Below are 178,215 nucleotides of genomic sequence, written 5' to 3' on the forward strand. Positions count from 1 at the left end.
CTTTTTTCTTTTACCGGACAACAGTAATAAATAAAGAATACTTATGAGATAGAGTATCAAAACAACATATATTAGCCTTCTTCATTCGTAAATCTAAATGTATGAGTTTTCCAGAGCTAACCGGATTTAATATTCTGGCCAATCCTACCGGTCCGATTTGTAATCTTAATTGTACCTATTGTTATTACCTGGAGAAAGAAAAAATATATCCAGGTATTTCAAGTTTTAAAATGACGGAACAGACACTTGAAGTTTTCACCCGTAAATATATACATGAACAACCAGGACCTGAAGTTACGTTTGTGTGGCAAGGAGGGGAGCCCTCATTACTTGGCTTGGATTATTACAAAAAAGCCTTACAATTTCAACAAAAGTACGGGAGTGGCAAACGTATTCATAATTCATTTCAAACCAATGGCGCCCTTTTAAATGATGAATGGTGCCTGTTTTTTAAAGAACATAATTTTCTGATTGGGATATCGATTGATGGTCCAAAGGTATTACACGATAAGTATCGACTTGACAAAGGAGGGCACGGGACCTTTTCAAAGGTAATGGAAGCTATAGCATTGTTAAAAAAACATCAGGTTGAGTTCAATACGCTCACGGTCATTAATAATATAAATTCGGAGTATCCACTGGAAGTGTATCGGTTTTTAAAGCAGATTGGAAGTCAATATATGCAGTTTATTCCTATTGTGGAGCAGGTAGCTGAAGGCGTTTTACCAGAAGGAGTAGTGCTGCTCTCCCCGGATTATGCTGGCAATACAACCTTGGCTCCATGGTCTGTTTCTCCATTAAAGTTTGGAAAGTTTCTTGTCGCTATTTTTAATGAATGGGTAAAAAGGGATGTAGGTCAATATTTTGTACAGATCTTTGATGCTACCTTAGCAAATGAAGCAGGGGTTGCTCCAGGAATATGTGTTTTTAGTGAACGCTGCGGGAATGCACTTGCGATAGAGCATAATGGAGATCTATACGCTTGTGATCATTATGTATATCCGGAATATAAGTTGGGAAATATTCACAGTACTTCGTTGAAGAGGGTGCTTCTCTCTGATGAACAGCAGCTATTTGGCTTGAATAAGTATGATTCCTTACCAAGACAATGTAAGGAATGTGATGTTTACAACTATTGTAAAGGGGAATGTCCCAAAAATCGTTTTCTTGTAAGCACTACAAACGAAGATGGGTTGAACTATTTATGTGAAGGATATAAATTATTTTTCCGCCATGTTAAACCATACATGAAGTATATGAACAATGAACTGCTGCATCAGCGTCCTCCCGCTCAGGTGATGAATTGGAAAAGATAGGTCTGTTTATTATTTCACGTTTTTAGATAAATAGCAATAAAGGTTGCTTAAATTTATGTTTGAATTAGCAGGATCAATACTGACCGTTGATATGCTGCTGAATTTTAGAATAATAATTTTTTGTAAACCAAATTAATCAGTTTATCACCTATAAGCATCTCCTCTACATCTATACGCGGGTTTGTGTATACAGGAATCAGCTTTAAAAGATTAAAATCATACCATGATTACGAACGCAGTTTTACCAGTAACCCAACGCTAGCCACTGTAACCGGTACCCAATTACAAGGAAATACAGTTTATAACTATGGATTGAAGAACCATTTTACTAAAACCACAGAGAGCGTGACCGATATTCTTTATGGTCGTTTTCTGGATGAACTAGGCTGGGAATTTGCTGCTGAAGCACACCGAAGACAGGATATGATTCGATTTGGCGTGTTTACAAAAAAATCATGGTTATCTCATTCTCCAAATGGTGATAACAGGAGCATATTTCCTATACCTTTACAGGAACTTAATAAAAATCCTAATTTAAAACAGAATCCGTAACGAAGTAGGTTACAATGTCAATATAACCAAGTCACTAATAGTATACTATTCATGACTTAATTATAATAGAATGATTAATTATGATCAGATACATATTCGTATTCTTTATAGCGGGATCAGTTTTCAATACCTCCGCACAATCTAAAACCGGCCTTACAGGAAAGCTCGATACCTCATATACCACTTATTCCGCTTTTAAAAATACAGCTAAGCAATTTCCTAATATACGTATAGTCACAGAAAAATCTTTTCCATCCGTAAAGGAATCAAGGAATCTGGTATATTGTAAAACAGGTAATCGTCAGCTTAAAATTGATGCTTTCATTCCTTCCTCAAAGTTCAAGGTAAAAACTCCGGCTATTTTAATTATTCATGGAGGAGGATGGCGCTCCGGTAACCGTACACAACATATTCCGCTAGCACAACATCTGGCCGCTGCAGGTTACGCCAGTTTCACGGTAGAATACCGTTTGTCTACAGACGCTCTTTTTCCAGCAGCTATTTATGATCTTAAAGCTGCATTGCGCTGGATGCGTGCCAACGCAAAGAAGTTTAACCTGGATCCATCCAAAATTGCCATACTTGGCTTCTCTGCCGGGGGAGAGCTTGCTGCTTTTGTTGGGACCACCAGCAATCTGCCTAAATTTGAAAAAAAGGATTGTCATGCAAAGTACTCCAGTGCGGTACAAGCTATCGTAGATATCGATGGGACGCTTTCTTTTGTTCACCCCGAATCAGGTGAAGGTGATGACAGCCGTTCTACTTCTGCAGCGACCTATTGGTTTGGTTACCCTAAAAAAGACAACCCAACCTTATGGACTGAGGGTTCTCCTTTAACTCACGTCGCAAACAACAAAGCTCCTATTCTTTTTTTAAACAGCTCTGTAGATAGAATGCATGCCGGTAGGGATGACTTCCGGAAGGTCCTAGATGAAAAGAGAATCTATTCAGAAGTGCATAAATTTGAGGGTGCTCCGCATTCTTTCTGTCTTTTTGATCCCTGGTTTGATCCAACTGTAAACTACATCACCGGTTTCCTAGACAAAGTGTTTAAAAAATAAAACAATAATGAAAAAAATCGCCCTATTTACATGTATCATGATACTCAGTGTTCTCAATTCTTGGGCACAACAGGAAAAGCAACAGCAGCAATACAAATATAAGTTTGTGGTTGCTAAAGACGGATCAGGGGAATATACCACTATCCAGGATGCTATTAATGCCATGCGGGTGTTTCCGCTTAAGCTGATTACTTTGTATATAAAAAATGGCATTTACAATGAGAAAATAGAACTCCCTACTTCAAATACGGATGTAACCTTCATCGGTGAATCAGTAGATAAAACGATTATCACCTTTGATGATTATTCCGGACACGGCAATACCAATACCTTTACGTCTTATACTGCCCGAATTAGAGGAAATGACTTCAAGGCGGAGAATATTACCTTCATCAATTCAGCAGGACCTGTAGGACAGGGGGTAGCATTACATCTTGAATCTGATCGCGCTGTATTTAAAAACTGTCGCTTCCTGGGAAACCAGGATACTTTATACCTGGGAGGAGAAAATAGTCGCCAGTACTTTGTGGATTGCTATATTGAAGGAACAACTGACTTTATATTCGGTCCCGCAACTGTATTGCTTAAAAACTGCACCATCCATAGCAAAAAAAATTCTTATATCACGGCCGCTAACACACCCGAAGGAATTTCTTACGGATTTGTATTCATAAACTGCAAGCTTACTGCAGATACGTCAGCTACAAAGGTATATTTGGGAAGACCTTGGCGAGATTATGCGAAAACTGTTTTTATTAAATGCGATCTGGGCAAACACATCGTCCCAGAGGGCTGGCATAACTGGTCTAAACCAGAGGCGGAAAAGAGTAGTTTTTATGCGGAATACCAAAACAAAGGTCCAGGTAGTTCCACGGTCAACAGAGCACTTTGGTCTCATCAGTTAACCGATAAAGAAGCAAAGGAATACACGCCTCAAAAGATATTTTCGAGAAATAGATCTAGCGTGTTAAAGGAGTCAAATTGGTTTAATAAATAGCCCCGTTCATACTTTTCCAATTATTTCATTACATTTATTCATACCCGTTTCATTGAAGAGTATCAGCAAGCGGTTCGTAAAAATCAAATTACCTTTTTAACCAATATAAAAGGATTAATTTCACCATGAATAGATCAACGATCCTAATCGCTTTTTTACTGTGTGTCTCCCCACAAGTGTTTTCCCAAAAAGCAGGAATATATAAAAAGGGATGGATAGACTTTAATAAGAATCAGAAGAAGGATATTTTTGAAGATCCCTCTCAACCCATTGAAACAAGGGTTGTAGATTTATTATCACAAATGAACCTCAATGAGAAGACCTGTCAAACCGCTACACTGTATGGTTTTGGTCGTGTCCTCAAAGACGAAATGCCTCTTACAAGCTGGAAGAATGAAATCTGGAAAGATGGAATTGCGAATATTGATGAAGAGTTAAATGGACTTTCAAATACGCCAAAAGCCAATACGAAGTATTCTTATCCATTTAGTAATCATGCTATTGGTATTAATAAGGTGCAGCGATGGTTTATAGAACAAACCCGTTTAGGAATTCCTGTAGATTTTACCAATGAAGCCATACATGGCTTATGTCATGATCGCGCTACGCCTTTTCCATCACCCATAAATATTGGCAGTACCTGGAATACAAGGTTAGTTCATCGGGCCGGAGCAATAGTGGGAAGAGAAGCCAAGGCTTTGGGATATACCAATGTGTATGCGCCTATTCTGGATGTAGCCAGGGATCAGCGATGGGGACGTATAGTCGAATGTTATGGTGAAGATCCATTTCATATCGCCGAAATGGGGAAACAAATGGTACTGGGGATTCAAGACCAAGGAGTAGCTTCTACCTTAAAGCATTACGCGGTTTATAGTGTTCCAAAAGGAGGAAGAGATGGAGATGCCCGTACGGATCCTCATGTCGCACCCCGGGAAATGTACCAGATTTATTTATATCCTTTCCGTCGTGTGGTGCAAGAAGCCGCTCCGCTGGGTGTAATGAGCAGCTATAATGATTGGGATGGTGTTCCCATTACAGCCAGCTATTATTTCTTAACTGAACTCTTGCGCCATCAATTTGGATTCAAGGGATACATCGTATCAGATAGTGAAGCTGTAGAATTTGTATTTACCAAACATCATGTGGCTCCTGATTATAAAGATGCGGTCAGGCAAGTAGTAGAAGCTGGTTTAAATGTCCGTACAAACTTTACACCACCCGAAAATTACATTTTGCCCTTAAGGGAGCTCGTTAATGAAGGTAAGGTTTCTATGAAAACATTGGATCAACGGGTTGCTGACGTTTTAAGGGTGAAATTTATGCTCGGTTTGTTTGATGAACCTTATGTAAAAGATCCCATAGCGGCTGATAAAATTGTACATACCAAAGAGAGTGAAGCAATTTCCCGTCAGTTGAATCTGGAATCCATGGTATTGCTTAAAAATGAAGGAAACCTGTTACCTCTCGATAAAACAAAATTTAAAAAAATCCTGGTTACAGGTCCCTTGGCTGCTGAAAATAATTATGCTATCAGTCGTTACGGTCCATCAAACCACCCCGTAACAACTGTGCTGGATGGAATTAAAGCCTATGTTGGAAGTGCTACCCAGGTAAACTACACCAAAGGTTGCGAAATTGTAGATGCCACCTGGCCTGAAAGTGAAATCATTGCCACTCCGCTTACCAGCGAGGAGCAGGCTGCTATTGATGAAGCAGTGAAACAAGCTAAAAACGTCGATCTGGTTATCGCTGTAGTGGGTGAAGATGAAAAAAGGGTTGGGGAAAGCAAGTCTAGAACAGGATTGAACCTACCCGGAAGGCAGTTAATGCTGCTTCAGGCTTTACATGCGACAGGAAAACCAGTCGTGATGGTCATGATTAACGGACAGCCTTTAACCATTAATTGGGAAAACAGATATCTCCCTGCTATACTTGAAGCTTGGTTTCCTGGACCTCAATCCGGACATATTATTGCTGAAACTCTCTTTGGTGATTATAATCCTGGAGGAAAGTTAACCATGACTTTCCCAAAGACAACCGGACAGATCGAATTGAACTTCCCCTTTAAACCCGGATCTCATGCGAATCAATCTTCTGTTGGGCCAAATGGTTATGGCAATACAAGTGTAAATGGGGCGCTTTTTCCCTTTGGTTACGGATTAAGCTATACGACGTTTGAATATACCAATCTGATCGTATCTCCATTAAGCTTGAACAAGCAAGGTGATATTCATATAGCTGTTGATGTTCAAAATACAGGAAGCCGTCAAGGTGACGAAGTGGTCCAGCTTTATCTGAAAGACGAAGTCAGTAGTGTAACGACTTATGAATACGTTCTTCGGGGATTTGAACGCGTACCATTAGCTGCGGGGGAGAAAAAGACCATTCATTTTGTCCTTCATCCTGATGATTTAGCGCTTCTCGACAAAAATATGAACTGGACTGTTGAACCTGGCAAGTTCATGGTGATGATAGGAAGTTCATCTGAAAAAATTCACTTGAAAGCTGAGTTTGAAATTAAAGATATGATGTAAGAAATTAGCGTATTAACTGCGTTTTTGATTATACATTATGAATAAATGGTTCAAGAACATAAGAAAGCAAATCTTTCTGCCATTAAAATTTTAACGAATCTCTGATCAAACATTTAATCTATTATTTCTTTATCATAAAATAGTATTCCTGGATAAAAAACAGATTGTACGATGAGCCTGGAGAAATATGTAAAAAAGCGGAATTTTACTAAAACAGCAGAACCCAAGTCTGGAAAAAGTAAAGACAAAGACCAGCTAATCTTTGTAATTCAAAAGCATGATGCTTCACGTTTGCATTATGATTTTCGACTGGAGATGGAAGGTGTTTTAAAAAGTTGGGCTGTACCTAAGGGACCTTCAACAGATCCCAAAACTAAACGTCTAGCCATGATGGTAGAAGATCATCCTTATGATTACCGATCTTTTGAAGGCATTATACCTAAGGGAGAATATGGAGGAGGTACAGTGATTGTATGGGATCAGGGAACTTACGAGCCCATCGAAGAGATTAAAGGTAAGAAAGCTCAGGAAAAACATCTGCTTAAGCAGTTACAGTCCGGATCCCTGAAAATTAAACTGCATGGCGAAAAGCTAAAGGGTGAATATGCATTGGTCAAAACCCACGGGATGGGTGAAAATGGCTGGCTGCTTATCAAACACAAGGATGATTTTGCCTCCTCTCAGGATATCACTAAACAGGATAAATCAGTCATTTCTGGAAAAACAATCGAAAATGTAGAAAAAACCAGTGATAAGATATGGCATAGTGGTAAGGAGACAGCAGCACCAAAATCAAAGATTCCTGAAGGTGTCAAACCCATGCTAGCCACTTTGGTGGATGAACCCTTTGATGATGAGGATTGGCAATTTGAAGTCAAGTGGGATGGTTACCGTGCCTTAGCATCCGTCAATAATGGCGAAGTTGAACTCTATTCCCGCAACAACAAATCCTTCAATGACAAGTTCTACTCGATATATCACCTCCTAAAAAAGTTAAAAATCAATGCCCTGTTGGACGGGGAAATCCTAGTATTGGATGAAAAAGGTATTTCCAATTTCAGTGACTTACAAAACTGGCGGAGTGAGGCGGATGGTGAACTGGTCTATTATGTATTTGACCTCCTGTGGTACGATGGGAAAAACCTGATGGATCTACCTCTTCATCAGAGGCAAACACTACTAAAAGAAGTTCTTACATTAGATGATGCCCACCTTCGAATCAGTAAAGTATTCAAATCAAGTGGAATAGATTTTTTTAAAGCCGCAGAAAGAATTGGACTGGAAGGAATCATAGCTAAAAAAAGCAGTAGCACCTACTCGCCCGATCTTCGTTCAAAAGAATGGTTGAAAGTCAAGGTTCATAAAAGACAAGAAGTGATTATTGCTGGTTACACCAGGAACAAAGACACTTCCAAGCAATTCAGTTCTTTGTTGTTAGGCGTCTATGACAACGGCGAATTACACTACGTGGGAAAGGTGGGTACCGGATTTTCGGATAAATTGCAAAAAGAAATGATTGCGCAGTTTAAACCTTTGATTATTGATGAAAGCCCTTTCAATGCCATTCCTGATGTAAACAAACCCTCTCGCTTTCGTCCCAATCCCCCTAAAGCTCTGGCCACCTGGCTCAAACCGAAACTCGTTTGCGAAGTTGCTTTTACGGAAGTAACCGAAGATGGGGTATTCCGACACCCTTCCTTTCAGGGTATGCGTATCGATAAAAAGGCCAAAGAGATGATTCGTGAAACGGTATTGCCTGCTGTGGAAGTTCTTAAGGCATTAGAAGAACCGGAAGAAAATCAACAGAAACCCAAAGAAACTGAACATTCCGATGTGGTTAGTCCCCCCAAAGAAAAGGAACGGAAAACATTATTAAATCCCAAAGATGAAACCCAGGTACGCAAGATTTGTGGTCACGATCTCAAATTTACCAACCTAAGTAAAATCTACTGGCCCGAAGATGGAATCACCAAAAGGGATATGTTCAACTACTATTACCAGGTTGCCGACTATATTCTGCCTTATCTGAAGGACAGGCCCATGTCACTCAACCGCTTTCCCGGTGGGATCCATGGTTCCAGCTTTTACCAGAAAGACGTGACAGATAAGGCACCCGAATGGGCTAAAACCTTTCCATATACTACCAGTGAGGAGGAAAAAAAACAGTATCTGGTCGGTACGGATGAAGCAAGCTTGCTTTGGATGGCATCCTTAGGCTGTATTGAGATGAACCCCTGGTTCAGCAGAATCCAATCACCTGACAACCCTGATTATTGCGTAATTGATCTGGATCCCGATAAAAATACGTTTGATCAGGTGATTGAAGCGGCTCAACATGTAAAAGAAATATTAAATGCTGTAGATGTCCCCTCCTTTTGCAAAACATCAGGATCTACGGGAATGCATATTTATATTCCGCTGGGCGGAAAATACACCTATGACCAGTCTCAGATGTTTGCCCGCATTATCGTTGGCATTGTACATGATCAAATACCGTACTATACCAGTTTGGAACGGATGATCGCTAATAGAAAGGGAAAGATGTATCTCGACTTTCTTCAAAACCGTCCAGGTGCAACTATTGCCGGACCTTATTCCCTCAGGCCCAAGGTAGGGGCAACCGTATCCATGCCGCTACATTGGGAAGAAGTAAAACCGGGACTAGCCATAAAAGATTTCACTATTCATAATGCAATAGAGCGTTTAAAGGTAGAAGGCGATCTTTTCGAAGGCGTACTTGGAAAAGGAGTAGATCTGGAAAAAACAATCAAAAAAACTAAGAGCATATTTGGTTCTTAGCACCTATGGAATCGTCCAAATACCAGTAATTATTATGATCAAAATGCCATTTCCGGAGATGTATACACCAAGGAAACAAATATTGAAGAAGAACGAAATGGGCTGATTGATTTTGACTTTGGAGAGTTAAGAGTGTCCGAAGGTCTTCTGAATTCCAATTATATTGAGACTTGAGAACATTTGTAATACAAAATAGGTCATATTATGCCCCTTTTCAAACTTTAACATAGCTAACTTGTACTTTAAATATTAGAAGAATTAATTGTCATGACTGAAAAACCGTTCACTGCACTTGACGAACTAAGTGTGAATACCATTCGATTTCTATCCATTGATATGGTACAAAAAGCCAACTCCGGTCACCCGGGCTTACCTTTAGGAGCAGCACCAATGGCTTACGTACTTTGGAATCGTTTTCTGAAATTTAATCCTGAAGACACACATTGGCCAAACCATGACCGTTTCATATTATCAGCTGGACACGGTTCAGCATTATTGTACAGCCTGATCCATCTTTGCGGATATGATTTGCCAATGGAAGAACTTAAACGCTTCAGGCAATTGGGCTCCAAAACCCCTGGACATCCGGAATCTATGTTAACTCCCGGTATCGAAGTTACCACAGGGCCCTTAGGGCAAGGGTTCGGTAATGGAGTAGGAGTAGCTATTGCCGAAGAATACCTTGCAGCAACCTATAATCGTGAAGGTCACGAAATTATAAATCATTATACCTATGGAATTGTGAGCGATGGTGACCTAATGGAAGGAGTGGCTTCTGAAGCTGCTTCACTTGCCGGACATCTGCAATTGGGCAAGCTCATTTATCTTTATGATGACAACCTGATCTCATTAGATGGTCCAACCAGCTTATCTTTTACCGAAGATGTAGTAGCCCGTTTCAATGCTTACGGATGGCAAACGCTTACAGTAGAAGATGGTAATGATTTAGAAGCCATAGAAAAGGCCATATTAGAAGCACAAGCCGAAACAAACAAGCCATCACTTATAGCAGTTAAAACTATTATAGGCTATGGAAGTCCCCAGGAAGGCACCAATAAAGTACATGGAAATGCCTTAGGGGAAGAGAATGTTAAAAAAACAAAAGAGTTCTTTGGATGGGATCCTGAGAAAACCTTTTATGTACCTGAAGAAGTAAAAGGACCTCTTTTAGAGGCTGGTAAAAAAGGCGCTGCACTTGAAATCTTATGGGAAGCTAAATTTGAAGCCTACAGTCAGGCTTATCCCGAAGAAGCAAAATTATTCAATTTAAGCTTCAGCGGAAAGTTGCCCGAAAATTGGGATGCCAACTTACCAACCTTCAAAGCAGGAGAGTCACTAGCCACCCGGCAGGCATCAGGCAAAGCGCTTCAAGCCTTGAAAAATGCAATTCCATGGATTATAGGTGGATCTTCCGATCTAGCCAGTTCAAATGAAACCCCCACACAAAGTGATATCAGCTTTCAACCCGGTCATTACGGAAACAGTAATATCTGGTTTGGTGTAAGGGAACATGCTATGGGATCTATCCTAAATGGAATGGCCTCTCACAGTGGTGTACGTGTATACGGAGGTACTTTCTTAACCTTTAGCGACTACATGCGGGGAGCTATTCGTCTGGCTGCCTTAACTCAAGCACCCGTTACCTATATCTTCACACACGATAGCGTAGGCCTCGGAGAAGATGGACCAACACATCAGCCCGTGGAACAAGTTACGGCCTTACGTGCCATTCCAGGATTAACAGTAATCCGTCCGGCCGATGCCAATGAAACCGTTGAAGCATGGCGCATTGCGATCCAAAGAACTAAAGAACCTGTTGCGCTCATCCTTTCCCGACAGAAACTCCCTAACTTGGATCAGGGTAAATATGCTCCAGCCAGTAACGTAGCTAAAGGTGCATATATTCTGAATGACGCAACCGGTACTCCCGATGTCATCCTAATTGCTACCGGATCCGAAGTACAGCTCATTTTAGCTGCACAGGAAAAACTGAAACAAGACGGTATTGAAGCCCGGGTGGTAAGTATGCCTTCGTTTGAGTTATTCGAAAAGCAGGATCAAGCCTATAAGGAAAGTGTTTTTCCACCAAGCATCCATGCCCGTTTAGCTGTTGAAGCAGGAATCACACAAGCCTGGTGGAAATATGTAACCGCAGAAGGCGATGTAATCGGTATTGATCGTTTTGGCGAATCAGGAGTAGGAGAAGAGGTACTTATCTACTTCGGCTTTACCGTAGAAAACGTATACAATAAGGCAAAGGCACTTGTAAAATCCTAATCCTATTATGAAAATTGGTATAGCAGCCGACCATGCCGGCTTTGAACAAAAACAACAATTAATCGATCTCCTTACTGATGCTGGTTACGATGTTACTGATTATGGAGCTCATGCTTACGATGCCGCAGACGATTATCCGGATATTATCGTTCCTTTAGGACGCGCAATAGCAAAAAAGGAAGTAGACCGTGGTATTGCAGTATGTGGTAGTGGCGTGGGTGTTTCCGTGGCCGCCAATAAAATCGCTGGCGTACGGGCAGCCCTAATCACGGAAAGCTATTCTGCTCATCAGGGAGTGGAGCATGATGATATGAACCTGATCTGTCTTGGCGGAAGGGTAATTGGCCTGGCTTTAATATGGGAACTTGTTCAAACCTTTGTTCAGGCTAATTATGATGGCGGAGAACGATTTGAACGTCGTTTAAATAAAGTAATTGCATTAGAAAAAAATCAAACAATATTATGAAAAATCCATTAGCAAAAATTCCAACATTTGGCCAAAGTATCTGGCTGGATTACATACGCAGAAAATTTATAGCTTCCGGTGAGCTTAAAAAACTGATTGATGAAGATGAATTAAGGGGACTTACTTCAAACCCTGCTATTTTTGAAGAAGCCATATCAAATAGTGACGACTATGCTGACACCATTAAAAAATTAGCTAAAGCAGGTAAGTCTGCAGAAGAGATTTTTTTAAATTTAGCCATTGAAGATGTTCAAAGCGCTGCGGATTTATTTAAAGGCGTGTATGAAAAAACAAATGCGCTGGATGGTTATGTGAGTTTGGAAGTATCTCCCGGACTAGCGCTAGTGACCGAAGGCACGATCACAGAAGCCCGTTCTTCATGGGTGACCCTCGATCGTAAAAATGTGATGATTAAAGTTCCTGGAACAAATGAAGGCTTACCTGCTATCGAGCAGTTAATCAGTGATGGGATTAACATCAACGTCACTTTATTGTTCGGATTGGATCGTTATAGTAAAGTAGCCGATGCCTATATCACAGGATTAGAAAAACGTGTTGAAAAAGGTGAATCAATAGAAAACGTAGCTTCTGTCGCCAGCTTTTTCTTAAGCCGGATCGATACACTGATCGATCCTATGTTGCAAGAAATCGTAGATCAAAAGAGTGACCATTCCACTTTAGCAAAGGGATTGTTAGGCAAAATTGCCATCACCAGTGCACGGTTAGCTTACAAGATCTTCAAGGAAAAATTCTCCTCCGATCGTTTCATAGCGCTGAAAGAAAAAGGTGCAAAACCGCAACGCTTACTTTGGGCCAGTACCAGTACTAAAAACCCGACATACAATGAATTGATGTACATTGAAGCATTGATTGGTCCCGAAACGGTCAATACGGTTCCCAAGGAAACTTTAAATTCATATCGCAAACACGGTAACCCTGCAAACCGCTTGGAAGAAGGAATAGAAGAAGCAGAGATTTCACATCAACAATTAAAAGAAGTAGGTATAGATCTGGATGCTGTAACTAAACAGTTAGAAGAAGAGGGGATTCAAAAATTCATCAAGCCATTTGATAGTTTAATGAGCGCGTTAAATGAAAAACGGGAAGAAAAGTTAGAATCTAAATAAAGACGATTGTACATACGACATGGAAATATATGATTTTGGAATGGTAGGTCTCGGTGTGATGGGCCGGAACCTGCTATTAAATATGGCAGACAATAATTTTGCTGTTTCAGGACTTGATATTGATCAGGAAAAAGTAGATTTTCTTGAAAAAGACGCCAAAAGCGGGCAGCAGGTTAAAGGAACTACCTCGGCTAAGGAATTTATAGAGTCTTTAAAAAAGCCACGTGCTTTGATGCTTTTGGTTCCGGCAGGAAAACCCGTTGATACAGTGATACAGAACTTGCTTCCATTTCTGGAAAAAGATGATATTGTTATTGATGGAGGAAACTCTCATTTTATGGATACCAACCGTCGTGTTACGGAACTCAATGAAGAGGGAATCCACTTCTTTGGGATGGGCATATCCGGTGGAGAAAAAGGAGCCCGCATGGGTCCAAGTATGATGCCCGGAGGCGATAAAGAAGCGTACGAACGTCTCCGTCCAATCTTTGAAGCCATCTCTGCCAAGGTAAATAATGAACCCTGTGTGACCTACATGGGGATGGGTTCCGCTGGTCACTATGTCAAAATGGTACATAATGGAATTGAGTATGGCATTATGCAGCTTATTTCTGAAGCGTACGATCTGTTGAAAAGAGGATTGGGTTACAGTGATGTGGATCTTCAAAAAACGTTTGAAGAGTGGAATCAGGGAGAACTCCAGTCCTATCTTTTGGAAATTACAGGAGAGGTACTGAATAAATTTGATGACATTACGGGAATCAGGTTAGTAAACCTCATTTCCGACCGTGCCATGGCTAAAGGAACCGGTAAATGGACCTCTCAAAATGCTATGGATCTCCAGTCACCTATTCCGGTGATTGATGCAGCAGTTACCATGCGCGATTTGTCCACTTACAAAGATGAGCGGGTTAAAGCATCTACTGTACTACACTGGAACAATCCAAAAGATGGAATCTCTGATACGAAACTGGAACTGATTAGTCAGATCAAAGATGCCTATCATTTTGCTATGATCACCATATATGCACAGGGGATGGCTCAATTGCATAAAGCATCGAATGAATATCATTATGGGCTGAATCCGGAAAACATTGCCCGAATCTGGAGAGGTGGATGTATCATCCGTGCATTGTGCTTAGAAGATTTCAGAAAAGCCTTTAACAAAAACAGGGAACTCCTCAATCTGATGCTGGATGAGCAGATTGCCGGTACCCTCATGTCCAAACAGCAGGCTATACGTTCGACCATTAAGCTGGCCGTAGATAAAGGTGTTCCTGTTGCCGCTTTTATGTCCTCTCTTGCCTATTTTGATGCTTATAGGAGTGCAACTTTGCCAACAAACCTGGTACAAGCACAGCGCGACTATTTTGGGGCGCATCTTTATGAGCGGATTGATCAGGAAGGTACATTTCATACGCATTGGGATCAACAGTAACCTTCATCAAATACATTTACCATGAAATCGAATAAAAAGGCAGATGCCACGATCATTATAATTTTCGGAGGCACAGGTGACCTGGCGAAAAGAAAGTTAATACCCGCATTCTATAATTTGTTCCTTGAAGATTGGATGCCTGATAAATTCGCCATTATTGGTTTAGGTAGAACACCATTAGATGATGAGCAATATAGGGAACGCTTGCATGAGGGGCTCGTTGAGTTTTCCAGAACCAAACCGGAGAGCTCAAAATGGGACTCTTTTAAACCAGCTGTTTCCTATTTTATATCTGAAATAAGTAAAGCAGAATCTTATAAGGATCTTGCAAAAAAGCTGGATGATCAGGATATAACCTGGGGAACACGAGCGAACCGCATATTTTATCTTTCTGTATCTCCCCAGTTTATTGAGGCGGTAACGATTAATATCAGTAAGGCTAATTTAGCTCCCAATCCGGAAACAGACCGCATTGTTGTTGAAAAACCATTCGGGCACAATAAAGAAACCGCCATAGAACTAAATAACCTGCTTACCCTAACTTTCCAGGAAAAGCAAATCTATCGCATTGACCATTATTTGGGTAAAGAAACGGTGCAAAACATCCTTGCTTTTCGCTTTGCCAATGCGCTTTTTGAACCTATCTGGAATCGTAATTATATTGATTATGTGCAGCTTACTGTAGCTGAACAGGTAGGTGTAGAGGAGCGGGGCGACTATTATGAAGGTTCGGGCGCACTGCGTGATATGATTCAGAATCACCTCCTTCAGGTGCTTTGCATGATTGCGATGGAACCACCTATATCTTTTGAGGCCGAAGAAATACGAAACCGAAAAGTTGACGTATTGCGTGCTATCCGCCGTATAAAACCGGAAGAAGTTCATCAATATGCGGTAAGGGGACAATATGCAGATGGATGGTTAGAAGGAAAGAAAGTACCCGCCTACCGGAATGAACCTGAAGTTAATCCCCGCTCCAATACGGAAACCTATGTAGCGATTAAATTCTTTCTAGATAACTGGAGATGGCAAAGCGTACCGTTCTATCTCCGTACTGGTAAGCGGATGCAGGAGAAAACTTCCTCCATTACTATTCATTTTCGTCCGGTGCCACATTCTACGTTTTCAAACAATCAATCGGACAGTTTCATGAACAACAGGCTGACAATTGACATCCAACCACATATGGATATCCGCCTGCGGTTCATGGCAAAAAAAGCAGGTCTGGAAATGAGCCTGAATCCTGCAGAAATGGTCTTTGATTATGATAAATGCTCCACACAAACTCCCGAAGCATATGAAACCCTGCTCCTGGATGCCATGTTGGGCGATGCCACCTTATTTATGCGTTCCGATCAAGTAGAGGAAGCATGGGATGTAATCAAGCCTATTCAGGAAGTATGGGAAAACAGGGAATCGCTTGATTTTGCTAACTATGCCGCAGGAACCTGGGGACCCGAAAGCGCCGAAGCCCTGATTGCCAAAGAAGGGCACGTTTGGGCGGTTAATTTACATTCAAAGTAAAATAAATGATTGGGATTTATAAAAACCAACAAGATTTAAGTAAAGCGGCTGCGGATCTGTTTACCGCTTGCGCAAAAGATGCAATTACAAAAAGAGGATCTTTTACTGTTGCTTTAACCGGCGGTAATTCCCCTGCATTATTATATACCCTGCTAGGCGACAGTCCATACCAGGAAGAAGTTGAATGGGATAAAGTATTTATATATTGGGGAGATGAACGCTGGGTTCCTTTGGATGATGAAAAAAGCAATGCCCGTATGGCATTCGACACCCTACTCAATCATGTTCCTATTCCACATGATCATATTTACCCGATGTGGGAAGCGGGAGAGTCACCTCAGCTGTACGCCATTAAATATGAAGAACTCCTGGATCTTCATGTTACGTCAGGCCAATTTGATCTGATCCTTTTAGGCATGGGAGAAGATGGTCATACAGCCTCTTTATTTCCAGGGACAGCTGTACTGCAGGAGAAGAAAAAAGGAGTTGCTGCTTATTATCTGGCTGAACAGGAAATGTATCGGATCACACTTACTGCCCCTCTGATTAACAAGGCACGCACTATTGTCTTTATGCTTTACGGATCAAATAAGGCAAATGCACTGCATGAAGTGCTGGAAGGGGATCGCAATATCGAGAAATATCCGGCTCAGCTGATTCAACCCCTCGATGGAGAAGTGCATTGGCTGGTGGATGAAGCGGCAGCTAAAAAATTAGCCTCAAGAAAATAATTTAAGCGAACTGCACAATTTTATACATATAAAGTACAAACTATATATTCTGTTAAACTATTATACGCAAAGATCGTAATTATATAAACACATGACCTTTCATATGAAACGCTTTCTTTTTACTTTATTAACTACGTCTATTATTTGTGGAGCCTGTAAAAAGGATGAAAAAATTATTGCTGACCCAATAATAACGTCCTCTGCACTACATGATGATCTGCTTTTTGTAAATAAGCACGACTTTCAGATCACAGCAAGTGAAGCAGCCACTTACTCTTCCTCCGATCCCAGTATTACTATTTCCAAATCAGGTTTAATTAGCCGGGTTACCTCCGGCGAAATTGTTATTGTAAATGTAAGCTGGACCAGGACAGGCAAAACGGAAAAATTACACGTTTTAGGCTCTACTGATAATGAACATGTAAATCCCTTCGAAAAGTTTCGTGGTGCTACATCAGATAACCCAGACGGGCAATATATTAAAGGTTGGGCAACACTTCGCAAACTGGCCGAATCAGGTCAAACTTATTTCATTGTTCTTCGGCATGCAGATGCTAGTCTAGGAATGGATTACAGCTTAGGTCATCAGGACCCAGTAATACCAGCAAACTGGTGGAAATCATGTGATACTGCTTTGGCCAGACAGCTCAATCCGCAGGGAAAAGTCAGAGCCACTGAGCTTGGAGTTGTGTTTAAAGATTTAAAAATGCCTATCACCCGCGTGATCAGCAGTGAATTCTGCCGGGCGTTGACTACTGCCCAATTAATCAATTCGGGCCCATCTATCAGTATAGATAAACGGATCAATCATCCTGAATATCTCAAGACTGGTGAAACATTGTTCCAGGGACTTCAGCATATTATCAGTGAAACTCCAGTAGACAATAAGATCACGTTGATTTCTACCCATCATCCGATTAATGAATTCAATGATAGTGGCATTGCTAGCTTTCCAAAGGTTTCTGTATATAATTGGACAGCTGCCTATTTTGTAAAAGTAAACGCCGATAAAACCTTCACCTATGAAGGAGCGGCCTCATTTGGGATGTTTAAATATTGGAGGGATTTGAAGCTAAATAAAATTTAATTGGCTACATTTGTCCTGAAATAGGGTAAAACATTGTTTAAAATAGGTTTAATAATGGTTTTAGTCATGTCCATCATGGCACATACGGTCAGCAGAAGTCTGCTGCTTGCAACCTATTATACCAATACTGCTGCTTACGAAAAACTTTGTATCAACAAGAAATTGCCGATATTACATTGTAACGGTAAGTGTGCGTTAGCAAAAAAGATTAAACAGGAAGAGAGTAAAAAAGATAAAAGTAATACCAAAACAGCTTCCGATACAGAAATACTCCTGATGAATCAAAAGGCCTTTAGCCCGATTCATCAGGTAGTTCAATCCTACAGCCTTCTACAACTTCTATATCCCCAGTCCATAGGGGAACCTACTGCTTTTAACGAAATTGTATATCATCCACCATCCTGTTAAGAAAACTCCAATTCTTATTCAAGACAAATCAACTGATTGACATTCTTTATTTTGAATGTTGCTATTGGCATTAATACCCATTAGAAATCAGTGTATCAATTTCTTTATTTGATGTCAATTCCTTCAAAATGGAATGAAGCATCTGTTGCTAAGCATTTTAAAAAATGAAAAAAATTATAAATATATTCCTCTTAATAGTAGGAATCACCTTTTTTGCTGCTTGTTCTAAAGACACAGAAACTACACCTGATCCCGAAAAAACAAAGATTGCCGAAAGTACCACAACAAGTGGCCTTACCGTTTCACTATGGTCCGATCAAACCAGTTATTTGGTAGCCTACAACAAAGTATACGTCCAGGTTAAAAAGGCGGATGGATCATCCGTAACCAATGCAACGGTTACCTACAGCCCGTTAATGGACATGACGACCATGAAACATTCCAGTCCGGTCGAACAACCCGTTTATAACACTTCCGATCAACTTTACGAAGGAGCAGTCGTTTTTTCTATGCCATCAGGCATGATGGGCAGCTGGGGCCTGACCGTCAAGGTCAATAATGAAAGCCTTGTATTTAATGTATCCGTTAACGCTACGGTTACGAACACGAAACATACCGGAACATTTTTAGGAACCGACGGCAAAAGTTATAGCGTATCACTGGTACAGCCATCAACCCCTAAAATAGGGATGAACGATCTGGAAATCCTGGTAAATGTAAAACAAGACATGCTAACCTTCCCTCCGGATGCAGGTCTGACTATAGAAGTGACCCCTGAAATGCCATCAATGGGACATGGCTCACCCAACAATGTAAACCCGGTAAGCAGTAGCAATGGGCATTACAAAGGGAAAGTTAATTTCACCATGTCAGGTGACTGGCGTTTACATTTGAAATTGCTTCGAAACAACACTGTTATCGTTGAAGATGCTGCATTGGATCTTTTGTTCTAGAGAGTATCCTCATGTACAAAAAGCAAATTTTAAGTTATTGTTGTGCCCTTGCTATTTATACAGCATCGGCGCAACAAACTGATAGCTTACCTGGTTTAAAGATAGACCGCACTTTATTGTTAAAGGAAGTGACTATTCAGCCGGAAAAGGGGATCAGCCAATCCTATCAAGACCAACAACGGAGCAATTTGCAGGTATTAACAGACAAAATACTCGAGTCCACCCCCGGAATAAACATGATTCGGCGGGGAAACTTTGCCATGGAGCCTACTATCCGAAGTTTGAACAATGGGCAAATTACGATGACCATTGATGGGATGCGAATTTTTGGTGCCTGTACCGATCGGATGGATCCGATCAGTTCCTATGTAGAGCCAAATAATCTGGAAAGTCTGTCTTTTAGCGTCAATCCAGGAGGTGCTTCATATGGTTCCTCAATAGGAGGAGGGATAAACTTCAAACTGAAAAGCCCGTCCTTTACTTCAGAAAAGAAAGTTTCAGGAAGTGCCGGTTTAGGTTTCGAAAGTAATGGGCAGGCCTATCAAAGTTTGGCTGGAATTGAATACAGTGCCCCGAATTTCGCTATTCAGGCTAATGGAATCTTTCGTCGCAGTGGTAATTACACGGCAGGCAATGTCGAAGAGATCTCCTTTTCGCAATACAGGAAGTGGAATGGAAATGTTTCCGCCCTATTTAAAACCTCCGAGCATACTTATTTAAAAACTGATTACATTCAGGATGAGGGGTTTGATATCGGTTATCCCGCTTTGACAATGGATGTTTCGTTCGCAAAAGCAAAAATAGGAGCGCTATCCTACGTTTATTTTCATCCCGAAAAAAACATCTACTGGGAAACTAAGGCCTATTACAATTACATCAACCATGCCATGGATGATACCAAGCGGCCAAAGGAGACGGTGCCTATGCACATGGATATGCCAGGAACATCAAGGACAATGGGTGCTTATTCCGCTTTGACGTACCAGCCAACTTTAAAGCATCATATCAAAGCAAGACTAGATGGGTTCAATAATCAGTTGAGTGCAGAGATGACCATGTATCCCGATGATGGAGCAGCGATGTTTATGTATACGTTGCCGGACTTGGCGCGGACCGATATTGGGCTGAATCTTTCGGACGACATCAGTTTAAATGACCAGTTTAATCTGCAGATTGGCGGTAGATTTGACTATGCGCACGATTATATTTTCAGCGAGGTAGGTAAGGAACAACTATCGGGAATGTTTGTCGGTGATCTAAGTCGCAATCGTTTTATCACTAATCTGAATCTTGAATTGGGCTATACTTTGAGTCACGCCTGGAAATTCTCTGCAGAAGTAGCCCGTGCAGCACGATCATCCACGCTTCAGGAAGGGTACAGCTTTTATATCTATAATCGGTTGGATGGATACGATTATATCGGGAATCCTGATTTAAAGCAAGAAACTTCTACAAACGTCAATTTAAGTACCCGTTTTCATAGCGCTCGATTTGTTGCAGAGGTTAGTGGGTTCGGTTATTTCTTTAAAAACTACATCACAGGCAGTTTATTGCAAGGGTATAGTGTAATGACCATCGGAGCAAACGGAGTAAAACATTATGTCAGTCTTCCATCAGCTAAATTAGTTGGCGCAGAGTTAGCGCTGAAATGGTCGCCTTTAGACAATCTAATTCTAACCAGTTTGAATACGTATGCCAGGGGCTCCGATAACCAAGGGAACGGCTTACCAATGATTGCACCACTAAAGACGGTAAATGCTATTCTTTATAACTTTAAACAGGTTTCTTTGCAGGCAGAATCGATCAGCTATGCCGCACAAAACAATGTCAACACAGCTATTTATGGGGAAACATCTACACCTTCATCCACGATTTTGAATTTAAGTGTAAGTAAGGAGTTTAAGTTCAAAGGTTCTCCAGTTTTGAGAGCAAATGCTGGGGTGGATAATTTATTAGACCGTGAATATGTGCAGCATCTGGATATAATGAAGATTGCAAGACCGGGGCGTAATTTCTTATTCCGGATGACGGCTCTATTTTAACAGGATTATTTTTAACCTATTTAAATATATAACATGAAAAATTATAGTTTACTATTTCTGATGATTTGTGGGTTGGCTGGTACTTCTCTTCAGGTGAAGGCTTCTCATGGAAATCATCCCTTTTTAAAAGGCAGGGTTGTTGTGAATACTTCTTTATTGGATACGCTTAAAGCGGATTCAAAAGATCCGATTTGTGGAATGCCTGTTAAAAAGGGGAGTACGTTGACGGTTTCGTATCAAGATAAGGTTTATGGCTTTTGTGGAAAATCGTGTAAGGCCTCTTTCTCAAAGCAGCCAGAAAAGTATGTAAAGAGTAAAGCCAAGAAGTGATTTGGCTACTATTGATTGCAAAATAAATGCAGTATGCATCTAGTATAAGTCCGACTTAAAGTACCTAAAGTCGGACTTATCTCGGAATCTTATCCCTATCATTCTGGAATTTTTATATTTGAATATATACGGATTGTACTTTACACAAAGAAAGAGTATAACGGAATTACCTTTACACCATTATAAGGCATTGACTTTTTGTTGGGGAAATAATTGCTACAAATACAAAACACGATATGAACGATTACAAAAAAACAAGTATAGTACAAACGATCGCACGAGTAGTACTTGGCGCATTTTTAGCTTTTGCAGGTACCGGTCACCTTACCTGGTCGAGGGTAGAATTTTTAGCACAGGTTCCAAAGTGGTTGCCACTGTCCGGTGATTTGGTGGTTGTATTGTCAGGAATTGTAGAAGTTTTGTTGGGTTTAAGTTTGATCTTTTTATCGAAGCAGCGAGTGCTGGTTGGTTGGGTCGTTGCCTTATTTTTTGTACTTGTTTTTCCGGGAAATATCTCTCAGTTTATTACGCATACAGATGCGTTTGGGTTAGATACTGATTTGTCGCGTGGGATCAGGTTGTTGTTTCAGCCGGTGTTAGTGGTTTGGGCATTGTGGTGTACGAATGCCTGGAAAGCTTGGAGGAGAAATAAATAAAATAACATTTAATAAAATTGAATCTAAAGAAATTAATCTATTTTAGATAAATATTCTGTTAGATGAAATCCAGGCTGCCCAGTAAAGACTTTATCATATATTCCATTAAATGTAGACACCAAAATTAAACCAATACTGATCATCACTTATCAACATTAACTTAAATAAAACTATGAAAAATTCCTTATTATCAGGGTTGCTGCTTTCGTTTGTAATTATTTTTACGACAAATTGTAATGTTCATTCTCAGTCATCTAAAGAAATTACCTTCATTGCATTATTGAAAAATTTAAGCATAGTAGATGCGCTCAAAGATTATAAGGACAGGAGTGCTCTTACTAATGATTTTAGAAATAAATTAATCATTTCTGATTTGAAAGAAACCCCGATTTTAAATAAATTGGTTGAAGAGAATGATTTTATTGTGGCCTCTTATGCTAAAATCGTTAAAAGCAATCCAGACTTTTATGTATTACCCCAAAAATTAGTCATAACCAGTAAGTTAGCATATGTTGAGTTTGATATAATTAATAAGTATAAACTAAAATTGAGTGGTAAATATACCTTGTTCAATGATGATCCAAACAATACAAATGGTGCTATTACATCGGGGGCACGTTCTGAGTTTACTATATCTAAACAAGACTGATAATTAGAACTTCATTCTTGGATAGATCTATATAATTAGATGGTAAATTAATTTATACGATTTTATACATTTATATACAAAATGTAAACGTACATTAGAGGCCACTTCTCAATTATGCGCTTTTATTTAAATTTAAGCCCAGTAAGGACTTTATCATATATTCCATTTAATTATCAGTATGCGATATCCGCACTGATTTATAAGAAATTAGCACAGGCTAATGAAGGATACGCTGAGTTTCTTCATGAAAAAGGCTATGCACAGAATCAACACTCCAGACATTTTAAACTGTTTACTTTTTCCAACTTACAAGGAAAGTTTTCTGTTTCTAAAAAAGCGTTAAAGTTAGAGAGTAATGAAATGGGTTTAATTCTGACATGTCATATGCCTGAATTTGCAGAGAACCTGATAAAGGGAGTGTTTACAGACCAGCATATCTCAATAGGTGACCATACAGCCCAGTCAGATTTTACTATTACTCAAATTGAAGTATTACCTAAATTTCTATTTGATGATGCCTCCGAAGTAATCCCTACGGTAAGGTTGAAATTACTTTCACCGATAGTAATGTGCAGAAAGAACAGCAGGGGTAACGACGATTACCTTTCTCCGGAGGACGAAGATTTTATTCCATTGCTTATATATAATCTGAAAGAGAAGATAGCAGTTGCCTATGGTACGGAAGCTGCTGAAGAAGAGGTTTTTGAAGTATTTATTGGTGGTTTGGATAACATTAAATCAAGGCTGGTCACCATTAAGGCAGGTAAGTATGCTGAAACTAAAGTAAGAGGGTTTTTAGGATTTGAGATGGAGATGAAGGGATCAAAAAGAGTAATTCAGTTAGCGATGGATTGTGGATGCGGAGGAATGAGTTCACTCGGTTTTGGATGTGTGGAGGTTTCTTTATAAATGAACCAATATCACTTAATACATGGATCAAGGGAAAATGGAGCGACTTCTTCGCTTACTGATGTTGCTAATAGGCAAACGACTTTATACCAGAATTGAACTAGCAGAACGGTCTGGAATTTCTGAAAGAACAATATACCGATACTTAGATACTATTGAATCTGCTGGATTTATACTTGAGCGTAAAGAAGATAGCTATTGTTTAAAAACAGATACACCTGCAGTGAAAACGTTGCAGCAGTTACTCCACTTCTCAAATGAAGAGGCTTTTTTGCTTTTTAAGACTATGGCGCAGTTGCAAGGTGCTTCGCCTCTTAAAGATTGTTTAGCTCGTAAACTGAATACTCTTTATGATTTTAGGGCACTAACCAAATTAAAAGACGTTAACATTCATGAACAGGTACATATACTGTTTGAAGCAATTACTAGTAAAAAAAAAGTTTGCCTTCATAACTACCGCTCCTCAAACAGTGAAAATATTTCTGACCGTCAAGTAGAGCCATTCGGGTTCTTAGCGGATTATACAGCTGTTTGGTGTTTTGATTTGGAGAGTAACACTTGCAAGCAATTTAGGATTTCAAGGATCCAAGAAGTTCATATATTGGAAAATATCTGGCAATTTGCTGAAATGCACAAAATTCCTTTTACTGATGTTTTTAGAATGTCTGATAGTCAACCGTTGGTAAATGTGGAAGTTTTGCTTACCCTAAAAGCCTATAATCTTCTGAAAGAAGAATTTCCACTCGCTGAACAATTCATAAAACAAGAAGATAAGGGGTATCGGCTATTCGTTCCGATAGCAAATTTTCACGGTATTGGAAGATTTGTATTGGGTTTATCTGGTCAGGTGCAAGTAATTGGACCGGAAATATTTAAGAAATTTTTAAGCGAAGAAATAAAAAAACAAGTACTGACATTAGTTGGCAGTGAATACAGGTATGTTTGAAAAGAAGTATTACTAGATATAAATATAACGGTAAAAATTTAAATATCAGAAGATCAATATATGGATATATCATCAATTTTTGAAGCGCCTAATCTATCAGAAAAAGTTAAACTTATTATAACGCCATTGGCTCCTCTTTCAATGGTAAGTGAAATACCTGGGTCCTATTATATATCCGAGAAAAAGCCCTCGAAATTCCATCTGTCCGGATTATTGGAGAATATTTTAGGATGGCATATTAGTAATGAAGATCGGTTGTCTATACAGAAAGAAATTAAGAAAGTATATTTAAAACAGTATAAAATAAAGGATTACAAAAATGCTGTTTCTAATTCAGGATATATTCCCTTATTGTACCATTTATTCGACATAAAGCTTGTAATGGCTCCAACACCAATGCACTACGATGATATTTGGAAAAAAGCCTTCCGAAGAGCAGATGCTATAGTACATCCAAACGGAACCCCAAATATTGATTTCGACTTAATCAAAGTGAAACGCTCATTAAAACGAAAAGAAGATAAACCTCTTCAAATAGACGAAAAAGAAATGGAGATTTTATTTAAAAGCAATTTGGGCAAATTTCCATATTACTACACCACTGTATCCAAAAGGGAGTATTTGAAATTTGAAGGAGTAATACAAATCTCACTAGAGATGCAAAAGGGTATTTACAATCTATTAGTAGAATCAATTGAAGAAAATAATCTTGTATATCTAGGTACAAATGATGGTTGGACAGATGTAAAAATTGAAATGCTATGAATCTAAATCATCCATATATCAAATATGCATATGCTTTATTATTGTCCCAAAAAGAGGATAATGTTGATTTCAAGAAAGAAACTTTACTTGAAGCATTAAGTTTACAAATCCAAAATGGAATCAACAATTTTAGAGTAAAACCAACGGGAGCGTTTATAGGTAAGGAAAGTGTTGATTTTACTGGGTGTGATGAACAAAAGGGCGATCCTTCAAATGGTGTCTTCTTGTCACCAAGTATATTATCATCAGATAAGGCGGCAGGATATATATATAAAGCTGCTAAATCTTTGCTAGCTGAGCTGCCAATTAATATGGATAAGAATACTTGTGCTTCAATGTCTATTGCACCCATTTCAGGAGAGTATTTAACTTTTAGTAAAAGTGGAGCAGGTCGAGGTAAATCCAAAATTAGTTATATTGAAGCAGCTCTTTGCGCGATAACAACTATGACACCTGATAAACCTTGCCTTGCTTATAAAGAGAAATCAGGTGGAAAAATAAAGCGAATGAATATAGCTATTATTCCTGATCTTGAGAAAGAAGAAGAATTAATAAAATTTATTCTTCTTTTTAATGAGATGAAAAGGAATAATACTTCATCTCTTTTTAAAGGCTCTGTATATAAAGAGAAAAATAAAAAAGGAGAAGTAGTAAAAGAAAAGCCTTCAAGACCTAAAATTTACAATGGAAATTTCCCTAATGCTCCATCATCTTCAGCTCTTGGAGCTGTTGGGTTACTTGGAGCAATCGGTGAATTTTCTAAAAGGGCTGAAATGAAATTAGAAGCTGAAGCTGTTTTGGAATCATTAAAAGAGACAACAATGTATATTATTAGTTATGGTGATGCTAAGTCATTTACCTATAACCACTACATTATTGACTTAGCAAAAGAAGGTAAATTAAGAAGCATTGTTGATAGTATTTATTATATCCAATTATATAAGGGCAAACGCAGAGATGAACCCAATGAATATGAAAAGTTAGATTTGTTTTCTGGCCGCTTTTTGCAAATATTTAATTTACCAGCTTTCAAAGATTTTATGTCTTTCAGAGGTGAGTATCCTGAACCATTGATTACCTTATTATTTACATATTTTATAAAAATTGAAATGATATCAATAGAAATTGTGCAATCGGCGAGAGCTTTGGGTAAGTGGCTTAATTTAGTTGCTTACTTAGTGGCCAAAGAGGAAATAAAACAAGGATCTCCTAATTACTGGGATGAGATAAGAAAGGTTAAGGCGAAAGTGCTAATTGAATTAGAAAGCTCTGCATTTTCAGCGAAAACAGGAGACGCTTTAATTGCTCAAACTGTTGCTCGTGCAGGGAGATTAAGCAAAATGGACGTACCTGAAAGTGCTGCCTTATTCATGGAAAAAGCAAATGAAAATGATCCAAATATTTTGAATTTGGATCAAGCCAAAAATTTATTAATCGCTTTTTCAAGATTACAAAATAGGTTCCAAAAGAAAGAAGAGCCGAAGGTTGAAAAAGTAGATGACGTCGATGATATTTTATCAGAAGACATCGAAAGTGAAGATTTGGAAGATGCTCAAGTTTGAAATAAGTCTAATCAATATTTATAAAAAAAAAATGCAAATCAAAGGAATATTAGTATCCATAGTTGCACCAATGGATAATCACATGGCAAATGGAGGAGAGAAACTACTAGGCAATGCCTCTTCAATAAAAAGGACACCTGATGGAAAAGTATATATATCAGGACAAATGCAGCGACATGTTCTGTTTTCAGCAATGGAACATTTGAATAACTCGGACGAAAATAAGGGAGAAACATTCATATCTAACGGCGACGGTGTTACTAATCTAATCGAGAATGATCTTCGTGCTGACATGGGCGGCTTTATGCACCCATCCAAGGGTGATTATTCGGGCAGAAGAACTGCCCCATTAAGCGCTACCATTGCTATTGCATTAGACAAAAGCGAAGTTGGCCGAGATCTATTGATACGATTAAAGCAAGATTCTGGGACTGATAGTAACAATCAAGCACTAGCTACCAAGGAATTCAGTGAACATGACTTGATGAACATGAACTTTCATTTAGATATTACCAGTCTTAGTATTTCTAAAACCTTTAAGTATGAAGGAGGATATCATATAGCTACCAATTATATAAAACACGTAAATGATGCTGAACGAAAACGACGTTCCTGTCTTTTTTTAGAATCAACACGATCAATGAATGATTATGCTAATCAAGCTAGGAATGCAGTAAGTGGTGAGCCACAAAAAGTACTTATTGTTTTTGATAATAAACTAAGTCGTAAAGCGTGCCGGTACTTCGCTACAAGTAACGAAATCGAAAAAGTCAATATTTTAGATGAACTAAAAGAAAGAGGTGCTAAATACTTTATTGGCGATGATACGATTGGTGAAAAATCTGTTGCTGTTGCGTATAAAGAAGCATTTGGATTTTTGAACTCAGAACATTTATTTGATCCGACCGACGGTCAGCAAGACATTAAAACATTCAAAGAAGCTTTTGGAAAAGACTAACCATTCAGGTAATATAATTTTAGGCAAGCCATCAGGGATTTCTCTAAAAGATCATACGCAAAATGTAATTGATGAAGGAAAGTATTTGATGTCTTGTCTTATAAACACAAACAAAAAATATCTTAATCGTACTGGTAAAGAATTAAGTAGGCGAATAAAAGGTGCTTGCCAATTTCATGATGAGGGTAAAAAAGAATCTAAATGGCAAGAAGCCTGCCAAAAAGATCATGATAACTTTGTAAAATGGCAACTAGGAAATTTAGGAAAATCATTTGAAGATTACACTATTGTAAAACGAGATGAGGCTGGTCAATACCTTCGGAACTCAGGTATTAGGCATGAAATATTTTCTCTTATTTTACATGGAAAAAGCAAATTTTCTAATCCAGTACAGGTAGCTATAGCTGCACATCATGCGAAATTAAATCATAAGCATGAGGAAAGATGGATTAAGAAGAATGGAATAAGTGGGAAAGAGAACTGGAAAGAAGGAATAGTTCTTTGGAAATATTTTACATCTTTAGAAGGTTTAGTAAGTTTATCTGACTTTAAAGATACTATAGCTAAGTTCTATGAGTACAGTGGAGTTCGTAGCTATCTTCAAATTGCAGACCATCGGGCTAGTGCCAAAGAGTCAAATAATCCTTATCCATCCATTGATGCTTTTCACTATTCTTTTAATAAAAATTGGACCAAACGACCTGTGCAGGAAATAGTAGACAAGCACTGGGAGGATATGTTAATGCTATTGAGGGCACCTACTGGTGCTGGGAAAACAGATGCCGCATTGCTATGGGCCTCTAAACAAATCGAAAATGGCAGAGCAGAACGTTTGGTTATAGCTATGCCAACTCGATTTGCCTCCAATGCTTTAGCAATAAATACAGCTTCAAGTCTTTCTAATACTGGTCTTTACCATTCAAGTGCTTGGTTTAACCGTTTCCATAAAAAGGTACAAAATAGAGAAATTAAACAAAAAGACGCAAAAAAAGAGCATGAGTTGGCAAGATTAATATTAACGCCTGTTACTGTATGTACAATAGACCATTTAATGATGGCGATGACATTGTCCAGGGAAGATCAGCACACTATATTATTCAATCTTGCAAATAGCTGTGTTGTTATTGATGAAGCAGACTTTTATGATGAATTTACTCAGGCTAACATATTGGTATTACTGGAATTTTTAAACCTATTAGATGTGCCGGTAATGATAATGAGTGCATCCCTTCCAGAGTCAAGCCTTGAAATGTATCGTAAAAGTGGTTATAAAATTGATGCTATAAGGGAAGATATCTTTGAGATAGAAAAACCGAGATGTGCTATTAAAAGTAAAAGAGAATATTCCAAAGTAAATGAGTTAAGCGATTTGTTAGAACGTTGTATTTTAGAAGGGAAAGCCATCATTTATGTTAATACAGTAGCAAGAGCAATAGAATTTTACGAATGGTTTAAGAAAAAAAAAATTGATGTTATTCTTTATCATAGCCGTTTTACAGAACCAGATAAATTAGCTAAAGAAGAATATTTAATTGAGCATTTGGGCAAAGAAGCTTGGCAAAATGGAACAGCAAAAGGAATTGCAATCCTCACTCAGATTGGTGAAATGAGTGTAAATATTAGTGCTGATATTATGATTTCAGAGATATGTCCGATTGATAGATTGGTGCAAAGAGCAGGGAGACTTTGCCGCTTTAATTCAAATAGGATAGGAGAACTTTACGTAATTATACCTCAAAAGGATGATATTCTTTATCCTGCACCTTATGGAACATTTATACAAAAAAAAGGATGGGAACCAATTGAGTCATTTACCCAAACGCTTAACTTATTAGAGATTAAAAGTTATTCTCCGAAGAATTTCATTGATTTGGTTAATAATGTTTATCCCACTTTTAAGCATTTTTCAACAAAGAGCGAACTTAATGCTAAAAACCTGAAATGGTTATTTTTATACAATTGGGTTATTGGTAGCAAAGAAATTCCTCATGAAGATGAAAACGATACTTCGTTTTGGAAAAGCCGAGATATTGTTAATAGCAGCACTGTTTATGTAACGAAGCCAGAAAGCAACTATTCCTATTGGAGTGATCTTCAGGCTTTCAAGTGTGAGTTTTCAATAGAACTCCCGAAATATTTAATAGAAAAGGGTATTAAAAATTTTTCAATTGGGATTGAAACTGTTTACATAGGTAATTTTGATACACATGAAACTGTGTATTATGCTAGAGAGGGAGTGTATAGCTCTGATTTTGGGTTATTAATCAAAGAACCAGTAATTGATGATAGATTCCTTTAGTTTTAAAAAAAGTAAATAGATTCTATGCTTATCACCGCAACCTTTATTAATTATTACTTTATCTGTCACAGGAAATTATGGTTGTTCGCCAACGGTATCCGCATGGAACACTCTTCAGAAATAGTTGCTGAAGGTAAATTAATTGGTGAAACCACCTATATCGATCGCTCACAACAATATACTGAAGTTGAGGTAGATGGTATTAAAATTGATTTTTATGATGCTAAAAACAAGGTGGTACATGAAGTTAAAAAAAGCAATAAAATAGAGAAGGCTCACATTGCTCAGGTAAAATATTATATATACAAATTAGAGCAAAAGGGGATAGAGGGTGTAACCGGGGTGATTGAATATCCTAAAATGCGGCAAAAAGAGACCGTATTATTAGAATCAGGAGATAAGGAGATGATACAAAGCTGGGAAAAGAATATTGAGGAATTGGTTGAGAGTGAAATCTGTCCACCGTTACTTCGTAAGCCCATCTGCAAGCAATGTAGTTATTTCGATTTTTGTTATGTTGAAGAACCAAAAGATTGAAATATACGTTAGCTCATGAAAAAAACTTATTACTTATTTAATGCAGGACGCCTAAGTCGCAAAGACTATACTTTGAAGTTTTTACCTGTAGATGAGGATGGGCTCGAAGGCGTACCTAAATATATTCCAGTAGAGGGTGTTTCTGACCTATTTTGTTTTGGGAGTCTAGATGCCAATAGTGCTTTGTATAATTTCTTGGGTAAAGCCGGAATTGCCGTTCACTTTTTCGATTATTATGAAAATTATACTGGTAGTTTTTGTCCGAAAGAGTACTTGCTAGCGGGTAAGATGCAGATTTCACAGACTCGTCATTACATTGATTCTAAAAAGCGGATGATTATTGCCCGCAAATTTGTAAGCGGTGGTGCTTTTAATATGACTAAGACTTTACGTTATTATCTTAACAGGGACAAAGATGTGAGTGTCTCACTTAATAGTATTGAACTTTTGATGTTACAGATAGAGCAAACGAAAGAAGTAAATGAATTGATGGGTATAGAGGGTAACATAAGGCAGCGATATTATCAGGCATTTGATATCATTGTAAATAATTATCAGATGGAGGGCAGAAGCAAGCAGCCTCCTGGTAATGAGTTAAATGCAATGATTTCATTTGGTAATATGATGTGTTATTCTGCTTGTCTTAATCAGTTATATCATACGCAACTAAACCCTACAATCAGTTTCTTGCATGAACCAGGCTTTAGACGATTTTCGTTAGCACTTGATCTGGCAGAAATTTTTAAACCTGTACTTGTTGATCGTACAATTTTTAGATTGTTAAATAAAAAGGAGATTTCATCAAAAGATTTTGATATGAACATGAATGGCTGCATGTTAAAAGACTCTGGAAGAAAGGTGTTTGTGAAAGCTTGGGATGAACGCTTAAATGAAACGTTCAAACATCCTGTATTGAATCGGAATGTAAGTTATAAGCATCTTATTAAATTGGAATGTTATAAGTTGGGTAAACATTTATTGGGACTTGATGAATACAAACCGTATAAGGTTAGATGGTAAACAAGCTACTTTTTTAAATATTTAATTATGTATGTTATCTTAGTTTATGACATTGGAGAAAAGAGAGTTGTAAAAATGCTAAAACTGTGCAGACAGTACTTAAATTGGATACAAAATTCAGTATTTGAAGGAGAAATTAGTCTCGTAAAATTAAAAGAGTTACTAGCAAAAGCAAAAATGATTATTAATCCGGAGACAGATAGTATCCTTGTTTTTAAAAGCAGAGAAGAGAGGTGGTTAGAAAAAGAAGTGGTAGGTCTTGAAAAGAACAAGCTAGATAATATCCTTTAAGTTGTCGATGATGATAACACTGTATGTTCTTTGACATTTGAAAATAATGATTAAGGTATAAAATAGTCTTTAAAGGGTATAGGATCCGGTTGTCTGTCAATGCATAAGGATCGGTTATTATACACCGACTAATTTTTATAAAAATAAAAGTAATAAAAACGATGTTTAAGTATATATTAGACCCGTTTTGTTAACGACCCTTAATCGCACCGTACTGGAATTGAAATAACTAAAACGTTAGAGGTTTTAATTGAGGAAAAGCACCCTTAATCGCACCGTACTGGAATTGAAATAACTAAAACGTTAGAGGTTTTAATTGAGGAAAAGCACCCTTAATCGCACCGTACTTTTAAAACAAATGATGCAGAAATTTTAATACGCCCTTAATCGCACCGTACTGGAATTGAAATCATTTTAAAACAAATGATGCAGAAATTTTAATACGCCCTTAATCGCACCGTACTGGAATTGAAATTCAAACTGTACTTGATCTCTACCTATCTGCCGTTGCACCCTTAATCGCACCGTACTGGAATTGAAATACAACCAGAAACTCTATTGTTCTGAAATTATTAACACCCTTAATCGCACCGTACTGGAATTGAAATACAACTGGAGGAGGAACAACAATAGCAGGAAGCGTAACCCTTAATCGCACCGTACTGGTACTGGAATTGAAATTTGATAATCTCTGATAATTTGATACTCTGACATTGAACCCTTAATCGCACCGTACTGGAATTGAAATAATTTTAAAACAAATGATGCAGAAATTTTAATACGCCCTTAATCGCACCGTACTGGAATTGAAATCATAACCGAGGTAAAGGAGGATGACGTAAGCATAAACCCTTAATCGCACCGTACTGGAATTGAAATACAACCAGAAACTCTATTGTTCTGAAATTATTAACACCCTTAATCGCACCGTACTGGAATTGAAATATTATACTGCTGATACATATAATTTCATCGATATACCCTTAATCGCACCGTACTGGAATTGAAATCAGGATGATCAAAGCACATTTTCAGTTGACGCTAAACAAGTCGCTGGTATTGGTCAACTTCCCTTAATCGCACCGTACTGGAATTGAAATAGTGAACCAGTACAGGACACAGACGGTAGCTGGTTGTCCCTTAATCGCACCGTACTGGAATTGAAATAACTAAAACGTTAGAGGTTTTAATTGAGGAAAAGCACCCTTAATCGCACCGTACTGGAATTGAAATAGGATTGACTTTGATCCAGTAACACATGAGTGCAGCCCTTAATCGCACCGTACTGGAATTGAAATAGGATTGACTTTGATCCAGTAACACATGAGTGCAGCCCTTAATCGCACCGTACTGGAATTGAAATAGGATTGACTTTGATCCAGTAACACATGAGTGCAGCCCTTAATCGCACCGTACTGGAATTGAAATAGGATTGACTTTGATCCAGTAACACATGAGTGCAGCCCTTAATCGCACCGTACTGGAATTGAAATCAGGATGATCAAAGCACATTTTCAGTTGAAGAAAATCCCTTAATCGCACCGGACTGGAATTGAAATCTAGTAGACCCAGATGATGATGAAGAAGCGCCGCTACCCCTTAATCGCACCGTACTGGAATTGAAATCACACAGTAATAATGAACTTCATTAAGTATTCAGAGCCCTTAATCGCACCGTACTGGAATTGAAATATAGGCAAATCACGCAAAGGAATAAAATATGTTTTCCCCTTAATCGCACCGTACTGGAATTGAAATCATTCAAGAATGCGACCAACTTTGATGCCGACCAGTCCCTTAATCGCACCGTACTGGAATTGAAATTCTTTCAGCCCTTCATGCTTCATTTTCGCTTTTTCCCCTTAATCGCACCGTACTGGAATTGAAATATTATTGAAATTCTCTGAACTCTTATTATTATTCACCCTTAATCGCACCGTACTGGAATTGAAATCTTTTCTTTGCAGGTGCATAGATTTAGCGTAATACTCCCTTAATCGCACCGTACTGGAATTGAAATTGCTTTACCCTATTAGGAATGATCTCATGTAATTTTCCCTTAATCGCACCGTACTGGAATTGAAATCACGCCTTTTGTTCCTTTAAATTCAGGAGCAACATTCCCTTAATCGCACCGTACTGGAATTGAAATTTTGCAAAGTTAGGAGATGCCTTTACTTCTATTTTTCCCTTAATCGCACCGTACTGGAATTGAAATTCGCCTATCTTAATACCTCCACATTCATCAAATAACCCTTAATCGCACCGTACTGGAATTGAAATATCTAAATCAAACCGACAAACTGCACTACCTAATGACCCTTAATCGCACCGTACTGGAATTGAAATCGCTTAAACGTCTGGTTGATGTTAATATTGGTAACTCCCTTAATCGCACCGTACTGGAATTGAAATATGTAAGTCATATTCTTATCCTATTAAATTTCCTTGTCCCTTAATCGCACCGTACTGGAATTGAAATCGGAACAACCCTAATCGCAACAGTAACCCCAACACCCCCTTAATCGCACCGTACTGGAATTGAAATCGGAACAACCCTAATCGCAACAGTAACCCCAACACCCCCTTAATCGCACCGTACTGGAATTGAAATAAATATAATAGCGGAGATGTCGTAGGCGTTAAACAGACCCTTAATCGCACCGTACTGGAATTGAAATATGTAAGTCATATTCTTATCCTATTAAATTTCCTTGTCCCTTAATCGCACCGTACTGGAATTGAAATATGTAAGTCATATTCTTATCCTATTAAATTTCCTTGTCCCTTAATCGCACCGTACTGGAATTGAAATATGTAAGTCATATTCTTATCCTATTAAATTTCCTTGTCCCTTAATCGCACCGTACTGGAATTGAAATATGTAAGTCATATTCTTATCCTATTAAATTTCCTTGTCCCTTAATCGCACCGTACTGGAATTGAAATATGTAAGTCATATTCTTATCCTATTAAATTTCCTTGTCCCTTAATCGCACCGTACTGGAATTGAAATATGTAAGTCATATTCTTATCCTATTAAATTTCACATGTTAGGATTTATAATATCCAAAAATTCAATCCCTTAATCGCACCGTACTGGAATTGAAATCAAGACGTATAATAGCGGAGATGTCGTAGGCGTTAAACAGACCCTTAATCGCACCGTACTGGAATTGAAATCAATGTATGAACTCACCACAACAATCAGAACCGGTCCCTTAATCGCACCGTACTGGAATTGAAATCACATTTCACTAAGCGTTGCGGCTATGAAAATAAGTCCCTTAATCGCACCGTACTGGAATTGAAATAGCTTAGTTAGGCTGTAGATAACCGTTGCAACCCCTCCCTTAATCGCACCGTACTGGAATTGAAATCTTGCTGAAAATAACCACAATGAGTCAGGGCATCTCCCTTAATCGCACCGTACTGGAATTGAAATTCGTTATAAAAAGTACAACCGTAACCGATTGTAGCTCCCTTAATCGCACCGTACTGGAATTGAAATCAAGACTTGGGTAAAATAATCAACGTCAGCCTGAGAAGACCCTTAATCGCACCGTACTGGAATTGAAATTTTACAGTAACGAGTTTAAGTTAAATGATTTTTGTTCCCTTAATCGCACCGTACTGGAATTGAAATTTAGACGTGCTAAACGCAGGTCACATTCTTATTAACCCTTAATCGCACCGTACTGGAATTGAAATCAAGCTGGAGGAGGAACAACAATAGCAGGAAGCGTAACCCTTAATCGCACCGTACTGGTACTGGAATTGAAATTTGATAATCTCTGATAATTTGATACTCTGACATTGAACCCTTAATCGCACCGTACTGGAATTGAAATTAGGTACAAATATACTAATACGTTCGTTCGTTTGCCCCTTAATCGCACCGTACTGGAATTGAAATCAAAGATTCTGGTTCAAACAAATGTTCTTTTACTTCCCTTAATCGCACCGTACTGGAATTGAAATCACATTTCACTAAGCGTTGCGGCTATGAAAATAAGTCCCTTAATCGCACCGTACTGGAATTGAAATCTAGTCGGCTCAGCTATAACATTAATAGGTGGTCCACCCTTAATCGTACTGGAATTGAAATCGTGAGTACGATAACATAATGTCACAAAATATTGGTACCCTTAATCGCACCGTACTGGAATTGAAATCTAGTCGGCTCAGCTATAACATTAATAGGTGGTCCACCCTTAATCGTACTGGAATTGAAATCGTGAGTACGATAACATAATGTCACAAAATATTGGTACCCTTAATCGCACCGTACTGGAATTGAAATAAATATAATAGCGGAGATGTCGTAGGCGTTAAACAGACCCTTAATCGCACCGTACTGGAATTGAAATATGACTCTTAGCCCCTCGAACAGCGCCCCCATATAACCCTTAATCGCACCGTACTGGAATTGAAATATGACTCTTAGCCCCTCGAACAGCGCCCCCATATAACCCTTAATCGCACCGTACTGGAATTGAAATATGACTCTTAGCCCCTCGAACAGCGCCCCCATATAACCCTTAATCGCACCTAAAATATCAGGATCTATAATCTGATTTACATCCTTAATCACACCGTACTGGAATTGAAATCTAAATGGAAGTTCATCATTATGCAAACGTTTAAATCCCTTAATCGCACCGTACTGGAATTGAAATCAGGATGATCAAAGCACATTTTCAGTTGAAGAAAATCCCTTAATCGCACCGGACTGGAATTGAAATCTAGTAGACCCAGATGATGATGAAGAAGCGCCGCTACCCCTTAATCGCACCGTACTGGAATTGAAATATGACTCTTAGCTGCAAATAAAAGCAACATTAGCCCGTATTGCCCCCTTAATCGCACCGTACTGGAATTGAAATAAAAACAGGGAGCAGTTTTCAGGAAAAAGATGCTTTCCCTTAATCGCACCGTACTGGAATTGAAATATGCACCGCAAAGCCTAATTATGAAGGATGGTGGAGACCCTTAATCGCACCGTACTGGAATTGAGATTCGACACCGAATCCTATAAAATTGGCTATCCTAGACCCTTAATCGCACCGTACTGGAATTGAAATTCCAGCGATACAGACCGCACATGATCCGTATATAAACCCTTAATTGCACCGTACTGGAATTGAAATTCATACGCAGCAGGGCTAATGATCGCTTCAGGCGGCCCCTTAATCGCACCGTACTGGAATTGAAATCACGTATAATATGAACGGATTAATAAAGGTTCATATCCCTTAATCGCACCGTACTGGAATTGAAATAGTATTGACGCTTACATGCCACTTGGAGATATTGCTCCCTTAATCGCACCGTACTGGAATTGAAATATATTAGAAGGTACAAGAATTTTGTTCACTGGACTTCCGTTAAATAGCTCCTTCATCGCGGCAAGATGATCCCCTTAATCGCACCGTACTGGAATTGAAATAGTACTGGCAATGCTGATGCTGTTGCTCCTGTTGACCCTTAATCGCACCGTACTGGAATTGAAATATACGAGCTGATTCCTCAACGTAAAGGTAATCTATCCCTTAATCGCACCGTACTGGAATTGAAATAGTTACACCGAGTGCGTGGTCAGGTACCATTTCGATACCCTTAATCGCACCTTACTGGAATTGAAATCACTCTGGACATTTAGTTATGATCATATGAATAAATGCCTTTAATCGCACCGTACTGGAATTGAAATTTATGAAAGCTCACTTACTATTAGTATTCTTAACCTCCCTTAATCGCACCGTACTGAATTGAAATAGCTTGCACCTGACGATAAGTAAGACCCCTTGTAATCGGTAAGTAATAATTATTTACCGATTTTGTTGCACTATTACGGTTCTTCGCCAATTTTGATGCACTATCCAGTTTGTGAGAGACAGACTTTTCTCCTAAGCAGCTCAAAACCACATCTGCCATACATTTCCCGTTTTTTATTTTTTAACCTATTTACATTTCCCTCTACCAGTCCGTTGGTCCAGTTATATATTATTGCATTCTTAATGGCCATAATATCCTTTTTTAAACCCTCACAAAAACTATCCATTCTTTTTCGGCCAATTGATTGGACATTTTCAATCCAGATATCTAACTGATTGGGGCACCCACCCTTTAAAATATTTCTAAAGTCTATGTGAAACTTGCGCAAACTGAATAAAAGCGGAACCTCTTTTATGAGATTATCAACAACTTCTTTTTCCTTTGAGCATTCTCCTGTATCTTTTGCAACTCCATATTCAGGATTGGTTACAAAAATTGATAGCTTTTTAGGCGAAGGAATAAAATTATTCATAATATCAGCTTTGCTGACTTTTAATGGTTCTGGATACGTCCTATTCCATTTATGTTTATAATCCCGGAAATTCAAGTTAAACCATCTGGTAAAGGATCGCTCACAACATTTTAACCCTATGTCTCTTAAGGATCTATACATGGCGGATTGATTGATTTCCAAACTGCACATGTGTTTGATTTCTGCCATATATCTATTATAATTGACTTGCGTACTCCTGCTTGTCGACGGTATTCCGTGTGCTAGGTATCTTTTTACCGTGATCCAGGTCGCTTGTGTTTTTCTAGCGATTTCAGAGATGCTGTGTCCATTTTTTTTCATTTTGGTAATCTGAACAAGTTTTTCCCTTTTCACCATCATGGTTGAAGAGATCTCCTGCTCAACGCTACGGCTAGCATCATATTGGGCATCCAAAATTACTTCACCGGGTTTTATTTTTGACTTCTTTGATTCATTGCCCGCATAAATGTTTTTAGAAACCTGTCTTAAATAGCTATACTCTTGTCTGATTTCCTCTTGAACAGCATCACTTAGATTTTTTACCAAATGGAATCTATCTGCTATCTGCTTTGCCTCCGGGATAGCTTTCTTGATGGCACTGGCATAAGCCGTGGATCTGTCTCTGGTTACGTATTTTATTTCTTTATGATTGGACAGCCATTCCACAACATCATTAGAATCTCTGCTATCCAAAAGATCTATGGGGCGTCCTGTATCTGCATTAACGATAATTGTACCATAATTTATTCCCTTTCTCTTTGCCCAATCGTCTATACCGATGCAGTTCAGTTTGTCATTTGTTGGCATTCTCATGGATTTGACCATCCTAAGGCAGGTATTATTACTGACAGGTATATTCATTATTTTGGAAAAATAAGCGCCTTTATTGGATGATATCTCAATAAGGAACTTCTTTAAATATTCTGAAGCCCTGATCGTTCGTCTGGAATAGGGCTCGGTCAAATTATTGCACCTTTCTGAAAATATCCGCTTTTCACAAGCTGGATTATTGCAAGCAAAGCGGCGTACCTCAAGCATGACAAGAACCTCATTTGCCGCCAAGGGCAGGTCCGCGAGTGCTCTTACATAGGAGGAACGCACACTGCCACTGCTTTTCATACAACTCGGGCACTTAGAGCGGGTTCCTGCTTTTTTTGCAAATAAACGTATTGTTGTATCCTGTATTTCGGAACGGTATATCTTAATTTTCCGGTCACCATAAAATAAACATACTATTTTTAAGTTAAAAATTTTGGATGGATTTACCCTTAAAACATTTGACTATCAATGCCTTAGGGTACGAAAAAAGAACTGATAAAGCAACCTTTTATTGGTGTTATTTTACTGAATATCAAATATTTAGGTGGATTTTTGAAAGAATTGTTAAGTGCATCAAAATTGGTGAAGAACCACTATTACTTACCGACTACACCCTCAAGGTGCCTGTAAAAGAGTAACCTATATTCAAAAGTTGAATGGCCATTTGGATACCAAGAAAACCGGAGATACCTGTTAGTAATAGTTTCTTTACATTAAGAAAAGTTATGTGGCATATTCGGTTAATTAGAGCCAAATAAAAGGAGTAAAATATTTGTGGTTTATTAATTGTTGATATTATAACATATTTTACTTACCTTTAACGTTAGTAACGTATAGCAAAAGTATGATACTTTCTTTTGGATCTAAGGAAACAGAAAAAATATGGAACGGAATTAGGGTAGCAAAGCTGCCAATGGAGATTCAAACCATAGGTAGGAGAAAATTACGTATGATTAGTAACTCACAAAATATTCAAGATCTAACAATTCCTCCTTCTAACAAACTAGAAAAGAAAAAAGGTGACTTAAAAGATTATTATAGCATTCGAATAAATGACCAATGGAGAATAATTTTTAAATGGTTTGACGGAAATGCAAGCGATGTAGAAATAATTGATTACCACTAATAAGTATATTATCATGGAAAAGCTACCTAACATTCATCCTGGTGAAATATTGAATGAAGAATTTTTGATACCTCTAAATATTACAGCTTACCGCTTAGCTAAAGAAACAAATATTCCTCAAACACGTGTTTCAGAAATTATTAAGGGGAATAGAAGAATCACAGCAGATACTGCACTACGATTAAGTGTTTTCTTTAGTAATTCTGCTAAATTCTGGCTAGGGTTACAAGATGATTATGACCTTGAAAACGAGTTGAACGAAAAGTCAAAAGAGCTGGAGAACATAAAAGCATTTTCGATTGCTTAGACCATATCATCTAACAGCCTCTTTACGGATTCGGCTAAATGATTGTGGCGTAATGCGGAGATAGGAGGCAATACATTGCAATGGGACACTAAGCGCCAGATCAGGGTAGCGCTTAACGAATTGGTCGTAACGTTCTTTGGCTGTACCAAAATGCAGGAAATCATTGTCCTTGCTCGCCTGACTTGAATACTTTCGCATTAAAATTGCTGGAAATAAGTGCAATTTCATCAGTGTTCAGTATTCCGCCGAAAGTTAGTGCCCTTTCCAAGTTATCCATAATGCAGGCTATGTATTATTTTGCTAGTCCCAAGCCAATCAGGCTCTCTGCGCGGAAATTACTGCTTCTTTGTCACCATGTATTTTCTACCTTGAAGCATTCCTCCCGTACCATAATTGATATCGGTAAACTGAATGATAAGGGTTTAATCCATCAGTGGCTGCTCAAGCAAACAGGTTATGGCACCACGGCAGATATGGAACATTTGCAAAAGTTCTGGCATCTGAATTTTGGGAAACGTCCTGATGTTTGATTTCTCCAATCATTAGATTTTCATCCTCGCTATATTCTTCATGGCCCACAGATATAATGTTAATTTATTGCAGACATGCTAAAACAAATGACTTCGTAATTGATTTATCAAGCAGAAATAATAGATTAATCATGATCCCAATAAACGACCTGGTTATTCCAGCAGCACGCAAAGGAGAAGTTCCTGTTTTACAAGAATTAATTAAGCAAGGTGCTGATTTAAACACCAAAGATGAAAAGGGATTTACGCCTTTAATTATCGCATGCTACAACCATCAATATGAAGCCGCAAAGTTATTGCTTGAGGCTGGCGTTGATGTGGATGCAACTGACTTGGGGGGTAATACTGCACTAATGGGTGTTGCCTTTAAAGGGTATAAAGATATTGCCGAACTGTTAATCAGTCATAGCGCTAATTTAAATTTGCAACATGGTAATGGCGGCACAGCGTTGATGTTTGCTGCTATGTTTGGTCGTAATGACCTGGTTAAGCTTTTGCTTGCATCAGGCGCGGATAAACACATTCGCGATGTAAGGGGTTTAACAGTGGTTGACCTGGCTGTTCAACAAAATAACGTAGAAGCTATTCAGATTTTGCAATAATTATTGAGATTATTACAACAAAAAGGGTCCTGCGATATTTATTTGCAGGACCCTTTTTGTTGTAATTGTTCAAGAATGTTAAGCCGGAATTTTTCTTGGTTTTTCTCTTTCCCAGAAGCGATGCTGTTTGATGGCGTTTATAAATTCTGTTGCCAGTTTTTCAGCGTCAGCACTTATGATTACACCTTCATCGTTGTCCATTTTCTTGCTAAAATAAGTGGCATCTATAACCTGTAATGCTTGCTCATCAGCAGCTATAGCTTTGCAGTGTTTAAATGCTTCATTAAGAAAATGCGCGGCATCCGCATCAGCTTCCAATGTAGCTACACTGTTTAGTCCGCCCGGTACATACACTGCATCAAATAATACTGATGCTGCACCAAGCAGGCTCTGATCTACATGAATCTTTTCATCATTCGCCGATGTTAGAAAGCCTAAACGAGGTGCAATAATTTCAGTTACACCTCCAGCAGCTTCAATTGCAGCTTTGACGGCACTCAAAGATTTTTCATCTACACCATCTGCAACAAGTATAGCCACTTTTCGGGTTTGGATGCTGTCTTTAATCGTATTAACCATGCTTAAAGCATCGGATTTAGCTAAAGAGCCTTCTACCTGGAGTGAGGCGTAATCGGCTGGATCAGCATCTGCAGGAATATTTTGATTCAATTCGTTATCCAGCTTTTCTGGAATATGCAAACCGAGAGCATAAGCTACTTCGGCAGCGAGGCCTTTATCTATCTGCGCTAAAAATACCAGCATGCGCTGACGTATAGCTACAGTTTTTACTTTACCCAACTCAAAGCATAAAGCATCGGTAAGGTGATTTTTTTCGGGCTCAGACTGGCTGTTTAGGAACAATCGTGCCTGACTGAAATGGTCCAAAAAGCTTTTACTTCTCGCCCTAACCTTGCTGGCAGAGATTCTTTCTGGGTAAGTCACAAACCCGCCTTCGGCTGCTGTAGCCTGACGTGGGTCATTATTACCGATCGCATTTGGGCTATAGCTAGTTTTTCCTTTGTTAATAGTTTGTCGCATAAAGCCGTCGCGCTGGTTATTATGAACCGGCACAACGGGCCTGTTAATAGGAATCTCCTGAAAGTTTGGACCTCCTAAGCGTGTCAGTTGCGTATCTGTATAAGAAAACAATCGCCCTTGTAATAGCGGATCATTACTGAAATCAATACCGGGTACGATATGACCTAAGTGAAAAGCTATTTGCTCTGTTTCGGCAAAGAAATTATCAGGGTTACGGTTAAGTGTCATTTTACCTACCCGTTGTACCGGTACCAGCTCTTCAGGAATAATTTTGGTTGGATCAAGCAGGTCAAATTCAAATTTAAATTCGTCCTCTTCTGGCACAATCTGTACGCCTAGTTCCCATTCAGGAAATGAACCGCTGTCAATTGCATCCCATAAGTCCCTGCGGTGAAAATCAGAATCTTTACCTGAAATATTCTGAGCTTCATCCCAAGCCACAGCATGCACGCCAAGTAAGGGTTTCCAATGAAATTTAACAAAACAGCTTACACCATCGGCATTCACCAATCGAAAGGTGTGAACACCAAAGCCTTCCATCATACGGTAACTGCGTGGTATAGCCCGATCACTCATCACCCACATAATCATGTGGGCAGATTCTGGGGTTAGTGATATAAAATCCCAAAAGGTATCATGTGCTGATGCTGCCTGTGGTATTTCATTATCAGGTTCTGGCTTTACAGCATGTACCAGATCAGGAAACTTTATAGCATCCTGTATAAAGAAAACCGGAATGTTATTACCTACAAGGTCAAAATTACCTTCCTGAGTATAAAACCTTACTGCAAAACCACGTACATCGCGGGCTAGATCGGTAGAGCCTCTTGAGCCTGCAACAGTAGAAAAACGCACAAATACTGGTGTTTCTGTTTCGGTATCGTTTAGGAAAAGCGCTTTGGTTATAGGCGCCAAAGATTCGTAAACTTTAAAAATACCGTGTGCACCTGATCCGCGTGCATGTACAACACGTTCCGGGATGCGCTCGTGGTCAAAATGCGTTATCTTTTCGCGTAGGATGAAATCCTCTAGTAATGTTGGGCCACGATCACCTGCTTTTAAAGAATTTTGATCGTCATTAATTTTCAAACCAGTGTTGGTGGTCATCAATTCGCCTGTAGCATCTGCAGTATGTGGAGCCAGGTTTTCTGTTTTAAGATTAACGGGTTGTACGCCTTTATCCAAATTCTTGGTATCGCCCGTAGCGTCAACACCTTTATCAGTAACTTTTTTATTTGCCATTATGATTAAATTTTACGCTTCTTCTGAAGCTTTGAAATTAATGTCACTTTCAGCAACATCGGTTAATAACTGGTCTGCCGCTTTTTCTTCAGTAAGCGTTTGATACAGCACTTCAGCTACATCATCATGACCTAATGTTTTCGCAAGTTGAGTTAAACCGCCATAAGTAGCAATTTCATAATGTTCTATTTTCTGCGAGGCAAGTATTATACCTACGTCACGGGTTGCTGTTCCGGATTCTGTACTTTCAACAATGCCTTCGCCTTCTTTCGCGAGACCTTCCATCGCATCACACTTTTTAGCCAGGACTTTTTCACCTAACAACTCGAATACTTGTTCCAGACGGCTTACATGCGTTTTGGTTTGTGCTAAATGATCGGTTATGGCTGTTTTAAGTTTATTTGATGTTGCAGCATCGATCATTTTGGGTAAGTTCTTTACCAGGTGATTTTCTGCCCAGTAAATATCCATAATGCTGTCCAGGAACAATTCTTGTAATGCCGGTTCAGCTTTTGGTGATGTTTTGGTAGTGAACTTTGGTTCGGTACCAGTTTCGTTTTTCATAACTATATTCGTTTTTCATTTAGAAGATGATCTATATAACCATCTGGCAAAATGGTTGTTTTAAATACAAATATTTTTAATGGAACTGCTAACTAACATTCATGATATGTGTGCTCTAAATAAAGGCAGGTATTCGTTGGGAAAATTCAACAGCTGGGTATACTAGTTGTAGCTGTTTCTGTATTCCATTGGTGTGAAAGTGGTTTTAGTTTTAAATAGTTTACTGAAAGATTGAGTGTACTCAAAACCCAACTGGTAAGCAATTTCACTTACTGTTAGGTTGGTGGTCGTTAAAATTTCTTTCGCTCTTTCAATCAATTTTTCGTGTATATGTTGTTGCGTATTTTGCCCTGTAAAACTTCGGAGCATATCGCCTAAATAGGAAGAAGAAACATTTAGTTCAGTTGCTAATTTTTGAACAGATGGTAGCCCCAAGTTTGAATTGTCATGAAAATAGCTGTTTAAGGCTCTTTCAAAGTTGGTTAGCAAGTCGTTAGTCGCCATTTTCCTGGTAATAAACTGCCTGCTATAATAACGGTTGCAATAACTTAAAAGCAGTTCCAGGTTCGATACGATAACGTCCTGACTGAAATTATCTAATCTTGAATTAATCTCTTTTTTAATGCTTTGTACGATTACTTCAATTGTTTTTTCTTCTTCGTCTGAAAGATGCAGTGCTTCGTTTACTGCGTAAGAGAAATATCCGTAATTTTTAATTGCCTTACCTAGTGGATATTGCCTGATTAGATCAGGATGAAATAATAGTGACCAACCATCTTTATTTCTTTCTTCTTCACTATCTATGCTGATTATTTGGTTTGGTGCTATAAAAGACATTGTTCCATCGTCAAAATCATAGAGCTTTTTGCCATATTTTAATTTCCCTTTGAAACTTCTCTTGATGGAGATATTGTAGAAATCTAACATTAAATTTTGATTTGTAGATTGACTTTGAGGTGTTGTTTCTGAATGGTCAATCAGGGTTATCAAAGGATTTAATGGACTTGGCAAACCCATGAAAGAATGTAATTCTTTCATGGAGCTTATCTTCTTTATATTTTGCGCTGTGTTTTTCATTTAAAATAATTATCTAAGCATTCAAGAAATCTACTCCTGAACTTCTATCTGATGTCATTGCTTCAATTACATTGGTAGGATATTCAACGGGTAATTTACTTACTTCGTTCAGCTGATTCAATTCCTCTTGCGTAAATATAACATCAACGGATTTTAAATTGTCTTGAAGCTGCTGAATTTTAGTTGCACCAATAATTACACTACTCACAACAGGCTGATGTAATAACCATGCTAATGCCAACTGAGAAATGGAAACTTGTTTATGCTCTGCCATGGGTGCAAGTACATCTAGAACATCATAGGCTCTTTCTTCGTGAAAAGGTGGAAATGGAAAATTATTAAGCCTGCCTTCTTCTTTATTCCCGTCTCTTTTGTACTTACCAGTAAGTAAACCTCCACTTAAAGGGCTCCAAATCATCATACCCACTTTTTGGTCTTGTAATAAGGGTACAATTTCGCGTTCGGCATCTCTTACGTCTAATGAGTAGTTGGCTTGAAGGGATGCAAACTTGTCTAAATGATTGTATTGTGAATATGCTAAACCTTTCATCAGCTGCCAGGCTGAAATATTGCTTGCACCAAAATATCTGATTTTTCCGCTTCGCACTAAATCATTTAGGGTTTTTATTGTTTCTTCAATAGGGGTTAAAGGGTCTGCTGTGTGGATTTGATAAAGGTCGATGTAATCAGTATCAAGTCTTTTTAAACTGGCTTCAACTTGTTGAATGATATGCTTTTTGGATAGTCCTCGATCATTTTCACTTTTCCCCATTGAACCCCTGACTTTGGTTGCTAATACCAAATCGTCTCTATTAATAGATAGGTTTTTGATCGCCTTACCTATCATAATTTCGGACTGTCCTTCGGAATAAATGTTTGCAGTGTCAATAAAGTTAACGCCTGCTGCTATAACGGTTTTAATTTGTTCGTCAACGGCATTTTGATCCAGATTACCCATATAACCAAAAAAACCTTTTCCTCCATAGTTCATCGTTCCCAGGCAAAGCGTTGAAACTTTTAAACCTGTTTCTCCTAAAATTTTATACTTCATCTTCTATTTGATTGTGAAGTTCAAATGTCTGAAGTTTTGAAAGTACGGTTGTGTCCAAAATGCAGTTGTTTGTGTTCAAAATGAGCTCGGGTAGATTTGTTGCTTATTTTTCTATTCCATATTCCATGCTTCCGTTCCATTTTCAAGATAATAAATATTTCCGAATCCATGCGCCTTATTGAGTTCTACTGCAACTTTCTTAGCGCTTACGCCATCTTCGGATAATAAAATCACAGGTATATCCTGGTGGACTAGGTGCAATTGGTTAAATATCTGTCTGTTCGGTAAACTCAAGATAGTCTTATCATCTTTATTTCCATGATTAGGAATATTCCTGATATCAATTAATTGTAAAGCTTCCTTGTATTTGATTTTGAGAGTCAACATTTTAGAGTTTATAGAAAGTATGGGATCTGCTTCAGTTTCTGTTGATAATTCAGGCTCATTAAACTGATAAAGGGACTTTATTTCCAGATTTTCTGGTATTGCAGCAATGTTGACGGATTTAAGCTGGTTACTCATATAATTAAAGATGAGTAACTTATTACTGGCTACATCACCAATTTCGCCTACAATCTTAATGGTTTCATTGGCCATCCAGCAACCGGTAATACCAGCAAATGTAGAAAGGCCTTGTTTCTTTTCCTCTTTTAAAAGCTGCCATATGTCCTTTAACTGAACCAAACACCTGTAAGTTGCGTTCTTTTTATAATTAAATACGCTGATATATCCGGATGAGGCAAATAGTGCTCCAAACACCATTGGCTTTCCTGTGATTACACAAGCGTCGTTTATCAATAAACTTTGTTTATTTTGATTACCTGTATCGACCACTACGTCGTAGTTTGAAATCACGGAGATGATATTACCACTGCTTAATGCCTTTTCATGCACGATTACATTTACTTCAGGATTGATTTCTTTTATTTGACGGGATGCGGATTCTGCTTTAAGCTTTCCCACCTGATTACTGAAATAAAGAGGGGTTGCTGGCAGATCTTCCAATGCAATTATTTCCGTTGAAGCAATACCAATTGTGCCGATTCCCATGGAACTGAGGTAGGATATTACCGGAGAGGCTAATTCTCCAGCCCCAACTACCAGTATTTTGGAATGGGCAAGAGCTGTTTGTCCCGGAACTCCAAATCCTGTTGTTTGAATATGCTTATTATAACGGTTAAGAAAATGATCAGTATTTTTCATTGCTTTATACAATTTTCGTTTTATTTAAATATTTATATCCCTTAAGTTCAAAGCTATTTAGTTTAAAATACAAAAATCAAAATCGTTACAACCATTTGAAATTTAGAACAATATAATTACTTAATATCAAATTTATATTATAATTTTAAAGTATATATATGTATTTTTATCTGCGCTTAATACTTTACTACCTATGGTATTTTCACTAAATAAAAAAGCACTTACTAATGCTATTGTAGTATCACTTATTACAATTGCATTGGTTTTTTATGGCTCCAGGAAACTTCAAAATTTTGATCCTGCACTTATTGCCTATCTTTTTGGTACTGTTTTCGCTTTTTTTGGGGTGGTGTACCGATATTCCGTATGGTTGCAGCGTCCTCCGACTAGAATGTATTTCCGGCGATCTTTAGAACTTATATATAACCGCAAATTCTTTTCGCACCTGGTTTTTTTTATTAAAGACTTTATTCTGAACATCGGATTTCAAAAATTCATTTACCCTCGTGGCCGAAGCAGATGGATAGGCCACTTTCTAATGGCCTTTGGTTGCACGCTTGCCTTTGCAATTACTTTCCCTTTAACGTTCGGCTGGATTCACTTTACCATGAACCCTGCTACCAGTATTGATCCTGAATCGATCCGCTTATATGAAGCTCACTTCTTTGGCTTCAAGATATTTGAATTCGAACTCGGTTCATTTATCGCCTTTACGGTTTTTCATGCGCTGAACTGGTCATCATGGATGGTCATCATTGGCGTGTTGATTTTTATGCGGAGGCGGCTTACTCAACCGGGTCTTATCGCTACACAGTCTTTTGAAGGTGACCTTCTTCCCCTGGTACTTCTGCTGGCAATATCCATTACTGGTTTGGGATTGACCTACAGTTATGAATTCATGAAAGGTTTTGCTTACGATTTCATGGCAGTTACGCATGCTATCACTGTGATCATGTTCCTGATCTGGATTCCATTTGGTAAGTTCTTTCATATCATACAACGTCCGGCACAGCTGGGTGCACATATTTACAAAAGGGAGGGAATTAAACGGGGTATGGCTGTATGTCCGCATACAGGTAAAGAATTTGCCACTCAGATGCATATTGATGATCTGAAAGTGGTGACTAAAGAACTAGGGTTCGACTTTACGTTAGAGGATGGAACATCTCATTTAGATCTGAGTCCCGAAGGAAAGCGCTCCCGACTGGCAATGGCACATCTGAAAGCGCGTCTGGAAAACGGAGGTAAGCTTTTCGGCTAAAGTACTTTAACTTAAGATTATATCGCTTTTATGGCTAAACTTCCTGTTTCAGAAGAGAAACTAATAGAACAATTTGGACCACATTTAAATTATCCTCCCCGTGAGGGGTATGCCGGAAGAGATGAACCGGATAGAGAGGTGAAAACGCATTGCTGCTTCTGTGGCATGCAGTGTGGAATGAAATTATTAGTTAAGGATAATAGAGTGGTGGGATTTGAGCCATGGATGGAGTTTCCTTACAACCAGGGCAGACTTTGCCCGAAGGGGGTGGAACGTTATTTGCAAAACAATCATCCTGATCGCCTGATGCATCCTTTGCAAAGGGAAGAAGGTGTTGGATTTAAGCAGGTTTCCTGGGATGCATCTATGGAGAAGACGGTTTCGGAGATTAAGCGCATACAGGAAAAGTATGGTAATGATGCATTTGCTATGTTATCTGGTGTTTCGTTGAGCAATGAAAAAAGTTATTTGATAGGGAAATTTGCCCGTGTTGCGTTGAAAACCGCTAACCTGGATTATAACGGAAGGCTTTGTATGGTAAGTGCAGGGGCAGGGAATAAGAAAGCTTTTGGACTGGATCGCATATCCAATACCTTCGAAGATTTGGAACGGGCAGAGGTGATTTTGATCAGTGGTGCCAATGTGAGTGAAACGTTTCCAACGCTTACGCACTGGATTTGGAGGGCACGGGATTATGGGGCCAAATTAATTGTAGTGGATCCCAGGATGATTCCTTTGGCTCGTACGGCTGACCTTCATTTGCCTATTCGTCCGGGAACTGATTCTGCCTTATATGGTGCCATGTTAAAATATCTGGCCGATCATGATATGCTGGATCATGATTTTATTGATAATCATACGAGCGGCTTTCAGGAAACTCTTGATGCGGTTAAAGATTATACATTGGAATGGGCGGAAGAGGTTACAGGGATTGAGAAGGCGAAGATTGAGCTGGCATCCCAGTGGTGGGGGAAGGCGAGTACGAGTTTCCTGTTGCATGCGAGGGGAATTGAACATCATTCTAAGGGGGTTGATAATGTGGTGGGTTGCATCAACCTGGTGCTGGCTACTGGAAGAATTGGAAAACCGTATTGTGGTTATGGAACTATTACGGGTCAGGGAAATGGACAGGGGGGACGAGAGCATGGTCATAAATGTGATCAGCTGCCAGGAAACCGGGATATTACGAATCCGGAACATCGTAAGTATATATCGGGCGTTTGGGGAATTGATGAAAAGGATATGCCGGGAAAGGGTCTTACCGCATGGGAATTGATTGAAGCAATTCACAGAGGTGAGGTGAAGGGTTTGATATCGATATGTTTTAATCCGTTGGTATCGCTTCCAAACAATAATTATGTGCGCGAGGCTTTTGAAAAGCTCGAGTTCTATGCATGTATTGATTTCTTTATGTGTGAAACGGCTCATCATGCTGATATCGTTTTCCCTGGCTCGCTTCATGAAGAGGAAGAGGGTACGGTGACTTCAGCTGAAGGTCGTGTAATCAGGATCAGGAAGGCTGTGGATTGTCCTGGAGAAGCGCGTCCGGATACTTCCATTATTCTTGAGCTGGCAAGGCGTCTTGGTCAGGGTGATAAATTTAACTACGAAACAAGCGAAGATATTTTCAATGAACTGCGGGTTGCTTCTAAAGGGGGAACGGCAGATTATTTCGGGATCACATACAAAAAGATTGATGACAATATGGGGATTTTCTGGCCTTGTCCTACTCTCGATCATCCAGGTACTAAAAGACTTTGGGAAGATAAGAAATATTGTACTCCGGATGGAAAGGCTCATTTTAACGCCGCACCATACCGTGAGCCAGGAGAGGTTACGGATAAAGAGTATCCGGTTGTGATGACCACAGGAAGGGTGGTTTCGCAATATTTGAGCGGCACCCAGACACGTAGAATTGGTAAGCTGGTCGATTCGTTTCCCGAACCAAAGATTGAGATTCACCCTCAGCTTGCACAACAGTTTGGTATTAGGCAAGATGAGATGGTAAGGGTCAGCACGCGTAGAGGCTCTGCAGATTTTCCTGCTAATATTGTCGAGACGATCCGTACGGATACTATTTTTCTTCCCTATCACTGGCCTGGTAAAAAGTCGGCTAACCAATTTACTCCAGGCACACTGGATCCGGTTTCTAAAATCCCTGAATTTAAAGTCTGCGCTTGTAAGCTGGAAGCATTAGGAGTGTTCGCTACGCCTTCTATAGCTCCAAAAAACGTTGCAAGAAATTAATTAATGGTACATACACGATTTTATAAATAAATTATGCCTGTTACTAACTATAAAACCAACCAGGAATTTTTTGTCGATATGCAGCGATGCATAGGATGTAAAGCATGCGAAATGGCCTGTGCTGAATGTGAAACAAATGGACATGAATCTATGATCCATGTGAACTACATTGATCGCGCAGTAACTATTCAGACTACTGTTCAGGTTTGTATGCACTGTGATGATCCTGCATGTGCCAATGTATGTCCTGCCGATGCTATTTCTAAAGACGAATTTGGGGTGGTTCATACCGCAAATACTGCCCGATGCATTGGTTGTTCTAACTGTGTCATGGCTTGTCCATTTGGGGTGCCTAAGAAAAATGAAGCGTATGATCTGATGATGAAATGTAATATGTGTTATGACCGTACCAGTGCAGGAAAAAAACCAATGTGCGCTACTGTATGTCCTACTCAGGCCCTTTATTATGGAACAAGGGAAGAAATGGCGATGATGCGCCCTAATAGTAGTCCGGTTAATAATTTCATATTCGGCAACGAAAAAGTAAGTACAAAGGTGAACATCATGATGCCAAAGGGGGCAACTGAATTGAGAGTTGATTAATACTTGATTAATGAGATATGGCAAGAGATACTAAAGACAATCACTGGAAAGAAGATTTTCCTATACCTGAGCTTGAGTCAACACAGGTAAGTCGCAGAGATTTTGCTAAATTCCTCTGTCTGGTTTCTGGAGGATTGGCTACAGGAACAGGTTATGTAGCGATAAAAGCAAATTTCTTTCCTCCTGAAAAGATAGTGAATGAGCATTTCGTGTGTAAAAAGGACGAACTTCCGATAGGAGGTACCAAGGCTTTCGTGATTAGCGGAAGTGATATCCCTTATATTTTGATTCATCTGGAAGATGGTCAATTCAGATCTTATGAACAAAAATGCACACACCTTTCCTGTGCAGTTTTTTATTTACCGGGGAGTGGCAGGATAGAATGCCCTTGTCATAACGGATGGTTTGACGCTTTGACAGGAGAAGCTCTGGAAGGGCCTCCTCCGCGTCCTCTTCCCCGACTTGATGTGGTGATTAAAGGAATGGATGTTTATGTAAAAGCGTATGAACCAAGTAATAAAGCCGTAGTTTAAACTTAAAACCATGAGTACTTTCAGAGAAGGACAAGATCAGGCACATCCAAATAAAACGAGCACGCTAATATTAGCTCTCATCCTGGTATTAATATTAAATGTAAGTATACAGATCTGGCTCTTATATACCACTTTAAACAATGCGCTGGCTCAACATGCAGACATTGCACTTCCGGCATTTTTAGCTTCGCTGGCTTTATTTCTGGTTGGTTTCTTTTGGTTGTACTACCTGCCGGGAGGAGGAAAACAAAGAAAGATCGTAAAGAATGTAAATTTTTCAGACACCTATCATTGATTTTTAGTTATGAAGGACACATGGTTAAGCACCTGGACTCCGGAAGATGAGTCCTTCTGGGAAAATTCAGGTAAAAAAATTGCCTGGAGGACATTAACTATTACCACCATATCGCTGGTGATTTCTTTCTGTACCTGGTATATTATGAGTGTAATTGTGGTGCGCCTGCCCCAGATTGGTTTCACTTACACCAAAATGCAATTATTTTGGCTCGCTGCAATGCCTGGTCTGGCTGGTGGAACTCTACGGATAATTCATACCTTCCTAGTGCCGGTTTTTGGAACCCGCAAAGTGATCATTGTGGCCACACTCCTTAAACTGATTCCTTGTATCGGAATCGGAATAGTGGTGCGGGATGTGAATACTTCTTTTGCCGTATTTATGGTTCTTGCATTCATGCTTGGATTTGGAGGAGGAGATTTTTCTTCTTATATGCCCAGTACCAGTATCTTTTTCCCTAAGCGTTTGCAGGGAACTGCCTTAGGGATACAGGCTGGCATCGGAAATTTTGGTGTAAGCTTAGCCCAATTTTTAACTCCCTGGATTATTGGGTTCTCTGTTTTTGGAGGCTTAGGGGGAGGACCGCAAACACTCACAAAGGCGGGCGAAACGTCATCTGTATGGCTCCAGAATGCATCTTATATTTACATCATCCCATTGATCATTATGACGGCGGTCAGCTGGTGGAAGTTAAAAAGTGTTCCTATCAAAGCCTCCTTCAGGGAACAATTTGATATCTTTCACATCAAACATACCTGGTTTTGTACGGTGACCTATTTGATGACTTTCGGGATCTTTGCAGGACTTTCAGCTGTATTTCCACTCCTTACCAATATATTATATGGTGGATTTGATGGAGCACCCGACCCATTGAAATATGCCTTTTATGGGCCGCTTGTAGGCTCCTTAACGCGAATACTATTTGGACCTGTGACTGATAAATTTGGTGGAGCGATCCTTACCCATATTACAGGCATTGCCTTGATTATATGCCTGTTTGCACTTATCTTTATGGGGCTTTTAACGCCTGTCTCCGTTGATCAGTTTCCCGCTTTTTTGACGGTGATTTTATTTATATTCTTTTTTACCGGGATTGGCAATGCCGCGACTTTCAGACAATTTCCGGTTATATTTTCTTCTTCCCCCAGGCAAGCTGCCGGAGTAATAGGATGGACAGCGGCAATTGCGGCTTATGGTCCTTTTTTGTTCAGCATATTAATCGGGTATACCATTGAAGCGGCAGGAAATACTATTCCATTCTTTTATGGGCTGATTGTATTATGTGTGATTGCAACCAGTATCAATTGGTGGTACTATACCAGGAAAGGATGTGAAAAACCGAGTTAAACACTTATTCTATTTTTTGATAAGAAGATTGGTGATGATATGTTGAATAATAAAGATAGACCAAAACAAGCATTAGAAAATAAAGTTTTTTTGAAACATTGGCTCTTGGAACAGTCTTTTCTACTTTCGTGGGAAACAAAAGAACTGGTTTTAGTACAATGGAAACAGATCGACATGGTTCTGCTCAGAGTAAAAATGGAGCGCTACGTAATCTTGCTGCTGATCTTCAATCTAAAGATTTATTATGGCGAACGATGCAGAATATAAATGAAGGCCCTGAAACAAGGCATGCCTGCTTTAATACCCTCACATTCTCACGTTGTTCTTTTTCTTTTGACATGGATTATAACTCATTGCCTTTTGGTTCAACTATCAAGAACGTAGTTTTAGAAGATCAGAATAAAGAAAGGTTTCGTTTTAATGAATTTTTTAAGGGAACGCCTTCCATTGTAGCTTTTTTCTATACACGATGTAATAACCCGAATAAATGTTCGGCTACGATTACAAGATTAGTTCAATTACGTAAAGCGGGAATAAACCTTTTACCCTTTTTATAAATGCTAACCGTCGAAATGGTCTCTTACCATTTTATATTAGTGTAGTCGGAGCGCTGTTTATTTTATTTTAGGACTTATTTTAGAATTAAGCCAGCCTTCCTGGTGGTATCTCTTGTTTTATTGGAGCTCTTTTGAAAAGCCTTTCATTTAGATTATAGTCAGTTATTACAGGAAGGCTTAAATTAGGTTCCATATTTAAACGTTTCTCTATCAAGTAGAAAGGGGAATCTATATGAATGAAGACATTCAATCTTCCTTTAAAGAATGTGTATTTAATATCACTGCTTAAATCTCTATTATTTATACATGTGAATAACTGTTTAAGAATTAACCTATTCGGTACAGATATTGTTTATATATTTATATATTATGAGTAATATATAAATATATATGTGATCTTTGTCATCATGTACGATGTGATGAGATAATAATTGAGCAAATAATTACACATATGAAGAAATAATTACCCAAAACGTTTAATAAAGTATAAAATAAAAAGTAAAAATAGAAATAAATAAAATTGGTCTTTAAATAGTTAAATTAATCACGCTCTCAAACATGTTAATTCATCACGGACAAATTATCGAAAAAGTAATAAGAAGAAACGGACACTCTATAAGCGATGTAGCTCGTTTAACCAACGTAAACAGGCGATCAGTCTATAACTGGTTTAACCAGCAACAGCTTAAACCAGAGATTATTTACAGGATTGGTTGTGTCATTAATCATGATTTCTCAGAAGAACTACCTCAGCTCTTTACTTCAGAGGATTTTCAAAAGGGATTCAGAAAGTCGTCCTTTTTGAATACTTCAGCTGAAGAGCCAGATTCCCCTCTTAATAAAAATCTGTGGAAAGATAAGTATGTGGATTTACTTGAACGCTACAATAGCTTACTTTTACTTAGAATATCTGTCGCATAAAAGAATCGGCTCCATTTAATTGAAATATTCTGATGTGCTGTTATAACTAATACAACCCTGTTTGTTATAACAGCATTTATATTCTCATAGCTAAATACTATATTGATCGGTCTTTCAGTACTCATTGTCTGCGTCCTATGATCTGTGAAAGTACGTAGAATTGTTACAGCTTAATTTTGATTTCTTACGTAAACTTCAGTATTCTCCGCAAGAAGCTTAAAAAAGGAAAGTAAAACTTTATAATAAAATTGATGCCACGCTATGATTGAACTTGTATTTTAAATCTGGCAAAGGCTGAAATGATGTACTTCCCTGTATTCTATGGTCGTGATGAAATGAAAAAGGTACGTATTAAGTGAGGGTATTAGTTTGGATACCAGTTCCTTAACCGTACTTCTATTTTAGGATTTTTATCATTAACTAGCTTTTTAAACGCCTTGATATCTTGTCCCTTGTGATGGTATGGGTAAATAATAGCGGGTTTAAAGGCCAGAACACCACTTGCAGCGTGATTAATATCCATGGTATAAGGAAGATTCATACATACAAAGGCAACGTCGATATTCTTAAGTGCACGCATTTCCTTTGTATCTCCGGTATCTCCGGAAATGTAGATGTTTTTGCCACCTATGTTTAAGATATAACCGTTACCACGACCTTTAGGATGCCTGGAATCGGGGGTTTCCGGAATATTATACATGGGAATTGCTGTTATTTTAATGTCAAGCTTGGTTGCTTCATTGCCATTATTTAAAACGGTAATTTTTTCGGCCTCTACTCCGGGAAGTAGATCTGCTACTGCTTGAGGTACTATAAAAAGTGCTTTGGAAGTATTTAGTGTGTCTATGATTTTAGGATCCAGATGATCGGGGTGAATATCAGTAATCAGGATTAGGTCGGGAGCTTTAAAGTTTTTATATGTTGCTGCCGTACCTGTGGGATCAACATAAATGGTCTTATTATTCCAGGTGATTACCAAGGATGCATGTTGCACTGGCGAAATTGTAAGAGGACCTGTGTTTGTCTTGATTTTGTCAGAGGGTTGCTGTGCGGAAGCTAAAAATGTGATACTACACAATACGAGGCTGCTTAATAGGTTTAATTTCATGTTCTTCAAGGTATTCAATGAAGATAGAGCATTATTATGAAATATCAAATAGGAGTGAGTATTTAATACGTCATAATAATGCTAGGAAATTTATTCTAGAAAAGCTTGTTATTCTTCATTTATTTTACAGGAATTTCCCGAAGGATATGTTGTAGGTATTCGTAAAATTTCCCAACTGAAGAAACTTGAACTTTTTCATTGGGAGAATGTGCTCCGCGAATGGTAGGACCAAATGAGATCATATCCATACCGGGGAAATGACTTCCTAAAATACCACATTCCAATCCGGCATGACAAGCACCTACCTGCGGTTCGTGGTCGAAATGATCGGGATAAAGCTTCAACATTAATTTCAATAGGGGAGAATCAGCATTAGGCTTCCATCCGGGATAATCACCATTTTGGGTGACTTCACATCCTATGCTTTCAAAAGTGCTGCGAACAGAAAAGGCGACGTCTTCTTTGCTGCTTTCCACACTGCTTCGCTGCAGGGATTGAGTGATGAAAGTTCCATCCTTAACCAGTACTCTAGCCAGGTTAGTGGAAGTTTCTACCAAACCTTCGATATCAGGACTCATGCGAAAAACTCCATTTGGAACTGCATAAATAGCCTGTGTAAGTTTTTTGAAATAGTCAGGATCCATGACTAAGCCAGGTTTTTCTGCTTCTTTGCAACTTATTGTAAGGTTCTTTTCAATGGTTTTAAATTCATTTTTCAGGAGATCGGTAAATTGAGAAACGAAAGTTAAGAAAAGCTCATTATCTGATTTCGGAATTAAAACTAATGCTTTTGATTCTCTTGGAATCGCATTGCGGAGGCTTCCTCCATCCAAACTTGCTAACCTAAAATCAAAGGACTGCAACGCTTTATAGAGTATGCGATTCATAAGTTTGTTTGCGTTCGCTCTGCCTAGATGTATCTCTGTTCCGGAGTGTCCACCAAGTAAACCCTGGATTACAATTTCGAACGCGACATAGCCTTCTTGAACCGGAAATTCTTTGTAGGAACCTTTGGTATTGGTATCTATTCCTCCAGCACAGCCAATAGTCAGTTCATCTTCCTCTTCAGTATCCAGGTTCAATAAAATGCGACCGCTAAAGTTTGCCGGATCCATTTGCATGGCACCAGTCATTCCTGTTTCCTCATCAACTGTAAACATAGCTTCTAATTCTGGATGTGGAATATCTGTAGAAGCAAGCAAGGACATTATTGCAGCTACACCAATCCCGTTATCGGATCCAAGTGTAGTACCTTTTGCTTTAACCCAATCGCCTTCTACATACATGTCGATACCCTGGTTTTCAAAATCAAAGGTGATATCACTATTTTTCTGATGCACCATATCCAGGTGTGACTGGAGGACAACAGTTTGACGGTTTTCCATTCCTGGCGTGGCCGGCTTTTTAATCAACACATTACCAATAGCATCTCTCCGGGTTTCAAGCCCTAAACTTTCACCATAACTCATTGCAAAAGCAATAACACGTTCTTCCTTTTTAGAAGCCCTTGGTATTGCATTCAGATCTGCAAAGTTTTCCCAAAGAGCAGTAGGAAGTAAATCTTTTAATTCCATTTCTTGATTAATTTATAAGAAGCTGAAAATATGCTTACTGCATATCATTTATATATGCATTTATGGTGCTCAAGTTAGGGTTTTTATTTTTCAATCTAACTCTTTACTCAAGTCATAAATCTTTAGATTGCTGACCTGCGGGTTTGTAACTTCTGAAAACAAGGAGAAACCTATGGCTTTCTGATCAGGATAACCCATTGTGGGTTTTGTTAAGGGAAAAATTAATACAGAACAACTTATGCTAAATAAGCTATAAATGAATAATTAATGTTCATCTTTACTGAAAGCCACAGTAGATAAATAGTCCTTCATCAGCTAGTATGAACTTAACAACGATGAGTGGTATGGTTTTTCCGTCTTTATTAAAAAAAATTATTCTTAAAATTCATATTTATGAATGCGTACAATGTTGATCTGACTAATTGTGATATAGAGCCCATCCACATACTAGGCCAAATTCAGTCACATGGGTTTTTAATTGCTGTTAACGCGGAATCACACATCATTACCTATATAAGCGAAAATATTAATAATTATATTCGGGACGAGGGGGGGAATTACCTTGGAAAGTCTCTTTCTGAATTGGAAGACAGGCTTAAACTGGATACATCAGGATCGGAATTAACAATCAGTCAGCTTATCACTGTTGGGAACTACGCAAATGGTTTGGAAGTGGTCAACCCTTTCCTTCTTCAGCTAAATTCGGAGCCATATTTCATGATTGTAACTTCTTCCGATGAAAACAAAATACTGGAATTTGAGCCTGCATCTACGGATGCCAGTGTTGATGTACAACAAACCATAGGGCGTTCCATATCCGAAATTCTTTCTGTGAAAAAGTTGGATGCCATGTTACAAAATGCTGCTACTGAAATTAAAAGGATTATCAGTTATGATAGAGTAATGGTCTATAAGTTTGGTGATGACGGGCATGGAGAAGTAGTTGCGGAGGCTAAAGAACATTCTTTAGAGCCTTTCATGGGTCTTCATTATCCGGCTTCGGATATTCCAAAGCAGGCAAGGGAGCTTTACAAAATTAATTTAACTCGTATTATAGCGGATGTAGATTCTATTAGTTCTTCTATCATAACCGATAAGGCAAAGAACGTACCACTCGATCTTACTCATTCTTGTTTAAGGGCAGTATCTCCAATTCATATTCAATATTTAAAAAATATGGGGGTTCAATCAAGCTTTAGTATTTCATTGCTTGCCCATGGTAAATTATGGGGCCTTATTGCGTGCCACAATTATTCTCCAAAGTTTATTAATTATAAAGCTCGTGATGCGGCAAAATTATTAGGACAGATACTCTCGTCAGCACTAGAGTACAGGCAAGGAGAAGAAGATAGTGAAAAGTTTACTTTTTTAAACCAAGGAGTAAATCAGCTTATTGAACATCTTGAAAAAGAAACTAACATCAATGATGCTTTATTTCGGGATAATATATCTATCAAGGACATCAATTCAGCAACAGGGGCAGTATTAGTATTCGAAAATAAGATAACACATATCGGCGACACTCCTAATGACGAACAAATAGAAGAAATTGTTGATTGGCTTAAGATAAACATGTCTGACTCTGTTTATTATACGCACCGATTTCCTCAAATATTTTCACCTTCAAAAAGCTATAGCCAGATTGGCAGTGGTATTTTAGCTTGCATGCTCTCCAGAGAACTTGGTGAATTTATAATGTGGTTTAAACCGGAGCAGATTCAAACTTTAACCTGGGCAGGCAACCCTGAAAAGCCAGAAATGCAAAGTGAAAACGGATTGTTAACACTTTCTCCCAGAAAATCATTTGATAGTTGGACCGATATAGTTAAGAATACTTCAGAAAGATGGAACAGAGCAGAAATTGCTGCCGTTGTAAATTTGCGCGAACATGTCATTTATGTGATAACTCGAAAGGCAAACGAGATTCGCCTGTTAAACGAAAAGCTTAAACAAGCTTATGATGAACTAGACACTTTCAGCTTTACTGTTTCTCATGACTTGCGTACACCTTTATCTTCAATAAAGACCTATTCTGAGCTTTTATTAACAAATAACAAAAGCCTTGATGATAATGCAAGAAAAGTGTTGGATAGGATAAAAGTATGTGCCGATAAAATGGATTTGCTAATCAAGGAAATATTAAAATATTCCATGATAGGCAAGGCAGAAGTACAAACTTCCCCTATTGATATGACTCATTTGATCAATGAAATTAAAGAAGATGTTATAGAGGGTTTACAACCGAAAGATTTGGAATTTGAAATTGGAGACACACCAGATATTCTCGGAGATGCTGTTATGATCAATCAGGTATTTACTAATCTGATTAATAATGCTGTTAAATATTCATCAAGATCTACACCATCAGTGGTGAGTGTTAAGGGTATTAAACTAGATAAAGAAACTATTTATACGATCTCTGATAATGGAATTGGAATTGATGATCGATATTATAAACTTGTATTTGAGCTGTTTAAGCGTATGGATAATGTAAAGGATTTTGAGGGAACAGGAGTGGGGCTGGCAATTGTAAAGCGTATTATAGAAAAACACCATGCAAGAGTTTGGTTTGAAAGCAAATTAGGTATTGGGACTACATTTTATTTGTCATTTGTAAACTCTTAATGGAAAATAATACAGACTTGTTTTTTGTGGAAGATGACACGGATTTTTCGTTTATAATGGAAAATGCGGTGCAAGAGTTAAAAAATGAAGTATCCATAAGGATAGTTGATAATGGGCGAGCGGCTTTGGACATATTAACTTATATGGCTTTTAAAAATTTAAAACCTAAGCTTATTTTATTAGATCTAAATCTTCCAGGTATATCGGGTATAAATCTGCTTAAAGAAATTAGAGATATTCCTTACTTCAGGTATGTACCTATTGTGCTTTTTTCTACATCGGAGAACCCAAAGGATATTAAAACAGCTCTTGACTTTGGTGCTAATGCTTATGTAGCTAAACCATCAGGGTATTTGAACCTGGTAATTTGCTTACAGTCTTTTTATGATTTTTGGTTTGTGCAGAATTCAACTCTTGATTAATCATATGAAAAAGATTTTAGTTGTCGAAGATGATTTTGATATTGGCTTAACTGTTGAGATGGCACTTGCAGATCAGTATGTAGTGAAGATCTTGAATGAAGCTTCTCATATTATTCGTGCCTTGCATGACTTTTTACCTGACCTTATTTTGATGGATAATTCTATTGGTCAAAGAGAGGCTCCTGAAATTGTAAGGGAAATAAAAAGTTTTGATACTTATCGGAACATTCCATTCGTTTTATTTTCTGCACATCCCGATATAGAAAAAATTGCAGATGACATTTTAGCAAGTGCATATTTGGCAAAGCCTTTTAGTTTAGAAGATCTTTATTCTTGTATTGAAGGAGTATTAGGGTTAAAAAATTAGTATAAATTAACTATTGAAAGAAATTTATTAAATAGTGTAAATAAGAATTTTATCTAACTATTTAAGGAGAGAATCTAGCAGGTTAATTAATTACTCATCAACTTTAAATTTGCTGCTAAATTCAATTGTAACTTTCCATTGTAATAGGCATTGATTTACTAATCAAAATCATCTTCACTGATTGTATTGCTGATAAATGCGATGCGTTTACTATCCGGAGACCACGATGGTGTATTGATAGAACCCTGACCTCCGTACAGGTAGGCGAGCACTTTTGGTTTGCCCCCTATGATTGGTAGTAAACGAATATATACTTGTTTATAAGGAGGATGAATTCCGGGTTCTACATCTTCTTTTAGAAAAGACAAATAAACCATCCATTTGCCATCTGGAGATATATGAGCAAACCAATTATTGAAATCATCGGTAGTTACCTGTTCCTGATCCTTACCGTCCGGTTTCATTCTCCATATTTGCATTAATCCTGAGCGTACTGAATTAAAGTAGATATATTTTCCATCAGGGGAATATTCAGGACCATCGTCAAGACCTTTGGTGTTCGTTAACTTTTCTTCTTTGCCACCTTTAACAGCTATCTTATATACATCAAACTCGCCATTTCGTTCAGCACAATATACCAGGTTTTTTCCATCAGGAGACCATCCATGCAGATAGGATGGACCCACAGGAGTAATTTGCTTGGGTATGCCACCCACAATTGGTACAGTATATATAATTGATCCTCCTAATTGATTTACGTTACTGCTTAATCCTATCATTTTCCCGTCAAAGGATAATACATGATCATTATTGTTGTTTTTAATAGTTCCGGTGTTAAGAACAACAGATTTTCTGCTCTTTAAATCAAAAGTGTAAAGCAAACCTTTACTATCATTGAAAATGAGACTTCTATTATCTGGTGTCCAGTTGGGCGCTTGTATAGAATAAGGTACCGAATAAATAATTTCACGATTTCCGGTTGCAATTTCCATTAATTCCAAATTACTTCCTAAAGTCATTTGCGTGCTTTGGTCTGCAACTCCAGCAAACGGTATTGTAATGCGTACATCTTTGAATACACCGGTTTCCACAACGTTGGGATTATGTGAGCCTACAAATAGTCCTACATAAACTTCATTGCCCAGATCGAGGTCTGTCACTTGTTCTGTAACAAATGGTTCGCCATATTTAGCAACTCGCATGGTATATGTATTCCCTTTTCTTTCTAGTTGAATAACATTTGCATGAGTGATTTTTGAACGGATTTCTTGTGTGCTGTCACCTGTTTTTTTTCGAAATTGCAAGGAGGTGAGCCCATCGCCATGCTCAACAGCATTTATTTGGGGGGAATTGCCATCTAACGACTTTCGTACCATCCATCCGATTTTACGATGTTCTTCTACTCCGTTCCATCCAACAAAATCAGCACGGGTATACAGTATGAAGTCACCTTCTATTTTTTTATAAACATAATGAAACTCATCATGATCAAACCAAATATTATAACCTGCACCGGAAATAACATATTGCTGACTTTGTGGCAAGTAATTTCCTGAACCTGGTTTGGTGTTTGCACCAATATCAAGTTGTCCATCAAAAATGCCAATTCTTTTTTGCTGAGCGAAAGTGGAAATACCAAATAAAAATAGTGAGGTTATGGTTGTGATCAATTTTTTAGAGAACATTTAGGTTATTGTTTTAGGTAAAGAATAGATATTAATATAGGAATAAAATTGGAATTACCAATACTATCGTTTAAAAATACGATAATTTAACAATATCGACATATTAACCGATATTTTGTAGAATAACTTTTAAGCTGTTTTTCTTATGAAGGAATTATATTTCTGCTTGTACGAAACTTTGTGTTCTAAATTTGGGAAATGGCTGGCTATTTTTAGAAGGTATGGTAAATAAAGAGGGATTGATGAATTGGGAATGTTCAATAGGTTTGCGATCTTGTCTCCTAATAAATAACGCATCAACTGATGCGTATCTTTAAGTGAAATATTCGATGGAGTGACGCTGTCGAAATAGGAGATTAACACCCTTGTTAGCTCAGATCCTTGTTCTGAGGTCTTGAAATGTCTATTACGGATCGCCAACTCAAGTGCATGAGCAGATTTGCCATCCTGAGTAATCAGGTCATCTTCAAGACCAAGAAGATAGCCAATTACGTTCCACAGGTGCAAAAATGACTGCTGTTCTTCATAAGAAATACTATGACCAAGTTTACGAAGTCCGCGAATAACGATGAGTGAAAAAGATAAATTAGTACCAGCCATGTCTTCCTGGTTAATGGGGAACCCTAAAGTGCTATCCCACTTACCACTCCTGAGCGTATAATACCGGGCAGCTGCATGAGTAAGTCTGATTTTTAGACAACTGGCAAATCCTTTTCCCTCTATTTCAAATGCATTGGGTGCCATCACATCCCAGATAAATCCAGCTGTATCAGTAAGGCGTTTGCCTGCATTGCTTTTTAGACGCTCAGTAAGATAAAGAACCATTGCTCCATCGGCAGCAGCGTAACAATAAGGCAGGGAAAGTAATCCCAATAATTGCATAATTTGTTCTGCGTGCTGCACAAAAAATCTGGAACCGTTTTTCATTCTCTTTCTATCTGCCCATAACGGTAAGGTCTGGGCATTCCTCATGAAAGCTTCTCCCAAATACTCATCTGGAAGGGGAGTCATTGATGAGTTCTGCTGAACCTGACTTAGCCAGCTGGAAAGTGCTGTTTTTGTTATGAGATCAGAAAAATTCCTATCTATGAATGATTCGACTTCAACATCGCCTTTTAACCTTTTGATAGATAAAAACTGGTTGGAATACTGCTGCTGCTGTGTGTTCATAAAAAGATATTAATCTTGTAATGATAGTTGCGGAACATAGGTATCTGTTTGTACTATTGCCTTTAGCTCATGAAGAATATTGTATAACCCAAAATTAGTACGGTTTACGTATATGAAGTGTTTTACTCCGCGTACTTGCTTAAATTCGGGCATTTTTGACAGCATTTCACCAAACTTATAAAGTTTATCAAAGAACGCATTTTCGCTAAAATCAAAAGTATTACTCGTGTAGGGTTTGGCAAATAAGGTAATCATTTGGCAATATACTTCATGATAGAATTCAATTTGAGCTGGTGTATCGTTTGGTTGAATCATTTCCAGCTCTCTGAAAGCTTTTAGTGTCTTTTCTTTACTTTCAAAAAAGCCATTAGAAGACAAGGAGAAAAATGGATTGTAAAAATCGTCGGGTAGCACCTTGATACATCCAAAATCTATTACACCAAGCTTTCCATCAGGGGTAATCATAAAATTTCCAGGGTGCGGATCTGCATGGACGGCACGTAACTCGTGTTGTTGGAAATTATAAAAATCCCATAGAGCCTGACCTATGATGTTGCGCTCCTCCTGTGATGGATTAGTCTGCAAATATTCTTTTAAATGTTTCCCTTCCAGCCAATCCATCGTGATCGTTCTTTTGGTAGATAATTCGGGATAATAGGTTGGAAAAACAATATTATTTAAAACAGAACAGGCTTTAGAAAATTCAATAGACCTTTTGAGTTCCAACTCATAATCTGTTTCTTCCAGCAAACGCTCTTCTACTTCGTTCATATATATATTTAACTCCTTTTCACTCATCCCTAATAGACGAAATGCAAAAGGTTTAACAAGCTTCAGATCCGAAGAAATAGAATCGCCCACACCTGGGTATTGAATTTTAACGGCAAGCTTCTTTCCATGGAGTTCGGCCTGATGTACCTGACCTATGGAGGCGGCATTACTGGATTTTAGGTCGAATTTATCAAATATCTGATCAGGAGTCTTACCATATAATTTATGAAAGGTTTGCACAATAAGCGGACCCGATAGGGGTGGTGCATTATATTGAGAAAGGGAGAATTTATCTACATATGCTTTTGGCAATATGTTTTTATCCATACTCAGCATTTGAGCTACTTTCAATGCACTGCCTTTTAATTTACTTAAAGATTCGTAAATATCTGCTGCATTTTCTTCATTCAGTTCATCCTTAGATAGATTCGGGTTGAATAATTTTTTCGAATAATGTTTTACGTAGTTCCCGCCAATTTTAAATCCTGTCTTTACAAATTGAGTGGAGCGTTCTACCTTACTGGTGGGTATGCTGTTTTGTTCTTTTACTTCTTTTTCAATCATCTAAAATGGCATTTTAACATTGGTGTTTTTAGCAAGAAATTTTCCGTAGTCAAGTAATTCATCTAGTGGTGACCGCTGGAAGAGATTGTACGTAACATTCACTCCTTTTTCTATTGCCTGATCGGTTTTGTCAAATCCTGGGGAGGTATCTTTCAACCAGAAGTTGAGTACAAAACCAAACTGGATCCAGAGCGCATCTTTATATTTATTGGCAAAAAAAGGACGATCCATTAGTTCGCCTGATTCAATACCTTCTTGTATGATTTCAGCGCTGAATACTTCAAATTTAGACTTAAGTCCCTGCAGTAATTTTTTATTGCCGATACTACCTGGGGCCTTTTTTAAACTAAAAATAGCGAAGCTTCGCTTTCCTTTTAGTAATTCAATGAAGCTGTAAAATAAGCTAAGGGCTTTTTCTCTTGAAGTATATTGGCCCCACACCTCCTGAGCTTTCACTTCTGCGACAGTTGTGTTCATGAGTCCTGCCCAGATGCTGATCTCCATGCTTTCGAACGAGGTGAAATGGTTATAAAACTCTTCCTCTGGCATATCGTTTTCTTTAGCAAATATAAATACGGTTTTAGGTTGTTCGCCGTTTGTTAATACGTATTTAATATATGCTTCCTGTAGTTTTTCTTTAGTTTCCATAGTATATGAACGTTTTTTGATTAGCTAATTGTATTTCTATATAAATATCGGGATAACCGACAGCTAAATAGCGCTTTTTTTAGTATTCGCAGGAATATGAGATGTGGATGAGAATTTCATTTTATTTCTTTTTAAACTATTTTGGGTATCCTGAGTTTGAAGAGCACACATTGTTTATATTGCAGAACATGGAAAATACTTCTCAAGAAATGAAAATACTATCTATAGATATTGGCGGGACTAACGTAAAAGCAACGGTTTTAGATCAAAATGGGGAACTATTACAGGAGTATAAAAAGGTTAAGACTCCTGACCCTGCAACTCCTGAAAAATTATTGGAAGCAATTAATATACTGCTGAAGGGTTTTATTTCTTATGATATGGTATCTGTCGGGTTTCCAGGATATGTAAAAGACGGTGTTATTTTTACCGCTCCTAATCTGGATACTAATTTCTGGAAAGATGTAGATTTTAGGAAGCTGATTAGCGACTCTTTAAATAAACCGGTACGGTTGGTAAACGATTCAGATATGCAAGGCTTAGGTGTTGTAAGCGGAAAAGGTCTGGAAATGATAATTACACTCGGTACAGGTTTCGGATCGGCTCTGTTGTTAAACGGACATTTACTCCCTCATCTTGAAATTGCACAGCATCCTTTTACAAAAAACAAAACTTATGATACTTACATAGGTGATGAGGTTTTAAAAGATAAAGGTTTAATAAGATGGAACAAGCGGATGGAAAGGGTTTTGAAAGTTTTAAAAAGAGTGTTTAATTATGATCGTCTTTATATAGGCGGAGGAAATGCAGATAAACTTAATTTTAAACTGGATGAGAATATAAAGATTATTACCAACAAAGATGGGATCAAAGGGGGAGCAAGATTATGGCAGGAAGATGGCCTGAAATAGCTGTTGTTAATCTGGGCTATTAAATTTTCTTTAGCTTAAATGAGTAGTTTTTGGCGAACATTACATCTCAATGAGGATATCTTCCTTTATTTGATAAAAATGGGTATTTGTACATTCAATTATTTTGGCCTCCAATTTTTTAGTATTTTGAATAAAGTTTCTATGAGGCAAATGAATATTTAGATGGTTTATGTAAACAGCTACAGGATGTTCAATCAAGCAAGTTCCTGAAGCAATCTTTGAGTTTTTTCTTTACAACTATTCATGATAATTTGTTGTACTACTAATAACCACATGGAAATGAATAGATTTTTAATTTTATGTTAAAAAGGAAAGGCTAAACGGGCCTGATTGAAGACCTTAACAAATAGGGCTATAGAGAATAATGTTAGCTGTTATACACCTTGGATATATGGGTTTCACAGCCATATTAGTATGCTGATTTTAATCATTCAATGATTATTATTAGGAGAGAACTGAACTTTCCTGATACTGCTGATATCAAATTCTTAGGATAATGACTGATTGATTGTCAATTAGACATCTTACATTTTTACCTCAATAGCTAATAGCAGCTGTTGTGTTAAAAAATTCTCATCGCCTAACTAATTGTCGCAAATTACCCCTTTATCGTCCTGATCAACCCTTCCAGATTGAAAATTCCAATTGTATATTTGTTATATTCCAATCTGAAACTTAACTATTATTTATCTTAACTAAATCATTAAATATGTTTAAACAAACAAAAATATTCAGCAGTTTCTCCATCGACGACCTACAGGCAGCTAAAAAGTTCTATTCTGAAGTTCTTGAATTAGAAGTGGTTGAAAATGAGATGGGCTTTCTTGAATTGGAACTTGTATCAGGATATAAGATACTGGCCTATCATAAACCCAATCATACTCCTGCAACATTCACAGTACTTAATTTCCCCGTTGATCAAATTGATACGGCTGTAAAAGAATTGTCTGAAAGAGGTGTTACATTTGAAAAGTATAACGAACCAGATTTAAAGACTGATGATAAGGGTATTGCCCGTGGGGATGGACCTAACATCGCTTGGTTTAAAGATCCGGCAGGAAATATCCTATCCATCCTGGAAACAACTTAAAAATTTATTAATAATCTTAAAACAAATAAAAATGGAGTTACAAACAGTAAGCAGCAGATTGTCTTCTCTCCTTGTGCTTTATGACATGCACACTGCTTTTTTTGAAAGCGCGCTTGAAGGAATTTCAGATATTGATGCACATAGAAGACTGGATACGAAAGCCAATCATATTGCCTGGCTCACAGGTAGCCTTGTACAAGAAAGATTTGAATTGGCTAAACTATTGGGTGCAGATCACAAGCAGAAAGCAAATGAACTTTTTAAAGATCATAAGGGTATTCAGGAAAGCATTGCTTATCCTCCACTTGATAATTTTAAAAAGGACTGGAAGTTTATATCACCGATTCTCAAGGAGGAACTTGTGAGTGCTGACGACGAAAAGCTCGACAGTTCTTTTGAGATGATGCCAGGACAAACTATGACCAACTTCGATTTAATTGCTTTCACTACTTATAGAGAGGCCAATTGTATCGGTCAAATTGCCTTGTGGAGAAGATTGCTCGGCTACGTAGCAATGAAGTATATGTAATTATGTAAAGAACTTCCTTATAATTATACTTTTGCAAATCAATTAGGTATAATTGAAAGAATACCTAGTTGATTTAGGGTTAGACCCAGTAAAATTATAAATATGAAATATAGAAAGTTTAAAGAGGTGCAAATCTCAGAAATTGGGCTTGGTACTTGGCAACTTGGAAGTGCAGACTGGGGGGCGGTTAATGAAGATCATGCACTCCAAATACTTCAGCAATTTGAAGAATCTGGTGGTAATTTTATTGATACAGCAGATGTATACGGTATGGGTGTCAGTGAAAAGGTGATTGGCAAATTTCTAAAATCAACAAATACAAAATTCTTTGTCTCAAGCAAATTAGGCAGGAGAGGAGATAATGGAAATGGATGGCCCCAAAATTTCACTTATGATAACATGCGGAAGCAGGTTGAAGATTCACTAAGCCATCTTCAACTTGACACATTGTTTCTGGAACAATTACATTGTATACCTACTTCAGAACTGGAAGCTGGTCACGTATTTGATAACTTAAGACGACTTCAGCAGGACAACCTAATCACGAATTGGGGTGCAAGTGTAGAAACAGCTGAAGAGGCACATTTATGCTTACAACAAGATGGAATTGCCTCCATACAAATCATATTCAATCTATTTCGCCAGCATTACGCTGAAGATTTCTTTGTTGAGGCTAAACAAAAAGGGATCGCTATTATAGCAAGAGTACCACTTGCTAGTGGACTTCTAAGTGGAAAATATACAAAGGACACTCATTTTCTACCTACTGATCATCGTAATTATAATGCAGATGGGGCATCCTTCAATGCGGGAGAAACATTTTCTGGAATTGAATTTAAGAAAGGTGTTGAACTGGCAAAACATATTTCAGGCATTTTCCCTGATCAGCATACTGCGCAATGGGCGATCCGTTGGATCATAGACCACCCCGAAATTACTGCAGTTATTCCAGGAGCTTCGAGTGTTCAGCAAGTAAAAAATAATATGGCAGCTTCTTCTTTTAATCCTTTATCCACGGAGATTCATCAAACGCTGGATGCATATTATAAGTCGAACATAAAACCACTTATAAGAGGTCATTTCTAATACAAACCGGTCAAAATAACATCTATTTTGACCGGTTTATACTTCATCTGTAACATGTTGCTAACCTTTGCCTGCATAATATGCGGCATGGTTATTAATCAGACTATTACTGCTTAGATAAACCCCTTTTTTAACTAATTTATTGAATCAGCTTATTGATAAATTCAGCTACTTTCGGATTACTATAATCTGCACCTCCAACATGATGAAAGGCAATATTTCCCGATTTATCTAAAATTACCGTCGTTGGCATAGACCCTGAAAAATATTCAGAGGGCATTTCACTCGCTGGTATATAAACAGGTAGATTAAACTCCTTTCTTTTCATAAATGCAGCAGACTTTTTCATCTTACTGTCTACATCTACCAAAAGGAACAATACTTTTTTATTGTCCTTGTATTTTTCATATAAGTTATTGATGCCAGGCATTTCAGCAATACAAGGAGGGCACCAGGTGGCCCAGAAATTAATAAATACAACTTTCCCTCTTTGTTCTGAGAGCCGGATCCTATTACCCTTTTCGTCAGTAAATAGTACTTCCGGAGAAGCGGCTTGTTGAACGACTGCAACATTATGATTTGCTGTTGGATTAGTAGGTATATTCGGTTGGAATAATCCCACCTTCATTAAACCTTGAATTACCCATCCCTTCACATTGGGACTTATGAATAGAGTAATTACAAAAACAAATAATATAACCGTGCTAATATTTGAAAAAGTAAACCATTTTCTTTTTTGAAGGCTTGAAAATTGTTTTTCCTGTGTTTTGATTGTGGACATGATATGCTGTTTCTTAATTAAGGTTTAATCCATGCTGTAATCTTGCTTCAGCTGAAGAAAATTTACTTTACAAACTGATTAACCTTATTCCAAGTACCTCCGTTAACCACATTCGTAAGTCCGCTTTGTTCCAATATAGATTTAGCCTGACTGCTTCTGCCTCCGCTCTGGCAAAAGACAACAATATTCTTCTTATTTTGAAATTTAGAGAGTTGTGCGTTTACCTTATCTAAAGGTATATTTACAGAGCCTTTCACATGGCCAGAGGCAAATTCTCCCGGAGACCTTACATCAACTAAAAAGGCTCCCTCATTAATAATATTCTCTAAATCAACAGTAGCATCGCCACCAAATATCTGTTTAAATAAATTCATCATTTTGTTCTCTATTGTTAATATTTACCTGTATTGGTATTAAACCACTTCATCATAAGTTGGGTCTTTTTTTGATGGAGTAACATTTTTGGTCTTTACTGCACACCCACCTGAGCCACAACAACCTAAATTGAACACAGCCATTCCAGTAAACAAAAGTCCTACTAAACTAAATGCCACGTCTCTTGAGAGGATAGCTTGAACAATAATCCCGATTCCTATTATCAAACGAAATCCTCTACTAAATGTCCAGTTGGTTAAAATGGTTTGCTTCATGTTTGAGCTCATAATTATTTTATCCTATTTATTATTGTCAATTCTTACCGAAGGAACCTTTTGGTTAAACGCTAGCCCATTCATATCTCTGGTGTAACCCAATTCGGTTATTACTTAAAGATACCCAGTGTTGAATGTAACCCCGGTAACATTTGTTACAATTGACTTTGTTTTTCCTCTATAAAATTCTTAATCTGATCACCCAGATCAAAGACCTTATCAGAGGCCCTTTCAGCAATGATACTACTTGCAGCAGCACTTCTATATCCTCCAGCACAGTGCACTACTATAGGTTTACCTGTGGGGATTTCGATAAGTCTTTCCCGCAATTCAGGTAAAGGGATATTGATTGCATGATCGAAAACAGGTTGCTCTTGAGCTTCAGTACGACTGCGTACATCAACAATAGAATATGCATTTCTCCTATTGTTAAACAGAGCCAGATCTATTTCTTCCATTCTAATAGAACCATTTTCTATAAGAAAAGCTCCCTTAATAAAAGACTCATACCCAATTTTCGCTGTGCGTTCTATTAATTTGTTCAATGACACCTGACTGTCTGCCACCAGATAAAAATACTCCTCTGGAGATACTAGAGAACCCAACCAGGTTTCAAATTTTCCATTTGCCATCAGGTTGATCGACATAGGTAAATGTCCCTTCTTAAATTGATCAGCAGGACGTGTATCGATAACCACGATTTCAGAATCTAAAATCAATGGATCCACCTTTTCATAAATAATATTAACCTCCTTAATGGACAAAGCGAACGAAGGAGCGCCATTTCTATTCAGTTCTACATCATAAGGAAAGTATTTGGGCACAAATGGCTGATCTTCCATCAAAAGATGACTAAACTGATCTTCAGACATAAGTTGCAGTGACCAGTTGCTTATTTTTTCAACACCTATAGTGCTGTGATTTGCCTCACTTAGCGCTTTTCCACATAGGGATCCGGCGCCATGAGCCGGGTATATCAATACATCATCAGCCAGTACCATAAGTTTTTCACGTAATGAGTGATACATCAGTCGGGCCAGTTCAACTCTTTTCATGGTAATGTTACCCGCACTTTCCCGAAGGTCAGGCCTGCCACAATCCCCAATGAACAAAGTATCACCCGTAAAAACCGCTTTATCTACACCATTATGTTCCAGAACAATACTGATACTATCCGGTGAATGACCAGGTGTATTTATCGCTTTTAGTTTAATTTTCCCAAACACTAGAAAATCACCATCATCAAAAGGAAGGTGTGGATAATTAGCAGCAACTAGTTTAGAGCAATAGATTGAAGCTCCCTGATTTTCGTGTAGTTCCAGATGTCCACTAATGAAATCAGCATGGGGATGTGTTTCAATTACACCTATAATTTTAGCTTCATTTTTTTCTGCATAATCCAAATAGGAAGCTACATCTCTGGAAGGATCTATTAAAACTATTTCCTGTTCACATTCGCTTAATATAGCATACGAATAATGGGAAAGTTCTTTATCTTCAAATTGTTCAATTTTCATAGCTGTATTTATTTGATAGTCAAAGTTCGTAACATGTTTTATATCAATTAGTAACTTATGTTACATAACAGTGTTTATAAGCATTATTTTTACCGAATACTTATAATTTCAGTGTAGTGATGAGAACAAAAATACCCATAACCAGTACAAACCATCCGAATGCAGGTCTTAATTTATTCTCCTGAATATACCTGGTCAAATAGCTGCCAACAAGTATCCCTATAATAGCAAAAGCAGAAAAAGAGGAGAGAAACATATAATCAATTGGTTCATGGCGACTTACATCACCTAAAACACCAAGAAGTGAACTCAGAGTCATGATCATCAAAGAAGTTCCAACTGCCATCTTCATTGGTAGTTTAGCGAAAATCACCAGTGAAGGTATAATTAAAAAGCCTCCGCCCACACCTACAAACCCTGTAATTATCCCTACCACAATGCTTTGCACTACCAATTTTATATAGTTAACAGGGTTATAAGCTACTAACTTTCTATTCGTATTCCTGATCATCGAAAATGCAGCAACAATCATTAAAGCTGCAAAAGTAAGCATGAGCAAGGTAGGCTTGGTAAGCTCAAAACTACCGATTGTAAATAAGTCAAAGGGAATCATAGGCATGATCCATTTACGCATTGTAAAAACAGAAACAAGAGAAGGAATTCCGAAGAGAAAGGCTAATTTAAAATTAACATTACCTTTCTGGTAATGGCTAAATGCACCTACTGAACTGGTAATGCCGACAACAAACAGGGAATACGTGGAGGCAAGGACAGGGTCAACATAAAAGAAGTAAACCAATATTGGGACAGTGAGGATGGAACCACCACCACCAATTAATCCCAATGAAAGGCCTATTAAAATTGAAGCTGCATAGCCCGTTATTTCCACCATAGTCTTGTTTTAAACAAAAATAGCAGGATTAATGGTCTTCCTAAGTAACTTATGTTACGTAGCCTAGCGAAGCGGCGATCAATTAGTGATTTCTTCTTCCTTCATGATGGCCTTTTTTCCCATGTCTGGACTCCTGGCGCTCATCAAAATTAAAAATTGGAGCAAACACAGCGTTAAGCTTTTCCTGTTGGTCAGGCCTGCATATTCCCTTAACATGAAGATAAAACCGGTACGTTTTTACCTTAAGCACTTTATGCAAAACTCCTATTTCATCAGATATACGATTGCAAGCAACAGTATCGGTATTTGTCTTTCGCAGTTCGGCAAATAAGCTATTTTTATGTAGGTCCAGCTTTTCATTGATATCCTTTACTGATGCTCTGAACGAGTCGTTCATCAAATGAAACTGCTCTTTTTGTTCATGAGTAAAGTCTAGTGTTTCCATGAAATCCTGACCCTTCAAAGGCGAAGCATAACGCTCAGATGATTTACTCATCTCATTTTTTTCTGTTATGATATGATATACGATAGTTCCGATGGTAGACAGATTCAATAGAGCCAGTACCACCACAGACCATGTTAAAAATTTATTTTTATCTTCTATACGCATTTTTAGGTTATTTATTGAACGGTTAGAACATCCAGTCGCTCGATCTGTGAATCATCAGCCGAAATCTCATACTGATGGGTGTAAATTGTGTCATTGCTATATTCATCACCTAGGAAGATCCCCAAAGAGACTGCCAGGAGTATACAAGCCGCAAATGCTGCAATTTGAAAGACCTTTTGATATAGAGGAACAATGATCATTGGTTGACCTTGTATTCGGAGCATGACTTTCTCCGCCATAAAGGAGTTGAAAGGGGTTTTTTTGTCCAGTTCAATTACCCTGTCCATTATCTCCTGCAGTTCTTTTATACTTTTAGACTCATTTAATCTCATCTGTCCACTCATTAAATTATAAAATCAATTTCCTATGTCTGGCAATAATTTGTCTTGTAATATACCAGAAGTTGTTTCTGCAGGTTACCTTTTGCTCGTTGCAATAATTGCTCTACAGCACCAATGGACAACTTCATGATCTCAGCAATCTCTTTTTGGGAGAGTTCTTCATATTTACACAATACAAAGGCAATACGTTGCTTTTCGGGAAGTCCTCTTATTGCCTGATGCACGTAATCTGCATTTTCTTTTTCAATTAATAACTGCTCGGCACCTGTATCCTGCTCATTAAAGAGCCTGTCTGTTTGCAGCGATATTTCCTCCAGTTCACCGTAATGCACTAAAAAAACATCTTTGCAAGCTTTTCGCTTAAAGTTGAGACAGGCATTAATGGCGATCCGGTATAACCAGGTAGAAAAGCCAGCCTTCTCATTAAACTTAGGAAGCGCTAAGAAAACCTTGATAAATACATCCTGACTCAGGTCATCCGCATCATCCTTTTGGTGTACAAAACCTATGCAAACCCGAAAGATCATTTGCTGATATTTATTTACCAATTCCCCATAACAACTCACATCGCCTTTCTTGATTCTCTTAATCAGATCTAGATCACTCATGCGTTATATAAGAGCTATCTAAAATCAAAATTTTCATAATGAACCAAGTGCGGAGAAATTCCCATTTCTTTGAAGTTTTTTATAAAAGACCTAGTCATTGTTTGAGGGCCACAAAGGAAAATGTCCTTATTTTCCAAATCAGGAATGTCTTTAATCTTCAATTTACCATCTACTGCTGTACAAATTAAATTTAAATGAAAACCTTTGAAGTCCTCCTCAAAAGATTTCATCTCATTCGTATAAATAGCATCATCTCCCTGATGAACGCAATAGTACAATTCAGCATTCAAATCGGGAAAAGGCCGTTGCTGTAAATCTTTTATCCAACTGATAAATGGAGCAATGCCAACCCCTCCAGCAATCCATACCTGATCCTTTTTCCCTTCTCTAAAATCAAAAGAGCCATAGGGACCACGAAGCAATACCTTTGCCCCAAGTTTAAGCGTGCGATGTAATACATTTGTATAATCACCCAAGGCTTTTACCATAATTTGTACTGAGTTACCATTTCCTGTGGGAAATAGGGTATAGGGATGGGATTCTTTTGAAATACCGGGATAACAGAAATTGAAAAAACAGAACTGACCCGAGCTAAAATGTAATTTCTTACCTACCGGACTGAATTCTATGGTCATAATTCTTTCATTAACCCTTTCAATAGCATCTACTTTATAGGAATAACCGCTATTAAATATTCCGAAAAATACCGTCTGGTAAAGAAATGCACCCACTCCAAGACCGGAAATAAAGCATAAATATATCCATAGTAATGGATTGTCAGAAAAAGATATCAAAATAAAGGTATGTAAGAGGGCAACGATCAGAAATAAGCCCATAAACTTATGACTTATCTTCCAGGTTCTGTAAGGCAGCTTAATTACAAGCGTAAAAAGCATGAGCAGGATGATTCCCCATAATGCATAACTTCCCAAATTTACCTCCAGCCGACGATGTAAAGGAAAAATGGATAAAAGAAATCTAACAAAATTATTAGGGATCCATCTGATCGCTAGTAAAAATGGATGCGACAGCAATAATATAAAGGCTACTAAAGCCATCTTGTGATGCATTTGATACATCTTATCCAGTCCGCCAAAATAATGCTCCAGCCATTTAATTCGAGCACACAACACGAAAGAAAGAGTAAATGTAGAATAGGCCAACAGGGCGATAACCATATTCAAATAAATCATGGCAGGAGACATATCATGATGTCCTTTTCCCCCTCCAACCGATAAGAGAGAAAGCGGAATGACCAGTAGTGCCAGAACCCATATTACATAATTTCCAGGTTTTAAATTTTTCATTCTATTTCAAGGATTAGAGAACACAAGAACTAAGATTGAACATGTTCTTTAACCATTAGACGCCTGAACTTCTCAAATCCTATGCAATGCCGGATATAAATATCGTTTGCTTATCAACTCCTGCTTTTTATTGTTGCTATATTTGTCTATAATGTCATTTAGGCATTTACAAGCTTTCTTGGGCCTTTAAACATTAATAAAATGGATTAATATTCAAAGAAATTCCAACTAAACAACACTATACATGTCTGATTTTACCCCTAAGTGGCTTACTATTTCGTTCTTTAATTTACTCCTTGTTGCCAGTCTGGGCATTATTTTAAGGTATAAAATTGCTTTCTATCTACCATTTGTAGAACAGAAATTTGCTTTGCACAGCCATTCTCATTTTGCTTTCTCAGGTTGGATTACACAAACACTGATGGTTTTAATGATCCATTACCTTAGCTTAAACCACGGGCCCCAGATAGTAAAAAGATACCATTGGCTACTATATGCTAACCTGATTACGGCCTATGGAATGATGATTAGTTTTATGCTCCAAGGTTATGGTATATATTCTATTACTTTTTCCAGCCTTTCTATTGTAGTATCATACTTCTTTGCCATTTATTATTGGAAAGATTTAAACCATCTGAATCAAAAAAATGTAAGCCATCTCTGGTTTAAAGCCGCATTGTTGTTTAGCGTAATTTCGTCTGTTGGCGTTTTTTGTCTGGCTTTCATGATGGCAAATGCTATAATTAACCAAAATGGACATTTATCCTCTATTTACTTCTTTCTTCATTTTCAATACAATGGCTGGTTCTTCTTTGCTGGTATGGGGCTCCTTGTTTCCCGATTGGAACAAATTAAGACAGCAACTAAAACGTTACGCCTCATCTTTATACTGTTTTGTTTTGCCTGTATGCCGGCCTACTTTTTATCGATTATGTGGATCAAAATTCCAGGCATTACTTATATCACTTTAGTGGCAGCTATTGCACAGTTAGTTGGGTGGGGACTCATGCTGAAATTGATCTCAAATAATAGGGCATTTATACGTCAGGAGTTCTCTAAATCTGGAAAGGCACTATTACTGCTTTCTGCAATCGCATTGTCAATTAAACTCCTGTTACAATCTGCATCAGTTCACCCGGCCTTGAGTCAATTATCTTATAGCTTCAGACCAATTATTATTGGTTACCTGCATTTAGTTTTATTAGCAGTAATAAGTATTTTTATAGTAGGTTATATACTGTCCTTTAAACTCGTCCCTGTTACAAAGAAATTTATAACAGGCGTATGGGTTTTTGTTGCCGGAATCATAATCAACGAATTACTTTTAATGATGCAGGGGATAACAGCCCTGAATTATACTATTATTCCCTATATTGATTTGATGCTTTTTACTGCCGCAATTATTTTATTCGTTGGTATTGCTATGATGTTTTACGGCTGTATTAAAAATAGAGGGGATGTGGTTCAGGAGGATGATTAAAAGGTTATTTTTTATTAGATTCCTGAATATTTAATTTTTCTTTAATGGTATTTGAGATACTAATTCCCCGTTCTTTAGCCAGATTAGCTTTTGGTCCTTTAAACAATTCATCTATCGTGCAAATGAATAATTTATTCCAAACGTTAAAATGAGTCTCATTTAACGGCATAATATGATGCAGATGTTTATGTAATTCCATTGGATTACCCTCATAATTTCCTGTAAATAAAATAGCATTTTCCCAAAAATCGTACAGAATAGGCAAATGCGTGACCAAATTTACTTTAGCTAATTCTTTAAAAATATATCCGAGCTGTTTGTCATCCATCACTTTGATATAGAACTGATCCACAAGCAATTGAATATCGGACCTGTTTTCAATATCTTTCATCACTTATTCGCTAAAGATTTATCAATGGCAATCATCATCTCTTCAGTACAGGTTTCCTGAATCATTGGAAATAATTCACGCTCTTCTTTACGTACATGCTCCTCTAGTTTCTTTCCTGTTTCATTTAGATGAGCAGCTAAGTCTGGATTATTATTTATTAGCTTAAATAGCGAATGAAGCTCCTGATGCTCGCTGAAAATAGTTTCTATCATTACATCAAGTGCTGGTTGAATCCCAATAACCATTTTAAGGATCTTCTCTTCTTCTGCAAAATGTTCTACCAAATCTTCCTTATAAAAGTTTAAAGCATAAACAGCTTTCTCATCCAGACCCGTTGGAAGTCCTTTATATGCCGGAGCGTCTTTCTGCAATAATTTAGAAAGTATTAATGCACCATGATGTTCCCGTGACAGGTGCGCAAGTGATGGATGTCTTTTCATATTTATAAATCTTTAGTATTGAATTTATGGGTAGAGTACCAAACGGGCAAAACTATCCATAAAAGTAATACGATGATAGAAAATGATATTCCAGTGTAAGTGCCAAAAAAATCTTTAAATATTGCTCCTGTATAGCCCATCATCGCAGATATATCTAATTGAAGTAGAATCATTATCCTGCTGAGATCTATTGGGTTAAGCGCACTTATTCCGATCATCGGCTTTTCAATTGGATAATCGGCGAACTGAAACAAAAGGAATAATACCAACCCGTCAAACAACAAAGAGAAATAAAGCCATAGCATAATTACTGCTCCTATACCTTTCGCTTTATCACTTGTTTTCACTGCGGCCAGCATCGCTATGGCCACAAAGATGATGCTTAGCATGATCCCCACTAAAATCATCGTTAAGCCTATCATATTCGCCTGGTAAATTAAAACTGGAATCCCTGCTCCAATAAAAAAAGCAATAGAAAGCGATGCAGCCAATCCACCAAAGATACTGAGCCAAATAGATTTACGTTTTAAAGGCTGACTGACCAGCAGTTCAATAAACTCAGCACTGTTGTATACATAAATACTGGAAAATACAATGCTCACCAAGGGAACCACGATCAGGATAATATTTAACAAACTGAGTAATCCTTTGCTGTTGCTATCTTCCAAACTAAATACACTAAATGAAGAGGCCAATAGAAACAAAGTATAAACCATCATTGTCCTGTTGCGCAATATATCAGTGATGACAAATTTTATAATTTTCTTCATAGTATTATATTTTCATTACCTGAGCAATCGCTTTAGCTAATTTTACTTCTCCGGTATCTTGTTTCAGGTCCTCGATGCTTTTATTAAATAGCAGTATTCCATCCTGCATATAGATGATTCTGGTCACCACATCGTCCAATTCGCTTAATATATGGGATGTGATTAAAATAAGTTTACCCTTTTCTTTAATGATTTTCTCTTTTAATATTTCAGACGCCATAGGATCAAGTCCAGCCGTCGGTTCATCCAGAATAAGCACGGCCGGATTAAACAAAAAAGCAAGAGCTGCACTTACCTTTTGTCGCGTTCCACCCGATAAAGTTTTCATTCTTTTATCCAGTATATTATGCAACGAAAAGGATTCGATAAGATCTTCATCCAATGCTGTTTTTTTATTCCTGATGTTTTTAATCATATCAAGTACCTGTCCTATAGTCATATTATCTGGATATCTGCCAATTTGAGGCATATAGCCAATCTCATCCCTATATTCCCATTGGTTTTTAATATCTTTTCCCCTAAATGTAATGACCCCGCTATCGGGCACTACCATTCCCAGAATGGACTTAATTAACGTTGTTTTACCACAGCCATTCGGACCAATCAAAGCGATACATTCTCCTTCATTGCAAGTGGTGGATACATTATCAAGTGCTTTTAATTTGCCAAACTGTTTGGTTATATTACTTGCAATAATCATATTTTTTAAAATGCTTTTTTCATTAAAGGTGCATTATCTTTTAAATTCTCAGGAGTAAGGCTTGGCAATATTTTCTCTGTTTTATCCAAAAGAGTGGTAATAAAACTTCGGAACAGTATCATAGCTGTTGGATATTTTTCAACTATCATAGAAAACATACTTACCGGACGGTAGGGGATGTCCCCTATTCGATCTTTATTCAGGTCATAGCCTTCATATTTGTCCCAATAATTATTCTTAAACGTATTCAGCACCAATGAACCATTTGTACCAACATCAAAAGTATTACCAATAAAATTATTTCGTTCCAATACTACACCCATGCAACTGGCCTGAATTTTTAATGCCCATCCATTGTTTTGGAAAGTGTTTTTTTTCATGTGAATCCGATTGGCACCTTCCATATAAATTGCACTCGTGTTTTTAGTGAAGCGATTACCCTCCATATATCCATCCGATATTTCTTTTAGTAATATGCCATAAGCAGCGTCACCCCAATTTTCCAGAAAAGAATTATACAACATTCTGATCCTGTTTGAAAACATAACAGACACACCTGAACCATTATTACTAAAAACATTACTTAGATATGTATCGTCATTCGAAAACATAAAATGTAAACCATATCTGATATTATTAGTAGAAGTATTGCCTTTAATAAAAGATTTATTTACAAATTCAAAATATATTCCATCCCGGTGGCCTGTAATTGTGTTGCCCATGATGCGCATTCCTTTAGCCTGCCAGCAGTGAATTCCGTTACCGCTTTGCTGTTCGGCCTTATTGAAGGCCGTAATTCTGTTGTTTTCAATTGTACAGTTGTCGCCTTTTTCAATAAAAATGCCAAAAAAGGTATCCTCCAGAATATTATTCTTGATAACCACATTATGACCATCATAAATCTTAATACCACTTAAATCTTCCAGACTTGAGATTCCCGAATGTGTGATTTTGAAGCCATCTACGACTACTCCCTTAGCCATTACAGATACAATCTGATATCGCTTTTCTCCATCTAAAACAGGATAGTTCAAGCCTTTCAAGACGATGCTTTTCCGAATTATCAGATTTTTTTCTTTATAATGACCCGCATCTACAAGCACGGTATCACCAGATTTTGCCGCCTGAATACCCGCTGTTACACTTTTATATTCCCACTTTGCCCCAACATGTATTGTTTTTGCTTGAGCAGAATAATAAATCAGGAAGGGGATGACGAAAAGAAGAAACTTCACTTTTGCATATCCTCCCAAGATATCTTGTTTCCTCTAAATTTGGGCAATGCGTTAATCAAACTATCTTCATTATTAAACGCTGCTATATTTCCATTCATTGGACTTCTTAGAGTAGGGCTTTGTAAAAAAATAGCATCTTCCACTTTTATTAAATCATGTGGATGAAGAAAGTTTGTAAAATATATAGCAGCAATATCTTGTGGTGTAACGGTTTTTAAATTAATAAAGCCGATTATACAATGTTCATCATCAAATTTAAAAGTTTTCCCTTTTTTAGTTACTATTTCAGCGCCAAACCTGTTATCGCTGATAGTCATTTTACAAAAATCGCAATTATCCTTTCCAATTTGAATTGGTAAAGGTTGTGTATTACAACCGGTAATTAATAAGAAGAAGAATCCAGCACTTACAGCCAAAATATTAGTCTTAGTCGCTAAAGTTTTTCCCTTTTTCCATTCATAAATCACGCAACCTAATAAAATAACACCTACAGCAATAAATATGAATCCGCCTGTTGCAGGTATCGAGTAGGCGCCAAAGTTTAATAGTTGTTTAAAACCTATTAACGGTGGCTGGTAAGCCATACCAGGAACGATAATAGCTGCATTAGGATTTAAGTTATGGCCGTAATCATACTCCCATCTCCAGAAATCGACCATGGCCAGAATACCAAAAGCTACAAAAAGGACAAACAATAAGTACATCCACTTTCTTCTTGCAAAATAGGCTACAGTTAGAAATAATAAAGCATAAAAAATAATTATACCTGGCAACACTTTAAATTCAACAAAATCATCTGCATGCAGCGTTTTCATTCCGATATAATGATTTAAGCCGTTGATGATGTCAACGTTTCCAGATAGTTTATTCGCATGAATAAACATCTGTAGCCCCTCCGGATATTGAGGTGCATCTAGATCTATTCGCCAGATTGGAGTAAATAAAACAGCTATTAAACCAAGTCCGCATATTAAAAGCAATGCTCTGACTTCCGTAGTAATTCTAATATTTTTCATAACATAATTGTAAAAAGAGAGAAAGATAAATGCAATTATGAGATTGCAGGTTTATCTATCTCTCTTAGTTAATGTTAATTTGAAGCCGTATTTTGTGTTTTAACGGTATTTGCTTCCTTCGGCAGGTTGGTACCTGTACTAAAAGTTATTGGAACATTACTTCCAGCAGGAGATACTCGTGCATAACCCGACATTTCCTGGTGTAATGCACTACAGAAATCCGTACAATAGAATGGATACATACCTGCTTTTTCAGGAACCCATTTAAGAGTAGAGGTTTCGCCAGGAAGTACTAATAATTCTGCTGTTTTTGCACCTTTAATGGCGAAACCATGAGGTACATCCCAATCCTGTTCGATATTGGTAACATGGAAATAAACTTCATCGCCTACTTTGATACCTTCAATATTATCAGGTGTTAAGTGGGAGCGGATGGCAGTCATGTAAACATGCACTTTTTTCCCTTCTCTAACCACTTTAGTAGCACCCTCACCCATAGATACAAATGGATTTTTATTATTCTCTATTTTAAAGAATTTAACAGATTGATCACGGATCACACTAGCTTTAACCGCTTGAGCATAATGAGGTTCACCAATTGTAGGATAGTCCAAAATTAATTTCATTTTATCACCACTGATGTCAAACAACTGCGCGCTTTGAGCTAATTCAGGTCCTGTCGGTAAAAAACGATCTTTAGTTATTTTGTTATATGCGACCAAATACTTCCCGGTAGGTTTTCTAGTATCACCACCTGGAATCATTAAGTGACCCGGAGAATAATAAACTGGATGGCGATCCAATACCTTTAAATCTTTAAGATTCCATTTTACAATTTCACTTGAAACAAACATCGTTGAATAGGCATTGCCTTTATCATCAAACTCAGTATGTAATGGACCTAATCCAGGTTTTTTCACTTCACCATATAAAGCAGCGTCATACTTAATAACTGGGATTCCATCATAGGTACCTTCAAATGCTTTGCTAGCTATTGCTTTCTGGATTTTAGAAAAACTAAATACAGGAATTAATGCTGCCAATTTACCGCTACCAACAATATACTCTCCAGAAGGATCTATATCACAACCATGAGGAGATTTAGGACAAGGAATAAAGTAAACCAATCCAGGGAAATCTTTCACATCCAAAACAGTTACCTCATTTTTGATAGTAGAGGTTGCTGTGTGCGTTTTCTCGTCATAACGATTACTTGCATATTTTACAGCTTGCTTGCGTCCTTTGCCTGCTTTAATTAGTTCAGCTGCTTTTTTCCAGTTTACAGCCATAATAAAATCCTTATCTCCCTTAGATGCATTTACTTCTAATAGAGTGTTTGCTTGCTCTGTATTATAACAGCTAAAGAAAAACCATCCGCTTGATACACCTTTTCCAGCATGACTCAAATCGAAGTTAACGGCAGGGCATTGCAGTTGAAAGGCAATATCCATATTCCCGCTTGTTTTATCTACGCTGATAAAACTAATAGTACCTTTAAAGTTTTTCTTGTAGCTATTTATAGGAACATCACCATTTTTATCATCAGGAGGAACACTAAAACGTGTACCTGCAACCACATATTCCGTGTTTTCAGTTATGAAAGGAGAGGAGTGATTACCAGCACTATTAGGAAGTTCAATAATTTCGTTGGTATGAAAGGTTTTTAAGTCGATCCTTGCCACACGAGGTGTGTTATTAGCATTTGCAAACAGCCAGCGACCATCAATTTCACCATTAGTTTGCGACAGGTCTAAGTGATGCTGATCATCCCAGGGAATCATTCCATGAGAAGTGTTCAACATCGGTTTAGTTTCTTCCGAATAACCCCAACCATTTTCGGGAGCAACAGAAAAAACGGGCATTACTTTAAGGAGCCTTCCACTAGGTAATCCGTATACACTAACTTGTCCGCTAAAACCACCGGAAACGAAATTGTAGTATTCATCGTATTTCCCAGGAGCAACATACGTCTGGGCTGCAGCATCTCCGCTTACCACGGATCCTGCATTTTTTGGCTTGCATGCATTCATGCTGAATAATAGTGCAAGGGCAGCAAGTCCAAGTACCTTGTTTTTGTTTAGTATCATTATTGAATTATAGGATTATTTGAGCATATGATATCATTGCCCTGGTTTTTATTCAAAATAAAAAATTATTTAACACCATCATTTTTACGCATAAACTCAAGCAGGTTTCTTGCATCATCATCAGATAAATTTTGATTAGGCATTCGCACAAGACATAATTCAAGTTGAGCCTGAACCTTAGGATCTTTATCAATCATAGCATCAGTGTTTGTAATAAAGTTCATAATCCATTCTGGAGCATGACGAGTGGTAACACCAGCCCATCCCGGTCCAACTAATTTTTCATCTGTAAGTTTATGACATGCTCCACACTTAACGAGGTAAACTTTATCGCCGCTTTCAGCTTTAGCTGCATCAAGAGAAGTACCTAAATCGACGCTTGAAAATTTCCCTTCACCTCTATTGGGATCATAAGACGGATTTTCAGTCCCTTCTTCTTTAGATGCTGCTCCATCAGCATTTGCAATTGAGTCAGATGTAGTTCCCGAGTTGTTACTACCTCCGCAAGAAGCGATTATAGTTATAAAAAGAACCAAAACACTGAGTATAGTAAGTTTTTTCATAAGATGTAAATTAGTGATCTGTAATTTGTGTACAAAATTACTCAGTCCTTTCTCGTTTTTTTATGCGTTGAATCATAAAGAGAAAGAAATATTTACGTTGTAATTACATCATGGGCATGATTATTGATTATGACTGCACAAGTGCCTATTTTTCGATTTAACACTGATTTCTGTGTATATAACTTGACATAACAGAAAAAAATAAGTCATTTATTTTTTCATAGTTTTACATCACCTTTTACAGCATAATGATTGATATTAACTTGTTACTGGTTTGGGGAGCCACTTATAAAAAATTCAGTATCGGGAAAACTATTTTTACTGAAGGTCAGTCATGTACCTACTATCATCAACTAGTAAGCGGTAAGGCCAGATGGGTAAATGTAGATAATGACGGTAAAGAGTTTATTCACACTCTTGTTGAGCCTGGAGAATCATTTGGTGAAATCCCTCTATTTGATGATGGAACTTATGCTGCTACTGCAATCACCGATGAAGACAGTTTAGTGATACGGTTATCAAAATTAAAATTTCTCAAATTAATCAAAGAAAATGGAGAAATAAGTTTAGCCTTTACCAAGTTGCTTGCTAAAAGACTTAGATTTAAATTCTTAATTATAAAATCTTTTTCCTCCCATAGTCCGGAACACCGAATTGCTACTTTACTAAATTATCTAAAGTCCGAAAATAAGAACTTTTATACGGATGGAACTCAGCTCAAATTAACCAGACAGCAAATTGCAGATATGACTGGTTTACGAGTGGAGACTGTTATTCGGACAATGCGTGTGATGCATGACAAGGGGGAGTTGGTTATTGCAAAAGGAAAAGTCTACTGCAAGGATATGATTGAAATCTTATCACTTTGAATTAAAAAATGAAGCCATATCTATAGATGTGAGTTTTTCCATGTTATCAAACTAAGCGATAAAAAGATAATTAATATTGTGTAAATAAGGATTTTTTAACAATGAAGTTTGTATCAAATCAGGGGAATTAATTCCTCAAATTAGGGAAGAAAATAAAGGGCACTGCTTATGTTATCAGTCAATCCTTATTAAACCTGAACAATAATATTAACTATTAATTAAGCCTTATTTGCTTCATCTTGACACCGCTAATTTGATTTCTAAAAGCTTTTTTTAACGCTACAATACTAGTAAATGTTGACGTGTTTTTAATGTATATGATGTTTAACCCTAAATTATCATTATAACTTAATCCAGCAGCAACCTTATTATTAGTGAATATATAAATACCATCACTTTCGTCTAAATAAGTATATCTTTCCATTAAAAAGCTAACAGACTCTGTTGAAACAGCATCGGTATTAGCAAGTAAAACAATAGAGCTTTTTAGTAAACTTCCTTCAAAAAGATACATTACATTTCTCACCTTAGAATTTTCACCACTATAAAGTAAACCATCTGATGCTTCATTATTTAACGTTCTTGATTCTTTGCTTTTTATGTAGGCTAGGGTCTCACCAAAATCCAAAACAGGCTCCTTATAGATTGTATTATAAGGGGTAATGAATATTTCAGAAGTTACATTTATACCAGTACCCTTTGCTTTAATCGTTGTAGTACCAATTCTATTAGCTACGAATAATCCTAAGGAGCTTACCGTACCTACGGTTTCATCGCTTGATGTCCATATTAATGAGGAAGCATCAATACTTTCTGAACCTTGAGTTATTATGAATTGATGCTGACCATCGTACTTCAATTCAACTATTGTTTTGTCAATTACTGTAGTAGGTTTAAGGTCATCTTTGTTACACGATACAAATAGTATCATGAGTAATAGTAAGAGATATAGATTTTTCATTATTAAAGAAATTAATATTGGTTTTTTAGTTAAGCCGGTGTCATTGTTTGATTAAAGTTTAAAAAATAAAATTTCACAGTGCAAAAGAGATTCTAAACAACTAGAATAGAAAATATATTGATCCAATAACAGCTTTTTATCAACCATTATTACTTCTATTTACGCAATAAACATACCAACTATACCATATACAAAGCAAGACCACCAGATCAACCCTGTCTTTTAATATCATCCTTGTAATGATACACGCTTTGAATGACCTTAAACCCATTTATACCATTCATTACCGTACTTTTGCAGATGGAAATTTTAATAATTGCTTTGCTGATCTTGCTAAATGGCATTTTCTCCATGAGTGAGATCGCATTGGTGTCCTCCCGCAGATTTACTTTAGAAAGTGCTGCAAACAAAGGGAATAAAAATGCACGCAAAGCACTTGAACTTGCAGGCAACCCAAATACTTTTTTATCTACAATTCAAATAGGTATCACCCTTATAGGTATCCTAACCGGTATTTTTAGTGGCGAAAAATTAACCACTGATTTTATCTTATATTTAAACCAGATTTCATTTTTGGCTCCTTACTCTCATACGCTTTCGGTAGTTCTTATCGTTTTTATTGTCACCTATTTCTCCATCGTATTTGGTGAATTAATCCCTAAACGGATAGGTTTAGCCTTTCCTGAAGCTATATCTATGCTGGTTGCCAGTCCCATGAATATTCTTTCCGTAATTACTAAACCTTTTATATGGCTTTTAGCAAAAAGCAGTGAATTCGTATTAGGACTACTAGTTATTAAGGAAAAGCAGGATGGAATTATAACAGAGGAGGAAATTAAATCAATTATTGCTGATAGTACCAGTGTAGGGGAAATCCAGGAGATTGAAGAGGATATCGTTAACCGCGTATTTGCATTAGGAGACCGGAAAGCAGGTGAACTCATGACGCATCGCTCCGATTTAATATTTTTGGACATAAATGACGATATAACAGAAATAAAAAATAAGATTGAAGCAAATCCACATATTATTTATCCTATAATTGATAAGTCTCCAGACATCCTCATAGGACTTGTATCTGTTAATAATATTTTCACATCAAGCTTTTCAAGTCCCATCTTCGACTTAAATAGTATTATAGAAAAGCCACAATACGTGCAAAAAAATATGCCTGCCTATAAAGTTCTTGAAAAGTTCAAGAAAAATAGAATTCATATGGTTATCGTGGTAGATGAATATGGATCCATACAAGGCGCGCTTTCGATAACGGATGTAGTGGAGGAGCTACTTGGGGACATGTCTACTGATTTAAAAGTGGATGATTTAGAGATCATTCAACGTAACGACACATCCTGGTTAGCCGATGGCCAATATCCCTATTATGAATTCATAAACTATTTTGGTATAAGAAATGAAAAGGACCCGGAAGGGTTTACTACTTTGGCTGGATTGGTGCTAGAAAATCTTCATCATTATCCTGTAACTGGTGAAAAGATTAGATGGAACAAGTTTGATTTAGAAGTGGTGGATATGGATGGAACCCGGATAGATAAAATAATGATTACTCAAGTTTTGACAAGTGATTAGTGATGATAATTTTTTGTTAGCCATTACATTAAAGAAGCACTTTTAAGTTTCCGCTTCCTTTAAACTAGGTCTGACTGCTAATTAAGTAGTCAGACTTAGAAACTAACCATAAGTATTCGATGTTGCTCACACAGCTTTAAAAAATTTAAACCAATATTAATGAACAGTTTTGTTTACCCCTTATTTAGCTAGCTTATCAATAAATGCTGTCACTTCAGGGTTTCCGTAATCTGCTCCCCCTAAATGATGAAAAGCAAGATTGCCAAATTTGTCTAAAATCACTGTTGTCGGCATAGAACCCGAAAAATATTCCTTTGGAATTGCACCGGCGGAAATATATACTGGCAGGCTTAAATTTTTCTTTTTCATAAATGCCAATGAGGCTTCCATTTTTCCATCAACATCAACCATGATAAACATAACATTTTTATTGTTTTTATACTTAGCATAAAGCTTGTCAATAGATGGCATCTCAGCAATACATGGTGGGCACCAAGTTGCCCAGAAATTCATAAATATAACTTTCCCTTTTTGATCAGAAAGGTTGATCGTATTTCCTTTTTGATCAGTAAAGAGTACCTGCTGATTTGGAGCCTGTTGTACTGGGACAGAAGATGCTTCAGAAATTTCCGGAACATCAGGTTGAAATAGCCCGACTTTCATTAAGCGCTGGATTACCAGTCCTTTTACTTCAGGTCTGAAAAACAGGATAAGCACAAAAACTGTCATTACAATGGTACTTATGTTAGAAAAAGTAAACCATTTCTTATTATCTTCTAATCTTTTCATGATATTCTTCTTATTTAATATTTATTTTAGTTCCTTCTGTTAATTCCTCTGTACCTGATATTACAATTTGATCCTCTGTATTTAATTCTCCAAAAACTTCCTGCAACTCCGCTCTTCTTATACCAACAGAAACAGGGATTCGTGAAATAATTTGATTTATGGCCTTGATCACAAAGGTTCCTGATTGCGCCGTCACAATACTACTTACAGGTAGCCACATGGTAGGGACTGCACGTTTTAAATGGAGTTTGACCTGAGCATACTCACCGCCTCCCAGTTCTGCTGAAATATTTTCAACATCAAATTCTGCTGTAACTGATCTTGATTTTTGATCAAGAACCCCGTTCTTCCTTGACAACTTGGAATGAAATACCTTTTCAGGATGATTAGCTACAATAAAAGAAACTTTTGTATTATTATTTATTGATTGCCCGTGTTTTTCCGGGATGGCCACAGTAAGTCTTAGATTTTCAGTTTGAGCTAAAGAAAAAAGAGCAGTTTGTGATCCATCGCCAACTAATGCACCAACCGAGACATTTTTAGCTGTCACTACCCCATCGAAGGGGGCAGTAATTTTTAAATAATTTTGCAATTGCGCAGACGCACCTGTTTGTGCCTTTACAGAAGCAAAGGCCGCGCTATCGCTTCTGAATATACTTCTGGCTCTGTCTAACTCAATAGCTGATACTGCACCTACTCTTGCAGCTGCTTTTTTAAGCATGTTATAGGCCTGACGACTGTAAAGATAATTTTCATGAAATTTATTTTCGTCTGATCTTGCTGCAAGATATTGCTGGCTGATTTCTGGCGCTTCAAGTACGGCAAGTAGTTGTCCTTTGCTAACCTTACTACCCCTGTCTACCAGGATCCTTTTGACAAACCCCTTTACTTTGGAGTACAATATGACTTCCTCGAAAGCCTTAAGCTCACCAGGTAATTCCAAAGTATATTCAGGTTGATCCAATATTGGCTTAATTACCCCAATAGCAGTCGCTTTCTTGATCAGTGATTGGCTTTTCTTAGGATTTTTATTCGTACATGCACCTATAAATAGTAAAAAAGGAAGCAGGTATACTAGCTGATGAGTGTATTTGCAATTTATTTGTTTCATATTTAATTATTGAGATTTAAAGTCAAGACCAGTGTTTGATTTATATTTTCAGGATCGTCAGGATCTAGTGAGGGACTAAGTATGGTTTTGTTTTTCATGACCAAAGCATATAGATGCGGCAGCACCAGCAATGAGGACAAGGTTGAAAGTAACAGTCCGCCAATGACTGCCTGCCCAAGTGGAGCAACCTGTTCGCTCCCTTCCCCCATTCCTAAAGACATTGGGATCATCCCGGCAATCATTGCAAGCGTAGTCATGATGATAGGCCTAAGTCTGGAAGATGCGGCCAGAAATGCCGCCTGTCTGGAAGAAAGTCCATATTTTAAACGGTTCACTTCTGCTTGATTGATCATCAATACCGCGTTGGAAACAGAGACACCAACTGACATGATGATGCCCATATAAGATTGCAAATTGAGTGTACTACCTGAAATGACCAGCATAATCAAACTTCCACCAATCACTGCAGGAACAACCGCTAAAATTATTCCAGACACTGCAAATGATTGATAATACGCAGTAAGCATCAAAAATATCACGACGATTGCTACAAACAATCCATTTTGAAGGCCTGAAAGCGTATCCTCTAATAATTGCATTAACCCCTCGCTGGATACGATTACCCCTCTTGGCGGTTTGCCTATCTCTCTAATTGCTTTTTTTACGGCTTTTGATGCAGATCCAAGATCTGATTGATATGTATTGGCAAGTACACTGACATACCTGTTAGGCCCCTGTCTGTTCACCTGGGCAGGCAATTCAACCATTTTCAGCGTGGCCACATCTTCAAGTACGGGACGGGGATTGCCTGATTTTAGAGGGAGCGATCGTAACCTGTCCAAAGAGTTCATCTCCGCTTCAGGGATTTGCACCTGAACCTGAAAGACAAGACCGGATTTAGGATCAACCCATAGATTCTTGTTAGTAAAGCGGGTAGAAGAGGTGGCCATGGTGAGTGTGCGCGCGACATCTTCCATTGTTAAACCAAACTGAGCAGCAAGCTCACGATCTACGTTGATCTGCACACTTGGCGAATTTACAGGTTCAGCAATTCTTACATCCCTTAATGATGGTATTTTATGTAATTCAGCTTCAATCTTTTTAGCAAACTTTTCAGCCCCTTTCAATTGTCCTGCAGCCACCTTGATCTGTATCGGAGTCATTGCCCCCTGACTCATGATCTTTTCAACAAGTTCTATCGGCTCAAAATTTACCTTCAGTTCCGGCATGCTGGTATGAATCTCTTTGCGGATAGATTCTTTTAAATCTACTATGGAACCTGTATAAATATGCTGATCTATGGATGCCTGTAATACTGATTCATGGGAACCGCTGGTAAATAAAAATATTGGGTTAATCGCTGTAGCAGATGGCTGTAATCCCACAAAGGCTGAACTAATCTTTATAGCGTTATCTGGCAACTTTTCCTGAATGATACTGGTTACTTTTTTCAAGTATTCCTCAGATTTCTCTAAACGGCTCCCTTCAGGAGCAACTATCCTTAACTGAATGTCTCCACTATTACTTGCTGGAAGTATATCGGTTCCAATAATTACGCCTCCTGCCGCTATAAGCATAATAACAAATAATATATAAATACTAAGAATTTTACTCGTTCTATGCTGTCCATATCGGGTTAGAATAAGATACCGGCGCTTAAATTTTTCAAATCTCGTTAGCTTTTGCTTCTGGTTGTTAGGCTTATTATGTACCAACAATTCAGGCTTCATCATCCAGTTGGCTAAAATGGGCACAAATGTTTGCGAGGCAATAAATGAAGCAATCATAGCAAAGGCAACTGCCATAGATAAAGGCATGAACATATCCTTAGGGATTCCCGTCATCATAAAAGAAGGGATCAAAACTGCAAGAATACAGAACAGGATCAGAATTTTAGGAATGGAGATTTCAAGCAGTGCATCCAGAATTGCCCGTTGTTTGGGTTTTTTCTTCTCGAAATGCTGATGTATGTTTTCTATTGTCACTGTAGCTTCATCAACCAATATACCAATAGCCAGGGCGAGTCCACTTAAGGTCATAACATTGATCGTTTGTCCAAACATATACAACATAATGACTGCTGAAAGAATAGCTATGGGAATGGTGAGTACCACAATTAGTGCCCCCCTTGAATCGCCAAGAAAAAGGAAAACCATGATTCCTGTAAGCACCGCACCAAGAAGGCCTTCATGAATCAGGTTTTCCAAAGAGCGTTCAATGTACCCTGATTGGTCAAAAACATATTTAATATCTACATCTTCAGGCATAGCTGCCTGCAACCTGGGGATCGCCGCTTTAAGATTTTCTACAACTTTTAAAGTTGAAGCATCTGCTTTTTTTATAACAGGTAAGTAGACCGATCTTTTCCCATTAATAATCGCATATCCTGTGGTTACATCTGCTGCATCTTCTACAGAAGCAATATCTTTCACAAAAATGGTATTGCCAGTAGTTAGCTTTACCGGTATATTCAGAAACTCCTCTGGATCCTTAGCAATTGAATTTAAAGGGCTCATCAGATTTTGGTCTCCGATGCGGATATTTCCAGCTGGAGAAGGAAAGCTATTTTTAGCAATAGCCATAGTCACTTCCTCTGCTGAGAGTCCATAGGACTGCATTAACCCCGGATCTACTTTCACAACAATCGTACGTATATTTCCTCCAAAAGGTGCGGGAGCTGTAACTCCTGGAATACTGACAAACATCGGTCTGATCTTAGTTAAAGCGAGTGTTTGAAGTTCTGTTATGGAGCGTTTTGGACTTTCAAATACCAACTGCCCAATTGGAAGTGAACTTCCGTCGAATCTGACTACCTGCGGAGGTACCGCTCCTGGTGGGAGAAAACCCATGGCTCTGGATACTTGCGTGGATACCTCAGCCGATGCTTGAGCCATATCAGTACCCGGATAAAAGCTCAGTTTCATCAAAGTGAACCCTTGTACACTTTTAAAGTCAATGCCATCAACACCACTAACAAAAATAAGCACCTTCTGAAACTCGTTGGCCATAAATCCATCCATATAGGCGGGGGTAAGACCACCATAAGGCATTGCAATGTAGATCACGGGAAGTTCCACTTCAGGGAATATATCTACATTGATATTACGTATGGCATTAAAAGAAAAATATGCGATAGCAATTACAGCTACCATTATCGTGAGTGGCTTTTTTAAAGCAAACCTAATCATATTCATAAGGTTTAATTAAAATGGTTAAGTAAAGAAGAAAAGTCACCGGAAATTTCAGCTTGTTCATTGATCATATTCCAATAGTTTTGTCCAGCCTGAATATACTCCCGATCTGAAGTTTGTAGTAATAACTGAATCTGAAGTAATTCTGTTAGATTGATCAATCCTCCTTCATATCGGGACAAATAAAGATCGTAAGCATCAACAGCTTTTTTAAAGGCCTTATAACTTTCTTCAAGCAGGTTTTCTTGTTGGGCAATCTTTAATGATAAAGCCTGTAAAGAAGTGCTCATTTGTAACTTTTGAAGGTCATATCTCGCCTGAACTCCCTGAATTGTTTTCTCTGCTCGCCGCTTTTCCAGTGAACTGGTATAAGCTCCGCTAATATTCCAGGTCAGACCTACCCCTATAAGATAATTGTTCGAAAAATTTTGATAACCTGAGCCAATACCATATTCGGATATGCCATTTGAATTTATACCGTTGCCCCTTGTTGAAACACCTCCTAATATGGATAGAGAGGGAAATGTTTTGCGTGATACAACTTGCTCTAAAGCTCTTTCATAACTCAACTGTTTATCGATGAGCTGAAGATAGGGATGGCTTTTTGGCACACTGTCCGCAATCTTGCCTGCTTGATTGACCCGTTCTGATACTAAACCAGGAAGTGACCAATTTTGTGCAGGAACAACCAAGGTAAAACTTGTTTTGCTTGCTTCATATTTCCCCAACCATTCATATCGGATTGCCTTAGACTGAGAATAAGCTGATGAGGCAATTGATGTATCTGCACCAGGCTTTAGTCCTGCTAATGCTAAACTTACAGATAGATCAAGAATCTGCTTAACCCGTTTGACGTTCAGTTCGGCCCAATTCAGATTGGCATGATTGTAATATATATCAAGGTAGAGCCGGCTAACTTTAGCATGAAGAGATAATTTTTCCGCATCATAAACACTTTGGGCACCCTGGATCTGAAAATCGGCAGCATCTACTGATTTTCTGTGTCTTCCAAATTCAAAAAACTTCCAGTCCACCAGTACTGAACCGAATGTATTGCCTATAGACTGATCTTCGCCGTCTAAAACAGCGTTATTACCTGTAACATTAAATACACCTGGTACCGGAAAGAAAGCACCGCTAGTTCCCTGAAAAGTGCCATACGAATTTTGTGCCTGGAGTTGTACCTGAGGGATGGCCCTACTCTGAACTTCTTTTTTACGAATCTGGTATTCACCTATCGTAGCAGCACGTTCAATAAGTCCGGGATATGTTTGATCAGCTTGATTGAATGCTTGTTTCAGTGTCAATATGTTTTTCTGTTGGGCTTTTAGCTGTATCGTAAATGCCAACAGCATGAAACAAGACAATTGAAGAGTATACTTCATTCTCTTTAAAATTTAATAATAGAATTGAGCAAATAAAACCTGTACTGGGTTTTCTTCCAATACAAACGAGTGTTTAAAATTGTGATTTGCGAATTCTATATTAAGAGAAGCCTGTTCTGAAGAAAGAGCGAAAGCTGAGGCCAACGTTGTAGCGAATAGGGAACGGGTAACTGGCTACTAGCTTTAAAGACAATAGGTAGCGGAAGCAGAAAAGCTGGAAGCAGGAAATATAATGCAGGAAAATTTGCATTGCCTGAATCATGCTGAAGAACCAATGAGAACAGGTCGCTTTTAGTATCAACCAGATTTTGACAAGTAGTAGAAAAATTATCTGCTTGATCACTTAAAATTAAAATGACTTTACTTGTCTTACCACTGAAGGTATTTGACATGGAGTCACCTAACAGAAGATATTGTAAGCCTTTCCTTACTGCGCAAGACGAAAACACAACAAACAGAATCAACAGGGAAACACATAAAAGCTTATAGCTTTTATGACCGATCCTATTTAATTTGTGCTCCCTTGACTTAATCATCATGCCAAACCTAAGATTTTAAATCTAAACAATGTGAATTTATTGCTTTATAAAGGGCTAGTATTAGGTATTATCCCGTAATTGTTACTTATTGTAGAAAAAAAATAAATTCAAGTTTGTTTATTAGTATTTCATTAATTGCTGTACTTGCAACCGCAATTACTCTTATTAACACTCCCGTAGTGTAGGTAACATATGTTACTGATTCCGGCTTTTAAGCATGTTACTTTTGTTTCAAATAAAAGTAAATGAACAAAAAAGAATATTTGAATTGGATAGCAGTGGCCTGTTTTGTGTTTCTAAATGCGTTTGTTACAGAAATTACAGCGCAGGATGTCACTACAAATTTAAGCCTATCTGAAGCTGTTACCGCTGCATTAGCCGCAAATAAAGATTTACAAGCAGCTGAGCTGGATGAAAATATTGCTCTAGCAAATTATAAACAAACTGAGGCTGTTTTCCTGCCTCAGGTGACGGCATCCTATACCGCTATGAGCACCGATAACCCCCTTAACGCTTTTGGCTTTAAGCTGCAACAAAGAACTATTACTCAAAACGATTTTAATCCCGACCTTCTAAACCATCCTTCAGGTACTAAGGATTTTATGGGCAAACTTGAAGTGCAACAACCTTTAATCAATTTAGATCTGCTTTATAAAAGGAAAGGTGCAGAAAAACAAACAGCGCTCTACAGGTTTAAAACTCTACGTACGAAAGAATATTTAACTTTTGAAGTACAGAAAGCTTATTTGCAACTGCAATTAGCATATGATGCAAACCGTGTCTTAGAGGAAGCATTAGTAACGGTAAAATCGGTATACAAATTTACAGCTAATCATTTCCAACAGGGATTAATCAAAAAAACTGATCTGTTAAATGCTCAAGTTCACGTTGCAACGGTTGAAAGTAATCTGTCGAAATCAAAAAGTGCGATTCATAACTCATCTGATCACCTTGGTTTATTAATGGGTCGAAAAATGGGTTTGATTTACAAAACAAGAGACGGTTTCAACGATCAAGTAAGTAAAAGCGATATCACTCAACTGATTGATTCTTCAAGGGCAGATTTTATGGCTATGCAAAAAGCGATTGAGTCTTCCGATTTGATGATCAAATCTTCTCAGATGAGTTACCTGCCAAAGTTAAATGCGTTTGGAAATTATCAGTATAATGATAGCCATTTAACAGGTTTTGGAGCACGTTCTTATTTCGCAGGTATCCAACTATCATGGGATATCTTTAAAGGAGGCGGAACAAAAAATACCATTGTGGCGCAAAAGTTAGAGCGTGATAAGCTCAGTATCCAACTCACGCAGCAAAAGGATCAAAGCCAGCTAGATTTGAATAGGTCTTTCCGCGCACTGGCAGATGCAAGATTGGAAATCCTAAAGTTAGAAGAATCCATTGAACAGTCTTCAGAAGCGCTACGAATTTTACAAAACCGCTATCAGCAGGGACTAGAGAACACGACCGATGTGTTAATGGCAGAAACTCAGCTTTCTCAACAGAAATTCGACTTGGCACAAGCCGTTTTTACGTCAAATGTCACTAAAGCATACATGCAATTTTTAACCTCATCCACTACTAAATAAATCATTTACATGAAAGCACGAATTAAATTATATCAAACTGCAGTAGTTTGCATAGGTACAGGGTTGTTATTACTAAGCGCCTGTTCTTCTGATGATAAGAAATTAGCACAGAAAAAAGACCAGGGAACAGCTATACAGGTAACTATTGGAACCTCATCCTCTGCCAGACAGCAAGGTTTTATACAGGTAAGCGGTCAGGTTGAGGCAGTGCAATCCGCAAATATCAGCACAAGGGTGATGGGATATATCACTAAGCTGAATGTAAAGGTCGGTGATCAGGTAAGTAAGGGGCAGTTACTGGTAACGATTAGTAATCAGGATATCCTGGCAAAAAAGGGGCAAACGACTGCGATGATCTCTGAAGCAGAAGCTGCATTTAAAAATGCACAAAAAGATCATGAGCGTTTTACTGCATTATACAAACAGCAAAGTGCTTCGGCAAAGGAACTTGACAATGTAACGCTCCAATACTTGGCTGCAAAATCAAGACTGGAGGGCGCTAAGCAAATGGGTAACGAAGTGAATGCCATGCTAAAGTATACGAATTTAACAGCGCCCTTTGCCGGTACGATTACACAGAAGTTGGCTGACGCAGGAAGCATGGCCAATCCCGGAATGCCCATATTGACCATTGAGCAAAACGGTAGTTATCAGGTTAGCGCATCTGTTCCTGAAAGTATGATCAATCAAATTCATCAAGGTGAGACTGCAATGGTTCGTATTCAAGCGGCAAATAAGTTAATTCAAGGAGAAATTACCCAGATTAATCAATCTTCGCAATTTACCGGTGGCCAATATATAATCAAGGTGCAGATCCCTGATCAGAAAAAGCAAGGCCTGTATGCAGGCATGTATGCCAATATTTCTATTCCTGTAAAAAATGCAGCTCTGGTAAAAGATGCAAAAGTTATGGTTCCACTCTCCTGCATTGAAAATAGAGACCAGCTAACAGGCTTATATACCGTTAGCGGCAGCAATACAGCCCTTTTGCGTTGGGTGCGACTTGGAAAAACGGAAGGAAATCAAGTAGAAGTCTTAAGCGGATTGGCTTCCAATGAGCAATATATTATAAGTGCAGATGGCCGGTTATTCAATGGCACTGCAGTCAGAGTAAATAATTAGATCAGATGAAAAACGGATTCTCAGGAAACATAGCAAAGGCATTTTTGCAGTCTAAACTGACCATATTACTGATGTTTGCCTTTTTATTGATAGGCGGTTACAGTACTTTTTTAATACCCCGTGAGGAAGAACCACAGATACAGGTACCGATGGCGGATATATTTATTGGTTATCCAGGTGCTTCTCCAAAGGATGTAGAAACTAAGGTTTCTGCGCCTTTAGAAAAAATGATCTCTAACGTAAAGGGGGTGGAGTATGTGTATTCCAGTTCCATGCAGGGGCAGGCAATGTTAATTGTCCAGTTTTATGTGGGGGAAGATGTAGAACGCTCCCTGGTGAAGCTTTATAGTGAGCTGATGAAAAATATGGATAAAATGCCCCAGGGCGTGACGCTTCCATTGATCAAAACCAGAGCTATAGATGATGTACCTGTACTGGGTTTAACATTATGGAGCGAAAAAGTAGACGATTATCAGCTGAAACAAATCGGACAGCAATTAAACAATGAAATTAAAAAAATTCCTGATGTATCGGATATCACTGTATTAGGCGGTCGCAGTAGAGAGATAAAAGTGATACTGGATAAGAATAGAATGGCTGCAAACCGGGTTGACTTCTTATCCCTGGGCAAACAGATTCAAGGAAGTAATGTACAGCTGCATAGCGGCGACCTATTAAAACATGATACCGCATTTTCAGTTGAAACCGGTAGTTTTTTAAGTAGCGCAGATGATGTAGCGAATTTAGTGGTAGGTATTAACCAGGGACAGCCTGTTTATTTGAAGCAAATCGCACAGGTAGAGGAAGGTGCTGAGACGCCTAATCAATATGTTTTATTTGGTTATGGAAAGGCAAATCCTGAAGATGCTGAGGCGTATCAATCTAATTATCCGGCTATAACCTTGTCTGTTGCCAAGAAAAAAGGTGCAGATGCTATGAAATTATCCGAACAGATCCTGAATAAGGTAGAGCATCTAAAAAAAGAACTTTTACCTGATGATGTTCACTTAACCGTTACGAGAAATTATGGGGAGACGGCATCGGATAAGGTATCTGAATTATTATTTCATTTGTTTATAGCTATTGTCGTTGTTACCTTGTTTGTGATGCTAGCCATGGGATGGCGTGGAGGATTGGTCGTATTTTTATCCGTTCCGGTAACATTCGCACTTACCTTGTTTGCTTATTATTTCATGGACTATACGCTAAACCGGATTACACTCTTTGCCCTGGTATTCATAACGGGTATTGTGGTAGATGACTCGATTATCATAGCGGAAAATATGCACCGGCATTTTAAAATGAAAAAGCTGCCACCATTAAAGGCCGCCATCTATGCGATAAATGAAGTGGGTAATCCTACTATACTGGCCACATTTACGGTAATTGCTGCAGTATTGCCTATGGCTTTTGTATCGGGCATGATGGGTCCTTACATGAGCCCGATGCCAATTGGTGCCTCTATAGCGATGCTTTTATCACTTATTGTCGCGCTAACCCTTACCCCTTATCTGGGGTATATATTCCTCCGTGAGAAAGAAAAAAAGGGTGCTGTCCATGAAGAAAGCAAAGCGGAAGTTTTAGAAGATTCGCGCATCTATAAGATTTACCGTTCTTCTATTTTACCTCTACTTGAATCCCGTATAAAACGCTGGATTACTATCCTGAGTATCGTGGTGGTATTACTGCTTACACTTTCCATGTTTTATACCAAAGCCGTTGCTGTAAAGATGCTGCCCTTTGATAATAAAAATGAGTTTCAGGTAATTATTGACATGCCTGAGGGGACTACTTTAGAAAAAACACAGGCGGTAGCAAAAGATATTGCAAGTTATGTTTCCAGTCAGCCTCTTGTGATTAGTTACCAGTCCTATATCGGTACATCTGCACCTATCAGCTTTAATGGATTAGTTCGTCACTATGATTTGAGGCGGGGTAATAATGTGGCTGATATACAGGTAAACTTAGTTGCTAAAGAAGACAGAAGTTTGCAAAGCCATGCTATAGCTAAAGAAATGCGAATCCCTATACAAAAGATCGCTAAAAAGTATAACGCCAATGTTAAAATTGTAGAGGTGCCACCAGGTCCCCCTGTACTATCCACATTAGTAGCAGAAATTTATGGTCCTAATTATAAGGAGCAGATCAAAATTGCGGATCAGGTCAAAGGATTATTAAATCATACCAATGACGTGGTAGATGTAGACTGGATGGTGGAAGCGGATCAGCCCGAATATCATATTGAAGTGAACAAAGAAAAGGCCATGCACTATGGCATAGCAACTGCACAAATCGTTGCAACCGTTAATGGGGCCTTATCTGGTATGACTGTAGGAAATATAGCACAACCTTCTTCATTCAATCAAACTGCTATCCGACTACAATTGAGTGATGCAGACAAATCAGATTTAGATGACGTACTAGACCTGAATGTAATTGGAATTGCAGGTAATGCGGTGCCAATCAAAGATTTGATTACAGTAACAAAGCAAATTAAGCAAAAAAGCATTTATCGTAAAAACCAGAAAGAGGTTGTTTATGTACTTGCCGATATGGCAGGTGACCTCGAAAGTCCTTCCTATGCAATCTCCACTGTTTCGGATCAGCTAGGATCAGTGAAAGTACCTAAAGGCTATTCGTTAAAAGAGGAGTATACCCATCCACCAGAAATGGAAGACAATTATAGTTTGAAGTGGGATGGCGAATGGCAGATTACTTATGAAGTATTCCGTGATCTTGGGATTGCCTTTGCCGTGGTAATCATTATGATATATATATTAATTGTAGGCTGGTTTCAAAACTTCACTGTGCCTTTAGTCATGCTTGCTGCGATTCCGTTGTCATTAATAGGCATTGTTTTAGGTCATTGGATGTTTGATGCTTATTTTACAGCAACATCCATGATCGGCTTTATTGCACTGGCAGGGGTGATGGTTCGAAATTCCATATTGCTAATCGATTTTACTAATATCCGCTTAAAGGAAGGTGTTCCTTTGAAGCAGGCCATTATCGAAGCGGGAGCAGTAAGGACCACGCCAATCCTGTTAACAGCTGGAGCTGTTGCCCTGGGTGCAGTGATTATATTATTTGACCCTATCTTTCAGGGCTTGGCCATATCCTTGATGGGAGGGACGATTACATCCACATTTCTAACCTTGCTTGTTGTTCCCCTTCTTTATTATAAAATGATGAGAAAGACAGTTAAGTAATTCAAACAATTAAAATATTCAAATGAAAGAACGTATTATCAGAGCCGTTGCCGGCTCACTTGTTTTAATCAGTGCTGTATTGACCTATACAGTAAGCATGAACTGGCTATGGTTGGCTGTATTCATTGGGTTTAATTTGCTTCAGTCTTCTCTTACACGGTTTTGTCCTCTGGAAAAGGTACTTTGTGCCTTAAAAATTCCTTCTTATTCTGAAAACGTTTCCAAAAAAAAGTAGGAACAAATGCACCATAATTAAAAAATCCATCATGATGAACTTAAAACATCATGATGGATTTTTATGCTAGTCCTCATCTGTTTGCTTTTCAATGATCACTTTCAATATATCAAAAGCATATTGCTGGTAATGTAATAACTCAGCCAAGTTTGTCCATCCGCCTGTATCGTATTGTGCAATTACAGTTTTTGCAGATACCGTTACTTTTCCTGCACCAAATACATTTTTAACAAAAAATAATTCCACATCACCTATATGCCGGAAAAGAAAACCTACACTGTTTTTTGTATTAGCCAACTTTTTAGGCAGATCTTCTTCCTTTAAATCTTTAAATAAATTTATAAACTTGGTGTAGGCTTTTTTCTATGTTTGCAGGTATACTTCTGAAGTAGTCATAGCTAAAAAATTTTAAGATAAATATTCAAATAATACAGGCCCGTTAATAAAAATGTAGCCCCCGCCCCAATGCGCATTACCTTTTCTACTTTTTGTACGACTTTAAAATAGTCGCCCAATTTCCCCATGCTAAAAGCAATTATATAAGCAAAGAAAATAACGGGTAAGCCTGTGCCTATCGAAAAAAAAATGGGTAATACTAAACCCGCAGAAGCAGATAAAGTCATGGGTATGAGCATGGCAAAAAATAAGGCACCACTATAAGGACAAAAAGCCAAGGCAAACACCAGGCCTAGTAGAAAAGAGCCCAACATCCCTTTGTGTTTAAATTTATCGGAGAGCCTTTGCGTTAAATTTCCCTTTGAAAGAATGTTCAGTTGAAGGAGATCCAGCATAATCAACCCAATCAGGATCATTACCGGACCAATGAATTTCGCTGCATTACCCTGGAATAATTTTGCAACCTGGAACTTACCCGCTCCAAAATAAATTAAGGCACCCAATGTGGTATAAGTAAACATTCTACCCAAAGTGTACAATAAACCACTAAGCAGAATTTTCCTCTTACTGTTAATTGATTTAGCGATATAAGCGGTGGCCGTAATATTGGTTGCTAAAGGGCAGGGGCTGATAGCTGTTAGCAAGCCCAAGCCGAAAGCGGCAAAAATAGGCATTTCCCCATTTTGTGCCAGATTGTTTAACCAATCCAATACTAACCTTTAATGAAATTCGCTATGTGTTTTTTAAGCTCAGCCTCAAATACTGCTTTATTTCCAGCTTTCATAAAGGCAAAGCTGGTCAGGTCCTTTTTCTTGCCTGTTGATGGATTGTACAGAAATAGGGCAGTCCCGGAAGCCTCAAACTGTTCAGCCATTTTTGCATTGCTCTTTTCACTTACATTGATTAACCTGAAAGGGATCGCTTTAAAACTACTGGCTAAAGTGGCTTTAGTGAGGTCTTCAATTTTATGACAAGTCATGCAACGATACTCAGAGTGAAACTGAATCACTTCGATGGTTGCATTTTTTGCACTAACGGGCTGTTTTTTTTGTTGTGCTTCGATCGTACAAGAAACAAACATAAATACAACGATAGCAAATAGGGTAAAACTTAAATTTTTCATAATATTAATTCTTAAAGGTTTATAAAATGATATTGAATAAATAGCCTGAGATGATGATACAAGTAGCTACGACCGCAAAGAAGATTAGAAGCATTTTAGTTGACATTACTTTTTTAAGCAAAAGCCCCTCAGGGATGGATAGGCCCACAACTGCCATGGAAAAAGCAATAGCAGTACCCAGTGGAATGCCCTTTGATACTAAAACCTGCATAATAGGTAGGATTGCAGCTGTATTACTGTACATTGGTACGCCTACAAGTACTGCAATTGGTACGGCAAAAGGATTTTCTTTGCTGATATAAGCTTCGAAGAATCCAGTCGGAATAAAGCCGTGCATCAAGCCTCCAATAGCAATACCTCCAATGATGTACAAAGAAACACCTTTAACAATCCCAATTGATTCTTTGATAATTGCAGGAAACCGCTGATAAATACTCAAATGCATTTCATCCTGTTCTTTATCGGCCATCTTTTTGTCTTTTAATAGTTCTTTCACCCAATCAGTCATCAATGGTTCCAGTTTCATCTTACCAAGAATAAACCCTGCAACCATGGATAAAATTATTCCGCTCACCACATAAATCAGTGTAGTCTTCCAACCGAACATGCCAATAAACATGGCAACTGTAACGGCGTCAACCAATGGGGAAGAAATTAAAAAAGCTAGAGTTACACCAAGCGGGATACCGCCTTTTACAAATCCGATAAATAAGGGCACTGAAGAGCAAGAGCAAAACGGTGTGATTGTCCCAAATAACGAGGCCACAAAATAATCAAGGCCATACCATTTTCGTTTAGTTAAAAAATTCCGAACCTTTTCAATAGGGAAATAGGAATTGATGATGCCCATCAATAAGGTAATGAACATCAGCAGGATGAAAATCTTGATGGTATCCAGGACAAAGAAGTTCAGCGCCTCTCCCAGGTGGCTTTGAGCCGATATGCCAAGGACTGTATAAATCAGCCAGTCAGCAAAGTGTTGTAACCAGTCAAACATGATAAATTAGGATAATCAATTTTGGATTACTAAAGAGCTACCTTTATTGCAGTAATATTTTTTTTATTTCATTAACATCAGCTACCCGGCCTTTCACCACGATTTTATCATCGATCATCAATACAGGTGTTGTCAGTACATTGTATTTCATCATTTCTTCGATGTCATCAATCTTAGTTACTTCCGCTTCAATACCTGTTTGCTTCAAAGCTTCCAGCACGTTGTTGTAGGTTGTTTTGCATTTTGGACAACCCGGACCCAATACTTTTATCTGTTTCATGGTTTAATAATTTATAAAGTTAAAGATTGTTCGTAATTCGTAAAACTACGAACAATACAATCAAAAAAAATCTATTTTAATATATTGTTCACTAATTTTTTAGCCAGTTCCCAGTTTTGATGATTGATACAGTATTTGATGGTAGGAGGTGTTATGTTGCCTTGAATTAATCCTGCATTTTTTAATTCCTTAAGGTGTTGAGACAATGTCGACTTTGCAATAGGAAGTTCTTCTACCATATCACCATGATAACAACATGATTTTGAATCCAATAATTGTAAAATAGCTATTCTTATAGGATGCCCCAATGCCTTAGCAAACCTTGCTGTTTGCTCTTGCTCTTTGCTGAAATAACCCGACTTACTAATTACAGGCATTGTTACTTTTTATTGTTCGTAAATATACGAATAATAAATTTCCTTGGTTTAATATTGTCTTTTTTAAGAATAATATATTCAATTTCATTTCGCTAATCTTAGAGCTTCCGCGAGTTCATTGGGTAGAAGACTGGATTCAATGGCCTTTGCAGCAGTTTCAACATCGTATTCAACTCTTCTAAATTCTACCAGTAGGCTATCTTTCTCCCATATTGAACTGTCTGCATGAATAGTTAACAAGACGTAACACGCCCTTTGATCTTTATCCTTTGGTTTCCCTACCGAGCCAAGGTTAATGATATGTTTAAACCTACCATCAGCCGTTTTTAAAATCCGGTGATAGGGTTTGTGCGAATGACCAATGAAAAGTAAATCTGCATTTGCTTCCTTCATCATATCCAGCACATCATTTTCCGCGGTATCTTCCAGCACATATTCATCTATCTTTCGGGTACTTCCATGAGCAAATACTATATTTATCTGACCATGGTTTAACTTATACTCTAATCTGATATGTGCAGGAAGGGTTTTTAAATATGTTCTACCTGCCTGATCTATCAGGTGATAAGCATAGTCTTTTCCTGGTTCTTGCAGACTCTGTGTTGTTGTTATTATTTTTTCAACTTTCTCATCGTGATTACCCATCAAAGTGGCAATTCCGCGTCTGCGGATCTCCGCAATAACTTCATTTGGCCATACATTGTAACCTACTAAATCTCCAAGGCAATAAGCTGTATCCGGCTTTTGGCAGTCCATATCCTGCAACATAGCTTCAAAGGCAAGAATATTGGCATGTATATCAGAGAAAAGAGCAATCTTCATATCGTTAATTTTTATTTTTTATTCAGCTGGTTCAGACGATTAAATAATAAACCCATTAATCGTGTTTCTCATTCAACGGCTTAATCCGGTTAAGCTAGCAGAACCAAGCCTCTACAGGTATCCTAGTCCACAAAAAGGTGTAAATATAACCTGTCAGGTAAATTTTAATTTTCCAATCTCAATTAGACAACAGGCGCAGTTTTAAAATATTTCTTTCTGAACCAGAAAGCCAGATTCACTAACGCAATTAAAGCAGGCACTTCAACCAAAGGCCCAATTACTCCTGCAAAGGCTTGTCCTGAGTTGATACCAAATACGCCAATAGCCACTGCTATAGCCAATTCAAAATTGTTTCCTGTTGCGGTAAAGGCAATTGAGGCACTCTTAGAATAATCGGCACCAAAGTATCTTCCTGCAAAAAAACTAAGCACAAACATAATTGAAAAATAAATTACAAGCGGAATGGCTATCCTTACTACGTCCATAGGAATTTGCACGATTAATTCGCCCTTCAAACTAAACATCACCACTATGGTAAAAAGTAGAGCAACGAGTGTAATGGGTGAGATAAGGGGTATAAACTTGTTTTGAAACCAATCTTCTCCTTTAAGCGCAATCAATGTATATCTGCTGATTATACCCATTGCGAAAGGAATCCCAAGATAAATCCCTACACTTTTTGCAATCTCGGAAATCGTGATATTGACGTCTAATGCCTGTAGACCAAAATAGGGTGGAAGCACAGTGATAAAGATGTAGGCAAATACACTGTATAACAAGACCTGAAAAATGCTGTTCAAAGCAATCAATCCTGCGGCATATTCCCGGTTTCCTTCTGCAAGTTCGTTCCAGACTACTACCATTGCAATACATCGTGCCAAACCGATCAGGATCAATCCAACCATATATTCAGGATAGTCCCTCAAAAATGTAATGGCCAAAAAGAACATCAATAATGGACCAACTACCCAGTTAAGGAACAACGATACACTTAATACCTTGGTATCCTTAAATACCTCGCCCATCTTGTCATACTTTACTTTTGCTAATGGTGGATACATCATTAAGATTAGTCCTATAGCTAGTGGAATATTAGTTGTACCACTGGAAAAGGAATTGATGAAACCAGATGAAGAGGGGATAAAGAACCCAATAGATACACCAATAGCCATGGCCAAAAAGATCCATAAGGTGAGGTACCGATCCAAAAAGCTTAATTTTTTTCTTTCACTTGCGGGTGCGCAATTTGTTGCTGACATGTTTAGAAATTATAGTTATATATTGCAATATTACGATATATAATTATTCATTCCAAATTATTTAATGTTCAGAATTATAATAATTGCTTATTTGCCGAATAGGATAGCCAAGGTTTTGGATGCCATTTTCCTAAACGACGCTAGTGGAGGATACGGCAACATATGATGTATAATACGCAACTGGATTTTTGTCATTTATTGTATACTCGTAGTATTACAAGACCTTAATTCTTTATATTATGAAATGCCAAGTGGATATTAAATCAATTTTGACTGGATCTTTAAGTGTAGCATTTTTAGTTGCCAATTATGTATCAGAGAATAGAGAAGTATACACGTGGTTCAATCTATACACCAGCTAGTGCAAAACGTTATTTAATAAAATTAGTAAACGATCGGCCGTTGCGAATTTAACATTCTCCTTATTCAACCGCGAAGATTCTGTTACTGCGAACTTCCTGTATGACTAATCTATTTATTATCTATTGAATCTCTTAGGTTTTTCACAAAGTCTTCTGTAACCCCAACCAGGCTTGCAATTTTTAATACGCTCAAATCTGTCAGGTTGAGTAGGTTTATGGTAAACTCAGTATTCTTCTCTACCTCTTTCAAAAATGAGCCTTTTTCAATTCCTTTTTCTATGCCTTTTTCTATACCTTTTTTTTCGGCAAGATCCAGTAACTGTTCTTCAAGTCCCATAGTTGTATTTTTATTTGTTAAATCAGCAAGCTCTTTCTCAAAGATAACACTTGTTTCAGGGTTTTCAAAGTGTATATAATGTCTTAAAAAATTGATCAGTAAACGTATCCGTTCTTTCTTTATATCCTTTGACAGCAATAACTTTGCCAGTCCAATCTTAATCTGTAACAGGTGTTTGTCTTGCTCTTCAAAATCCTTGATTTTCTTAACCGAAAGCGACCGTTTCGCTGTCAGTACCACCAGGGCAAACACGTTACTGCTGGCCAATAATTCATCATCATCCTGCAGTGCTATCTTATACGTATTAAATACATAACTCAGACTTGTGCCCATAAAATCTGTATGATACGTATTGGAGCGATCCTTAATAATTCCGTCGGTAAACATGGCAAAGGCGGTAATTCTTTTACGGTACTTATCAAAAATACGTATGTAATACATGAACATTCTTTCGCTAAAAACCAGGCTATACTGATCTTGTACTTCAACATGTACCAGGATCCATTCCTCCTTACCCTCCAGCGTAAAAACCTGGATTAACTTATCAACCTGCTGAGGATAAAGCGGATCCTCTGTTGATGAAAATATCTGTTTTAATTCTTTATCCAGAAATGTGAAGCCTTTATCCTTATCGAGTATTTTCCATACATTAGGGTAAAGGAAAACAAGGAAGTCCTCAAAAACATCTTCGAGCAAGCCCTTCCATAGAATATCTTGTCTGGCCATTGGTTATAAGGTTCAATATTAGGTCTGTGGTTGTTGATTGGTTTATTTCAAATCTCAGCTTAGGAGCTATAAATTTGAGGTACAAGTATAGCAAAAGAACTAGAGCGTAGAAAAAACTTAAGAACTATTTTTGCTATACCCTTTTTATTTAATACACAAATATGAATGCAATAAGCCTCCAAAATAAGTCCGATTACAGCTAGTTTAAGTCGGACTTACAGCGGAATTTTATTGCTTAGTTTTTGCTTTGAATTATACTTATGTATCCAATTAACTTGTTTTATTTTGATTTGGGTATTTGGTTAGGGGATCAAAATTCCCTTTAGTGAAGGTCAACTAATTGCAGAAGGTCTGTTTTAGGAGGCACAGGGGGAAGTGAAAAGCAAATAAAGAGAAAGTAAATCACTCCTCGAAAAAATACCTTTTTAAGCAAAATTATGCTGTTTCACGGAAGTTTTAGGAAGATTTTGTGTTTCTTTCGCTTTAAAATCCTTAATGGAGTACTTTGCCAAAATATATAATAATCATGGCAACAGTAGATATGAAAGGAATGATTCATGGAACCGCAGGTTCTGTAATTTACCGTGCGTACCGGGGAAAGAACATCATCCAGGGTAAAGCAAAGACATTTAAGCAAACCGAAAAAACAATCAGGAGTGCTACCGAATTTGGACTTTCGAGTTCAGCCGCCGCTGTAATTAGATCGGCATTCGAACCTGCTTATTTCTTTAAAGACGGAACGGCAGCTTACAGGAGCACCCAACTGGTGTACCGGTCAATATTAAATAATGTAAGCGGAGAGAAAGGGATACGGGATTTGCATGATGGAGACCTTTCTTTGATGAACGGAATGGACTTTAATGCAAACAGCAAACTGCATGAGGTACTGCAAATGCCCCATGAAGTCAGTAAAAGTGCAGGCGGTTTAGTAAGTGTTACTCTTGGTCCCTTAAACACCCAAACAAACATTAAAAGGCTACAAAACGCAAGTGGAGCGTATACGAAACACCGTATAAGGCTGATGCTGATTGCTTTTAACTTCAGGGAGGAGTATTATGAAAATCTGGGGGTAAAAGATATCGACATCGAAGGGTACCAAACCATAGAAGGACAGGTCGTCACTTTTACAGAAACAGTTCCTGATGATTGTTTGACAATGGTGAGCATGTCGTTAATGTTGTACTCCACAATCAACCAAACTAAGGAGAGTATTCTTTTAAACAGTAAAAAGTTCAGTCCTTGCGCAATCATCGGAACATTCCAATCAGAAAAGCCTTCGGAATTCCCTACAAAAGTGGTTAATACACAACCTTCCAACTATCCGGACAAAGGAGAAAAGATCATAGAGATGTTTTATAAAGGCAATCTCCTAATGCTGAACCTGGCTAACAAGATAAAAACTCAAACAAAAACAAATAATAAACAAACTAATTCAATCACTATAACGTCCAAAGAAAAGAAAATCAACAACGATCTAACCCTACGAAAGCGAATACCATTTAAGTAATTCCATAACCAGCAAAACTAGCTTCCAAAGTGTTGCAACCGATACTGAAACGTAAGCATAAAATACCTGGCAAGCCTGTTACTTTGAGAATCTACTATCACATTATCGAAAACATCACGCGATATAGCGGTGTTCTGGTTCATGATGTCATATCCTTGAAAACGGATATTGGCTGCATTACCCTTTAAAAAGCGATAATCGAGGTATAAATTTAAAAGGGTAGGGTTGGTGGCATTGGCATTAAAACCGGTATTATAATCTTTTGAGAAGTTATACCCAAGTGTCAGATCCTTATGGAAATAAGTTCTTCCTGATAAACCCATACTATAGGTTCGGGTCTTGCGGTCTGAAAGGGAACCGGAGCTATACCGGGTTTGATTATAAGAGAAGGAGGTGTTTATTTCGGCATTCATTTTATCCTGAATGTCTAACCTGAACTTCAATCCCTGGTTCAACTGGAGATTCTTACCTGTGATCCGGTCATTGTTAGTGAAAGCAATGTTATTGCTGAAGTTTGAGCTACCGGAATAAGTCAGCGTAAATTGCCTGTTCGAGAAGGGTTTGGCAAAGGAGTAGTCAGCCCTGGCATTGTAGAATCCGTCGGTATTGATATAGGAAGAAATTTGCTTGATACTATCGGGAATAATTACTTTAGTGGTTACAATTTTATTATTCGTCTGGTTGAAATCCACACGAGAGTTCATAACCAATCCAGATGTCCAATCTGTTTGTTTATACTCCATTCCTAAACTGTTTGTAAACTCTGGTTTCAGGTCAGGGTTTCCGACGAGCACATTCTGTATGTTTGAATTATCGGTAATAGGCTGCAGCTGACCGAATCCGGGTTGATTGCTTCGACCATGATATCGTGCGGTAAAGGATCGCTTAGAAGAGAATTTATAAACCAGGCGGGCACTTGGAATCCAGTTTAATGTCTTTTTTAAGGTTTCGTTACCCCTTGTTAAATCCTGTCCTTTAAGCACGGAAGGCATCACGGCAACTCCGGCAAAATAGTTCAGTTTGGTGTCCACATGACGGAAATTCAGCCCTGCACGGTTGGTGATAAACTGATAATTATAATTATTACTCAGGTTTTGGTTTAAAACCTGTTCTGAGGTAACGGGGTCAAGATCCATGGTATTTCTAACCGTTTGTGTAGCGCTACGGTTCCACTGGTAGTTGATCTCAATCATAGATTTAGCGTTAAATGGTTCAATATACGCCACTCTTAAACGGGCATTGGTGTTCTTGTTATTATTGTTGCGATATTGATATTGTTGTTCAAGTGTGGTATTTTCCACTGAATCGGTATTGGTATAGTCATTTTTAAGGTCGCTGGAATTATCACCATGTGTGCTGTTGATATCTGTGCTTAGACTGAAATTTCTTCCTTTTTTAATAAACTTGTGATTATAATAAAGTTCGGTGCCGAAGGATGAGGAAGTGGATGAGGTGGCAGAAATCCTTTGTCGCAATGAACTGGCCGATAAAAGTTCTGTTGTGGTTGTTCCGGTACTTGATGTATTTCCTAATTGATAGGAGAGGCGAGGTTTTAGTTTGAAGTAATTGACGCTATCTGGCCGGAATTCCAAATTCCAGTTCAAATTATGATCAAAGTTCTTTTTGTTGTTATTACTGTTATCAAACTCATAGCGGGTATAATCTTCAAAAGCACTTTCGGTAACTTGCTGCTCTATAGTATTGTTATCCGTTTTTTGAAAGCGGTAACTTCCGTAACTTTCTATTTTGGTTCCCCAGTTATCGCGATAATTTAGTTTTGCCTCTGTATTATCTGTTGTTCCTTTTGATCTTCTGGAGGTGTTGTTATTGGTTGCATCTAAAGAGATCTGCTGATCTTCCTTGAAGCGGTTAGCTCTGATCCGGCCATTATACCGGTCTGTAGATCCCATACCACCTTCGGCACGGGCAAAGTAGCCGTTCTTCTTGTCTTCTTTGGTATTGATGTTGATGATCTTTTGCGGCTCGCCACTCTTAATTCCTGAAATGTTTGCCTCTTCGCCATAGTCATCTACGAGTTGGATGTTTTTTACGATATCAGCAGGCAGGTTTTGAAGTGCTGCTGAGGCTTCGTCACCAAAAAAGTCTTTTCCATTTAAACGGATTCGTGTCACTGGTTCGCCTTGTGCTTTCACATTTCCATCTTTGTCTACTTCCATTCCGGGGAGGCGTTTCACCATTTCATCTACAGCATCTCCTTCACGTACAGGGTATGCACGGGCATCATATTGTACGGTATCTTCCTTAATGACCACAGGGGTTATAATATTGATCACCACCTCGTTCAATTGGTTGAAAGAATCTTTCAAATGGATAGTGGGCAGGGTAACGGAGTTTTTTTTCTTATCTGTCGTGTATTCCCTGATAAACTTTTTAAAGCTGATGGAGCTTACTGTAAGCGTAAATCGGGTTGACTTGACTGTTGGGAATGTAAACTTTCCATTCTGATCCGTTGCGGTATACATGGAATCGAGTTTGGAAACCAGCTTCACGGATGATCCGGGTAATGTAATCCCTAATGAATCTTGCACTACTCCGTGGATGGAACGTTGAGATTGTGCTGATGCATTGAAGCCATAAATCAGCATGACAAATGTAAAAAAATGAAGTATGTGCATCAGCGTTTAAGGAGAATCAGAGATTTAAATAAAATAACCAGTCGCTTTACACGACTGGCTACCAAAAACTAAAAAAATATTATTTTGAAGGTATAACGGTCTTCACATTAACCAGGCTGTTTAAGTAACGCTCGATATTGGTGTATCCGTCTTTAGCATATTTCCCTGAATCAGATTGATCTTTTGGATTCAGTCCATTTTTCTTTTCCCAGGCATCAGGAATCCCATCGTGATCTGCATCTAAATAAGGAGCTCCTGCATAAACAGGGTATCCTCCTACCTGACTGATATCTGTAATGATTCCACTTTTGTAAACATCCATCGGTAATCTGCGTATCTTGAAGTTGGTTTCAGGAAGTTTTACATTGGGCAGGTAATCAATTTTACCTGTTTTTACCTGTTTCATAATACGTACATCAACAGGGTCTCTTCTTGGTAAAGTGGCACCTGCATTTTCCAATACATAATTATAGGCCTTTTCTGCAGGAATGATCGTCATGGCAGGCATAGGAAATGGTTTGTCAACACGCATAGCAGCAAAATAAGATTGTGATTCTTCGTAAGTCATCAGCTCACCCTTTTTGTTTTCTAATTGAACACCACCGTCCCAGTTATTATCAGTCACTTTCTTATTGCCATCAATGATGTTACCAGCTACGTGTGCACGACCGAAAACAACATAAGGTAATTTACTTCTTCCAGCCTCTGGTTTAAGAATACGGTAGCTGATGGGCTGATTTAGATTTGTTAATGGTCCCGGTTTCCAGTAGTTGTTAATTATATTATATAAAGCGGTATAATCGCCACCATCTGTTGAACGATGCACCCAGTTAAATACGACGTTATTGGCAAAGTTGAAGATGCCGTTCCAACCTATAGAAGGGTTACGTGCTGCATTATTCGCCCATAAATTACGCATAAATGAACAATTTTCGCCACCTAGTGTACTTCCAAATGAGTGGTTCCAGGTATCAAGGGCTTCAGAGAAGATGGAATTTTGAATGGTAATGTTAACCGTTCCGAGTTTGATCTCGGCCTTACCGGTACTGTCATTAAACATATGGCGGTACATAGACATATTTTCATCCAGTCCCCAGCTGGCAGAAACGTGGTCAATCATAATATTTCCTACTGGATTTCCTCCGATAGCATCATCTCTGCGACCTACAAAAGTTTCACCTCTGCGGAAACGCATAAAGCGAATCACTACATCATGGGTATTGATCCAAACGGATTCTCCTGCAATACATACGCCATCACCGGGGGCAGACTGTCCTGCGATCGTAATGTAAGGGGCACGAATAATTAAAGGTGTTTTGATGCGGATGATACCTGATACATTAAATACAACGGTACGAGCACCACCTACTTCACAGGCTTCGCGCAATGAACCGGGACCATCGTCGGCCAGACTGGTTACAACAATAACTTTACCACCGCGACCTCCAAAAGAGTAGGCGCCACCACCTTCGGCACCTGGGAAAGCGATGATTTCTGATTGTGGAAGATCTGTCGGGCGACCTGCCCATGGAATATAGGGTTTGCCTTCTCTTGCTTCTTTTTCGATCGTTGGGAGTGCCTTCAGCCAGGCTACATCAGATTTTGCGCGTGCAGCATTCATCATATCGTTGCTGGCTTTGCTAACTTCCGATGAAATATCAGGGTATTGGGCTGATGCCTTTTGATTACTGTATAATACTAAAATACATGCAGAAAAAAGCAGGAGTAGCTTTTGATTTCTGGTTTTAATTGTCTTCATTAAATTATGGTTACGTTAGTCTATTTTACTAATGACGTAATTTATTAAGTCTTAAAAAAGAGTGTAGGGATACAATGGGATTTAAGTATCCTGAATTGGGATATAATTGGAATGGATTAAAAATGATCGGGGGCTTATTGATCGAGCCAGGTTTTGAATAGTGGGGTCTTTTGACTGCTGACAATAAGCTCCTCATCTAGCTTAGGGTCTAGAATAAGCTTCAATCTGCCTTTAAAATAAGCGTGGATCTCTTTAACGGCATCAATATGAATGATGAGCTTTCTGTTAATATGAAAGAATAAAGTTGGATCGAGCAGCTGGATGAGATCGTCGAGGGAGTAGTCTACCGGATAACGATCTCCTTCTTTTGTTACTAGTAAGTTAAGTTTATCGTGAGAATGAAAATAAGCGATTTCACTGATCTTGATGGTTCTTATTTTTGTGCCTAACTTGACTAAAAATCTTGATTTATAGGAAGAATCCTGATTCTTCATTAAGTTGATGATGTCCTCGATCTGCTGATTGGAAACCTCCGGCTTTTTAATGTACTGCATATCTTTCATCTTATTTAAACTTTGCTCCAACTTAGCGTACTGAATGGGTTTTAGTAGATAATCGATGCTATGAAGTTGAAATGCTTTGAGGGCATATTGATCATAGGCTGTACAAAATATAACGGGGCACTTTACTTCTACTTGTTTAAAAATATCGAAACATAAGCCATCTGCCAGATGAATATCTAGTAAAATCAGATCGGGGAGTGGATTCGTCTTCAGCCATGGAACTGCTGTTTCGACGGAAGCAAGCGTATCGCAAATTACAATAGTAGCATCATAAGTGAACAAGAATTTAATCAGCTTTTCCGCTGCTAATGGTTCATCCTCAATAATTAAAACCTGCATCATTTAGTAACGATTAGTGTTTTTAAAACATTTCTAACAAAGGCAAACGTACGGTAAAATAACTTTCATCCTGCAGGACTTCAATTGCGGTATCGGAAAGATACTGATAGCGTTTACGGATATTATCCAGTCCGGTTTTAGCAAGTCCCGGGTTTTGTTCCGGTTTAGGATTATAGGTGTTCTGTACTTTTAGATATTTATTAGTTTCTATGAATACCTTGATAAATAGTGGATTTTGAAGGGATATTTTATTGTGTTTAATTGCGTTTTCAATTAACAATTGAAGGGAGAGGGGTGGAATGCAAATGTGATCAGGTACCTGATCTGGAATACTAATTTCTATTTTAAGCTGTTCGCCAAAGCGTCTTTTTAATAAATATACATAGGCTTTAATAAATTCCACTTCAGTATTTAGGGGAATTAATTCTTCCTTTTTAAACTGCAGCACATAGCGGTAAACATTGGAAAATTCATCCAGAAAGTTTTGTGCTTCTTTAGGATCCTGTTCAATAAGAGAGGAAAGTATGTTTAAATTGTTAAAGAGGAAATGCGGGTCTAATTGCATCTTCAAAGATTCCAGCTGGGTACGCAGGTTTTCCTCTTTCAGCTTATCCGATTGTAAATGGGCTTTTTTCCATTGAGTCATAAAATAGATGCCGAAACTAATGGAAAGTACTGGAATAATGAAGAGTAATCCATAAACATTGAGTACAAAAATCTGAGCCAGATCAGGAGCTACTGCTGTGGTATGGGTCTTGAAAAAATAATAGGTTCCGTTTATGCAAAGCAGGGAATAAACCGAACTCATAAATAATTGGAGAAAGAACCTTCGGGTGGTCTGTTTGGACCAGGTTAGCCGTTCATCCAGTACATGAAAGATTAGTTTATTGCCAAACCAAAGCAGTACAATTACGGTTAGGATCCATAATAGGGCTACCACATACACGAAATCGAGTTTGGCAAGGTAAACGGTATAGCTAAAGGAGAGCGTGACCAATAGCAGTATCAGCACCAGTAAGCTGGTGATGTTCCTATAGTTTTTTCGCTTTACTTTGCGTTCCTGTGAGAGATACATCATGAATTATCTGAAGGCTATTTTATTTACGTTATTCCAGGGGATATATTGATATTTTGAGTTGGCAAGCCATATAATTATTCCCCAATTTTTATCTGTTATGTCATTATGATTGCTCATGATCATAATCCGTTTGTCTTTTAAGATCACTTTTGATTGATCCTTATTCAATACCTCGATACTACTGATATGCTTAAAGGGAATCTGATACTTAATGCCGTTGCTACTGCCTTCTAAAAGCTCCATATCCCATTCTTCATCGAGGTCAAAGGAACAATTGCCTTTGAAAAGCTTGTTGTCCGTGGTGCTCACAGTAGCATAGATCCTTTTTGGTTTTAGATAGCTCTGGTAACCCAAATTGTCGGGTACAGGGGTAAAAACAATGCATTGGAAAGATTCCCAACTCACAATTGCTCTACCCCAAACCGGGTTCATGACTACAATACCCCGATTGGTACTGTTTACATCCCTGTTATTTTTAAGAAACACTTTTTTATCGGTAATGAACTTGATGAGGGCTCCTTTATCTCTTTTTTCTATGCCTGTCAGGGTTTCGAATTTATAGGCTAACCTTTCGTTAAGGGTGTTGGTTTCTCCCTTTATTTTTTGGGTACTAAGGAACTTGTTTTTATCCCATTGAATAAAGCCCTTTAAGGTTCCTCCGGATGTTTTTATAGTACCGTATAGTGGTTTTCCGTTAAAGGGCTTGAAGTTTTCGGGGGTCCGTTTGAAGTTGATCCAGCTGATGTTGCTCCATTTAATCTTTCTGAGAAACTGATCATAAATATATATATCTTTTCCCAAATGCCTGTTTTCGTTATCATTTGTGGCTACTCTTAACTTATTGCCACTTTTAAAATACAGTTGAGCCTGGGTACTTCCGGTTACATGAACAGATGCGATATCGCCGAACCGGCATAGTATTTCCTTTTGCCGTTCGGGTAATTTATCTTTCCAAAGACTCATAAACTGCCAGTCTAACCCTGTTGTAACTTTCTTATCGCTTAACTCGCTGAGCTGTTCTTTATTTAAGTATTTGATCACGTTTGGGTTAGCTTTGGATACGAGTAGAATATCGGTCCAGAGCATTTGTCCACCGCTCCAACGAATTGACCCAACCAGTGAAGTTTTATCTTTTAATACAATTTCTCCATACATGAGTCCCTCATATTGAGACCAGGCAGGGGAGACTATCGTTAGTGTAATAATCAGGGTTAATACATATCGGAGTGAATATCGCATAGCTTACAGATGCAGGAGCTGAATGTTGTAATTGTGCAATTTATTCAAATGATTACAGCTTTACAAGAGATTAGGATTGAAAGGGGATTTAAGCAGGTTGAAATGGGAATAAATAATACCAATTAAAAGAGAAGAAGTTGGTTCGGTCTTATTTGAAATAAAAGCTTTAATGGGAATAAAATTAAAAATATTATACCTTAGCGATTAATGAAGAAAAGCATTTACAACAGCCCTATTACACCACCTTGAGTTTTTCATAAATTCTGTTAATTTATTTTTTCCTTTCACCATTTTCCCCATTAAATTTATTTGTTATATGAGAAGAGCATACTTGCGACTATTTGACTTTAAACAGAAGGTTGATTATAAAATTGAAATACTTGCCGGCCTTACAGTAGCACTGGCTTTAATACCGGAGGCTGTTGCTTTTTCCATAATTGCTGGTCTGCCCCCCTTAGTTGGTTTATATGCTGCTTTCATGATGGGATTGGTTACTGCAATAATAGGTGGACGACCGGGAATGATTTCAGGTGCCACCGGTGCAGTTGCCGTAGTGATTGTGGCATTAGCTAAAACCCATGGGATTGAATATGTATTTGCTACTGTTATATTGGCAGGGCTGTTTCAAATGATAGTGGGCTTTTTGAAACTTGGGAAATTAATACGTCTGGTTCCTCATCCTGTAATGTTTGGATTTGTAAATGGACTGGCGATTATTATATTTTTATCTCAGCTGGTACAATTTAAAACTGTAGTGAATGGAGAACTGGTTTGGTTAAGTGGTCAGGCCCTATACCTAATGCTGGGATTGGTAGCCTTAACTATCGCTATAATAGCTATTTTGCCACGTTTTACTAAAGCAGTGCCAGCTTCACTGGTGGCCATTATTATTGTGTTTTTAATCGTAGTGGGCTTTAATATTGATACCAAAACGGTAGGCGATATTGCTTCTATTAGTGGTGGTTTTCCTCCATTTCATATTCCTGCTGTTCCTTTTAGTCTGGAAACATTGCAAATTATTTTTCCCTATGCGGCTATTGTAGCGGGGGTAGGTTTGATTGAGAGTCTGCTTACATTAAACTTAATTGACGAAATTACTGAGACGCGTGGGAGTGGTAATAAGGAATGTGTTGCACAGGGCAGTGCAAATATATTGAGCGGATTGTTCTTCGGAATGGGAGGATGCGCCATGATTGGTCAAAGTTTAATCAACATTTCTTCTGGTGCCAGAGCGCGTTTATCAGGCATTGTTGCCGCGGTGATGTTGTTGGTATTCATTATGTTTGGTGCTCCTCTGATAGAAAAAATGCCTATGGCTGCGCTAACAGGTGTAATGATCATGGTTGCTATTGGAACATTTGAATGGGCGACTTTTAAGCTGGTTGGCAAAATGCCAAGGCATGATGTCTTCGTTATCTTGGTAGTGGCGGGAGTAACGGTGTTATTGCATAATCTGGCTTTGGCCGTATTGATAGGCGTAATCATTTCTTCCCTGGTATTTGCATGGGAGAGTGCCAAACGGATCAGGGCCAGGAAATACATAGATGAAAAAGGAATCAAACATTATGAAATATATGGCCCCTTATTTTTTGGTTCAGTTACTGCTTTTAATGAAAAGTTTGATGTTTTAAAGGATCCTGAGGAAGTGATTATTGATTTTAAGGATTGCAAGGTTGTTGATATGTCGGGAATTGAAGCATTAAACAAGCTGACGGAGCGTTATCGAAAAGTAAATAAAAAGCTTCATTTAAGGCATTTGAGTGATGATTGCCGAGTCTTGCTTAAGAATGCGGATCAGGTTATTGAAGTAAGCATTTTGGAAGATCCTACTTACCATGTGGCTACAGATAAAATGTTATGATCCAGGTGTTTTGATATGGGCTACGAAGGAATGGGATTTTTCTTTTGCTTTCTAGTTTTGTTGAATTTTTGATATTTACACTATTAATATTATCATCTTTGCAGTGTGGACTCGCATTTGCTCCTTAATTTTGTGATTTTCTTAACTTTTACCTGTTGAAACGATTTAATACGATAAAAAAATACCATAATTTTTTGCGCTATAGAAGGAATTTTACTACATACAGCGTAAATAAAGTATTTAGCTTTGAGATTTTTTTACACTGGCTAAAAAGTAAGCTCTCAAGAAATCAATTTCTCTTATTATCAGGAATTCTTGTAGGCCTTACTGCGGGTATGGCAGGGGTATTGCTGAAATCATTGGTTAGTTATATTCATTATTTTATTACAGGAAAGTTTCATTTTACGGATCAGATCTTCTTTTATATTGTTTTCCCTTTTCTTGGTATTGTATTAACTACCATCATCGTGATCCTGTTTTTTAAGGGTCAGGATAGGAAAGGCATTCCTGCGATACTTTATGAAATTGCACAGAACTCGAGTCATGTATCGCCAGTAAAAATGTATTCGCAAATTATTCAAAGTGCGGTTACTATAGGATTAGGTGGATCAGCTGGTTTGGAAAGTCCTATTGCTGTGACTGGTGCAGCTATAGGATCAAATTTCGCGAAAACATATAACCTGGATTATAGGAACAGGACCTTACTGCTTGCTGCGGGAGCAACTGCTGGAATTGCTGCTGCTTTTAATGCACCGATAGCGGGGGTGATGTTTGCTTTCGAAATATTGCTTACAGGAGTGGTGTTTACCGATTTTATCCCTTTGGTTGTAGCTGCCGTGTGTGGTAGTTTATTGTCTAAAATGATCCTGAATGAAGATGTGCTATTTCACTTTAATGCCAGGAATGAGTTTAATTATGGTAATCTGCCATTCTATCTGATATTAGGTGTTGGCTGTGGTTTGTACTCCCGGTACTATGTGGTGGTCTCTATTCGGGTTGAACGTTTCTTTAAAAAATTGAATTTTTCAAAATTAAATAAGGCCGTTCTAGGCGGATCCATACTTTCGTTATTGTGTCTGCTCTTGCCGCCACTTTTTGGAGAGGGCTATCAAACGCTTAAAGACATCACAAATGGTCATACGGCACAGGTATTAGATAATAGCTTTTTTGGGTATATAAACTCGAGTGACTGGATTTTGATTCTTTTCCTTGGACTGATCTGTCTTCTGAAGGTATTCGCTACTGCTGTTACAATTCACGCTGGTGGAAATGGTGGAAATTTTGCTCCATCACTCTTCGCAGGTGGTATTTTGGGTTGCTTTTTTGCCAGCCTTTTTACTTTGATCGGAATTAATAATGTTCCGGAAACTAATATGATTCTGGTGGGTATGGCTGGCGTGATGAGCGGTGTGATGTACGCTCCATTAACCGCTGTTTTCCTAATTGCGGAGTCCAGCGAAGGTTATGATCTTTTTATTCCGCTGCTTATTGTTTCGGTTACATCTCACCTGATTGGAAAGTGGTTCTCTCCCATATCTCCGGATCTGAATGAAATGGCTGTAACGGGTAAGATTTTCACTAAAGAGTATGATAAAAACCTGTTATCTCTTTTACAGACTGCTGATTTAGTGGAGACTGACTTCCAAACAATATTTGTTGACGGCACCTTTCAGGAGCTACTTGAATTGGTAAAAAAGGGAAAGAGAAATTATATTGGTGTTGTTAATGAAAACGGCATATTGGAAGGTACGATCTCACTTGACGATTTAAGGCCTTATATGTTTCTCAACCATGAGGCTAGTGTGCTGACGGTTAGAGAAGTTATGAAAGCACCTATTGTAGTAATTGACGCACGAAATGACATATTTAGTATCATCAGGCTCTTTGATCAGTCGGGTACCTGGAATCTTCCGGTGACTGATAAGGATGGAAAATTTATCGGTTTTATATCTAAATCTGCTATCCTTACGAAATACAGACAGCTTCTGAAGGATTATTCATAATCATTTCTATTTATATTCAATCCGGAGTCAATTCATATGAACCATTTTTGTCTTCCTGCGTTATGTAATTGAACTTATTGTAAATTCTAAATACTAAAGGACCATTTTTGTTGCAAATCAAAGCAATTAAGTACTTTTTTTTTCTTAAATAATACTAGAATTTCCAATATACATCATGTCATTTTAAAAGATAGAAATTATGAAACGCAGTGTTAAAAGTTTAGTTGGTTTTACTATAGGTGCTACGGATGGAGAAATAGGAAAAGTTAAGGAGTTTTATTTTGACGATAAAACTTGGACGATCCGTTATTTAATCGTAGATACAGGGAGCTGGCTCTCAGGAAGAAAGGTATTGATTTCCCCGGAGGCTGTCATTATGCCGAACTGGGAGTTAAACACATTTTTTGTTAATTTAACCATGGATCAGGTTAAACAAAGCCCGGATATTGATACTGAAAAATCGGTTTCTCGTCAGCATGAAATTGAACTCTATAAACATTACACCTGGGGAAGTTATTGGGGCAATATGGGCCTTTCAGGTATGGCGTCTTCTTTTCCTATCTCTGTTGAGGAGGAAGTACAAAAAGATAATGAGGTTCCTTTAAATGATACTTCTGATTACGATTCGAATTTACGTAGTACAGCTAACATTAAAGGTTATAATATAAAGGCTTCAGATGGTGAAATTGGTGATGTAGTGGATTTTATATTTGATGACAGTAGCTGGAAGCTTGTTTTTATGGTTGTGGATACTGGAAGTTGGTTTCCGGGAAGAAAGGTGCTGATATCGCCTGAATGGGTTAAAGAGATTAATTGGTATACTTCAACGGTAACTGTTAATTGTACGGTTGATCAAGTTAAGAATAGTCCTGAATACCAGCCATCGGAGGAAATAAGTGAATCATATGAAGCGAATTTACAGAATTACTATGGTAAGGTGATCGATGATAAGGAAGACTCTTAGTTCTTAATGTTTTGCTTCTTAAGGGGTATTGAGGTAGTAATTCGATGTGTTTTGTAGGGATGTTTAAGCTGTCATAAAGCTTTTCTCTTCTGGAGATAACTTGCTGTAAAGCTCATCGTAGGCTTGCTTTGCAGATGGGGTACTCGCATAACGATCATACGAAGTATAGAAATCCTGAAGGGAACCGTCTGCTTCAACGGCGAACTTTTGTCCTTCACTTTTATTGCGCATACTGCTGATATTCTGCCTGTCCCTTTCTTCAGTTTATCGTTTGTTTTGATTTTCAACATCAGGACTTTGTGCTACACGGAAAAGTTTAACGCTGTCGATGGGGATATCCACAGCATCTGTACATAAAACCATCCTCTCCAAAACCAATCTAAGTCAACAGCAGAGGCGTCTTCCATGGTTCTGAAAAAATGAGAAGGAGTAGGGTGTTTAAAAGCCCAGCGTTTTGCATAGGTTTTGAATGCGTAATCAAATAACTCTTTCCCCATGACGGTTTCCCGTAAGATATTTAATGCAGATGCGGGTTTTGCATAGGCATTAGGGCCAAAACGGACAATGTTTTCAGAGTTGGTCATAATGGGTTCCAATTCATTTTTAGGAAGCTTCATATAATCAACAATATTGAGTGCTGGTCCTCATTGAGAAGGGAAATGGTTATCCCATTCCTGTTCGGCCATAAACTGGCAAAAGGTATTTAACCCTTCATCCATCCAACTCCACTGGCGTTCACCTGAATTAACAATCATGGGAAAGAAATTATGACCTACCTCGTGAATGATCACACCGGTCATTCCATTTTTTTCTGCACGGCGGTAAAGAGGATAGCATAATAGGACATGACCATCACTTTTTTACCTCCTTCAATATTTGTTGCCATGGCATGGATAATCCTGATGACAGGGCTTCTTTTGTATTCTAGCAGAGGGATTTTTGTCTGTTGAAATCAAGTAAGGTTTAACGATCCTATGTTGCATGTCGACAATTTTCATTGTATGATGCATGATATCCGGTATTGAACTAATTTGTACGAGTAGGACGTTATTTTGTCAGCCAAACGTTACTGTAAATATCATTCATAAATTCAAACATACATATTCTACAAAATGAGGAACTCAATTAGACTAGCTTCAGCAGTATTATTAATAAGTGCAGGTTTATTGGCCTGTAACTTTAATCAGGAAGAAAAAGATAGCTCTAGAGATTCTGTCTCTTTAAAGCAATCCGACAATAAAACAGCTTCCGTTGATACGATAAAAGAATTTAATGATCAGGACTGGCTTTTAATTCCAGGTAAATCTGCCGGTAAAACTATGCTTAATGAAGATGCTGAAGAAGTGTACAAGCGATTCGGTCGACCAGATTGGGGAGATGCGGCAATGGGAAAATCGATTGCGCTTTGGTACAGTAATCATGACTCAACGTTACATTCCGTAGCAATTTACACGGTAAGAGATATGGGGAATGACCCGATAGCGCTGGTATCCCAAATCAGGGTAACGTCGCCTCTTTTTAAGACTAAGGAAGTGATTCATACCACTTCTAATCTAGACGCAATCAGAAAGGTTTTTAAAGTGGAAAAAACAGAAGATTATGACGATGAAGGTAAAAAATATACGGTTTATGATTGCAAGTCAGGTATCTCGTTTGAAATGGATCATCACAATTTATGCGTAGCAATTATTATTCATCAATTTGGACAAGTAGGAAATGGCACTTATTTAAAGTTCAGGACAACAAACAAATTTATATCAAGATAAGTGATTATGGTTGTGCTTGAATGTCTATCACAGAAGATATATACAGATTAAGTCTACTTCATGTTAATATAGTACATACAATCGGTTTTTCTAATTATAGGTGTTGTCTAATTTTAATCCTATGCAAAAAATTAATTAGATTGACTAAAAAAGAATATTAATATATTAGCGACATTGCAAATTTTAAAGAACCAATCGTATAAATTTATTAAGCTTTTTATTAATGGACTTTTTATTAACAGATAAACGTATCACTATGTTTAAATGGTGGTTTTTTATACTGCTTTTGACAACCGGTACAATGTTACATGCACAGCAGGCATCGGATATCCTCAAAGCACCCAAAACTGTTTTGGCAGGAGTTTATGCAGATCCTCATATAGTGGTATTTGGAAATAAGTTTTATATCTATCCGACAACGGATGGTTCTGAAGGCTGGATGTCAGATTATTTTACTTGCTGGTCCTCTAAAGATTTAGTGAAATGGAAAAATGAGGGAACTATTCTTAACCTGAAAAAAGATCTTACCTGGGCAACTGAGCGGGCATGGGCACCAGCCATAGCTCAAAAAAACGGGAAGTATTATTACTATTATTCAGCAGATGTCAACATTGGAGTGGCGGTTTCTGATCAGCCTACAGGGCCTTTTAAAGATCCCTTGGGTAAGCCTTTAATACCAAAGGGATCGTTCAAAGGGCAGATGATTGACCCGATGGTTTTCGTTGACGATGATGGATCAGCTTACTTATACTTTGGTCAGGGTAATTGCAATATGGTGAAGTTGAATGAAGATATGATATCCTGCGACTTATCTAAAGTTGTCGTCATTACGCCTCAGGGTTATAACGAGGGGCCATTTGTTTTTAAAAGAAAGGGCAAGTATTACCTGACGTGGTCTGAGTATGATACCCGCGATCCGAGATATTCAGTGGCCTATGCTACCTCTGATTCTCCCATGGGGCCTTTTGTAAAAGCTGTGGGAGATCCTGTACTGAAAGGAAAGGGATTAGTGCAGGGAGCCGGACACCATTCTTTGGTTCAGGTTCCTGGTAGGGATGAATGGTATATTGTTTATCATCGGTTCAGAATTCCAGATGGTAATGGATATAACCGGGAAACCTGTATTTCGCCAATGCGTTTTGATGACCATGGAGATATACAACCGGTAGATGTTTTTGAGCAAGTAAAGTCTGTTAAAATAAAGTAAGATGATTCGTATAAAATATATTGCTCTTGTTATGCTCCAGTTTATGTTGGTATTTCCGGGTCTGACTCAGACGGTTAGAAAGGAATATCTTCTTGATCGGAACTGGAAATTTTCCAAAGGAGATCATCCTGAAGCTGTCCAGCCACGCTTTAATGACATTAAATGGGAAACGGTCAGCGTTCCGCATGACTGGGCAATAAAAGGCCCGTTTGATGGGAATAATGATATCCAGAAAGTAAAGATTGTTCAAAATGGCGAACAGGAAGAAAGTGTAAAATCAGGACGAACTGGTGGTTTGCCCTATATTGGTGTCGGTTGGTATCGAAATAAGTTTTTAGTGCCTTCTTTCAGTGCCGGTAAAAAAGCGATCATACTTTTTGACGGAGCAATGAGTAACGCGCGCATTTATGTAAATGGAAAGGAAGCCGGATATTGGCCATATGGTTATAATTCATTTCAATTTGATATCAGTTCCTTGCTTATTCCAAATGAGGTGAATACGCTGGCGGTTCGCTTAGAGAATCAGGAGCAGTCTTCGCGTTGGTACCCTGGAGCTGGGATTTATCGTAATGTTCATTTATTTGTTACTGAAGACACACGTATCCCTGTATGGGGAACCTATATTACTACACCTGAAATAAATACAGACTTTGCTAAAGTTAAAGTGAGAACGAAAGTAGAAACAGCATCAGGTAAGTTTCAACCGCTTCGTTTGGTTACTGAGATCAGAAATGGAGCAGGAAAAGCTGTTGCATCTTCAACGACAGATCTTACCGAAACAGATGGAATGGAATTTGAGCAGAACCTTATTGTCAGGGAACCATCCTTATGGTCACCTGAAACTCCTTCGCTTTATATTGCTGTGTCAAAGGTGTTTGAGGGAACAGTGTTAAAAGATGAGTATACCACTCGTTTTGGAATTCGTACTATTAAATTTGAAGCAAATAAGGGCTTTTCGTTAAATGGAAAGATCAGGAAGTTTAAAGGGGTGTGCAATCATCATGACCTTGGCCCCCTTGGTACCGCCATCAATACAGCTGCATTAAGAAGGCAGTTGACTCTTTTAAAAGACATGGGATGTGATGCAATCCGTACGACTCATAATATGCCTGCTCCTGAGCTTGTTGCTTTATGTGATGAGATGGGATTCATGATGATGGTGGAAGCTTTTGATGAATGGAAAGCGCCGAAAGTAAAGAATGGCTATAGTCAGTACTTTGATGAATGGGCAGAAAAGGATGTTGTGAATATGATTCACCGGGACAGGAACAGTCCTTCTGTAGTGATGTGGAGCATAGGAAATGAAGTTCCAGACCAAAGCAGTAAAGGCGGGAATAAGATTGCCAAAATGCTTCAGGACATTTGTCACCGGGAAGACCCTACACGTCCTGTTACTGTTGGAATGGATCGGATTGATGCAGCACTTACAAATAACTTTGCTTCACTACTGGATGTTCCCGGCTTTAATTATAAACCTGCACGCTATGAAGAAGCCTATAATAAACTTCCTCAGGGAATGATTCTTGCAACAGAAACCGCTTCTACGGTAAGCTCCAGAGGAGTTTATAAATTTCCAGTCCTTATTCAAAAGCAGAAACAGTATGATGATATCCAAAGTTCATCCTACGATGTGGAATATTGCAGCTGGTCGCAGATCCCTGATGATGAATTCGTCAAACAGGACGATCTGGAATATGTAATGGGTGAATTTGTGTGGACTGGCTTTGACTATTTGGGTGAGCCAACCCCTTATGATGGCAAATGGCCATCCCATAGTTCATATTTTGGGATTATAGATCTGGCAGGAATGCCTAAGGACCGTTTTTACTTATATCGCAGTAAGTGGAACACAGCGAAAGAAACGCTTCATATTTTGCCTCACTGGACATGGCCAGGTCGGGAAGGGGAAGTTACTCCTGTATATTGCTATACTAGTTACCCTTCAGCAGAGTTGTTTGTAAATGGCAAGAGCATGGGAAAACAAAGTAAAAGCAATACGACTAATCAAACCCGTTATCGCCTGATGTGGAATGATGTAAAGTATGAACCTGGTAGTATTAAACTGGTAGCTTACGATAAAAATGGAAATATTGCTGCTAGTCAGGAAGTGAAGACTGCCGGTAAACCCCATCATATTGAACTGACTGCTGACCGGACTGAACTAACAGCAGACGGGAAAGACCTGGCTTTTATCACTGCTAAAGTATGTGATGAGGAAGGCAATTTATGTCCGGATGCTACAAATATGCTTCAGTTCAAAGTATCAGGAGAAGGTTCTTACAAAGCGGTAGCAAACGGTGACCCTACTAGTCTGGAGTTATTTCATCTCCCCCAAATGAAGGTTTTTAGTGGTATGTTGGTAGCAATTGTACAATCTTCTGAAAAAGCAGGTACGCTAAAATTGACTGTCAGTTCTAAAGGACTTAAGTCGGCCCTTACCCAACTATCAGTCAACTAATTAAATTACTTAATTAAAGTTGAATGTCAGTTCAAAAGCATTTTCCTACCCTTAATTAATTGACCAAAAAATAATTAGATTACTCATTTAAAAATGATAGAAGTTTGATTAAGGCCTTTTTACATCGGAATATTATTCAATTAATATTCCGATGTAAAAATTAAAGGTATCTGCTTCAAAGTTTTCTTTTGTTGCTCCCGGTAAATCAATTGCAGTAAAAATAGTTCCAGGTTGGATAAACTGATACGAACCACCTTTAATTCTTACTTTTACAGGCATGTCAAAGCCTTTTACATCAGCAATCCAGCGACATAATGTTTTACCATTTTCAAAACGGACTTCTAAAACAGGGATATTTATGTGTTGCAGGTATTGATCAAAAACCGTTGTTAAATTTTTGCCTGATCCCTTATTGATATAAGCGACTATCTGTTTGTAAGTCACTGTTTGATGATAAAAGGTCTTATTCAGACCACGAAGAATTTGTCGCCACTTCTGATCGTCATCAATGATCGTTCTGATCATATTGAGCATATTTCCACCTTTATCATACATATCACCCGAACCTTCATTATTTACCTCATAGGCTCCTAAAATAGGTTCTAGGTTGTCAATTCCGCCTCTGGTACCATGGACATATTCCAGGCCAGCTTTTTTACCATATCGGCTTTCAACAAATAAAGATTCAGAGTAATTGGTAAAGCTTTCATGGATCCACATATCAGCAATATCCTTTGCGGTGATATTGTTGCCAAACCACTCATGTCCGCTTTCATGCACAATAATAAAATCCCATTTTAGTCCCCATCCTGTACCTGAAAGATCACGTCCTTTATAACCGTTTTTATAGCCATTTCCATAGGCTACAGCACTTTGATGTTCCATTCCCAAATGTGGGGCTTCTACCAATTTATAGCCGTCCTCGTAGAATGGATAGGGGCCAAACCAATGTTCAAATGCATTAAGCATAGGTTTTACATTTTCTGTAAACTGGATCTTTGCTTTGGTAAGATTTTCTGGAAGCACCCAATAGTCAAGCGTTAATATTCCTTTTTCTCCCTGATACTGGTCACTGAAATGTGCATAATCTGCAATATTGATTGCCACATCATAATTGTTAATCGGGTTCGCTACAAACCAGTCATAACGAGTATATCCATCCTGTAGTTTCTTAGTTCCGCGTAATCGTCCATTGGAGACGTTCTTCAATCCATTAGGAACTGAGATGCTGATGGTCATACTGTCGACTTCATCGCTCTGATGGTCTTTAGTCGGCCACCAGATACTGGCGCCCACACCCTGACATGCAGTAGCAACGAAAGGTTTGCCTGATGCATCTTTAGAGAACACAAAGCCGCCATCCCAAGGAGCGTTCTTTGCAACAGTAGGATAACCGGAATAAAATACCTGGAAAGAATCCTTTTTGTCTTTATTGATTACCTTAGGAAAGGTAACAAATACGGCGTTAAATTCACGTGCATAAGTTAGCGCTTTTCCTTTGTACATAATCCGTTCAATCTTCATGTTTGCAAACAGATCAAACTGTAGCATCTTAAAATCAGCAGTAGCTGTAAATTCAAACCAATTAGAGCCGCTTATAAAACGATCATCAATGTTCACTTTCACATCCAGGTGATAATAATTGATATCATAACAGGTTCGTAATGGCGTCAGTTCTCCACGAAGCGAATCGCCACGGCTGAATCCAGGTACGGGTGGTTTTACCTGTGCTTGAGCTCTAAACAACACGGAGACTAACAGAATGATCGATAAGTAAAGGAAGAGCTTCATGATAAATTGTGTATTATAACCTGGTGTTTCTGAAATTAGATATGTGCAAGAAGAACCTTTGTAAACCGAGTCCTTTTAACAATTAGGCTCTTTATTACGTCAAAGTATACTGCTTTATTTTATTGACTTCAATAAAATAAAGCAGTATACCCTAAATCAAGATCCAAATTTTCTCTTGATTTAGGGTATACAATTTATAAATGTTCGGTACTAAAAGAACGACCTCCCGGAGGACAGTGTTCCTTTAAATAACGCGTAAATAATTCTGCTAAATGCTCTGAAGTTTCATCCCCTTCGTTAATGGAGTGAGAACGGTTGGGGTAAGACATTAAACTAAACTGTTTTTTATTTTTAACTAACTCATTGATTAACATTTCTGCATTCTGGTAATGCACATTATCATCACCTGTACCATGAACATATAATAAATTGCCCTTTAGGTTTTTTGCATGCGTAATCGGTGAGCCATTTACAAAGTCTTCCCTGTTTTCCTGAGGAAGTCCCATATAACGTTCCTGGTATATGTTATCATACATAAGTTGATTTCCTACTGCAGCGACAGCAATCCCGGTTTGGTAAATATCCGGATATTGAAACATTAAATTCAACGTAGAAGATCCGCCACCGCTCCATCCCCAAACTGCAATGCGTTGCGCGTCAACAAAAGGCCATTTTGAAATTTCCTTTGCAGCCATTGCCTGGTCACGAATATTCAGCATTCCAATTTTCCGATAAATAGATTTACGCCATTCCCTGCCTTTAGGTGCAGGGGCTCCCCGGTTTTCAATGGACATATAGATATATCCGTCTGATGCCATATCTCCAACATATTCTCTGTTAGAACCAGTACCAAAGCGATCTGTTACCGTTTGAGAAGCAGGTTCTCCATACACATAGAATAAGACAGGGTATTTCTTTTTGGGATCAAAATTAAGTGGCTTAACCATCCAGCCATCCATTTCTACGCCGTCAATGGTTTTAACTTTAAAAAACTCTGTTTTCGCCGAATTAGTGCTTGTTGTAGTATTCCCACTTAAGAGTTCTCGATGTTCAGGTAAACTGACAACCTGAGCGGTGGTGCTCATGTTGGTATTACTAAACGAATGAAGTGAAATCTTTCCGTTAGGAGATACATCATATTCATGTGTTCCGGACTGAGAGGCAGGACTAATTCGTGTAGCTTTGCCACCCGAAAGGCTTATCCTATACAAGTACTCTTGAGTTGCATTATCAGGTGAAGCCATAAAGTAAACATATCCCGCTTTTTCATCGATCAAACTGATGGTGATCACATCAAAATTACCTTTAGTGATCAGGGTTTCTTTGCCTTCCAGGTTGACGCGGTAAAGATGTCTCCATCCGTCTTTTTCACTTACCCAGATAAATTCTTTTCCTTTATTGATCCATTCCCAACCAGTAGGGTCATCGGCACTCCATCGTGATTTAATATCAATCCATGCAGCGTCTTTTTCTGTGTAAATTACTTTCGAAGAACCATCTGTTGCATTGCACATTAAGATCCGGCTTTCATTCTGTTTACGGTTAAGCTGCTGGATAATAAGTTCATTAGAACCAGAGCTCCATTCCATTCTAGGAATATAATGCTGTATAGGATCGCCAGGAACATTCATTACGGTAGATATTCCTGTATTGACATCTACTACTGCCAACCTGCAGGCACTTGGATCTTCACCCGCCTTAGGATATTCAACTGGAATGGTGAACGAATAAGTAGAATCGGTAGTATTCAGCATCAGGTAGTTCCGGATACTGCGGGCATCTATCTTCCAGTAAGCAATCTTTGCACCGTCTGCTGACCAGCGAAATCCATCCCTGCAGCCAAACTCTTCTTCATAAGCCCAATCAAATGTACCGTTGATCATTCGATCCGTTCCATCCAGCGTAAGTTGTTTAATTGTTCCGGAACTAAGCTCTTCTGTAAACAGATTATGTCCACTTACATAAGCTACTTTTGTGCCATCCGGGGAAAACTTAGCGAACATAAGTGAAGACTCCAAACGGGATTTCCCTAACTTTTTAAGTGTTTTTGCAGCCCTGTCATATACCCAGTAATCCCCACGGGTATCATAACGCCACACCTTTTTTGTATTGGTATGAATAAGGATTTTGTTTTCATCAGTAGAAAACTGAAAACGACGTACATTGAGAGGGGTTGAACTGCCAGTAGGCGTTAGCATCGCGTTATTCAGTACTGTAATTTGTTTGGAAGGATCTTTTACGTCCTTTTGCACAATCTCGTTTCCTGCAATACCATAAAAGCTGTATCCATCTTTTGTCCACTGCGTTTTTTGGCCAAATTGTGCATCAGCACAATAAAAAATAGAAACAACAAGGAATAACGTTAAATAGGAAGTCTTAATAATGGGCATATGTAAGTATGTGTATTTAAAAATTTACTTTTTGTGTATTATTTTCTTAAATATTCGTTTTAAACTATCATAAAGGACAATCATGCTCATTAATGCCACTTTAGTCCTCTTAATATCTGTTATATTGCCAAAATTACAGTAATCTTTAACTTTCTCGTCATTTATATCCTACTTATTACAACTTCGGAAGCAAAGTAGCATTTGTTTACTGTTTATAAAAATTGGCTTAAAAACGCTTAATTAATTTTTATGATTTATTTATGCGCAATAAAGAGAATTAATGTTAACATTGGTTTAAATTATAACCACACTCACACATGAAAAAAACTTTATCATTTCTCTTGTTGGCTTTCGCATGCTCTAACCTCTCCTATGCTCAAACTGAAAAAGGGACAAAGAACCTCGGATTTAATTTTAACTATCGTTCCTCCAATGAAAAAGCTTCAATTGCTGATAACTACAATAACACATCTTATCCTGTAGAAACCACTGGTAGCTCATATTTTATCGGACCATCCTTCAGTTACTTTATTGCCAATAAATTAGAAATAGGAGTTTCGGCTGGTTATGGATACTTTAAAAATAAAGTAGACTACAGTCAAACGGCAGAAACCTTATTTACAGATTTAGACTTGAAACAAAACCAATATATCGGTACTTTATTTTTAAGAAAACATATTATGTTTACTGATCAATTTGGATTAAGAACAGGCCCATTTATCTCTTATACTCATGCTAAAATAACTACCGACGCAGGATATCACAATGTTACAAAGGATTATTCAGGAGGAATTAATTTGGGTATTGAGTATTTCCCTATTAAGAAAATAGGTATAGCTGCTAATTTGGCTGATGTTAGTTATAATCACTCGGAACAAAATATTACTGAATCCAATACTTATAAGTCCAATTCTTTGGGATTTAACCTGACAAATTCCTTGAATCTTTCCATAGTATGGGTCTTTGGTAAGTAATACGTTTTGCAATTAAACATACAACATGAAATATATATCTGCATTATTAATTATAATATTATTTGGTGCAAACTCTTCCATTGCACAGACTTCCAAAGGCACCCAATATCTTGGCTTGACAGTCGGATTTAGCGGAAGCGACACTAAATTAACAAGTAATTACCCGTATAAGAACACCAGCTTATCCTTGGCTTTTGCACCACAATACAGCTATTTCATTGCTGATAATTGGGAATTGGGTGGAAGTGTTGGGTACTCCTACTTCAAATCAAAAAATACCCAGCTGGGAGATAATTATTCTACTTCAGAACATAAATTGAACAGTTACAGTTCAGGCCTGTTCATTCGGAGACATATACCAATCACTGAAAAGATAGCTTTCCGGTCGGGGCCATTTGCCAGTTATTCTCACGGAAAGGTAAGTAATGACCCTAAGCAAACAGATCCTCAATATAATCCCATTAGTAAAACATTTTTAACCGGAGTGAATCTAGGCATTGAATTCTTTCCGGTTAAACGAGTTGGTCTATCAGCTGATCTGGCAGATATTTCATACCAATACCAAAAAACGGCTGGTTTACCCAATGATAGAACAAGCGATCATAATTTTAATGTTGGGCTTACCAATCAATTGAATTTGTCTGTATTCCTGGTATTTTAGGATACATTCATCACCCAAATATCAAGGCATCTTTAACAAAGGAAAAAGGGGCTGTCTCATTAGCTTGAAAATAGCCCCTTTTTCTTTTGTTGGGGAAAGCCTTTCTTCTAGTCGTCTCTCCTTTAATTTAATACAGCACTGACTCAAACAATCATTTTACCAATTCCCCGGATACAGATTCTATTTGGGAACTGACCCTACAGGCAGCGAGTTCTCCCTAATCTGGTCTTGACGAATTAGTCTTTCATTGATCACTTTTATCTTTGCTATATCCACCTTTGATACCCGATCATATGTTAAAAAACCATTCACTTCCTGTTCAACATCAGTAAGCTGGGTAAATACAGCACCACTCATGCCATTTGCAGACTTAAATTCAGCAAGTTTATTGATGTAACCTTCATAAGTGTCTTCCAAGGCTTTTTTTGTCTTTAACATGATCATGCTCACTCCCGAATCAGGTACCCACTCATGATCTTTTACAGATAATCCAATACTGCCAAATTCACCGCAAGCCGTTGCCATTGTTTTACTTTCAATGCTTTTAGGTCCGGGATAAGAGTGATAATCCAGAATATCCCCTATATAATCTTTATAAATATTATCACTGGCGGCATTAATTAATCGTGTAGGATCTTTTGCTCTGACCACATCAAACATTCTCTGGGTTAAATTAGTACCATCTTTTGCTTTTTGTCCCTGCGTTTCATTGAAAAGAATCCAGCAGACAACAGAAGGACTATTATATCTACTTTCCACCATACGTTCCAATTCTTTTCTATATTGCAGTGTATCAACAGCAGGGGGATTATGTTTATATGAGTTAGCCGAAGGCATATCCTGCCAAACCAGGATCCCTAATTTATCAGCCCAGTAATACCAGCGCTGAGGCTCCACTTTAATATGTTTGCGCACCATGTTATATCCAAAATCCTTTTGAATCTGCACATCGAATTTAAGCGCTTCATCTGTTGGTGCGGTATAGACACCATCTGGCCAAAAGCCCTGATCCAGAAAGCCAAGGTTGTAAACGAACTTATTGTTCAGGAAGATCTTTTTATGATCACCCACTTGTTCCACACTTATTTTCCGCATGCCGAAATAACTATCTACAGCATCTAGGTTTTTAGAGCCACTTTTTAATTCTATCTGAAGGTCATACAAGAAAGGGGAGTCCGGTGACCATAATTTCGCATGTTTAATTGGAATAATTAATTCAATTCCCGCCTTTCCTGTTCCTTTTGAAATAATGTTTTTTCCGTCTTTAACTAACGCTGTTACCGTTACATTACCACCCATACCAGTGGTATCTACCCTTAGTTTTAGACGGTTTCCATCCACATCTGGAGTAATCCTTAGTTTGCTGATACTGCAATTTTGTACGGGTTCTATCCATACCGTTTGCCAAATTCCGGTGACCGGAGTATACATAATCAGATTTCCATGAGGCGGGTTCTCTTGTTTGCCGCGAGGCTGACCTGCTGATTCAGTAGGGTCATACACCCGCACTATTACTTCCTGCTCTTTCTTATCTTGCAGATACGGTGTAATATCAAGCGTAATTTCATCATAACCACCCTGATGTTTTCCAAGACTGCGACCATTAATAAATACTTCCGATTCCCAGTCAATAGCACCAAAGTGCAGTATTATATTCTTCGCCTTCCATTGGGTCGGAACAGTAAATAACCGCCTGTACCAAAGCCTGTCATGGTGTTTCATCACACCGGATAGTGCAGATTCAACCGGATAAGGCACGAGTATTTTACCAGGCAGTGTTTCTCCCAATGGTGCTTTATCATTGATTTTTCCACTCTTATACTCCCACAAACCATTCAAATTCAACCAATCTTTCCTAACCATCTGAGGTCTAGGATACTCTGGTAAAGGGTTAGTAACAGAGACGTCCTTTGCCCATTTAGTCATTAATGGAGCCTTTTTCATAGCCCATTCCTGCGCACTCGATTCCGTACCTGCAAAAAGAATTGAAAGCAGAGCACATGTTTTAAAAAATTGGAGTTTATGTTTGTTCATCATTTAACTTAAATTTTATGTTTATCAAAATGTTATCATCTCATTGAACTATTAAAATGGGCTTCGAGGCAATTATCGGTTTCCATGATTTCTTATAAATTGTGTCTGTATGACCATATCGATCATTTATAAATCAAACTGACTGATCAATAATTCTCATTACCACACGATTCCTGATTAATATTGCCTGTATGATCGTATCGATTGGTATTACTTAAACAGACTAAGAAATAATTCTCATTACCCCATAATCCATTTTGCTTTTCCAGGGATTAGCATATACATCACTGCCGTAAAAAACCAGGCAAAGGCAAAGGTTAAACTAGCAGCTACAAAAATCTGAAAGGGGATAGGCACGTGCATAAAATCGACGATCATAAAACTTGGTCCTACCAAAAAGTAATGAACCATGTAAATTCCAAAACCACACTTCGTCAAATTAGCAAAAATGTTTATCCAAAACGGATTATCTATTTTAACTTTCTGAACAAGCAGGAAAACTGCAATAGTCATCATAACCACATTTGGGGTTCCATAAAGGAAAAATAGCTCAATCTGCTCTTCCGTTGATTTAGGATCAGCAACCATTTTCTCGAAGCCAATATAAGTTATGGCATAACCAACAGCAAAAAGTACGAAGCTGATTAATACCGTTTTACCTATACTCCAATCATTAACTTTAGATAAATAGTGACCTAAAAGCAAATACCCATTAAATCCGGCGAAATAATAAAACAGGTTGAACCCGGGGTTCCAGGGACAAGAACCAAGAAGATATATGGTCAAATATTCATAAGCATAAGGGAGAATGAGCGTAATGCCCCAAATGTACAAGTACATTCTTTTCTGATCCGCTGTAGCACTCTTAACCCAGGCGGAGAAAATAGGCATGAACAAATACAAACCAATCAGCATATAGATATACCACATATGCGTGCAAAATGGTGTAAAATTAATAGGGATCATTAAAATGTTTCTGAGACTGTCGCCAAAGGCTTGTGAGGGTGCATCACCTGCATAAACAAAAAACTTTGTAATGATGGATGGATCCAGCCCCACTAGTCCTGTAAACCAGGGAAACAAATCATAAAGCACAGACCAGATTAAAAAAGGAGATAATATCCTGAATATTCTTTTTTTGTAAAACGGACCCATTTCCAGTTTAACAGGGAGCAACAACATCCCCGTGAGCATTACAAACAAAGGAACGCAAGGACGCAAAACAGATCCATAAATAGTTCCCCAGAAATTGTATTCCGGATTCAGTCTCGCGGCCGGTGATATATTAAAAGGATCGGTACAATGCACAGCAATCACCATAAACATAGCAATAAATCGAAGTACATCAGCCCACACAATCCGTTCCCGAGGAAAAGGTGTAGAAGAAGTCATAAATTTGAATCAGTTTATTTGAATCAAAAGCACATACTAGAGTGCTGATTAAACATTGGTTTAATTAGGACGAAAGTAATTAATATGAAAACTTTAAAGTATTCATTACCTCTCAATTTTTCGCTAATTAGTCTTATCTAAACCTCAAATGGTGTGGCAGACATCAAAAATCATAAAAAACCCTTTTATGAGAACAGGGTCAATTTGCTAATACACGCATTAAATTATACTTATTTCTATATTCATTAGGTGTCAATCCGGTTACTTTTTTAAAGGTTGTCCGGAAAGCTTTTATATCCTTATAGCCCACATCATACATGACTTCATTAATATTCTTGCGACTTTTTTCAAAGCTTCTTTTAGCAGCTTCAATTTTAATGCGCTGTATATATTCCAATACCGAATTGTTGGTAGCTAATTTAAAGCGTCGTTCAAAACTCCGGCGGCTAACCACTACGATGTCGGCCAGTTCGCTAATACTGATCCTTCCCTCAATGTTTTGTTCAATATAGTCCTGAGCCTTTTTAATCGCTTCATCCGCATGTGCTTTTTGACCTTTGAAAATAGCAAAGGCATTTTGAGAATCCCTGTCAATATCAATAGCAAAAAACTTAGCTACCAATATGGCCATCTCCCTGTTTGTATATTTTTCAAGAATGTATAACAACAAATTCCAGATGGAATTAGCACCTCCACTAGAATAAATACTCCCCTCATCGGTGATGATCGTACCATCTACCACTTCAATATTCTTATACATACATCTAAACTCATTGTAATAAGCCCAGTGTGTGGAGCATTTTTTTCCATCTAAGAGCCCCGTAGCTCCTAATAAAAAGGCACCCAGGCAAAGAGATGCCAGCTCAGTACCTTTTTTATGCAGATCTTGTATGTAAGGAATGGCGGCTTTGTTCAACGCTACGGCTCTACCCATGTCACCTAATAACGCAGGAATGATAAACAGATCAGTTTCTTCCACCACACTCAATAAACGTTTTACGGTTACTGTATATTCACCGTCCAGCACCTTAACGTTTTTGGTCAGGCCTACAAACTCGACATCAAACAAGGGTTCTTTACCCATCGACTGTAAAAATTCATTAGCACTATTAAATACACGATATGGGGGCGTAACCGATTCTATTACTGAACTTTCGGGTACATACACAGAAACTTTAATCATAGTAGAGTGCCTAAACTGGTTAAAAAATACGCTATCTTATACCAAGATAATGATAAAAAGTATATGTCGCAATTCACCCCTTTTATGTCGTTGTTGCACTTGATAAAAGAGAATCCGCAATTGTATTTTTACTTTATCAAATACAAATGAAATGAATATAACCCAATTATCCGAGGATATTCAAGTCCATTGCATTAAAGCAAGCTCTTTCCCCGATGGTATCCAGCAGGCACATGAAACTTTGCATCGTTTACTTCATGATGATATCCATCATAATTATTTCGGACTTTCCTGGCCTGATCTGGATGGATCTATCATTTACAAAGCAGCTGCAGAAGAAGCGAAGGAAGGAGAATTAGCTAAACATTCCCTTGAGACTAAAACAATTTTAAAAGGCGGATATCTATATATAGATATTCCTGATTTCATGAAAGATATCCCAGCCATTGGAACCGCTTTTCAGGAATTAATTCAGGATGAAAGAGTAGCTAATGACCAATTTTGTATTGAATGGTATCTAAATCAAAACCTATGCCGCTGTATGATAAAAACTAATGAATATGAAAATAAATAAAATTATCTATTGGGTATCAACCGTCATCATATTTTTATTTGAAGGCGTAATGCCTGCGTTATTTGGCGGTTCGGAAGAATCAAGAAGCGGCATGTCACATTTGGGGTATCCCTATTATTTCGGAGTGGCGTTAATCTGTTTCAAAGTTGCGGGTGCTATAGTATTGATACTTCCTGTATTTAAAGGCCGCATAAAAGAATGGGCTTACGCCGGTTTTACCTTTGATTTCATCTTTGCAAGTATATCTCATGCTGCCATTGACGGAATCGGGATGATGGCATTCTTTCCTATTATTATACTGGCAATATTAGGCGTTTCTTACTTCTACTATCATAAGATTCAAAAGGAGAGCCATCGAAATTAGTCTACGATAAAATCAATCAATTATGAACAATTCAATCTATCCCTGCCTAACGATTAAAGGCAAGACTGCTGAAGCAGCCGATTTTTATATCAACACCTTTGGTGAGGGTAAAATACTACAAACCTCTTTTTATGTGGTTCAAATTCAATTGAGTGGACAACGGTTCATGCTACTGAATGACGGGCCCTCTTCATCACCAAATCCATCTATTTCTTTTATGGTTATCAGCGAAACTGCAGAAGAAACTGAACAATACTGGAACAAATTGATAGAGAACGGAAAGTCGCTTATGCCGCTGGATACCTATAACTGGAGTGCAATGTACGGATGGGTACAAGATAAATATGGAGTCTCCTGGCAACTATATACTGGTAGTAGAACCGATACACCGCAAAAATTCACTCCAACTTTCATGTTTACCGGATCCCATGTAGGTAAAGCAGAGGAAGCTGTAAATTATTATACCCAACTTTTTCCGCAATCTACCATTCAAGGATTTTTAAAATACAGTGAGGGCGAAGGTGAAAATACAAATTATATAAAACACGCCCAATTTGATATCAATCAGTATATTCTAATGGCGATGGATAGTTCTGCGGATGATGGCTTTGTATTTAATGATGCCATTTCATTAGTTGTGGAATGTAATACACAAAAGGAAATTGATACCTATTGGGAAGAGCTTACTACTAATGGCGGAAAAGAAGTAATGTGTGGCTGGCTGATAGATAAATATGGAATATCGTGGCAAATTATCCCTAAGGTACTAGGCGAATTAGTAAAAGAGCCTGAACGGGCACAACGGGTGATGGGTGCACTGATGCAAATGAAAAAACTGGTAATAGCGGATTTGGAGAACGCCTAGAACCATTTTGAAGAAGGTCTAAAAAAATGCACTTCTTCTTCAACCTTTAGAAATTACTTATATTATTCATTTTTTGTTCTAATTGAGATGATAGAATTGTCGTAATGCTGGAACCTCATGAGGTTCCAGCATTACTATTAAATGTATCACAAGTAGTTACCTTTAAAGAGTTGATGTTAAAATTTCATATACGCTCCGAGAAACACTACAATAAGTAGCCTGTCATTATAATATCCATTTGCAAAAAACATTTAAATAAACAGCTTGTTCAAATAACAATGGATAAGTCAAACGAAGATTCGCAAAGCAAAAAATCAGTTCAGGTCAGGTCTGGATCAGCTAAAACCAAAGGCATTTTAATAACCATCGTTGTTGCCTTGGTTTTACTTTCTGGAGTATGGATCTGGAAAACCATAGAAATAAGCAGTTTAAAGAAAAATGCTATAAAAGATAGGCAAACGCTTACTGAGCAAGCAAAGACTCAAATTGTGCAATCACATGAAGCTCACCTAAAATTATTAGCTAAACCATTTGTTTGGGCAATCCGGAGTGAAATGATGCAGGGCAATATCAGTCAGGTCAATCTCTACATGAATGAAATGGTCAAAGAGAAGAACTTTCAGAGCATTATTGTAGTAAATGATAAAGGAATTATTGTATCCTCAACAGACAAAAAAAATGAAGGAAAGTCATTCTCCGTAATAGGTAAATCTTCAGACCTTAGTAATAACGGCACAAATCTGGTTAACCTGAATGATAGTATTCTGGTAATGACTAGTCCGATAATGGGATTCAACAACCGTTTAGGAACCCTTTATTTAAAGTATTCCGTACCACCTTCCTCATTAAATAAATAAATATTTGAACACATTAACCAGATGCACAGATAGTATATGCTTTTGCATTACTCAGTCAAATGTTAAAAGGTTTTTGTACTCAGAACTGCCTGCGATCCAGGGTAGTCTAAATTTGAACGGTCTTCAGCGGTTATAAAAACTCTCTTAGGCTTAAAAGGCGTTACAGCTTCCAATGTTCCGGTAAGTCCACTGGTAAAAAAACCGCTTGAACTTTTCAACTGCCCCAGGTTTTTAGTGCCATTATTAGCGGTTTCCAGCCATACCACATAAACAGCTTTTGGGGGTTGCAACCGTGTGGACTCTGCAAGATTTTCAATCTCAATCTCAATAGCATAATTTTTATTATCATCACGACTTATCTTTGTATATCCTTGAGCTGCCGGAACTACTTGAGAAGTAATAAATCTTACTTTTTTGGAGCATGAACTCAAGGAAAAGCTCAACAACAAAAAAGCTGTTAGAAGAAATTTGAAGTTAAACTTTTTATAAGTAGATATTTTCATTTTGAGTTTGTTTCAATGAGTAATGGAATAGTAGCTTAAATTCTATTATTTTGAAACTACTGCGTATTAAACCTCGCAAGAATTAAATAGTTTATCTTATTTAAAATTTATGCAAAGACCGTTCTTTTTAATCATAATCTATGGTAGAACTGATCTTCAATTTCAGTAAATAAGCACTAAATGATTGCAATATGAGAGCAATATGAATCCAGTATGAGTCCGACTATACAGTGATTAAGTTGGACTTTTACCGGATTCTTATTGCATTATTTTTTCTGTCAATAAGTAATAGACCCCTCCTAATAGAAAATATTACCTTACTCTGATATCTTAAGAGGAACAAATAGTATAAATTAGATCAATATAAAAATCAAGCTAAAATTAGATATGACAATGAATAAAAAGGTTGCCTTGGTTACGGGGGGGAGTAGAGGTTTGGGTAAAGACATGGCCCTAAATCTTGCCAAAAAAGGAATTGATGTAATCCTAACTTATAAAAGTAAAAAAGAAGAAGCACTTGCTGTTGTAGCCGAGATTAAGCAAACAGGCGTTAATGCTGAGGCGTTGCAATTAGATACAGCAGACATTAAAAGTTTTGATTCATTTTTCGCTTCATTCAGCGCATTATTACAAGCTTCCTTTAATACCGATCATTTTGATTTCCTGATAAATAATGCCGGGATTGGGATCCACGCTTCTTTCGCTGAGACCACTGAAGAGCAGTTTGATCTCCTGATGAACATTCACTTTAAAGGAGTATTTTTTCTAACTCAGAAAGCGCTTCCTTTAATTAATGAAGGTGGACGTATTATTAATCTTTCTTCAGGACTTGCCAGATTTAGTACCCCTGGATTTGCTGCTTATGCTGCGATGAAAGGTGCTATCGAAACCTTAACTAAATATATGGCTAAGGAGCTTGGAGCTCGTGGAATTACGGTAAATGTAGTTGCTCCTGGAGCTATTGAAACTGATTTCGGAGGTGGTATGGTGCGGGATAACGCAGCGATGAATAAATTTATTGCTAGTAGTACCGCCTTAGGCAGAGTAGGTCGTGCAGATGATATTGGAAGTGTGGTTGCTTTTTTATGTTCAGAAGATGCTAAATGGGTTAATGCGCAACGAATTGAAGTTTCGGGAGGGGTAAACCTGTAAAATATTTAAAATTTTTTGAAAGATTAACACCCGCTTTTTTAAGTGGATGTTAATCAAATTGGGCTCATGCTTTAATATTATTATAGATTAACCTAAAAGCTGATACTCTCACTATCAATCGTATTGATCAATTTGCCCATCTTTTTTTGAATAACACCAAAGTGATGCAGCTCTTGAGGACTTACCAAAGAAATAGCATCACCGGGAGCCTCTGCACGTCCGGTTCTTCCGATCCGGTGAATGTAATCTTTAGGTGAACGGGGTAATTCGTAATTAATCACATAAGGTAGAAAGTTGATATCGATCCCTCTAGCCATTAAATCCGTTGCCACTAACACTCTTAGTTCGCCTGATTTAAAATCCTGCAAAGCTTCAGTTCTTGCACCCTGACTCTTTTTACTATGGATAGCTTTAGCATCTATTCCATTTTTGCGAAGTTTATCCGCAATATTATCGGTTTGGTAAGTAGATGCTGCAAATACCAAAACCTGTTTCATATCGTGATGTTTGATCAGATAGCGTAAGAGGGGACCTTTTTTCTCATCGGGTACCAAATAACCTACTTGAGTTATGGTATCGATCGTATCCTGCTCAGCATCTATCTTAATAACAAGCGGGTCGTTGAGTAATATTTGATTTATCTGTTTGATATCATCAGTCAGTGTAGCAGAAAATAGTAAATTCTGACGCTTTTTAGGTAAAAGAGCAATGATCCGTGTCATTTCTTCCTTGAAACCCAAATTCAACATTTTATCTGCTTCGTCAAGCACCAGGGTATCAATATCAGATAGGTGTACTGCTTTTGAATCCAGTAATTCCAATAATCTACCGGGAGTAGCAACCAGGATATGCACACCCTGTAAAGCTATCATTTGTGGATTTATAGAAACGCCACCAAAAACAGCTAATGTTTTAATCGGATGAGTAAGGAAAGGACTAAAAATCTGAAATACATCTTTTACCTGTACAGCCAGTTCGCGGGTTGGTACCAATACTAAAACATTCACATGCCTGTTTTTTGCCTCTACAGTATGTTGAAGATTCATTAGAATAGGCAATACATAACCAGCTGTTTTACCTGAGCCTGTTTTAGCAATACCTAAAACGTCTTTTTTATTCAATATAGCGGGTATAACCGCTTGTTGTATAGGAGTGGGTAATGTATAATTCTGATCTGCCAATGCTTTTAATAAAGCTGGAGATAAACCTAATGAAGTAAATGGCATGTTGTCTGTTATTTGAGGATATTACGAAATACTGCGGTTAATCCAATGCCAAGTATAAGCCTTTTTAAATTTAAACAGGGTATAGGAGGTGATTTGCTTTGGATAATCATCTTAGAGAAGATGCAAATTGGTTTAAGAATTATTATCTTTCAGTCTTAAATCTTTCAATCATAGGCAAATTATCTTTCTTCAAAATGTTCTTTACTTTAATCCTAATGCTATTTGTTTCGGTTACTAGCTTTTTCCAGAAGAAAGGGCGGAAGCAGAACTTCATGGTATTATGAAAGAACTGGATGTTGCCGGACTTTCTCTTGTCGTTGTAAAACATAACAGGATCATTTATGCCAATTGCTTCGGTTACCGACACATTGAAAGGAATACGGCACTTAAAAAAATGCATCATTCAGAATTGCGTCGATATCTAAATCTTTTTCAGCTACTTCAATAATGTAGTTGGTTGAGGCAGGTAAGCTATCGCTGAGCGATGATTTTAGCAACCTTGTAGGCTGTGAAATGAGAAATTCAAAATTTCCGAGTACAATGATTGCTCTAAAAATGATCATGTCCCATACTTCCAATATCAATGATAGGCAGGGCTATTTCAGGAGACAACATTCGGTATATAAAACTTCTGGAACCGTAAGGGGTTAATGTCTGAAACAGGAAAAAGAAAATGGCATTTTTTACTCTTTAAAACTTTTATAATGCCATGAAAGAAAAATATAAATAGCACAGGAATTAAGCCACACAAAAATGAAAATTTATAAACGATTATTCGCGGTAACGCTGCTATTGTTATTCGCCGCTTGCTCAAAAGAAAATACTGTCACTACGATACCTTATATCACTCCTGAAGAATCTGATGGAGTATCATTAAAAAGTAGCGCTCCATTTCCATGGGGTGCTGCAGTTAATGTAAGTTTAATAAAAAGCAATGCTGCTTACAGGGCATTAGTGGAGAAGGAGATGAGCAGTTTGACTTCTGAGAATGAAATGAAGATGTCGCGCATCCGATCTTCGCAAACAGCATGGTATTTTACTGATGCCGATTATATTGTATCTTTCGCACAGGAACATAATATCCGTGTACATGGTCATACGCTTATCTGGCATCGCTCTCCCGCATGGCTTGATACTTATCAAGGTGATGCAGCAGCATGGGAAGCTATGTTTAAAGAGTATATCCAGACTGTTGTGGGCCGTTACAAAGGAAAAGTTACTTCCTGGGATGTTGTGAATGAAGCAATTAATGAGGATGGCACCCTCAGGACAAGTATCTGGCAACAAAAATTGGGTAATGACTATATAGCCAGAGCTTTTCAATATGCACATGAGGCAGATCCAGGTGCATTGTTGTTTTATAATGATTACGGAAATGAATACTCCACTGTAAAACGTGAGGCGATACTAGCACTCGTGAATAGTTTAAAAAGTAGGGGAATTCCGATTAATGGTATCGGGCTTCAGATGCATACCCGCTATAATCAATCGGATGTTAATCTGGCTAATGCGATAAATTCTGCTGCTCAAACCGGATTAAAAGTACACATTGCCGAACTTGATATTGCTGTTAACCCGGATAATAATCAAAGTTTGACCTTTACTTCTTCACTTGCGCAACAACAAGCGGATAAATATAAGTTCATTGTAAAAACATATAATGCAATACCAAAGGCTCAGCAATTCGGTATAACTACATGGAATTTAACGGATGGAGATACCTGGATCACAGGTGAGTATAAGCGCCCGGATTGGCCACTTCCTTTCGATAGTAATTACAAACGGAAAGCTGCTTATCAGGGAATTTTAGATGGGCTTAAATAAATAGTAATAAGCTAATTAAACAAGCTCAAGATGAAATACGCAATACTTAATACTATTTTCTGAACCTTAAGTTTATCGCTGTTAACATCAGTGATGGCACATAAGAAACCCATTAGTGAACGGGTAGATTATTTGTTGAAATTAATGACACTCCAGGAAAAAGTGGGTCAGTTAAATCAATATTCTGGTAGGGAAGTTACAGGACCGGTTACCAGTAAGCAAACCTATTTATTAAAGGACATAAAAGATGGAATGGTGGGTTCCATGTTAAACGTTAAAGGTGCAAAAGAGACACGCGAAACTCAGGCCGTAGCCTTACAATCGCGACTTAAAATTCCATTATTATTCAGTATGGATATAATCCATGGCTATAAAACTGTTTTTCCTATTCCTTTAGCGGAGGCGGCATCATGGGATTTAGCTGCGATTCGTCAATCTGCTCATATTGCAGCTAAAGAAGCTGCAGCTGTAGGTTTGCACTGGACGTTTGCGCCGATGGTAGAAGGTGCAGGGGAAGATACTTACCTGGGATCGGCAATTGCCAGGGCAAGAGTACTGGGATTTCAGGGAGATAAACTCGGGGATACTGATGCGATAATGGCCTGTGCCAAGCATTTTGCTGCTTATGGATTAGTTATGGCTGGTCGCGAATATAATGCTGTAGATATCAGCAATCAGCTTCTATGGGAGACTTATCTTCCTCCATTTAAGGCCGCTCTTGATGCGGGTGTAGCTACATTTATGAACTCCTTTAATGCTATCAATGGCATCCCTGCAACTGGAAACAGTTATTTACAAAGAGATATCTTAAAAGATAAATGGAACTTCAAGGGTTTCATGGTTAGTGACTGGGGATCGATAGGAGAGATGATTCCATGGGGATACGCCAGTGATCTAAGTGATGCCAGTTTGAAAGCAATTACCGCAGGCAGTGATATGGATATGGAAAGTGAGGCCTATAAGAAAACGCTTGCTCAGTTGGTTATTGATCAAAAGGTAGATATAAAACTGGTAGATGATGCTAGACAATAACAATCAGCAACTTATAGCTGCACCTTACGGGGATATTTTAACAGCGAGTGGACATAAAGCCTTATTAAATAATATTTTATTTGATAACTGTTCGAAAAGAAAAGATGTTCTGGATGCACTTACCCGTCAAGCCAATAGTAAACTAACCATGCCTTATACAAAATTAAGGGTACCTGGGATTATACAAGCGGTGGATTATGATATGGGACGTGAAGGCATAGCTTATCATGACCTTAGGTCGGAACGCTTACAGATTGATGAACCCAGAGATTGGAATGCTTCTAAAACTCGTGGTGGATATTACAGGAACGATGGAGTTGATATAGAAACCAATTCAGATGAACATCCTGCTAATGGATACAATGTTGGATTTATGGATGCAGGTGAGTGGATGAAATATACGGTATGGGTAAATAAAAGTGGTATTTATCAAGTGAAAGCGAGGATTTCTGGTTCTAAAGATTTCGCTATAGGAAAGTTAAGTGTAGAAGTTGATAACCATACAGTTGCCTCATTTAATAATGTAGCATCTGACAAATGGATCTCATCTGGCACTATTGCGCCTTATAAGCCTTTTTATATGAGTAAGGGAGCACATCAAATGATGATTAAAGTGGAAGCAAAGGGTTGCAGGCTTAACTGGTTAGAATTTATATCAGAGGACTGATTTTTGAGGAATTTCACTATTCTGCTATCATGGCAAAACCTTAACAGTCACTATCAAATAAAATAAGTTAGTTTTGTTTTTTTTAATAATGTTATACTTCAAAAAACAATTTTCAAAATACTTCTTTCTAGTTCTGTGCATTTTTTTAACATTTATTGCAAGTCAATCGAATGCTCAAGGGAATTTGCTTTTAAACGACACAGCTGAAAAGGTAAAGCAAGAGCCCTCATGGCCCAATGATACACTTGGCAGACGTACCCCCCGGGGAACTGTAGAAGGGTTTATTAAAGCGGTTTCACAAGAAGATTACGCTAAAGCTTCCTTATATCTTAGCATAGACTCAACCTTAAGGAGAAAGCAAGACAGAGTGCTACAAGCACAAGGACTTCAGCAGTTGCTGGATCAGAAAGGAAATATATTTCCTTATTCCATGATTAGTGATAATGAGGAAGGACAGCAAGGCGACAATTTAGGTGAGAATTTAGATCATATTGGGGACGCTAGAGTTAACAAAGAAAAGTTTGAAATCTTATTGGAGAATACAAAAGGATCAGATGGCGGACCTATTTGGTTATTTTCCATACAAACTATTCAACGAATACCTTTACAACTTGATTCTGTTTCATCTGCACCTCTTCTCAGTAAATTAGCACCGAAAGTATTAGAGGAAAATAAATGGGGAGGTGTTCCTTTAGCACACTGGATGGCCATGCTCTTGATCATTATAGTGGCATACCTGCTAGCCTTGGGAATTACCAAAACAGCTATTATTTTAATACCTCTTTTTTGGCATAAGGCAAGAACTGAGCCTATCTCTGGAATTATTACTGCTTTCGCTCTGCCGATTCGGTTGTATCTTGCAGTTTGGCTTTTCGTAATTGGCGGTCGGCAGGCAGGAATATCGATTATTGTCCGTCATCGTTTCAGCGATATTACCGTAGTCGTATTACTCGTTGCCGTACTTCTTCTTATTTGGCAGCTGGTCGATTTTATTTCCCGATACGCAGAGAGGCGGTTAGCCCGACACGGTAATCAGGCGGGTGTATCTGCTGTGCTTTTTCTGCGTCGAGCAGCTAAAATTGCTCTTGTAATCATGTGTGTGATCATGATACTGAGCACTTTTGGTTTTGATGTCACCACCGGATTGGCTGCGTTAGGAATTGGAGGTATTGCATTAGCGCTTGGTGCACAGAAAACAGTAGAAAACTTTGTTGGCAGTGTAACGCTTATTGCAGATCAGCCGGTAAGAGTTGGAGACTTTTGCAAGGTAGGGGATGTGGTGGGTACGGTTGAGCAAATTGGAATGCGTTCTACACGCATACGTACTCTTAATCGTACAATTGTTACCATTCCTAACGGTGAATTTTCATCTAACATGATTGAAAATTATGCACATCGTGATCGCTTTTGGTTTCATCCAACATTTGGTTTACGCTTTGAAACCACTCCAGATCAAATCAGGTATCTTCTTGTAGAATTACGTTCAATTTTATACGCGCATCCAAAAGTAGATCCATCGCCAGCAAGGGTACGGTTCGTAGAGATTGGTGCTGACTCCCTTAAACTGGAAGTTTTCGCTTATGTTCATGCTGTTAATTTTGATCAGTTTCTGGAAATACAGGAAGATTTGTATTTACGCATGATGGATATCATCACGGAAAGCGGTACTGGTTTTGCCTTTCCCTCTCAGACATTATACCTTGCCAAGGATCATGCTCCGTCACTTGAAAAGGCTGAAGAAATACATGAGACAGTTAAAAAATGGCGCGAAGCGGGGGATATGTCTATACCTACTTTTAATCCAGACTATATCGACGATTTGAAAAATACAATTCCTTATCCACCAGAAGGTTCAAGTGTATATAAGAATGATAATTCATTTAAGGCTGTAAAAAATTAACATGATGATTGTGTCAATGAATATTTAGCTCAAGAGCAGCCGATATGATTTATTCAACCTGAACTGAAGATCCCATTTCAGGTATCGATTAATCTTTAGCGTGATCAATAATATCTTTTACGTCGATAATTTGTTTAGAATACCCTTCTTACTATATTGATTATAGCCCTAAATAAATCTTGTAAGGTACAAAAGCCTGCGGGGGAAGGTGCCCTCCCGATGGGATATAGCCAACATATTGCAAGTTGTCAGCGGTGCCTAATCATTATTATTCCCATATGCCTATCCTTTATTAGTTACATTATTAGATACTTAACTTCATATTAACATAGAAGGTATACTTTTGAATTGTTACAAGAGAACGGCTGTTTCCTTGCGGGAATGAAATAAAATCATAATGACTAAAAAAAGTAATATCTTAAAAATGAAAGTATTTATGCTTGTGGCATTAGTTTGCAGTGTTTCTGCTCTATATGCCCAAAAGTATGAAGTGAACAAAAATACACACTCTCACAATGACTACTTGCAGAGCCAGCCTTTCTACACAGCACATGCAAATCATTTTGCTTCTATGGAAGTGGATCTCTTTCTTGTCGATAATGAACTTTACGTGGCACATAATAAGGAAGATATTGATCATCAACATACTATTGAACGATTGTATATTGAGCCTTTGTTGAATCGGATTAAGCTCAATGGCAATAATAAAGCTTATAGAGATGGGGGTAAATTACAAATCCTTATTGATCTTAAAACAGTAGGGGAACCTGCAATGCGATGTTTGGAGGCTAAGCTGAAACCCATTCGCCATTACTTTGATGTAAACAATAATCCAGACGCTGTTCGATTGGTAATTAGTGGGTCTGAACCTGAAGCGGATCGTTTTAAAGAATTTGATGAAATCTTTTTTTTTGATGGAAAGAGGAATATACCCTATACTAAGGAGGAGTTGAAGCGTGTAGCTTTTTTTAGTGCCGGTTTACAAGACTTTACGAAGTGGAACGGACTCGGCCGTATGGTCGATGAAGATTACACGAAAACACAGCATTTTGTGGATTCAGTTCATCAAATGGGCAAACAGGTACGGTTTTGGGGAAATCCAGATACTAAGACCTGTTGGCAGGCCTTTATTAAAATGGGTGTGGATTATTTAAATACAGATTCGCCGGCTGAAATGGCTAAATTTTTAAATAATTATGAAAAAAACACGTATACCGCTTCTAGTCATTATAATACGTACATGCCTACCTATAAGAGTGATAAAGGGAAAGCCAAGCCAAAGAATGTAATTTTATTGATTAGTGATGGAGCAGGCTTCTCCGAATTTTGGGCCGCTGCAACTGCAAATGGGGGATTTCTTAACGCAGCTAACTTTAAACATATCGGTTTTTCTAATACTGCTCCGGCAAATGATTATACGACGGATTCTGCTGCTGGCGCTACTGCGATGGCTACGGGTGAAAAAACAAATAACCGTTTTATTGGGATGGATGCAGAAGGCAAGAAGATTCCTAACCTTCCGGAGATGATGTCTGATATGGGGATCCGTTCAGGAATTATAAGTAACGACCGGATTACTGGTGCTACTCCTTCTTCTTTTTATGCCCATAGAACAGAGCGTGATCAAAGTGATAGTATTGCTTCCGATTTGCGTTATAGTCCAGCCTCACTTGTTATTGGTGGGTATCATGATGCTTTTGGTGCAAACCAGAATGCTATTTTGAATAGCGTTAAAGCTAGCGGATTTGAGGTGTATCAAGGCATCGGCAATCTTGCAAAAGCCGGTAAAAAGACAAGGGTTATTTGTTTTGATGAGGACCGTCCAGAAAAGAATTTTAGATTAATAGAGTCAGCTTTTGATGAAAGTATCAATTTTTTGGCTGCAGATAATAAGAAAGGTTTCTTTTTAATGGTTGAAGGTGCAAAAATAGACCAGGGTGGACATACAAACAATATCCAGATATGTATAGATGAATACCTAAGTTTTGATAAGGTGGTTGGTAAGGCTTTGAAGTTTGCAGATCAGGATGGAGAGACGTTGGTGATTGTTACATCCGATCATGAAACTGGTGGGCTTATAATTTATGACGGCAATTATAGTAAGGGTTCAGTTGTGGGCACATTTACTACCAATGATCATACTGGTCTACCTGTGCCACTATTTAGCTATGGACCAGGCTCTGAGAATTTTACTGGATTTCTACAGAATACAGATATCCCAAAAAGGATAGTAGAAATTATGAAATAACAGACTTCCAAAAGAGCTCTAACTCTTACTTACTGTTTTTGCTGATTTATCTCGAGATGATTTCTTTTAATAAAAACTTATAATAGAACTAACCTTTAATTTACATATAAACCCGTATTTGTTCTACCCTATACTATGAAAAAAATACTTATATTTTTCGTTGCTTGTATACTGGCTATAAGCAACGGTTTTGCTCAGAACCCTGATCCTAAATATAAACTGATTACTGCGGACAATTGGGTGCAATCAAAAAACTATTACCTGCTTACTTTACTACAACAGGACAAAGAGGTTGCTGAGCTATTTCAAAATGACCCACAGCTGGCTAAGCTTACCAAGGACAAATTAGTTGCCTTGCAAACTTCGCTTACTAATTGTAAGGATCCTTTATGTTTGTCTTCGCAGCTTAAATTAATGGACGAAGATATAAAACTAGTAAGTACACGCCTTTCCGCCTTGTACAAAAGTGGAAATGCATTAGACCGGCTGGTTAAAAAGCATCTTATACCTTCAGGCACCTACATATTATACAAAACTTTAACGCCTGTTGAGCTGCTTATCAAAGCATGGGAACAGGATGCTGCTGCTATAAATAATACAATAGAGATTTATGCTGAAGGCAAGAAACCAAATTATCCTGCTATAGATTCTATCAGTTTTAATATTAAAGATAAAGCATATTACATATTAATGTATGATTGCTCTACAGTAATCTTAGCTGATGTTAAAAAGACTTCCTTGTTTTTCGAACCAGCACTGCAAGCTGCACTAACCTATTTAGAGATAAATGAAAGGCAAGATGCTGGCAATTATGAGCCTATGTTTTCCTTAGCTAATCAAGCTGCATTTGATAATGTAAGGACAATTGATTGGAATAAGTTTGATTACTCGCATATTTTAGTTCCTGGTGCAGGGCCCGAGAATTTAACGACACCTCTAAGTGGTGAAGGGATGTTGAGATGCCGACTTGCAGTTATACAATATAAACTAGGTAAGGCACCTTTTATAGTTGTTTCCGGTGGTGCTGTGCACCCGTTCAAAACAAAGTATAACGAGGCCGTTGAAATGAAAATCTATTTGATAAAAACGCATCATATTCCAGAAAATGCCATTTTTATAGATCCCCATGCCAGGCATACTACAACTAATTTACGTAATGATGCCAGGCTGGTATTCAGGTATGGCATACCATTCGCCAAGCCTGGGTACATTGTAACTGACAAATACCAAGCAGATTTTATCATGAATATGGCCGAACGCTGTGAAAAAGAGTTAAAATATGTACCTTATAAACTTGGTAAACGCATCTCTGAAACTGAACTGGAATTTTATCCGCTAATAGAATCATTGCAGATAGATCAGGATGAACCGCTTGATCCATAAATGATTATTAAATAGAAAACAACATCACGTTCACTCGTTCGTATTGGTAACAGGGGATCATATTTAAGACAAAAAAGGTCAGGCATAACGTCTGACCTTTTTTGTTAGGGTTAATATAAATTTAACTATTTTATAGCTTTCTCTTAAAATTGGTAAACTAGTTTTGCTGCAACATTTACAAAATCTACATGTGCTTGATATTAATTCGTTAAAAGAATCTTTATTATTTGAAAAATATTAAAATAAATCTACACTTTAAGTTTTTGCCTATGTAAAACAAAAAAGTCAATCTGGCTTTTTCTTAATCCTTCTTATTCATTGGAAAGGGTTCAATTAAGCTGTTTAGATCAATACTTATTTATCTGAAATCTCACAGCTGCCCATCCTTAATCTTTAAACAATTAACCTCTAAGACTATGAAAAAAAAGATTACCTATGATCTTTTAACAACGTTTGACATGAAACGTTGTCTCTCATTATTGTTGCTTTTTATTGCACTAACAAGCTATACAGTTAAAGTTTATGCCTTACCGACTAATAAGGCCGCACAGATAACAGGTACTGTTATTGACGAAAAAAATCAAACTTTACCGGGTGTAACTGTACGGGTTAAAAATTCCACTCAAGGCGTTACTACAGATGCTAATGGTAAATACACCTTAACTGCTGATCCAGGTGCACCATTAATCTTCTCCTTTATAGGATACATTACGCAAGAACATCTGGTAGGTAATTCCAGTATTTTGAATGTTAAGTTATTGCCTCAGGCCAATATGTTGAATGAAGTAGTAGCCATTGGTTACCAAACTATTCGTAAAAGCGATGTTACAGGTTCTATAGCGAGCGTTAAATCAAGTGATTTGAACTTATCTGCCCCCACGTTAGGGCAAGCATTGGCTGGAAAAGTTGCTGGTGTACAGGTATCGCAGACCAGTGGTGCTCCTTACGCAAGTACTAAAATAAGGGTAAGGGGAATAGGCTCATTCAGTGCCAGTTCTAATCCTTTATATGTTATAGATGGTTACCCTGCCGGTAATGATATCTTTATCAATCCAAATGATATTGAAAGCATTGATGTGCTTAAAGATGCTGCTTCTGCTGCGATCTATGGATCACGTGGATCGGGCGGTGTGATACTAATTACAACGAAAAGGGGGAAAGAGGGTAAAGGTAAGTTTGAGTATGATGTGCAAGCTGGAAGTAATCAGCTAGGCAAAAAAGTGAAACTTTTAAATTCAAACCAGGCAGCTCAATTATTAATTGACGGTCGTAACAATAGCTACCGTGACCTATGGGTTAACGCTGGTAAAACCTGGAATGATGCGATGTACTCTGATTTAAATGCTACCCGTATTGCTAACGTCGGTAATGCAGGAAGCGTGAGCATCCCTTTAGAACTTTATGACTTTGGTTCACAATCACTCATTCCTCAAACTATTAATACCGACTGGCAGGATGAGCTCTATCAGAACGCTTTCTTTCAGAAACACAGCCTTTCGTTTTCTGGTGCTTCAAGCGGCATACGCTATTATTTAAGTGGGGCTTATCAGAATCAAGACGGTATCATTCTTTCTACAGGCCAGGATCGTCTCAACTTTCGCACAAATATTGATGGCGATGTTAGTAAAAAACTGCATGTAGGTGCAAATATAGCCTACACTCAAAACACCAACAGGGAAGCTCAAGAAGGTCGTTTTGATCATGGAGCTGTTTTAGGTGCATTAATCTATATGCCATTTTTTCCTGCATACAATGCAGATGGAACATTAGCAACCAATGCGGAGGCTTCGCAAGCTGCTGCATACGGTTACCAAAGTATTGAAAATCCGGTTGCATTGGTCACTCGTACAAAAATTAACCGTAAAGGTTACCGCAGTACCTACAATGCGAATGCAACATATAAGATAATGCCTGATTTGACTGCCAAGGTAAATGTGGGGACTCAAACCTACAATGAAAAATATGATTATTATTTACCAACAAATTTAAGTAGCGGTGCTTTTGCTCCTGGATCTACGCAATCTATCGCGGCAGCAACAGCAACAGCTCAAACTGTTACGCAGTTAGATCGTTTAGCCGAATTTACCTTAAACTATAAAAAGGATGCAGGAGAACACCACTTTGATGCTTTAGCGGGATATACTGTTCAAAAAACTACTAGTGACTCAATCAGTGTTTCGGCTAAAGGTTTTCAAAATAACAATATTCCGGAAATTACAGGCAAAGGAGCTGATGCAAGTTTCTTCACACTAAACCCCGGTACAGCTAAATCCGCTTATACTTTGCTATCTTACCTTGGCCGTTTAAATTATAACTATGCGGGTAAATATTTTCTTTCAGCTTCGTTTCGTGCAGATGGATCTTCTCGTTTTGGCCCTTTAAATAAATATGGTTATTTCCCTTCAGTAGCTGCTGGCTGGACTGTATCTGAAGAGCCTTTCTACAATGACCTTCTGGGTGATCAGTCTACCGTTAAGATTCGTGGAAGCTGGGGTTTAACCGGTAACTATAATATTCCTAATTATGGTGTTCAGCGAACGCTGGCTAGTCCTACAGGTGCGGTATTTGGTAATAACACTATAACTACAGCTACTTATGCCGGTGGTGTAAAAGATGAAAAGTTAAGCTGGGAATCAACCTCACAGTACAATGGAGGTATCGATGTAGGATTGTTTAATGGGCGCCTTTCCGTCATCGCCAATTATTACTTAAGCTATTCGTTTGATCTGTTATATAATCAGCCCGTTTCGGCTATTTCCGGTAGTACAACTATTTTAACCAACTTGAGAGATTCAAAAATCCGTAACACAGGTTTTGATATACAGCTGGATGGAAGGATTATTAAATCTGAAGATTTCAGTTTTAATGTAAGTGGTAATTTTGCATTAAACCGCAATAAAGTGATTAAACTTCCAGGCAATAATACGATCATTATTAATGGTGCAGAACGATCCTATTTAACCAATATCACTACACAAGGACAGCCAGTAGGTATGTTTTACGGGTTTAAAGTAGCCGGTATAGCAACAGCTGAAAATATTCCTACATTAGCTCCATCTGCTTCATCAACCAATTCAATTAAACCTGGAGATCTTTATTTTGAAGATACTAATGGTGATGGTAAAGTAAATGATGCTGATAAAACAGTGATCGGTTCGCCTTATGCTAAGTTTACTTACGGTTTTGCATTCAATAGTACGTATAAACATTTTGATGCAAGTGCTTCTTTTAATGGCTCTTATGGTAATAAAATATTAGATGGACAGGATTACTATCTGTATAATATGGAAGGCTCTGGTAACCAGTATGCAGATGTAGCTGATCGTTACAGAAATGAGGCTAACCCTGGAAATGGAACAGTTTACCGTGCCTCACGTGGTGGCACACAAAGTAATAGCACACGTTTATCCACATTTTATTTGCAAAACGGATCTTACCTGCGTTGTACCAACTTGTCATTGGGTTATAGCCTGCCAACCTTTCTGCAAGGCACATTGGGCATCAGCAGAGCCCGTATTTTTGCGAGTGTGGTAAACGCCTTCACGATTACCACATACAAAGGATATAACCCAGATGTGGATTACAACTATTCAGGTAGCGCATCAAACAATACACAACCGGCTAACCTTGCCCCGGGTATTGATTATGGTGCTTATCCGTTAGTTAGGTCTTATAATTTAGGTGTAAATATTACTTTCTAAGCATATTTAAAGAATACAGAGATGAAAAAGAAACTTATAGCTCTATTTTGCATGGCCGCGCTTATATTTATCAGCCCGTCTTGTAAAGAAAGCTTTTTAGAAGAAACAGACCCAAACGCAATACCACTTGCAGATTCCTTTAAATCACAGAATGATGTTTTACTGGCAGTTAACGGGATCTACGAATCACTAAGAAGCGGTAATAATATTGGCGAAAGCAGTGACCTTTGGACCGACCAACGTTCAGACGATACGGGCACAAACGATAACCAGTCTAATGCTGGTGAGCCATTCCAATTCAATAACTTTTCTATTTTACCTAGCAATACCTATTTAAAAAGGCACTGGGTATCCTTATATGCCACAGTTACCCGTGCAAATGTGGTATTGTCAAACATTGATGCGGTAACTTTTACAGATGAAAATCTGAAGCTTCAATATATGGCTGAAGCCAAGTTTTTGCGTGCACTGATCTATTTTCATTTGGTACGTTTATGGGGTGATGTTCCACTCGTTACCAAACAACTGTCTTCCACAGAGGTAGCAGTAGCAACATTCCGAGAAAGTCAGGCTCTCGTTTATGTTCAAATTATAACTGATCTGAGCGATGTAATTACTAATAGCCCGATACCTAATCTGCAAACAGGTGCAGGTCTTGGTCGTGTATCTAAAGCTGCCGCAAATGCTCTATTGGGCCAGGTTTATTTAACCATGGCAACAACACAGGATCAGACTAATCGTCAAGCTAACCTCACAAGTGCAAAAACGTATCTAACAAATGCTTATAACATGCGTACTTTTGCTGGATTAAGCACTATTCCATACACAGATGTTTTTGATGTAACTAAAAAATCAACCTGTCCAGAAATTATCTTCCAGATTGTAAACAGACAGGGAGATATCAATTACAGTTCAGTAATAGCAGCAAATTTTCAGGCTAAAGGTGAAACTATAAACTCTCAGAAAACAGCATCAGGCGCTGGGTACAATGTGACCCATGACCTGATTAATGAATACGAAACTGGAGATGCTCGTATGTCATATTCTGTTAAATATGCGAACGATCCGATAGTGAAAGACTATTTTGTTACTAAATTCAAGGATGTAAGTGACGCTGCGGGTAAATTAGGGTATGGCGGAAATGACTGGATCCTGATGAGATATGCTGACGTGATCCTGATGCTGGCCGAGGTAAACATGTACTTGAGCGATAACGCATCTGCCATACAGTACTTAAATGAAGTACGTGCCCGTGCAGGCATGACTCCTTATGCCGTAGCTATGGCTACACCATCATACAGTAGTAAATTCCCAACATTGAAGCTGGCTCTATTACATGAGCGCCGTGTAGAGCTGGCTTTTGAACACCACCGCTGGTTCGATCTGCAACGTTTCTTTACGACAGAAGAACTGGTAGTTTACTTTAAAAGCAAAGCTCAGGCTGATTTCGGTTCTGCACAGTTGTCAAATTTTACTGCAAAAGATCGTTACTATCCGATCCCATTCGATGAGTATAAGCTTGATCCAGAAAAAATGTATCAAAATCCGGGTTACTAATAATTTACTAAAGCAGAAAAGGTAGAATTTATTCAACCTTTTCTGTTTTAGTTTAAATGCTTTGATCCCTGTATGATCTTAAAATAGGCCGAACAGATATTCAGCATTATCAAAACATCAATCCACTTGACCCTGATAATCTGATAATAAATAAACCGAAATTATTTTTGTTCTTTTTCCCCCTCTGTACAATGGAAATACTTTCAACAGCTTAATAGAAGAAAAGTAACTTGAATATACTTCCTTGACATTTTCAGGGTAATTTCCAGGTACAATACAAATGGCTTTTTCACCTCTTTTTAAGCCTGTCCTATACTGGTTAAGCCAAACATAGTGGTGTAGGTTTTTTAAACTGCCAATACCTATTACTTCATTTTGAAGTGGTCTTGCCACATAATATTCAATATGTGCTGCAGGAAACCATTTATTACATACAATTTTTCGTGGTAAATCATTTTTTAATATCTTTTGTTGGTTTATATAAACAGCATATTGTTTTTCAAATTCCCTCCAGCCCCACATATCAAGCGTAAAGTCGCCCTTTCCAAACTCTTTTTCATTAGTTTTTCCTAGAGTTCCCGGATAAACGTTGATGACAGACACGCCTGCTATAATTACAGTTATGATCATTATGATACTTGATTTTAAGATTAGAGTGGTTTGCTTTAGTGATGTTAATGAAATTGTATCCAGGTAAGCTGCTGCTATAAAACTTAGCGTAAGAAAGCCAGGTCCGCTCCAATGCGGTAAAACGTTATTAAATAAAGATATATATATGGTGACAATGATAATTGGCAGACCTAAGCATATTAATATTTTACCTGAGCTTTTTTCCAATAAAGCGACCTTGCGTAAATGAAATAAAGCAACAACTGTAAGCACGACATTGATAGGGTTGTTATAAAAAAGTTGTCCCATGAAAGCTTTGGTAAATGTTGTCAGATTAATCAAGCTGACAGATTCATTTATTCTATTACTATGAAAGTTCCAGGTTACGAATTGATTGTTTATGTTCCATATAATCACTGGACTAAAAACTAATATAGAAATAATAGCCGACACATATAAAAGTGGTCGACCTAACAATTTTCTGTCGTACAGTAGGATATATAAGCCTAATCCAAACCAAAGAAATACGCCATGTACCTTGCACATCATGCAGAGACCGCAAGTGAGTCCAAATAATAACCAAATCAGAAGTGGTATGGGTTTCTTTTGCTGTGAAAGAATAGCTATTTTTAAAGCTAGCCCAATTCCGCATAGCCAAAAGACTACCTGCGGACTGTCAGGCAATATAAAAACACCGGAAATAATACTAGTATATATGCTGGTATTATATAAAATCGCTGCATAATATCCAGTTTTTATATTCTTGATTAGATGACCAATCTTATAGCTGAGTAAGGTTCCAATTGCCGAACAAATAATTGGACCTAATCTTACAAAAAATTCATTCTGCAACAAAAGGTTTAAAGTGGACAAGCGGATTAACAAGGCAACACCTGGTGGATGATCAAAATAATTACTCTGCAGATGCAAGGCATAGGTGTAGTAATACACTTCGTCGTTACCGAACTCGATCAGAGATGCTATGCACATGCGTATCAATACACTAATCAGGATTAATAAGGCTAATGGGGATATTTTCATTCACTAAAAGTTCAGGAAATTATTTGCTGTGAAATTCCAGATAAAAACAATCGCTATTGCTAAGACTTTCGAGACGTAGAAGGGAACTAAAAATCTTTCATTAAATAAGTAAATAATTAAGGTATTCAGTCCAAGGCCGATAACTGCGAACAAAAGAAACTTAAAAAAGAAAATGTGTATATTTTTCTCTTCTGCATGAAATGTCCAAAGGTAATTTAGAATAAAATTGTTTACAACAGCTACGGAAAAGCCGATGGTATTTGCAGCATATTTATTTACTTGGAGTTTTTCTTTAAAAAGCCATGTTAGTCCAAAGTCTATACACATACCTATTAATCCCACGAAACCGAACAGGAAAATTTTTCTTATCAGTTCCATATAAACTAAGTAAGTAAAGTGGGTTTATTTCTTTTCTTAAATCTCTTTTTTAACATAGAATCAGGATTGAAAGGAAGGGTAATATAGATGGTCCTTTTGCCCTGAATAAATACAAATACACCAAATAGCCAAAATCCTGCAAAGCTAAAACCAATTGTACGATAAATTAAGGTAGTCCTGATATTAGGATATACAGCTGTTTGAGCCAGATTAGTAGAATTCGTATAGAAGACAGGATTTAAATAAATGCTCGTTCCGTTTGGATAGTCAATTGAAGCTCTTGCATAATGATCTTTTTCACGGATCACATATTTCGCATTTGCAGTTTGTGAAAATGATGCAAGGATCTGTCCATTTTGACCTGTAAAGCTTATAGTTGAAGCCTTAGTATTCATTTGAAGCTGAATGGTGTCTTTTTTCAAAACCAGATAGTTCAACATAGGGATAGAATCAGGATGTTGTGTAGGGCCAATAATAACGCCAAAACCTCTTCCTTTTTTGAGTGCATGTAACACCTGATGTTGATTGCGTTCTTTTACATTAACGTATGTACACATTCGACCAAGCCGATCTTTGCTAATTATGTTATGCAGGTCATCATCACCTACAATAAATATGGGTTTTCCTGCTGATAATGCGGCATCCCATTGTAGAAATGAGTTACCTGCCGGATTTAAAACCTCCATACAATGATAATTACTGAGGTATGAGAAGTCTTGACAACGATACCCATTTCGTATTTTTGGATGATTGAGGATTACAAGAGACTGAGTATCAGTAGCAAGATAATTTAGCACATCTTGCTTGTTACTTAAAGTTTGAGGGAGAATGTAATCTAACCAGCATACCTTTTTATCTCCCAAAACTAACTGATGTGTTTTAGAAATATTGTAACCATGTTCATATGCAGGGATATAAATCTGCGAGTTTATTGATGTCGAATCAATAGAATGATAGTTTGATATGCAATGGACATCATAATGTAACGAATCATACGCATGGTGAATCTCTTCGGCTGTGCCTTTACCATTTGTTATACCTTTCCATGCGTTTGCGTGTGCATGAAAATTACATTTTAACCAGTTGCCTGAACGCAATGAATCATACGGATTATAGAGCGTTTTTCCTTTGAAAGATGTTGATGATTTGAAAGTATATTGTGTACAGAAAAAGAACTGTGTTAAAAAGAAATAGGCAATAATAGTAAGCACAGATATGATGAACAATCGAAATATTATCATATCCAATTTTAGCCAACTCATGTTACTATTATGTCATATTCCCAAAAAGAAATGATTAAATGTAGAACATTAAATTGGCCGGCGACTACAGGTGTTAGGTATTATTTATACCTAGCCAAATGGTCTTAACGACTTACCTTATCAGATTTAATAATCAATGTCTGAAAGGCAGCAAGATCTCCTTTAAAAGCGTTAAAGTCTACAGCATGATTAATTCCATTAACTTTAGCTATATCAGAATGTTGCCAGAATTGCCAGTTATTGACATGCCTTGTTTTTAATTCTTTTTTGTAATAATGTGCAATCCATAAAATATGATCATCGAAATACCCTTGCAGGTAGTCCTGATAAAAGCTTAAACCTGAATATATGATCGGTTTAACATGTGTTTTTGCTTCAATATGTACAATAAAATCATTAAGCTCCTTTCGCATTGTTGCAGGGTCCTTTCCGTCAAGTGTTTCTACATCAACCACAACTGGCAAATCGCCATTTTCTACATTTACTGTCTGCAAGAAAAAGCGAGCTTGTTGTTTACCGCTTTTTTTCGGACGAAAGTAATGATATGCCCCGCAAACAATTCCAGCCTTAGGAGCTTCCCTCCAGTTGCGCTTAAAATAAGGGTCAACGGTTAAAAGTCCTTCAGTCGCTTTTATAAAAGCAAAAGTAATTGAGACATCACCTTCCTTCATCGCTTTAACTTTTTGCCAATCTATTTTTCCCTGAGCATAAGAGACATCAATACCATGTATGGAATATTTTTTTGGAATTCGGATATCAAAATCATAATAGTTCGGGTAATTACTATCTTGTCCAATGTCCTTAATCCATTGCCAGGTTGATGTTCCAATTTTTAATACGTACCCATAATAAAATGGGGATAACAACACCAGAGTGATTCCTGCAAGAACTAGTTTCAAAGCTAGAGGCCATGCTTTCCTTGTTTTCTTTTTTACTGAACTCTTTTTCCTTGTTTGCTTTACAATAGGGTTCTTCTCTGGTATCCTGGTTCTTTTAGTAGGCACAGCTACAAATGTATCAAATTGAACAGCAGAAGAAAATAGATTCTACTTATAATCAGGAATATCAATCCCCAAATGAATGTGTTTATATTAGTTTAGGACCCTTTAATACTAAGTTGGTACCTGTTTAACAGAAAAGCCGCCTCATACTTATGGGCGGCTTTTCTATTAAATAAACTAGTTTTAAGATTTGATTAATACAATGTAAATTCTACTCTTCTGTTCTGTTGGCGACCAACAACTGTTTTATTAGTAGATATTGGTTGATTTGGACCATATCCTGTCGCTTCAATACGAGAAGCATTAGCTCCTTGAGAAACCAAGTATGCCTTTACTGCTTCAGCTCTTTCTTTAGACAAACGAAGATTTAAAGCCATTGAACCTGAATTATCAGTATGACCAGCTAGTTTCAAGCTAAAGTCTTTGTCTACTAATAATCTTGCAACGCGATTTAAAGTTTCGTAAGATTTAGCTTTTATAGTGGCTTTTCCAAGATCAAACTCTAAATTCTTAATCGCTTCACCCACTACTTTTCTATCAGCTTCAGTTACTATAATTTTTTCTCTGATAACAGGAGCGGGAGCTTTTAAAGGACAACCAGCACCATCTACAACAGTATTGGGAGGAGTTCCAGGGCATTTATCAAATTTGTTCGCTACACCATCAGCATCATCATCACCCAAATCGGAAGCGTACTGTTCCTGATCACGAAGTCTATTTTGTTCAGCAGTAGATAACTTACTTCTTAAATCAGCACTTTCAGCAGCACTTTCTTCACGTAAGGCAGCTAAGGCGCTATAGTTTTGTAATTGTGAAGTACCCTTTTTACCTAGTGCAATCTCTAAACCAGCGTGTGCATATGAAAAACGATCATTGGCATCACCTACAACACCATCAAGGTTATTCGTTTTCATAAAGTTTACACTGTACCCTAAATCAAGGTTCACACCTTTAGATAAGCCTAATTTAAATCCGGCTCCAACAGGTATAAACCAGTTTTCATCATAGTTGTTAGTAGTTGCATCAGTAACCCCATATGCATTTCCTTTAGATGACATATATCCGGCACCAGCAGTGAAATAAGGAGATATGAAGTTTCTTTTCTGATTTAAACTTAAGTTGGCAATAGTAAAATTACCACTTAATGCAGCTGACCAGTCGATACGCGAATTAAATCCACTGTTATTTTGTGCATCAGGAGTTGTAGCCAAGCTGTTAGCCCTCATTCCTTTCAATTTACCAGCAAGAAAGTCTGCTTGTATTCCAAATCCTGGAACAATTTGCTTTTTAATGTAACCACCATAACCCCAACTCTCTTGAGGAGTCATAAAGTCGCCATTAGTTTTGCTGTTAAAAGGAGTATAGTGTGTCAACACACCGCCATTTAAACCGATTGACCAAGTGCGAAATGATTTCTTATCAAAACGCGTTGTAGAATCCGAACTCATTTCCTGGGCAAATAATGATGAAGATATCCCTAATAAGGATAGTATCATTGCAGATTTTGTAATTTTCAGTAACATAATTTTCTTATTAATATTTCAGAGCTAATTAATCTGATTGAACAACCTATTTCTATAATCCTGCCAAAAGCAGTTATAGAAGTACAAAACATCTCAAATAATTGATTATCAAGAAGAATAATCTATTATGAAAACTTGATTATTATGAAAAGCGTCATTTTTATTATACAAATAAGTATGAATTTTAATGCATAAACTCCGTATAGACACCATCAGCGCATTTTAATTGATCCTATTTTGGTAGTTCAGTAAGGAAGGAGGGGTATTAAAAAATATGCAAAACACATCATTGTAAAAAAATACATTAAATATTTTTTACGCTCCAATCTTGTAATTTTAAAGTAAAATCTATGCTTAAATAGAAATAGGCAAAGTACCGTTCTATGCTTTATGCTGTCTATTTTAATAGACACCGCAACATATTTGATCAATAAAACAGATAGGAATAGGTTTTACATGCATTAATTAACTAGTTACCAGATTTGAACTCAAACACATTCTCACCGTTTAAATATGTTTTCAACACTTTGTTTTTTAAAATTTCTTCAGGTTTAGCGGTCATAATATCCTGATCAAGGATGACAAAGTCAGCAAACTTACCTTTCTCCAAACTGCCTTTTTCTTTTTCTTCGAAATTACCTTTTGCAGCCCATATAGTTATTCCACGTAAGGTTTCCTCTTTAGTTAATCCATTTTCAATTTGAAAACCGTTTGCAGGATAAGCTTTGTCATCTCGTCGAAAAACTGCTGCATAAAATGTTAAAAGCGGATCAATTTTTTCTACTGGAAAATCAGTACCCAATATAATCCATCCATTTTGCTGCATAAGCTGTTTATTGGCATAAGCCCCTTTTAATCGTTCTGCACCTAATCTTTCAGCTGCCCAATACATATCGGAAGTAGCGTGGGTTGATTGAACGGAAGGGATAATAGAAAATTGCTTAAAAAGCTTTAAGTCCTCTGGAGAGATAACTTGCGCATGCTCTATTCGCCAACGCCGGTCATTTGAACCTTTAAGGACCTTCCCATAAACTTTTAATATTTCCCGGTTTGCAGAGTCTCCTATAGCATGTGTACACATTTGGAAACCCTTAGCAAAGATCTTTTCTGCAACCTCTGCAAAGTGGGCTTTTTTACTTAATAAAAAACCATAATGGCCGGGCTGATCTGCATAAGGTTTTAACAAACAAGCCCCACGAGATCCTAGCGCACCATCGGCATATACTTTAAACGATCTGACGTCAAGTCTGTCTGTTTTAAATGCCCCATTTTTAAATAAATAATCGTAGTTAGCTGGTTTATCAGAGAGCATCATGTACATGCGCATTTTTAACTGATTCGCTCGCTGCAAGCTATCGACAAAAGCAATAGCCGCATAATCGACTCCGCAATCCGCTACAGTAGTCAGTCCCTTCGCAAAACAGTTTTTTTGAGCGTCAAGAAGTTCTTTAGTTCTTTGTTTGATTGTTCTGGCAGGAATAACCTTTGCTACCAATTTTGTTGCATTATCTATCAGAATGCCTGTTAACCTGCCATCTTTTGTTTCCACTTCACCACCCTCAAGTTTAAAGCCTGGCATTAAACCTGCCTTTTTTATTGCAGCATCATTCACAATAGTTGCGTGTCCATCTATCCGGGAAAGAGAAACAGGACGGTCTGGGAACAATTTGTTGAGCTGCAAATTGTCAGGAAAACTTTTATTTTCCCAATCATTTTGATCCCAACCATACCCGATGAGCCAGCCTTCCTTATTGTTTTCAGCAAAAGCAGCCAACCTATCCACTGCTTCCTGCCAGCTTTTAGTACCCATCAGATTAACTTGTTGCAGACTTGATCCGTAACCAAAAAAGTGCGCATGTCCATCAATGAAGCCAGGGTATATTGGCTTTCCGCCAGCATCCAATTCTTTTGCTGCTTTATAGGAATTCTTAATATAATCAGAGGTGCCCGTTTCAATAATTTTACCATCCCTGACCGCAAAAGCTTCTGTTAGGCTAAATCTATCGTCTACCGTATACACTTTCGCATGGTAAACTAGCATATCAACTTCTCTTTTCGTTGAACAAGAAGTTGCGAGCAAAACAATAAAAGCAAAATAGAAAAGTCTCATCCTGTAAATATCCTACAAATTATGCTCATCGTAAAATAGATTAACCAGCATTGTTGTTCCTTTAAAATACCCAATCGTAAAGAATAAAGCTTTATTATTTGACTCTTATAGTCCTTTTCCCCTTTTTTAAAATTACTTTTGCCGCCAATGGCGATAAATACACAATTACAGAACAGAAGTAATCAAACCTGTGAACTTTGCATGAAGCAGGACAATGACCTACATGCATATACTGTACCTCCTAAAAAGGATGAGTTGGTAGAAAACCAGGTAGTACTTTGTACTGAATGTTTTGATCAGATTAAGGCTGGAGATTATTCAAACAGTCATCATTGGCGTTGTCTTGAAGGCAGTATTTGGAGTGAAGTACCCGCAGTACAGGTTCTTTGCTATAAAATACTGAAGAAATTAACTTCAGATGAATGGGCAATGGATGCAGTTGACGCTGTATTTTTAGACGAATCGCTTATAGAATGGGCCAATGCTGAAGATACGCAGGTAGCGGAAAAAGTAATACATAAAGATGCCAATGGTGTAGTTTTGGCAACGGGAGATCACGTTATTCTCACTCAAAATCTCAATGTAAAAGGAACAAGCTATATTGCTCCAAAAGGAACTATGGTTCGAAAAGTTAGATTAGTGGCAGATAATGCTGAACAACTTGAAGGGAAAATTAATGGGGACACCATTGTGATTCTTACCAAGTTCGTCAAGAAATCCGTATAAGTTCCTGATAATTACGATCAAAAGTAAAGTTATACTTCTGAGGAAGCTCAGTAAGATTTATTAGCTATCTAAAATAATGAGAGAATCAAATCATAGCAGATTAATCTCATTATTTTAGATTCTTACAAATGTTTTTTCCTAAAGCAAATTACCTCTTAATTCAATTGCACTGTCCTTTCCTTCTTTTTACTGTTTGTTATGGTTATTCCTGTAACGTCTTTACCTATACTCAAAAACCTTCCTGATTGCGATAGAAACGAGGAGCCATAGTAAAACTCCTGCTTTAAGCTGCTTCCATTCTTAAACTTCAACACTGCGCTTGCATCAGAAGGTTCAACCTTGATATTCTTAAGCCCTGATTTTAACCGAAGAATCTGAAGTTTCCCTTTGTTTTGACTAGCTGCTAACAAATACCCATTTTTACTATCTTTCAATTTAACTAGTGCGCGTCCATTTCCAGGTAAATAAATTCCACTTTGTAAAATGGTAAGCGGCTTAAACCCACCTTTACCATTGCCTTTTAGCATTAAGCCATTAAGCGCATCGTAACGACCGGTAGCCACATCAGTGCCAAAGTCATTACCATTTATAGCTACATCCAAATTACCATCACCATCAAAATCATCTACAACCATCCCGTTAAGTACCGAAACCTGCGCTTCTTTAAGAAGAGGGATCATAGTAAACTTTCCATTGCCATCATTTCGAAGGAAGCAAGATTGCAACATATTCGCCTGCAACTTAATGGCACCTTCCATTTGTTCAGGAGATAATATTTTGTCCATTGTTGCTTCAGCATACGATTTATAATTAGTAAACTTTTTCTTCAGACTAATCATTTGTTTTAGCATGTCCTCACGGCCATGAATAGGGTAATCTCTCCTCACGCCGTTTTTATCAGGAAAATACATTGAAGGGATCGCTATGAAACCACCGTTCTTGTCAAAATCATTCGCAGTAATAGAAACAGGAAATTCATCACTGGCTTTAAAGAGGGTATTTAAACCTACATTGCCTACAATATAATCCATCCGCCCTGTGTGTCTAAAATCACCTGCAATAATGGTATTCCACCAACCGGTCTTACCTTTTAAACCCGTAGTTGAAGTTACATCTTCAAACTTACCATGATTATTCTTTAAGAAAGTAATAGGCATCCATTCGCCTCCAAGGATCAAATCAGGTTGTTTATCGTTATCAAAATCTGTAAATAAAGCGTCACAAACCATCCCCATATTTTGCAAAGCAGGGGCAACGCTGGAGGTAACATCTGTAAACTTACTATGTCCTTTTTCACTGTCATTCCTGAAGATAAAACTGGATACAGGTTTAGGGTAATTCCATGGATTTACACGTCCGGAAACAAAAAGATCAAGCTTGCCATCCTGGTTGTAATCACAAGCACGTACACACAGTTTGCTTGTGTTGTTAAGGGGGAGTGCATTTGAAGAAAGTGTAAAGTTGCCTTTACCATCATTCATATAAAGCCTGTCCTGATAAGCCGGATTATTCGATTCATATTGGTACCCTCCACTTGAAGCATACAGATCTAAATTCCCATCACCATCTGCATCAAACAGAAGCAAGCCCGCATCATTAAATGGTTTTGAATAATCGACAGGAGTGGTCACTAAAGCATGCTGTTTAAACTTTCCATTTGGAAGTTGAAAGAATACCTGTGCCGTATTTGAAGAACTACCACCGATAACAATATCATCCAAACCATTTTTGTCCATATCACCAACTGCTAGTGCAGGGCTATATTCTGACAATTTATGGGGCAAGAGTTTTTGAATGGTAAAGTCAATAAAATCGGCATCATGACTGAAGTAATTTATTCCCACAGAATCAGTAACTTCTTTAAATAAAGAATTTGAAGCATACTGAGGTACATTCCAGGAATACCCAGCTTTTGCGTCTGCCTCTTTTACATTAAGCTTAATGTCAGCCTTTACATTGGTCAGTTTCTGTTTTTTACCATTTTGCCATTTAATGATCACCGAGTCTAGTTGACTTACTTTACCTAAACCAAATTGCACCGTACTTTCAACAGTTGAGAGATAGCCTCTGAATGTATTATGCTCGTAGACCTGTTTCTTTCCATGGTCGTAGTATATTTCTGCTGTAGCACCCAGTCCACCTACATTTTGCTCATTCCCAATAAAATTTATTTTAAGATAATGAAGATTGTTTAAGTTGTTTTTATCGTCCCTGGAGGTATTACGATATAGAGAGGCCTCATCATTTATATTATTGATCACCATGTCCAGTGCCCCATCATTATCCAGATCTGCATATACGGCACCATTAGAAAAATTTTTAACTGTAAGACCCCATTCTTTACTCACATCTTTAAAGGTCAGATCGCCGTTGTTGACGTAGGCATAATTATGCAGCTTGATTTCCGGAATCTGTTCCAGTATTTTTTGTTTTGATGCCACAGCATAAGCCTCCTGACGATAGGTCATAAAATCATGATCAGAAACGTCTTTAGGAAAGCCATTGGTAATAATGATATCACGGAAACTATCATTATTGAAGTCTGCCACAACAGGAGCCCAGCTCCAGTCTGTTTGTGAGATCCCACTCAAAAAGCCAACTTCGCTAAAACCAGGACTACCTAATTGACCTTGTTGTTCGGGACGGGGTCCTTGGTTTACCTGCAATGTATTACGTACATATTGATATTGAAAACCATACTGATCAAAATTTTGATTCGTTTGATAGCTACTTGGCCCAAGCATCATTTTTTTGCGGTAGTTATCTTCCGGATTCATATCCAGTTCAATAACATCTGCCAGCCCGTCGTTATTGATGTCTACAATATCATTTCCCATCGAATTGAAAGAGGTATGCTTAAAATATTCTTTCGAACGATTAGTGAATGTGCCGTCATGGTTATTGATATACAAAATGTTATTGGATACAAAATCATTCGAAACATATATGTCCTTCCAGCCATCATTGTTGATGTCTACCGTAGTTGCAGCATGTCCATAGCCCTCCAGTGTAATGCCTGCCTTGGCGGATACATCATGAAAGACAGGGTGTTTTAGCTGACCCTCCCAATCATTTTGGTAAAGCTTACCAATACTATGATTTGGTGTGTATTTAGCGCTGCCGAAAACGTTAGGGTTATAGCTTGAGTTGGCTGTATTTACTGTAAGATACATATCCAGATCGCCATCATTATCATAATCGAAGAAGCTGGCCATTGTCGATTGTTCATGTGCATCCAATCCGTAGGCTGCAGCCTGATCTTTAAATACAGGAATCCCATCTTTATTCAATCCCTGGTTTACGTACAATAAGTTGGTGCGACGTAAAGAATCTGCATAAATAGTATTACAGACATATATATCCATCAAACCATCGTTATTGATGTCTATAACTGAAGTGCCACGACCCCATCTGCCCATTCCTTCTACCTGTGCCACCTCTGTGATATCTTCAAACTTAAAATCACCTTTATTTAAATACAAACGGTTTGGTACCATATTGCCCGTTAAATAAACATCGCTCAAACCATCATTATTAAAATCACCTATTCCGACACCTCCGCCATTATAAATATTAACTACATCTAAGGGATTAATCGAGTCAGATTCAGTAATTGTATTACTAAAATGAATGCCTGAATGTGAGGAAGGTACTTCTTCGAAAAGTGTCTTCTTCTTGCAGGAATTAAAAAATAATGCACATAAAATAAGGGTGACAAGGGGGAAGTTCTTCATTTACATTGGTTACTGAGAAATCTTTGATTAAGATAACAATATTCATTCATAAAGAATGTAAATAAAAAAAGCATGAAAACTTCTCTTCTAAAGGAGGAGCCTTTCATGCTTTTTATATTACAAAACAAGTTTAATAACCTGCGTTTTGTGTCAAATTTGGATTAAGACCGATCTCTATTTGAGGAATAGGGTAGAGTTCATGTCCAGCAGGGATATCAATATTATATACCTCTTTAATAAACGATGTAGCTACACCAGCTCTGCGCAAATTATAAAAAGTAGAGTATTCACCGGAAAGTTCATGTCTGTATTCATGATAGACCATTTGCAATGGATCAGCTACAACTTTCCCTTCGCTCATATAAACAGCAGGAGCAGTACCACCAAATGCACGGTCCCGAACCAATTTCATAGTAGCTAAACCACCAGCAACATTTCCAGTTCTGATCTGACATTCCGCTTTATTTAATAATACTTCACCATAGCGTACTAGAACCTGATTCTGTGCTCCAAAAATAGTACCATCCTCTGAATTTCCGTTAAGCGTTGGATCGCGCCACATCTTTTCATTGTAATAGCCACTTCTAGGAATGGTTAAATCTGTTCCAATCCATGGTTTTGCTATTGTTCCACAGGTGTTAATGATATTTCCATCGGATCCTGTATATTTCAATTTAACAACTGGATCGGTACTTGCAAAACCGGCTTTTACCAAAGCATACGATTTAATTCCCCCTCTGGCAATAATACCCGGACTAGGGTTAATATCACCGGGACCAATTATGGTAGCTGCTTTTCTTTGATCACCTGTTTGGAAACCATCATAAAGGCCCTTATTGCCATAATCGTAACCAAAATTGGATACTTCTTCGGGCATACCAAAAGAACCAATCCAAGCTACTTCATTACTGGCACCCCAGCTTTGTGTACCGGCTACAACAAACTGAACTTCAAATATAGATTCAGCGTTGTTTTCTTTATCCGCTTCATGAATGTCAATAAATTTAGGTATCAACGTATATTTTCCTGTTACCTGATTAAAAGTGGCTAATGCAAGGTCATATTTTTTTAACCACATTTGTGCTGCACCTAAATAACTCAAAGCTGCACCCTTTGTTGCTCTGCCAAGGTCTGTGGGATCGTAGCCTTCTTTCCATGGAAGCAAACCTGCTGCAACAATGAGGTCTTGTTCTACCTGCGCAAATACTTCATCTTGAGTGCTTTTTGGTCTGAGGCCATCATTAGCACCTGTTGTTAATTCTAAAGGTACACCTCCAAAACTTGCAGCTAGATAATAATACGTCATACCACGCAAAAAGTAGATTTCACCGGTCAGCCGATCCGCTAATGCCTCTGTCAATACGCCGTTCTCTTTCATTTGTGCTATAATTACAATAGCTGAATTGGCTCTTGCTATACCAATGTAAGCGCGTTGCCAAAATACCTGTATCCCTCCGAAGGTAGATGGAATAGCATAAGTATTATAAAAGCGGTCATTTCCCCAATTGAAAAAATCATGCGATTGAAAGTTGGCATAATACCAAAGTGATTTTTTTAACAGATCTGCATTTTGATAAGTATCATATATAGCATTTACAAGTGCGATACCATCCGCTGGTTTATTAAACAAAACAAACCTCGTTGGATTTGACGAATCCGTCTGATCTAAAAACCCTTTTTGGCAACTTGAAGGAAGTAATATGGCGAGTCCTACTGCCAATACACTTAAATATTTTTTAATTTCCATTACTCTTTTCTGTTATTTTAAATATTATTTAAAATGTCACATTTAAACCTACCGTGTAAAACCGGGAAGAAGGATAGGTGCCAATATCAATTCCAGATGCTGTAGGGCTAGCTGCAATACTGTTATTATTATTAGGATCTGTACCTGTTGGCTGACCAATTTCTGGATCCAATCCAGAATATTTGGTTATGGTAAACAAATTTTGAGCAGCTACATACAATCTTACTTTAGATAGCGTTAACTTATTACCTAATGCTGCTGGTAGGGTATAGCCTAATGTCACATTCCGCAAACGCAAGTAACTTCCATTTTCCACGTAAATGCTTGATACCACATTGTTAGCACTCACATCATCATTGTAATTGACCCTTGCAAAACGATTAGATGGATTAGTTGACGTCCATCTGTTCTCATAATATTCCTGACTTACGTTTTGGATCCCAACAAAACCCGGGGCCTGGAAACTCTCCAGGTTACGTGCCTGGTAGTTAAAAATTTTGTTTCCGTAGGTGCCATAAAAAAACGCATTAAAGTCGAACGCTTTATAGGAAAAATCCAAATTGAAGCCTCCATAAAATTTGGGGATAGGACTTCCTAGGCTAGTTCTGTCATCTGCAGTAATCTGGCCATCGCCATTGATGTCTTTGAATTTTCGATCGCCTGGTTGAGTCGGTTGAGCAGCATTACCCTGATAGTTACCATCAGGCGCTACTTTATTCAAAGCGTCAATTTCAGCTTGTGTTTGGAATATACCTTGATTTACGTATCCGTAAAATTCACCTACAGGCTGTCCAATGTTGGTTTGACTAAATTGAGCCCATCCATTTGCAGGCGTAGTCAAAGCGACAAGGTTACCTATAAATGCAGTGCTCTTACTAATGCTCAATAGCTTATTGTCAACAGTAGTAAAGCTTAAACCCAGACCATATGAAAATTTCTCTATAGTGTGCCTGTAGTTTAAGGATGCCTCTAAACCCTGATTCCTGATACTACCTGCATTTTGTGCAGATATAGTTACGCCTGATTGAGACGCTGTTGGAATTGGCAATAAAAAGTCCTTAGAGTCTTTTCTATAATATTCAAGCGTTAAAGTAAGATCATTGTTTAAAAATCCTGCATCCATACCGAAGTTAGTTTGCCTGGAAGTTTCCCAAGACAGACCTTCGTTGTCAAGGTTCACATAAGCAAGACCATCTTGATAGGTACCGCCGAAAGGATAACCCACATTAGAACCAGAACTAGCAGGGCCACCAGAACTGTATCTTGCCAGGTATAAGAATGGCCTGATACCCCTGTAATTCCCAACTTCACCCCAGCTACCTCTAAACTTTAAATCTGATATGAAGTCTACATCCTTTAGGAATGATTCTTCTTTCGCTTTCCATCCAATTGAAGCGGATGGGAATACGCCATATTGGTTATTTTTATAAAAATTGGAAGAGCCGTCTCTTCTAACAGTAGCTGTAAATATATACCGATCATTATACTTGTAGGTTACCCTGCCAAACTGTGATGCAAGAGAGAACTTTTGCTGATTACCAAAAACAACCAGATTTTTAACCTGTCCCAAATCCCTCATGGCATCACTTATAAGACTATTTCCATTTCCCCCAACCTGTCGGAAAGTATTTTCTTGTTGAGAAATACCTCCAACTATATCTAAAGCATGAAGGCCGAAAGTCTTAGTATATGAAATTGTATTTTCCCATAACCATTCATACGTGTTGTTGGCACTCTGTGAATAGGTGTTTAGAATGTTAGGACTTGCCACATTATATTGTGCTAAAGAACGAGTATCCGAAGGCGTAAAATAGTAACCCGAATAATCAGATGTATTTATTCCAAAGTTTGTTTTGATTCTAAAGCCATCAAATAAGCTAGCTTCCAGGGATGTTGTTCCAAGAAAATAGTTACTTAAATTTTTAGAGTCTTGAGTCTCTATCGTATACAAAGGGTTGCCCCAGCCTCGTGTGTAGGTATTTACCGGGTCAAAAAAACCATAGTTGCCATTGCTATCCTTTGCCTCACTAGTTAGTTTATTGCCTGCAAATGTAGGTATCAATTCGCTTAAAGTAGCTAATGCGCCTGTACCAAAAGGATTGAGGTTATCTTGTCTGGAGTATTTAGCACTTGATGATGATTTAAGCCATTTTGTAGCCGTATAATCAATATTCATTCCCAGGTTCATTCTTTTGAAAAAAGATCCTGTGACCACACCTTTTTGATCAAAATATCCGGCTGAAAATGCAGATTGAACTTTTTCATTCCCTCCACGCACAGCTAAATTGTAGTTTTGTCTTAAACCTGTTCGGTATACCTCATCCTGCCAGTTTATATTGCGCAAAGCAGATGGATTGCTCCATTCCGGCAATCGGGAAAAACCAGGAGTTTCATTAGCAAGAGTGGCCCACTGCTCTGCATTCAGTACCTTATATTTTTTGGGTTCGGATTGAAAAGAATTATAGGCATCTAAAGCAACCTGCACCCCATTTTTGCTTCCCTTTTTAGTTGTAATAATGACTACTCCATTAGATGCACGCACACCATAAATTGCGGTAGCTGAGGCATCCTTTAAAATATCCATTGTAGCAATATCATTTGGATTAATGTTATTGAGGCCACCTGTTACCGGATAACCGTCAACCACATATAGCGGTTCATTGTTTCCAAGGCTTCCCACACCTCTAATTAATACGGTAACGCCACTTCCTGGCGCACCATCATTGTTGGTAACCTGTACACCTGACGAGCGCCCTTGTAATGCCTGATCCAAGGAAGCAACAGGTACCTTTTCAATTTGAGCACTAGATACAGAGCTTACTGATCCTGTTAAGTCCTTACGATTAGCAGTTCCATACCCAATAACAACGACCTCCTGCAACGACTTGCTGTCTGTAACAAGTGTAATATTAATCGTTGATCTATTTCCAACAGCGATCTCCTGTGTTACATATCCGGTGAAACTAAATACTAAGGTTGAATTTTCAGGTGCGTTTATACTATATTCACCTGATAGCCCAGTAATGGTGCCTTGTGTTGTACCTTTAATTCTAACACTAGTTCCTATTATAGGACCAGAATCGTCAGATACATTACCGGTTATTCTTTTGCCTTGAGCAAAGGAACTTGATAAGGTAAGAATAGTAAGCATTAGTGCTAGTACAGCTCTGAAGTACTTACTATTGTCTTTAAACAGTAGTTTTTGTTTCATAAACATCTTAATTGGTAGTTAAATTTACTATGGTAGCTTGATTGTAATAAAGATAATACATGTGTAACCATATAAATGATATTAATTTATCCTATTCATGTATGATTTAAACAAAATTATAATGGGCAGAATCCTATATAAGAAGAATATATAGTAGGGAAATCTCCCTGTTTAAAGCGATTAGCAACCCATTGAAAACAAAAACATATTGACTCTCGAAAATGATTTTCAAGTTGAAAATTTGAATATCTGAGCAATTTTGACTTTTAAAGTATGGATCGTAAAGAGAATTTTAATACTAAAAATTCGATCTTCTCAATTATCTATCAGGTTAATTAATGGTGCTAAAACGCTTTAAGAAGAATAATACTAAACAACCTCATTGTTCGATCTTATAAGTAGAAAAGATGGAGGCACAAACTTGTTATGCCAATTACTGAGCAATGAATGTGAACTTATATGATGCTTTTGTAACCTGCCAGAATAGGTTTCTGAAGATGCAGAATAGCTAATTTTTAATACACCCGATTGAAGAACAAAAAAACTACAGCTATTTTGATATATGCTTATCTATTTAAACAACCCTGCATACCATTATCTATTTATCTAAAAAGGATTTAACTTTCACCTGTTTCGCAATTAATTCGCTTTCAGAGCGTACAAGGTGCGGAGAAGGTGCGGAGAAGGTGGGTATCAGGTGCGCTAAAATTAATAACCAGTTAATCAAAAAAGCAGTACATGTATAAAGGATTAAGCGCTCTTTTTAAATTTGCTTAAGGGCTTTATTTATTCCATAAATTTTTTTTCTTTATTGAAAAATAGGTTTCTGCACAAAAAAAGAAAAAATACCTCCTTGTTATTTTTATCAGCGTCCTGGTAATTGTCGGAGGTGTCGGTGCCGTCCGGTACTTTTTTAAGCCTTCCTTAACTCGTAGAGATTTTACAACCGCCAAAGTGGAATGGGGAATGATTGAAAATACCATTAATGCTACAGGAGAAGTATTGCCTGAATTTGAAGAAGTGCTATCGGGTCCCATCAATGCTTCCCTGACAAAAGTCCTTCTGGATGCAGGACATCCGGTTAAAAACGGAGAATCCATACTTGTCCTTGACAAATCTGTTGCTCAAACCGATTACAATAAACTCCAATTTCAAATGGAATCAAAGCAAAATGACATCCGTAAGTTAAAGCTTGATCTGGAAAAAAGCTTTTTTGATATCAAATCCAGCAATGACATCAAACAACTGCGGATCAGTAATTTGAAGGATGCTGTTGCTGCATCAAAGCGCTTATTAAAAGCGGGTGGTGGTACTAAAGAAGATGTGGAACAGGCGGAGTTAAATTTGAAAGTGGCCGCAATGGAGAAACTCCAATTGGAAAATGAAATTAAAAGCAAACAGCAAACCATGAAAATTGAGATTAGAGAGGCTGAAATTGCATGGGCTATTCAACGCAATGATTTGGATGCCTTGAAACATAAACTTGATCTGGCAGATATTGTGGCCACACGGGAAGGGATAGTTACCTGGGTAAATAAAAATATTGGAACCAGTATTAAGGAAGGAGAAGTATTAGTCCGCATTGCCGATTTAAGCGGATTTAAAGTGGGAGGGAGTATCTCAGATAACATGATAGATAAGATCAACAATCATATGCCGGCCATCATCCGTATAGGGGATACCCAGCTGAAGGGTTCGATCGTAAATATTTATCCGGCAGTACTAAACGGAATCGTCTCCTTTGATATTCAGTTAAATGATAAAAAGAGTAAAGAACTTCGGCCTAATCAAAAAGTGGATGTATTTCTGGTTACAGAAACCCGAACTCATGCTCCGCTCTTTTATATAGTTGCAAATGGTAACTCCAGCTTCGTGGAGGGCATTATTATTAAAACATGTCTTATTCCTGATTTTAACTCATGTAATTATAACAATAATTAAATTTTTTATAACTGAAATAGAAGTGCTTATACTCAAACTACTAAAAAAGACCTGAAAATACTTGCACTGTATGCGCTGTAGCTGTATCTTTGCGTCACTTTAACGGAAACGGAGACAGTATAACAGCTTAAACGGACAAGAAAAAGTATGATTCCGTAGCTCAGCTGGTAGAGCATTAC

General features: G+C 37.9%; 146 protein-coding genes, 1 pseudogene and 2 CRISPR repeat arrays. Of the genes and pseudogenes, 78 read left to right on the top strand and 69 right to left on the bottom strand.

Features of this window, described 5'->3' with window-relative positions; all coding sequences use genetic code 11:
• Nucleotides 1-101: 101 nt before the first annotated feature.
• The 28 genes from BFL47_RS03190 to cas2 all read left to right on the top strand — a co-directional run bounded on the left by BFL47_RS03190 (nucleotide 102) and on the right by cas2 (nucleotide 32,237).
• Nucleotides 102-1,316 carry an anaerobic sulfatase-maturation protein gene (locus BFL47_RS03190; protein ID WP_069658360.1) on the top strand — a complete coding sequence of 405 codons (1,215 nt, stop codon included), beginning with the start codon at nucleotides 102-104 and terminating at the stop codon, nucleotides 1,314-1,316.
• Between the two features lie 183 nt (nucleotides 1,317-1,499).
• The gene (locus BFL47_RS03195) at nucleotides 1,500-1,868 is read left to right on the top strand and encodes a RagB/SusD family nutrient uptake outer membrane protein (protein ID WP_069658361.1); all 369 of its coding nucleotides are present in this window, start codon (nucleotides 1,500-1,502) and stop codon (nucleotides 1,866-1,868) included.
• Nucleotides 1,869-1,948: 80 nt separating this feature from the next.
• The gene (locus tag BFL47_RS03200) at nucleotides 1,949-2,929 is read left to right on the top strand and encodes an alpha/beta hydrolase (protein ID WP_069658362.1); all 981 of its coding nucleotides are present in this window, start codon (nucleotides 1,949-1,951) and stop codon (nucleotides 2,927-2,929) included.
• Nucleotides 2,930-2,936: 7 nt separating this feature from the next.
• Nucleotides 2,937-3,926, top strand: coding sequence for a pectinesterase family protein (locus tag BFL47_RS03205; RefSeq protein WP_083256974.1), 990 nt, complete (start codon nucleotides 2,937-2,939; stop codon nucleotides 3,924-3,926).
• A 125-nt stretch (nucleotides 3,927-4,051) separates the two neighbouring features.
• Entirely contained in the window at nucleotides 4,052-6,463 is a 2,412-nt protein-coding gene (locus tag BFL47_RS03210; RefSeq protein WP_069658364.1) for a glycoside hydrolase family 3 N-terminal domain-containing protein, read from the top strand.
• 171 nt (nucleotides 6,464-6,634) lie between these two features.
• Entirely contained in the window at nucleotides 6,635-9,262 is a 2,628-nt protein-coding gene (ligD, locus tag BFL47_RS03215; protein WP_069658365.1) for a DNA ligase D, read from the top strand.
• Nucleotides 9,263-9,529: 267 nt separating this feature from the next.
• The gene (gene tkt / locus BFL47_RS03220) at nucleotides 9,530-11,539 is read left to right on the top strand and encodes a transketolase (protein ID WP_069658366.1); all 2,010 of its coding nucleotides are present in this window, start codon (nucleotides 9,530-9,532) and stop codon (nucleotides 11,537-11,539) included.
• A gap of 7 nt (nucleotides 11,540-11,546) precedes the next feature.
• Complete coding sequence (locus tag BFL47_RS03225; RefSeq protein ID WP_069658367.1) at nucleotides 11,547-12,005, top strand: RpiB/LacA/LacB family sugar-phosphate isomerase; 459 nt, start codon at nucleotides 11,547-11,549, stop codon at nucleotides 12,003-12,005.
• Nucleotides 12,002-13,132 (top strand): transaldolase, encoded by a 1,131-nt coding sequence (tal, locus tag BFL47_RS03230; RefSeq protein ID WP_069658368.1) that lies wholly within the window; start codon nucleotides 12,002-12,004, stop codon nucleotides 13,130-13,132. Before BFL47_RS03225 ends, tal begins: the two co-directional genes overlap by 4 nt.
• Before the next feature lie 19 nt (nucleotides 13,133-13,151).
• A complete protein-coding gene (gndA, locus tag BFL47_RS03235; protein WP_069658369.1) occupies nucleotides 13,152-14,570 on the top strand; it encodes an NADP-dependent phosphogluconate dehydrogenase in 1,419 nt (472 codons plus the stop codon).
• A gap of 21 nt (nucleotides 14,571-14,591) precedes the next feature.
• Nucleotides 14,592-16,094, top strand: coding sequence for a glucose-6-phosphate dehydrogenase (zwf, locus tag BFL47_RS03240; protein ID WP_069658370.1), 1,503 nt, complete (start codon nucleotides 14,592-14,594; stop codon nucleotides 16,092-16,094).
• A gap of 5 nt (nucleotides 16,095-16,099) precedes the next feature.
• On the top strand, nucleotides 16,100-16,825 hold the full coding sequence (pgl, locus tag BFL47_RS03245; protein WP_069658371.1) for a 6-phosphogluconolactonase: 726 nt from the start codon (nucleotides 16,100-16,102) through the stop codon (nucleotides 16,823-16,825).
• A 103-nt stretch (nucleotides 16,826-16,928) separates the two neighbouring features.
• Nucleotides 16,929-17,912 carry a histidine phosphatase family protein gene (locus BFL47_RS03250; protein ID WP_170827257.1) on the top strand — a complete coding sequence of 328 codons (984 nt, stop codon included), beginning with the start codon at nucleotides 16,929-16,931 and terminating at the stop codon, nucleotides 17,910-17,912.
• Nucleotides 17,913-17,966: 54 nt separating this feature from the next.
• Nucleotides 17,967-18,320 (top strand): hypothetical protein, encoded by a 354-nt coding sequence (locus BFL47_RS03255; RefSeq protein ID WP_170827258.1) that lies wholly within the window; start codon nucleotides 17,967-17,969, stop codon nucleotides 18,318-18,320.
• A 164-nt stretch (nucleotides 18,321-18,484) separates the two neighbouring features.
• Nucleotides 18,485-19,273 carry a FixH family protein gene (locus BFL47_RS03260; RefSeq protein ID WP_069658374.1) on the top strand — a complete coding sequence of 263 codons (789 nt, stop codon included), beginning with the start codon at nucleotides 18,485-18,487 and terminating at the stop codon, nucleotides 19,271-19,273.
• An 11-nt stretch (nucleotides 19,274-19,284) separates the two neighbouring features.
• Entirely contained in the window at nucleotides 19,285-21,315 is a 2,031-nt protein-coding gene (locus tag BFL47_RS03265; RefSeq protein WP_069658375.1) for a TonB-dependent receptor, read from the top strand.
• Nucleotides 21,316-21,348: 33 nt separating this feature from the next.
• A complete protein-coding gene (locus BFL47_RS03270; RefSeq protein ID WP_069658376.1) occupies nucleotides 21,349-21,645 on the top strand; it encodes a YHS domain-containing protein in 297 nt (98 codons plus the stop codon).
• A gap of 236 nt (nucleotides 21,646-21,881) precedes the next feature.
• Nucleotides 21,882-22,301 (top strand): DoxX family protein, encoded by a 420-nt coding sequence (locus BFL47_RS03275; RefSeq protein WP_069658377.1) that lies wholly within the window; start codon nucleotides 21,882-21,884, stop codon nucleotides 22,299-22,301.
• A gap of 172 nt (nucleotides 22,302-22,473) precedes the next feature.
• Nucleotides 22,474-22,950: a hypothetical protein gene (locus tag BFL47_RS03280; protein ID WP_069658378.1), complete on the top strand. Its 477-nt coding sequence runs from the start codon at nucleotides 22,474-22,476 to the stop codon at nucleotides 22,948-22,950.
• Nucleotides 22,951-23,064: 114 nt separating this feature from the next.
• A complete protein-coding gene (cas6, locus tag BFL47_RS03285) occupies nucleotides 23,065-23,859 on the top strand; it encodes a CRISPR-associated endoribonuclease Cas6 (RefSeq protein ID WP_069658379.1) in 795 nt (264 codons plus the stop codon).
• Nucleotides 23,860-23,881: 22 nt separating this feature from the next.
• A complete protein-coding gene (locus BFL47_RS03290; RefSeq protein WP_069658380.1) occupies nucleotides 23,882-24,805 on the top strand; it encodes a helix-turn-helix transcriptional regulator in 924 nt (307 codons plus the stop codon).
• A gap of 60 nt (nucleotides 24,806-24,865) precedes the next feature.
• On the top strand, nucleotides 24,866-25,570 hold the full coding sequence (gene cas5p, locus BFL47_RS03295; RefSeq protein ID WP_069658381.1) for a type I-PGING CRISPR-associated protein Cas5p: 705 nt from the start codon (nucleotides 24,866-24,868) through the stop codon (nucleotides 25,568-25,570).
• Entirely contained in the window at nucleotides 25,567-27,132 is a 1,566-nt protein-coding gene (cas8c, locus tag BFL47_RS03300; protein ID WP_069658382.1) for a type I-PGING CRISPR-associated protein Cas8c/Csp2, read from the top strand. The genes cas5p and cas8c overlap by 4 nt, the downstream gene beginning before the upstream one ends.
• Entirely contained in the window at nucleotides 27,119-28,090 is a 972-nt protein-coding gene (gene cas7p, locus BFL47_RS03305) for a type I-PGING CRISPR-associated protein Cas7/Csp1 (RefSeq protein WP_211480923.1), read from the top strand. The genes cas8c and cas7p overlap by 14 nt, the downstream gene beginning before the upstream one ends.
• Nucleotides 28,077-30,389 carry a CRISPR-associated helicase Cas3' gene (gene cas3, locus BFL47_RS03310; protein ID WP_069658383.1) on the top strand — a complete coding sequence of 771 codons (2,313 nt, stop codon included), beginning with the start codon at nucleotides 28,077-28,079 and terminating at the stop codon, nucleotides 30,387-30,389. The genes cas7p and cas3 overlap by 14 nt, the downstream gene beginning before the upstream one ends.
• Before the next feature lie 24 nt (nucleotides 30,390-30,413).
• A complete protein-coding gene (gene cas4 / locus BFL47_RS03315; protein ID WP_069658384.1) occupies nucleotides 30,414-30,926 on the top strand; it encodes a CRISPR-associated protein Cas4 in 513 nt (170 codons plus the stop codon).
• 15 nt (nucleotides 30,927-30,941) lie between these two features.
• Nucleotides 30,942-31,946: a type I-B CRISPR-associated endonuclease Cas1b gene (cas1b, locus tag BFL47_RS03320; protein ID WP_069658385.1), complete on the top strand. Its 1,005-nt coding sequence runs from the start codon at nucleotides 30,942-30,944 to the stop codon at nucleotides 31,944-31,946.
• A gap of 27 nt (nucleotides 31,947-31,973) precedes the next feature.
• On the top strand, nucleotides 31,974-32,237 hold the full coding sequence (gene cas2, locus BFL47_RS03325; protein WP_069658386.1) for a CRISPR-associated endonuclease Cas2: 264 nt from the start codon (nucleotides 31,974-31,976) through the stop codon (nucleotides 32,235-32,237).
• A gap of 380 nt (nucleotides 32,238-32,617) precedes the next feature.
• A CRISPR array of direct repeats spans nucleotides 32,618-36,285; the repeat unit is 30 nt; unit sequence CCCTTAATCGCACCGTACTGGAATTGAAAT.
• A 228-nt stretch (nucleotides 36,286-36,513) separates the two neighbouring features.
• Here the strand turns inward: cas2 and BFL47_RS20575 are convergent.
• Nucleotides 36,514-36,771: a hypothetical protein gene (locus BFL47_RS20575; protein ID WP_449371652.1), complete on the bottom strand. Its 258-nt coding sequence runs from the start codon at nucleotides 36,769-36,771 to the stop codon at nucleotides 36,514-36,516.
• Nucleotides 36,772-36,820: 49 nt separating this feature from the next.
• Nucleotides 36,821-38,016: a CRISPR direct-repeat array (repeat unit 30 nt; unit sequence CCCTTAATCGCACCGTACTGGAATTGAAAT).
• A 99-nt stretch (nucleotides 38,017-38,115) separates the two neighbouring features.
• A complete protein-coding gene (locus BFL47_RS03330; RefSeq protein WP_317042926.1) occupies nucleotides 38,116-39,798 on the bottom strand; it encodes an ISL3 family transposase in 1,683 nt (560 codons plus the stop codon).
• A gap of 412 nt (nucleotides 39,799-40,210) precedes the next feature.
• On the opposite strand from BFL47_RS03330, the gene BFL47_RS03340 reads away from it, so the two are divergent.
• Entirely contained in the window at nucleotides 40,211-40,492 is a 282-nt protein-coding gene (locus BFL47_RS03340) for a type II toxin-antitoxin system RelE/ParE family toxin (RefSeq protein ID WP_069658389.1), read from the top strand.
• Between the two features lie 13 nt (nucleotides 40,493-40,505).
• Nucleotides 40,506-40,799, top strand: a complete 294-nt coding sequence (locus BFL47_RS03345) for a HigA family addiction module antitoxin (protein WP_069658494.1) — start codon at nucleotides 40,506-40,508, stop codon at nucleotides 40,797-40,799.
• 6 nt (nucleotides 40,800-40,805) lie between these two features.
• On the opposite strand, the gene BFL47_RS19505 is transcribed toward BFL47_RS03345, so the two are convergent.
• Nucleotides 40,806-41,027, bottom strand: a complete 222-nt coding sequence (locus BFL47_RS19505) for a cyclic nucleotide-binding domain-containing protein (protein WP_170827259.1) — start codon at nucleotides 41,025-41,027, stop codon at nucleotides 40,806-40,808.
• A 2-nt stretch (nucleotides 41,028-41,029) separates the two neighbouring features.
• On the opposite strand from BFL47_RS19505, the gene BFL47_RS20165 reads away from it, so the two are divergent.
• Together BFL47_RS20165 and BFL47_RS03355 are read left to right on the top strand one after the other, a co-directional pair.
• The gene (locus BFL47_RS20165; RefSeq protein WP_245681289.1) at nucleotides 41,030-41,329 is read left to right on the top strand and encodes a hypothetical protein; all 300 of its coding nucleotides are present in this window, start codon (nucleotides 41,030-41,032) and stop codon (nucleotides 41,327-41,329) included.
• Nucleotides 41,330-41,460: 131 nt separating this feature from the next.
• On the top strand, nucleotides 41,461-41,931 hold the full coding sequence (locus BFL47_RS03355) for an ankyrin repeat domain-containing protein (RefSeq protein WP_069658391.1): 471 nt from the start codon (nucleotides 41,461-41,463) through the stop codon (nucleotides 41,929-41,931).
• A 78-nt stretch (nucleotides 41,932-42,009) separates the two neighbouring features.
• Here the strand turns inward: BFL47_RS03355 and BFL47_RS03360 are convergent, their stop codons facing one another.
• The 5 genes from BFL47_RS03360 to BFL47_RS03380 form a co-directional block, all read right to left on the bottom strand.
• On the bottom strand, nucleotides 42,010-44,211 hold the full coding sequence (locus tag BFL47_RS03360; RefSeq protein WP_069658392.1) for a catalase: 2,202 nt from the start codon (nucleotides 44,209-44,211) through the stop codon (nucleotides 42,010-42,012).
• A 12-nt stretch (nucleotides 44,212-44,223) separates the two neighbouring features.
• Nucleotides 44,224-44,775 carry a YciE/YciF ferroxidase family protein gene (locus tag BFL47_RS03365; RefSeq protein ID WP_069658393.1) on the bottom strand — a complete coding sequence of 184 codons (552 nt, stop codon included), beginning with the start codon at nucleotides 44,773-44,775 and terminating at the stop codon, nucleotides 44,224-44,226.
• A 162-nt stretch (nucleotides 44,776-44,937) separates the two neighbouring features.
• The gene (locus tag BFL47_RS03370; protein WP_245681290.1) at nucleotides 44,938-45,813 is read right to left on the bottom strand and encodes a helix-turn-helix domain-containing protein; all 876 of its coding nucleotides are present in this window, start codon (nucleotides 45,811-45,813) and stop codon (nucleotides 44,938-44,940) included.
• Between the two features lie 52 nt (nucleotides 45,814-45,865).
• Nucleotides 45,866-46,903, bottom strand: coding sequence for an aldo/keto reductase (locus BFL47_RS03375; protein ID WP_069658395.1), 1,038 nt, complete (start codon nucleotides 46,901-46,903; stop codon nucleotides 45,866-45,868).
• A 111-nt stretch (nucleotides 46,904-47,014) separates the two neighbouring features.
• A complete protein-coding gene (locus BFL47_RS03380; RefSeq protein WP_069658396.1) occupies nucleotides 47,015-48,106 on the bottom strand; it encodes a HesA/MoeB/ThiF family protein in 1,092 nt (363 codons plus the stop codon).
• A 193-nt stretch (nucleotides 48,107-48,299) separates the two neighbouring features.
• Here BFL47_RS03380 and BFL47_RS03385 point away from each other — a divergent pair, with 193 nt between their 5' ends.
• The 8 genes from BFL47_RS03385 to BFL47_RS03425 all read left to right on the top strand — a co-directional run bounded on the left by BFL47_RS03385 (nucleotide 48,300) and on the right by BFL47_RS03425 (nucleotide 55,870).
• A complete protein-coding gene (locus BFL47_RS03385; protein WP_069658397.1) occupies nucleotides 48,300-49,367 on the top strand; it encodes an MFS transporter in 1,068 nt (355 codons plus the stop codon).
• Nucleotides 49,368-49,397: 30 nt separating this feature from the next.
• On the top strand, nucleotides 49,398-51,614 hold the full coding sequence (locus BFL47_RS03390) for a molybdopterin oxidoreductase family protein (protein WP_069658398.1): 2,217 nt from the start codon (nucleotides 49,398-49,400) through the stop codon (nucleotides 51,612-51,614).
• 33 nt (nucleotides 51,615-51,647) lie between these two features.
• Nucleotides 51,648-52,217, top strand: coding sequence for a 4Fe-4S dicluster domain-containing protein (locus tag BFL47_RS03395; RefSeq protein WP_069658399.1), 570 nt, complete (start codon nucleotides 51,648-51,650; stop codon nucleotides 52,215-52,217).
• 17 nt (nucleotides 52,218-52,234) lie between these two features.
• Nucleotides 52,235-52,750: a Rieske (2Fe-2S) protein gene (locus BFL47_RS03400; RefSeq protein WP_069658400.1), complete on the top strand. Its 516-nt coding sequence runs from the start codon at nucleotides 52,235-52,237 to the stop codon at nucleotides 52,748-52,750.
• A gap of 10 nt (nucleotides 52,751-52,760) precedes the next feature.
• Entirely contained in the window at nucleotides 52,761-53,045 is a 285-nt protein-coding gene (locus BFL47_RS03405) for a DUF6755 family protein (protein WP_069658401.1), read from the top strand.
• Nucleotides 53,046-53,054: 9 nt separating this feature from the next.
• Nucleotides 53,055-54,392 carry an MFS transporter gene (locus tag BFL47_RS03410; RefSeq protein ID WP_069658402.1) on the top strand — a complete coding sequence of 446 codons (1,338 nt, stop codon included), beginning with the start codon at nucleotides 53,055-53,057 and terminating at the stop codon, nucleotides 54,390-54,392.
• A gap of 158 nt (nucleotides 54,393-54,550) precedes the next feature.
• Entirely contained in the window at nucleotides 54,551-54,949 is a 399-nt protein-coding gene (locus BFL47_RS03420; RefSeq protein ID WP_139125750.1) for a thioredoxin domain-containing protein, read from the top strand.
• Between the two features lie 558 nt (nucleotides 54,950-55,507).
• On the top strand, nucleotides 55,508-55,870 hold the full coding sequence (locus BFL47_RS03425) for a helix-turn-helix domain-containing protein (RefSeq protein ID WP_069658405.1): 363 nt from the start codon (nucleotides 55,508-55,510) through the stop codon (nucleotides 55,868-55,870).
• Between the two features lie 364 nt (nucleotides 55,871-56,234).
• On the opposite strand, the gene BFL47_RS03430 is transcribed toward BFL47_RS03425, so the two are convergent.
• Together BFL47_RS03430 and BFL47_RS03435 are read right to left on the bottom strand one after the other, a co-directional pair.
• Nucleotides 56,235-56,978 (bottom strand): MBL fold metallo-hydrolase, encoded by a 744-nt coding sequence (locus BFL47_RS03430; RefSeq protein ID WP_069658406.1) that lies wholly within the window; start codon nucleotides 56,976-56,978, stop codon nucleotides 56,235-56,237.
• A gap of 119 nt (nucleotides 56,979-57,097) precedes the next feature.
• Nucleotides 57,098-58,552 carry an aminoacyl-histidine dipeptidase gene (locus tag BFL47_RS03435; RefSeq protein WP_069658407.1) on the bottom strand — a complete coding sequence of 485 codons (1,455 nt, stop codon included), beginning with the start codon at nucleotides 58,550-58,552 and terminating at the stop codon, nucleotides 57,098-57,100.
• A 393-nt stretch (nucleotides 58,553-58,945) separates the two neighbouring features.
• On the opposite strand from BFL47_RS03435, the gene BFL47_RS03440 reads away from it, so the two are divergent.
• From BFL47_RS03440 to BFL47_RS03450, 3 genes are read left to right on the top strand one after another with little or no spacing between them, the layout of a single operon-like run.
• Entirely contained in the window at nucleotides 58,946-61,177 is a 2,232-nt protein-coding gene (locus BFL47_RS03440; protein WP_069658408.1) for an ATP-binding protein, read from the top strand.
• On the top strand, nucleotides 61,177-61,599 hold the full coding sequence (locus BFL47_RS03445) for a response regulator (protein WP_069658409.1): 423 nt from the start codon (nucleotides 61,177-61,179) through the stop codon (nucleotides 61,597-61,599). The genes BFL47_RS03440 and BFL47_RS03445 overlap by 1 nt, the downstream gene beginning before the upstream one ends.
• Nucleotides 61,600-61,603: 4 nt before the next feature.
• A complete protein-coding gene (locus BFL47_RS03450) occupies nucleotides 61,604-61,966 on the top strand; it encodes a response regulator (RefSeq protein ID WP_069658410.1) in 363 nt (120 codons plus the stop codon).
• Between the two features lie 158 nt (nucleotides 61,967-62,124).
• Here the strand turns inward: BFL47_RS03450 and BFL47_RS03455 are convergent, their stop codons facing one another.
• The 4 genes from BFL47_RS03455 to BFL47_RS03470 all read right to left on the bottom strand — a co-directional run bounded on the left by BFL47_RS03455 (nucleotide 62,125) and on the right by BFL47_RS03470 (nucleotide 66,804).
• Nucleotides 62,125-63,651 carry a TolB family protein gene (locus BFL47_RS03455; protein WP_069658411.1) on the bottom strand — a complete coding sequence of 509 codons (1,527 nt, stop codon included), beginning with the start codon at nucleotides 63,649-63,651 and terminating at the stop codon, nucleotides 62,125-62,127.
• A gap of 129 nt (nucleotides 63,652-63,780) precedes the next feature.
• The gene (locus tag BFL47_RS03460; RefSeq protein WP_069658412.1) at nucleotides 63,781-64,821 is read right to left on the bottom strand and encodes an oxygenase MpaB family protein; all 1,041 of its coding nucleotides are present in this window, start codon (nucleotides 64,819-64,821) and stop codon (nucleotides 63,781-63,783) included.
• A gap of 9 nt (nucleotides 64,822-64,830) precedes the next feature.
• Nucleotides 64,831-66,156: an ABC1 kinase family protein gene (locus tag BFL47_RS03465; RefSeq protein WP_069658413.1), complete on the bottom strand. Its 1,326-nt coding sequence runs from the start codon at nucleotides 66,154-66,156 to the stop codon at nucleotides 64,831-64,833.
• A complete protein-coding gene (locus BFL47_RS03470) occupies nucleotides 66,157-66,804 on the bottom strand; it encodes a TetR family transcriptional regulator C-terminal domain-containing protein (RefSeq protein WP_069658414.1) in 648 nt (215 codons plus the stop codon).
• Between the two features lie 188 nt (nucleotides 66,805-66,992).
• Here BFL47_RS03470 and BFL47_RS03475 point away from each other — a divergent pair, with 188 nt between their 5' ends.
• The 4 genes from BFL47_RS03475 (at nucleotide 66,993) to BFL47_RS03490 (ending at nucleotide 70,441) form a co-directional block, all read left to right on the top strand.
• Nucleotides 66,993-67,715, top strand: coding sequence for an ROK family protein (locus tag BFL47_RS03475; RefSeq protein ID WP_069658495.1), 723 nt, complete (start codon nucleotides 66,993-66,995; stop codon nucleotides 67,713-67,715).
• 730 nt (nucleotides 67,716-68,445) lie between these two features.
• The gene (locus tag BFL47_RS03480; RefSeq protein ID WP_069658415.1) at nucleotides 68,446-68,826 is read left to right on the top strand and encodes a VOC family protein; all 381 of its coding nucleotides are present in this window, start codon (nucleotides 68,446-68,448) and stop codon (nucleotides 68,824-68,826) included.
• Between the two features lie 31 nt (nucleotides 68,827-68,857).
• Nucleotides 68,858-69,355 carry a hypothetical protein gene (locus BFL47_RS03485; RefSeq protein WP_069658416.1) on the top strand — a complete coding sequence of 166 codons (498 nt, stop codon included), beginning with the start codon at nucleotides 68,858-68,860 and terminating at the stop codon, nucleotides 69,353-69,355.
• Between the two features lie 102 nt (nucleotides 69,356-69,457).
• Nucleotides 69,458-70,441 (top strand): aldo/keto reductase, encoded by a 984-nt coding sequence (locus BFL47_RS03490; protein ID WP_069658417.1) that lies wholly within the window; start codon nucleotides 69,458-69,460, stop codon nucleotides 70,439-70,441.
• Between the two features lie 139 nt (nucleotides 70,442-70,580).
• On the opposite strand, the gene BFL47_RS03495 is transcribed toward BFL47_RS03490, so the two are convergent.
• The 9 genes from BFL47_RS03495 to BFL47_RS03535 form a co-directional block, all read right to left on the bottom strand.
• A complete protein-coding gene (locus BFL47_RS03495) occupies nucleotides 70,581-71,222 on the bottom strand; it encodes a TlpA family protein disulfide reductase (RefSeq protein ID WP_083256976.1) in 642 nt (213 codons plus the stop codon).
• A gap of 62 nt (nucleotides 71,223-71,284) precedes the next feature.
• Nucleotides 71,285-71,599, bottom strand: a complete 315-nt coding sequence (locus BFL47_RS03500) for a rhodanese-like domain-containing protein (protein ID WP_069658418.1) — start codon at nucleotides 71,597-71,599, stop codon at nucleotides 71,285-71,287.
• A gap of 36 nt (nucleotides 71,600-71,635) precedes the next feature.
• Nucleotides 71,636-71,884: a hypothetical protein gene (locus BFL47_RS03505; protein ID WP_245681291.1), complete on the bottom strand. Its 249-nt coding sequence runs from the start codon at nucleotides 71,882-71,884 to the stop codon at nucleotides 71,636-71,638.
• A 143-nt stretch (nucleotides 71,885-72,027) separates the two neighbouring features.
• Nucleotides 72,028-73,389, bottom strand: coding sequence for an MBL fold metallo-hydrolase (locus tag BFL47_RS03510; protein ID WP_069658419.1), 1,362 nt, complete (start codon nucleotides 73,387-73,389; stop codon nucleotides 72,028-72,030).
• 100 nt (nucleotides 73,390-73,489) lie between these two features.
• The gene (locus tag BFL47_RS03515) at nucleotides 73,490-74,281 is read right to left on the bottom strand and encodes a sulfite exporter TauE/SafE family protein (RefSeq protein ID WP_245681292.1); all 792 of its coding nucleotides are present in this window, start codon (nucleotides 74,279-74,281) and stop codon (nucleotides 73,490-73,492) included.
• Between the two features lie 82 nt (nucleotides 74,282-74,363).
• Nucleotides 74,364-74,891 carry a hypothetical protein gene (locus tag BFL47_RS03520; protein WP_069658420.1) on the bottom strand — a complete coding sequence of 176 codons (528 nt, stop codon included), beginning with the start codon at nucleotides 74,889-74,891 and terminating at the stop codon, nucleotides 74,364-74,366.
• Nucleotides 74,892-74,902: 11 nt separating this feature from the next.
• Nucleotides 74,903-75,223: a hypothetical protein gene (locus BFL47_RS03525; protein WP_139125751.1), complete on the bottom strand. Its 321-nt coding sequence runs from the start codon at nucleotides 75,221-75,223 to the stop codon at nucleotides 74,903-74,905.
• A 32-nt stretch (nucleotides 75,224-75,255) separates the two neighbouring features.
• A complete protein-coding gene (locus tag BFL47_RS03530; protein ID WP_069658422.1) occupies nucleotides 75,256-75,840 on the bottom strand; it encodes an RNA polymerase sigma factor in 585 nt (194 codons plus the stop codon).
• Between the two features lie 14 nt (nucleotides 75,841-75,854).
• Entirely contained in the window at nucleotides 75,855-77,147 is a 1,293-nt protein-coding gene (locus BFL47_RS03535) for a ferredoxin reductase family protein (protein WP_069658423.1), read from the bottom strand.
• A gap of 244 nt (nucleotides 77,148-77,391) precedes the next feature.
• Between BFL47_RS03535 and BFL47_RS03540 the strand changes: the two genes are divergently transcribed.
• Entirely contained in the window at nucleotides 77,392-78,627 is a 1,236-nt protein-coding gene (locus BFL47_RS03540; RefSeq protein WP_069658424.1) for a hypothetical protein, read from the top strand.
• A gap of 4 nt (nucleotides 78,628-78,631) precedes the next feature.
• On the opposite strand, the gene BFL47_RS03545 is transcribed toward BFL47_RS03540, so the two are convergent.
• From BFL47_RS03545 to BFL47_RS03580, 8 genes are all read right to left on the bottom strand, one after another.
• Nucleotides 78,632-79,018: a group III truncated hemoglobin gene (locus BFL47_RS03545; protein WP_069658425.1), complete on the bottom strand. Its 387-nt coding sequence runs from the start codon at nucleotides 79,016-79,018 to the stop codon at nucleotides 78,632-78,634.
• Nucleotides 79,018-79,458: a hemerythrin domain-containing protein gene (locus BFL47_RS03550; protein WP_069658426.1), complete on the bottom strand. Its 441-nt coding sequence runs from the start codon at nucleotides 79,456-79,458 to the stop codon at nucleotides 79,018-79,020. Before BFL47_RS03550 ends, BFL47_RS03545 begins: the two co-directional genes overlap by 1 nt.
• A 2-nt stretch (nucleotides 79,459-79,460) precedes the next feature.
• Entirely contained in the window at nucleotides 79,461-80,228 is a 768-nt protein-coding gene (locus BFL47_RS03555) for an ABC transporter permease subunit (RefSeq protein ID WP_069658427.1), read from the bottom strand.
• A gap of 4 nt (nucleotides 80,229-80,232) precedes the next feature.
• The gene (locus tag BFL47_RS03560; protein WP_069658428.1) at nucleotides 80,233-80,928 is read right to left on the bottom strand and encodes an ABC transporter ATP-binding protein; all 696 of its coding nucleotides are present in this window, start codon (nucleotides 80,926-80,928) and stop codon (nucleotides 80,233-80,235) included.
• A gap of 5 nt (nucleotides 80,929-80,933) precedes the next feature.
• Nucleotides 80,934-82,181: a nitrous oxide reductase family maturation protein NosD gene (locus tag BFL47_RS03565; RefSeq protein WP_245681293.1), complete on the bottom strand. Its 1,248-nt coding sequence runs from the start codon at nucleotides 82,179-82,181 to the stop codon at nucleotides 80,934-80,936.
• Nucleotides 82,160-83,179: a nitrous oxide reductase accessory protein NosL gene (locus BFL47_RS03570; protein ID WP_069658429.1), complete on the bottom strand. Its 1,020-nt coding sequence runs from the start codon at nucleotides 83,177-83,179 to the stop codon at nucleotides 82,160-82,162. Before BFL47_RS03570 ends, BFL47_RS03565 begins: the two co-directional genes overlap by 22 nt.
• Before the next feature lie 74 nt (nucleotides 83,180-83,253).
• On the bottom strand, nucleotides 83,254-85,266 hold the full coding sequence (nosZ, locus tag BFL47_RS03575; RefSeq protein ID WP_069658430.1) for a Sec-dependent nitrous-oxide reductase: 2,013 nt from the start codon (nucleotides 85,264-85,266) through the stop codon (nucleotides 83,254-83,256).
• A 65-nt stretch (nucleotides 85,267-85,331) separates the two neighbouring features.
• Nucleotides 85,332-85,829 carry a c-type cytochrome gene (locus BFL47_RS03580; RefSeq protein WP_069658431.1) on the bottom strand — a complete coding sequence of 166 codons (498 nt, stop codon included), beginning with the start codon at nucleotides 85,827-85,829 and terminating at the stop codon, nucleotides 85,332-85,334.
• A gap of 248 nt (nucleotides 85,830-86,077) precedes the next feature.
• Here BFL47_RS03580 and BFL47_RS03585 point away from each other — a divergent pair, with 248 nt between their 5' ends.
• Nucleotides 86,078-86,698 carry a Crp/Fnr family transcriptional regulator gene (locus BFL47_RS03585; protein ID WP_069658432.1) on the top strand — a complete coding sequence of 207 codons (621 nt, stop codon included), beginning with the start codon at nucleotides 86,078-86,080 and terminating at the stop codon, nucleotides 86,696-86,698.
• Nucleotides 86,699-86,912: 214 nt separating this feature from the next.
• Here BFL47_RS03585 and BFL47_RS03590 read toward each other — a convergent pair whose 3' ends face one another.
• Nucleotides 86,913-87,659 (bottom strand): Ig-like domain-containing protein, encoded by a 747-nt coding sequence (locus BFL47_RS03590; RefSeq protein WP_083256979.1) that lies wholly within the window; start codon nucleotides 87,657-87,659, stop codon nucleotides 86,913-86,915.
• 300 nt (nucleotides 87,660-87,959) lie between these two features.
• On the opposite strand from BFL47_RS03590, the gene BFL47_RS03595 reads away from it, so the two are divergent.
• Nucleotides 87,960-89,246, top strand: coding sequence for a hemolysin family protein (locus tag BFL47_RS03595; RefSeq protein WP_083256990.1), 1,287 nt, complete (start codon nucleotides 87,960-87,962; stop codon nucleotides 89,244-89,246).
• 180 nt (nucleotides 89,247-89,426) lie between these two features.
• On the opposite strand, the gene BFL47_RS03600 is transcribed toward BFL47_RS03595, so the two are convergent.
• The 5 genes from BFL47_RS03600 to BFL47_RS03620 form a co-directional block, all read right to left on the bottom strand.
• On the bottom strand, nucleotides 89,427-90,035 hold the full coding sequence (locus tag BFL47_RS03600) for a TlpA family protein disulfide reductase (RefSeq protein WP_069658434.1): 609 nt from the start codon (nucleotides 90,033-90,035) through the stop codon (nucleotides 89,427-89,429).
• Between the two features lie 10 nt (nucleotides 90,036-90,045).
• On the bottom strand, nucleotides 90,046-91,146 hold the full coding sequence (locus BFL47_RS03605; RefSeq protein ID WP_069658435.1) for an efflux RND transporter periplasmic adaptor subunit: 1,101 nt from the start codon (nucleotides 91,144-91,146) through the stop codon (nucleotides 90,046-90,048).
• 2 nt (nucleotides 91,147-91,148) lie between these two features.
• Nucleotides 91,149-94,340: an efflux RND transporter permease subunit gene (locus tag BFL47_RS03610; RefSeq protein WP_069658436.1), complete on the bottom strand. Its 3,192-nt coding sequence runs from the start codon at nucleotides 94,338-94,340 to the stop codon at nucleotides 91,149-91,151.
• A 5-nt stretch (nucleotides 94,341-94,345) separates the two neighbouring features.
• The gene (locus BFL47_RS03615; protein WP_069658437.1) at nucleotides 94,346-95,722 is read right to left on the bottom strand and encodes a TolC family protein; all 1,377 of its coding nucleotides are present in this window, start codon (nucleotides 95,720-95,722) and stop codon (nucleotides 94,346-94,348) included.
• 95 nt (nucleotides 95,723-95,817) lie between these two features.
• On the bottom strand, nucleotides 95,818-96,261 hold the full coding sequence (locus BFL47_RS03620; RefSeq protein ID WP_069658438.1) for a hypothetical protein: 444 nt from the start codon (nucleotides 96,259-96,261) through the stop codon (nucleotides 95,818-95,820).
• 245 nt (nucleotides 96,262-96,506) lie between these two features.
• Here BFL47_RS03620 and BFL47_RS03625 point away from each other — a divergent pair, with 245 nt between their 5' ends.
• From BFL47_RS03625 to BFL47_RS03640, 4 genes are read left to right on the top strand one after another with little or no spacing between them, the layout of a single operon-like run.
• A complete protein-coding gene (locus tag BFL47_RS03625; RefSeq protein ID WP_069658439.1) occupies nucleotides 96,507-97,850 on the top strand; it encodes a TolC family protein in 1,344 nt (447 codons plus the stop codon).
• Nucleotides 97,851-97,859: 9 nt separating this feature from the next.
• Nucleotides 97,860-98,972: an efflux RND transporter periplasmic adaptor subunit gene (locus tag BFL47_RS03630; protein ID WP_069658440.1), complete on the top strand. Its 1,113-nt coding sequence runs from the start codon at nucleotides 97,860-97,862 to the stop codon at nucleotides 98,970-98,972.
• A 5-nt stretch (nucleotides 98,973-98,977) separates the two neighbouring features.
• Nucleotides 98,978-102,181: an efflux RND transporter permease subunit gene (locus BFL47_RS03635; RefSeq protein ID WP_069658441.1), complete on the top strand. Its 3,204-nt coding sequence runs from the start codon at nucleotides 98,978-98,980 to the stop codon at nucleotides 102,179-102,181.
• A gap of 22 nt (nucleotides 102,182-102,203) precedes the next feature.
• Nucleotides 102,204-102,416: a YgaP family membrane protein gene (locus BFL47_RS03640; RefSeq protein ID WP_069658442.1), complete on the top strand. Its 213-nt coding sequence runs from the start codon at nucleotides 102,204-102,206 to the stop codon at nucleotides 102,414-102,416.
• A gap of 66 nt (nucleotides 102,417-102,482) precedes the next feature.
• Here the strand turns inward: BFL47_RS03640 and BFL47_RS03645 are convergent.
• From BFL47_RS03645 to BFL47_RS03685, 9 genes and pseudogenes are all read right to left on the bottom strand, one after another.
• Nucleotides 102,483-102,761, bottom strand: a pseudogene (locus BFL47_RS03645) (DinB family protein); the annotation flags it as partial.
• A gap of 53 nt (nucleotides 102,762-102,814) precedes the next feature.
• Nucleotides 102,815-103,522, bottom strand: a complete 708-nt coding sequence (locus BFL47_RS03650) for an aromatic aminobenezylarsenical efflux permease ArsG family transporter (protein WP_069658444.1) — start codon at nucleotides 103,520-103,522, stop codon at nucleotides 102,815-102,817.
• 2 nt (nucleotides 103,523-103,524) lie between these two features.
• A complete protein-coding gene (locus tag BFL47_RS03655) occupies nucleotides 103,525-103,935 on the bottom strand; it encodes a nitrophenyl compound nitroreductase subunit ArsF family protein (protein ID WP_069658445.1) in 411 nt (136 codons plus the stop codon).
• A gap of 19 nt (nucleotides 103,936-103,954) precedes the next feature.
• Complete coding sequence (locus BFL47_RS03660) at nucleotides 103,955-104,932, bottom strand: permease (protein ID WP_069658446.1); 978 nt, start codon at nucleotides 104,930-104,932, stop codon at nucleotides 103,955-103,957.
• 43 nt (nucleotides 104,933-104,975) lie between these two features.
• A complete protein-coding gene (locus BFL47_RS03665; protein WP_069658447.1) occupies nucleotides 104,976-105,212 on the bottom strand; it encodes a thioredoxin family protein in 237 nt (78 codons plus the stop codon).
• Between the two features lie 71 nt (nucleotides 105,213-105,283).
• Complete coding sequence (locus BFL47_RS03670; RefSeq protein WP_069658448.1) at nucleotides 105,284-105,589, bottom strand: ArsR/SmtB family transcription factor; 306 nt, start codon at nucleotides 105,587-105,589, stop codon at nucleotides 105,284-105,286.
• Between the two features lie 84 nt (nucleotides 105,590-105,673).
• Complete coding sequence (locus BFL47_RS03675) at nucleotides 105,674-106,411, bottom strand: metallophosphoesterase family protein (RefSeq protein ID WP_069658449.1); 738 nt, start codon at nucleotides 106,409-106,411, stop codon at nucleotides 105,674-105,676.
• A 182-nt stretch (nucleotides 106,412-106,593) separates the two neighbouring features.
• Nucleotides 106,594-107,670, bottom strand: coding sequence for an ACR3 family arsenite efflux transporter (arsB, locus tag BFL47_RS03680; RefSeq protein WP_069658450.1), 1,077 nt, complete (start codon nucleotides 107,668-107,670; stop codon nucleotides 106,594-106,596).
• A 471-nt stretch (nucleotides 107,671-108,141) separates the two neighbouring features.
• A complete protein-coding gene (locus tag BFL47_RS03685; protein WP_069658451.1) occupies nucleotides 108,142-109,095 on the bottom strand; it encodes an RpnC/YadD family protein in 954 nt (317 codons plus the stop codon).
• Between the two features lie 526 nt (nucleotides 109,096-109,621).
• Here BFL47_RS03685 and BFL47_RS03690 point away from each other — a divergent pair.
• On the top strand, nucleotides 109,622-110,602 hold the full coding sequence (locus BFL47_RS03690) for a hypothetical protein (protein WP_069658452.1): 981 nt from the start codon (nucleotides 109,622-109,624) through the stop codon (nucleotides 110,600-110,602).
• 17 nt (nucleotides 110,603-110,619) lie between these two features.
• Here the strand turns inward: BFL47_RS03690 and BFL47_RS03695 are convergent, their stop codons facing one another.
• The 5 genes from BFL47_RS03695 to BFL47_RS03715 form a co-directional block, all read right to left on the bottom strand.
• On the bottom strand, nucleotides 110,620-113,238 hold the full coding sequence (locus BFL47_RS03695; protein WP_083256981.1) for an outer membrane beta-barrel protein: 2,619 nt from the start codon (nucleotides 113,236-113,238) through the stop codon (nucleotides 110,620-110,622).
• A gap of 79 nt (nucleotides 113,239-113,317) precedes the next feature.
• Nucleotides 113,318-114,997, bottom strand: coding sequence for a polysaccharide lyase (locus BFL47_RS03700; RefSeq protein ID WP_083256982.1), 1,680 nt, complete (start codon nucleotides 114,995-114,997; stop codon nucleotides 113,318-113,320).
• Nucleotides 114,998-115,131: 134 nt separating this feature from the next.
• Nucleotides 115,132-115,902 carry a LytR/AlgR family response regulator transcription factor gene (locus tag BFL47_RS03705; protein WP_245681294.1) on the bottom strand — a complete coding sequence of 257 codons (771 nt, stop codon included), beginning with the start codon at nucleotides 115,900-115,902 and terminating at the stop codon, nucleotides 115,132-115,134.
• Nucleotides 115,903-115,921: 19 nt separating this feature from the next.
• Complete coding sequence (locus BFL47_RS03710; RefSeq protein WP_245681295.1) at nucleotides 115,922-116,977, bottom strand: sensor histidine kinase; 1,056 nt, start codon at nucleotides 116,975-116,977, stop codon at nucleotides 115,922-115,924.
• A 3-nt stretch (nucleotides 116,978-116,980) separates the two neighbouring features.
• Nucleotides 116,981-118,216, bottom strand: a complete 1,236-nt coding sequence (locus BFL47_RS03715) for a hypothetical protein (RefSeq protein ID WP_069658454.1) — start codon at nucleotides 118,214-118,216, stop codon at nucleotides 116,981-116,983.
• A gap of 316 nt (nucleotides 118,217-118,532) precedes the next feature.
• Between BFL47_RS03715 and BFL47_RS03720 the strand changes: the two genes are divergently transcribed.
• The 3 genes from BFL47_RS03720 to BFL47_RS03730 all read left to right on the top strand — a co-directional run bounded on the left by BFL47_RS03720 (nucleotide 118,533) and on the right by BFL47_RS03730 (nucleotide 123,044).
• Nucleotides 118,533-120,077, top strand: coding sequence for a SulP family inorganic anion transporter (locus BFL47_RS03720; RefSeq protein ID WP_069658455.1), 1,545 nt, complete (start codon nucleotides 118,533-118,535; stop codon nucleotides 120,075-120,077).
• 155 nt (nucleotides 120,078-120,232) lie between these two features.
• Nucleotides 120,233-122,080 (top strand): chloride channel protein, encoded by a 1,848-nt coding sequence (locus tag BFL47_RS03725; protein ID WP_083256984.1) that lies wholly within the window; start codon nucleotides 120,233-120,235, stop codon nucleotides 122,078-122,080.
• Between the two features lie 199 nt (nucleotides 122,081-122,279).
• The gene (locus BFL47_RS03730) at nucleotides 122,280-123,044 is read left to right on the top strand and encodes a PRC-barrel domain-containing protein (RefSeq protein WP_069658457.1); all 765 of its coding nucleotides are present in this window, start codon (nucleotides 122,280-122,282) and stop codon (nucleotides 123,042-123,044) included.
• 63 nt (nucleotides 123,045-123,107) lie between these two features.
• Here the strand turns inward: BFL47_RS03730 and BFL47_RS19705 are convergent, their stop codons facing one another.
• Nucleotides 123,108-123,275 (bottom strand): hypothetical protein, encoded by a 168-nt coding sequence (locus tag BFL47_RS19705; protein WP_170827260.1) that lies wholly within the window; start codon nucleotides 123,273-123,275, stop codon nucleotides 123,108-123,110.
• 71 nt (nucleotides 123,276-123,346) lie between these two features.
• The gene (locus tag BFL47_RS20170; RefSeq protein WP_069658458.1) at nucleotides 123,347-123,661 is read right to left on the bottom strand and encodes a M1 family aminopeptidase; all 315 of its coding nucleotides are present in this window, start codon (nucleotides 123,659-123,661) and stop codon (nucleotides 123,347-123,349) included.
• Nucleotides 123,662-124,156: 495 nt separating this feature from the next.
• On the opposite strand from BFL47_RS20170, the gene BFL47_RS03740 reads away from it, so the two are divergent.
• From BFL47_RS03740 to galB, 3 genes are all read left to right on the top strand, one after another.
• A complete protein-coding gene (locus BFL47_RS03740; RefSeq protein WP_069658459.1) occupies nucleotides 124,157-124,810 on the top strand; it encodes a hypothetical protein in 654 nt (217 codons plus the stop codon).
• Between the two features lie 223 nt (nucleotides 124,811-125,033).
• A complete protein-coding gene (locus tag BFL47_RS03745) occupies nucleotides 125,034-126,017 on the top strand; it encodes a family 43 glycosylhydrolase (RefSeq protein WP_069658460.1) in 984 nt (327 codons plus the stop codon).
• 1 nt (nucleotide 126,018) lies between these two features.
• Entirely contained in the window at nucleotides 126,019-128,475 is a 2,457-nt protein-coding gene (galB, locus tag BFL47_RS03750) for a beta-galactosidase GalB (protein ID WP_069658461.1), read from the top strand.
• A gap of 132 nt (nucleotides 128,476-128,607) precedes the next feature.
• Here galB and BFL47_RS03755 read toward each other — a convergent pair whose 3' ends face one another.
• Both BFL47_RS03755 and BFL47_RS03760 read right to left on the bottom strand, forming a co-directional pair.
• Nucleotides 128,608-130,266, bottom strand: coding sequence for a M1 family metallopeptidase (locus BFL47_RS03755; RefSeq protein WP_069658462.1), 1,659 nt, complete (start codon nucleotides 130,264-130,266; stop codon nucleotides 128,608-128,610).
• Nucleotides 130,267-130,460: 194 nt separating this feature from the next.
• The gene (locus BFL47_RS03760) at nucleotides 130,461-132,656 is read right to left on the bottom strand and encodes a S9 family peptidase (RefSeq protein WP_069658463.1); all 2,196 of its coding nucleotides are present in this window, start codon (nucleotides 132,654-132,656) and stop codon (nucleotides 130,461-130,463) included.
• Nucleotides 132,657-132,973: 317 nt separating this feature from the next.
• On the opposite strand from BFL47_RS03760, the gene BFL47_RS03765 reads away from it, so the two are divergent.
• On the top strand, nucleotides 132,974-133,630 hold the full coding sequence (locus BFL47_RS03765) for a hypothetical protein (protein ID WP_069658464.1): 657 nt from the start codon (nucleotides 132,974-132,976) through the stop codon (nucleotides 133,628-133,630).
• A 25-nt stretch (nucleotides 133,631-133,655) separates the two neighbouring features.
• Nucleotides 133,656-134,291, top strand: a complete 636-nt coding sequence (locus BFL47_RS03770; RefSeq protein ID WP_069658465.1) for an autotransporter outer membrane beta-barrel domain-containing protein — start codon at nucleotides 133,656-133,658, stop codon at nucleotides 134,289-134,291.
• 180 nt (nucleotides 134,292-134,471) lie between these two features.
• On the opposite strand, the gene BFL47_RS03775 is transcribed toward BFL47_RS03770, so the two are convergent.
• From BFL47_RS03775 to BFL47_RS03785, 3 genes are all read right to left on the bottom strand, one after another.
• The gene (locus tag BFL47_RS03775) at nucleotides 134,472-136,328 is read right to left on the bottom strand and encodes a glycoside hydrolase family 2 protein (RefSeq protein ID WP_083256985.1); all 1,857 of its coding nucleotides are present in this window, start codon (nucleotides 136,326-136,328) and stop codon (nucleotides 134,472-134,474) included.
• A 237-nt stretch (nucleotides 136,329-136,565) separates the two neighbouring features.
• On the bottom strand, nucleotides 136,566-137,717 hold the full coding sequence (locus BFL47_RS03780; RefSeq protein WP_069658467.1) for an acyltransferase: 1,152 nt from the start codon (nucleotides 137,715-137,717) through the stop codon (nucleotides 136,566-136,568).
• Nucleotides 137,718-137,916: 199 nt separating this feature from the next.
• A complete protein-coding gene (locus tag BFL47_RS03785) occupies nucleotides 137,917-138,900 on the bottom strand; it encodes a GlxA family transcriptional regulator (RefSeq protein ID WP_069658468.1) in 984 nt (327 codons plus the stop codon).
• Between the two features lie 151 nt (nucleotides 138,901-139,051).
• Here BFL47_RS03785 and BFL47_RS03790 point away from each other — a divergent pair, with 151 nt between their 5' ends.
• The 4 genes from BFL47_RS03790 to BFL47_RS03805 all read left to right on the top strand — a co-directional run bounded on the left by BFL47_RS03790 (nucleotide 139,052) and on the right by BFL47_RS03805 (nucleotide 141,560).
• Nucleotides 139,052-139,474, top strand: coding sequence for a hypothetical protein (locus tag BFL47_RS03790; RefSeq protein WP_069658469.1), 423 nt, complete (start codon nucleotides 139,052-139,054; stop codon nucleotides 139,472-139,474).
• Nucleotides 139,461-139,838, top strand: a complete 378-nt coding sequence (locus tag BFL47_RS03795) for a DoxX family protein (protein ID WP_069658504.1) — start codon at nucleotides 139,461-139,463, stop codon at nucleotides 139,836-139,838. The genes BFL47_RS03790 and BFL47_RS03795 overlap by 14 nt, the downstream gene beginning before the upstream one ends.
• A gap of 22 nt (nucleotides 139,839-139,860) precedes the next feature.
• A complete protein-coding gene (locus BFL47_RS03800; protein WP_069658470.1) occupies nucleotides 139,861-140,703 on the top strand; it encodes a VOC family protein in 843 nt (280 codons plus the stop codon).
• 278 nt (nucleotides 140,704-140,981) lie between these two features.
• On the top strand, nucleotides 140,982-141,560 hold the full coding sequence (locus BFL47_RS03805; protein ID WP_069658471.1) for a hypothetical protein: 579 nt from the start codon (nucleotides 140,982-140,984) through the stop codon (nucleotides 141,558-141,560).
• 62 nt (nucleotides 141,561-141,622) lie between these two features.
• Here the strand turns inward: BFL47_RS03805 and BFL47_RS03810 are convergent, their stop codons facing one another.
• Nucleotides 141,623-142,063, bottom strand: a complete 441-nt coding sequence (locus tag BFL47_RS03810) for a hypothetical protein (protein WP_069658472.1) — start codon at nucleotides 142,061-142,063, stop codon at nucleotides 141,623-141,625.
• 387 nt (nucleotides 142,064-142,450) lie between these two features.
• Here BFL47_RS03810 and BFL47_RS03815 point away from each other — a divergent pair, with 387 nt between their 5' ends.
• Nucleotides 142,451-143,215 (top strand): SDR family NAD(P)-dependent oxidoreductase, encoded by a 765-nt coding sequence (locus tag BFL47_RS03815; RefSeq protein WP_069658473.1) that lies wholly within the window; start codon nucleotides 142,451-142,453, stop codon nucleotides 143,213-143,215.
• Between the two features lie 92 nt (nucleotides 143,216-143,307).
• Here BFL47_RS03815 and BFL47_RS03820 read toward each other — a convergent pair whose 3' ends face one another.
• Entirely contained in the window at nucleotides 143,308-144,441 is a 1,134-nt protein-coding gene (locus BFL47_RS03820; protein ID WP_069658474.1) for a DEAD/DEAH box helicase, read from the bottom strand.
• Between the two features lie 753 nt (nucleotides 144,442-145,194).
• On the opposite strand from BFL47_RS03820, the gene BFL47_RS03830 reads away from it, so the two are divergent.
• The 8 genes from BFL47_RS03830 to BFL47_RS03865 all read left to right on the top strand — a co-directional run bounded on the left by BFL47_RS03830 (nucleotide 145,195) and on the right by BFL47_RS03865 (nucleotide 158,753).
• Complete coding sequence (locus BFL47_RS03830; protein WP_069658476.1) at nucleotides 145,195-146,265, top strand: endo-1,4-beta-xylanase; 1,071 nt, start codon at nucleotides 145,195-145,197, stop codon at nucleotides 146,263-146,265.
• 93 nt (nucleotides 146,266-146,358) lie between these two features.
• A complete protein-coding gene (locus tag BFL47_RS03835) occupies nucleotides 146,359-147,297 on the top strand; it encodes a glycoside hydrolase family 3 N-terminal domain-containing protein (protein ID WP_069658477.1) in 939 nt (312 codons plus the stop codon).
• Nucleotides 147,281-147,964, top strand: coding sequence for a carbohydrate-binding protein (locus BFL47_RS03840; RefSeq protein WP_069658478.1), 684 nt, complete (start codon nucleotides 147,281-147,283; stop codon nucleotides 147,962-147,964). Before BFL47_RS03835 ends, BFL47_RS03840 begins: the two co-directional genes overlap by 17 nt.
• 184 nt (nucleotides 147,965-148,148) lie before the next feature.
• Nucleotides 148,149-149,864, top strand: a complete 1,716-nt coding sequence (locus BFL47_RS03845; protein WP_245681296.1) for a mechanosensitive ion channel family protein — start codon at nucleotides 148,149-148,151, stop codon at nucleotides 149,862-149,864.
• Between the two features lie 397 nt (nucleotides 149,865-150,261).
• Nucleotides 150,262-152,112 (top strand): alkaline phosphatase, encoded by a 1,851-nt coding sequence (locus BFL47_RS03850; protein ID WP_245681297.1) that lies wholly within the window; start codon nucleotides 150,262-150,264, stop codon nucleotides 152,110-152,112.
• A 135-nt stretch (nucleotides 152,113-152,247) separates the two neighbouring features.
• Nucleotides 152,248-153,495, top strand: a complete 1,248-nt coding sequence (locus BFL47_RS03855) for a YdcF family protein (RefSeq protein WP_069658480.1) — start codon at nucleotides 152,248-152,250, stop codon at nucleotides 153,493-153,495.
• Between the two features lie 416 nt (nucleotides 153,496-153,911).
• A complete protein-coding gene (locus BFL47_RS03860; protein ID WP_083256986.1) occupies nucleotides 153,912-157,196 on the top strand; it encodes a SusC/RagA family TonB-linked outer membrane protein in 3,285 nt (1,094 codons plus the stop codon).
• A gap of 21 nt (nucleotides 157,197-157,217) precedes the next feature.
• Nucleotides 157,218-158,753: a RagB/SusD family nutrient uptake outer membrane protein gene (locus BFL47_RS03865; protein WP_069658481.1), complete on the top strand. Its 1,536-nt coding sequence runs from the start codon at nucleotides 157,218-157,220 to the stop codon at nucleotides 158,751-158,753.
• A gap of 117 nt (nucleotides 158,754-158,870) precedes the next feature.
• Here the strand turns inward: BFL47_RS03865 and BFL47_RS03870 are convergent, their stop codons facing one another.
• From BFL47_RS03870 to BFL47_RS03895, 6 genes are all read right to left on the bottom strand, one after another.
• On the bottom strand, nucleotides 158,871-160,403 hold the full coding sequence (locus BFL47_RS03870; RefSeq protein ID WP_083256987.1) for an ArnT family glycosyltransferase: 1,533 nt from the start codon (nucleotides 160,401-160,403) through the stop codon (nucleotides 158,871-158,873).
• Nucleotides 160,404-160,406: 3 nt separating this feature from the next.
• A complete protein-coding gene (locus BFL47_RS03875; RefSeq protein ID WP_069658483.1) occupies nucleotides 160,407-160,781 on the bottom strand; it encodes a GtrA family protein in 375 nt (124 codons plus the stop codon).
• Nucleotides 160,782-160,786: 5 nt separating this feature from the next.
• Nucleotides 160,787-162,022, bottom strand: a complete 1,236-nt coding sequence (locus tag BFL47_RS03880; protein WP_139125752.1) for a CehA/McbA family metallohydrolase domain-containing protein — start codon at nucleotides 162,020-162,022, stop codon at nucleotides 160,787-160,789.
• Nucleotides 162,023-162,147: 125 nt separating this feature from the next.
• Nucleotides 162,148-163,047 (bottom strand): glycoside hydrolase family 25 protein, encoded by a 900-nt coding sequence (locus tag BFL47_RS03885; protein ID WP_069658485.1) that lies wholly within the window; start codon nucleotides 163,045-163,047, stop codon nucleotides 162,148-162,150.
• A 191-nt stretch (nucleotides 163,048-163,238) separates the two neighbouring features.
• Nucleotides 163,239-164,567 carry an OmpA family protein gene (locus BFL47_RS03890; protein ID WP_069658486.1) on the bottom strand — a complete coding sequence of 443 codons (1,329 nt, stop codon included), beginning with the start codon at nucleotides 164,565-164,567 and terminating at the stop codon, nucleotides 163,239-163,241.
• Between the two features lie 469 nt (nucleotides 164,568-165,036).
• Complete coding sequence (locus BFL47_RS03895; protein ID WP_069658487.1) at nucleotides 165,037-166,677, bottom strand: amidohydrolase; 1,641 nt, start codon at nucleotides 166,675-166,677, stop codon at nucleotides 165,037-165,039.
• A 147-nt stretch (nucleotides 166,678-166,824) separates the two neighbouring features.
• Here BFL47_RS03895 and BFL47_RS03900 point away from each other — a divergent pair, with 147 nt between their 5' ends.
• Nucleotides 166,825-167,403, top strand: a complete 579-nt coding sequence (locus BFL47_RS03900) for a PhnA domain-containing protein (protein ID WP_069658488.1) — start codon at nucleotides 166,825-166,827, stop codon at nucleotides 167,401-167,403.
• 155 nt (nucleotides 167,404-167,558) lie between these two features.
• Here the strand turns inward: BFL47_RS03900 and BFL47_RS03905 are convergent, their stop codons facing one another.
• The 3 genes from BFL47_RS03905 to BFL47_RS03915 form a co-directional block, all read right to left on the bottom strand.
• On the bottom strand, nucleotides 167,559-171,137 hold the full coding sequence (locus BFL47_RS03905) for a VCBS repeat-containing protein (protein WP_069658489.1): 3,579 nt from the start codon (nucleotides 171,135-171,137) through the stop codon (nucleotides 167,559-167,561).
• Between the two features lie 130 nt (nucleotides 171,138-171,267).
• Complete coding sequence (locus BFL47_RS03910; protein WP_069658490.1) at nucleotides 171,268-172,884, bottom strand: RagB/SusD family nutrient uptake outer membrane protein; 1,617 nt, start codon at nucleotides 172,882-172,884, stop codon at nucleotides 171,268-171,270.
• 28 nt (nucleotides 172,885-172,912) lie between these two features.
• Entirely contained in the window at nucleotides 172,913-176,095 is a 3,183-nt protein-coding gene (locus tag BFL47_RS03915) for a SusC/RagA family TonB-linked outer membrane protein (protein WP_170827261.1), read from the bottom strand.
• A 966-nt stretch (nucleotides 176,096-177,061) separates the two neighbouring features.
• Between BFL47_RS03915 and BFL47_RS03920 the strand changes: the two genes are divergently transcribed.
• Nucleotides 177,062-178,036 carry an HlyD family secretion protein gene (locus tag BFL47_RS03920; protein WP_069658492.1) on the top strand — a complete coding sequence of 325 codons (975 nt, stop codon included), beginning with the start codon at nucleotides 177,062-177,064 and terminating at the stop codon, nucleotides 178,034-178,036.
• The last annotated feature ends 179 nt before the right edge of the window (nucleotides 178,037-178,215 follow it).

This window comes from Arcticibacter eurypsychrophilus (assembly GCF_001730525.1).
Lineage (GTDB): Bacteria > Bacteroidota > Bacteroidia > Sphingobacteriales > Sphingobacteriaceae > Arcticibacter > Arcticibacter eurypsychrophilus.

What these genes read in the sequence shown, in the direction of transcription:
- BFL47_RS03190 (WP_069658360.1), top strand. Translation starts at nt 102, where the DNA reads ATGAGTTTTCCAGAGCTAACCGGATTTAATATTCTGGCCAATCCTACC.
- BFL47_RS03200 (WP_069658362.1), top strand. Translation starts at nt 1,949, where the DNA reads ATGATCAGATACATATTCGTATTCTTTATAGCGGGATCAGTTTTCAAT.
- BFL47_RS03205 (WP_083256974.1), top strand. Translation starts at nt 2,937, where the DNA reads ATGAAAAAAATCGCCCTATTTACATGTATCATGATACTCAGTGTTCTC.
- BFL47_RS03210 (WP_069658364.1), top strand. Translation starts at nt 4,052, where the DNA reads ATGAATAGATCAACGATCCTAATCGCTTTTTTACTGTGTGTCTCCCCA.
- ligD (WP_069658365.1), top strand. Translation starts at nt 6,635, where the DNA reads ATGAGCCTGGAGAAATATGTAAAAAAGCGGAATTTTACTAAAACAGCA.
- tkt (WP_069658366.1), top strand. Translation starts at nt 9,530, where the DNA reads ATGACTGAAAAACCGTTCACTGCACTTGACGAACTAAGTGTGAATACC.
- BFL47_RS03225 (WP_069658367.1), top strand. Translation starts at nt 11,547, where the DNA reads ATGAAAATTGGTATAGCAGCCGACCATGCCGGCTTTGAACAAAAACAA.
- tal (WP_069658368.1), top strand. Translation starts at nt 12,002, where the DNA reads ATGAAAAATCCATTAGCAAAAATTCCAACATTTGGCCAAAGTATCTGG.
- gndA (WP_069658369.1), top strand. Translation starts at nt 13,152, where the DNA reads ATGGAAATATATGATTTTGGAATGGTAGGTCTCGGTGTGATGGGCCGG.
- zwf (WP_069658370.1), top strand. Translation starts at nt 14,592, where the DNA reads ATGAAATCGAATAAAAAGGCAGATGCCACGATCATTATAATTTTCGGA.
- pgl (WP_069658371.1), top strand. Translation starts at nt 16,100, where the DNA reads ATGATTGGGATTTATAAAAACCAACAAGATTTAAGTAAAGCGGCTGCG.
- BFL47_RS03250 (WP_170827257.1), top strand. Translation starts at nt 16,929, where the DNA reads ATGAAACGCTTTCTTTTTACTTTATTAACTACGTCTATTATTTGTGGA.
- BFL47_RS03255 (WP_170827258.1), top strand. Translation starts at nt 17,967, where the DNA reads ATGGTTTTAGTCATGTCCATCATGGCACATACGGTCAGCAGAAGTCTG.
- BFL47_RS03260 (WP_069658374.1), top strand. Translation starts at nt 18,485, where the DNA reads ATGAAAAAAATTATAAATATATTCCTCTTAATAGTAGGAATCACCTTT.
- BFL47_RS03265 (WP_069658375.1), top strand. Translation starts at nt 19,285, where the DNA reads ATGTACAAAAAGCAAATTTTAAGTTATTGTTGTGCCCTTGCTATTTAT.
- BFL47_RS03270 (WP_069658376.1), top strand. Translation starts at nt 21,349, where the DNA reads ATGAAAAATTATAGTTTACTATTTCTGATGATTTGTGGGTTGGCTGGT.
- BFL47_RS03275 (WP_069658377.1), top strand. Translation starts at nt 21,882, where the DNA reads ATGAACGATTACAAAAAAACAAGTATAGTACAAACGATCGCACGAGTA.
- BFL47_RS03280 (WP_069658378.1), top strand. Translation starts at nt 22,474, where the DNA reads ATGAAAAATTCCTTATTATCAGGGTTGCTGCTTTCGTTTGTAATTATT.
- cas6 (WP_069658379.1), top strand. Translation starts at nt 23,065, where the DNA reads ATGCGCTTTTATTTAAATTTAAGCCCAGTAAGGACTTTATCATATATT.
- BFL47_RS03290 (WP_069658380.1), top strand. Translation starts at nt 23,882, where the DNA reads ATGGATCAAGGGAAAATGGAGCGACTTCTTCGCTTACTGATGTTGCTA.
- cas5p (WP_069658381.1), top strand. Translation starts at nt 24,866, where the DNA reads ATGGATATATCATCAATTTTTGAAGCGCCTAATCTATCAGAAAAAGTT.
- cas8c (WP_069658382.1), top strand. Translation starts at nt 25,567, where the DNA reads ATGAATCTAAATCATCCATATATCAAATATGCATATGCTTTATTATTG.
- cas7p (WP_211480923.1), top strand. Translation starts at nt 27,119, where the DNA reads ATGCTCAAGTTTGAAATAAGTCTAATCAATATTTATAAAAAAAAAATG.
- cas4 (WP_069658384.1), top strand. Translation starts at nt 30,414, where the DNA reads ATGCTTATCACCGCAACCTTTATTAATTATTACTTTATCTGTCACAGG.
- cas1b (WP_069658385.1), top strand. Translation starts at nt 30,942, where the DNA reads ATGAAAAAAACTTATTACTTATTTAATGCAGGACGCCTAAGTCGCAAA.
- cas2 (WP_069658386.1), top strand. Translation starts at nt 31,974, where the DNA reads ATGTATGTTATCTTAGTTTATGACATTGGAGAAAAGAGAGTTGTAAAA.
- BFL47_RS20575 (WP_449371652.1), bottom strand. Translation starts at nt 36,771, where the DNA reads ATGGGGGCGCTGTTCGAGGGGCTAAGAGTCATATTTCAATTCCAGTAC.
- BFL47_RS03340 (WP_069658389.1), top strand. Translation starts at nt 40,211, where the DNA reads ATGATACTTTCTTTTGGATCTAAGGAAACAGAAAAAATATGGAACGGA.
- BFL47_RS03345 (WP_069658494.1), top strand. Translation starts at nt 40,506, where the DNA reads ATGGAAAAGCTACCTAACATTCATCCTGGTGAAATATTGAATGAAGAA.
- BFL47_RS19505 (WP_170827259.1), bottom strand. Translation starts at nt 41,027, where the DNA reads ATGAAATTGCACTTATTTCCAGCAATTTTAATGCGAAAGTATTCAAGT.
- BFL47_RS03355 (WP_069658391.1), top strand. Translation starts at nt 41,461, where the DNA reads ATGATCCCAATAAACGACCTGGTTATTCCAGCAGCACGCAAAGGAGAA.
- BFL47_RS03360 (WP_069658392.1), bottom strand. Translation starts at nt 44,211, where the DNA reads ATGGCAAATAAAAAAGTTACTGATAAAGGTGTTGACGCTACGGGCGAT.
- BFL47_RS03365 (WP_069658393.1), bottom strand. Translation starts at nt 44,775, where the DNA reads ATGAAAAACGAAACTGGTACCGAACCAAAGTTCACTACCAAAACATCA.
- BFL47_RS03370 (WP_245681290.1), bottom strand. Translation starts at nt 45,813, where the DNA reads ATGAAAGAATTACATTCTTTCATGGGTTTGCCAAGTCCATTAAATCCT.
- BFL47_RS03375 (WP_069658395.1), bottom strand. Translation starts at nt 46,903, where the DNA reads ATGAAGTATAAAATTTTAGGAGAAACAGGTTTAAAAGTTTCAACGCTT.
- BFL47_RS03380 (WP_069658396.1), bottom strand. Translation starts at nt 48,106, where the DNA reads ATGAAAAATACTGATCATTTTCTTAACCGTTATAATAAGCATATTCAA.
- BFL47_RS03385 (WP_069658397.1), top strand. Translation starts at nt 48,300, where the DNA reads ATGGTATTTTCACTAAATAAAAAAGCACTTACTAATGCTATTGTAGTA.
- BFL47_RS03390 (WP_069658398.1), top strand. Translation starts at nt 49,398, where the DNA reads ATGGCTAAACTTCCTGTTTCAGAAGAGAAACTAATAGAACAATTTGGA.
- BFL47_RS03395 (WP_069658399.1), top strand. Translation starts at nt 51,648, where the DNA reads ATGCCTGTTACTAACTATAAAACCAACCAGGAATTTTTTGTCGATATG.
- BFL47_RS03400 (WP_069658400.1), top strand. Translation starts at nt 52,235, where the DNA reads ATGGCAAGAGATACTAAAGACAATCACTGGAAAGAAGATTTTCCTATA.
- BFL47_RS03405 (WP_069658401.1), top strand. Translation starts at nt 52,761, where the DNA reads ATGAGTACTTTCAGAGAAGGACAAGATCAGGCACATCCAAATAAAACG.
- BFL47_RS03410 (WP_069658402.1), top strand. Translation starts at nt 53,055, where the DNA reads ATGAAGGACACATGGTTAAGCACCTGGACTCCGGAAGATGAGTCCTTC.
- BFL47_RS03420 (WP_139125750.1), top strand. Translation starts at nt 54,551, where the DNA reads ATGGAAACAGATCGACATGGTTCTGCTCAGAGTAAAAATGGAGCGCTA.
- BFL47_RS03425 (WP_069658405.1), top strand. Translation starts at nt 55,508, where the DNA reads ATGTTAATTCATCACGGACAAATTATCGAAAAAGTAATAAGAAGAAAC.
- BFL47_RS03430 (WP_069658406.1), bottom strand. Translation starts at nt 56,978, where the DNA reads ATGAAATTAAACCTATTAAGCAGCCTCGTATTGTGTAGTATCACATTT.
- BFL47_RS03435 (WP_069658407.1), bottom strand. Translation starts at nt 58,552, where the DNA reads ATGGAATTAAAAGATTTACTTCCTACTGCTCTTTGGGAAAACTTTGCA.
- BFL47_RS03440 (WP_069658408.1), top strand. Translation starts at nt 58,946, where the DNA reads ATGAATGCGTACAATGTTGATCTGACTAATTGTGATATAGAGCCCATC.
- BFL47_RS03445 (WP_069658409.1), top strand. Translation starts at nt 61,177, where the DNA reads ATGGAAAATAATACAGACTTGTTTTTTGTGGAAGATGACACGGATTTT.
- BFL47_RS03450 (WP_069658410.1), top strand. Translation starts at nt 61,604, where the DNA reads ATGAAAAAGATTTTAGTTGTCGAAGATGATTTTGATATTGGCTTAACT.
- BFL47_RS03455 (WP_069658411.1), bottom strand. Translation starts at nt 63,651, where the DNA reads ATGTTCTCTAAAAAATTGATCACAACCATAACCTCACTATTTTTATTT.
- BFL47_RS03460 (WP_069658412.1), bottom strand. Translation starts at nt 64,821, where the DNA reads ATGAACACACAGCAGCAGCAGTATTCCAACCAGTTTTTATCTATCAAA.
- BFL47_RS03465 (WP_069658413.1), bottom strand. Translation starts at nt 66,156, where the DNA reads ATGATTGAAAAAGAAGTAAAAGAACAAAACAGCATACCCACCAGTAAG.
- BFL47_RS03470 (WP_069658414.1), bottom strand. Translation starts at nt 66,804, where the DNA reads ATGGAAACTAAAGAAAAACTACAGGAAGCATATATTAAATACGTATTA.
- BFL47_RS03475 (WP_069658495.1), top strand. Translation starts at nt 66,993, where the DNA reads ATGGAAAATACTTCTCAAGAAATGAAAATACTATCTATAGATATTGGC.
- BFL47_RS03480 (WP_069658415.1), top strand. Translation starts at nt 68,446, where the DNA reads ATGTTTAAACAAACAAAAATATTCAGCAGTTTCTCCATCGACGACCTA.
- BFL47_RS03485 (WP_069658416.1), top strand. Translation starts at nt 68,858, where the DNA reads ATGGAGTTACAAACAGTAAGCAGCAGATTGTCTTCTCTCCTTGTGCTT.
- BFL47_RS03490 (WP_069658417.1), top strand. Translation starts at nt 69,458, where the DNA reads ATGAAATATAGAAAGTTTAAAGAGGTGCAAATCTCAGAAATTGGGCTT.
- BFL47_RS03495 (WP_083256976.1), bottom strand. Translation starts at nt 71,222, where the DNA reads ATGTCCACAATCAAAACACAGGAAAAACAATTTTCAAGCCTTCAAAAA.
- BFL47_RS03500 (WP_069658418.1), bottom strand. Translation starts at nt 71,599, where the DNA reads ATGATGAATTTATTTAAACAGATATTTGGTGGCGATGCTACTGTTGAT.
- BFL47_RS03505 (WP_245681291.1), bottom strand. Translation starts at nt 71,884, where the DNA reads ATGAGCTCAAACATGAAGCAAACCATTTTAACCAACTGGACATTTAGT.
- BFL47_RS03510 (WP_069658419.1), bottom strand. Translation starts at nt 73,389, where the DNA reads ATGAAAATTGAACAATTTGAAGATAAAGAACTTTCCCATTATTCGTAT.
- BFL47_RS03515 (WP_245681292.1), bottom strand. Translation starts at nt 74,281, where the DNA reads ATGGTGGAAATAACGGGCTATGCAGCTTCAATTTTAATAGGCCTTTCA.
- BFL47_RS03520 (WP_069658420.1), bottom strand. Translation starts at nt 74,891, where the DNA reads ATGCGTATAGAAGATAAAAATAAATTTTTAACATGGTCTGTGGTGGTA.
- BFL47_RS03525 (WP_139125751.1), bottom strand. Translation starts at nt 75,223, where the DNA reads ATGAGATTAAATGAGTCTAAAAGTATAAAAGAACTGCAGGAGATAATG.
- BFL47_RS03530 (WP_069658422.1), bottom strand. Translation starts at nt 75,840, where the DNA reads ATGAGTGATCTAGATCTGATTAAGAGAATCAAGAAAGGCGATGTGAGT.
- BFL47_RS03535 (WP_069658423.1), bottom strand. Translation starts at nt 77,147, where the DNA reads ATGAAAAATTTAAAACCTGGAAATTATGTAATATGGGTTCTGGCACTA.
- BFL47_RS03540 (WP_069658424.1), top strand. Translation starts at nt 77,392, where the DNA reads ATGTCTGATTTTACCCCTAAGTGGCTTACTATTTCGTTCTTTAATTTA.
- BFL47_RS03545 (WP_069658425.1), bottom strand. Translation starts at nt 79,018, where the DNA reads ATGAAAGATATTGAAAACAGGTCCGATATTCAATTGCTTGTGGATCAG.
- BFL47_RS03550 (WP_069658426.1), bottom strand. Translation starts at nt 79,458, where the DNA reads ATGAAAAGACATCCATCACTTGCGCACCTGTCACGGGAACATCATGGT.
- BFL47_RS03555 (WP_069658427.1), bottom strand. Translation starts at nt 80,228, where the DNA reads ATGAAGAAAATTATAAAATTTGTCATCACTGATATATTGCGCAACAGG.
- BFL47_RS03560 (WP_069658428.1), bottom strand. Translation starts at nt 80,928, where the DNA reads ATGATTATTGCAAGTAATATAACCAAACAGTTTGGCAAATTAAAAGCA.
- BFL47_RS03570 (WP_069658429.1), bottom strand. Translation starts at nt 83,179, where the DNA reads ATGAAAAATATTAGAATTACTACGGAAGTCAGAGCATTGCTTTTAATA.
- nosZ (WP_069658430.1), bottom strand. Translation starts at nt 85,266, where the DNA reads ATGATACTAAACAAAAACAAGGTACTTGGACTTGCTGCCCTTGCACTA.
- BFL47_RS03580 (WP_069658431.1), bottom strand. Translation starts at nt 85,829, where the DNA reads ATGAAAAAACTTACTATACTCAGTGTTTTGGTTCTTTTTATAACTATA.
- BFL47_RS03585 (WP_069658432.1), top strand. Translation starts at nt 86,078, where the DNA reads ATGATTGATATTAACTTGTTACTGGTTTGGGGAGCCACTTATAAAAAA.
- BFL47_RS03590 (WP_083256979.1), bottom strand. Translation starts at nt 87,659, where the DNA reads ATGAAAAATCTATATCTCTTACTATTACTCATGATACTATTTGTATCG.
- BFL47_RS03595 (WP_083256990.1), top strand. Translation starts at nt 87,960, where the DNA reads ATGGAAATTTTAATAATTGCTTTGCTGATCTTGCTAAATGGCATTTTC.
- BFL47_RS03600 (WP_069658434.1), bottom strand. Translation starts at nt 90,035, where the DNA reads ATGAAAAGATTAGAAGATAATAAGAAATGGTTTACTTTTTCTAACATA.
- BFL47_RS03605 (WP_069658435.1), bottom strand. Translation starts at nt 91,146, where the DNA reads ATGAAACAAATAAATTGCAAATACACTCATCAGCTAGTATACCTGCTT.
- BFL47_RS03610 (WP_069658436.1), bottom strand. Translation starts at nt 94,340, where the DNA reads ATGAATATGATTAGGTTTGCTTTAAAAAAGCCACTCACGATAATGGTA.
- BFL47_RS03615 (WP_069658437.1), bottom strand. Translation starts at nt 95,722, where the DNA reads ATGAAGTATACTCTTCAATTGTCTTGTTTCATGCTGTTGGCATTTACG.
- BFL47_RS03620 (WP_069658438.1), bottom strand. Translation starts at nt 96,261, where the DNA reads ATGATGATTAAGTCAAGGGAGCACAAATTAAATAGGATCGGTCATAAA.
- BFL47_RS03625 (WP_069658439.1), top strand. Translation starts at nt 96,507, where the DNA reads ATGAACAAAAAAGAATATTTGAATTGGATAGCAGTGGCCTGTTTTGTG.
- BFL47_RS03630 (WP_069658440.1), top strand. Translation starts at nt 97,860, where the DNA reads ATGAAAGCACGAATTAAATTATATCAAACTGCAGTAGTTTGCATAGGT.
- BFL47_RS03635 (WP_069658441.1), top strand. Translation starts at nt 98,978, where the DNA reads ATGAAAAACGGATTCTCAGGAAACATAGCAAAGGCATTTTTGCAGTCT.
- BFL47_RS03640 (WP_069658442.1), top strand. Translation starts at nt 102,204, where the DNA reads ATGAAAGAACGTATTATCAGAGCCGTTGCCGGCTCACTTGTTTTAATC.
- BFL47_RS03655 (WP_069658445.1), bottom strand. Translation starts at nt 103,935, where the DNA reads ATGAAAAATTTAAGTTTTACCCTATTTGCTATCGTTGTATTTATGTTT.
- BFL47_RS03660 (WP_069658446.1), bottom strand. Translation starts at nt 104,932, where the DNA reads ATGTTTGACTGGTTACAACACTTTGCTGACTGGCTGATTTATACAGTC.
- BFL47_RS03665 (WP_069658447.1), bottom strand. Translation starts at nt 105,212, where the DNA reads ATGAAACAGATAAAAGTATTGGGTCCGGGTTGTCCAAAATGCAAAACA.
- BFL47_RS03670 (WP_069658448.1), bottom strand. Translation starts at nt 105,589, where the DNA reads ATGCCTGTAATTAGTAAGTCGGGTTATTTCAGCAAAGAGCAAGAGCAA.
- BFL47_RS03675 (WP_069658449.1), bottom strand. Translation starts at nt 106,411, where the DNA reads ATGAAGATTGCTCTTTTCTCTGATATACATGCCAATATTCTTGCCTTT.
- arsB (WP_069658450.1), bottom strand. Translation starts at nt 107,670, where the DNA reads ATGTCAGCAACAAATTGCGCACCCGCAAGTGAAAGAAAAAAATTAAGC.
- BFL47_RS03685 (WP_069658451.1), bottom strand. Translation starts at nt 109,095, where the DNA reads ATGGCCAGACAAGATATTCTATGGAAGGGCTTGCTCGAAGATGTTTTT.
- BFL47_RS03690 (WP_069658452.1), top strand. Translation starts at nt 109,622, where the DNA reads ATGGCAACAGTAGATATGAAAGGAATGATTCATGGAACCGCAGGTTCT.
- BFL47_RS03695 (WP_083256981.1), bottom strand. Translation starts at nt 113,238, where the DNA reads ATGCACATACTTCATTTTTTTACATTTGTCATGCTGATTTATGGCTTC.
- BFL47_RS03700 (WP_083256982.1), bottom strand. Translation starts at nt 114,997, where the DNA reads ATGAAGACAATTAAAACCAGAAATCAAAAGCTACTCCTGCTTTTTTCT.
- BFL47_RS03705 (WP_245681294.1), bottom strand. Translation starts at nt 115,902, where the DNA reads ATGATGCAGGTTTTAATTATTGAGGATGAACCATTAGCAGCGGAAAAG.
- BFL47_RS03710 (WP_245681295.1), bottom strand. Translation starts at nt 116,977, where the DNA reads ATGATGTATCTCTCACAGGAACGCAAAGTAAAGCGAAAAAACTATAGG.
- BFL47_RS03715 (WP_069658454.1), bottom strand. Translation starts at nt 118,216, where the DNA reads ATGCGATATTCACTCCGATATGTATTAACCCTGATTATTACACTAACG.
- BFL47_RS03720 (WP_069658455.1), top strand. Translation starts at nt 118,533, where the DNA reads ATGAGAAGAGCATACTTGCGACTATTTGACTTTAAACAGAAGGTTGAT.
- BFL47_RS03730 (WP_069658457.1), top strand. Translation starts at nt 122,280, where the DNA reads ATGAAACGCAGTGTTAAAAGTTTAGTTGGTTTTACTATAGGTGCTACG.
- BFL47_RS19705 (WP_170827260.1), bottom strand. Translation starts at nt 123,275, where the DNA reads ATGCGCAATAAAAGTGAAGGACAAAAGTTCGCCGTTGAAGCAGACGGT.
- BFL47_RS20170 (WP_069658458.1), bottom strand. Translation starts at nt 123,661, where the DNA reads ATGAAGCTTCCTAAAAATGAATTGGAACCCATTATGACCAACTCTGAA.
- BFL47_RS03740 (WP_069658459.1), top strand. Translation starts at nt 124,157, where the DNA reads ATGAGGAACTCAATTAGACTAGCTTCAGCAGTATTATTAATAAGTGCA.
- BFL47_RS03745 (WP_069658460.1), top strand. Translation starts at nt 125,034, where the DNA reads ATGGACTTTTTATTAACAGATAAACGTATCACTATGTTTAAATGGTGG.
- galB (WP_069658461.1), top strand. Translation starts at nt 126,019, where the DNA reads ATGATTCGTATAAAATATATTGCTCTTGTTATGCTCCAGTTTATGTTG.
- BFL47_RS03755 (WP_069658462.1), bottom strand. Translation starts at nt 130,266, where the DNA reads ATGAAGCTCTTCCTTTACTTATCGATCATTCTGTTAGTCTCCGTGTTG.
- BFL47_RS03760 (WP_069658463.1), bottom strand. Translation starts at nt 132,656, where the DNA reads ATGCCCATTATTAAGACTTCCTATTTAACGTTATTCCTTGTTGTTTCT.
- BFL47_RS03765 (WP_069658464.1), top strand. Translation starts at nt 132,974, where the DNA reads ATGAAAAAAACTTTATCATTTCTCTTGTTGGCTTTCGCATGCTCTAAC.
- BFL47_RS03770 (WP_069658465.1), top strand. Translation starts at nt 133,656, where the DNA reads ATGAAATATATATCTGCATTATTAATTATAATATTATTTGGTGCAAAC.
- BFL47_RS03775 (WP_083256985.1), bottom strand. Translation starts at nt 136,328, where the DNA reads ATGATGAACAAACATAAACTCCAATTTTTTAAAACATGTGCTCTGCTT.
- BFL47_RS03780 (WP_069658467.1), bottom strand. Translation starts at nt 137,717, where the DNA reads ATGACTTCTTCTACACCTTTTCCTCGGGAACGGATTGTGTGGGCTGAT.
- BFL47_RS03785 (WP_069658468.1), bottom strand. Translation starts at nt 138,900, where the DNA reads ATGATTAAAGTTTCTGTGTATGTACCCGAAAGTTCAGTAATAGAATCG.
- BFL47_RS03790 (WP_069658469.1), top strand. Translation starts at nt 139,052, where the DNA reads ATGAATATAACCCAATTATCCGAGGATATTCAAGTCCATTGCATTAAA.
- BFL47_RS03795 (WP_069658504.1), top strand. Translation starts at nt 139,461, where the DNA reads ATGAAAATAAATAAAATTATCTATTGGGTATCAACCGTCATCATATTT.
- BFL47_RS03800 (WP_069658470.1), top strand. Translation starts at nt 139,861, where the DNA reads ATGAACAATTCAATCTATCCCTGCCTAACGATTAAAGGCAAGACTGCT.
- BFL47_RS03805 (WP_069658471.1), top strand. Translation starts at nt 140,982, where the DNA reads ATGGATAAGTCAAACGAAGATTCGCAAAGCAAAAAATCAGTTCAGGTC.
- BFL47_RS03810 (WP_069658472.1), bottom strand. Translation starts at nt 142,063, where the DNA reads ATGAAAATATCTACTTATAAAAAGTTTAACTTCAAATTTCTTCTAACA.
- BFL47_RS03815 (WP_069658473.1), top strand. Translation starts at nt 142,451, where the DNA reads ATGACAATGAATAAAAAGGTTGCCTTGGTTACGGGGGGGAGTAGAGGT.
- BFL47_RS03820 (WP_069658474.1), bottom strand. Translation starts at nt 144,441, where the DNA reads ATGCCATTTACTTCATTAGGTTTATCTCCAGCTTTATTAAAAGCATTG.
- BFL47_RS03830 (WP_069658476.1), top strand. Translation starts at nt 145,195, where the DNA reads ATGAAAATTTATAAACGATTATTCGCGGTAACGCTGCTATTGTTATTC.
- BFL47_RS03835 (WP_069658477.1), top strand. Translation starts at nt 146,359, where the DNA reads ATGGCACATAAGAAACCCATTAGTGAACGGGTAGATTATTTGTTGAAA.
- BFL47_RS03840 (WP_069658478.1), top strand. Translation starts at nt 147,281, where the DNA reads ATGATGCTAGACAATAACAATCAGCAACTTATAGCTGCACCTTACGGG.
- BFL47_RS03850 (WP_245681297.1), top strand. Translation starts at nt 150,262, where the DNA reads ATGACTAAAAAAAGTAATATCTTAAAAATGAAAGTATTTATGCTTGTG.
- BFL47_RS03855 (WP_069658480.1), top strand. Translation starts at nt 152,248, where the DNA reads ATGAAAAAAATACTTATATTTTTCGTTGCTTGTATACTGGCTATAAGC.
- BFL47_RS03860 (WP_083256986.1), top strand. Translation starts at nt 153,912, where the DNA reads ATGAAAAAAAAGATTACCTATGATCTTTTAACAACGTTTGACATGAAA.
- BFL47_RS03865 (WP_069658481.1), top strand. Translation starts at nt 157,218, where the DNA reads ATGAAAAAGAAACTTATAGCTCTATTTTGCATGGCCGCGCTTATATTT.
- BFL47_RS03870 (WP_083256987.1), bottom strand. Translation starts at nt 160,403, where the DNA reads ATGAAAATATCCCCATTAGCCTTATTAATCCTGATTAGTGTATTGATA.
- BFL47_RS03875 (WP_069658483.1), bottom strand. Translation starts at nt 160,781, where the DNA reads ATGGAACTGATAAGAAAAATTTTCCTGTTCGGTTTCGTGGGATTAATA.
- BFL47_RS03880 (WP_139125752.1), bottom strand. Translation starts at nt 162,022, where the DNA reads ATGATAATATTTCGATTGTTCATCATATCTGTGCTTACTATTATTGCC.
- BFL47_RS03890 (WP_069658486.1), bottom strand. Translation starts at nt 164,567, where the DNA reads ATGTTACTGAAAATTACAAAATCTGCAATGATACTATCCTTATTAGGG.
- BFL47_RS03895 (WP_069658487.1), bottom strand. Translation starts at nt 166,677, where the DNA reads ATGAGACTTTTCTATTTTGCTTTTATTGTTTTGCTCGCAACTTCTTGT.
- BFL47_RS03900 (WP_069658488.1), top strand. Translation starts at nt 166,825, where the DNA reads ATGGCGATAAATACACAATTACAGAACAGAAGTAATCAAACCTGTGAA.
- BFL47_RS03905 (WP_069658489.1), bottom strand. Translation starts at nt 171,137, where the DNA reads ATGAAGAACTTCCCCCTTGTCACCCTTATTTTATGTGCATTATTTTTT.
- BFL47_RS03910 (WP_069658490.1), bottom strand. Translation starts at nt 172,884, where the DNA reads ATGGAAATTAAAAAATATTTAAGTGTATTGGCAGTAGGACTCGCCATA.
- BFL47_RS03915 (WP_170827261.1), bottom strand. Translation starts at nt 176,095, where the DNA reads ATGAAACAAAAACTACTGTTTAAAGACAATAGTAAGTACTTCAGAGCT.
- BFL47_RS03920 (WP_069658492.1), top strand. Translation starts at nt 177,062, where the DNA reads ATGATTGAAAATACCATTAATGCTACAGGAGAAGTATTGCCTGAATTT.